Origin of the sequence: Mesorhizobium sp. (genome assembly GCF_004962245.1) — a bacterium.
GTDB lineage: Bacteria > Pseudomonadota > Alphaproteobacteria > Rhizobiales > Rhizobiaceae > Mesorhizobium.
The window spans coordinates 1-199,376 of sequence record NZ_SUHQ01000005.1 but is presented as its reverse complement, the minus strand read 5'-3'; the positions used below and the strand labels follow the sequence as shown (position 1 = coordinate 199,376).

Genomic DNA, 199,376 nt, shown 5'->3' with positions numbered 1-199,376 from the left:
GGCCTGATATTTGGTGCTGCATTCCTTCGCCGTCAGGCCTGGTGCCGCATCGTCGCCGGTAGCCGCCGCCGCTTTGGGCGTCTCGGCGGGTTCTGCCGCCGCGCTGGCGCCGGCAGCGCATTCGCTCTTGCGGAAGTCGTTCCACTTCATGCCATTCAACGTGCCGGCGGCCTTCGCAGCCTGATATTTGGTGCTGCATTCCTTCGCCGTCAGGCCTGGTGCCGCATCGTCGCCGGTGGCAGCGCTGGTGGTGTCTGCCTTGGCTGGCGCGGTGTCGGTTGCGGTGGCGTCGGTGCCGCATTGTGCCTTGCGGAACTGGTTCCAGTTCTGTCCGCCAAGTGTTCCAGCGTCCTTGGCCGCGTTATACTTGGTGCTGCACTCGGCCATGGTCAGCGCATTGGCTGGCGCTGCCAGGAACAAGGTCACGACGGCAAGACCCGTCAAAGTGGCAATTCGATGGATGAGCATGCGTTTTCTCCCGTACAGGGTTCATGATATGTCCCTCAACAAGCAATAGCGCTCAACGACTGGTTGCGCCAGATGCTAAGTAGCGTAAAGACCGTTTGGAAGCCGGATTCTTTCCATAAGGTGATGAAATCGTTGTGGGCTATGGGTCTCCCAGGTGAATCTTTCCGACTGCATTTGCACGGAGAGCGCGTATTGGGCGGCCCACGTCCAAGACATCGCCGGCCGGTGCGGCGGTCCCGAATGCGGCTCGGCGCGGAGCAGCACGGCGCGCGAATTTGGGTTGAGCCACCTTGACACATCATCCGGACTCCAGTGCGTTTGAGTTGAAGTTCCTGAACGCTGCTGCCGCATACAGGGCAGGAACTTGAAGACCACCACATCAGCGTGACACAAATCACACAAAACAACGATTTTCTAAGGAATGGTGACATATAATCGTGCATTGTGATGATAGGGCTCGGGCCAATTTGTGGCATGACGTGCCGGGGAAGAACCATCGGGAAGCTGACTAGCATGGCAGGAAGTTATTTCGGTACGGACGGCATTCGCGGGCGCGCCAACAGGTTTCCAATGACGGCGGAGGTCGCCATGAGGGTCGGCATGGCCGCCGGCCTCTCATTCCAGCGCGGCAACCACCGCCACCGCGTCGTGCTCGGCAAGGACACCAGACTTTCCGGCTACATGATCGAGAATGCGATGGTGTCGGGCCTGTGCGCCGCGGGCATGGACGTGTTCTTGCTCGGCCCGATTCCGACACCTGCCGTCGCCATGCTGGTGCGCTCGTTGCGCGCCGACATCGGCGTGATGATCTCGGCCTCGCACAATCCTTATTACGACAACGGCATCAAGCTGTTCGGCCCCGATGGCTACAAGCTCTCCGACGAGATCGAGGAGCGCATCGAGGGGATGCTCGACAAGGACATCGATCTGGCGCTCGCCGATTCGGATGGGCTTGGCCGCGCCAAGCGCGTCGACGGCGTCCATGACCGCTATATCGAATTCGCCAAGCGCACGCTGCCGCGGTCGATGTCGCTTTCGGGCCTCCGCATCGTCGTCGATTGCGCCAACGGCGCTGCCTACAAGGTGGCGCCCGAGGCGCTGTGGGAACTCGGCGCTGAGGTCGTCGCGATCAATGTCGAGCCCAACGGCTTCAACATCAACAAGGAGTGCGGCTCGACCCATCCGGCCGGCCTGCAGAAGAAGGTGCACGAAGTGCGCGCCGACATCGGCATCGCGCTCGATGGCGATGCCGACCGTGTCGTCATCGTCGACGAGAATGGCGCGATCGTCGATGGCGACCAGATCATGGCGCTGATCGCCGAGTCCTGGCATCAGAGCGGACGGCTGGCCGGCGGCGGCGTCGTCTCGACGGTGATGTCGAATCTCGGCCTCGAACGCTTCCTCGGCGACATGAACCTGCAGTTGCATCGCACCAAGGTCGGCGACCGCTATGTCGTCGAGCACATGCGCGCGCACGGCCTGAATGTCGGCGGCGAACAGTCGGGCCACATCGTGCTGTCCGATTTTTCTACGACCGGCGACGGCCTCGTCTCGGCGCTGCAGGTGCTCGCCTGCATCAAGCGGCAGAACCGGCCGGTCAGCGAACTGTCGAAGAAGTTCGCGCCGGTGCCGCAGCTTCTGAAGAACGTCCATATTTCCGGCGGCAAGCCGCTCGAGGAAGCCCCGGTCAAGGCGGCGATCGAGGATGCGCGCCACCGCCTGGGCAAGTCCGGGCGCCTGGTCATCCGGCCATCCGGCACGGAGCCGCTCATCCGCGTCATGGCGGAAGGCGACGACCAGCAACTGGTCGAGGCCGTCGTCAACGACATCGTCGAGGTCATTTCGGAAACGCGCAGCGCCGCCTGATCCTGCGCTTCTGGCAGTTTGAAAGCCCGCCCTCCCGGCGGGCTTTTTTCGTTGGATTGCACGTCAATTCATCCACGGGAAATGACGCGAATCCTGAAAGATCTAGAGGTTCATGGTTAAGCGATACGGTTAAACGCCTTTTAACTTTTCCAATTCATTATCCACGATTGAAGCCAATCATATTCGGACGCGTTCGCTGTGCCGAGGGTTCTCAGGGGTGACAAGCATGTTCAATACAGCAAGAATGGCCCTCTTTGCGGCGCTGTTCGCGGGCGTAGCCGGACCAGTGTTCGCCGCCGACTTCGTGGAGCCGCCCGTGATCGAGCCGGCCCCGCCGCCGGCCGCCTACGAGCAGCCAGTCGAGTATGGCGGCTGGTACATTCGCGGCGACATCGACTATCACTGGTCGAAGTTTCGCGGCGCCGACTACATCACCTATGGTGATCCGCCGGGAACGGGCAGGTTCGACAGCGGCAAGCTGGAGAGCGCCTTCTCGGCCGGTGTCGGCGTCGGTTACCAGATCAACCAGCATTTCCGCACCGATCTGACCGCGGACTGGATGAGCAAATCCAAATTCCGCGGCTCGACCAGCGGGTTTTGTGGCATTGATCAAACGCCCTGTACTTCGGTCGACACGTCGTCCTATACGGCGCTGCTGCTTCTTGCCAACGCCTATGTTGATATCGGCACATGGCACGGCGTCACGCCCTATGTCGGCGCCGGCATCGGCGGCGCCTGGGTCAAGTGGGATACGCTGCACAACAGCGACGACGACGGTGAGTTCGAGCATGGTGGCGGCAAGGGCTGGCGTTTTGCCTATGCTGCCATGGCGGGTGCGTCCTACTGCCTGACCGACCGGGTCAAGCTCGATGTTGGTTACCGTTTCAGCCACATCAATGGCGGGAAGATGTTCAACTACGCTTCAGACAGCAATGTCGGTCCGGGTTATGACAAGGGCATCAACACGCACGAAGTGCGCGGTGGCCTGCGCTACCAGTTCGGCAAATCGGACTGCGCCCAGCCGGAGCCGATCGCCTACGAACCCGAACCGATCTACACCAAGTAATCGCTTCGAGTGCAGGTTTGCGGACCGCCCGGCCAAGGCCGGGCGGTCTTCGTTTGCGTCGGGGTCAGTCTAAAGCGCATCGGAATCAATTCGCTAACGCTATGTTATCCTTAACCGCCACTTAACCACTATGGTTAACAATGCCTCTTGAAACGGCGCTCGCAATCGCGAATGGCGCCACCTTCGGGAGCCGGGGACATGACAGTCAAATCGCGCACAGCGTTGGTGCTTGCAGCAATCGTCCTGATGCCGCTGCAGGCTCTTGGCGCCGACTACGATCCGCCGATCTATGTCGACCAGGCACCGGACTATGTGCCGGTCGAGGTCGGCTCCGGATGGTATCTGCGCGGCGATGTTTCCTATCTGCCGGAGAAGAGCTTCGAAAATGAGGATTTCGCCTTCACGCCGGCGAGCTTCAGCAACAAAGAAGACCCCATCTTTGCCAGCATCGGCTTCGGCTACCATTTCAACGACTATCTGCGCGCCGATCTCAACCTCGGCTATCTGCCCGGAAACAAGATCAGCGTCGGCTATGACGATTCAGCGACCGCGGATCCAGCGACCGTGGCATCCGGAACTCTGAAAAACTACGCGTTCTCAGGCATGCTGAATGGCTATGTCGATCTTGGCACCTATGTTGGGATCACGCCCTATCTCGGCGCGGGTATCGGCGTCGTCCAGAGCAAGCGCAAGCTTTCGGCGAGCTATTTCACCGACAACGATGACCCTACCGACGATTTCGTTCTGCAGGACAACAAGACCCAGTATTCTTTTGCCTATACGCTGAATGCGGGCCTTGCCTATCAAGTATCCAAGAATGTTTCCGTCGATCTGGGCTATCAATATTTTTCCGCACCCGATGCTGAATATGCCACCGCAGAAGATTTGGATTCGTATCCGATCCGCAAAGGGATCAGCAATCACCAAGTCAAGGTCGGATTACGCTACGACCTCTGGTAGGCACGGCGAAAGCCTAGGAATGGCAGCGGCGGGCTTCGGTCCGTCGTTCTGTTTTCGGCTGATGGAGACTTAGTATCCTGCCAGCGACGAAAACTTTCCCCTTGACGCCCGAAGCCTGAGCGCATATCGCCGTCCGTGGGCCACCCCTCCCCAACGAGGGGCCACTATCTGGAAGGATAGACCACGATGACGACACATACGAAGCCCGGACTCCGTCCGGCAAATCCCAATTTTTCCTCAGGTCCCTGCGCAAAACGTCCCGGCTGGTCGGTCGAGGCGCTGAGCAATGCCGCGCTCGGACGTTCGCACCGCGCCAAGATCGGCAAGACCAAGCTCGAACAGGCGATCGAGCTGACGCGGGAGATCCTCCAGGTTCCGGCCGATTATCGCATCGGCATCGTGCCGGCGTCGGACACCGGCGCGGTCGAGATGGCGCTGTGGTCGCTGCTCGGCGAGCGCGGCGTCGACATGGTCGCCTGGGAGAGTTTCGGTTCCGGCTGGGTCACCGATGTCGTCAAGCAGATGAAGCTCGCCGACGTGCGCAGGATCGAAGCCGGCTACGGCGCGCTGCCAGATCTGACAAAGATCGACTTCGACCGCGACGTGGTCTTCACCTGGAACGGCACCACATCAGGCGTGCGCGTACCGAACGGCGATTTCATCCCGGCCGGCCGTAAGGGCCTGACCATCTGCGATGCCACGTCGGCAGCCTTTGCACAAAGACTCGATTTTCAGAAGCTCGATGTCGTCACCTTTTCCTGGCAGAAGGTTCTGGGCGGTGAAGGTGCGCACGGCATGCTAATCCTCAGCCCGCGCGCCGTCGAGCGGCTGGAAAGCTACAAGCCGGCCTGGCCGCTGCCGAAGATCTTCCGCCTGACGTCGGGCGGCAAGCTCATCGAAGGCATCTTCAAGGGCGAGACCATCAACACGCCGTCGATGCTGTGCGTCGAGGACTATCTCGACGCGCTGCGTTGGGCGAAGTCGATCGGCGGGCTCGACGCCTTGATTGCCCGCGCCGATGCCAATGCCGCCGTTCTCGACGGTTTCGTCCGCAGATCCTCGTGGCTCGGCCATCTGGCCACCGATCCGGCGACGCGGTCGAACACGTCGGTCTGTCTTTCCTTCACCGACCCGGATGTCGCGGCGTTCGATGCCGACGGACAAGCGGCTTTCGTCAAGGGCATCGTCTCGGCGCTCGACAAGGAAGGCGTCGCTTACGACATCGGCGCCTATCGCGATGCGCCCCCCGGCCTGCGCATCTGGTGCGGGGCCACGGTCGAGACATCCGACCTCGAAGCGCTGCTGCCCTGGCTCGACTGGGCCTTTGCCGCGCAAAAGGCGTCGCTCAAGGCGGCCGCCTGAGTTTCCCGTGGCGGCCCTCGGGCCGCCCTTTCCCAAACGGATCAATTCCCATTCAAAGGAGGCCGCTATGGCGCCCCGCGTTCTCGTCTCAGACAAACTCTCCCCTACCGCCGTGCAGATCTTCAGGGATCGCGGCGTCGAGGTCGATTACTTGCCCGATCTCGGCAAGGACAAGGAGAAGCTCCTTGAAGTGATCGGCCAGTATGACGGCCTCGCCATCCGTTCGGCGACGAAAGTCACCGAAAAGCTGATCAACGCCGCCACCAGATTGAAGGTGGTTGGCCGCGCCGGCATCGGCGTCGACAATGTCGACATCCCGGCGGCGAGCCGCAAGGGCATCATCGTGATGAACACGCCCTTCGGAAATTCGATCACCACCGCCGAGCACGCCGTCGCGATGATCTTCGCGCTCGCTCGCCAGATACCTGAAGCCAATGCCTCGACCCATGCCGGCAAATGGGAAAAGAACCGCTTCATGGGCATCGAGATCACCGGCAAGACGCTGGGCATCATCGGCTGCGGCAATATCGGCTCTATCGTGGCCACGCGCGGCGTCGGCCTGAAGATGCACGTCATCGCGTTCGACCCGTTCCTGTCGGACAGCCGCGCCGAGGAGCTCGGGGTCGAGAAGGTCGAACTCGACGAACTGTTCGCCCGCGCCGATTTCATCACCCTGCACACGCCGCTGACCGACAAGACGCGCAACATCATCGACGCCGCCGCGATCGCCAAAATGAAGACCGGCGTACGCATCATCAACTGCGCCCGTGGCGGGCTGATCGTCGAGGCCGACCTGATCGCGGCGCTGAAAAGCGGCAAGGTGGCAGGTGCCGGCATCGATGTGTTCGAGGTCGAACCGGCGGAGAAGAGCGAACTGTTCGGCATGGAGAATGTGGTGGCGACGCCGCATCTCGGCGCGTCGACCACCGAAGCGCAGGAGAATGTCGCCCTGCAGGTCGCCGAGCAAATGGCCGACTATCTGATCAAGGGCGCCGTTTCCAACGCCATCAACATGCCGTCGATCACCGCCGAGGAGGCGCCGCGCCTGAAACCTTTCGTCAAACTTGCCGAAGTGCTCGGCGCCTTTGTCGGCCAGGTCACAGAGGATCCGATCAAGGAGGTCGAGATCCTGTTCGACGGCTCGACCGCGACGATGAATACGCGCGCGCTTATCAGTGCCACTCTTGCCGGGCTGATCCGGCCGCAGGTCTCTGACGTCAACATGGTGTCGGCGCCGATCATGGTTAAGGAGCGCGGCATCATCGTCGCCGAGGTCAAGCGCGACAAATCCGGCGTGTTCGACGGCTATATCAAGCTGACGGTCAAGACCGAGCATAAGACGCGTTCGATCGCCGGCACCTGCTTCTCGGACGGCAAGCCGCGCTTCATCCAGATCAAGGGCATCAACCTCGACGCCGAAGTCGGCCAGCACATGCTCTACACGACCAACGCCGACGCGCCGGGAATCATCGGTCTGCTTGGCACGGTCTGCGGCGAGAACGGCGTCAACATCGCCAACTTCCAACTCGGCCGCAACCGGCCTGGCGGCGATGCTATCGCGCTGCTCTATCTCGATGCGCCGTTTCCGGACAACGTGCTGGAACAGGTGCGGGCGCACAAGTCGATCGACTCCGCCAAGAGGCTGCATTTCGATGTGGGCGGCGCCTGATCTGAATTTCCGAGAAGGCATATGAAAGGCGCGGCCTGGCCCGCGCCTTTTTCACCCTATATCGCCATCTTCCTTCCGCTGTATTCGGCGAGGCTGATGCCGCCAAGCACCAGCACGAGAGCCAGGCCTTGATAGGGCTGGAATGTCTCACCGACGATCAGCACCGAAAGCAGCGTTCCGAAGATCGGCACCAGGTTGATGAACAGGCCGGCCCGATTGGCGCCGATCAGCTCGTTGCCCCTGATGTAGAAGAGTTGCGAGACGACCGAGGCGCCGATCGCGGTGTAGAACGCGATCGCCCAGCCGCGTGCATCGGGGACGATGACCTTGCCGGCGGCCACCTCCCACAGGAAGAAAGGCACAGAGGTGGCAAGTGCCGCAACCGACAGCGCCAGCATCAGGCTCTGCCAGCGCATGGCCGGCTTCAGCCGCAGCCCGACCGAGTAGAGGCTGTAGCAAAGCACTGCGATCAGCATGATGGCGTCGCCGAAGTTGAGATCCAGCTTGAGAAGCTGGCGCAGATCGCCGTGGCTGGCGGTCAGGGCAACGCCGATGATCGTCAGCACGACGCCGGCGATCTGCACCCGGTTCACACGCAGGCGAAACAGCACGAAATTGGCGAGGATGATCACGATCGGTATCGCCGCCTGCTCGATCGAGACGTTGATCGCCGTCGTGTAATTGAGCGCCGTGTAGAAGATCGCGTTAAAGAAGGTGAAGCCGCAAGCGCCGAGCCCGCCAAGCAGCAACCAATGCCTGCGCATCACCGGCCAGTCCTCGCGCAGCGTTCGCCAGCCGATCGGCAGCATGATCAGAACGGCCAGAAGCCAGCGCAGGAAGACCAGCGTCATCGGCGAAATGTGATCGACCGCCAGCTTGCCCGCCACGGAGTTGCCGCCCCACAGCAAGGTGGTGAACAGCAGGAACAGATAGGCGGTCCGATGCATAGCGACTTCCAGCCGGGGAGGCAGGCGAAGGGTCTTTGCCGACCTATTGTGGTGATTCGCCCAAGTAAATGATGTCAAAGGCGAAAATTGTTGTGCCTGAGAGCGATTTCGGCGGCAAAGAATGGTCGCGCTCGCCGGGTCTTGACGTTATAGAGCGACGTACGTTCACCTGGACGCACAACTACGTGTTCCAAGGGCTTTGAATCTTCGCATCGTGCTTACCGAAAATAGATTCCGATTTTCGGGCCGATGCGATAGAAGCCTGTCGTTTCGATCCATTTCAATCCGCTCCGAGCGGCGCCTCAGGGGAAAAGAAACATGGCCAATGTGGTGGTCGTCGGCTCGCAATGGGGCGACGAGGGCAAAGGCAAGATCGTCGACTGGCTGTCGGAACGCGCCGACGTCGTCGTGCGCTTCCAGGGCGGCCACAATGCCGGTCATACGTTGGTCGTTGACGGCAAGGTCTACAAGCTGTCGCTGCTGCCCTCCGGCGTGGTGCGGCAAGGCAAGCTGTCCATCATCGGCAATGGCGTCGTCTTCGATCCGCACGCCTTCGTCGCGGAAGTGGCGAAGTTGAAGGCGCAGGGCGTCGAGGTGACGCCGGAGCGCCTGAAAATAGCCGAAAACACCGCGCTTATCCTGTCGCTGCACCGGGAGTTGGACGGATTCCGCGAGGATGCCGCCTCCAATTCCGGAACGAAGATTGGCACGACCCGTCGTGGCATCGGCCCCGCTTACGAGGACAAGGTGGGCCGGCGCGCGGTCAGGGTGATGGATTTGGCGGATTTGGAAACGCTGCCCCTGAAGGTCGACAGGCTGCTCACGCATCACAATGCGCTGCGCCGCGGGCTCGGCCACGCCGAAGTCACCCATGAGGCGATCATGAATGAGCTGATTTCGGTCGCCGACGAGATCCTGCCCTATATGGACCGCGTCTGGAAGATCCTCGACGACAAGCGCCGCGCCGGCGAACGCATCCTGTTCGAGGGCGCGCAAGGCACGCTGCTCGACATCGATCACGGCACCTATCCGTTCGTCACCTCGTCCAATACGGTCGCCGGCCAGGCCTCCGCCGGTTCCGGCGTCGGCCCGGGCGCCATCGGCTATGTGCTCGGCATCACCAAGGCCTATACGACGCGTGTCGGCGAAGGTCCGTTCCCGACCGAACAGAAGAACGAGATCGGCGAGTTCCTGGGCACGCGGGGTCACGAGTTTGGCGTCGTCACCGGCCGCAAGCGCCGCTGCGGCTGGTTCGATGCCGTGCTGGTTCGCCAGGCCGTCGCCGTCAACGGCATCAAGGGCATCGCGCTGACCAAGCTCGACGTGCTCGACGGGCTGGACGAGATCAAGGTCTGCACCGGCTATCGGCTCGATGGCGAGGCGATCGACTATTTGCCGGCCAGCCAGGGTGCTCAGGCGCGCGTCGAACCGGTTTACGAGACGCTGGAGGGCTGGAAAGGCACCACCGCCGGCGCCAGAAGCTGGAACGACCTGCCGGCCCAGGCCGTCAAATATGTCCGTCACATCGAGGAACTGATCGGCGCGCCGGTCGCACTCCTTTCCACCAGCCCGGAACGGGACGACACAATACTTGTGACCGATCCGTTTCAAGACTAGATTCTCAGCCGTTCCGGGCATCGCGGCCGATTTGCGGAGGCCGGCCCAGAAACGAAATGCAGGTCGACTGAAGCATGGCAGATTTTGTTGGTCCTCTGAAAAGGACGCTCGGCGGGCTCAGCAACCCGACGCCGGAGGTGCGCGCGAGAGTCTATGACAAAGCTCGCGTCACCATCGCAGACAAGCTGGCCAAGAACACACCGCCGCTGGCGCCGTCGGTAATTGCCCAGCATAAGCGTACCTTGGAAGACGCCATTGCCAGCGTCGAGCGGGAGTATGCCAAGCCTGCGCCGGCATCCGATCCACTGGCGGAACTGGAGGACATCTTCTCCTCCATTGATCGCAACAAGAATCAATCCAGCCATGTCCGGCAGCCGGTGAAGACCGAGCCGGCATGGCAGCCGGCGCCAGCCGCCAAGGCGGTGCCGAATTGGCAAAAACCGCCGTCCGTTGCTTCTTCTCCAGAGCGCGCCGATCCCGTGCCATCGGAAACGGATATTCCAGCGGCGGACGACAAGGGCGATGTTTTCAGGGACGATGTCTTTTCCGACGACGGGCCGGCGCCGTCCGGTACCTTTCCGCGTCCGCGTCCGGCCGAGCGCAAGCGCAGCTATGGCGGGCTGATTGCCGCTGTGGTCGCTTTGCTCGTTGTTGCCGGCGGTGGCTACGGCATCTGGCTGAACAAGGACGCGTTCAGCAGCATGTTGGGTCTCAACAGTTCCGAGGTCGCAACGACCAAACCACTGGTGAAGCCGGCGGCCCCCGCCGACCCGGTTGCCGATGCCGACCCGGCCGCCGATGCTGCGGCAAGGCCCCCGGCCGAACCGGCTGCAACGGACACCGAGGGCGCAAAGTTCACCCAGCGCCTTACGCCCGAGGGCGGTGAGGTCGATCCCGGCCCCGCTTCAGGACAAAGCGGCATCGGAGAGGGCGAATCCGTCGCAGCGCTGACCACGCCGCCGCCGGCCACTCCCGTGCCTCAAGCGCCAGCCGGCGATGCGCAAGCCACGAATGAGCCCACCACGCCGGGCGCGGCCCCGGCGGCAACACCGCCTGCCGACGGAGCCACGCCGGATACCGCAGCCCCGGCAGCGCCGACCCCGGGTGCCACACCGGCAGCGCCTGCGGAAACCGCGCTGGCGGTCGGCCAGAAGGCGATCTTCTACGAGGAGCGCACCAGCACCGCTCAGGGCTCGGCCGAGCCCGGCAGCATCGTCTGGTCGCTTGTGCAGGAATCGCCCGGCGGCAATCTGCCGCCCGAGCCGGCGATCCGCGCCGAGGCGAGCATCCCCGGCAAGGACGTGCAATTGCGCATGACCATCCGCCGCAACACCGACCAGACGCTGCCAGCCAGCCACATCATCGAGATGATCTTCCTGACGCCTGATGGCTTCGAGGGCGGCGGCGTCGACAACATCTTGCGCGTCGCCATGAAGGGCTCTGAACAGGATGCAGGCAGTCCGCTGATCGGCATCCCGGCCAAGATCGCCGACGGCTTCTTCCTGGTCGCACTTAACGACACCAAGGCGGACGAAAACGCCAATCTGACCCTGCTGCGGGGCCAGAACTGGATCGATGTGCCGGTCGTCTACAAGACCGGACGGCGGGCGCTGCTCACCATGGAAAAGGGCATTCCCGGCGAGAAGGTGTTCGACGAGGCGTTGAAGGCCTGGCAAGCGAAGACGGCTGGCTGAGGCTCGCCCACCAGCCCAACGCTCCCTTTGGCTCAGAAGCCCTGGAACAGCATATCGAGTGCGGCCACGATGTCGTCATGGTGCTTCGACAGATTGCCACCGGCCTGGCGTAGTTCGGTATCTGTCACGGCCGATATGAATTGGGTGACCATTACATAGTCTTTTCCATCGATGACGAAGATCGGGTTCAGGCGGCGACCCGGTACGGGCGCGCTATTGGGCGGCAGCAGCGGTACGACGACGCGTGTGTTGAGGTGTCCAAGAAGATCGCACTGAACGTCGAGTAGATAGGCATCGCCTTCGACATTGTGGTAGAGGTCGTAGCGAGCCATCAAAACAGCCGATATTTGGCCAATGGCAGCCCGTTGCGCCTCACATACTCATTTGAGCTTTCGATCGCTTCCCTGTTCTCCAGTAACCAGCGCCGCGATTTCTCATCCGAAATCGCCTTTGCAATTCCCTGTTCGGCGGCGCGCGACATATTTATGCCGAGTGCTTTTGCCTCCTCGATCAGCTTTGAATCGATCGAGGTGTTGACGGACTTTCGCTGCGATTTCGGGATGGAATGATGCATTGGATTCGCCCTGGGTTATGCGCATAGTATATGCGCATAAGGTTCAGGTCGCGACGCTTTTCAGTCCTTCGCCATGGCCGTCCTCCGCCGAAGGCTCCTCACCCCTCCATCTCCTCGCGCAGCATCTCCAGCTCCAGCCACTCCTCCTCGAGCGCTGCCAGCGTGGCGCGCTCCTGGTCGAGGGCGGCGATGGTCTTCTGGAACGAGGCCGGGTCGCGCTCGTAATAGGCCGGGTCGGCTATGTTGTTCTCCAGCCGCGAAATCGAGGCTGTCACCGCCTCGATCTTCTTCGGCAGCGATTCCAGTGCGAATTTCTGCTTGAACGACAGTTTCTTCGCTGGTCCCTTCGGCGCAGCCGCTTCGGCCCTGCCCACCGCTGTCGCCTCGCCGGTTTCGGCCTTCGGCCGCGCCTTGCGATCATCGAGCCTGGTGCCGCCGCGCTGCGCCAGCATGTCGGAATAGCCGCCGGCATATTCGATCCAGCGGCCGCCGTCGTCCGGTGCGATCAGGCTGGTCACGGTGCGATCGAGGAAATCGCGGTCATGGCTGACCAGGATGACCGTGCCTGCAAAACCTGCGACCAGTTCCTGCAGCAGTTCCAGCGTCTCCATGTCGAGGTCGTTGGTCGGCTCGTCGAGCACCAGCAGGTTTGCCGGCCGTGCCAGCACACGGGCCAGCAGCAGCCGCGCCCGCTCTCCGCCCGAAAGCTCGCGCACTGGCGTGCGCGCCTGTTCCGGCTTGAACAGGAAGTCCTTCATGTAGGAGACGACGTGGCGCTGCTCGCCGTTGATGACAAGGTTCTCGCCGCGCCCGTCGGTGAGATATTGCGCCAGCGTCTCTTGCGGATCGACCGCCTCGCGCTTCTGGTCTAGCGTGGCGATCTCCAGATTGGTGCCGAGCCGCACCGTGCCCGAGTCCGGCTTCAATTCGCCGGTCAGCATCTTCAGCAGCGTCGTCTTGCCGGCGCCGTTCGGCCCGACAAGGCCGACGCGGTCGCCGCGCTGGATGCGGGTCGAGAAGCCCTTGACCACGGTGAGGTCGCCAAAGCTTTTCTCGATGTTCTTGGCTTCGATGACCAGTTTGCCGGATTCGGCCGCGTCGCTGGCCACCATGGTCGCCGCGCCCTCGGCGCCGCGATGGCCGCGAAAACGTTGGCGCATGGTCTGCAGTTCGCCGAGCCGGCGCATGTTGCGCTTGCGTCGCGCCGTCACGCCATAGCGCAGCCAGTGCTCCTCGCGCACGATCTGGCGGCCAAGCTTGTGCTGCTCGCGCTCTTCCTCCTCCAGCACCTGGTCGCGCCATTCCTCGAAATGGCCGAAGCTCTTGTCGAGCCTGCGGGTCTGGCCGCGATCGAGCCAGACGGTGGCGCGCGACACGCGTTCGAGGAAGCGGCGGTCGTGTGAGATGACGATCAGCGCCGAAGAGGTGCGGACAAGTTCCTCCTCCAGCCATTCGATGACTGAAAGATCGAGATGGTTGGTCGGCTCATCGAGGAGGAGAATGTCGGGCTCCGGCGCCATGACGCGGGCAAGGGCAGCACGGCGCGCCTCGCCGCCGGACAGGTCGTTCGGCCGTTCCTCGCCGGACAGGCCGAGATGCTCCATCAGATAGGTGGCGCGGTAGGGATCGTCGGCGGGTCCGAGCCCCGCCTCGACATAGGCGCGGACGCTGGCGAAACCGTCCATGTCGGGCATTTGCGGCAGGTAGCGCACTGTCGCAGAAGGCTGGCGAAACACCTCGCCGTCCTGCGGCTCGATCAACCCTGCTGCGATCTTGAGTAACGTCGACTTGCCCGAGCCGTTGCGGCCGACCAAAGCAATCTTGTCACCGGCCGACGCTGTCAGTTCCGCCCCGTCGAGCAGCGGCGTGCCACCGAAGGTCAGTTTTATCCCGTCGAGATTGAGAAGTGGCGGCGCCATGTCAGCTTTCGGGTAAGGGAAAAGGATGGGCGAGCAACAGCGCGCGGCCGCTGTCCAGCGCGATTTCGAGCCGACCCTTGACCTCATTGGAAAGGGTCAGCGACGAGCCGAACGCCACCTCGACATGGTTCAGCGGCCATTTGGCGCCGGAGACGGTCAGGCCGGAAAGATCGGAGAAGTCGAGAATCGAAAACAGCGTGCCGTCGGCGTAGTCGAAGCCGGCCTTTCCGGGGAGCAAGGGGATGCCTTCCTGCGCCCCGCTGGTCAAAAGCACGTCCGTCCCGCTTTCCGCCAGTCGCAGGCTGAGCGCCAGATGCAGAAATGCGTGGTCGATGCGCCTGCCGCCGAACGCGCCTGCGAGCACGAGGCTGGTCGCGCCGCGTTCGAGCGCGGCAGCGATGGCCAGTTCGCCGTCGGTGTTGTCCTTTTCGGCCGGAAACACCTGACGGGGAACGGCGGTCAGATCGTCCGGCAAATCCGCCGGGACGGAATCGAAGTCACCGACCCAGAGTTCCGGCGTCACGCCCAAAGTCCGGGCATGGCCGATGCCGGCATCAGCGGCGATGACGCGTGTGCCGGCGACCTGGCGGTCGAGCAGCGGCGTGCGGATAAGATCGCCGCCAAGCAGGATGGTGAATGCGCTCATATCTCGTGGCCCTTACCAGCCCTGCCCAGGAAACGGAAGGCGAAACGGAAGGCCGCGCTCCGGATGCCCGGCAAACTTCCGCTTGCGCCGCACTTGGGCCGGGCCTATGTGTCGAAACGCTCTAACGGGGTGCTGGACGCGATCTTCGCGGACCAGCTGAGAGGCAACGATGCCAACCCGCTGAACCTGATCCGGCTTGTACCGGCGGAGGGATTAGACGTTTCGGAAAACCCGACGCCTCAATTCCTTTCAATGCGAACGAAGGAGGCGCCGATGCGCACGTTTTTATACCCCCTTGTTTCGGCAATACTGCTGGCGGCGTCCGTTCTCGCCGGCACCTGGCCGGCATCCGCGCAAGAGAAACTCACCGTCTATACCTATGAGAGTTTCACCGCCGATTGGGGTCCAGGCCCCGCGGTGAAGAAGGCCTTCGAGGCGGAATGCGGCTGTACTCTTGATTTCGTCGCGGTCGCCGATGGCGTCGCGCTGCTCAACCGCGTCAGGCTGGAAGGGGCCGCTACCAAGGCCGATATTGTGCTCGGCCTCGACACCAATCTGACGGCGGAAGCCAAGGCCACCGGCCTGTTTTCGCCGCACGGCGCGGTAATCGACGTCAATGTGCCGGGCGGTTGGAGCGATGATATTTTCGTGCCGTTCGACTATGGTTATTTCGCCGTCGTCTACGACACCGAAAAGCTGAAAAACCCGCCGAAGAGCCTGAAGGAATTGGTCGAGGGCAATGCCGATGAGAAGATCGTCATCCAGGATCCGCGTACCTCGACGCCCGGTCTCGGGCTGCTGTTGTGGGTGAGGTCGGTCTATGGCGACAAGGCTCCGGAAGCCTGGGCCAAGCTCAAGGCGAAGGTGCTCACAGTGACGCCGGGCTGGAGCGAGGCCTATGGCCTGTTCACCAAGGGCGAGGCGCCGATGGTGCTGTCCTACACCACATCGCCGGCCTATCACATGGTCGCCGAAAACACCGAACGCTATCAGGCGGCGTCCTTCGAGGAGGGCGAGTATCTGCAGATCGAGGTTGCCGGCATCACCACGTCAGGTGCGAAGAACCCGCTGGCGGAACAGTTCATGGCTTTCATGACAGGGCCGAAATTCCAGGATGTGATCCCCGAAACCAACTGGATGTTCCCGGCCGGCAAGACCGACAAGCCGCTCAATCCGGCCTTCGACAAGCTCGTCAAGCCGACCAAGACCTTGATGTTCAGCCCCGAAGAGGTCGCCGCCAACCGCAAGGCCTGGGTCGACGAATGGCTGTCGGTAATGAGCAAGTAGCTGGCTTTGGTAACTGTCAACCACCCCCCTCTGGCCGGCGGCCAGAGGGGGGTGGACGAGAACGCGACCTTCGCCAAGCATTTCCGTCATTCAACACCCATCGCAGTATTGGGTAACGGCGAAATGCAGATCCGCCATCCCGCTGACTCCCGCGTCATCGCCGGCATCGTCGCGCTTGCCGCCATTGCACTGCTGATTGGCGGAGCGTTCGTCGGGCTCATCCTTGAAGGCGCACGCGACCCTTCCGGCGCTGCGTCGGCCTTCGATTCCTATCTCTTCCGCGTCGCCCGCTTCACGCTGTGGCAGGCTTTGCTGTCGACGCTGCTCTCCGTCGTGCCGGCACTGTTGGTCGCTCGGGCGCTGTCGCGGCATCCGCGTTTCTTTGGCCGCGACCTGATCCTGCAGCTTTTCGCCGTGCCGCTGGCGCTGCCGGCCATCGTCGCGGCGCTCGGCATTCTGGCCCTTTATGGCCGTGCCGGCTATTTCGCCGGCGTGCTCACTGCGATTGGCGGTCAGGGCTGGCCGGGCATATACGGCCTGTCCGGCATCCTTGTCGCCCATGCCTTCTTCAATCTGCCGCTGGCCACGCGGCTGTTCCTCGAAGCGCTGGGGACAGTGCCGGCCGACCAGTGGCGGCTGGCGAGCCAGCTCGGCATGGGCGCCAGGCCTGCCTTCCGGCTGATCGAATGGCCGACGCTGCGCGCGGCACTGCCGGGGGTCGCCGGGCTTGTCTTCATGCTCTGCATCACGTCCTTCACCATCGTGCTGACGCTGGGCGGCGGTCCGCGCGCGACGACACTGGAGGTCGCCATCTACCAGGCGCTGCGTTTCGATTTCGATCCTGCCCGCGCGGTGACGCTGACGCTGCTGCAGATCGTGCTGACCTTCATCGTGGTGCTGGCGTTGATGCGGCTCGGCGCCAACACTGTCGGTGACGCCAATCTGCCGGTCGCGCCGCGCCGGTATCTTTCGCCAAGCATCGTCGAGACCGTGCTGAACGCCGCATTGATCGTTCTGGCATTGCTGTTCGTCGCCGGGCCGATGGCGGCCACGGTGACGTCAGGCCTTGGCGCCGATCTCGGCCGGCTGGCGGGCGAGAGCGCGGTGCGGCAAGCGACGCTGACCAGCGCCGTGCTCGCCTTGCTGGCGGCGCTGCTTTCGGTGGCGCTGTCGCTGTCGCTCGTCATGGCACGGCGGGCGCTGGCCTTAAACCATCGCATCGGTGCCAAGACGCTGCTCGAACACGCCACCGATACCGGCGCCGGCTTCGTGCTCGTCGTGCCGCCCATCGTCATCGGCGCCGGCTGGTTCCTGCTCCTGCGCACTGTCAGCGACGTCTTTGCCATCGCCCCTGTCATGGTCGTCACCGTCAATGCGGTGATGGCGATGCCGTTTGCCATCCGCGCCATCCGGCCCGGCTATGATGCGGCGAGCGAACGCCACGAACGGCTCTGTCTGCTGCTTGGCATTACGGGGTGGAACCGGTTCCGGCTGGTCGACTGGCCGTCGTTGCGGCGGCCGCTCGCCACAGGTTTTGCCTTTGCCATGGCGCTGTCGCTCGGCGATCTTGGCGTCATCGCCCTGTTCGGCAGCGATTCCCTGCAGACATTGCCTTATCTCCTGCTGGCGCGCATGGGCAGCTATCGCACGATGGACGCCGCAGGCCTGGCGTTGCTGCTCGGTCTGGTCTGTCTCGCGCTTGTCCTGGCCGCGAGCTGGCTGGGACGGAGAGAGAAATCATGACGCACAACAGCGCGGAAAACGATACGGCCGTGCGGCTGGAAAAGGTCTCGTTCAGCTATGGCGAAGCGCCGTTCTTATTCGATGTCGAGTTCGCCGCTTCGAAGATCACCGCCATCATGGGGCCGAGCGGCTCGGGGAAATCGACGCTGCTCAATCTGGTGGCCGGCTTCGAGATGCCGCGATCGGGCCGCGTGCTGATCGGCGGCGCCGATGTCGGCGCCAAACCACCTTCGGCGCGGCCGGTATCGATGGTGTTCCAGGAGAACAATCTCTTTGCCCATCTTTCGGTCGAACGAAATGTCGGGCTCGGCCGCTCGCCGTCGCTCAGGCTGACCGAGGCCGACCGTGCTGCAATCGCCGGGGCGCTCAAGCGCGTCGGCCTTGCCGGCAAGGAGCAGCGCCTGCCGCGCGAACTGTCCGGTGGCGAGCGGCAGCGTGTCGCGCTCGCCCGCGTCCTGGTGCGCGACCGGCCAGTGCTTTTGCTCGATGAGCCGTTCGCCTCGCTCGGACCGGCGTTGCGCGACGACATGCTCGATCTGGTGGCCGGCGTCCATGCGGAGCGGCGCATGACGGTGCTGTTCGTCACGCACCAACCGGAAGATGCTCGCCGTATCGGCCAGGACATGGTGTTCCTGGACAATGGCACGGTTGCCGCTACGGGTGCCGCGGCCGGTTTTTTCACCAAGGCTGGACCGGAGGCCTTCAGGCACTATATCGGTGCAGGTCCGTTTGGCGGCGGATCACGAGATATTGCCCGGAAGCGGACATAATTTACGGCCAAACCGGCTTCAGGCCATGTGGCGCTTGCTTGCCATGGTCAAAGTAGTGTGGCTAGGTCCTCCGATACTGGTCCGGCATAGGGTGTGATTTGCCACTACGGTGCGCCGCGGATGCTGGTGGCGCGAAGGACGCTGTGGCAGTTTGATTTTGCGCATGATCCTTTCTGAAAATCGATACCCGATTTTCGGGTCATGCGCTGAGACCCGAAAGGAAGCTATTCTGCCGACCGGCACCGACAGAGTGAGAAGGAATCCGCTGGCGCGCTTCCTCGCGCTGGCTGGCTTTGCCGTGGCGCTGGCAAGCTGCCAGATGTTCACGCCTCCGGACGTTCAGGAATCCGGCTTCCAGCCTTCCAGCAAGCCGATCACGGTCGACAATGTCGCCGCCAACAGCAGGCTCGCCGAAATGGCGAAGGCGCAGCATCCGCGCATCCTCGCCACCTATGGCGGCGAATATTCCGACCCCAAGCTCGAGCGGATGGTCGCCAAGGTCGTCGGCCGCCTGACCGTGGTGTCGGCCAATCCGACCCAGACCTACCGCATCACGATCCTCAATTCGCCCAACGTCAATGCTTTCGCATTGCCGGGGGGGTATCTCTATATCACGCGCGGCCTGTTGGCGCTGGCCAACGATTCGGCCGAGCTCGCCGCTGTCATCGCGCATGAGATGGGCCACGTCACGGCAAACCACGGCCTGCAGCGCCAGCAATTGGAGGCTGAGGAAGGACTGGCGACCAAGGTCGTCTCCGACGTGCTCGGCGACAACCCGACCGCCAAGGCGGCACTGATCCGCGGCAAGCTGCGGCTTGCCCAGTTCTCGCGCAATCAGGAACTGGAGGCCGATGGCATTGGCATCAAGTCGATCGGCGAGGCGGGCTTCGATCCTTTTGCCGCCGGCCGCTTCCTGCAGTCAATGTCGGCCTACACCGACTTCCGCTCGATCAGCGGTGCCACCGACGCCAGCCTCGACTTCCTGGCTACGCACCCCAACACGCCGCAGCGCATCGAACTGGCGCAGCGCCACGCCCGCCAGTTCGGCGCGCCTGGCGTCGGCACGCGCGACCGCGACCCCTTTCTTGCCGGCATAGACGGGCTGCTTTACGGCGACACGCCGGAAGAAGGCTATGTGCGCGGCGAAACCTTCCTGCACCCGGGCCTCGGTGTGTCGTTCTCGGTGCCCGACGGTTTCATCATCGACAACTCGGCCGCGGCGGTGACGGCGACAGGGCCGGGCGATATGGCGATCCGCTTCGACGGCGTTTCGATCGACAAGAGCCGCTCGCTGACCGACTATATCCGCAGCGGCTGGGTGGCCGGTCTCGATGAGAGCAGCGTGCGTCAGGAGACGATCAACGGCAGCGAGGCGGCGACGGCGCATGCCAGCGCCGAGGGTTGGCAGTTCGACATCGCGGTGATCCGCGCCGGCGGCCAGGTCTACCGGCTGTTGACGGCGGCCCCTTCCGCCAGCACCTCGCTGGACGCGGTGGCGCGCTCGGTCAGCGGCTCCTTCCGCATCTTGAGCGCGGCCGAGAAAGCTGCACTGAAGCCGCTGCATATCCGCGTCGTCACGGTGCAGCCCGGCCAGACCATGGGTTCGCTCGCCGCGCAGATGGTCGGCGTCGACCGCAAGCTCGACCTGTTCCGGGTGCTCAATGCGCTGTCGCCTGGTGCTGCCGTTTCGGCCGGCGACAAGGTCAAGATCATCACCGACAGATAGGGTATGTCGATACTCAGGTGATGCGGGCCTGCAAACGCCAATTTGCCGCGCTTCCGGTGCTTTCGTACTCAAAAGTACGCTCCGCTCCGGTTCTCGGAAACCACCTGGTTTGGTCGCTTCGCGCCCGTCTTTGAGTCCGGCTCGGCCTAACCCGAATCTCAACACTCCTAGGCGGCTGTCGCCAGAAACTCGGGGTTCTGCTTCACCAGAGCTATCTTGAGCTTTTCCATGGCGCGTGCCTCGATCTGGCGGACACGCTCCTTCGAGATGCCGAGCGCCTCGCCGAGCGCTTCGAGCGTCGCGCCCTCGTCGCTCAGCCGGCGCTCCTCGATGATCCTGAGCTCGCGGGCATTGAGCGCGCCGAGCGCCGCTTTCAGCCAGAGAGAACGGCGTTCGACATCGATCGTGTCACCCACGACTTCGTCCGGCAAAGGATCGTCTGAAATGAGGAAATCCATCCGCTCGGTGGCGCCGGCATCGTCGGCGAGCGGCTGGTTGAGAGAGCTGTCTGGAGCCGAAAGACGGGAATCCATCATCGCCACGTCGGCCTCGGAAACACCGAGCGCCACCGACACCTCGCGGTAGAGCGAGGCATTCGAGATCGGCTCGGCGCCGTTCGCCAAGCGGGCGCGCAGGCGCCGCAAATTGAAGAACAGCGCCTTTTGCGCCGAGCTGGTGCCGCCGCGGACGATAGACCAGTTGCGCAGGATGTAATCCTGCATCGAGGCGCGAATCCACCACGTCGCATAGGTCGAAAACCGCACCTCGCGCTCCGGTTCGAAACGGGCCGCCGCCTCAAGCAGGCCGACATGGCCTTCCTGGACCAGGTCGCCCAAGGGCAGGCCATAGTGGCGGAACTTCGAGGCCATGGAAATGACCAGCCGCATATGCGCCATGGCGATCTGGTGCAGCGCCTGCTGGTCGTTGTCTTTCTTCCAGCGCAGCGCGAGAAGATGCTCCTCGTCGCGCTCGAGATAGGGGGCTTTCATCGCCGCACGGATCATGGTTCGCCCTGCCGTATCTTCCATCATGCCGCGCTCCCTGTTCCGGGCGTTGTGGTGGTGCGATCGCTCGTCCCTGAGCTGGCATCGTGGTTGAATTGGCGACGCCGCGCCCTACAACAGCCAAGAACGTGCCACGCGGGCGAATGGTTCCGCCGCCGATGTCGCGTGGATTGCACCGTCCGAACGCTTGCCGCGGCGGTCGCTACGCGGTCGGGCGGCGTAAATTGATATGGCTTTGAGAATTGGATTTCAAAAAGGTCTCATATTTGAAATCTGGTTTCTTATTTTGCTAGCCTGCATCTGTCAGTTTCCGCCGCTTACAAATGCGCTGTACACCGGCCAAGGACGGGATCACAGAAAAATGAAATGGCTCAAATCGCTTATCGTCGCTGGAACACTGCAGGTTCTGGCCGTCACATCCGGCCATGCCGGCGCCAATCTCGATCAGATCAAGCAGGCCGGCGCCTTCAAGATCGGCACGGAAGGCACCTATGCCCCCTTCACCTATCATGACGCCTCGGGCGCCTTGGTCGGCTTCGATGTCGAGATCGCCCAGGCGATCGCCCAGCGCCTCGGCGTCAAGGCCGAATTCCTCGAAGGCAAATGGGATGGGCTGATCGCCGGCCTCGACGCCAAGCGCTATGACGCCGTTATCAACCAGGTCGGCATCACCGAGGCGCGCAAGGCCAAATATGATTTCTCCGATCCCTACATCGCTTCCAAGGCGGTGCTGATCGTGCGCGGCGACAATACCGACATCAAGAGCTTTGCCGACCTCGAGGGCAAGAAGGCAGCGCAGTCGCTGACCTCGAATTTTGGCAAGCTCGCCGAAACGAACGGCGCCGAACTCGTCGGCACCGATGGTTTCGACCAGTCGATCCAGCTGCTGCTTACCGGCCGCGCCGACGCCACCATCAACGACAGCCTGTCCTTCCTCGACTTCAAGAAGCACAAGCCCGACGCCAATGTGAAGATCGCCGCGCAGGAAGAAAACGCCGACTATTCCGGCGTCATCGTGCGCAAGGGCGATCCAGAACTGGTCGCCGCCATCAACCAGGCGCTGGCCGACATCAAGGCCGACGGCACCTACAAGAAGATCGCCGACACCTATTTCGGCCAGGACGTTTCGAAGTAGGCGCATTTCACGGGCCGGGCCGGTTGCCGGCCCGCATGGCAAGCATATCCGCATGGCAGAGACATAGCGGCGAGCCGCCTTTGACGGCCGCCGCTTTTCGCGTGATATGACGATCCTATGGTCGCGCCTCAATGCCGCCGGGCCGGTTGGGCGGTAATCTCGCAAGGAGGGGGTTTCGTGCCGCACTGGCTGCAATTGATGCTGGACTCGTTGCCCACGCTGTTATGGGCGGCGCTGATCTTCACCGTGCCGCTGACGCTGCTGTCGTTCGCATTCGGCCTCTTCGTGGGACTGGTCGCCGCGCTTGTCCGGCTGTTCGGCCCGAAGCCGCTGGTCGCCGTGGTCCGCTTCTACGTCTGGATCTTCCGTGGCACGCCGCTTCTGGTGCAGCTCTTCCTGATCTTCTACGGGCTGCCCTCGGTGGGCATCCTGCTCGACGCTTTTTCAGCCGCGTTGATCGGCTTCACGCTCAACATCGGCGCCTATACATCGGAAATCATCCGCGCCGTCATCGGCTCGGTGACGAAGGGGCAGTGGGAGGCGGCCTATTCGATCGGCATGACCTGGAGCCAGGCGATGCGGCGCACCATACTGCCGCAGGCCGGCCGCGTCGCGGTGCCGCCGCTGTCCAATACCTTCATCTCGCTGGTCAAGGACACGTCGCTGGCCGCCGCCATCACCGTGCCGGAAATGTTCCAGGCGGCGCAGCGCATTGTCGCCACCACCTATGAGCCGTTGATCCTCTATATCGAGGCCGCTGCTCTCTACCTGGCGCTGAGCTCCGTGCTGTCGGCGTTGCAGACGCGGCTCGAAACGCGGCTCAACCGCTATGGCGGCTTCCTGGAGGCACGCTCATGATCGGACTCACCGGCATCGAGAAGCGCTTCGGCGACAATCTTGTGCTGAAGGGCGTGACGGTCACCATCGAGGAGGGCAGCGTCACCGCCCTTGTCGGTCCTTCGGGCGGCGGGAAAAGCACGCTCCTGCGCTGCATCAACCTGCTCGAGATTCCAACTTCGGGTACAGTGCGCATCGGCGACGACGCGCTCGAATTCCACCCCGGCGGCAAGGTTTCCGCCAAGGCCATCCAGCGCCTGCGGCTGCAGACCGGCATGGTGTTCCAGAATTTTCAGCTGTTTCCGCATCGCACCGCGATCGAGAATGTCATGGAGGGGTTGGTGACGGTGCTGAAATGGCCAGCCGGGCGGGCGCGCGAGCGGGCGCTTGCTCTGCTCGAAAAGGTCGGCATGGCGCATAAGGCCGATGCCTGGCCGGCGACGCTGTCAGGCGGCCAGCAGCAACGCGTGGCGATCGCCCGGGCGCTGGCGCCGTCGCCGAAAGTGCTGTTGTGCGACGAGCCGACCTCGGCGCTCGACCCGGAACTGGCGCAGGAGGTGGTCGACGTGCTAGGCCAGCTCGCCAGCGAGGGCACCACCATGGTGATGGCGACGCATGACCTGCGCCTCGCCTCCAAGATCGCACAGGAAGTGGTGTTCCTCGACGCCGGCAGCATCGTCGAGAAAGGCCCGGCGGCGGTTCTGTTCAGCAATCCGGAGCGTCAGCGGACCAGGCGGTTCATCGCGACGCTGAAGCAAGAGGCGCAGAAGGAGGGCGGCGGCGAAGGGTAAGATATTCGCCTGTTCTGCCCCGTCATGCACTTCATCAGACGAATCGGCCCAAAAACAAAAAAACCCGGCGCGAGGCCGGGTTTTTCCAAATTGGGAGGCGAGAAGCGCTCAGGCAGCCTCTTCCTGCTCGGCTTCTTCATTGTCGGCCTTGGCGCCGCGCTTCGGACCCTTGTTGAGGTTCACCTCGATGAGGCGCACCGCTTCGGTTTCCGACATGCGGTTGACGGCCGCGATCTCGCGGGCCATGCGGTCGAGTGCCGCCTCGTAAAGCTGGCGCTCGGAATAGGACTGCTCCGGCTGGTTGTCGGCGCGGTAGAGGTCGCGCACAACTTCCGAGATCGAGATCAGGTCACCGGAATTGATCTTCGCATCATATTCCTGGGCGCGGCGCGACCACATGGTACGCTTGACGCGGGCGCGGCCCTGCACGACCTTCAGCGCGCGCTCCACATAATCCTCTTCCGACAGCTTGCGCATGCCGATGGAGGTCGCCTTGGCGACCGGGACCTTCAGGCGCATCTTGTCCTTCTGGAAGTCGATGACGAACAGTTCCAGCTTGTGGCCCGCAACCTCCTGCTCGTCGATCGAGACGATCTGACCAACGCCATGCGCCGGATAGACGATGTACTCGCCGGTCTTGAAACCGTGACGCGCTGCGCTGGACTTCTTCTGCGGGGTGATAGTTGCCATTACGCCCTGAACTCCTTGTTGTTGCGCCGGCATGGCGGCGCCGGCTGAACTCATGCGGTCGGGCTACCGACCGTTAGCCGCACAACAGACGAATCCATCCGGAAAAATCAGGACCGGCAAACCGCATAACAGCGACCGCCTGCCCCAGATCACTCTGGTCCGGATGAGAAATTCACCTTTCAGTGATTTGGGGCGTTTGCGCCATAAATCGACGTTGTGTCACCGGCATGTTTGGTTGATGTAGCACAAAAAGTCGGAAGAATCAAGGTTTTGCTGCATGCGCGAAGGTCATGCACCATCGCTGCCTGTCAAGGCAGTTAATGTGTCATGCTTGTTACGCAGCGTTAGGCCGGCTGAATCGGCATTGCAGTCAGTCGCCTTCGCCTGGTTCAGCCGAGAAGTATTTCTCGAACTTGCCGGCCTCGCCATCGAAGGATTTGGCGTCGGCAGGAGGCTCCTTCTTGGCGGTGATGTTGGGCCATTTGTCAGCGTATTCGGTGTTGATCTGCAGCCATTTGTCGAGGCCCGGCTCGGTGTCCGGCTTGATCGCGTCGGCTGGGCATTCCGGTTCGCAGACGCCGCAGTCGATGCATTCGTCGGGATGAATGACGAGCATGTTCTCGCCTTCGTAGAAACAGTCGACCGGACAGACCTCGATGCAGTCCATGTATTTGCATTTTATGCAATTGTCGGTCACGACATAGGTCATCAGTCGGCTCCGGGACGTCCCGTTTTTGTTGTGCTTTTTTGGTGAGGTAACGTCTTTGCCCGCTGCTTGCAAGGGCAGCCATTGCGCGCGATACCGGTGTTTCCGGAATGGAATTCCAGAGGAGGGCTGCAGCGAAAGCCGGTTATGCGTCAGTCCTCGCCAAACAGCCGGTCGGTCTGCCGGCGTTCCTTCTTGGTCGGGCGGCCGCTGCCGGCATCGCGCAGCGCGGGAATCGCGTCGGGAATGGCCTCGCCCTTTGGCACGGGCGGCGGCGATATATCCTCGTAGAGCATGCGCGCTTCCTCGGCGGGCCCCCTCCGGGTTCCCGTGCCGAGCACCTTCCAGACGAAGATGCGCCGCTCGAGAGTAATGGTCAGGACGTCGCCGACCCGGATCATATCGGAGGCCTGCGCTGCTTTGTCGCGATTGATGCGGACGCGTCCGGCCACCACCAGCTTCGCTGCCAGCGAGCGCGATTTCACCGCACGCGAAAAGAACAGCCATTTGTCGATGCGCTGGCGGCCTTCGGCGACCATCGGAGCGAGCGGACTTACTTCTTCAACTGGTCGCGCAACGCGGCGAGCTTGGCGAAGGGCGAATCCGGGTCGAAGCGCGCCGGGCGCTCCTCGCGCGGCTTCGGCTGGAAGGCGGGCTTCCCGCTCTGCGCACCGCCCTTGCCGTCCTGCCGGCCGCCCTTCCAGTCGGGCCGCTTGTCGCGCCGCTCCCCCGTTTCGCCCTGGGGCTTGGGCTTGAATTTGCTGCGGTCGAAGCGCGGCTTGCCCGCGCCGCGTCCTTCGCGGGCCGGCCGGCTGCCTGGAGCGGCGGCCGGTTGCCCGGCATCCGCCGGTGCTTCACCATCGCGCGGGGCTTGCCCGTGGCGCGGGCGATTGTCGCGATTATTGTCACGGGGCCGATTGTCATGGTGGCGGTGGCGCGGGCGCTGGTCGAAGCGGCCCTGCCGCCACAACAGGATGGGTTTTGGTTCCTCGGACTCTGGAGCGGCCTCACCGATGGCGGCGTCCGCCACCGCGGCAGGTTCGGCTGAGACCGCCTCTGTTGCAGGCGAGGCTTCTGAAGCCGGCTCTGCCGTTTCAACCTCCGCGACTTGGGGTTCTGCCGCTGGCTCCGCCGCTGATACCGCAGGCATTTCAGCTGCGGCTTCGGCTACAGGCGGCTCGTCTTCCGTGACCTGAGCGGGAGTCTCCGGCTGGGCTTCCGCGACAGGCTCCGCTGCACCTTCGGTGGCGGTTTCCGCGGGGGCTTCGGCTGTGGCTTCTGCCACGGCGGCCGCATCCGCCCCCGAACTCTCGGCCGGCGCCTCGGCGGCTGCGTCCGCAATCGCGGCTTCCGCTGCCTTGGCCTGCTCGGCTTGCTCTTCCGCTGCCTGCTTGGCCACGGCAGCTTCACGCGCGGCATTGTCCTGTGCCTCGAGCCGCGCCTTCACCTCGATCGCCGGCTTCGGCTCGGCCCGGTAGCCGAGGCCTTTCAAAATCTCTTCCATGTCGTCGGCTGTGGCGCCGAGGATCGACATCATCGGCGGCGTCACCATGAAGGACTGACCGTCATAGGCGCCATCGGGGCGCTGGCCGAGACCTGGCTTCCAGTTGGTCGCGGGCCGGATCAGATCGGCCAGTCGTTCAAGGATGTCGACGCGCACCGCGCGACGCCCAAGATTGCGGTAGCCGGCCAGTTTGTAGAAGGTCTTGTCGAAAGTGGGATCGACGACCACCGAGGTGCGGCCGGAGGCCAGCGCGTGAACCACGTCGCCGAATCCCGGCTTGTCCTTGCCGTCGTTCTTCAGCGCCCACAACAGCGTCACCAGTCCGGCCGGCGCCGGCTTGATCAACGCGGGCACGAAGATGTGGTAGGCGCCAAAGCGCACGCCGAGCCGGCGAAGGGCAGCGCGGCCTTCCTGGTCCAGCGACTTCATCTCATCGGCGATGTCACGGCGGTTGATGAGGCCGAAATGCTCGACGAGCTGGAAAGCGATGCCGCGGCCGATGCCGGTGATCTGCTCGGCGTTCTTGAGGTCGACCAGCGGCTTCAGCAAGGACTCGATCTGAAAATTGACAAAGCGCTCGGCGCGCGCCGCCACCTTGTCGCGGGCGGGACCAGTGAGCTGCTCGTCAGCCAACAGCACAAGGCGTGGCTTCAACGCCTCGTCGCCTGCGACCAGCGTGCCGATCGGCGCGCCGATCCAGCGCAGCGTGCCGTCGGAGCCGAGCGCAATGTCGCCGTTGGCCGAGGCGCCGAAGCGTTCGGCCCGCGCCTCGAATTCGGCTGCAAGCGCCTTCTGGGCTGCCGTGCGCACTGCCTTGGCGTCCTCGCCGCCGGCGCTCTGGTCGGCGGTGAAGCGGAACCCCTGCAACTCGCCGACATGGTGGCCTTCGACGAGGACGGTTCCGGTTGGGCTGATTTCGGCTTCAGGCATGGTATTTTCTCTAAGGCGCCGCATGAGGACGGAAGTCCTGCGGTCTACGAAGCGTTTCGTCAACCGCTCATGCAGCGCATCCGACAATCTGTCTTCGATTTCGCGCGTCTTTTCCTGCCAGTGTGCCTGATCGGCCAGCCAGCCGGGCCGGTTGGAAACGAAAGTCCAGGTGCGGATCTGAGCGATCCGGTGCGACAGCGTGTCGATGTCGCCGTCTGTCGTGTCGGCACGGCGCACCTGCTCGGCCATGTAATTCTCGTCGACATGGCCATGCCTGGCAAGGTCCATATAGATCGAGGCGATCAGGTCGGCATGCTGGGCCGGCGCGATCTTCCTGTAGTCGGGCAGGGCGCAGGCCTCCCACAACAGCGCCACGCGCCTGGCGTCGGTGGCAAGCGCCCGGATCTCCTCGTCGCGGGACAAATGCTCGAGCGCCTGCGCATCGACCGCCGGCAGCGCACGGGTCAGGCCTTCGACTGGCGCGTTGGTCTCGATGGAGCGCTTCAGCGCATCGAGGCTGGCGAAATCGAAATGCGCGGTGCGCCATTGCAGCACCTTGACCGGGTCGAACTCATGCCCTTCGATCTTCTTGACCAGATCTTCGTCCAGCGGATCGACCTGGCCGGTGACACCGAAGGTGCCGTCGCGCAAGTGCCGGCCGGCGCGGCCGGCGATCTGGCCGAGCTCGGCCGCCGTCAGGTTGCGATACTGGTAACCGTCGAATTTACGGTTCTGGGCGAAGGCGACATGGTCGAGGTCGAGGTTCAGGCCCATGCCGATCGCATCGGTGGCGACCAGGTAGTCGACATCACCCGATTGGAACAGCGCCACCTGTGCGTTGCGCGTGCGGGGCGATAGTGCGCCGAGCACCACGGCCGCACCGCCTTGCTGGCGGCGGATCAGTTCGGCGATGGCATAGACCTCGTCGGCGGAAAAGGCGACGATCGCCGTGCGTCGCGGCAGGCGGGTCAGCTTCTTTGAGCCGGCATAGGCCAGATGCGACAGCCGCGGCCGCGTCACCACCGACACGCCCTTCAGCAGACGCTGGAGAATGCCGTGCATGGTGGCGGCGCCGAGCAGCAGTGTCTCCTGGCGGCCGCGCAGATGCAGGATGCGGTCGGTGAAGATGTGGCCGCGCTCGAGATCGCCGGCCAGTTGGACCTCGTCGATGGCGACGAAGGCGGCGTTGGTCTCGCGCGGCATGGCTTCCACCGTGCAGACCGAATATCTGGCGCCATCGGGCTGGATCTTCTCCTCGCCGGTAACGAGCGCCACCTTGTGAGCGCCGACCTTCTCGCAGACGCGTGAATAAACCTCGCGGGCGAGCAGCCTGAGCGGCAGGCCGATAATGCCGCTCTCGTGCGCCACCATGCGCTCGATGGCGAGATGGGTCTTACCGGTGTTGGTCGGACCGAGCACGGCAGTCACGTCTCGGCCCGACAGGATCAGCGGCTCAGTGTGTTTCGGCTGGATGTTCATCGACCTGGAAATAAGGCTCTCTGCCCCGCATTGTCGGGAGCGCGCCCCGTGGAGGCGCGTGTGACAGGCGACACATAGGGATTTAGCGCTCGAAGCGAAAGCGGAATGTTTCGCCGGCAGGTCGAAGGCCCCCGCTCGGCGCTGTCAACAGGCTCTGATTAACAGTTGGAACGAGTCTGGAACGAATCGGCTACGAATCACTGACTCGCGCAGATTCAGGTTTTGTTCACGGCTACATCTGGTTTTTTTGCCGGCGAGTCTCACCACATGCTGAATCGCCGAACTGGCCTGATTCATGCAGGGCGAGCGCCGCCGTTAAGCTTTGCCGGTGAACGATCGGCGCAGCCCGGCGAGCGTAGTACAACATTATGAAATTATTGATCTTTCCTAACGCGCCTTAACGGTTTGACTGATCTTTTCAGCCATTATCGTTAACCTTCTGGTCAAAGCCGGAACGAAACGGCGACGAATCAGCGCTGGCGGATGTTTCCCGGTTTGTTCACCCCAATATGTTGTGTTGTGAACAGGTTTTCCACCGAGAATCCACAGGCGGGGAACAGGGTTTTGCACAGGCTGCGCGGCGGCCGTTAACCTTTGCGTGCCGGATTGGGGCAGGGTCTTGCATCGAGACCCGCGGCGAGGGAGCCGCCGATGGAAACGGACCGATTTTCCGGCCCGTTTCTTTCGTGGCTTTGTCTGTTTCGGTGTTCCTGTCCAGGCTTCAGGTAATATACTGGCCGCCATTGGCGGTGATGGTCGATCCGGTGATGAAACCGGCATCGTCGGAAGCGAGAAACAAGACACAGCGTGCGATCTCTTCCGGTTCGCCGAGACGGCCGACCGGAATTTGCGGAATGACGCGCTCGTTGAGCACCTTCTCGTCCATCGCCCTGACCATTTCGGTGGCGATGTAGCCGGGGCAGATGACGTTGACGGTGATGCCGGCCCGCGCTCCTTCCTGGGCGAGCGCCTTGGTGAAGCCGATGTCGCCGGCCTTCGAAGCCGAATAGTTGACCTGGCCGGCCTGCCCCTTCTGGCCGTTGATCGAGGAGATGATGATGACGCGGCCGAATTTGCGGTCGCGCATGCCGCCCCACAGCGGATGCGTCATGTTGAAGACGCCCGACAGGTTGGTGTCGATAACCTCTTTCCACTGCTCGCGCGTCATCTTGTGGAACATGGCGTCGCGGGTGATGCCGGCATTGTTGACCAGCACGGAGACCGGGCCGAGGTCGGTCTCGATCTGTCTGATGCCGGCGGCGCAGGCATCGTAGTCGGCGACCGACCATTTGTAGACCGGGATGCCGGTCTCTGCCTTGAATTTCTGCGCGGCTTCGTCATTGCCGGCGTAATTCGCGGCGACCTTGTAGCCAGCGTTTTTCAGGCCGATCGAAATCGCGGCGCCAATACCGCGCGATCCACCGGTGACCAGTGCTACCTTCGTCATATCATCCTCCCCTTTAGTTTTCATGGGCGGCGGGCGGGGGACGCTCTAATGGCGGTTGAGCCCCGTTCGCCACCGACTATTTCATGGCTTGCTCATCCTGTCTTCCCTATCTTCACAGCGCTTCCACGCACATGGCGACGCCCATGCCGCCGCCGATGCACAGCGTGGCGAGGCCTTTCCTGGCACTTCTGCGGCGCAGTTCGTAGACCAGCGTGTTGAAGATGCGCGCACCGGATGCGCCGATCGGATGGCCGATGGCGATGGCGCCGCCATTGACATTGACGATGGACGGGTCCCAGCCCATGTCCTTGTTGACGGCACAGGCCTGGGCGGCGAAGGCCTCGTTGGCCTCGATCAGGTCGAGATCGCCGACCGACCAGCCAGCCTTGGCCAGCGCCTTGCGCGAGGCGGGAATAGGCCCGGTGCCCATGATCTGCGGATCGACGCCCGCGGTCGCCCAGGACACGATGCGCGCCAGCGGCGTGATGCCGCGCCTTGAGGCCTCGGCTTCGGTCATCAGCACCGCTACCGCGGCGCCATCATTGATGCCGGAGGCGTTGGCGGCGGTCACCGTGCCGTCCTTGTCGAAGGCCGGTCTTAGCTTGGTCATGGCGTCGATCGTGGCGCCGTGGCGGATGTACTCGTCCTGGTCGACAATGGTGTCGCCCTTCTTGCCCTTGACGGTGAAGGCTACGATCTCGTCCTTGAACTTGCCGGCCTTCTGCGCGGCCTCGGCCTTGTTCTGGGAGGCCAATGCGAACCGGTCCTGGTCCTCGCGGGTGATCTGGAACTGGCGAGCGACGTTTTCGGCTGTGTTGCCCATGTGATAGCCATTGAAGGCATCCCACAGCCCGTCCTTGATCATGGTGTCGATCATCTTGTAGTCGCCCATCTTGACGCCGGCACGCAGGTGCTGGGCATGCGGGGCCAGCGACATCGATTCCTGTCCGCCGGCGACGATCACCTTGGCATCGCCGGTGGCGATCTGTTGCATGCCAAGCGCGATGGCGCGCAGACCTGAGCCGCAAACCTGATTGAGGCCCCAAGCGGTGGTTTCCTTTGGCAGGCCGGCATTGATGGATGCCTGGCGGGCGGGGTTCTGGCCCTGAGCCGCGGTCAGCACCTGGCCGAGGATCACCTCGTCCACCTCCTTGCCGTCAACGCCGGCGCGAGCGAGCGCTTCCTTGACGGCGACCGCACCCAATTCGTGGGCCGGTGTGTTGGCGAAGGCACCGTTGAAGGAACCGACAGGCGTGCGCGCCGCACTGGCGACGACAATGGCATTGGAAGCGGACATATTCTTCTCCAGACTTCTAAGGGGTCGAATTTGGGCTATGGCTAGCGACTTTTCTTGCCCTTTCCATGACCCAAGTCAAACCAGAAATAGGCATGCGGGCCAGGCGCGGCAAGCAGGTTCATCATCATCACGGAGACAGCCTGGTCGTTGCTGCGCAGCATATTCAGACCGCTCCGCAGCATTAATTGATCCCGCACTGCACAAACCACTTGGAATTGTGACGCTTTTGCGCATATCCTTGAAAAGGCGCAATCGTTACCGGCTGCTTACTCAAGTGCGCCGGTGTCCCGGGAGGATACTGATGGCCGCGAAAGACGAACCGATTATTATCAAGAAGTATGCCAATCGCCGCCTCTACAACACCGGCACCAGCACCTATGTGACGCTCGAGGATCTTGCCGAAATGGTCAAGAAAGGCGAGGACTTCACCGTCCAGGATGCCAAGACCGGTGACGACATCACGCATCCGGTGCTGACCCAGATCATTTTCGAACTTGAGAACAAGGATGGGCAGAACATGCTGCCGATCCCGTTCCTGCGCCAGTTGATTGCCTTTTACGGCGACCAGATGCAGATGATCGTGCCGAGCTTCCTCGAACAGTCGATGATCGCCTTCTCGAAAGAACAGGAACGCTTCCGCGAGCAGATGAAGGGCGCCTTGGGCAAGTCGCCGCTGGACATGATGAAGATCGCCACGCCGATCAAGGCGCTGGAAGAGCAGACGCGCCGCAACATGGAGATGTTCCAGAATGCCATGCGCCTGTTCACGCCCTTCCCACCCGCAGGCTCGAACGGCGCTTCCGCAGCGCCGGCAGAGCCGGCCAGGAAAGAGACACCGGAAAAACCCGACGACCTTCAGGAGTTGAAGGAACAGATCGCCGCCATGCAGCGCAAGCTCGACACCATGTCGTGATCACCTGCTGGACGAAGGCCGGCCGGAAACTCTCAGCGTCTGCGTTGCCGCATCACATACTGGCGCGCATCAGCTTGAATGTGATCGTTGATGGCTGCTGCGGGAAATAAATAAGCCTGTCGTGACTCGATCCCGGCTGCATACCCCTTGTCGGCGCAACAGTCTTATCGACCTATTTCGTCGTCACCGTCACCAGAGCGGTAACAGGTTTGCCGTCCACCAAGATGGGCTTGTGATGATCATCGGCAAGGAGGATGCCGATCACGTGCGTGCCGACGACAACCGGACAATGGCCGAAACGAGCCTTTATCAGGTCGCCGCCAAAGTCACTGTTCATGCTGTTGTACGGCTTGCCGGGGATGTTGCAGGTGTCTGCGTCGGGATCGATCTTCATATGCACGTGGCCGCATTGGCTGTTGTCGCCGCACTCACCCGCAGAGAGCAGCGTGAAGTTGCTCCTGACGACGACGCCTATCGCCTTCTCGGGATCGTTGCCGAGTTCGATGAGCGAACCGTCCGCCGGCCAGGCGATTTCCAGGGTGGGCCGATCTTCGGCCCGTGCAGACCCGAGCGACAATAGGGAGAAAGCGAGGGCAGTCGTTGCGATGATGCGAAGCATGGTAATCTCCGTTGATGTGTAATCACTGATTACATACGAATCGCTCGGACGCAAGAAAATAATCAGTGATTACATTTAGACCTCGTGCTATTGGGCAGGCATGATCGACACCACGGATTCCAGCGAAGCCGCCAGCCCCAAGCGCTATCATCACGGCAATCTGGTCGAGGCCTTGATCGCTGCAACCGTGGAGATCATCGAGGAACGCGGAGCAGAGCATGTGTCTGTGCGCGAGGCCGCAAAGCGCGCCGGCGTTTCGCCTGGCGCGCCATTCCGGCATTTTCGGTCGAAAACAGCACTGCTGACCGCAGTCGCCGAACAGGCCATGAATCGGCTGACTGAGGCCGTCGCCAATGCTCAGTCAAAAGTCGACAGCACAGATCCCATCGTGGCCTTCGAAGCAATCGGACAAGGCTATCTGGAATGGGCCATCGGCAATCCCACGCATTTCCAGATCATCAGTTCCCGAACGCTGATCGATTTCGATGCGTCGGATAGTCTTCGTGATCAGAATGAAGCGATTCGCCGGAAGATGATCGATCTGCTGACCCAAGCGCGGCAACAAGGTCGGCTTGCTCCGGACACCGACTTCGATCATCTGGTGCTTGCCGCGCGTGCGCTTGTCTATGGGTTGGCACGCATGGCGATTGATGGTCATTTCCCGGAGTGGCATCCGTCCGAGCCGCCATCCCTTGCTGCGCAGAGGGTTCTGCGTCTTTTCATGAGCCAGATGACCGTTTCTTCGTCGCCACGCTGATACAGCGCTTTCGCTCGCGGATCGCCCTCGGGGTAAAGCGCATGACCATTCGGGCAGCGGCCTGTCATGACCAAGCCAGCGCCCGACGGCCGCGTCTAGTCCTAACCTTTCCGGCTCCTGCGCGAGCAACATGACTGCTTCCCGGGGCGTTGCCGTGGCGCGGTGCCGAAAGCGTGGCGAGACCGGCAAACAGGCAAGCGGCCAAAAATTTCACGTCATCGCCGATCCGTGCCGCTGTTCTTGCGCCGCAGGAGACATATATGCTGCACTGCAATATATTCCCGTTAGCACCGCACTGAAGGATTTCGCCTTGCCCAGCAGAAAAACCGCCATCGTCACCGGATCCACCTCGGGCATCGGTCTGGCCATCGCCCATGCGCTTGCGGCAGAAGGCTGCAACATCGTCGTCAATTCATTTTCCGACACGGCCGACGACAGGGCCATTGCCGATGCGATCGCCAAACATCACAAGGTGAAGACCGCTTACATCAAGGCCGACATGTCGAAACCGGCCGAATGCCGGGCTTTGGTCGCGAAGGCAGCCGATGCATTCGGCTCGGTCGACATACTGGTCAACAATGCCGGCATCCAGCATGTCGCGCCGGTGGAAGAATTTCCGATCGAAAAGTGGGATGCGATCATCGCCATCAACCTGTCGTCGGCCTTCCACACCATTGCCGCCGCCGTCCCGCTGATGAGAGAAGCCGGCGGCGGCAGGATCGTCAACATCGCCTCGGCCCACGGGCTGGTCGCCTCGCCGTTCAAGTCCGCCTATGTTTCGGCCAAACACGGCATCATGGGGCTGACCAAGACGGTCGCCCTCGAACTCGCGCGCGACAAGATCACCTGCAACGCCATCTGCCCCGGCTATGTGCTGACGCCGCTGGTCGAGGCGCAAATCCCCGACCAGATGAAGGCCAACAAGATGGATCGCGAGACGGTCATCCGCGAAGTCATGCTCGACAAGCAGCCGACCAAGGAATTCGTCACGGTCGAGCAAATTGCCGCTGCTGCGGTGTTCCTGTGCTCGGACGCGGCAGCGCAGATCAACGGCACGCACATCTCGGTCGATGGCGGCTGGATCGCCCAGTGAATTTGGCGCGCGAAACAGATCTGGCCGACAAATCAAGGACAACGCCATGACGACAAACGGCAAGGCGGAGGAGCCAAAGAAGATCAATGTCGCGCTGCAGGGCGGCGGCTCGCATGGCGCCTTTTCCTGGGGCGTGCTCGACCGGCTGCTTGAGGACGGACGGCTCGACATCGCTGCGGTTTCGGGCACCAGTGCCGGCGCCATGAACGCGGTGGCGCTGGCCGACGGCTTCGTCCGCGGCGGGGTCGAGGGCGCGCGGCGGAAGCTCGACGATTTCTGGCGCGCGGTGGCGCTGAAGGGCCGGTTCAGTCCGGTGCAGCGCATGCCCTGGGACGTGGCCTGGGGCAATTGGTCGATCGAGAACACGCCCGGCTATCTCTTTTTCGACACCATGTCGCGGGTGTTCTCGCCCTATGTCGCCAACCCGCTCGGCCTCAACCCGCTACGCGATGTGATCGAAAAGGAGATCGATTTCGGCAATGTGCGCGCCTGCAAGTCGATGGAGCTGTTCATCTCCGCGACCAATGTCGAGACCGGGCAATTGCGTGTCTTTTCCGATGGCGAGATCGACCTCGACACGGTGATGGCGTCGGCTTGCCTGCCACAGCTGTTCCGCGCCGTCGAGATCAAGGGCGTGCCCTACTGGGACGGTGGCTATGGCGGCAATCCTGCGCTGTTCCCGTTCTTCAAGTCGACCGCCACCGAGGACGTACTTTTGGTGCAGATCAATCCGGTGGTCCGCGAGGGGACGCCGAAGAGCGCCAACGAAATCCAGAACCGCATCGATGAGATCACCTTCAATGCCGGGCTGCTGCGGGAATTCCGCTCGATCGCCTTCGTCAAGGAACTGATCGCCGCCGGCCGGCTGCCGCATGGCGAATACCGCGACATCCGCATGCACCGCATCGATGCCGACGAGGCGTTCAAGGATCTGTCGGCATCGTCCAAGGTCAATGCCGAATGGGCGTTCCTGACCTATCTGCGCGACCTTGGCCGTACCGCCGCCAGCGACTGGCTGGAGGAGAATTACGACGCCGTCGGCAAACGGCCGACGCTCGATCTCTCCGGCGAGCTCGACGATGGGTTCAAGCCGGTGCACGGTCCGGCGCCGGGCCGGCGGGTCAAGGAATTCCTTGCTGCGCGCAAGAAGCCCGAGGCCGCGCGCCGTCAGATCTAACTCACCCAGCCTTCAGCGCTAGGTTGATCACTTTGATCAGCGCGGCTGCCGCCTGCCGCTGCTCGTCCGGGTCGCTGATGCGCGTCTTCATGCCTTCCAGCCCGTCGAGCAGCATGTCGGCAAGCAGTCGCGCCGACAAGCCCTTGGCCGCCAGATCGACGCCATTGCGGCCGGCCTCGCTCTGAACAGCCTTGGCGATATGCTCGACAAGGCGGCCGCGCCAGCAGCCGACCAGGTCGGCGAGGCTCGATTTCATGTCGAGGAGTTCGGCGCCGTGCGGCGAGGCGTGGACGGCACGCATCATCGAGATCAGCGCCTCGTCGATGGCCCGCATCATGCGCTCGGCAAAAGGCCCTTCGCCGGCGAGCGCCGTTTTCGCCTGCTCGAGCGAGCGGGAAAGCAGCATCAGCGCGATGGCGCGGTAGATGTCGGTCTTGTTCTTGAACTGGAGATAGAGCGCCGGCCGCGACATGTCGGCGGCACGCGCAATATCGTCCATGGTGGTGCGGGCGTAGCCGTAGGCCAGAAACACCTTCATCGCGCCGTCCAGAATGCGGACGCGCTTGGGGTCGGTGGCGATGTCCTCGATCTCGATCATTGCGCAACTTTATCCTGCAAAAAGCTCTGTTGACAAAATAACGAAATTTGTCAAGATGTATGAAGGCGAAATGGCCAACCGGGCATTCGCCTCGGGCTGTGGACGACAACGAAGGGTATCCCCATGCGCCTCACCGTCGATGGGCAGTCATTCGACATCGATGCCGATCCCGAAATGCCACTGTTGTGGGCGCTGCGCGATCTCATGGGCAAGACCGGGCCGAAGTTCGGCTGCGGCATCGCCGCCTGTGGCGCCTGCACGGTGCATGTCGACGGCCAGCCCGTCCGTTCCTGCTCGCTGCCGGTCGGCCAGGTCACCGGCGTCGTCACCACGATCGAAAGCATCGGCAGCGACGGCAAATTGCATCCGGTGCAGCAGGCATGGCTGGAGGAGCAGGTCGCGCAATGCGGCTACTGCCAGGCCGGCCAGATCATGAGTGCGGTGGCGCTGCTCGACGAGGTTGCCGACCCGACCGATGCCGACATCGACAACGCCATGGGTGGCAATCTCTGCCGCTGTGGCACCTATCCAAAGATACGCGCGGCGATCAAACGAGCGGCCGTCCTCAAGACAGCGGGTATATGACCATGGCCAGCGTCGGAAAGATCGCCCGCCGCACGTTTCTCATCGGCGCGGCTGCCATCGCGGGCGGCGTCGCCGTTGGCTATTACTACTACCGCAAACCCTATCCGAATCCGCTGGAAGGCGATCTCGCCGCTGGTGAAGCGACCTTCAATCCCTATGTGAAGATCGGCGCCGACAACACCATCACCATCGTCGCGCCACGTGCCGAGATGGGACAAGGCATCTCGACGACGCTTGCTGCCATGGTTGCCGAAGAACTCGATGTCGGCCTCGACCGGATCAAGGTCGAGCACGGCCCGGCTTCCTACGCCTATTACAATGCGACGATCCTGGAAGAGGGCGGTCCATTCGCCTTCTTCGACGAGAGCATGACCGCCCAAGCGATGCGCGCCGGCATGGGCGTGGTCGGAAAGCTCCTCGCCTTCCAGGCCACCGGCGGCTCGACCTCGACGCGCGACGGTTTCGACGAGATGCGGCAAGCAGGCGCCGCCGCGCGACAAATGCTGGTTGCCGCGGCAGCGCAAAGGCTCGGTATAGCTGCCGCCGAGCTGGAAACGGCCGACGGCAGGGTCCTGCACAAGGCGTCGGGCAAGTCGGTGACCTATGGCGCGGTCGCCGCTGCCGCTGCGGCGATGGCGCCGCCCGCGGATATCAGGCTCAAGGACAAAGCCGACTGGAAACTGCTCGGCAAGCCGCAGAAGCGTATCGACATGCTGGCCAAAGTCACCGGAGCGCCGATCTTCGGCATCGACGTGACGCTGCCCGACATGCTGTACGGCACGGTCAAGATGAGCCCGCGCTTCTGGGCCAAGCCGGTCAAGGCGGACCTCTCCAAGGCCGAGAAAATGCCTGGCGTGATCAGGATCGTGCCGATCGAAACGAATTACGGCCACGGCTTCGGCATCGTCGCCGAAAACACCTGGGCGGCGTTCAAGGCGGCGGAGGCGATCGACGCCGAATGGGCCGATCCCGAATATCCGCTGGACAGCGCCGCCATTTCCGACGTGCTGAAGCAGGCGCTTGGCACCAAGGGGTCGGAAATGCGCGACGATGGCGACGTCGACACCGCCTTCGCCGACGCGCCGCGCGAAAGGATCGTCGAGGCCGACTATGCAGTGCCTTATTTGGCACATGCGACGATGGAGCCAATGAACGCCACGGCGCGGCTGAAGGACGGCATCCTTGACATCTGGTGCGGCAATCAGGCGCCGACCTTGGTGCGGCAGCTTTGCGCCAATGCCGTCGGCATCGAGCAGGACAAGGTCAGCGTCCACACCACCTTCATGGGTGGCGGCTTCGGCCGGCGTGTCGAGGTGGACTATGCGCTCTGTGCCGCGCTGATGGCGCAAGAGACGGCCGGCCGGCCGATCAAGGTGGTTTGGACGCGCGAGGAGGACATGCGCCATGACGCCTACCGGCCGGCTTCCGTCGGCAAATTCCAGGCGCGGCTTGGCGACGACGGCATGCCTGTCGCCATCGACATGGCAATCGCCTCGCCATCGATGATAGCCAGCACCTTGCGCCGGCTGTTTCCCTCGATATCGCCGCTCGGCCCCGACAAGTCCATCGTCGACGGAGCCCACAACCAGCCCTACACGATCCCGAACTACCGGGTGACCGGCGCCGCCGCACCCGTCTCCATCCCCGTCGGCTCCTGGCGGTCGGTCGGCAGTTCGATCAACGGTTTCTTCCATGAAGGATTTCTGGACGAGATCGCCGTCGCCGGGAAAACCGACCCGGTCGAATTGCGCAAGAAACTGATGGCCGCCTATCCCGCAGCGGTGAAGGTGGTCGAAAAGGTCGCCGAAATGGCGAAATGGGGCGAAGCGCTGCCCGCCGGCAAGGCCAAGGGCATGGCGTTCACGCTATCCTTCGGCAGTTGGGTCGGCGAGGTCGTCCAGGTCGCCGACACGCCAGCCGGACTCCTTATCGAGAAGGTGTGGATCGCCGCCGATGTCGGCACCGCGCTCGATCCCGGCATCATCGAGGCGCAGCTCATCTCCGCCGCCATTTACGGCCTGTCGGCGGCGATGGGCCAGGAGATTACTTTCGCCGACGGCATGGTCGAACAGTCGAATTTCCACGACTACGATGCCATGCGCATCTTCCAGTGTCCGGCGTTCGAAGTCGCGATACTGGAGAATTTTCACAAGATGGGCGGCGTCGGCGAGGTCGGCACGCCGCCGGCGGCACCCGCTCTTGCCAACGCCATCTTCGCACTCACCGGCAAGCGCATCCGCACGCTGCCCTTGTCGAAAGAGGTGGCCTTCGCATGAACTATTTCCCACCATGCTGACGCCTGCTGCCATGCTGTTTGCGGCCATGCGTTTCGCAACCGCACAAGAAGGGCAGACAACGCCGGCTGCCGTGGCCGATACGGCCACGGGTCTGGCCGAAACGGAGCAAGATACATGCGCTGTTCTCGCATCCGCGCTGCGCCGGCCGCCATGTCGCGAGTGATCATCGGCGCTGGTCCGGTGCGCATTGTGGCGCGTCGCACGTTCATGCCTTCAATGTCCAGCGTCGCCGACGGCTCTGGCTTCGGCAATCCGCACCTGCGCTGTGCGGCCTGTCATTTCTCCAGCAATTCCAATGCATTGCATGGATTACCCAGCACCGAGAACTTGCGTCTGGCACAGGCTGAGACGGCATGGTTCGGTAAATCGTCGGCCAGAATCTGCGCCCAGATCAAGGATCCGGTGCGCGACGGCGGCCGTAGCTTGCAGCGTGTCGGGCTGCATGTCCGCAACGACAGGTTGGTCGGTTGGGGCTGGGCGCCGAGGTCAGATCGTGCGCCAGCGCCGGCTTGGCCGAAGCGACCTATCAGGCGATTGAAAACTGGATGGCGGCGGGCGCATCTTGTCCAAGCATGTAATGATCCCGCAACTTTTCTGACTGTATTGCGGTGCAACTTTGATGTAGAAGCGCCTTTCGCCGATCACGGCAAATTGAACACGGCCTTGCGCGCACCCATATCGGCGACGCGCCCGAGTTAGAAGACGCGGCCTGGCCGAACCCCGCACTGGAAAACGACGATGCCGAAATTCAGGTTTCACAAGCTTGCAGCTATTGTTGTGCTTGCCGTATTCGCTGCCTGGATGGCGACGGGCGAGTTCTCGTCCGTCGGCAGTGCATCCGCCGACAACGAACCCAAGGCGGGAGACGTCGAGCAGCCAAAAGCGGCTGACGCCGGCAAGCCCCAGGCCACTGAACCCAAATCCACCGAGGCAGAACAGCCCAAGACGCCCGCGCGCACCGTCGCGGTGGTGACCCCGCCGCGGCGCACCTATGCGCGCGCCATCCGCATTTCCGGGCTAACCGAAGCCGACAAGCGCGCGGTCCTGGCGACACGCGTCGCCGGCGTCATCGACAAGCTGCCGGTCAAGCAGGGACAGCATGTCAAGACGGGCGACCTCGTGCTGATGCTTGCCGCGGAGGAGAAGATCTCAGCGGTCGACAATGCCAGACAGCTTGTCGTGCAGCGTCAGGCCGAGCTCGATGCAGCCTTGCGGCTGGCGAAAACCGGCAATCTGCCCAAGCTTCAGCTCGACACGGCCCGCTCCAACCTGACGCTGGCCCAGTCGCAACTGGATGCCGCACAAGCCGAGCTCGATCGCAACGAGGTGAAGGCGCCGTTCGACGGTGTCATCGACCGGGTACCGGTGGAGCTTGGCAGTTCCGTGATGCAAGGCGGCGAGGTGGCGACCATTATCAAGCTCGATCCCGTGATCGCCCGCGGCGAGGTCAGCGAACGTGATCTCGGCTATCTGAAGATAGGTGACAAGGCGAATGTACGGCTGGTCAGCGGCCAGACCGTCGAGGGCACCGTGCGCTACATCAGCCGCGACGCGTCGTCCGCCACCCGCACCTTCCGCGTTGAGATCGCCATCCCTAACCCCGAGGGCACCATTCCCGCCGGGATGACGGCGGAGATCGCGCTGAGCGCGCAGCCGACCGACGCCGTCATGCTGCCGCGCTCGGTGGTGACGCTCGGCGACAAGGGCGATCTCGGCATCCGCGCCGTGGACGAGGATAGCAAGGTCGTGTTCTTCCCGATCGACCTGGTCGACGACACGCCGACCGGCCTGGTGCTCGGCGGCATTCCGGCCGATGCGCGCATCATCGTCGCCGGCCAGGAACTGGTGACGGAAGGCGAAGTGGTCAAGCCGGTCGAGGCCGACCAGGCGACCATCCGGAAGCTCTTGGGCGAAGCGACGGCCGGGACGCAGTAATCATGGATATCGTCAAACTTGCAATCAACAATGCCCGGCTGACCATTTCGATCCTGATCTTCCTCATCCTTGCGGGTGCGGTCGCCTATCAGTCGACACCGAAGGAAGCGGAGCCCGATGTTCCGATTCCGATGATGTATGTCAGCCTGATCTATCAGGGCATCTCGCCGGAGGACTCGGAACGCCTTCTGCTGCGACCGATGGAGGCCAAGCTGAAAAGCCTCAAGGGCCTCAAGGAGATGCGTTCGGCCGCCTTCCAGGGCGGCGGTTACGTGCTGGTCGAATTCCATCCGCAGACGGATCTGGCGACGGCGTTGCAGGACACGCGCAGCAAGGTTCAGGATGGCAAGGCCGACCTGCCGCAGGCAGCCGAGGAGCCTGTGGTCACCGAAGTCAACATCTCCGAGTTCCCGGTTTTGGTCGTTACGCTGTCGGGTGAGGTGCCGGAGCGCCTGCTGACCGCGGCGGCGCGCGAGCTGCGCGATCGCATCGAGGAAGTGCCGGGCGTGCTGGAAGGTGCGCTGCAAGGGGCGCGCGATGATCTCGTCGAAGTCGTCATCGATCCGATGAAACTGTCTTCCTACGGGCTGCAGCTCGAGCAGTTGATCGGTGCCGTCGGCAATTCCAACAGTCTTGTCGCCGCCGGCAACATCGAAGGGTCCGAGGGCAAATACGCGGTCAAGGTGCCGTCGCTGATCGAGACGCCAGAGGACGTGGCGGCGCTGCCCATCGTCGCCGGCCCCAATGCCGTGGTGCAGGCCAAGGACATCGCCACCGTCCGCTCCACCTTCAAGGACGCCGAGACGGTGACCCGCCTCGACGGCAAACCGGCGATCGCCATCGAGGTGAAGAAGCGCATTGGCTCCAACCTGATCGACACGATCGCCCAGGTGATGAAAGTGTCCGATGCCTATCTCAAGTCGATGCCGGAAGGCATGCACGTCACCTACACGCAGGACAAATCGGTCTTCGTCAACCAGTTGCTCGGCGATCTGCAGAACCACGTCATGATCGCCGTGATCCTGGTGTTTATCGTCATTCTCTACGCGCTGTCGGGCCGTGCGTCGGTACTGATAGGCCTCGCCATTCCATCGTCCTTCCTGATCGGCATCCTGCTGTTGGCCATGATGGGCTACACGATCAACATGATTGTGCTGTTCAGCCTCATCCTGGCGGTCGGCATGCTGGTCGACGACGCCATCATCGTCACCGAATTCGCCGAGCGGCGCATGAGCGAAGGCATGCCGAAGGGGGACGCCTTTGCGCTCGCTGCCAAGCGCATGGCCGGCCCGGTCATCGCGGCGACGATGACGCGCATCGCCGCCTTCTCGCCCCTGCTGTTCTGGCCGGGCATCATCGGCGACTTCATGAAATACATGCCGATCACGCTGATCGTCACGCTTTCGGCCTCGATGCTCTATGCGCTGGTCTTTGCGCCGACGCTGGGCGCCTTGTTCGCCAAGGCACCGCCCCATCACGAGGACGACAACCGCGATGGCTGGTACATGGCCGCGGTCAAGCAGGCGGTGCGCTTTCCGGTCACCGTGCTTCTGCTGACCGTCGCCCTTTTGTTCGGTGTCGGCTTTGCCTATTCGAAATACGGCGCCGGCGTCGAGTTCTTCCCGAATGTCGAGCCCGACTACGGCCTGCTCTATGTGCACGCCCGTGGCAATCTTTCGCTCGCCGAAATGGATGCCGCCACCAAGACCGCGGAAAACCGGCTTCTCGGCTGGCCAGGCGTGAAGTCGGTCTACACCCGTGTCGGCAAGACGCAAGGTGGCGGCCAGGACATTCCTGAAGATGTGGTCGGCGTGATCCAGTATGAGTTCGTCGACTGGCGCGAGCGCAAATCGGCGAACTCGATCCTGGACGAGCTGCGCGGCGTCATGGCCGGCATTCCCGGCGTCGACGTCGAGGTTCGCGTGCCCGAGGCCGGCCCGCCTACCGGCAAGCCGATCCAGATCAGGCTTTCGGCCGTCGATCCGGAAGGCCTCGACGACAAGGCCCGCGCCGTCGCCGCGCGCATCGCCAAGGTGCCCGGCGTCATCGACATTTCCGACGGCCTGCCGCCGCCCGGCGTCGACTGGGCGCTCGAGGTCGATCGCGCCAAGGCGGCGCAATACGGCATCAGCCCAACCTCGGTCGGAACGGTGGTGCAACTGGTGACGAACGGGCTGAAGCTCAGCGAATACCGGCCCGCCGGATCGGATGACGCCGTCGATATCAGGCTGCGTCTACCGGAGGACCGGCGCACGCTGTCGATGCTCGACGAGCTCAGGGTGCAGACCTCGCAAGGGTCGGTGCCGATCTCGAACTTCGTCGTGCGCAAGCCCGAGCCGACCGTCGGTATCCTCAACCGCATCGACGGCGCGCGCACGGTTGTCATCCAGGCCAATGTGGCCGCCGGCGCCCAGGTCGCTTCTGTCCAGCAGCAGGTCACTCAGGCTGTCGCCGATATGGATCTCGGCAGCGGCATACGCTGGAAGCTTGCCGGCTCGAACGAGGACAGCGCGGAGGCCAGCGCCTTCCTCAGCAAGGCCTTCGGTGCCGCGATCTTCCTGATCTTCCTCGTGCTCCTTGCGCAGTTCAACAAGTTCACCAGCGTCTGGCTGGTGCTGTCCTGCGTGGTCATGGCGACGGTCGGCGTGTTCCTGGGACTTCTGATAACAGGGGGGACATTTGGCATTGTCATGTCGGGCATCGGTGTCATCGCGCTGGCCGGTGTGGTGGTGAATAACAACATCGTGCTGATCGACACCTATGATCGGCTGCGTGAAGAGGGCTGGGACAAGGTCGAAGCGGTTCTTCAGACCTGCCGCGAACGTGCCCGTCCCGTCGTGCTGACGGCGGTGTCGGCGATCCTCGGCGTGCTGCCGATCGCTTTCGGTCTCGGTCTCGAAATCTTCCATCACGAGACGACGATCAACGCGCCGTCGACGCAATGGTGGATTTCACTGTCCTCGGCGATTGTCTTCGGCCTGACCTTCGCTACCGTGCTGACGCTGGTGGTGACGCCGTCGATGCTGATGGTGTTCACCCGGGCCAAAGTCAAGCCCGGCGCGCGGCGCGGTTGGTTCAGCCGCTTGTTCCGGCGCGGCAAGGGTGAGATTTCATTGCCGGAGGCCTCGAAGCCAGAGTTGGGTCCTGAACCCGAGATAGCCTTCCCGAAGGCCGCCGAATAGGCGGACTCCGTTTGGAGCGCAGCGCGTGTTTTGAGCGCGAAGAAAAGGCCGTTCGGAACCGGGCGGCCTTTTTGCCTTGTCTCGATGAATCCGATTTCGATCAGGCGGCCATCCGGCTGTCTGGTGCGCCAACGGTCGCAATGCCGATATCGGCCAGGGCATCCGCCACCGCCTCATCCAGCGGCGTATGCGGGATCGTCCCGATGATGCCTTCCAACCTTGCCGAGGCCAGCTGGTGGGGCTCGAAGCGAAGATAGGACATCGAGACGAGTTCGCGCCACATCGCCACGAACGGGCTGCCGGCACGCAGCACCCACCACGGCATCGACGTCAGTTTCAGCGTGCGCCCGAGCGCTTTTTCCGCGGCCGCCTTGATCTCCAGATCGGTGACGGCGTGGCCGGGAAAGTTCAACGCCTCGTAGGCACCGAGCTTGTCGAGATTCTGCGTCAATCCGACGAAAGCCTTGGCCAAGTCTGGCAGATAGGCCCATTCATGCACGAGATTGACTGGTCCGGGGGCGGTATAGACGCCCTTGTCCATTTTGGCGGCAACGACCAGATCAAACCACGAGCCGGTGCCTGAGCCGCCGAAGAAATCGCCGGCTCGCAGCAGAATGATGCGCACTCGACCCGCTTCAGCCTCACGGCGAAAGAGGTCTTCCATGGCGACGCGGATGCGGCCCTTTTCAGTCGTCGGCAGAAATGGCGTGTCTTCGGTGATCACCGCCGGCATCGGCGAGCCGTAATTGTAAACGTTGCCTGGAGCGAGGTGCAATGCGTCGTTCGCCCGGCAGGCCGCCATCACGTTCTCGGCCATCGGCAGGCATTTGCCCCAGTCGGTGTAGATAGGGTTGAGACCGTTGAAGATGATGTCGGCGCCCTCGGTGGCGCGGATAAGCGCTTCGCGATCGAGGCCGTCGCCGGCGACGGCCGTGGCGCCTGTGAGCTCTGCCGGTATCTTGCCGCTGCGGGTGATGGCGCGGACGTCGTAGCCGGCGTCGATGAAGGCCTTGGCCACCACGCGGCCGAGCCGGCCATTGGCACCCAGAATTGCGATCTTGGTCATTTTTCGTCTCCGTGTTTGCGTTACGCTCCGAATATGATGCGCTCGCAAACGAATGGAAATTGACTTAATCTTGCGATCTGTTATTCAATCTTGAATGGCTGATATCGATTGGAACCTGATCAAGAGCTTCGTCACCGTGGCGGAAACCGGCAGCCTGTCCGCCGCCGCGCGCAAGCTGGCTGCAAGCCAGCCGACGCTCGGCCGCCATATTGCCGAGCTGGAGCAGGCGCTTGGCGTCACGCTGTTCCGGCGCGGGCGGCGCGGCTATGCCCTGACTGAAGCCGGCAGCACGCTCTATGAGCGCGGCCGGGCGGTGAGCGAGCAGGCGAGCGCCTTTTCGCTGTTGGCGCTGGGGTCGGTCGAGGCGATCGAGGGCACGGTGCGCATTGCCGCCAGCGAGGTGGTTGCGGCCTATGTCCTGCCCGAGATGATGACGCGGCTGGGCGTCGAGGAACCCGGCATAGAGGTCGAGATCGTCGCGTCGAACCAGGTCGAGAATCTTTTGCGCCGCGATGCCGACATCGCCATCCGCATGGTCAAGCCGGCGCAGAACGAATTGGTGGCGCGCAAGGTGGCCGATATTCCGCTCCGCGCCTGCGCGGCAAGATCCTATCTCGACCGGCGCGGCCGTCCGCTCGAGCCCGGCGATCTTGCCGGCCACGACCTGATCGGCTTCGACCGCAGCGATGAGATCATTCGCGGCTTTGCCCAGTTCGGTGTCCCGCTGACCCGCAACGCCTTCCGCTTCAGGACCGACAACCAGATCGTGCTGTGGGAGGCGGTGCGGGCGGGAAACGGTATCGGCTTTGGCCAGCAGCCGCTGGCCGACCGCGATCCGCTGGTGGAGACAGTGCTGCCGGACCTCGCGCTGCCGACGCTGCCGGTGTGGCTGGCCATGCACCGCGACGTGCGCACCAGCGTACGCATCCGCCGCGTCGCGGATTTCCTCTATGAGGAATTGAAGCGCTATTCGGCTGGTGCGGCGTCGGGGGCGAATTCGGCGCGATGAGCGAGCCCGGCCATCAACAGAACGACGACCAGCAGCCCCGACAAAGCGACGAAGATCGGGCCGAAGCTCGAGTGCTCGGCGATAAAGCCGATTGCCGACGGCGCCACCAGGATGCCGGAATAGCCCATTGTGGTGACGACGCTCATGCCGGTGCCGGACGACATGCCTTCCTGGTTGCCGCCTGCGGAAAACAGGATCGGCACCATGTTGGCGATGCCGAAGCCGCAAACGGCGAAAGCCGCTATGGCAAGCCATGGTGAAGGTGCCAGCCCAGCCACCAGCATGCCGGCGGCGGCGACAAAGGCCGAGACGCGCAGCGTCGTCACCGCGCCGAAGCGGTTGCGGACTCCGTCGCCAAGGAAGCGCATGACGGCCATGACGCCGGAAAAGGCGGCGTAAGCAAGACCCGCTATGGCAAGGTCGGTGCCGAGTTCTTGCCGCAGATACAGTGCCGCCCAGTCTAGCACCGCGCCTTCGGAGATCATCGTCAGCAGCGCCATCAGCCCAACCAGATAGACCAGCGGATTCCCCGGCAGCGCGAATTTGCGACGTCCGTTGCCCCTTGGTGACCCTTGGAGCGGCTTGTCTTCGGCGATCAGGTAGCGGACTGCCACTGCGATCGCTGCGAAAGCGAGAGCCGTCACCACCATCGCATGGGCGAGATGACCGTAGTTCTGGATGGCAAAGCCGCCGAGAGCGCCGCCGGCGAAACCGCCAAGGCTCCAGAAGCCGTGCGAGGACGACATGATGGCCCGGGACAACCGCCGTTCCACCGTGACCGCATTGGCGTTCATGGCGACATCCATGCCGCCGATCGAACCTCCGAAGATGAACATGGCGATCGCCGCCAGCGGCACGTTGGGGGCCAGCGCCACGACCAGCAGGCCGAAGCTGCCGACGAGACCGAACCAGCGCAGCACGGTGCGCGACCCATGCCTGGAGATCAGGTGGCCGCACCAGGTCATCGCCGTGACCGCGCCGGCGCCGAACAGCAGGATCAGCAGGCCGAGCATGAACTTCGAGATGTCGAGCCGTGTCAGGAACACCGGGATCTGCGGCGCCCAGGCGCCGGTCAGGAAGCCATTGGCGAGGAAGATGGCCGCCACGGCCCATCGTCCACGAATGGCGGCCTGCATGACGTTTTGCGCGTGCATCGTGTAGAATCCGGTCTGAAATGGCCTCGCGCGGCAAATTAGATCGATTCAATCGTCAGTCAAGCGCACTCAGCCGAAAGTGCTTGGCCAAAGCCACGCCGTAAGGGGCCGTTATGGGCCTCCCGTCGCCTCGCGTCGGCGGGCCATCTCGGCGATCCAAACCGGTGCGTAAGGTGGCGTGCAGCCAGGCGATGCAGGGTAGTCGATGAGGACGGCGAGCCGCTCGCCAATTCCGATTGCTCGCGTTCGAAGTTTCGGATGATGTATGCCGATCTCGGCGAGGCAATGGTTCATGGCCCACTGCTTCTGCGCTGGCGCCTCTTTCATCTCCTTCTCGATCTGGTCGAGCAGGGCATCGAGATTGAGGCCCCCGGCGTTCTTGACCACCCTATCGGTGGTCAGGCTCCAGCCCGCACGACCGACAAGATCGTCGCCGTCCTTCCAGCCGAGACGGAGTTCCTCGGCGTGGCGGCCGGGCTTCACAACGTTCACGATGAACCAGTCGAGGAGCTTGGGAGAGCGAATGTCGCTGATCATCGCGTCGAGCTCGGCCGCAGAGAAGGCCTTCGGCCTGCACACCAGGGTCGCGAGAAGGCGCGCGGCGGTGGCGCCTGTGGCCCAGAGCTGAAGTGCGAGTTCATGCTGCGTCTTGAGCTGCTTGGCGAGAGAGCGAAGATGGGTGAGGTTCACACCGTGATCGTCACCACGGCGTTCATTGGCCTCGCGCATCTTCGGATCTTCGAGTGCGGCGAGATCGCGCATGACGTCCTCGACTATCCTGCTCGTCGACATGATGCTCTCCTCGCCACGTTCCTTTCACTCACTTCATCCGAAGGGCCTGCACGTACCGTCAGCTTCCCGTCCCATTGGCGATGGTGGCAAAGACCAGCTCGGGTCGAACCCGGTCGTTCAGCGATCCTAGTGATCCCTGGGGCGTCTTGCCTCGAACTCCGCTTTCTTGGCGTCGGAGGCCTCGGTCTGGTTGAGCGCCTGCCATTCGGCATAGGGCATGCCGTAGATGATCTCGCGCGACTGGTCCTTGCTGAGATCGACGCCCTTGGCCTCCGCGGCATCGCGATACCAGTTGGACAGGCAGTTGCGGCAGAAGCCGGCAAGGTTCATCAGGTCGATGTTCTGCACGTCCGTGCGTTCGCGCAGATGCGCGACCAGCCGGCGGAAGGCGGCGGCTTCGAAATCGCGTTTTTGCTCGTCGCTGAGATCGGTCATTGCTTCCTGGCCTCCTTGGGCCTCCGTCATAGCGGCCCGGTGCGCGAGCCGAACATCTTCACCGCATGTATATCGGGGCGGCGATTGATCGCGTCAACGATCGGCGCCAGCCGTTCGGCCCATGCGATCGCATTCTTCCGATCGGCGATCAGGTCCTGGCGGATTTCGATCAGCGCATGGGCAAAGCCGTTGACGATGGCATGCCTGAACATGGTGTCGCCGCGCAATGCGCCATCATAAGGCTCGTTGTCACCGACGACGAGGTCTTTGTCGGCGGCCAGCATGTCGATCAACGGCCGCGCCACCCGGTCGTCGCGATCCCACAAGATACCGACATGCCACGGGCGCACGAGCCCCTGCATCACCGGCGTGAAGGAGTGTACCGAGAAGATGAAGGGCGCGCTTGCGGAAGCCTGTGCCACCGAGGCTATCATGGCGCCGACCGCGTCATGATAGGGCCGGTAGAAGCGGTCGAGCCGCCTTTCGCGCTCTTCCGCTGATATAGGGTAGTTTCCCGGCACGACGGTGCCGTCATAGAGTTGGCGGATCAGCGTCGGATCGTCCTCTCCGCGATTGGGGTCAATCAGAAGTCGTGAAAAATTGGCGAACACCGCCGGCACGCCGAGCAAAGCGGCCAGTTCGCGTGTCGCCGTCTCGACTCCGATATCGTAGGCGATATGGCGGTCGAATTCCGCTGCCGGCAGGCCGAGGCTGCCATAGTCCTCCGGCAGGTCGCGGCGGGCGTGATCGGCCAGGAGCACGATGCCTCGCTTGCGGTCGCCTTCGACGATGTCGAAAGGCGCGAAAACTGTGGATCGGGTCATTGGTGGGAAATGGTCTGTTCGCTGGCTTCCGGGGAGGGTGGTATCGTCATTCCACGAAGAGGACGCTTGCGCAATGCCGTTGTTTGGCCACGGTTTCTGCGGAAATCTGGCACAAGGCGACAGACCGTGCGCCAGGGCCTTTCTAAATCGATTGGAATTGGGCAAATGGGCGCGTTGACATGCGCCCGGACTTTTCCGAAAAGGGGCGTTGAGAGATGCAAATGTGGTTCTTGAGGGGTTTCAGGATGGGTTCCGCCGGCAGGCCGCGCGTGCGCTATGCCTTCGCCATGCCACTCCTGACCCTTGCTGTGGGCCTCGCCGCGATGGTCGCAGCCTCGCCCGCGCGCGCCGATTTCCGTGTCTGCAACGCCACGCAGAACCTGGTCGGCGTCGGCATCGGCTATCGCGCCAAGGCCGGTTGGATCACCGAAGGCTGGTGGCACATCGAAGGATCGAGCTGCAAGACGTTGATCGAAGGGCCGCTGTCATCAAGGTTTTACTATCTCTATGCAGAAGACGCGGAGCGCGGCGGGCGCTGGGATGGCCCGATCAACATGTGCGTGGCCGAAAAAGAGTTCAAGATCGCCGGCGTTGCCGATTGCGTCGCCCGGGGCTTCCAGCGCGCCGGATTCCAGGAATATGACACGGGCGAGCAGGCAAGCTGGATGGTCCAGCTGACCGACGACCCCGCAACGGGAGGTGCTCCAGCCGCCCCGGGAACAAACAGTCAATGAGACGTAGCCGCAAGGTCAAGATACTCGCCACCATCGGTCCGGCCTCCTCTTCCGAGGACATGTTGAAGAAGCTTTTCGAAGCCGGCGCCGACGTGTTTCGCATCAATATGAGCCACACCGATCATGAATTGATGCGCACACTTGTCGGTCGCATCCGCGCGGTCGAGGAAGCGGTCGGCCGGCCGATCGGCATTCTCGCCGATCTGCAGGGGCCTAAGCTGCGGGTCGGCAAATTCGCCAACGGCAAGGAGACGCTGACACTCGGCCAGACGTTCACGCTCGATGACAATCCCGAGCCCGGCAATTCGACCAGGGTCTATCTGCCCCACCCCGAAATCCTGAGGTCGGTCGAGGCCGGTCACCGCCTTTTGATCGACGACGGCAAGCTCGAGCTGAAGGCGGTGAAGAGCGACGGCAAGGCGATCGTCTGCACCGTCGTCGCCGGCACCACCATCTCCGATAAGAAGGGCGTCAGCCTACCCGACACCGACCTGCCGGTCGGCGCGCTGACCGAAAAGGACCGCAGGGACCTCGATGCGGTGCTGGCCACCGGCGTCGACTGGGTGGCGCTGTCGTTCGTGCAGCGGCCGGAAGATCTGGCGGAAGCGCGCAAGATCGCGCGCGGCCGGGCGCTCATCATGGCCAAGATCGAAAAGCCGCAAGCCGTCGCCCGGCTGGCCGAGATCATCGAACTTTCGGATGCCTTGATGGTCGCCCGCGGCGATCTCGGCGTCGAAATGCCGCTCGAAGCCGTGCCCGGCATCCAGAAACAGATCACCCGCGCCGCGCGGCGCGCCGGCAAGCCGGTGGTGATCGCCACGCAGATGCTGGAATCGATGATCGCCGCGCCCGTGCCGACCCGCGCCGAGGTGTCGGACGTCTCGATCGCCGTGTTCGAAGGCGCCGACGCCATCATGCTCTCGGCGGAGTCCGCGGCCGGCGCCTACCCGGTCGAGGCGGTGGCGATGATGGACCGTATCGCCACCAAGGTCGAAACCGACCCGACCTATGCCGGCATCATCAATGCGCAGCGCTCGCAGCCGGAAGCGACCGGCGCCGACGCGATTTCTCTGGCCGCCCGCGAAATCGCCGAGACGCTGAAACTATCGGCGATCATAAGCTATACGGCGTCGGGAACGACCGGCCTGCGCGCTGCGCGCGAGCGGCCGCAGGTGCCGATCGTCGCGCTGTCGCCGATCGTCAACACGGCGCGGCGGCTGTCGCTTTTGTGGGGCACGCATTGCGTCGTCTCGCCCGACGCCATCGACCTCGATGACATGGTCGACCGCGCCTGCCGCATCGCTTTGGACGAAGGGTTCGGCAAGCCGGGCGACCGGGTCATCATCACGGCCGGCGTGCCGTTGAGGACGCCGGGATCCACCAACATGCTGCGCATCGCCTATGTCGGATCGGAGATGCAGGCCAGCCGCTAGAGCGAGCCGCTCAAAAATGCGCAGCGATTTTTGGGCCGCCCACAGGCGAATTCACCAAGCTGAAGCCTCGCCTCGATGCGGAGCAACCTGTTGCCTGCAACCGGATCAAGAAGGTGAGGCGACGGCGAGTACGATCGCGATTACCAGCAAGAGCGGCCCCATCCATTTGAAATGACGGGGAAGGCGTGCCAACCAGGCCTGTTGTCCAGCTTGGGGTTGGTTTGGCATCTGGAGGAACCCGTAGCCGACGCCCGACATCCATAGACCGGCGCAAAACATTATGAACTCGTCGATGTAAGCTGCGATCATGATTGCCTAACGACTCCAACCCTAGACAAGGAAACCACACCTCGCGCTCACCGACAAGCAGTGCCGAGATAGGTAAAAGCGACGAAATTGCTCATTTCACTGACTGGAAGGTGGTTATGGCCGCCGCAAGACCGACAGCAATGTTGAAATTGCCGTGGGAACGTCGCAGCCTGGGGCACCAACCCTCCGGTATCAAATCCCTTCGCCTGCGAGTTCTTCCGAAAGCGTGCCGACTTGATCTTGGGCGCTGCGCAACATCGGATAGATGGCGAGCACGCGCTGCCACGCTTCCAGCGCCGACTCCTTGTGGCCGGTTACGGCCATGATCTGCGCCAGCCCGGAAAGCGCGCCGAAATGGCGCGGCTCGAGTTGCAGCGTGCGGTCGATGTCCGACATCGATTTTCCAAAGTTCTTCATCAAGAAATGCGCGGTGGCGCGCCGGTTCCATCCTTCCGCAAAGGCCGGTTGCAAGGTCACCACCTGATCGAGGAAATCGAGCGCCACGTCGAACTTCTGGTCCTCGATCGCCTTTTGCGACCATTGCATCATCAGGTCGATCGAGGCGCTGCCGGATTGCGCCCACTCGTTCGAGATGCGCGCGGCGATGCGCTCGGCGGCTTTTTCGTTGCGCTCGCGCTTCAGGTCGGCGAACAACTGGTCGAGCCTTGCCTCTCTGGTCGCAGCGACCGGGGGTGCGACCGGGTCGTCCGCTTGAGCCGGAAGCGAGGCGGAACCGAAAAGAAAAAGCGCCGCGAGGAATGCAAAAAGAATCCGCATAGTCGGAATCTAGCCCCGGACAGCGGATCGTCAAACTGAATTTAGCGTGAGAAGGCCGATAGGCCGGTATTCGAGCCACGCGTCCTTTCGACGTGCAAAGGACGCTCCAACATTTTGAGTCCTACGCATCGTATATTCCGGAAATCGATTCCGGTTTTCGGGTCGATGCGGTAACATCATGCAAGCGTGGGGCAAGCCCCACGCGCAAGGCTCAACCCTGGCGCGCCTTGTAGCGCGGAGCGGTCTTGTTGATGATGTAGATGCGGCCCTTGCGGCGAACCAGTTGGTTGTCGCGGTGACGCGCCTTCAGCGCCTTGAGCGAATTCTTGATCTTCATGGTCTTGCCCGTCGGTCTGGGCCCGGTCCCGGGCCGAATTATTAAGGCGCGCTCGGAAAGCGCGCCTTTCAACTTGTGCGTGGCTCATAAACGAGGAGCCTTGCCTGTGTCAACCGCAAGCATGCTTCCTAGATGAGCCGGTGTGGCGGATTTGCGTTTTCTGCTCCATCGGCGGCATTAGCGGCGCGCGGTCCAACAGCCTCAACGGTGACGGCTCATTCGCGTAAAATGGCCCATCTTGCGGCCGGGCCGCGCCTCGGCTTTGCCGTAGAGATGCAGCATCAGATCGGGCTCGGCGAGCAGGGCTGGGACGCGCAGGATGTCGTCGCCGATCAGGTTTTCCATGACGCAGTCAAAATGGCGGCCGGGATTTCCCAGCGGCAGGCCGGCGACAGCACGAATGTGCTGTTCGAATTGTGAGACGATGCAGGCGGCTTCCGTCCAGTGGCCGGAATTGTGAACGCGCGGGGCGATCTCATTGGCCAGCAGCGAGCCGTCGGCTAGGACAAAGAACTCGATGCCGATGACGCCGACATAGTCGAGCGCCGCAAGTATTCCTGTTGCTGCCGCCTGCGCCGAAACCGCTGTTTCGGACGTTATTCCAGCCGGCAGAGTCGAACTGTGCAGGATGCCGTTGCGGTGGACGTTTTCTGCCGGATCGTAGGCGGCGAGCGAACCGTCTATGCCGCGCGCCGCGATCACCGAAATCTCGCGTTCGAAGTCGACGAAGGATTCGAGGATCAGCGGCACGTTGCCCATCGCCTCGCAGGTACCAGCAGAGCCGCCCGTTTCCATGTTGCGGAAGACACGCTGGCCCTTGCCGTCATAGCCCATGCGCCGCGTCTTCAATATGCCGCTGCCACCGAACTTTTTCAGCGCCGCCGTCAGTTCGTCGTCATTGTCGACGGGACAGAAATCGGCGGTGGGGATGCCGATGCCGTTGAGGAATTTCTTCTCCGCCACCCGGTCCTGCGCCACTTCCAGCGCGCGCGCCGGCGGATAGACCGGGACCGTGACGGCAAGCGCGCTGGCGGCCGCGACCGGCACGTTCTCGAACTCGTAGGTGACGACGGCGCTGACCGCCGCCAGTTCGGCGAGCGCGGTCGTATCGTCATAGGCAGCGGCGATCTGCCGGTTGGCGACCTGTGCTGCCGGGCAATCCAACTGCGGTTCCAGCACGACCGTGCGATAGCCGAGGCGGGCCGCGGCCATGGCCAGCATGCGGCCGAGCTGGCCGCCGCCGATGATGCCGATGGTCGAGCCGGCGGGCAGGCTCATGGCGTGTCCGTGGGCTCGGTGGCGACCTTGGCGGTCTGGGCGGCGCGCCAGGCATCGAGCCGGGCAGCCAGCTTTTCGTCGGTCAGCGCCAGCACGGCCGCGGCCAGAAGGGCGGCATTTGTGGCGCCCGCCTTGCCAATTGCCAGCGTGCCGACCGGAATGCCGGCCGGCATCTGCACGATGGAGAGCAGCGAGTCCTGCCCGGAAAGTGCCTTCGATTCCACCGGCACGCCAAAAACGGGGAGCGGGGTCATCGCCGCCGTCATGCCGGGCAGGTGCGCCGCACCGCCGGCGCCGGCGATGATCACCCGAAAACCGGCCGCCTTGGCGCCTTTGGCAAATTCATAGAGCCGGTCGGGGGTGCGATGAGCCGAGACGATCAGCCGCTTGTGCGGGATGCCCAGTGCCTCCAGCGTTTCGGCGGCGTGGCGCATCGTTGCCCAGTCGGACTGGCTGCCCATGATGATGGCGACGTCGGCGCGTTGATCGTCCAAGCTTCTGCTCCCGGCGGCAAAGGCGCGCATTAGCGGAATTCGGGATCGACGGCAAGGATGCGGTGCCTCTGCACAGCATTCGGGCGCACCGTGTCATCGTTACCTAATCCGGCCAGCGCAAGGCGCCGGCGGATTCCTTGCGCGCCGATTTCATGGCGTCCGCGGGACGCTCGGTTGCGCTCAACACTGCCCGCAGGCGTTCGGCGACGATTTCTGCCTCGCCTGGATGGAGATTACAGGGGTCGAGGAAGAAATGGCCGCGTTCCACCTCGTGGTTGCGCACGATGACGGGAGGCTGGCCCGCCGCCAGCGCCGATGCGAGGCCGGCGGCGCTGAAGCGGCTTTCCGGCCGGACGAAGACCTGCAGGCGATCGAGCGGGTTGGCGGTCGGATCGGGGATGATCTCGGCGCCAATGCCGGCAATGCCTTGCAAGGCATCCTTCCACAGATGGAGCGCCGCTTCCTCCCGCTGCCGGATGCCGGCATGATCACGCCGCTCCCAGGCCTCCAGGGCGGCCATGGTGCCAGCGATGCTTTCCTTGCCGACCTTCATCGCCCGCGCAACGCCACGGTTCTGCAGATAGGCGGCCCGCACCAGATCCTTGCGTCCCGTCACGATGCCGCTTGTCGGCCCACTGAGGAATTTGTGCCCGCTATAGACGACGATGTCGGCGCCGCGCGCGAGGAAGCCGCGCAGATCATATTCGGAGGCGGCGTCGACGATCACCGGAACGCCCCTGGCGTGGCAGATTTCGCAGAACTCCTCGAGCGAGAGCATGCCGTATTGCACCGTGTGATGCGCAACGACATAGAGGCCTGCTGCGGTGCGGTCGCGGATCGCCTCGCGCACATGATAGTCCTGCGTCACGCTGACCGTGCCGGCCGGTACGGTCCTGGCCCCGGCAAGCCGGATCGACTGGTCGATCGGCGCGCCGTAGTTGACGATATGGCCGAGCTGGACGATGACCTCCGACTTCAGCCCTTCCGTGTCGTCCGGCAGCCGCTCGATCGCGAGCAGATTGGTGCCGGTCATAGCGCCGGCAATCGCCATGGTGATGCCGCTGGCGCAGCAAGCCGTGACGAAACCGGCCTCGCCGCCAGTGAGGCGCGCGACGATCGTGCTCGCGGCGCGTTGCAGATCGTCCATCTCCACCCATTGCGAAGCGATCTCCGACATCGCGGCGATCGCTTCCGGGACGATGATCGAGGCGCCGAGCGCGGTCATCGTGCCGGAAACATTGATGATCGGGCGAAGGCCGAGCCGTTCGCGGATTGTCGTGTTGGAGCCGTTTGCGGAATAGATCGTCATCTCTAGGGATCCCATTGGTAAGACGTCAGGCGGCGATCTCGACGACCGCCTCGATTTCGACTGTGATGTTCCCCGGCAGGGAACCGACACCGATCGCCGAACGGGCGTGGCCGCCGATCCTATCGAAGACAGCGGCGAAAAGATCGGAGCAGCCGTTGACCACTTTCGGGTGGTCGCTGAACGTCGGGATCGCGTTGACGAAGCCAAGCAGCTTGACGACGCGCACGATGCGGCCGAGGTCGCCTGCCGCGGCATGCATGACGGCGAGCAGGTTCAAACCGGTGAGACGGGCATGCCCATAGGCTTCCTCCACCGTAATGTCCTCGCCCACCTTGCCGGTGCAAAGCGTGCCATCGGCGCGCAACGGCCCCTGGCCGGAGAGGAAGATCAGCCGTCCGCTCTCGGCGTGGGTGACGAAATTGGCGATGGGCGTCGGCGGCTCGGGCAGCGTCAGGCCCAATTCGGCGAGCCGGATGTAAGGCGTCATGAAAAAGCTCCTTGCGACAGCTTTCGCCGTCTGATGTCAGAAATGCGAGGCGCGAAACCGCGCCAGGAAGCTGCGAAGACGCTCGTTGTCGATCTCCGTGCCCAGAATCTCGGCAGGCGGCCCCGCGGCGCTGATGCCGCCATCCGCCATGAAGACGATGCGGCTCGAGGCGTCGCGTGCAAAGGCCATCTCATGCGTGACCATCAGCATTGTCATGCCGTCCTCGGCCAGGCTGCGCACGACCTCAAGCACCTCGCCGACCAGTTCGGGATCGAGCGCGGAGGTTATCTCGTCGAGGAGCAGGATCTTCGGCTCCATCGCCACGGCGCGGGCGATGCCGACACGCTGCTGCTGGCCGCCGGAAAGCTCGGCCGGCAGGCTGTCCGCCTTGTGGGCGAGGCCGACCCGGCCGAGCCAATGCTCGGCAATCTGGCGGGCCTCGGCGCTGCTCTTGCCGCGCACCTTGCGCAGGCCAAGCATGATGTTGCCGGCCGCTGTCAGATGTGGAAACAGGTTGAAACTCTGGAACACCATTCCGGTCTCGGCCCGCATCGCCGCCAGGTCGCGCTCGCTGCGGCGCTGGCGTGTTCCCGTCTCGCGGAAGCCGACCTCCTTGCCGTCGATGCGGATGGAGCCACTGTCGTAGCTCTCCAGGAAGTTGACGCAGCGCAGCAGCGTGGTCTTGCCGCTGCCGGAGGGTCCGATGACCGTCACCACCTCGCCGCGTGTCACCTGCAGGCTGACGGAACGCAGAACCTCGACGGATCCAAAGGATTTGGAAACCTCGGAGACATCGAGAAGTGCCGGATTGGCGTGCGTGGACATCTTGCTATTCCCGGATGAAGGAGAAGCGCTGCTCCAGCCGTCGGCTGGCCAGGGAGAGGGCGTAATTGACGGCGAAGTAGATGACCGCGCCGAGGATGTAGAGCGGCATCGCCTCGTAAGTGCGGCCGATGACCTGGTTTATGGCATGCATCAGGTCGGTGATGCCGAGCAGCGAGACCAGCGCGCTGCCCTTTACCGCATCGGTGACGCCATTGATCCATGGCGGCAGGAAGCGCCTGAACGCTTGTGGGAAGACGACGTAGGCCAGTCGCTGACGAAAGGTCAGCCCAATCGCCATCGCCGCTTCGGACTGCCCCTTCGGTATGGAACCGACCGCGCCACGCAAATATTCGATGACCTGCGCTGTCTTGAACAGGGTGAGCGCCAGCACGGCTGCCCAGAAGGATTCCAGATGGATGCCGACGGCCGGCAGCCCGTAATAGACGAAGAAGATGAGCACCAGGATCGGGATGCCGCGTATGGTGTCGCTGAAAATGCGGACTGCCCAGCGCAGCGGAGCCGGGCCGTAGACAAGGCCGACGCCCATCATCACACCGGCGACGAGCGACAACACCACGACCAGCAGCGACACCCACAGGGTCACGGCAAAACCCTGGGCCAGGAAGGGCAAGGCATAGGCGATCTGGCCAAGCATCCTAGTGCGCCGCCCTAAATCGACGCTCGACAAGCCGAAGTGCATAGAGAAGGGCGTAGCCGGTGAAGAGGTACATCGCCGTCACCACAAGGTAGACCTCCACGATCCGGAACGTGTTGAAGTTGATCCATTGGGCGCCGTAGGTGAGTTCGGGCACCGAGATGACCGAGGCGATCGACGTGTCCTTGAACAGCGATATGAATGTGTTGGAAAGCGCCGGCAGCGTGATCCGCAGCATTGTCGGCAGCCGCACATGGACGAGCCTTTGCCAGGGCGTCAGGCCGATCGCCTTGCCGGCGTCGATCTGGCCGCGCGGAACCGCTTCAAGCCCCGAGCGAAACACCTCGACCAGATAGGCGCCGCTGTAGAGCGACAGCGTGGCGATGAATGAGATCTGCGCGGAGTAGGCAATGTCGACCACGGTCGGCAGGCCGTAGAAGACCAGATAGACAAGCAGGATCAGGGGCACGTTGCGGATGAACTCGACATAGGCCGCGATACCTGCGCGTACCACGCGCCCGGCCGAAACGTACCAGACCGCCAGAAGCAGACCGATGGCGATGCCGATTGCTATGGAGATCACGGCGAGTTCGAGGCTGAGCAGCAGTCCGCCCCAGAGCTTGTCGAAATTTCGCCAGATCAGGTTGAAGTTGAGAGTATAGCCCATGCGTCTGCCTCAATGCCGAAGGCCGTCGAGGATAAGGTGGCAGAAGGGCGCCGGATGCGCATCCTTCCGCCAGCTGCATCAGATGACCGGAAAACCGGGATGCCGGGCCGGCGGCTCCAGTCCGAAATAGTCCTTGAACGCCGCGTCGTAGAGCGCCGTTTCATGACCGAACATTGCAGTCGCGAAGGTCGTGTTGACGAAGGTCAGCCAGTCGAGATCGCCTTGCCGCAGCGCCGCACCGTAAAGCATCGAGAACCAGCTCTTGCCGGCATCGAAATATTTGTCCGGATTGCGCGACGCGAGCCACCGCACCGTTGACAGATCGACCGCTGCAGCGTCGACGCGCTTCGATTCCAGCGCCTGCAGCACGTTGGCCTGGGTGTCGATCTGCATCACCTGCGACTCCGGCAGGACGATATGCACATTTTGCTCGGCATCGACGTTCTGCAGGATGGAAATACGCGTTGCCGAACCGCCGGCAAGCAGCTTGTCGAATGTCTTGTTCTCTGCGGACGGAAGGGTCAGCAGAGCGATACCTTCGACATAGTAGGGCCTGGAGAAGTTGATCAGCTGCGAGCGCTGGGCGGTCATAGTCATGAACTGGATCGAGATGTCGACCTTGTTGGTGGTCACGTTCGGAATGCGCTGCGCCGGATCCTGCATAACGAAATCGACCATGGTCGGATCGTCGAAAAGGCCCTTGGCAAGAATGCGCCCCATGGTGATGTCCATGCCGACAAGTTCGCCGGCATCGTTCTCGAAGTGCCAGGGTGCGTTGGTGCTGCCGGTGCCGACAATCAGCTTGCCGCGATCAAGAACGGTGCGCAGCAGGCTGTCCGGTGCGGCCTGCGCAGCCGCCTTCTGAACATCGACCGTTGCTGCTGCGCTCATCACGCCGGCCGTTGCGAGCCCGGCCATTCCCAGTTTCAGAAATTCACGCCTCTTGGATGTGTCGTTCACTGCGACCTCCTTCGTGTTGTGTTCCCCTTTGCCGACACACGTGTCAATGACGATTTGTCTCTTACAAAAGACACATGTATCCTGTACAAGACAGATACTAGCATCGGGAATCGACAATGCAAGATGGCAATGCCTTGGCGGCTCGGCTGGACACTGGTCCGGACGAGGACAGGACTTCGGGCTCTCGCGAGAAGGGTCTCAACCGGGTACTCCAGATCCTGGAGTTTCTTCACGCGACCCAGCGGGCGATCGGGATTGGCGATCTCGCCAAAGGGGTGAATGCACCGCGCTCGACGACCTACACGCTTGTGCGCTCGCTCGTGGATGCGGGCCTGCTGGAAATGGCCGGCGACGGCAACCGCGTCTATTTCGGGAAGAAGCTTTATCTCTACGGAATGGACTATGTGCGCGGCAACGACCTGCTCAGGAGAGGGCGTCAGGAAGTCGACAATCTGTCGCGCGAGACAGGCGAAACCTCTGAATTGTGCATGCTGCAAAGCGGCCGTTACACAATTGTCCATTCCAGTCCGGGCACCAGGCCGTTCCGGATCAGCTCGGCCACAGGTCTGCAGATCCCGCTCCCCTGGACCGCTTCCGGGCGGTTGCTTCTCGCCGGATTCGAAAAGGCCGTGATCGAGGACATGGTGTCTGAGGACGATCTCGTCCTGCCAGACGGCCGCAGATTGCTGCTCGACGACTTCATAGGAGATATCGCCGTGGCCGGAGCCGCCGGCTATTGTGTGACCTCAGGTCTTGTCGACGCCTATACGAAATGCCTTGCAGCGCCGGTCTTTTCAGTGCCGGGCAAGGTCGAGGCGACGATGTGCCTGGTGGTTCCCATCGACACCTCCGAGGAGAAGACCGGCGATCTCATCGCCCTGCTGCGCGAACGCGCCGCAAGGCTTTCGATCATGGGATGAGCTGTTTTCGCCGGGACGGCAAGCGGGATTTGCTCACGCGATGATGTCGGGAATGATCCGGTCTTCCAGTGCCATCAGCCGGTCTTTCAGGAAAAGCTTCTTCTTCTTCATGCGCTGGATCTGCAGAGGGTCGCAGTTCATGGCGATCATCGCATTGATGGCCGCGTCGAAATCGGCGTGCTCCTGCTTCAGCCGAGAATATTCGAGGCGGATATCAGCCTGTTCCTGTTCGGACATTATCTACCGTCTGCACGTCTGCGGCGCCCAAAAATGGGCCTGATTGGGCGAGGCCGGAGGTATCTTGCACCGGCGCGCAGCCAATATCACATTTCGTATTGTCGTGGAATGCTACCACGCAGCATTCGACATCGATGCCCGATGGTGGCACACTGTCATTATGCCGTCACAGAAGCGAACCTGCGGTGGACGCGCCTTGACGGCTGCAATCGAGGAAACCATGAAAGGGAGAACCAATCATGTCTCTTGCATCCCATCTTGATGAGCTGCAGCGGAAACACGGCGACATCGAACGCGAAATCGATGATGCGATGAATCATCCATCGGTCGACGACCTCGAAATCGTGAATCTCAAGCGGCGCAAGCTGGCACTCAAGGACGAGATTGAAAAACTGAAGGCGAAACCGACCACGCACTGACGTTCTTCTACAGCGCCGCGTCCTTTGGACGCGCAAAGCACGCTGTCGTACTTCTGATTTGGCTCATGATCCCCGGCGAAAATCGATTCCGATTTTCGGGGTCATGCGCTGGATAGGTGCGCTGCTTTTGGCGCACGATCATCTTCCGGTGGCAACCATGCCGCCGGAAAGTTCAATATTTTGCTCCGGCGACATGGACAGGATAGGTGGTTTGCCGCTGTCTTCCTGTTATTGATTTGATAGGCCTGCCTGCCTGTCGCCATTGACAAGCCATCTTTGCTCCTCCACCTCATGCCCGGACCTTCTACGGCGCCCTTTCGGACGCGCAAAAGACGCTGTAGCATTTTGATTTTGCGCATGATCCCTTGCGAAGACCGATTCCGGCCTTCGGGGTTCTGCTCTAGCAAAAGGCAGCCGGTATGACCGGATATTTTTCCTCTCCTTTCCCGCGCCGCACGTCGGTCGGCGTCGATGTCGGCGGCGTGGCGGTCGGCGGGGGCGCCCCGGTCGTCGTCCAGTCGATGACGAACACCGACACCGCCGATGTCGACCAGACGGTCGCTCAGGTTGCGGCTCTGCATCGCGCCGGCTCCGAGATCGTGCGCATCACTGTCGACCGCGATGAGAGCGCTGCCGCCGTGCCCGCCATCCGCGAGCGGCTCGAACGGCTCGGCATCAACGTGCCCCTGGTCGGCGATTTCCACTATATCGGCCACAAGCTGCTCGCCGACCATCCGGCCTGCGCCGAGGCGCTGGCCAAATACCGCATCAATCCCGGCAATGTCGGCTTCAAGGACAAGAAGGACCGGCAGTTCGCGGCGATCGTCGAGATGGCGATCCGGTACGACAAGCCGGTGCGCATCGGCGTCAACTGGGGGTCGCTCGACCAGGAGCTTCTGACCCGGCTGATGGACGACAACCAGCGCCAGGGTTTTCCGCTGACCGCGCAGGAGGTGACGCGCGAGGCGATCGTGCAGTCGGCGATCCTTTCGGCCGAAATGGCCGAGGAGATCGGCCTTGGCCGCGAGAAGATCATCCTGTCGGCCAAGGTCAGCGGCGTGCAGGACCTGATCGCGGTCTATACCGAGCTTGCCACCCGCTCCAACCACGCGCTGCATCTTGGCCTCACCGAAGCGGGCATGGGTTCGAAGGGCATCGTCGCCTCGTCCGCGGCGATGGGCATCCTGCTTCAGCAAGGCATTGGCGACACGATTCGCATCTCACTGACACCGGAACCGAATGGCGACCGAACCCGTGAGGTGCAAGTGTCGCAAGAACTCCTGCAGACCATGGGGTTCCGGCAATTCGTGCCGATCGTCGCCGCTTGCCCCGGCTGCGGCCGAACGACCTCGACGGTGTTCCAGGAACTCGCCCAGAACATCCAGGCGGATCTGCGCAAGAACATGCCGGTGTGGCGTGAAAAATATCCCGGCGTCGAGAACCTCAAGGTCGCGGTGATGGGCTGCATCGTCAATGGCCCGGGCGAATCCAAGCACGCCGATATCGGCATTTCGCTGCCCGGCACCGGCGAGATGCCGACGGCGCCGGTGTTCGTCGACGGCAAGAAGGCGGCGACGCTGCGCGGCCCTTCGATTGCCGCCGACTTCGAGAAGATGGTCGCCGACTATATCGAGCAGCGGTTTGGACAACACGGCAGGGCCGCGGCGGAGTAGATCAATGCGGCGCTTCCCCTGGGCGACGCTGGTTCTGTTTTGTGGGCTGGGCTGGGCGACGACCGTCCAGGCCGATCCGCCGCGCCCCGCCAAACAGAGGTTGCTCGACCGGGTTTGCAACCTGATCGAGGCCCATGCAGACCAAAACGGCCTGCCCAAGGATTTCTTTGCCCGGCTGATCTGGAAGGAAAGCCGCTTCGATCCCAATGCGGTCAGTCCGGTCGGCGCCGAAGGCATAGCCCAGTTCATGCCAGGCACAGCCAAGATACGCGGTCTCGACAATTCCTTCGATATCGAGCAGGCCATCCCGGCCTCGGCAAAATATCTCGCCGAAATGAAAACCGGCTTCGGCAATCTTGGCCTGGCCGCCGCCGCCTACAATGCCGGCGAGACCCGGGTGTCGCGCTGGCTGAGTTCCGGCGGCTTCCTGCCGATGGAGACCGAAAACTACGTTCTGGACATCATGGGCGAGCCGGCCGACAGGTTCACCGACACCGCCTATGCCGGCATCATCCAGCCGCTCGACAAGAAAGCGAGCTTCGCGATCGCCTGCCGCAAGCTGCCGACGATCATGTCCAGAACCGTGGCCATGGCGTCGATCAACGTCAAGCCGTGGGGCGTGCAGGTGGCCGGCAATTTCCGCCGCGCTGCCGCGCTCAATCAATGGAGCGGTGTAAAGCGCCGGTTTCCGGCCTTGCTTAACGGCCATGATCCGGTGGTCAGCCGGGTGCGCACGCCAATCGGCCGGCGTGGCATCTATGCGGTCCGGATCGGCGCCGACTCCAAAGCCAAGGCCGACAATATCTGCCAGAAACTGCAAAGCGTCGGCGGCGCATGCGTAGTGGTGCGGAATCGCTAGACTTCGATGTCGGCGGCTTGACCTCCAGGATCATCCTTCTCAACGGCGTCGGCAGCGCCGGCAGCGGGCCGACCGCTTGCCAGGGCTGGCGCGCTGGCAATATGACCGCGTGCATAAGGATATCGGCTACGATCTCGAAATCGACACAAGCACGCTCACGCCGTTGGAGTGCGCCAGGTGCGTAAAAGCAAAGTTCCAGCTATAGGCCAACCATGACCGACCGTCTCTACAGCGATCCCGACCTCGTCCAGTTCTACGATATCGAGAACGAAGCCGGTGTGGACGTCGACTATTGCGTCGGCTTCGCCAGGGATGCCGGCTCGGTTCTCGATCTCGGCTGCGGCACTGGGCAACTGGCCGCCGCGCTCGCCGACCGGCGCAGCGTGACTGGCGTCGATCCGGCGCCGGCGATGCTCGACATCGCGCGCCGCAGGGCCGGCGGGCACAGGGTCGACTGGGTCGAGGCCGATGCGCGAAACGTCCGGCTTGGACGACGTTTCGATCTGGTGCTTTTGACCGGGCACGCCTTCCAGGTGTTTCTGACGCCAGAGGATCGAGAGGCGGTGCTTGCCACGATCGCTGCTCATCTGGCTCCGGATGGGCGCTTCATCTTCGACACGCGAAATCCAGCCACGGAGGAATGGCTCGAGTGGACGCCGGAACGGTCGCAACGGGAGCTGAGTCATCCCGCATTGGGCACTGTGAGCGCATGGAACGATTTCCGGCGCGATCCCGCCACCGGTGTCGTCACCTACTCGACCCATTATGAAATCCCCGGCAGCGGGCGGGTGCTCAGCGCCGAATCGAAAATAGCCTTCCCGGCAAAGGAAAGCCTTGCGCAGATGCTGGACGAGACCGGGCTGGTCGTCGAAGAATGGCTCGGCAGTTGGCAGGGCGAGCCATATCTCGAGACTTCGCCGGAAATCATCCCGATTGGTCGGTTGCGCTAGCCCGGACGTTGCTTCGCCTCGAGCGGTTTCCCATCCTTTGACGGGACCGATTGAGCGCGCGGACAAGCAGAAGGCACCACCGCCCAATTGCGGCGCTGCGCTGGCGACGTGCCCATCGATGCAACTCGTGAGCGTCTTGCAGGTTTGGCTGTTCGGAACGCATCGCACTCCTCCTTGCCAGCATTTCGCATGCTGAGGAGGAAACATATTATGTATCGATCCTGCCGATAATCGGTGATAATTTCCGTTCATCTGTGACGAATTGGAATAGATATGGATCGGCAAGAGGCTATGGGCGTGTTCCTGTCGGTCGTCGAGGAAGGCGACTTTTCGGCGGCAGCACGCCGGCTCCGGATGACCCCATCGGCCGTCAGCAAGATCATCGGCCGTCTTGAGTCCCGCCTTGGCGTGCGCTTGCTGCAACGCTCGACACGGCGCATCGGCTTGACGGCAGAAGGCAGCACCTATGCCGATAGCGCTCGCCGTATCCTGAACGACATCAAAGAGGCTGAAATCGCGATCCAGCCCGGCGCAGATCCGCGCGGCCGGCTGCGCGTCAGTCTTCCGAGCGCCTTCGGCCATCGTTTGATCGTGCCGATGTTACCGGCTTTCATCGATCGCTACCCGGCCATTGAGCTCGAGCTGACGTTTACGGATGCGATTATTGACCTATTGGCCGAGGAAACGGACGTCGCCGTGCGCGTTGCCGCCCAGAACGATTCCAGGCTGGTGATGCGGCGGCTGGCGCCCAATCACCGTGTGATTTGCGCGTCCGCTCAGTATCTCAAGAAAAACGGGACACCGATGACGCCGGGCGACCTTCAACATCACACATGTCTTGGCATCACATCACGCGGCGGCCTCAACATCTGGGAGTTCGATGGCCCGAACGGTCCGCAGAGCATGCGTATCCGCAGCCCGATAGAGGCCAACAGCACGGAAGCCCTGCGCCGGCTGGCTCTTGCGGGTGTCGGCATCATCCGCATGTCGGAGATATTGGTCGGACCGGACATCAGGATAGGCAGACTGACCGCGCTGCTCACCGGATACAATCATCACGACGGACCGCCAATATGCGCTGTCTATCCGCCTGGCCGAATTCTGTCGCCGCGTGTACGTGTGTTCGTGGACTTCCTCGCCGAACAGTTCACCAACCCTCCCTGGCTGCGCAGCGCGCCTTAGAGAGCAGCGTCAGCTGTTGCGGGCCGCCACGAATTTCGCCGCTTGCTTCAGAAGTGCCGCAGCTTCGCCATAGGGATCGAGCAGCGCGTGGGCCTGGCTGACGAGGCCTTGAAGCTGGTCCCGCGCCCAGTTCGCGCCATGCAGCGCCACCAGCGTCGCCTTGCCGGCGGCTGCATCCTTGCCCGTCGCCTTGCCCATCTGATGCACGTCCGCCGTCAGGTCGAGCAGGTCGTCGGCAAGTTGAAAGGCAAGCCCGATCGCCGAGCCGAACTCGGCCAGTCTTTCGCGATCGGCTGCTGGCGCGCCGGCAAGGATCGCGCCCGCCTCGCAGGCGAAGCGGATCAGCGCGCCGGTCTTCATCGCCTGAAGCCGGATGATGCCGGCTTCGTCCGGCCTGATACGTTCGGCTTCGAGGTCGAGCGTCTGGCCGCCGACCATGCCGCCGGCTCCGGCGGCGCGGGCCAGCGCCAGCACCAGCGCCGCCCGTCGCTCGCCCGGCAGCACCGTCGCTTCGTCGGCAATGATATCGAAGGCAAGCGCCAGCAAGGCGTCGCCGGCCAGGATGGCGGTCGCCTCGTCGAAGGCCTTGTGCACGGTCGGCTGGCCACGGCGCAAATCATCGTCGTCCATGGCTGGCAGATCGTCATGGATCAGCGAATAGCAATGCACGCATTCGAGCGCCGCCGCCACGCGCAGCGCCGCCTCGCCGTCGGCGGAAAACAGCGCGGCACTTTCCATGACCAGAAACGGGCGCAGGCGCTTGCCGCCGTTCAGCACGCCATGGCGCATCGCCGCCATCAGACGTTGCGGCCGCGCGATCTCGCCTGAAAGCGGGCGGTCGTCTAGGAGCCGCCTGAGCAGCGCCTCGAGCGGACCTGCGCGCTGGACAAGCGCTGCCTCGAACGGCATTTGATCGTCTTTCATCATGCCCGGGCACGGGTAGCCGACACTCAGACGTTGCGCAAGAAGCCAAGCGCCATTATGCCGGGGCAGGGAGCAGCATGGATTGGGCGGCTTGGCGGAACCGATCGTCGATCACGAAACCGAAGGGCTGGATATGGTGAGGCCGAAACGCGGCAACCGCATCGGTCTCAGACGCCGGCCCCGGCGCTGGGTCCGGCGCGGTATCTCCGTCGCCATCGTGCTGGCGCTGATCCCGGCGGTGCTGACCTTCCTGTATCTGCCGCCATTCGTGCACCCGATATCGACACTGATGCTGAAGGATCTGGCGACGTTTTCCGGCTACGACCGGCGCTGGGTTTCGATCGACGATGTGGCGCCGGCGTTGGCGCATTCGGTCATCATGTCGGAGGATGGGCAGTTCTGTTTCCACCGCGGCATCGATCTTGGCGAGTTGAGGGGCGTCGTCGACGACGCACTGGCCGGCGAGATGACGCGCGGCGCCTCGACCATCACCATGCAGACAGTGAAGAACCTTTATCTCTGGTCGCGACCGCTGGGCTCGGTCCGCAAAGTCGTCGAGCTGCCGTTGGCTGTCTATTTCGACGCGGTGATGTCGAAACGGCGCATCATGGAGATCTATCTCAACATCGCCGAATGGGGACCGGGCATCTATGGCATCGAGGCCGCCGCCCAGCACCATTTCGGGGTTTCGGCAAAACGGCTGTCGCGACGCCAGGCGGCGCTGCTTGCCGTCACCTTGCCGAACCCGATCGCGCGCAACCCGGCGAAGCCCGGGCCGGGGCTGCGACGTCTGGCCGCGCTGATCGAGCGGCGCGCAGGCCGGTCCGGCGCCTATGTCGGCTGTCTGCGGTAGCTTAAAAAAAAATCGCGACGGCGCTGGCCAAAACGGCGCAGGGCGTGTATAGGCACCCGACTTTCTCAGATTCCGGCCTCTGACGCGGCCCTTTCACGAGGGCAGCCGGGGCATTTTGACCATGTAGTGGAGCATATCCATGGCCGTACCGAAACGAAAAACCTCCCCGTCGAAGCGCGGCATGCGCCGTTCGGCCGACGCGCTGAAGGCCCCGACCTATGTCGAGGACAAGAATTCCGGCGAGATGCGCCGCCCGCACCATATCGACCTGAAGACCGGCATGTATCGCGGTCGCCAGGTTCTGGAGCCGAAGGAAAGCTGAGAAACGCTTTCGACGGTTTGTGACTCCCGAAGGACCGGCCACTGCGCCGGTCCTTTTGTATTGTGCGCAGGCGATCCACCAATCAATTTCAGGCATCCCAGCCGCCGGTATCAGATGTCAGCCGGGGGCCGGCTGACATGGTTATTTCGCACGGTCTTTGTCCGTGTTCGCGGTCACGTACGAAAATTCTTGACGGCGAACGCCGGGCGCCTACTACAAAAGGCAGTCCAATCGGAGACGTCAGATGTTCGGTGCCATCCCGCTGCTGATCGTGCCCTTCGTCCTCTATAATCTCGGGCTTCTAGGAATATTCGGCGGCGGTGACGATCCCTGGGCAAACCAGATGTTATCGATCCGCATGATGTCGGGCGGGGTGTTCTCGATGACGCTCGGCGATCTGATCGTGCTGATCGGGCTGCTCCTCTTCTTCGTCGAAATCGTGAAATCGACCCGCACGACGAACGCCTCGATCATGGACCACCTGTTGTCGACCTTCGTCTTCGTGGCGTTCCTGGTCGAGTTCCTGCTGGTGAAGGGCGCGGCGCACTCGGTCTTCTTCACGCTGATGGTCATCGCGCTGGTCGACGTCCTGGCCGGCTTTTCGGTTTCGATGCGAGCGGCCAGTCGGGACATCAACATGAACTAGAGCGGGATGCGTTCAAATTGAACTGGGCACCCCGCTCTATCTATTTGTTTTAGCCGCATTTCCGCGACGCAAAGTGATTCCACTTGGCTGCAAATGCTCCAGAGGCCCGGCCTCAGCCCGGATCGGCGGTGAAACCAGCCGCCTCGATGCCGGCGATAGCGGCTGCCTCATCATTGTCCGATGTATCGCCGGAAATGCCCACGGCGCCGATGATGGCGCCGGCCTTGTCGCGGATCAGCACGCCGCCAACGACGGGCAGGATGCGTCCGCCCGACACGTCGGAAACGCCGGCGATCAGATGCGGCCGTTCCTTGGCGAAGGCTTCCACGCGGCGCGAGCCCATGCCGATGGCAAGCGCGCCATAGGCTTTGCCGGCCGACATTTGCGGACGCAGGAACGAGGCGCCATCCTGGCGCTGGAAAGCGACCAGATGGGCGCCGGCATCGAGGACCGAGACGCCAAGCGGCCTGAGCTTGAGCTCGGTGCCTTTGGCGAAAGCGGCGCCGATGATTTCAATGGCTTTGTCGAGTGTCAGCGCGGTCATGGCAGTCTCCTGTTGAATGCGTGATTCATTGATCCGGGACGACAGATACAAAATCCCGGTTTCGGTTGAAATTGCTTCGCGTGAAATGGCGAAATGGAAGCACCGCTGGCCGGCACTGTCCCGATATGGCGCTGCCGCCCGGTCGCTTCCAGACCGTTATCGAAGATCAGAGCGCCGCGCGTCTCATTGGACGCGCAAAGGACGCTCTACAGTTTGAAGCAGCATGGTCTCTTCCGGACGCCGATTCCGGCTTCCAGCGTGATGCGCAACGAACCGGCCCTATTTTTTCTTGCCTATTTTTTCTTGGCGCGCGCCGGCATCTTCACCGGAGCAGCCGGCGCATTGGCAAGGTCTTCCGCTTCCTTGGCGAGGCGCAGCGCCCTCAGTTTGTTGGTCTTTATCTGGCGGGCGTCGCTCTCCGCGACATATTCCGCCATCGCCTTCTGACGAACCGTGGCTGCTTCTTCCTGCTTCTTGAAACGCAAATCGGCCCGCGCGCGGGCAGTATCCTTAGAGTTCTCGACCAAGGGTTTTTCCCATCCCGTAGATTATAATTTTCAGTCCCTTGATAGCAGAGCCGGCCCGCAATGGGGAAAATAAGTTGGTCAGGCGACCGCATCGCACCCAGCGCCCGGCGCCTTTCGAGCGACAACCGCCTCGTATCCAGCCTGCAAGGTCGCGCGGACGGTGGCATCCGGCGGCGTGTCGGAAGGCGTGCCCAGATGTTCGTGGCGAAGCTCGTCCATGAACCTGTCCCACATCGGCGGGCCGCCCTTTTCCAGAAGCTCGGCGCGGATCGAGAGTTCCTCGCTGACCGGCAGCCAGACGCGACCCCAGGCGCCGAGATGTGCCAGGATCGGCACCAGCGCAATCGCCATTTCGGTCAGGCTGTAGATCGCCTTCTGCTTGTGAGTGGGATCGTCGGCCCTGGTCAGCATGCCGAGCTCCATCAACCGCTTCAGCCGATCGGCGAGTATGTTGGAGGCGATGCCTTCCAGCGACCCGTTGAGCAGGTCGCGAAAATGGCGTTTGCCGCCGAAAATCATGTCGCGAAGAATGATCAGGCTCCACCGGTCGCCAAACACTTCAAGCGACAGGTTGATTGGGCACCCAGACCGGCGATCGATGCGCATGCGATTCTCCGAGAAAAACTGGTTGCATTATCATATCAGTTTTATCATAGTGCAACTGATTGCAAAATGCAATTGGTTTGCCGAGAGGAGACTGCGACCATGATGAAGCCCGCGAGACCCGAAATCGCGTCCCAGACGTTTGGCGATCCCGCGCATCCGCCGATTCTGCTGATCATGGGCGCCATGGCTTCGATGCTTTGGTGGCCGGAGGCATTCTGCCGGAAACTGGCCGGCAAGGGTCTGTTCGTGATCCGCTATGACAATCGCGATACCGGCCGTTCGACCAAATATGCGCCCGGCGAACCGCCTTACACATTCGACGACATGGCGGACGACGCCATCCGCGTGCTCGACGACCACGGCATCGCGAAAGCGCATGTGGTCGGCATGTCGATGGGCGGCATGATCGCGCAGCTCGTGGCGCTGAAACACCCGTCGCGGGTCACCTCGCTTACGGCGATCAGTACTTCTCCAGTGGGAACCGACACATCGCATCTGCCTGGCATGACCGAAGCCTATATGAAACACTCGGCCGAAGGCGCGAAGGTCGACTGGTCTGACCGAGCCCAGGTGGTCGATTTCATCGTCAGTGACGCGCACGCGATCGCCGGTGCCGCGCATCCCTTCGACGAGAGGCGGACGAGGGCGTTCGTCGAACAGGATTACGACCGATCCGGCGGCTTCTTGAGCGCGACAAATCATTTCATGCTTAAGGGCGGTGAGGACTGGAAGGGCCGCCTGCACGAATTGAAGGTTCCGCTCCTCGTCATCCACGGCACCGAGGATCCGATCTTTCCGGTCGAGCATGGCGCTGCTCTCGCAGAAGCGGTTGCCGGCGCGAGGCTTGTCCGCATCGAAAGCGGCGGCCATGAACTGCATCCCGACGATTGGCCCGCGATCGTTGATGCTATCGCCACCCATAGCCAAGCCAGTAAGTAGCGGACTGAATGTCCGCAAGCCGAGGCACCAAAGGAACAACAAACAATGTCCCTGACGATGCATCTTCATCCGCTGGCCTCCTTCTTCTGGAAGCCGCTGATCGCGCTCTATGAGAACGGCACGCCATTCACATCGGTCGTCGTCGATCTCGGCAATGAACAGTCGCGCGCGGCGTTCCTGAAATTATGGCCGGTCGGCAAGATGCCGGTGCTGCGCGATGAGGCGCTGGACCAGACCGTGCCGGAATCGACGATCATTATCGAATATCTCAACGCGCATTATCCCGGACCGGTCCAGCTGATCCCTGTCGATGTCGATCTCGCCCGCCAGATCCGCCTCGCCGACCGCTTCTATGACTTTTACCTGCAGCACCCGATGCAGAAGATCGTCGGCGACAGGTTGCGGCCTGAAGGCAAGACCGATCCGTTCGGCGTCGAGGAGGCGCGCGCCCAGCTGCGCAGCGCCTACGCCATGATCGAGCAGGACACGCAGTCGAGGACGTGGGCGATGGGCAAGGCCTTCACCATGACCGACTGCGCCGCGGCGCCTGCGCTGTTCTACGCCAACAAGGTCGAGCCGTTCGGCGAGAACTATCCGGCGCTGAGGCGCTACCATGACCGGTTGCTGCGGCGGCCGTCTGTCGCCCGCGTGATCGAGGAAGCGCAGCCCTATTTCAAGCTCTTCCCCTACAATAACGGTTAGGCCGATGCCGCATGATCCGGCCCAACTCGGGCTTCTTGTTCCAGGTGCTCACCGATCCGGACGGCAAGAGGGCGCGGCTGGACGCGCTTGGTGCGTCACTGCCGAGGCTTGGCGGGCGCGTTCTCAGCTCCCGCGGTCAACCAAGCTGCTCTGCATCCCAGAACTGATCGAGCCAGATGCTGAGCTTCAGGAAGCCGGCATTGCTGACCGTATAGACACGCCTTGTCCCTTCCGGCTTGGCATTGACCAGCCCGGCTTCGAGCAGCACCTTCAGATGCTGCGACACAGCCGGGCGCGAGACCGGCAACCCGGCGGCCAGTTCGTTGACGGTCTTGGGGCCGCGCCGGAGCTCTTCCAAAAGGTAGCGCCGGTTGGGATCGGCAATCGCCATGAAGGCGTCGGAAAACATCATACCTTATTTGTGAGGCAAAGTTTTCCAAATCTCAACCGTTGGTTTCAGGCTTTCTGCGCGGATCGAGCCGCAATGCTTCCGGCGTGATCGAACGCTCGGCCGGTTGCGTCGTGAAGGCGTCGCGGTCTTCGATCGGCACCGGCGCGCGACGGTTGATGCGCAGCAGCGTGTAACCCGCCAGGCAAAGATGCGCCAAGGCAGTGGCAAGGAACAGGCCTTCCGGCCGCGTCCAGCCCATCAGGGCGGCGGCCAGCAACGGCCCGATCATCGTGCCGAAACCATAGAGCAGCAGCAGGCCGCCCGACACTTTGACGAAGTCCTCCGCCCGGGCGTGGTCGTTGGCATGGGCCACGGCGATCGAATACAGCGTGTAGGCAAAAGCGCCGTAAGCGGCGGTGCAGACAATGACGAAGACGCCGGAGCGCGGCTCGAACAGGAAGACAGCGACGGCAAACAGCGCTGCGCCGAAGGCTAGGCCCGCCAGCACAAAGCGGCGGTCGGTCTTGTCGGAGAGACGTCCGGCCGGAAGCTGCATGGCGGCGCCGGCGACGACCACCAGGCTCATCATCAGCGCGATCTCGGCCGTGGAAATGCCGATGCGGGCGCCATAGACAGCGCCGAGCGTACCCCAGGCGCCGTTGGCGATGCCGATCAAAACGCAGGCGATCGCCGACACCGGCGAATTGACATAGAGCCCCTTGACGTCGAGCGAGACGTCCTGGAGCGGCTTGGGGTGCGAAGCCGTCGAGACCGCGGTCGGAATGAGCGACAGGCAGAACAGGATACCGGTGATCATGAACAGCGAGGCCGACTTCACGTCGCCGCCGGCTACGATCATCTGGCCGCCCATGATCGAGGCATAAGTGACCATCATGTAAAGGCCGAAGACGGCGCCGCGGTTCTCGTTAGTGGACTTCTCGTTAAGCCAGCTTTCGATGACCATGAAGGCACCAGCCATGGTGAAGCCGGTGAAGGCGCGCAGCAGGATCCAGAAATATTCGTCGATGATCAGGCCGGTGAGCAGTGCGACGATGGCTCCCGACGCCGCAAAGGCGCCAAAAGCGCGTACGTGGCCGGCACGGCGCACGATGCGCGGCGCAAAGAAGCAGCCGGTGACGAAGCCGCCGGCCCAGGCCGTGCCCATCAGGCCGAGCGATGCGGTCGAGAAACCTTCCACCTGGCCGCGCAGCGGCAACAGCAGCCCGTGCAGTCCGGTCGCCGCCAGCAGGAAAGCGGTGCCGCGAAGCAGCGAGAGGATCGGTCGGTAGCTTGCAAACATTTAGCTGATCCGGCTGGAATTTAGGGAGGGTCTGAAGCCAGTCGCATTCGGGCTTTTCGGCGGCGGGCGCTCCGGCCCAGGAACTATCCGCGGCGGAACAGCGCCTCGGCCGCCGATTTGGTGCTGCTCTTGGTCTTGAGCTCGGCTTCCAGCCGGGCGATCTCGTCGCGCAAGATGCCGATCCGCTCGGACAGTTCATCGACGGAAAGCAGCGACAGATCCTGCCCGATCTCATGGGGGCGCGCTTTCTTTTTGGGTTCGTCGTCGAAGATCGCCATCGTCGCTCCTCGCTCATGCACAAAAATTAAACTGCTGCAGCGTCCTTGGGCGTCCAATCGGATGCCTGGCACTGTCGTGGCCATTTGCCTGATTTGGCAATCAGCATACATAGGGCAGGGGCATGGATGCAAATAGTCGGCAAGAAACTGGCAGCTGGCAAGAAACTGGCGAAGCGAGACGGGAAAATTCATGGCGAATGGACAAAATAGAATTCCGGCGAAGATGACGGCCATTGCGATCTCGGAACCCGGCGGACCACGGGTGCTGAAACCTGAAATGCGCGACGTGCCCATGCCCGGTCCCGGCGAAATCCTGATCCGGGTGCGCGCCGCCGGTGTCAACCGGCCCGATGTGCAGCAGCGCAAGGGCGCCTATCCGCCGCCGCCCGGCGCGTCGGACCTGCCCGGCCTCGAAGCGGCCGGCGAGGTCGCCGCCCTTGGCGACGAGATATCGCGCTGGCGCGTCGGCGACCGGGTCTGCGCGCTGACGCCCGGCGGCGCCTATGCCGAATATGTCAAGGTTCATGCCGGCAGCGTGCTGCCGCTGCCCGCCGGCTTTACCCACACCGAAGCGGCGGCGGTGCCGGAAAACTACTTCACCGTCTGGCACAACGTCTTCGAGCGCGGCGCTTTAAAGAGCGGCGAGACGCTGCTCGTGCATGGCGGCTCGTCCGGGATCGGCACCACGGCGATCCAGCTCGCCTCCGCCTTCGGCGCTTACGTCATCACCACTGCCGGCAGCCAGGAGAAATGCGACGCCTGTCTGAAGCTTGGCGCCGACCGGGCGATCAACTACCGTGAGGAGGATTTCGTTGCGGCGGTCAAGGAGGCGACCGACGGCAAGGGGGCCAACGTCATCCTCGACATGGTCGGCGGCGACTATGTGGCGCGAAACTACGAGGCCGCGGCTTTGGAAGGCCGCATCGTCCAGATCGCCACGCAGGGCGGAGCTGTGGCGAGCGCCGATTTCTCGAAGATCATGGTCAAGCGGCTCATCCACACCGGCTCGACGCTGCGGCCGCGCACCGTCGAATTCAAGGCGGCGATCGCGGCAGCACTGGAGGCGCAGGTGTGGCCGCTGCTCGGCACCCGCAAGGTGGCACCCGTGATGGACATGATCTTCCCGCTCAAGGAAGCGTGGCGGGCGCATGAGCGGATGGAGGACGGCGACCACATCGGCAAAATCGTGCTCGATGTCGGCTGATGCATCGGCCCGAAAATCGGAATCGATTTTTGCTGTGCCGACCTTCGGTTCGGAAAGCACGCTGCGCGGTTCAATGTGTTGGAGCGTGCTTGCGTGCCCGATGGAATGAACGGCGCTCCAACAAGCTGAACAAATGCTTAATTGTGCAATGCAACAATCGCATTGCCGCTATGCAAAAGCGTCTGTTCAATTTTTCATCGACGATGCCTATTTGAGCGGCATCGAAACGATGGAGGACTAACCATGAACCCGATCCGTGCTTTCCGCAACTGGCGCATGTACAATGAAACCGTGCGCGAACTGAACCGCCTGAACGCTCGTCAGCTCAACGATCTCGGCATCAACCGTGGCGACATCGAGAGGATAGCCCGCAAGGCGCTTTGATCTCGGGCGTGATCCCGCCCGAAAGCATCAGGCCGCGTTTTCGCGGCGCCTAGGTCCGAGATCATGCTTAGAAGCCAGAGCCGCAGCTGACGGATTTCCGTCGCCGGTTCCGAGCCCGCTGGACCCTGTCCGGCGGGTTTTGTCTTTTGGAGCCCGTGCCGCAGCGGCGGCTGCGATGATTGATCGGTTGCCGAAAGGGCGCCGATAAGACTGCGAAAAGGCTCCACGTCCCGGGCCGTACCACCCTTAACCAGGGTTGGCCGGTCGATATGGGTGGAGCGCCGGTGTATCTATTCTCAGTACCCAAATGCGGCAAAGCCGAGCGCCACCAGGGTTCCTCCCAGCACGATGTCCGCATGCTTCCGGAAGCGATTGTAAAATCGCTGCGTGGCCGGTTGGGAAATGGAAAGGCCGAGAAGGCCAAACCAGGCGATCGCAATGGCAAATACCAATCCGACCACGGACACGTGAGTTGTCCCGCGAGCATTTAAATTCAGCGTGGAGGATGCAAAAAACAGCGCGGTGGCAGGATTTGCCACCGCCGTGACAAAGCCCAGCCGGAAGTAGCGAATGATTGGAACCGGCTTCGGCTCGGTGACGCCAGTCTTGATCGACAGCGCCCGCCGCATCGAATTCCAGCCGATGAAGACCAGCATTGCGCCGTAAAGGCTGGCACCCATCTGATGTGCGATGCCCCCCGACAGCAGCGCGCCGGCCCCCGTCGCGACGACGGCCGCCAACGAAGTGGCGCCAAGGGCTATACCGGCGGCAGCCGAAAGCGCCGTGGCACGCGAAGCGGTTAGCCCGGCCTGCGCGACGACAGCGAAGTTGGCGCCCGGCAGCATTGCCACCAACGCATAGGAAATGGCGAACGGAAACAACCCCGCCGCGACAGCGTGCCCGGTTTCCAGCATCGATCAGCCCACATCGGCGGCGGCCTGCTCTCTCAAGGGGCAGGTTGCCGCTACCGGAGGCGGAATGTGAACGAAACGCTTGCCCTCCAACAAGTCGGCAAATGCCGACAGGAAGGCGTTTTGTTACCGGTTATGAGCCGCGTCCGCTGAGTGGCTCGCCGAAGGCGCGGCTTCGACACGTTCGACATCTCCCGCCGTCCTTGCCTCCGTACCTTCCAAAAACATTGCGAAATGGCGAGAGAGCGGTTATACAGACCGCGAATTTCCCATTTTGGTGGCTCTAAAACCACCGCCCGCGCGGGAACGCGGGCGAACGAGAAGGATATCTTGCGATGGCCAATACCCTGCTGATGCCCAAGGCGACCGCCGTCTGGCTGGTCGACAACACAGCGCTCTCCTTCGAGCAGATCGCGCAGTTTTGCTCGCTGCACCCGCTCGAGGTCAAGGCGATCGCCGACGGCGAGTCGGCGCAAGGCATCAAGGGCATGGACCCGATCATGACCGGCCAGCTGACCCGCGACGAGATCGCGCGCGCCGAGAAGGACCCGAACCATCGGCTGAAGCTGTCCGACCCCAAGGTGCGGGTGCCGGAATCCAAGCGCAAGGGTCCGCGCTACACGCCGCTGTCGAAGCGCCAGGACCGGCCCAACGCCATTCTCTGGCTGGTGCGCAACCATCCCGAGCTGAAGGACGCGCAGATCGCGCGCCTCGTCGGCACCACCAAGTCGACGATCGACCAGATCCGCGACAGAAAGCACTGGAACTCGGCCAATCTGCAGCCGATGGACCCGGTGACGCTGGGTCTCGCCTCGCAGATCGACCTCGATATGGAAGTCAACCGCGCCTCGCGCGGCCGCGAGCAGGCGCAGCCGGCCGGTGACACGCTGCTGCCGGCGGCATTGACCGAGCGGCTGGTGCCGGCGCCGGAGAAGCCAAAGGACGAGGATGCGGAACTCGACGCCAACGCCGTCTTCGCCAAGCTTTCGGCGCTGAAGTCGAAGGACGAGGATACGGACGACGAGGGGTAGGATACCCGGCGAGGCATCAAGCCGGCCATCTCGTTCAGCTTGACGCGGCGGTTCCGTAACCATTGGGCGTGGATGCAGTGGCGCGGCGCCCTTGTCGGGCTCTGCCGTGCCAGTCTTGTTCAAGTCGCGGGGCCGCTATGCGCCTGTCAAGCGCCCACGTCTTCGGCAATGATTGCGTTATTCATCGAGGCCTTCGCCTTGGCGTTCATTGACCGCACCCTTGCGCCGTTCCCGCCATTTTTCGAACTCCATGCCCACCAGCAAGGTGGCGGCGAGGAGAAGCAACATTCCCCATTCGCGCAGCGAAACCGGCGTGATCTGCAGCGTGTCGCTCAGTCCTGGAATATACATCGCGCCGATGTGCAGCGCCTGCGCGCCGAGCACGCCGAGAACGAGGAGGGGATTGGCGAACAGTCTTTGATGGAAGACCGAGAGATGTTCGGAGCGGCTGTTAAAAACCTGGAAATTCTCGAAGAGGACGAAGAGAAGGAGCAGAAGGTTGCGCGCCTGCTCCTCGGGATAACCCTGCTGGAGCAGCCAGTAGAAGACGGCGAAGCCTCCGACGCCCATGACCAGAACGGAATGCCAGATGCGGCGGATCATCACGCGATCCAGGATCGGCTCGTTCGGACGGCGGGGCGGATAGCGAAGTTCGTCGCCCTCAGCCGCCTCGGCGGCCAGTGCCACGTCCTGTATGCCATTGGTGACCAAGTTGAGCCAAAGGAGCTGGACGGCCAGCAGAGGCATGGGCAGCCCCATCGGCATTGCCAGCAGGAACAGCACCACTTCCGCCGCGCCGGTCGATACCAGCATGAAGACCACCTTGCGGATGTTGGCGTAGGCTACGCGCCCCTCCAGGATACCGTTGACGATAGAGGCGAAATTGTCGTCGGTGACGACGATATCGGCGCTTTCCTTGGCCACATCCGTGCCGGCTCGTCCCATCGCCACGCCGACATGGGCATGCTTCAGCGCCGGCGCGTCGTTCACGCCGTCGCCGGTGACGGCGACAAAATGTCCGTTGCGTGAGAGGGACAAAACGATCGAGAGCTTCTGTGCCGGATCGACGCGGGCGAAAATACGGGCATTACGCGTCAACTTGTCGAGTGCCGCTTCCCCATCCTGTTCGGCGCGGCGCACCGCCTCGCCCGTCACCACCTGGTCGGGTTTGAACACGAAGCCGGCCTGCTCGGCGATCACGCTTGCCGTTCGCGGATCATCGCCCGTCACCATCGCCACTTCGATGCCGGCACGATAGCAGTCGCGGATGGCGTTCGGCACTTCGGGGCGCACCGGATCCTGCATTCCCGCCATGCCGAGAAAGGTGAGATCCACTAAGTGGTCATGCGCGTAGCCGTCATCTGGTGCCGTGTCGATCTCCGCCTGGGCGAATGCCAGGACGCGCAGCCCCATTCCGGCAAGCTCCTCCTTCTGGCGCAGCAGAAACTCACCGTCGATCGGCACCGGTCGGCCATCGGCATCCATCTGGCTGGCCATCGCTATCAGCGTTTCAGGTGCGCCCTTGACGAAGATTCGGACACGGCCCTTGCGGCGGTGAAAGGAGGCGGCGTATTTGAGGTCCGGCTCATAGGGGATGCGCGTGATGAGTGGGTAGTGCGCGGCGATTTCCTCCTGCGCGATGCCCCCCTTGCGGGCTGCCGCCAGCAGGGCAACATCGACGGGGTCGCCGTGCCGCCTCCAGCTTTCCCGCTCCTTGAACAGACGCCCCTCATTGGGCAAGGAAGCCGCTTTGAGAAGGGCGGATGCGCGCAACGAGGCCTGCACATTGTCGCCAAGTGGCGACACGATTGAACCCGCGTCCAGATCCTGGCCCGCCTCGCATTTCAGTCGTGTTCCGTCCGGCAGCAGGATATCGGTGACGGTGAGTTCGTTCATCGTCAGCGTGCCCGTCTTGTCTGTCGCAATCATGGTGCAGGAGCCGAGCGATTCCACTGCCGGCATCTTGCGCACGATGACGTTTACCCTGGCCATCCGCCGCATGCCGATGGCCAATGCGACGGAGATCGCAACGGGCAGCCCTTCGGGAATTGCGCTGACCGCAAGACCGACCGCAAGCATGAACAGGTCGCGATAAGGGATGTCGCGCAGAAGCCCGACCGCGACCAGCAGAAGAATTGCCAGGCAGACAGCGATCGCGATCATCCGCGAAAAGCGCTCCAGGCGTATGAGGAGTGGCGGCTTGGATATCGAGCGCTTGCCGATCTCCTCCGCGATCTTGCCGATCTCCGTTGCGCCGCCGGTCGAAACGACGAGACCTCGTCCGCGTCCCCGCGTGATCATAGAACCGGCATAGGCAACGTCCGGCCCCGTTTCCGCACCCGACAATGAGGCCCACTTCTTCACCGGTCTGGATTCGCCGGTCAGCAGCGACTCGTCGCATTGAAGGTCTTCGCTGAGCAGGAGCTGAATGTCGGCCGGAACCCTTGCACCGGCTTCCAGGAGCACCAGGTCGCCGGGAACGAGTTCGCGTGCGTCGATCCTCCACTGCGCTCCATCGCGGACTACCGACGCATGCGGTTCTTCCAGATTTCGGAGCGCCGCCGCCGCCCGCCCGGCCGAATATTCCTGTGCGGCTCCTATGATGCCGTTGATCACCAGGACAACGCCGATGAACAGCGCATCCTTTGCGTCCCCCAATGCCAGCGAGATCACGGCTGCGAAGACAAGGATGTAGATCAGCGGGCTGAGGAACTGCCGCAGGAATACGGCGGCGAGAGATGGCGTATACGGTTGGGGAAGAGCATTCGGGCCGTATTGTTCGAGCCTGGAGCGCGCCTCGGCATTGGTCAGCCCCGAAACAGGAGCACCATCCGGGATTGGTACACCGTTCGTCTGCGAGAGGACCAGATCGTTCATCTCTTTCCGTCGGCACGGTCCCAGAAACAATGAGTGGCTTCGCCTGGTCCGTTGCCCCTTCGGGTTTTCGTCGCTGCCGCCAATTTGTGTGGCACATGGCCAACTTAAATGGTTTGTCTTGAATCAAGACGGCGCGCGTTCCGCATCCCACTGCGGGATGCTGCGGCGATCTAAGGCTTGGGTGGCGTCAGGGCCTGGCGAGGACGCCATCACGGGGAGGCGGGAAGGGGAGCAACCTTGTTGGCCCTCGCAGGGTGCTGCCGGCCGTGATGCCATCGACGCTGCCAGGCAGCACCATGCCGGGGGCCACCGACGTTTTCACGCAGCCCGCGTCAAGCAGGCTTTGCGCTCTTGCGGCGTCAGGGTCGCGCGGCCCGGTCCGGTCTCATGCCGTAGTCCTCGCTGCGCTCCACCGCGCGATAGAAATCAGCGAGTTGCTTGCCGCGCTCCGGCTTGAAGACGCGGCCGGCGATAACCACCGAAGCGATGCGATCGATACGGAAAGCGCGGAAATCGTCGCGCATCTCGCACCAGGCGACCAGCGTCCACACCTTGCCCCAGAACCACAGGCCCAATGGCCTGATGTCGCGCGCGGTGCCGCGACCCGCTTCGTCGGAGTAGTCGATGGTCAGCACCTGGCGTTTTTCCACCGCGCGCTCGATCAGGTCGATTGCCTCACGGGCGGCATCGCTCACCACCCACATCGGCGTATGGATTTCGGTGCGGGCGATGCGATCCTTTTCGGCATCGGGCAGCACGGCGCCGATCTTGACCAGCGCCTCGTCGGCGGCCCGCGCCATGGCAGCACCGCCAAAGGCGCGCACCATACGGGCGCCGGCGACCAGCGCGACGATCTCGTCACGCGTGAACATCAACGGAGGAAGGTCGAAACCCTCCCTCATCATGTAGCCGACGCCGGCCTCGCCGTCGATCGGCACACCGGTCGACTGCAGGTCGGCGATGTCGCGGTAGATGGTTCGCTCGGAAACCTCGAGCCACGTGCCAAGCTTCTGAGCGGTGACCAGACGGCCACCGCGCAGATGCTGCACGATCTGGAAGAGCCTGTCGGCGCGGCGCATCGTATGGTCCCTCGGTGTTGTTTCTATGCATGTCGTTGCCCCAAAACCGGTTCCCACTTTTGGGCGACATGCATTATGGTTCGAGCCCTTCGCGCTTGCGCTGTGCGGTAACGAATGCCGCGCCGAAGGACAATTTCCCTGTTGTCGACGTCTTTGCGTCCAGCACCCGCCAGAACGGCGCAATGTCGCTCAGCGTCATGCCGCGCTCCAAATCCTCGTTGGCGGCCTCGGCGACGGTGCGCAGATGATAGCCGATGGTGACCGGGCATGTCACTTCGGCACCGTGCTCGATGGCGAGCGCGGTGCGCAATGCGCGGACGTCCATGTCCACGCCCTTTGGGATAGAGCGGATGAAATCATCGACCTGCCGAGCCGTCGGCACCAGCATCGGTTGGCCTTCGACGACATCGCCAACAGTGCGCGGCGACGGCTTGATGCCATTGGTGCCCAATGTGTTCAGTCTGTCGTTCCAGCTTTTTACCATGCGGCACCTAGACGAAGAGCCCAAAGCTGTTGCCGTCCGGGTCGAGGCAATAGGCGAATGTGCCGGCCGGAATGGAGATCGCCGGCGAGACAACCTGGCCGCCGCTCTGCCTCACCCGTTCCATGGCGTCCTCGATCGGTGCGGCAACCGACAGATGGATTGTCGGGCCGGTTCCCGGTGCCGCGGGTTTTCCGGGGTAGACGTGCCCGGAGGCCGTTCGGTCCTGCGCGGCGAACATCGCCAGCGGGTTCGGGCCGCTCTCCTCCAGCACGAGATCGTTCTGAAGCACCGACGCGTAAAAGGCGCGCGCCCGATCCATGTCGGTGACAGGAATCTCGAACCATGCCGAAGCTTTTGCAGGGATGAAGGCCATGTCAGTCTCCCGATACTGTCACACTATCGCACGCCGCTCCTGACACCATACTGTCAGGAGGCTTCAGCATGCTCCCCTTCAGCATACTCCTTGGCGAACAGGGTGCGCATCTGTGCAAGGTCGCTGCTTCTCTGGGGATAGAGTGTCTTCAAATAGGCAAGAGCGAAGGTGCCGGGAGCCGAACCCGGGGCGGACACGATGCGACCGTCAGCGACGGCATGGGGCACGTCCTGATAGTTCTGGGCGCCAGCGTAACCCGGTTCCTTCTCATTGATCCAGTCACGACCATTGCTGGTATGCCTGGCCTTTTCGAAGAGGCCGGCGCGCGCCAGCGCCAGCGTGCCGGCGCAGATGCCGCCGACCACACCGCCGCGCGCCGCAATTGCTGTCAGCAGTCCGGAGACGTCCGGCGGGGCGTCGACCCACTGGTCGGAACCGATGACGGCGATGGCGTCGAGATCGCTGTTTTCATCGACCTCGGCGGAGCGGTCGGGCGTCAGCAGAAATCCGCTGGCCGACGTCACAGGCTTTCCGTTCGGCGTCAGCGACACCGCGCGTGCGCCGAACCATTCGACCGCCGAAGCGGCCAGCAGGCCATACTCCCAGTCGGCGAAGCGATCGATGAAAAGAACGCCGATGGTCTTCTGTCCGGACATTTCCTGCTCCGTCTTTCGGCCCGACCTATTTATCTGGGCATTGTGGCGTCTGCATCCAGACGTTGCCGTGAAAAATCACCCGCGGTTGTGACGGCCTTCATAATTATCTGGCCAACCGATGTCCTTGCGGATGCTGTGCGGCAACGCATTCATGAAACGCCGGGTACGGATTTCGTTGCGCATCGTCCGGATCTTGCCGACATAGTGCTGCATACTGCGCAGAATGGTAAAACCGTTCATGGCTGGTCTCCTCTCTTTCGATGGAGACACTCTCGCACACCCCTCCTGACAGCAGTCTGTCAGGAGGCTGAGCAGTCTTTGGCGAGCGTGCCAGGTTTGCCGGTACCGCGGTCCAGCATGGCGCCTGTCGGCTTTGATCCCGTCGTGAATGGTGACCAGAAAAGAGCGCAAGGAGCGCTTTGACAGTTGGCCGCGATGCTGGTCAAAGGCAGCATGTCGAAATTCCTCGCACTCGTCATCGTCGCTATGATGGTTATCCAGATTATCAAGCCGCTCGGCTGGCCGGGGTTGAAACGGCGCAGCGATTTCTGGAAGCTGGCGGTGCTGGCAATGGCGGCGATTTCGATAACAGCGGCGCTCGGGCATTGGACGTAAATCGGAAGCCGGTTGTCCGCTAAGGCTCCCGCGCCCGCAACTCGAAAAGCTAATCCGTTGGCGTTTCGCCCGCTACGCCGGACGTTTCTCACCCAGCACCAGGCCGACGAGATGTTCCGCCCAGGCCCGGTAACCGGCCTCCGAGGCGTGAAATCCGTCGGACGCAAAGCCGGCTTCGGCATCGGTGATCGGCAGGCGCGGCGCCGGCACCGCGCCGCGTTCAAGGCAAAGGCGCTCACCCATCCGGTTCATCTCGGCGGCGCGGATTTCCAGGATCTTTCCAAGCAGCGGCGGCATTGCCGGCGCCCGGGTGAATTCCAGTACCGGCGACCACACCACGCGCGCCTCCGGCCATTTGGCGCGCAGCGCGTAGAGCAGGCCGCCAAACTCTTTCTTGAAGCGCGACACCGAATGGAAGTTCTTGGTGTCGTTGGTGCCGATGGCGAGCACGATGTGCGTCCACGGATCGGCCGACAGATTGGGCAGCACATGGTCGCGGATCTGACCTGAGGTCGCCGAGTTGAAGCCGGCTGCCCGCCAGCGCACCGCACGGCCAGTGCGTTTCGAGATCAGATCGGCCAGTTGCGCCGCCAACCCGTACTCGGAATTGCCGATGCCGACCGAGGCGGCGGAGGAATCGCCAAGCATCAGAAGCGAGACCGCTGGCGCCTGGCCCGATACCTCGTGCATGACCGGACCTTGCGCCGGCAGCATGCGGGTGGTGCGGCGGCGCACCCCGAGCCCTTGCCAGACATAGACCGGGAAGGCGAGCCAGGTGAGGAGGGCCAGAAAGCGCTGCATCGCAAACCGTTAATGGGCAAGTCCGTTAAAGGGGATAGCGAACAGCACTTAGCGCATGTCGGGCCGAAGGCGAAAGACCTTGCGTCGACTGCCCCGCCGTCAATGGCAACAGGCGTCCTGCATCTCGGGCCTGTCCGCATATTCATCGTGCAGCCGTACCCAGTCCATCAGGCTGTGGTAGGGGCCGGTCTCGTTGCGGCCTTTCGGAGTCAGGTCGAGATAGTGATAAGCGCCGATCAGCGGATCACCGCCCCTGGAACGCGACATGAAGGTCAGGAAGATGTCGCCTTTCTCATCCCTGTAGAACACGGTGGTGCCGGGAAGGTCTTTCGATTTCCGCGCGCGCTGCTCGAAATTGTAGGTCGTGTCGCCGTCCGCGATCTGCTTGTCGGTGAAGGAAACCTGCATGTCGAAGTTGAAGTCCGAGGCGTAGGACGACACCCAGTCGAATTTCCAACCCATGCGCCTCTTGTAGGGCAGAAATTCAGCCAACGGCGCCCGTGAGATCACGACCAGCGACACATCGTGGTGCTTGAGGTGCTGGTTGGCGCCGTCGATGTGGTCGGCCAGGAAGGAACACCCCTCGCAACGGTAGTCGGCGCCCGGCCCGAACATGAAGTGGTAGACAATTAGCTGGCTTCTGCTTCCGAACAGGTCGGCCAGATTCTTCGGGCCCTGTTCGGTCTCGAAGACATAGTCCTTCCTGATCTTCAGCCAGGGCAATTCGCGTCGTTCGGCGGCGATGCGGTCGCGAAATCGCGTCAATTCCTTTTCGCGGGCCAGATGCGCCTTGTGCGCCTGGAACCAGTCTTCCCGTGAAACGATCTTGTTGTTTGGCATGAGCCTGCTCCTCGTTGAGCCCCAAGGACGTTTGGGCCCAACGCAAGCCGACACGGCCATCGCATTTTTTGGAATACTCCGGAGCAGATGGAACCCGGGCCATGGCCCGGGTCCGAACGAGGTAGAAAAAGATCCGGTCAGGCGGCCTGTTCCAGTTCCGGCTGCCATTTTCCAAGCGCGGCCAGATGGTTCATGTGGGCGCGGTGGGCGAAGGCGGCCTGCGCGGCGGCGACGTTGGCCGCCTTGCCGCTCCAGGCCTTCTGTGGCGCCGCCTGCAAGGCGCGGCCGTAGGAGAAGGTCAACTTCCACGGATGCGGGCCGATGGCGTTGATGGCGTTGAGGTTGGCGGTCGCTTCCTCGTCCGATTGTCCGCCGGAGAGAAAGGCGATACCCCCCACCGCTGCCGGCACCGTCTCGCGGAACAGTTTTATGGTCTTTTCGGCAACCTCCTCGGGGGTGCTGGTCTTGCCCGACTTCTTGCCGGCGAGAACCATGTTCGGCTTCAAGATGGTGCCTTCGAGGACGACGCGGGCCGCGTAGAGCTCGGTGTAGAGTTTCGTCAGCGTCGCCTTGCTGATCTCGTAGCAGGTGCCGATGTCGTGGGCGCCGTCCATCAGCACTTCCGGCTCGACGATCGGCACGATGCCGGCCTCCTGGCAGAGCGCCGCATAGCGGGCGAGCGCATGAGCGTTCGAGCCGATCGACGTGGCGGAAGGCACGCCCTTGGCGACGTCGATGTCGATCACCGCACGCCATTTGGCGAAACGGGCGCCGAGCTTGTAGTAGTCGGCGAGGCGCTCGCGCAAGCCGTCGAGGCCTTCGGTGATCGTGTCGCCGGGGTACCCGGCCAGAGGCTTGGCGCCGGCATCGACCTTGATGCCGGGGATGGCGCCGGTCGCCTTGATGATGTCGACCAGCGGTGTGCCGTCGGCCGCCTTCTGGTGGATGGTCTCGTCGTAGAGGATGACGCCGGAAATATATCGGGTCATCGCCTCCTTGGCGCGGAACATCATCTCGCGATAGTCGCGGCGGCTGTCGGCGGTTGATTCGACGCCGATGACGTCGAAGCGCTTCTTGATGGTGCCGGAGCTTTCGTCGGCGGCCAAAAGGCCCTTGCCGTCGGCCACCATCGCGGCGGCAATGTCCTCGAGACGTTCGCTCATTGTGCTTCTCCTGAAACGGTTTGTCCGTCCTAGCAGAACACTAGAGCAAGGCAGGTTCAAGTCGAACCATTCCGAGCGGAAAGCTCGAATCGATTGAAACGCGCAGATGTCCTTGTTCGCTCTGTCGGATCAGCCCTTCAACACGTCGACACCGGGCAGCGGCTTGCCTTCCATCCATTCCAGGAAGGCGCCGCCGGCGGTCGAGACATAGGTGAAGTCGTCGGCGACGCCGGCATGGTTGAGGGCCGCCACCGTGTCCCCGCCGCCGGCCACCGAGATCAATTTGCCGGCCTTGGTGCGGGCCGCGGCGTGCCTGGCCGCCGCCACCGTCGCGTGGTCGAACGGCTCGATCTCGAAGGCGCCGAGCGGACCGTTCCAGACCAGCGTCGCGGCGCGGTCGATCCAGTCGGCAACGGCCTTCACGGTCTTTTCGCCGACATCGAGGATCATGCCGTCGGCCGGCACCTCTGATATGGCGACGGTTTCGCTGGCGGCGCCCGCCTTGAATTCCCTGGCGACGACACCGTCGACCGGCAGGATGATGGCGCAGCCGGCTTCGGCGGCCTCGATCATGATCTGCTTGGCGGTCTTGGCGAGATCATGTTCGCACAGCGATTTTCCGACGTCGGTGCCGCGCGCGGCGAGGAAGGTGTTGGCCATGCCGCCGCCGATGACCAGCGCGTCGACCTTCTTCACCAGGTTCATCAGCAGGTCGATCTTGGTGGAGACCTTGGCGCCGCCGACGATGGCGACGACAGGGCGGGTGGGGTTGCCGAGGCCCTTTTCCAGCGCGTCGAGTTCGGCCTGCATGGTGCGGCCGGCGAAGGCCGGCAGCAGGTGCGCAAGCCCCTCCGTCGACGAATGCGCGCGGTGGGCGGCGGAAAAGGCGTCGTTGACGAAGATGTCGCCATTGGCGGCGAGCTTTTTGGTGAAGTCCGGGTCGTTCTTCTCCTCGGCCTTGTAGAAGCGGGTGTTTTCGAGCAGCAGCACGTCGCCGTTGTTCATGGCGGCGACGGCGCTCGCGGCCTTGTCGCCGATGCAGTCCGGCGCAAAGCCGACAGGGCGGCCGAGCACGTCCGCGGTCGCCTTGGCGATTGGCTCGAGCGAGAATTCGGGCGACGGCCCGTCCTTTGGCCGGCCGAAATGAGCAAGCAGGATGACCTTGGCGCCCTTGCCGGAAAGCTCGGCGATGGTCGGCGCGATGCGCTCGATGCGGGTGGCGTCGGTGACCTTGCCGTCGGCGACGGGAACGTTCAGGTCGACGCGAACCAGCACACGCTTGCCGCCGATGTTGCCGATGTCGTCCAGTGTCTTGAATCCGGCCATGCTGTTCCCTTTCGCAAAAAACGCCGGGACCTTAACCCGCACCAACGACGATGCAAGACCTGCATTGGTGCTACGTGGAAAATATGGCTACGGCCCGTGTCGGGGACCGTCAGCCCTCGCCGGTCGACTTTTCCACCACCGGCTGTGGAGCCGGTTCCGCATCCGCCGGTGCCTTGGCACTCTGCTTTTTGGTGCGCTTGCGCCAATTGCGGATAAAAGTGGCGATGCGGTCGCCGATCTCGCCGGCGCTCAGGAACACCGGCACCCGTGCCACCGGCGCGGTCGGCTCGAGGGAAAGACCGAGGCCAGTGATCTTGCCCTTGTCGTCGACGTCGCGGACGATCAGCTCGATCGGACCAAGCAGTACCCTGTCGGCATATTCGGCATGGCCGCCGAGCCGCTCCGTCACCAGGTCGCCGACGGTCAGCTTGCGCTCCTCCTCGGTCAGGCCCGGCGCGTAAGCCGCTTCCAGTTCCGCGGCGGAGCGTGCCGGGTCGACGGCGAAGGCGCCGAAGAAGTCCGCATCCTCGGGGTCGACCACGGCGCGGCTGGCGAAAAGCTTGTCGAGCAGGCCTGGGTAGCGATCCGGCACGAAGATGTAGACATGGTCGCCAGCGGCGAGTCTGCCCATGTCCTGGAAACGCATCGAGCGCCCGTCGCGCAGCACCAGCGACGGTCTGGCCCAGCGCGGAATGCGCTCACCGCGCGCCACCGGGCTGCCAGGTGCTACGCGGTAGGCGAGAAGCTCGTGATGGGCGGAGCCCGGCAATTCGAGTTCGACCTTGTCCAGTGGACCCAGGCGGGCCGGCACGATCAGGCCGAGGCGGCGCGCCAGCGGTCCGACGGTCCATCCCTGAACGATCAGCGATACCAGCACGACGATGAAGGCGGTGTTGAAGATAAGGCGGCCGTTCTCAAGTCCGCCAAGCAGCGGCGTGATGGCGAGCAGGATCGACACGGCGCCGCGCAGGCCCACCCAAGAGACGAAGGCGACTTCCGGGCGCGGCAGACGGAATGGCATCAGGCAGAGCCAGACGGCGATTGGCCGCGCCACGAATATCAGGAACAAGCCCAGCAGCACCGCCGGCAGCATGATCGCCGGAAATTGCGAGGGCGTCGCGAACAGGCCGAGGATCAGGAACATGATGATCTGTGCCAGCCACGACATGCCGTCCTGGAAGCGCTTGAGGATGGTGACGGCGCGGATGTCGGAATTGCCTGATATCAGGCCGGCGAGATAGACCGCCAGAAAGCCGGAGCCGCCAATGGCGCCGGCGGCGGCGAACACCATCAGCGACAGCGTCAGCACGAAGATCGGCAGCAGCCCGTGGTCGAGATTGAGCCGGTCGACGAGGCGCACGATGGCAAGGCCGCCGAAAATGCCGACGATGGCGCCAAGCCCCATGTTGAGAAGAAAGCCGAGGGCGAGGTCGGTGACCAGCACCCTGGCCTCGGGATTGGCGTTAGCGGCGATGATCTCGACCAGGGTGATGGTCAGGAAGATGGCGATCGGATCATTGGTGCCGGATTCCACTTCGAGCGTGGAACGCACGCGCTCGCGCAGATTGATCTCGCCGGCGCGCAACAGGAAGAACACCGCTGCTGCGTCGGTCGAAGCGACGGCGGCACCGAGCAGGAGAGATTCCAGCCAGCTGAGATCGAGCAGATAGTAAGCGACGCTGCCGAACAGGCCGGTGGTCAAAAGCACGCCGACAGTCGCCAGCGACAGCGCCGGTCCGGCCGCCTGGCGCAAGGCGTTGAGCGGTGTGCCGAAACCGGAATCGAACAGGATGACCGCCAGCGCCAGCGAGCCGACAAAATAAGCCAGCCGCGCGTTGTCGAACGGGATGCCGAGACCGTCGGTTCCGGTGGCGAGGCCGATGCAAAGAAACAGCAGCAAGAGTGGGGCGCCGAAGCGGAAGGCGATCAGGCTCGAAAACGCGGCGGCAACGATCAGTGTGGCGCCGACCAGCGTCACGAGATAGATCGTATGCTCCATCCGCCAATTGCCCCCTCGAATTCGTGTTCCTCTCGCTTTGCGGGAGAGTGAGGCGAAGACATGACCAGTGCAAGGCGGGAGGGTGTTTTTTTGCTCTATGCCGCTGATTTCTGGGTGTTTTGGCGCACGTGCCACAGTCCCGCCGGTTCAAGACGGCGGAGCGTATCTTGATATCCATATGGACCCAAGGCCGCACAACGAAACGCCCGGACGTAGCCGGGCGTTTCGTGTCAGAAGACGACGATTGTCTTCAATCAGGCGATGGTCTTGCCGAAGGCGACGGCGGTGTCGCCCATGCGATTGGAAAAACCCCATTCGTTGTCGTACCAGGACAGAACCGAAACGAAGTTGCCGTCCATGACCTTGGTCTGGTCGAGCGCCATGATCGAGGAGTGCGGATCGTGGTTGAAGTCGATCGACACGTTCGGATGATGGGTGACGGAAAGGACACCCTTCAGCTTGCCGTTGGAGGCGGCGATCACCGCCTCGTTGATCTCCTGCACTGTGGTCGCGCGCTTGGCGATGAACTTGAAATCGACGACCGAGACGTTCGGGGTCGGCACGCGGATGGAGATGCCGTCGAGCTTGCCCTTGAGATCGGGCAGCACCAGGCCGATCGCCTTGGCCGCACCGGTCGAGGTCGGGATCTGCGACAGCGCCGCGGCGCGGGCGCGGTAAAGATCCTTGTGCATGGTGTCCAGCGTCGGCTGGTCGCCGGTGTAGGAGTGGATCGTCGTCATCATGCCCTTCTCGATACCGACGGCCTCATGCAGCACGGCTGCCAGCGGCGCCAGGCAGTTGGTGGTGCAGGAGGCGTTCGAGATGACGATGTGGTCCTTGGTCAGCTTGTCATGGTTGATGCCATAGACGACGGTGAGGTCGGCGCCCTCCGCAGGCGCCGAAACCAGCACCCGCTTGGCGCCGGCGGTCAAATGCGCGGCGGCCTTGTCGCGGGCAGTGAAGATGCCGGTGCATTCGAGCGCGATGTCGATGCCGAGTTCCTTCCACGGCAGCTGCGTCGGGTCCTTGATCGCGGTGACCTTGAATTTTTCCTTGCCGACGGTGATCTGGTCGCCGTCAACCGTCACCTCATGCGGGAAGCGGCCATGCACGCTGTCGTAGCGCAGCAGGTGCGCATTGGTCTCGACCGGGCCGAGGTCGTTGACGGCGACGACATCGATATCCTTGCGGCCGGATTCATGGATGGCGCGCAGGATGTTGCGGCCGATGCGGCCAAATCCGTTGATGGCAACTCTGACGGTCATTTATCTCTCCCTGGGAGTTGGTGCCCGCAGTTTCATAACGGCGGATACGGAAAGAATCCAGCCATCGGCGGCTGGATTTAAATCGATTAAGCCTAGTCCGGCCCCGCGACATCGTGTCCGCGGTTCGCAGGCCGAGCTAAGGGTTCACTCGCCGTGCAGGCGAGCTTCCGCCGCCTTCACCGTCGCTTCGGCGGTGATGCCGAAATGCGGATAGAGCTGTTCGATGGTACCAGAGGCGCCGAAGCCGGTCATGCCGATGAAGATGCCGTCGGTGCCGATGAAATGGTCCCAGCCGTGGCGAATGCCAGCTTCGATGGCGATCTTGACCGGCGCGTTGCCGATCGTCTTCCTGCGATAGTCGGCGCTCTGCTTGTCGAACAATTCGAAGCACGGCACAGAGACGACGCGGGTCGGATGACCGTGCTTCTCCAGTGCTTCGCGCGCCGCCAGCGCGATCTCGACCTCGGAGCCCGAAGCGAAGATCGTCACCGCCGCGTCGCCATTGGCGGCGGCCAGCTCATAGGCGCCCTGGCGGCTGAGGTTTTCCGCAACGAAGTCGTTGCGCACCATCGGCAGGTTCTGCCGGGTCAGCGCCAGCGTCGAAGGCGTCTTTTCCTGCTCGATGGCCAGTTGCCAGCATTCGGCGGTCTCGACCGCGTCGGCCGGGCGGAAGACGTTGTGGTTGGGAATGGCGCGCAATGCGGCCAGATGCTCAACCGGTTGATGGGTAGGGCCGTCTTCGCCAAGACCGATGGAATCATGGGTCATGACGAAGATCGAGCGGATGCCCATCAACGAGGCAAGCCGCATCGACGGACGGGCGTAGTCGGAAAAGCACATGAACGTGCCGCCATAGGGGATGATGCCGCCATGCAGCGTCAGTCCGTTGATCGCGGCCGCCATGCCGTGCTCGCGGATGCCATAGTGGACGTAGCGCTGGCCGTAGTCGTCTGATGTGATGTTCTTGGTCTGGCTGGTCTTGGTGTTGTTGGAGCCGGTCAGGTCGGCCGAGCCGCCGATGGTTTCCGGCACGGCGCCGTTGATGACTTCGAGCGCCATTTCCGACGATTTGCGGGTAGCGACCTTCGGCTTATCGGCAGCGAGCTTCTTCTTGTAGTCGGTGATGACGGCGTCGAAATTCGCCGGCAGAGCACCGCTGATGCGACGTTCGAACTCGCTGCGCAATTTGGCATCGGCCTCGGCGAGGCGGCCCTCCCACTCGGTGCGTGCCTTGACACCCGTCTTGCGGGCATCGCGCCAGGCATCGAGGATATCGGCAGGAACATCGAACGGCGCCGAATCCCAGCCGAAGAATTTTCTCGCCCCGGCGATTTCCTCGGCGCCGAGCGGCGAGCCGTGCGCCTTGTTCGTGCCTGCCTTGGTCGGTGCGCCGAAGCCGATGGTGGTCTTGCAGGCGATCATCGTCGGCTTGTCCGAATGGCGTGCCGCCTCGATGGCATAGGCGATCGCTTCCGGATCCTGGCCGTCGATGTGGCTGGCATTCCAGCCGGAGGCCTGGAAGCGGGCGACCTGGTCGGTGTTGTCGGCCAGCGATACCGGCCCGTCGATCGAGATGTTGTTGTTGTCCCAGAAGACGATCAGCTTGTTGAGCTTGAGATGCCCCGCCAGCGCGATGGCTTCCTGGGAAACACCCTCCATCAGGCAACCGTCACCGGCCAGTACATAGGTGTAATGGTCGACGAGGTCGTTGCCGAAGGCGGCGTTCATGATGCGCTCGCCGAGCGCGAAGCCGACCGAATTGGCCAGCCCCTGGCCGAGCGGGCCGGTCGTCGTCTCGATGCCGGCGGCATGGCCATATTCGGGATGGCCCGCCGTCCTCGATCCCAACTGGCGGAAATGCTTGATCTGGTCGAGGGTGATGTCCTCGTAGCCGGTCAGATAGAGCAGCGAATAGAGCAGCATCGAACCGTGGCCGGCCGACAGGATGAAACGGTCGCGATCGGGCCAGTGCGGGTTCTTCGGATCGTATTTCAGGAAACGCGTGAACAGCACCGTGGCGATGTCGGCGCAGCCCATGGGCAGGCCGGGGTGCCCGGACTGGGCCTTCTCGACGGCGTCCATGGAAAGAAAACGGATCGCATTGGCCATCCGGTCATGTTGTTCACGCGAGGTCATGCTTCCTCCAGTGTGGGGGTTTGGGGCCTTGGGAGAGCCCTTGAAAAGGGTGCGCGACACATAGCAGGCGCGGCTTTTTAGTCAATAAACCGGCGCGCTTTTGCCGGTCTTGTGATGGCGCCAGAGCAGGCCTCGAAGGCTCTACATTAGCGTTAGCAGGGGACAGTCGCGAGAGCTTTGTTGACGTTGGCTTCACACGGCGCGTAATGTTTCAGGGGTAACGCGTTCTGAACGTGGATGATTCGGTGATGGGCAGGGCGCAGGACGAAAGCCATGACCGGGGAAACGACACTCAAGGAAGTCATCGCCAGGCTGGGTAAGGCCATCGAAGGGCTGGAAAATGCCGTCGCGGCCAAGCTCGAGCACGAGCGGGACTATACGGAAGCCGAGGCGGAGGTGCAGCGCATGAACGCTGACCGCTCGCGGCTGGCGCAGGAACTCGACAATTCCGAAGCGCGCGCCGAACGGCTGGAAGACGCCAACAAGGAAGTCTCGCGCCGGCTGGTGACCGCCATGGAAACCATCCGTGCCGTGTTGGACAGATAGGGGCTGGCCCAATGGCACAAGTCACGGTTTCCATCGACGGCAAGCAGTATCGCATGGCTTGCGACGAGGGCCAGGAAGAGCATCTGATCGACCTTGCCGAGCGCTTCGACCGCTATGTCTCGCATCTGAAGGATTCCTTCGGCGAGATCGGCGACCAGCGGCTGACCGTGATGGCCGGCATCATGGTCATGGATGAGCTTTCGGAGCTGCAAAAACGCGTCAAGGGCATGGAAAGCGAAGTGCAGACGCTGCGCAAGACGCGCGACGACGCGCTGACCAAGGCCGACAAGAACGATTCCGTGCTGACCGATGCGCTTGGCGCGCTCGCCCAGCGCATGGAGAATCTGGCGACGACGCTGGCGGTGAACAAGGCCTGAGCCTCCTCGCCTTCATTCGCGGCGTAATTCCTGCTCCATTTGCCAAGAAGAAACGAAAATTTTTCGCCGTCGCCGCCAATGTCGGTGGCAATAGGCGTTTGAAGGACGACGCCGGAGTGGTAGAAAGGCAAAAAGCAGCGCCGGTGGTGTTGGTCAATGCCGGCTGCAATCACAGGGTAGGGACACGCCATGAGCCTTCGTATCAACGATATCGCGCCGGATTTCACGGCCGAAACCACGCAAGGGACGATCAGCTTCCACGAATGGATCGGTGACGGCTGGGCAATACTTTTCAGCCATCCGAAGAATTTCACGCCGGTCTGCACGACTGAACTCGGCACGATGGCCGGGCTGGAAGGCGAGTTCAGCAAGCGCAACGTCAAGATCATCGGCATTTCCGTCGATCCGGTCGAAAGCCATGGCAAATGGCAGGACGATATCAAGACGGCGACCGGCCATTCGGTGAATTATCCGCTGATCGGCGACAAGGATCTCAAGGTCGCCAAACTTTACGACATGCTGCCGGCCGGTGCCGGCGAAACCTCGGAAGGCCGCACGCCCGCAGACAATGCCACGGTGCGTTCAGTCTACGTCATCGGCCCCGACAAGAAGATCAAGCTGGTTCTCACCTATCCGATGACGACCGGCCGCAACTTCGATGAGATCCTGCGTGCGGTCGATTCGATGCAGCTGACCGCCAAGCACCAGGTGGCGACGCCGGCGAACTGGAAGCAGGGTGAGGACGTCATCATCACTGCCGCTGTTTCCAATGAGGACGCGATCAAGCGTTTCGGCGCCTACGAGACGATCCTGCCGTATCTCAGGAAGACCAAGCAACCCTCCGCCTGAGCGGCAGGGTTAGCATAGAGGAATTTTCGGTTTTCGCGTCTGCGCGAGCATGCGGTGCTTGACGGTGCCGCATTCGCGGACGATCATGCTCTTCTTTCATCGCGGCAGAGAAAAGCATTCCTGCCTCAATGCGAGTTGAGGAAACCGGGATTGGACGCATCATCGGTCAAGCCGCAGGTCACAGGCTTCTACGACGCGCCGAGCGGGTCCATCCAATATGTCGTTGCCGATCCGCAGACGCGGCGATGCGTGATCATCGACCCGATCCTCGATTTCGACGAGAAGTCCGGCGCAACGGCAACGAAAAATGCCGATGCGGTGCTGGCCTTCATCAGGGAGAGTGGACTGGAGATCGAGTGGATCCTCGACACGCATCCGCACGCCGACCATTTCTCGGCGGCGCACCATCTCAGCGAAAGGACAGGGGCGCCCACGGCGATCGGCGAGAAGGTCGTCGACGTCCAGAAACTGTGGAAAGTGATCTACAACTGGCCGGATTTTCCCGCTGACGGTTCGCAATGGGACAGACTGTTCGCCGATGGCGAGACCTTTTCGGTCGGCAACATTCCGGCGGAGGTGCTGTTTTCGCCTGGCCATACGCTGGCTTCGATCACCTATGTGATCGGCGATGCTGCCTTCGTCCATGATACGCTGTTCATGCCGGACAGCGGCACGGCGAGAGCGGACTTTCCCGGCGGCAGTGCCGCGCGGCTCTGGCGCTCGATCCAGGCTATCCTCGCGCTACCGGATGAGACCCGCCTTTTCGTCGGCCATGACTACCAGGCGGAAGGGCGCGAACCCTTGTGGGAGAGCACGGTCGCGGAACAGAAATCCAAAAACATCCATGTTGCCGCCTGCAGGACAGAGGCCGATTTCGTGGCGTTGCGCGAGGCGCGCGACAGGACGCTGCCGATGCCCCGGCTGATCCTGCACGCGCTGCAGGTCAACATGAATGGCGGGCGCCTGCCGGAACCGGAATCCAACGGGCGCCGGTATCTGAAGTTTCCGCTGGATTGTCTTTGAGGGGGCAGACGGCACTACGCCTTCCGGGAAGTCAGCGCTGCCCCTCATTGTCCTGCCGGACGTTTCTCCCCGTATAGTGACGGGGAGAAAGACGCTTTCGCGGATGATTTCGCCAATTCCCAACGTCGTAGAGATGGAGCCAAGGTTGCGGCCAGCGCCTTCTCCCCGTTTACGGGGAGAAGATGCCGGCAGGCAGATGAGGGGCAGCGCCGACGCTGGTGTATAAAAACAAACGGCGGCGTCAGGAGAATGACGCCGCCGTTGTATAATTTCCTACCAGGAACGTGTTACGCCGCCGGTTGCGCGTCAATGGTGCGCAGGGCCTGCATCTGGCGCTTGGCTGCGGCCTTGACCGCGTCCTGCACCTTCTCGAAGGCGCGCACCTCGATCTGGCGCACGCGCTCGCGGCTGATGTCGAACTCGGCCGACAGCTCTTCCAGCGTCAGCGGCTCCTCGGCCAGGCGGCGCGCCTCGAAGATGCGCCGCTCGCGATCGTTGAGCACGGCAAGAGCGCCGGACAGCATGCCGCGCCGGTTCTCCAGCTCGTCCTGCTCGATCAGCATCTCTTCCTGGCTTTCGTGGTCGTCGACCAGCCAGTCCTGCCACTCGCCGGACTCACCTTCGCTCGCGCGGATCGGCGCGTTGAGCGAGGCGTCGCCCGACAGGCGGCGGTTCATCGACACCACTTCCGCTTCGGACACGTTGAGGCGGGTGGCGATCTCGGTGATCTGGTCAGGCTTCAAGTCGCCGTCGTCGAGCGCCTGGATCTTGCCCTTCACCTTGCGCAGGTTGAAGAACAGACGTTTCTGGTTGGCGGTCGTGCCCATCTTGACCAGGCTCCACGAGCGCAGGATGTATTCCTGGATCGAGGCCTTGATCCACCACATGGCATAGGTGGCGAGCCGGAAGCCGCGCTCCGGTTCGAATTTCTTGACGGCCTGCATCAGGCCGACATTGCCTTCCGAGATCACCTCGCCGATCGGCAGGCCGTAGCCGCGATAGCCCATGGCGATCTTGGCGACGAGCCGAAGGTGGCTGGTGACGAGCTTGTGCGCAGCCGTGGTGTCCTCATGCTCGGCGTAGCGCTTGGCGAGCATGTACTCTTCCTGCGGCTGAAGCATCGGAAAGCGACGGATTTCTTCCAGGTAGCGGCTGAGGCCGCCTTCGCCGGAAACGATACTGGGTAGTGACTGGGCCATGATAGCGCCCCCTCTCTTTGGAGTGGTGCCCCCGAAACGTGGCGGGCATATGTTGCGAACGCCAAAGGCTCGTTCGCGACAACCGGTTTATATAGGAACAAAACCAGAAAGGACAGCATTTGTTCAACACGAAACAGTGTGTCACGCCAAAGTGAACAACGCCGGTCAGGTTTTTGCCGATCTGGTTTTGAGTGGATGGAAAGCGGTTCAAAGCTTACGAAAACCGTCGACGAGTTCCTCCATATCCCTCGGTACGGGTGCCTCGAACCTCATCGTTAAATGGGTAGCCGGATGCCTAAATTCAAGGAGGCGGGCATGCAAAGCCTGTCGCGGAAATGCCTTCACCCGGCCTTTCAGCGGCTCGGGCAGCCGGTTCGCCTTGGTGCGAAAGGCCTGGCCGTAATCGGGGTCGCCGACGACCGGATGACCGATATGGGCCATGTGGACGCGGATCTGATGGGTGCGGCCGGTCTCGAGCCGGCATTCGACCAGGCTGGCCGTGGCGAATTCCTTCTGCTGCTCGCCAAAGCGTTCGACCACGGTGAAATGGGTGATGGCGTGGCGGGCATCGTCGCGGCCCTCCGGCACCACAGCACGGCGCACGCGGTCGGCGGCGCGGCCAAGCGGCTCGTCGATCGTGCCGGTCGGTCTCGTCGGTATGCCCCAGACCAGCGCCAGATAGGCGCGTTTGAGATCGCCGGTCAGGCCATGGTCGGCAAAGGCCTCCGACAAGGATTTGTGGGCGCGGTCGGTCTTGGCGACGACCATGACGCCGCTGGTCTCCTTGTCCAGGCGGTGGACGATACCCGGCCGCCGCACGCCGCCGATGCCGGAAAGACTGTCGCCGCAATGGTGGATCAGCGCGTTGACCAGCGTGCCGGTCCAGTTGCCGGCGCCGGGATGGACGACAAGCCCCGGCGGCTTGTTGATGACGATCAGCTCATTGTCCTCATAGAGGATGTCGAGCGCGATGTTCTCGCCTTGCGGTTCCGCCGGCTCCGGCTCCGGCATTTCGACCGACACGCGGTCACCGGCCGCCATCTTGCGCTTGGTCTCGTCGACCGGATGGCCGCCGACCTTGACGGCGCCCTGCCTGATCAGCATCTGCACCCGGCTGCGCGACATGTCCGGACCGAGCTTGCCCGCCAGCCATTGGTCGAGGCGCTGGCCGGCCGCATCGGGACCCGCTTCCAGCACGATCGGTCCACCGTCTGGCGATCCACCCTCCATCAATCCATCCTCTATCAATATGGGGGCCTCTTCGTTATGAGCGCTCATCGAAAAAAGTTCCGGACTGTTTTGCCATGGCTGTTGCCGACGAAGACGAGGAAAAGCCGCTCGACCCCGAAGTCGAAAAAGTGCGCAAGAAGCTTGTCCGCTTCGTCGCCATCAATCTTGGCCTGCTGTTCCTCGCCCTTATGGTGGTGATCGCAGCCCTTGTCTACAAAACGCGCACCGCGCCGCCACCCGCCAACCCATCACTTGCCGGCGACATCCAGGTGCCATCGGGCGAGCCGCTGACCGGCGACATCGTGCTGCCGGTCGGCGCCAGGGTCATGAGCCAGTCGCTGTCCGGCAACCGCGTCTCCATCGATGCGGAGCTCGCCGACGGCAGCCGCGCCATCTTTGTCTACGACATCACCGAGCGCCGCATCGTCGGGCGGTTTTCGATCCGCAACAAATGACTGGATTTTCCCAACATCGCCGCGTTGCCACCGTGGCGGTCGTCGTCACGGATTATGACGAGGCGATCTCCTGGTATGTCGGCAAGCTGGGCTTTGTCCTGACCGAGGACGTCGATTTGGGCGGCGGCAAGCGCTGGGTCACGGTGGCGCCGGCGAACGGGCAAGGCGCGCGGCTGCTGCTGGCCGAGGCGGCGGACGCGGTGCAGGAAAGCCGCATCGGCAACCAGACCGGTGGCCGCGTCTTTTTGTTCCTCGAAACCGACGATTTTGGCCGTGACCACGCGCTGATGCTCGAAAAGGGCGTCGAGTTCCGCGAAGCACCACGCGTCGAGCCCTATGGCACTGTGGCGGTTTTCGCCGATCTCCATGGAAATCTCTGGGACCTGATCGAGCCAAAACGATAGGCTTGCGACGGATATTTTCCCGGTATCATCGACTGCCCGAAGCCCAGTTGCTTTTTCCCAGCCGTCAGCCTATATCGCCGGTTCTTGAACGCGCCCATCGTCTAGCGGTCAGGACACCGCCCTCTCACGGCGGGAACAGGGGTTCGATTCCCCTTGGGCGTACCAAGCAATCAAACAAATTGGATCTTTACTGCCGCGCTACAGTTGCCGGCGGCGGATCGTTTTCGGTGAGTTCCGCGAAGGCGTCGACAATCCCCGCGCCGCTCTTGGCGCTGACGAACTTGACGCTCGACCGCGAGCCGGCCGATCTGTTCGGCGCTTCCAGGCGCTTCCAGGCGCTTCGGCGAAGGGTGGATGCCAGGAATAGTCGGCCCTTAGCACCGGCCAGCGAAGCTGCGCACGACGCGCGTGGCTGGGCTCTAAACGCGCCATGCTCCAGAAACGCGTTGTAGTATCGTAGCTTCTTTGCCGTTCGAATTTCTCCCAGTCATGGCTTCGCACGATACCAAGATTTGCGGTGAACGACACATCCACGGCGCGCTCAACCATTCGATCTATTCCGGCAAGCCGAAAAGTGTTTGCGCGCCTGCTATTCCTCTGAGCGGATGACTGCCCATGGCGATCATCGGCTCGGTAGTTTCTGCCTCGAACACTGTCGACGCGAGCACCGTCCGTCCTAACGGCTTGCACAGCCCTTCCATGCGGCTGACAAGATTTACAGCCTTGCCGATCGCGGTGAAGTCCAACCTGCCGGCAGTGCCGATATTCCCCCAAAGTATCTCGCCGACATGCAGGCCAATGCCATATCTGAACTCAAGGCCCCCATTGCGGCGCCGAGTTTGGTTGAGATGATCTATCCCGGCGCGCGTGGCCTTCACGGCGCGTACCGCCGCGTCACATGCGGCCTTTGCATCGCGCTCGCCAATCGGGAAAATCGCGAGGACGCCATCACCTATAAACTTGAGAACCTCGCCACCAAATGCGTGCACCGCGCCGGCGACGCAATCGAACCAGGCATCAAGTACCAATACGATCTCGTCTGCATCATGAACCTCGGATAGATCGGTGAAACCTCGAAGGTCCGCGCACAGAAGCGCAGCCCGTATCGTCTCTCCCTTTACTCGACGAGAATGACCGTTGAGCACATGTGCTGCACTGCGCTTTCCCAAATATGCTTCGAGCAATGCGCGTTTCGCAGACCGTTCTGCGAGTGCGGTCATCGGAGCCGCAGCAAACCGGGAGATTTGCCGCAGTAGCTCTGACTGCGCCTCATCCGGAGTATGATCGAACGCCCACGCCAAAGTCGGTGCGACACCGCCAGCTCCCTCGTCGAACACGATCGCCCGCGTCGTGCCAAGCCATTCCCGCAGCACGAGCCGGGGATCGGCATTCTGGCGGTCGGCGCCTATCCCCAAAGCCTCGACCACTTCACCGCTAGGCGCTCGCCAGAGCCAGATGCGGCGTGAAATGATCGGGTCGGGAGCATCCTGTGCTAGCGCTCCGGCAATGATCGGCAAGCCGTCTTCCATCAAATGCGTTGAGAGCTGCAATAGAAGTCGCCCACCGTCGCCAATATGCGCGGCGTCGTCCAGAAGGAATGAAAGCGAGTTTGCGAGAAGCATCGATAGAAGGTCACTCGGCACCGGCTTATGTTTACGCCTCGAACATCTTCTTGCAACTCCCCACATTCGCTCCAATCATGCACGGCATTCGATGCGGATGTGACCTGGAGTGAGCAATGGCGGAATCGGTTTACACAGAGATTGAGGTCGCGGCGCCACAAGCGAGACCAGATCGTGCGATGGATCGGGACCGAAGCGAATTTGGATGCAACGCCGGGCGGTCTGTTCCTCGTCAATGTCGGTGGTCGCCATATGGCGCGCGGCGAGTTCACTGAGGTGATCCCGGTCCACCGTCTTGCCTACAGTTTTGGCTGGGAAGACAACGAGACCGTGCCGCCCGGCTCCGGCCATGTCGAGATCGACCTGATCGCGAGGGATGCGGGGACACTGATCCGCTTCACGCACAGCGGACTGCCGAACGCAAAGGAGCGTGACAGCCATCGAAGGGGATGGGAGCACTACCTCTCAAGGCTGAAGATCACTGCCGATGGGGGACATGTCGATCCCGACGTGCCGATGAAGAATATGTGATTTTCATCTAAGGGTCGTGGATGCGCATTCTTCGGCGCCGGCAAGTACGGATCGCCGATCGGGCCGCCTAGGCCCTGAAGCGTCGACGCTTCTGGCGCAACGCCTCGGATTGAATTAGCATCCGTTCATCAAAGCTTCGGCCGCAATCCCGCAGGATGCGGAAATGCGGAGCGCAGGGGAGCGAAGCCGGGCGGCGGTCACATGCCGGGGCTGATCCAAGCGCGACTGGGCACTTGAAATCCGTCCGCCGGCAAGGCGCGGCGTGGCCGGGAGGAGCCAGATGCAGAAGTTGCAATCGCAGGGCGTCCATCACATCACGCTGGTTGGCGCCGGGCGCCAGACCTCGATCGACTTTTGGGAAGGCGTGCTTGGCATGCCTTTCATCTTCGAGCAGCCCAACCTCGACAAGGCCAGCGAAAGCCATCTCTATTTCGATCCGGGCGACGGCCGGCTGATCACCGTCTTCACCGATGAGAGCCGCACGCCGGAGAAACGGCGCACACCGACCGATATCGGCTGCGTGCACCACATCGCGTTTGCGGTGTCGCGTGTCACCTTCCTGCAGGCGGTCGCCCGGCTCGACGAGCGCGCCATCAAGCACAGTGGCGTCAAGGATCGCGGCTTCATGGATTCGATCTATTTCGAGGATCCGCTCGGCCTGCTGATCGAACTCGCCTCTTACCGTTTCGAGCCACCGGCGGGATTTACCCACGCCGACGTGCTGATGGAAGCGCACAAGGTCCGCGTCGCGCGCGGCGACTACGCAATAGCCGAGGTGCATCTCGCCGACGCGATCCAGGCGCTCGTCGAGCGCTCCCGGGCGACATTGTCAGACGACCGGGCACCGAAAAATCCATACTGACGACAGCCAAACAACGGGAGGAACACGATGGCAAAGACAGCGACGAAGAGTTCGAAGAAACCCGCGGCCAAGGCAGCCAAGCCGGGAGCGAAGCCGGCGGCCAAGGCTGCCGCCAAGCCAGCAGCGAAGGCCAAGGCGAAACCAGCGAAAAAGCCCGCGCTGACGCTCAGCATGCTGAAGCCGAGCGTCAACAATATGAGCGTTCGGGTCTTTGCACGCGCGGCCGGGCTCGACCACTCAGAGACCGACGTATGGGGCCACACGCGCTCGCCCGAATACATGGCGCGAAACCCGGCGCATCTGACGCCGATGATCGAGGACAAGGGCTTGCCGAGAGGCGTGTTGTGGGAAAGCTGCGCCATCATGCAGTATCTCGCCAACAAGCACGGGCTGGAGAAGTTATATCCCAAGGCGCCGGCCAAGCGGGCAATGATCGACAGCGCCATGTTCTACCTGATCGGCACGCTCTACCCCTATGTAGCGCGTGCCACCTATCCTGCGCTGAATTTTCCGCAATATGCCGGCGAGGTCGGCCATAGCGACGCTCACCCCGACAAGAAATCGGAAGCCCAGAAGGCCGCGGCGGCCGCGATTGCCGAGCCGCTGGAGGTCTTTCACAGCTTCTTCCGGAACGGCAAGCCGTTCATCGGCGGCAAGAACCCATCGATCGCCGACATCCGCCTGGCGGCGACGCTCGAATTCCTGGCCGTCATCGACTACGCGCTGCCCAAATGGGCAAAAGACTACATGGCGGCGATCGAGAAGAAGCTTGGCAAGGCCTATACCGAGCCGGCCGGCGACGTGCGCGGCTATATCGCCTATGTGAAATCGCAGGCCAATGCGTGAGCCGTTTCGCTCCAACGGTTGCTTTCCCTAGGCCGGCCTAATCCGAGGCCGACTGGCAATTCACCTCCAATTCGTCACCACGGATGTACTGGCGCGGGATGTCGAGGTGGAAGGGAAGGTCGGTCATGTGCCGGCCTTTTTGCTTTCTGGGCGAGATTACGGGCCGGGAACGCTACCGGGCGTTGGGGGTCTTTCAATACGTCTGTCCGTGCAGCTCCTGCATAGCGGTCGTGCGATGACAGGCGGGCCGGTTGGAAGCCGTATTGGTGCGGCCCTCCTGGGAGGAATGCATTTACTTGTCGTCCTGCGGGAAACTGGCGATACTCCGCGGCATTTCGGGGAGATTGCAGATGAATGTATCCAGATTCGTTCGTATCGCTTTGCTGGGAGCCGCTTGGTCAGTGCCGTCGATCGCTTTGGCGCAGGAATCGTCCCTTTGGTCGGTTTATGAGAATACGCTCAAATCGGCCAAGTACATCGATCTGACCCATGCCTTCGAGCCGGTACAGCCGGTATGGCCGGGCTTTGCCAATGCCAAGTTCAAACCGACTGTCGCCGGTCAGGACATCGAGGGCTACGTCAAGGCCGGCGAAGAGTTCACCTACGACAAGCATGGGTTCGTCGCGACCGCCTATGAGCTGACGACGGACCAATATGGCACGCAGCTCGATCCGCCCTCCCACTGGAACCCGCTCGGCGCAACGATCAGCGACCTGCCGGCCACTTATGCCGTGCGGCCGCTCGTCGTGATCGACATCAGCGGCAAGGTGCAGACCGACGAAGGCTATCACCTCCAGGTCGCCGACATCGAAGAGTGGGAAAAGGAGCACGGCCGCATACCGGAGGGTTCGGTCGTCTTCGTGCGTTCGGATTGGTACAAGAAATGGTCCGACACCGCGCGCTTCAACCAAAAGCCGTTTCCAGGCGTCGGTCTGGACGCGCTGAAGTTCCTGCATCTGGAGCGGAAGATTCTGTTCCACGGTCATGAGCCGCTCGACACCGACACCACGCCCAATCTCGAAGGCGAACATTGGCTGCTTCACAACGATTTCACGCAGGCAGAAGGCGTTGCAAATCTCGACAAGGTGCCAGAGGCCGGGGCGTTGGTCACAATCGGCTTTGCCAAGCCGCTCGGCGGGTCAGGCGGATATGCGCGTTACATCGCTATTGCACCCGCCGACTGGACGGAGGGCGTTTCGGTGACCGAGGCGCCTGGTGTGCCGCTTTCCCGGCAAAAAGCGCCGCTCAAGCGCGACGAGAACGGCGTCTTCCGTCCGACGCCCTGATCGCTGGCGATATCAATCGCAGGGCCGGGCCATAGCGCGTATCTGTTGCGCAAGTCGGGACAAAAGGTCCAGACGATCAGCCGCTCCGGCGCTCGCGAAAACGTGACCGTCCCGGCGATAGCCATCATGATTGCTAGCGCTATCGTGGCATGAGCGCGCCAGGCCTGCCACGGGAGACAGCCATGCTCCGCCTATCCGCCGCCGTTCTGCTGACCCTGGCTTTCTGGCCGCCCGCCGCCTCGGCCCAGGGCGAGGCGGCGCCGTCGAGATGCGTTGCGATCGCCGAAGCGCTGCCGTCAGCCACCTATGCCAGCTTCACCACGCCAAAGGCGCAGACGCACCTGCTGGCCGAAGCCCTCGTCGACGGCGACATTACGATCACCTATGCCGGCCATTCGACCTACATCATCGAGACGCCCGCCGGCGTCAGGATCGCCACCGACTTTTCCGGCGTCTACGGCACCGACCCGCTGCCGCGCGTGGTGACCATGAACAAGGCCCACCGCACCCATTATTCGGACCTTCCGGATCCCGGCATCGAATATGTGCTGCGCGGTTGGAACCCGGACGGCGGTCCGGCGCGCCACGCCCTTGTCGTGGACGATGTCTACATCCGCAACGTGCCGACGGATATCCGCAATGGCGGCGATCTCGGCAAGGACGGCAATTCCATCTTCATCTTCGAAGTGGCGGGCCTCTGCATCGGCCATCTCGGCCATCTGCACCACCGGCTGGAGGACGCGCATTATGGCGCCATCGGCCGGCTCGATATCCTTATGGTGCCTATCGACGGCGGCATGACGCTGTCGCTCGACCGGATGACCGAAATCACCACGCGGCTCTATTCCTCGATGATATTGCCGATGCATCGCCATTCGACTGCGATCAGCGAATTCACAGGTAGGATGGGCGACGATTTCGCGGTGGAATTCCTGTCCAGCCGGTCGTTGACGGTTTCGCTGAAGACCTTGCCCGACCGGCCGACGATCATCATCCTCGAAGGGGTTTGATCGCGGCGTGATTGATGTTGCGCCTCGTTCAGGGACCGAATAGCACAAGCTCGGTGAAGGTCAGATCTCCAAGCGAGGGTGGCCTGGGACCCTTGAAGTATTTCAGCCCCCTGTTGGGGCGGTACCACCCGTATAGACCCGCAATCGGCTCCTTGGCGTCGACGACGCAAAGCAGGATCCCGCGTCGCAAGAGAAAGCGCCCCAGAGCGCCGGCGCACCGGGCCAAATCTGGGAGAGAGCGGCAATAGACGATCTGAAAGCTTGGGATAAGTCCGCGCAATGTTCGGCGCGGCATCAACACCAAGGGAAACGCCTCTCCGTCGCAAATGCAGATCAACGACAGGCAGCCCAGCCCGGCGTGTTCCGAGAGGATGTATCTCTCACTGTCGGACAGCATCGCCATTTCCGCGAGATCGGGACGAACCTCGAGCACGCGGCATGACCGCGGCGCCGAATTCAAAGCCGGCAAGAAGGCGAATTGTCCGGTGGAAAAGGGGCGAAAGCCAAGCGCCCAGTTTGCCTTTAATGTCGCGGGCGCCGGCGAAATGTTCGTGTAGGTCACATCCCTTCGCCTGAGAACCTTCGCAACCAGCATGGCGGCATAGGGACGGAATTCTGCGTCGACGGACCAGCTTGAAAGGTTGCAGCGTATCTCGTCGCCGTCCTGCCCCCGATAACGGGTATAAAGGGTCAGCACAACGCCGACGATCCGATCAGCCTTCTCCAAAGCAAAGCCGTATCGTTGGAATTCGGCGACGGCAGGCCGCTGCGACAAACGGGTCAGCGCCTGTATCCAGTAACTCCGATTACGCTCCGGAAAGCCCCTGCACAGGCAGTCGACCACTCCTTCCCAATCAGCTTCGCAAATTGGTCTACAGCGAAGATCGGAAGGGAGAGTGCCAAGTACGGCCATAATCAACTCTAGGGTACGAAAAAATTTACTTAGATATGCTTCATGCACCAACATATTGGTCGGCAACGATTAATAATCTGTACCGCTTTTTAAGACGACTTTCTGCAGTCATCAGATAGCATGATGCATCGATGGTCTGCTTCCCGTCAGGTAAGGATTCGTTAACCAAAACCCTATCTACTGATCGGCAATTCACCTCCAATTCGCGACCACGGATGTACTGGCGCGGGTGCCGAGGTGGAACGAAAGGTCGGCCGTGTGCCGGCCTTTTTGCTTTCGAGGGCTATTATGCCCTGGGAAATCGCGGCCTGACTTCGCGTTGTCGTTGGGCGTCGAGGCCTTTGCAAGACATCAAGACATATTGTCATCGCCACCATTGTCCGTACCATATCGCTGTGCGGGCAAGGCGGAAGGACGAGGACTTGCAATGAAACGCGCCGCAAGGCTGTCGGCGATTGCGGGCGCGATGTTGGCTGGCGCCACCTGTCAATCGAATGCCGAGACGCTCAACACCATGGACGATGTCGGGGCTGCGATCCAGGCGTGCTGGACTCCGCCAGCGGATGCCGGGAATTCCACCGTCACCTTGGCCTTCAGCTTCAAGCGCAACGGCACGCTGATCGGCCCGCCCAGGGCGACTGCCATCAATGTGGCCGGCGACGCGAAGGCACGGCAATCCTTTGTCGATGCCGCGATCGCCGCCCTGGAAGACTGCTTGCCGCTGAGCTTTTCGCCGGCGCTCGCCCAAGGGATTGCAGGCAACGTCTTCACCCTGCAATTCGACTCGCCCAAACAATAGCGGGCGCTATCCCCGCTCGTTTCCGGGTGGGCCGACGGCAAAGCGGCGTCATCTCAAGCGATCGGACCGAATCCCGGCGCACAAGATGTTAAAGCGCGTCGCGTCTGAAACGATTCGCGCGACGCGCTTTAAGTTCTTGTTTTTATGCATGTCGTTATCCCAAAACCGCTGCGCACTTTTGGGCGACATGCATTAGCGGTGCCTGCGCCTCGCATCGACATGGCGTGCCAGTTCCGGCGTCTCGAAGACGTAGTCGCTCCAGGCCGATTCCGGAATCTGGCCGGCCAGATAGCACTCCAGCAGAAGACTTTGCTCAGGACTGAGAGGTCTCGGCGCGCGCTCATGGTCCAGCCCAAGCGAGTGAAACAGATTTCTGGTCAGGTCCGAGACATTGAAGTGGATCGACATTTGCGGTGTCCTTTGACCATCCAGCGCACGATCCCAAAAATCGATTTCTCGGAAAGCGCAAAATCGAAGCCTCCTTTGCGCATCCCAACGGACGCATGGCGCTGTAATGGCCATTAACGCCGAAGGCAGGATAAAGGTTTCAGCGTGGATCTGGCGGTAACGACGGATTGATCGATGGCGGCCGGATCGATCGAGGGAACCCGAAATCCATCAGTCAGGTCAAATTTCGGCGATCGCATCGGAGTTGTTTTCAGGTTCGTCTCAATATTGAAACAAAAATGTAATATCGAATTTACGAGAGTATACATAGTACATTAGTATTCAACGTTTTCTGTAAGCTGCGAGCTTACAGAATTAGGCAAACCTCATTTAGACAAGTCTTATTCACGATCAATAAAGAATGCGGTTTCAGCTTCGTGGCGGAAACAGGGAACAATGGTCGCTCCAATGACACGCTTCTGGTCTGAGATTATTCTTGTGCTGATATCGGTGACGACATTGACGCTCGGCACTTCCTCTTCTTATGCGGATAGCTGCAGCGCGATCAGGAGCCAAATGCGTTCGGCCGATCGCGGCGGGTCGAGCCCGCAGCTTGCCCAGTTGCGCCGGCAGCTTGTCGCGATCCAAAGGTTGGAGAAACAGCGCCAATGCTCCGCGAAAAGTTCGATGGTCGGGTTCTTCTTCAACCCCTGCGCCGATCTCGTCAGGGGTAAGGCGGAGGTGCAACGCCGGATCGCGAGCGCGTCGAATTCGAGCAGGGATACGTCCGGCCTGCAGGCCAGGTTTGTCGCCCTGGGCTGCACACCTGCGGCCAAGAAGCGGGAACGGCCAGCGCAACAGCGTTCGGCGGCCCAGTTCGCCGGCGTAACGCCTGGTGGTTCGATGCTGTTTTGTGTGCGCCTTTCGGACGGATATTTCTTCCCCGCGCCAAAATCGCAGTTCGCCAAAAGGGATGATCTGAAGGACACTGTCGATCAGTGCCGCTACATTTGCGACGATGCCGGCGTCGACCTCTACACGCTTGAAGATGCCAGCCGCGAGACCGAAGAAATGGTCGCTCCCGAGACGCGAAAACCCTATACGGAGCTTCCGGCCGCCTTCAGGTACCGCGACAACGCGAATTTCAAGGCGTGTAATGTCAAGCGGTATTCCCGGCGGGTCGCTGAACTCAGGGCACGGACGGTAACGCCGGCCAACATGGCCAATGCTATCATTCCATTGCCGACGGCAAGGCCGGATCTTGGAGCGGTTGCGGAAATTCCCGGACCCGATGCCAAAGCCCTGGACATCAAAGCATCCGGGGGCGAGGCCAAGGGCGCCGCCCAGCATCAGTCGATCGAAAAAATGATCGACGCGCGGCCGGTAAGGGTGGTTGGCCCGGCTTTTTTCCCTGAAGACCGATCACTGAAGCCGGGCCGCAGAATTGATAGCGTGTGGCCGACCGCTACATCGGATGCGCGGCAAGGTTTGAGGGCGGATCTTTCGCCGGCTGGCTTACTCACAGACCATCCGGACCCGTTTTCCGGGTTGGCTGACGTTCTTGCAGGTGAGTGGTTTCGCCGGTTCGGACGACACAGGCGAATTGTTGGACGACCTCGTGATTCGTCTTCTCGGCGCGACAAGCGTTGTCGTTCTGCGGGTCGCCGCTTCCTTCGGGACTTCGGGCGCCACCGGAAAGACATCGGTCCCCAACTGCGGCTGTTCGGCTTGCGCCTGCGTTGGTCTGTCCCAGAACTGCCGGACATCGAGCGGCCTCGGAATGATGACGGTGCCGTCGTAGCTGCGCGAGCAACCGCTCCCGAACAGCAGTATCGGGCACAGGAAAAAAGGCAGTATCCGTCCCAACATCAGCAACACCTTGCAGGATCTATAACGCGGCTTCGGTTCTGCCGACAACCGGCGGAACGCCGCGGACAAGGCTAGCGCATGACCCCGAAAATCGGAATCGATTTTCGCTGGGGATCATGTGCAAATTTCAAGCGCTGCAGCGTCCTTTGCGCGTCCGAAAGGAGGCGCGGCGCTGTGGTGGGGCGAATCCGAAATTCGTTCAGGTTTGGAGCAGCGCAACGGGCGAATTCCGAATCCACCGCACCGGTTACGATCCGTTAAGGTTAGCGGAACGTTAATGCTTGTGAGGCACATCCCGCCGGCGAACCGCGGAGGGAGGGGTTCGGCCTTGATTCTCGGGTTGGGACGGCATGGCGGAAGCGGACGGACGCCGAGCTGATCAAGCCGGCGCGCTCTTCGGTGCTGCTGGAAACGCTGGTCGCCACCATCCAGCGGCACCGTCACAACACGATGGGCACCGGCGCGCAGCCGACGGCGGACGGTTCCAAGAGCGACATGTCGCAGCCATCGTCGTTGCCCGCATATGGGGCCGCGTCCGGACGGGCGCTGCTGCAGCCGCCACTGGTTCGTCCCCGCACCAGCGCGTTGGCGGGCGCCGGGCATCGGCTGGACGTCCTCGTTGCCGAGGACAACGAGGTGAACCAGATGGTTTTCACCCAGATTCTCGGCGAGACCGGCTACGGCTTCGAGATCGTCGGCAATGGCCGCAAGGCGCTCGATGCCTTCGGCAGGCTCAATCCGCGCATGATCCTGATGGATGTTTCGATGCCTGAGATGAACGGCCACGAAGCAACCGCAGCAATTCGCCGGCTGGAAGAAGAAACCGGCACGCATGTCCCGATCGTGGCGTCACCGCGCACGCGCTGAAGGGCGATCGCGAACGGTGTCTGGAAGCGGGCATGGACGATTACCTGTCCAAGCCCATCAGCCCCAGGGCGTTGCTCGAAAAGGTCGAGCGCTGGCTTGGCGCCGGCGGCGAAATCCAGCGCAACGCGGGATAGGGTCTCCCGTCGGGCTGTGGCGTTTAGCCGAGATTCGGCAACGCGCTGCGGACAAGACTATGGTGCGATCGCACCATACCAAAGCGTACGACCGGTTGGAACAATAAGCGCATTCGAGTTCCGCTCCTCCAGTTACGGGCGGGAGCAGCGACCGCCGGCAAGAAACAGGGTCAGATCTACCCCAACGGACCTGTTTCGGCGATGGCGCGGCCTGGACATGATCTGGCCGCATGCAACGCGCTCCCGCCCGGATTTTCTTTTCGACGCCGACTGTCGAGGGGAAATGCCGGTCGGAAACCGTGCAAGCCACTGATTCCGGCGACAAACCACGGCTATGCTGGCGGGACCAGCGGCCATCCCTTTTCGCCATGGCTGTGCGGCGTTACCGGGGTGACATGAAACTGTCATGTGACTGTAATAATCGGGGGCTATGGCCTCACCGGGCGCCAACAGACAATGGCGCCGAGAGACCATCTTCCGAACAGGAGCAGGCCACATGAACAAATTCATCCTTACGGCGTCGGCCGCGGCGCTCGCGCTCGCTGCGTCGGCTGGTTATGCCGCCGCGCGCGACCAGATTCAAATCGTTGGTTCGTCCACAGTGTTCCCCTTTACGACGGCTGTCGCTGAAAAGCTCGGCCAGAGCGGAAAGATCAAGACCCCGGTCGTCGAATCGACTGGCACCGGTGGTGGCATGAAGCTGTTTTGCCAGGGCGTCGGCGAAAATACCGCTGACTTCACCAATGCCTCGCGCGCCATCAAGGACAGCGAACTTGAAACCTGCAAGGCAAACGGCGTAACGCCGGTCGAGATCAAGGTCGGCTTCGACGGCATCGTGCTCGCCAACTCGAAGGCGGGGACTGTAGTCGATCTGACCAAGGAGCAGATTTTCAAGGCGCTCGCCAAGAATGTCGCCGTTGACGGAAAGGTCGTTCCCAATCCCTACGTGAACTGGTCGGATGTCGATGCGTCGCTTCCCGCGACAAAAATCGAGGTGCTTGGCCCGCCGCCCACGTCTGGCACGCGCGACGCGTTCGTTGAACTCGTCATGGATGCGGCCTGCCAGGAAGAAGTGAAGGCGGCTAATGAAAAGGGCTGCGGCGAAATCCGCGAAGACGGCGCTTTTGTCGAAGCCGGCGAAAACGACAATCTGATCGTCCAGAAGCTGGAAGCCAACGCCAATGCCTTCGGCGTCTTTGGCTTCTCGTTCCTTGACCAGAACGCCGATAAGCTGCAGGGCCACAAGATCGACGGCGTCGAGCCGACCTTCGAGAACATCGCGTCCGGCGACTACGGCGTTTCCCGCTCGCTCTATATCTATGCCAAGAAAGAGCATGTCGGCGTCATCCCCGGCATGCAAGAGTTCATCGCCGAGTACACCTCGGAGGGTGCATGGGGTCCTGATGGCTATCTCGCCGATAAGGGCCTGATCCCGCTGCCGGACGCCGAGCGCGCCAAGTGGGCCGAAAACGCCAAGGCCCTGAAGGGCATGGGGTCCTGATGTTTCGGGGTCCGGGCGAATATCCGCTCTGACCCTCATGATCAAAAGCACAAAGCGCGGGACCAACGTCCCGTGCTTTGAGCCGGTGAATGACCGGCGGTCGAGGGGACGTCCTGAATCATGGTCGGTTATCTCGTTGTTCTTCTCCTGGTTCTGGCCGCCGCGGCCTATTGGATCGGCCGGACACGTGCTGTTGCCAGTGTCAATGGCGACGTCGCGCGGCTGCATTCGCTGCCTGGCCAGCATGGCATGTTTCTGGCGCTTTTTGCTGCCGGTCCCGCGCTGCTTGCGATCGTGTTGTGGTCGATGGTGACGCCGGGAATTGAAGCGTCGATCATTACCGACCGCTTCTCCGCCGAGTTGTCGGGAATGGGCGTTCCGCAGGTCGAAGCTTTTATCCGCGACGCTCGCGCGATGGCCTTTGGCGGGCTTGTCGGCTTCGCCGATCCCACGAAAGAGGCGGCCGCTGCCGTCTACAAATCAATCCACGCGACCAGCACCTGGATCATCTGGGCCGTCGCGCTCCTGCTTTCCGCGTCCGGATTTTACTGGGCCTATTCGCGCATCGCACAGGCCTACCGGGCGCGCCATGTGGTGGAGCGCGTTCTTCGCGCATTCTTGATCGCCTGTTCGGTAGTCGCGATCCTGACGACGATCGGCATCGTCCTGTCGCTGATCTTCGAATCGCTGCGGTTCTTCCAACAAGTGCCGTTCTACAAGTTCCTGTTCGGCACGCACTGGTCGCCGCAGAGCGCCTTCACCGGCGCGGGAACGGAAGCCGGCGCCGTCAACCAGGACATTTTTGGCGCGGTGCCGCTCTTTGCCGGCACCTTGCTCATCACCTTCATCGCCATGCTGGTGGCCGCGCCTATCGGGCTGATGGCCGCGATCTATCTTTCGGATTACGCTTCCAAAAGCGTCCGCGCGGTTGCAAAGCCGGTGCTGGAAATCCTCGCCGGCATTCCGACCGTCGTCTACGGCTTCTTCGCCGCGCTGACGGTCGCGCCCTACTTCCGTGGTATCGGCGAAAGTCTGGGCCTAAGCGTTGCGTCCGAATCCGCGCTCGCCGCAGGCGTGGTCATGGGTATCATGATCATTCCCTTCGTTTCCTCGCTTTCCGACGATGTGATCAACGCTGTTCCGCAATCCCTCAGAGACGGTTCCGCCGGCCTCGGCGCGACCAAGTCGGAAACCATTCGCAAGGTGATTCTTCCCGCCGCCCTTCCGGGCATCGTTTCGGCGATGCTGCTCGCCGTCAGCCGCGCGATCGGCGAAACAATGATCGTGGTCATGGCGGCGGGGCTGGCGGCAAATCTCACGGCCAACCCGCTCGAAGCGGTCACCACCGTGACGGTGCAGATCGTGACGCTGCTTGTGGGCGACCAGGAATTCGACAGCGCCAAGACGCTTGCAGCCTTCGCGCTCGGCCTGGTGCTGTTCTGCATCACGCTTACCCTCAACATCGTCGCTTTGCGCGTCGTCCAGAAATACCGAGAGCAATATGACTGATGCGATCGCGTCATTTGGCGCCGGCGGACGGCCGGTCAGCATTCATACCGACGATGCCGCGAAGGCGCGGCTGAAGGGCCGTTACCGCGCGGAAGCGTGGTTCAAGTGGCTCGGCGCCGGAGCCGTCGCGTTGGCCGGCTTCTTCCTTGTGCTGCTCCTATCGACGGTCGTCACGCAGGCGATCCCGGCGCTGCGGCTGAACTATCTGACGCTGCCGATCGATCTTTCGGCGGCCAAGGTCGACCCGGCGAAACTCGATGAAGTGAACTATGACTCCATCGCCCAGGAAGCGCTTGCGGCAAAATTTCCGGATGTGACGCGCCGTCAGGACAAGCGGCTGCTGCGCGGGCTGATTTCCACCGGCACGGGCGTCTTCCTGCGCAAAGATATTGCGGCTGATCCGGGGATGCTCGGAGGAACGGTGGATTATGCGGTTCCACTTGACGATTTTGCCGACCTCTATCTCAAGGGTTTGCTTGCCGACGTCGGTTCGGACGAAGCGATTTCGACAAGCGTCACGCCTTCGGGAACCAGCGGCGACATCGACCTGACTTTCGGCGACAATGGCATGCTGGCGTTGGCGCGCGGTCATGGTGCGACCGAGGCCGAAAACGGCATGCTCACGCTGACGAGCGGCGCATCGTCGCTGCTGGTCGTGTTCAACGGCGGTACGGTCAAGCTGACCGCGCTGTCGCCTGGGGCCAACGGGACGGCGATCGCAAAGGGCACGGTGATCGAGGCGCTGGACAGCACGGCGCCCGCCGCGAGCGGCCAGGCATCTCTGCGCGTCATCGATACGCCGGAAGCATCGCGAAAGATTTCGGACAAGGAAATCGTGTGGCTTGACACGTTGAAGAGCGCCGGCCTGATCGAAAGCCGGTTCAACTCGATCTTCTTCTTCACCGGCGCCAGTCGCGAGCCGGAACTGGCCGGTGTCTGGGGCGCGGTCGTCGGATCGTTCCTGACCATGATCGTAACGCTTGCCATCGCCTTCCCGATCGGCGTCTCGGCGGCGATTTATCTTGAGGAATTTGCGCCCAAGAACCGGCTGACGACGATCATCGAAGTGAATATCAACAATCTGGCGGCGGTGCCTTCGATCGTCTTCGGACTGCTTGGACTTGCTGTATTCCTGAATTTCTTCGGCCTGCCGCGCTCGGCCCCGGTGGTCGGCGGCATGGTGCTGGCGCTGATGACCCTGCCGATCATCATTATCGCCTCACGCGCTTCGCTACGCGCGGTGCCACCGTCGATCCGCGAGGCGGCGCTTGGCATCGGAGCGTCCAAGGTCCAGACCGTATTCCATCACGTCCTGCCGCTGGCGATGCCGGGTATCATGACCGGCACCATCCTCGGAATGGCGCATGCGCTGGGCGAGACCGCGCCGTTGCTGATGATCGGCATGGTCGCCTTCATCGTCGACATTCCCGGCGGCTTCACCGATCCCGCGACGATCCTGCCGGTGCAGATATTCATGTGGGCCGATTTCCCGGAAGCCGGATTCCAGCAGAAGACGTCGGCGGCGATTTTGATCTTGCTGCTGTTTTTGGTCATCATGAATGCCATTGCAGTGATACTGCGCAGGCGCTTCGAGCGGCGCTGGTAAGGAGTAGAGGATATGAACATCATGACGGAAGCCAGCGTCGAACAGAAACTGAGTAGCGGGGCCAACGAACCCTCGATCAAGATGAAGGGCGAAAAGGTCTCCGTTCATTACGGCGAGAAGCGGGCCCTGTTCGACGTGGATCTCGATGTCCGCGAGAACCAGGTGACGGCGTTGATCGGCCCATCGGGCTGCGGCAAGTCGACCTTCCTGCGTTGCCTGAACCGAATGAACGACACGATCGACATCGCGCGGGTGAGCGGCAAGATCACGCTCGACAGCGAAGATATCTACGATCCGAAAATCGATGTCGTCGAGCTCAGAGCTCGCGTCGGCATGGTGTTCCAGAAGCCGAACCCGTTTCCGAAGTCGATCTACGAAAACGTCGCCTACGGTCCACGCATTCACGGCCTGGCCAGGGGTAAGGCGGAGTTGGACGGCATCGTTGAATCGAGCCTGAAGAAGGCCGGCCTGTTCAACGAGGTCAAGGATCGCCTGCTCGAGTCGGGTACTGGCCTCTCCGGCGGACAGCAGCAGCGCCTGTGCATCGCGCGCGCCATCGCGGTGTCGCCGGAAGTGATCCTGATGGACGAACCCTGTTCAGCGCTCGATCCGATCGCCACCGCCCGCGTCGAGGAACTGATTGACGAACTGCGCCAGAACTACACGATCGTCATCGTCACTCATTCGATGCAGCAGGCAGCGCGCGTGTCGCAGCGCACGGCGATGTTCCACCTCGGCTATCTGGTCGAGGAGGGCGCGACCGACAAGATGTTCACCAACCCCGACGACAAACGCACCCAGGACTACATCACCGGCCGGTTCGGTTGAGCGGCCCGGCGGCGAATTTCGAACACGAGGACAGTATCATGGGTGAACACACCGTCGCATCTTTCGACGAGGAATTGGAGCACATCGACCGGCTGCTCCGCGACATGGACGAGCTCGCGGCCGCGATGGTCGCGGCGGCGATCCGCGCGTTGCTTGCGTCAGACAATGCGATGGCGCAGCGCGTCGTCTCGGACGACACGATCATGGATGCGCGGCAGCGCGAACTCGACGATAGTGCGATCACGCTGATCGCAAAGCGGCAGCCGATGGCGCAGGATCTGCGCGCCGTGGTCGGCGCAATCCGCATGGCAGGCGATCTCGAGCGCATCGGCGACCTGGCCAAGAACATAGCCAAGCGGGTCAGCGCTGTTGGACAGAGCGCCACGCCACGCAATCTCTCGCACGGTATCGACGCCATGGCGGATCTCGTTCTCGATCAGCTTCGCGGCGTGGTCGAGCATTATGTGTCGCGCAACGCCGACGCGTTGAAAGAACTGCGCGCCGCCGACGAGAGAATCGACGTGAAATACACGGCGGTTTTTCGCGAACTCCTGACCTATATGATGGAGGATCCGCGCAACATAACCGCCTGCACACACCTTCTGTTCTGCGCCAAGAATCTCGAGCGTATCGGCGATCATGTCACTAACATTGCCGAAAACGCCTACTATGTCGTGACCGGGAAGCAATTGCCGGCGGACCGCCCGAAGCTCGACGAAACGACAATGTCGGCGCCGGCGACATGACAGGGGTAACCGGCCGATGATCGCGCCGCGCATCATGGTGGTGGAGGATGAAGAGCCTCTGGGCGTCCTCCTCCGCTACAACCTTGAATCCGAAGGCTACCAAGTCGAGGTGGTGACACGCGGCGACGAGGCCGAGATCCGGCTGCAGGAGAACGTGCCTGATCTTCTGGTGCTGGACTGGATGGTGCCGGCGATTTCCGGCATCGAGCTTTGCCGGCGTCTTCGGGTGCGTCCGGAAACCGAGCGGCTGCCGATCATCATGCTGACCGCCCGCGGCGAGGAGAGCGACCGGGTGCGCGGCCTTTCCACCGGAGCGGACGACTATCTGGTCAAGCCGTTCTCGACTCCGGAATTCATGGCCAGGGTCAAGGCGCTGCTGCGCCGCGCCAAGCCGGAAGTGCTGTCCAGCGTTCTCAAGGTCGGCGACATCGTGCTCGATCGCGAATCGCACCGGGTCTACCGCAAGAAGAGCGAGATCCGGCTTGGGCCGACCGAATTCCGGCTGCTCGAGTTCATGATGCGGCACCCGGGGCGGGTGTTCTCGCGCAGCCAGTTGCTCGACAATGTCTGGGGCGAGACGATCTACATCGACGAACGCACGGTCGACGTCCATGTCGGCCGGCTGCGCAAGGCGGTCAACAATGGTCGCATGCCTGATGTCATCCGCACCATCCGCGGTGCTGGCTATGCGATCAGGGAAGATTAGGGATGTGCTGATATTCGGGTGATGCCGGCCTGCGAACGACGGCTTCCTGCGCTTTCGGTACTCACGGACCCAAATGTCCGCTCCGTTCCGGTTCTCGGAACCCACCATTCTCGGCTCGGCCTGACCTGAATCTCAGCACATCCCAACTCCCGCGCTCTCTCGGTCAATTCAAGCTACGTTCTTCCCCGCCGAGCCCCCTCTCGCCTGGACACCCGGCGCGAAAATCTCCTGGTCGACGAAGCTCAGCGCCCGCATGGCGCAGCCTTCGCGGATCAGCGGCAGCTCGTTCGGCTCGGTGTCGAAGGAAATCGAGCCCGAATGCTGGCCGCCGGCAGTCTGGGCGATGGCTTCGCGCAGGGCAGGTTCGATCAGGTCGAAGGCGGCGGCGCTGGCGCCGACCATGGCGACCGGCGCCGGATCGATCAGCGCGAACAGGCTGCCAAGCCCGAAGCCGAGCGCTTCGCCGGCCTTGCGGTAGGCTTCGCGCTCCGGCCCATCCGTCTCGCGAGCCCGAGCCGCCAGTGCCCGCATGTCGGCGTCGCTGACATCGGCGACCGGCTCGGCGTTCTCGCTCAACTGCCTTGCGTTGCGCCAGATGGCGTAGTTGCCGGCATAGGCCTCGACGCAGCCGCGCCGCCCGCAGCGGCAGAGCGCACCGCCCGGGCGATGGATCATGTGGCCGAATTCGCCGCCTGAGGAATGGGTACCGGTGAACAGTTCGCCTTTCAGCACCAGCCCCATACCGATGCCGTGCGAGAGCAGGATGGCGATGAAATCGTCGCGGTAGCGATCCGGGTCGCGCCAGCGCAGCGCCACTGCCATCATGTTGCAGTCGTTCTCCATGGTGGCCGGGATGCCGAACTCGTCTTCCAGAATGTCGGCGAAAGCGATGTTCGTCTGCGGCGTGATCGGCGACCACAGCATGGCGCGCGCATGGGAATCGGTGATGCCCTGGATCGCCAGCGCGATGCGGGCGACGCTTTGGACATCAAGGTCGGGATCTTCCAGCCGGCGCCGGACGATGGCGACACATTCGCCGATCAGCTCGTCGCGCGACATGGTCAGGGTGTCCAGCCGGCGCTGTTCCTCGGCGACCACTTGCCCGGCATAATCGATGACGGCGACCGAAAGGAAATTCAGCGACAATACCAAGGCCAACACCGCAGCCGCTTCCGGATTGAGGCTGAGGCCGACCTGCGGCCGGCCGCGCTTCAGCGAAACGGTTTCGCTTCCCCTGCTCTCGGCCAGGATGCCCTCCTGGATCAGGTCCGAAGAGATCGCCGAGATGGTCGAATGGCTGAGGCCGGTGGTCGCGGCGATCTCGGTCCGCGACGGATGGCCGGCCCGGCGCACGGCCGAAATCACCATCGCCCGGTTGCGCCGGCGCAAATCGTCGTGGCGGATTCCGACCGACATGTCTTGCTTTCCTCCCGGTCGTCCTCGCGGCCTCTCGTGATGTCGAAGGCCGTCGGCGACACCAAGCAAATATTGGCAGAAGCCGACAGCCCTGTCATTATTTATTCCGAGACTCGAAAAAACGCCGACAGGACCTCAAAATCCATCAGAATTGATGTTGACAGCGCTTCGGCGTTGGATCAGTATTTTTTCGAGGCTCGAAAAAATAAAGCCTTTTGTGCCGGCCTTCGGGCTAGTTTCATCGCGCCGTACGTGGTGCAGGGAGGAATATCATGAAGAGGTTCACAGCCGCCATCCTGGCGGGGGTCGCCATGTCGCTGACGCTCGCGTCGGTCGCACAGGCGAAGGACAAGGTCATTGGCGTTTCGTGGTCGAACTTCCAGGAAGAGCGTTGGAAGACCGACGAAGCTGCCATGAAGACAGCGATCGAGGCCGCCGGCGACAAGTATATTTCCGCCGATGCGCAATCCAATCCCGGCAAGCAGTTGACCGATGTCGAGAGCCTGATCTCGCAGGGCGCCAACGCGCTGATCATCCTGGCGCAGGATGCCTCGGCCATTGGGCCTGCGGTGCAGAAGGCGCTGGATGAAGGCATTCCGGTCGTCGGCTATGACCGGCTGATCGAGAACAAGGACGTCTTCTATCTGACCTTCGACAATCAGGAAGTCGGCCGCATGCAGGCCCGCGAAGTGTTCAAGGTGGCGCCGGAAGGCAATTACGTCTTCATCAAGGGCTCGGGCGCCGATCCGAATGCCGATTTTCTGTTTGCCGGCTCCATGGAAGTGCTCAAGGATGCCATCGACAGCGGCAAGATCAAGAATGTCGGCGAGGCCTATACGGACGGCTGGCTTCCCGCCAACGCCCAGAAGAACATGGAACAGTTCCTGACCGCCAACGACAACAAGGTCGATGCGGTGGTTGCCGCCAACGACGGCACCGCCGGCGGCGTCGTCGCGGCGCTGACGGCGCAGGGCCTGGCCGGATCCGTTCCGGTGTCGGGCCAGGACGGCGACCATGCCGCGCTGAACCGCATCGCGCTCGGCACACAGACCGTATCGGTGTGGAAGGACGCGCGCGAACTCGGCAAGAACGCTGCCGAGATCGCCTCGCAGCTTGCCGACGGCAAGCAGATGACCGACATTGCGGGCGTGACGGACTTCACCACGCCGGGCGGCAATGCCGTCAAGTCGCTGTTCCTGACGCCGATTGCCATCACCAAGGACAATCTCAACGTCGTCATCGACGCCGGCTGGATCACGAAGGACGCGGTCTGCGCGGGCGTCGCCGCCGGCAGCGTGGCGGCCTGCAACTGATCGCGATCACTTCGCAAGGAAACGAACGCCGCGGCTGTCAGGCCGCGGCGTTCTTCAAAAGGCTTTCCGCTTCAAATGACTTCCGCTTCAAATGATTGGGGAAAGCAAATAGCATCGTGTTCCGGCATCCGCGCCAGACGGCAACCCGGTGGGAGGACATCATGACCGACACGGCATCCAACCCACCGGCCGCCAAAACGGCCGAAGACCGGGCGCGTGAATCCGAACTCAGCGCCGTCGGACGGTTCCTCAAGGCAACCGAGCTCGATATACGCATGCTCGGCATGGTCGGCGCGCTGCTGGTCATCTGGTTTGGAATTCACATCCTGTCGGGCGGGCTTTTCCTCACGCCGCGCAATCTCTGGAACCTGTCGGTGCAGACCTCCTCGGTCGCGATCATGGCGACCGGCATGGTGCTGGTCATCGTGATGCGCAACATCGATCTTTCAGTCGGCTCCGTCGAAGGCGTGATCGGCATGGTGATGGGCGTGGCGCAGGCCGAATTCCTCATCCGCGTCATGGGATTCCAACTTGGAAGTCCCTGGATATGGATCATCGCACTGGCTGCCGGTGTGGCGCTCGGCCTCATGATCGGCGCGCTCCAGGGCTTCATCATCGCCTATCTCGAGGTTCCGGCCTTCATCGTGACGTTGGGCGGGCTGTTGATCTGGCGTGGCATGGCGTGGCTGATGACGAGCGGGCGCACCGTCGCGCCGCTGGACGCCACCTTCCAGCTCATGGGTGGCGGGCCGCGTGGCTCGATCGGGGCAACCGCGAGTTGGATCGTCGGCGCTCTCGCCTGTGTGGCCGTCGCCTTCATGCTGCTCAACGGCCGGTCGCAGCGCAAACGGTTCAAATTTCCACTGCGCCCCGTCTGGGCGGAAATCTTTCTCGGCGTGGTTGCTTGCGCCGCCATCCTTGGCGCCGTCCGGATCGCCAATTCCTATCCCTGGCCGGTCGGCATCGTGCGCCGGTACGCCCAGCAGAACGGCATCACCCTCCCCGAAGGCGGCCTGTTCATCGCCCATGGCATCGCCATACCGGTGCTGATGGCGGTCACTGTGGGCATCGTCATGACCTTCATCACCAGGCGCACCCGTTTCGGCCGCTATGTCTTTGCCATCGGCGGCAACCCGGAAGCGGCGGAACTCGCCGGCATCAACACGCGCTGGGTGACCATGAAAGTGTTCATGATCATGGGCGTGCTGGCAGCAATCAGCGCGGCGATTGCATCGGCCCGTCTCAATGCGTCGACCAATGCACTGGGTACGCTGGACGAACTCTTGGTCATCGCGGCGGCGGTCATTGGAGGCACGTCGCTTGCCGGCGGCTCCGGCACGGTGCTCGGCGCCATGCTGGGCGCACTCCTGATGCAGTCATTGCAATCCGGCATGGTGTTGCTCGGCATCGATTCACCGCTTCAAAGCGTCGTCGTCGGCGCCGTACTGGTGATCGCCGTCTGGCTCGACACCGTCTACCGCAAGCGGGTGTGAGCATGATTCCGAAACGAAGGTCCGCGTCAGCGGAAAGTGGATACCGGTATTCGGACGAGATCGTGCTCAAGCAAAAAACCATAGGGAGGAACGATCATGGCTGACGCAACTGCTCCCACGCCACTGATCGATATGCGCAACATTTCGATTGCCTTCGGTGGGATTCGCGCCGTCGACGATGCGTCGATCGACCTTTTCCCGGGCGAGGTCGTGGCACTGCTCGGCCACAACGGCGCCGGCAAGTCGACGCTGATCAAGATCCTGTCCGGCGCCTACAAGCGCGACGCAGGTCAGATCTTCGTCAACGGCGAAGAGGCTTCGATCTTCAATCCGCGCGACGCCAAGAAATACGGCATCGAGACGATCTACCAGACCCTGGCGCTCGCCGACAATGTCGACGCCGCCGCCAACCTCTTCCTCGGCCGCGAGCTGATGACCGGCTGGGGCACGCTCGACGATGGCGCCATGGAGGCCGAGGCGCGCAAGGTGATGGGCAGGCTCAATCCCCGCTTCCAGCGCTTCAAGGATCCGGTGATCAAGCTCTCGGGCGGCCAGCGGCAGTCGGTGGCGATCGCGCGCGCCATCCTGTTCAACGCCCGCATCCTGATCATGGATGAGCCGACGGCGGCACTGGGACCGCAGGAAACGGCGCAGGTCGGCGAACTGGTCATGCAGCTCAAGGCCGACGGCATCGGCATCTTCCTGATCAGCCACGATATCCATGATGTGTTCGAGCTTGCCGACCGCGTCTGCGTGATGAAGAACGGTCAGGTCGTCGGTACGGCGCGCACGAGCGACGTGACCCAGGACGAGGTGCTCGGCATGATCATCCTGGGCAAGTGTCCGCCCGGCGCCATTCCGGGACCAGGTGCACTGAAGATCGCCGCCTGAAGCTTAAAGTAAGCCGGCTAAATACCGACCATGTGACCAGCCTTGTGATATGCCAGCCATCATGATGGTTTGGCCGCGCCATTGTGTTGGCGCGAGGACTTGCCCATAAAGGTCGAAAACCATTCATGGGCCGTAGCAGCAAATTGAAGAAGTTCTTTCCGATCGTCGCTTTCATCGCCGTCGCGCTGATCAGCCTGACGATGGCGGGATTCGCCTACTTCGCCACGCAGGAAGCGGCGCGCATCAAATTCGAGGCGACGGCGGACGATGCGCTCAACCGGATCGATAGCCGCATCGACCTGCATCTGTCGCTGCTGCGATCGACGCAGGCGCTGTTCAACGCCCGCAATGGCGGCATTTCGCGGGGCGAGTTCAAGGCATTCTTCAGCGCGCTCGATATTGACGGCAATTTCGCCGGCCTGCGCGGCATCGGCTTCCTCCGTTTGGTGAAAACCGGCGACGAGGCAGCGGTCGAGCGTACCCTCCTGCACGACTATGGCGCCAGCCATGTGATCTATCCGGCTACGACGACGCTGCCGTGGCGCACGCCCATCGTGCAGTTTGAGCCGTTCGACACGTCCAGCCAATCCAGCATCGGCTACGACATGTTCACCGAACCGGTGCGGCGCGAGGCGATCGAAAAGGCGATGGCCGACGACCAACAGCATGCAAGCGGACGCGTGCAGCTTGGCGAGGGAACAGGTGCTGCGCAGACCTTCACCGGCTTCCTGGTCTTCGTGCGGCTCAACGTCGAAACCGCGCCGGACGGCATCAATGCATCCACATCCTCGACATCAGGCTTTCTCTATGCGGCCTTCCGCGCCCGCGACCTGTTCCAGACCGCGCTCAGCCGGACGCCGCTGCTGCCGGTCAACATCGAAATCTATGACGGCAAGGTGGACGCCAACAATCTCTTGTTCCAGTCGGAGACGCCGCCGGTGTCGACCTTCGGCGAAAAGCTGTTGGTTTCCCGCGAGATCACCGTCGCCGGCCGGCCGTGGACCGTCCTGTTCAGGCCGACAAGCGCCTTCTCGCAACCCTCGTCGCGCGCCATTCCAGTGATGCTCGGCCTGTTCGGGTTGCTGCTCGCGGGTGCCATCGCGCTGGTGGCACGCTATCAGGAGCGGGCTTATGACGCGGTCTCTCTGCTTCACGAGACGACGGAAAAGAGCCTACTCGAAAAAGACCTGATGCTGCAGGAGATGAAGCACCGTATCAAGAACTCGATCACGCGAGTGCTGGCGATCGCGCGCCAGACGGCGTCGCACGCCACCGACGTCCACGAGTTCTCGTCCTCTTTTTCGGCCCGGCTGCAAGCGATGGCGGCTTCCCAGGACATGCTGACGCGCTCGCGCTGGCAGAAGGCCGATCTCGGCGATCTGTTGCGCATCGAGCTTGGCCAGGTGTTCGGCAAGGAGCTTCCTGAGGGGATATTGTCGGGGCCAGAGGTTTTGCTCGACGAGACGACGACGCAAGCGCTCGGCCTGACCTTCCACGAACTGGCCACGAACGCGCTGAAATATGGCGAAGCCGGCAATTCGGCCAACAACCGAAAGGGCGACTGGGCGCTCAAGGTCGACTGGTCGGTCGAAGGCCGGAGGCGCGACAGGACGCTGGTTCTCAACTGGCGCGAAGCGGGCCAGAAGAAGCTCGAAGCACCTGTCAAAACTGGGTTTGGCACCAAGCTGATCGATCTGAACGTCACGCGCGAATTGCGCGGTACGATCAACCGCAATTTTCACGATGGCGGGTTGAACGTGGAAATCAGGATTCCACTATCGGATTGAAATGCTGCCGCGAACCGGCAGTTTTCGAAGGCACCAAGCGGAGACCGGGCGAGCCGGCCCCCGCTTATATTGCTCCATGCGTTTTGACCGGAATCAGCAGCGAGCCGTATAGAGGCGGCCACGGTTGTCGCGGTACTGGCAATAGCCATTGCGCAGGTTGCGCACCAGCAGGCCGGAACCGGCACCGACGGCTGCGCCGACGAGCGCACCCCTGCCGCCGCCAATCAGGCCGCCGGCCAGAGCGCCGACTCCGGCGCCGACGCCGACATCCTGCTCGGTGGTGCTGCAACCGCTGACCGCGACCACGGCAACCATCGCAATAATCAACTTCCGCATAGAGTTACTCCTCGCTTGTGTCCTCACTTGTAGTCCGATCCGTCATTTATCATGCGAAAAAGGGTTTTGCCTGCTCGATTTCACTGTTGGCTAAGAGAATCTTTTTCAGGGCGCGCACCGTTCGAGGCAACCACAAGGTTGGAAATCTCCACGGAAGCGTCGAGCGTGCCGTCCGGACGCACATTCCAGACGATCTGGTCGTAATCATCCTCCAGCGCCGGATCGACGGGAAGGCATTTGGCAATTACACGCGGAGCCTGACCCTGCACATCGCTCAAGGCGAACGGGCGCTCGGCGGTGCATTCCTGAGCGGTTTCGAAAACGCTCACTGATACGGGCAGTTCACGGCACTCGGTCATCGTGTTCGAACAGCCGATGACCAGCAGCACGGCAGCGATGTGTTCCATGGCGAAGGTCCTTTCGCCATAGGAACGGGCCACATCCGCCAAAGTTCCTGCGACGCAGGCTGGCGCGCGATCAATTGGAGAAACATTTCGACATGAGGCAAACACAAGCAGCCGGCCATTTTGAGTGCTCTAGATCAACTGGAGCGTGACGACCAGGGCTGTCAGCACGACCAGCGCAAAGGCGGCAAAACGGAGGAACGGCTGAGAAGCAATATGCGACGGCATGGCGGATGCTTCGAGGTCCTGAAACCCGCCCATCGAAACGCGTGCGGCCTGTTCCAGCCTGTTGATGTCGGCGACCGTCAAAGCCATTCCTCCTGTGCTGCGCAGCGAACTGCGGCCGAAAACGTCATGTGGAGTGGTCTGGGAAAACAGCATCGGACTTTATGGTGAACAGGTGGTTAAAGCCAGCGCGGCCGGTATCGATCCCGGCCCCCTTTGGCTCGGCTGTTGTCCGTTCAATCCGTCTCGAAATTGCCGCGAGGAACGACAAGGCGATACTCGAGGCGGCCTCCGGCGATTTCAAGTGTCGCCGTACCGTTCAACGATGCAGGCACGACGCGCTCGAGCGCGACACTGCCAAAACGCTTCTCGCTGGGCTGATTGTCGTTGGTTCCGATGGCTTCGGCCCATACCAGCGACAGGGCGGTCTCGCCAGCGGACGCGGCCGTGAGATCGGCCGTCACCTCGACGAATCCGTCGGTTCGCGACAGAGCGCCGTAGCTGACCGAATTGACGGCAAGCTCGTGCATGGCCAAGCCTATATGCAGGGCGGCATTGGGGTTGAGGTACGGATTTGCACCCCGGAAACGCAGGCTGCGCAACGGATCGGCTCCATAGCGGCCGACCTGGCCGGACACCAGTTCGCGCAGTGCCGCTCCTCGCCAGTTGGACGAAGTCACCAGATCCTGGGACGAGGCAAGCGACTGCAGCCGGCCACGAAAGCGTGTCAGGAAATCAGTGAGCGTGTCCGAATAACGGCTGGTCTGGGTGGCGATGCTCTGGATGATGGCCAAAAGGTTCTTCGAACGGTGGCTGACCTCGCGCAGCAGCGTCTTAAGGGTCTGCTCGCGACGTTTCTGTTCGGTCGTTTCGACCATGGTGGTGACGACGCCCTGCACGGCGCCGCCGTCGTCGTGATCCGCATCTACCCATACCTGGAACCAGCGAACGCCGTCGTCGGCAGGAATGCTGAGCTCAAGATGCTCCGGATTGCCGGATGCGACGACGTTGCGTTTGGCCGCACCGATGCGCTCCGCTTGCGCCGGCGGCAAGATGCCGCTGTCGGCCGTATCGGAAGCCCATGGCGGACGCATGTTGCGAGCCCAGACGGTTTTCATCTCGCGATCCTGATAGAGAACCGAAATGCCTGCATTGCGCAGCGCATGGAGAAGGGCCTGACCAACCTGCATTCCGGCCTCAGCAGGACGTAAAGCGATAATCTCATCACTCCGTCCGCGATCTTTCATGTCTCCGGTTCTGGATTGCATCAGCACTTCACCCGCCCAATTCAGGCTGAACGGCTGACGGAAAAATGGGTTCCCAAAAGAGGTCCGCCGAGCGACGTCCCGTTGAAGGACACCGCCCGGCGGTAGCTGGAAACCGCTTGAGGGGTGCGGCTCCCAGTGTTCGATCGCACCTGGCGTTCACGACGCCCGTTTGAACAGGCCAGCGATAAGAGAAATGACCAGGAAAGCGAGAAAAACGAAAAACAATATCTGCGCTATGCCAGCCGAGGTGCCGGCAATGCCGCCGAAACCGAGAGCGCCAGCAATGATCGCTACGACGAGAAATACGAGCGCCCAGTAAAGCATGATCCATCTCCTTCGAATGGTACGGCAAAAACGCCGTTCGCTGCCGTTTGTTCCACTATTTGCCGAAAAAGACGATCCCTGGAAAGCTTTCCGGCCCGAACTGAATCGGGACGCTCGAGGCGCAAGGAACGTGCGCCGGCCGCAAGGGACCAGCGTCATTCGGTCTGTGGAAAACGGACGATCTGGAGAAGACGGGCGATCTGTAGAAGACGGGGCGGCGCCGTGAGGCTGCGCCTACCCCGGTTTGCTATGCAGCGGCTTTCGCATGCCGGTCAAAGAACAGCGCCTGGCTGATCAGCGCCTTGACCATGTCCGGATTGAACGGCTTGGTGACGAGGAAAGCCGGCTCCGGCCGCTCGCCAGTCAGAAGGCGCTCGGGAAAGGCAGTGATGAAGATCACCGGCACCGACGTGGACGACAGGATCTCGTTCACTGCTTCGATGCCCGAGCTGCCGTCGGCAAGCTGGATGTCGGCCAGCACCATCCTTGGTCGCGTCTTTGCGAACATCGCCACCGCCTCGGCGTGGGTACGCGCAGTTCCGACGACGCGATGGCCCAGGCTTTCGACCATTTGTTCGATGTCCATGGCGATCAGCGGCTCGTCCTCGATGATCAGCACGTCGGTTGCCACCTGACGGGAAATCTCGTTGCTGGCCTCGGCGAGAAGTTCGGAGAACTCCTGATCGTCGACGTCGAGAATTTCCGCCGCCTCGTCTTCGCTGAAACCTTCGACGGCGACCAGCAGGAAGGCTTGGCGGGGGCGGGGTGAGATCGCGTTCAGGTTGGCGGCGGCGCGCTGTTCCCACGCCGACTGCGGTTGCTCTTGCGGAACGCGGATGGCGACCGAGGTGAAGAGCCTGGCGAAGACCTTGTAGATCGCGATGCGGTCGTTCGACGCGTCTGGAAAGATGTCGACGTCGGCGATGATAGCTTCGAGCATTGCGGCGACCAGCGCGTCGCCACTCTCCTGCGATCCGGAAACAGCCCGCGAGAAGCGACGCAGGAACGGCAGGTGCGGAGCGATGGTTGCGGATAGGCTCATGGTAGACGTCTCCCTCTGACGTGATTGCATCTATTGATGACCAACGTGATTGCTAGCCCCGAGAATAAACCCTGAAAACAAAAACGCCGGCTTTCCGAAAAAGTTCCGATGCTGGGGAACTTATATAAAGGGACGGCGTTTGAGGTCGGGATGGGCAGCCAGACGAGGGGTGTCGCTTGCTTTGCGTATTGAAGGGCGGCAGGGTGCTGGGAACAAGAGGGCGAAATGAAGACATGACGAAAGATACCACGGCTGGCGCCGTAAACCGGCGCCGGGCTGCTTCCGGTGACCCACTCGGGCCAAACTCGGAAATCGGCCGCAAACTCAAACAATACTACGACGAGCTGGTCTCCGACAGTGTGCCGGATCGCTTCGCCCAATTGCTCAGTCAGTTGGAACAGGCCCAACCTGCACGGAAAAAGGACTGAGGCATGGCGGCCGTCTCCCAGAGCTTCAAGACCGATCTGCTCGGCTCGATTCCGAGCCTGCGGGCCTTTGCCGTGTCGTTGACGCAAAACGCCGACAAAGCCGACGATCTTGTGCAGGAAACGTTGGTCAAAGCCTGGGACAAGCATGAAAGTTTTGAACCGGGCACCAATCTGAAGGCGTGGCTGTTCACCATCCTGCGCAATGAATTCTATTCGCAGATGCGCAAGCGCGGCCGCGAGGTCCAGGACAGCGACGGTATCATGACGGCCAGGCTAGCCGTCCATCCGGCCCAACACGGCCAGCTTGACCTCAAGGATTTTCGTGGCGCGCTCGAGCAACTGCCCGAGGATCAGCGCGAGGCCATCATCCTCATCGGTGCTTCGGGCTTTTCCTATGAGGAAGCCGCCGAGATCTGCGGCTGCGCGGTCGGAACGATCAAGAGCCGCGTCAGCCGTGCCCGCACCCGGCTGCAGGAAATCCTGAAGATTTCCGGCGAAGACGAGTTTGGCCCGGATGCGATCTCGGCTCAGGTGACAGGGTCGAACGCCGCCTGAGTACGGATCGGTTTCCGGACATCAAAGTTTCCGACCTCAAACAAGCGGCCCGCGCCCGCACGCCGCCGCCACCGCCTCCACGAGATCGTCTCCCGAATAGGGCTTGGTGACCAATCTGATATCCGGAAAGGACACCTTGATTTCATCCATGTCCGAGTAGCCCGAGGCGAAGACGAAAGGCACGCCCGATTCACGCAGCCGCGAAGCGAAACCGAGCGTCGAAGTGCCGCCGAGCATGAGGTCGACGATGGCTGCATCGAATTGCGAGGCAACGCTCTTGCGATCGATCTCAGCCAGATCGCGGGCGATGACTACGTCGCCGGCGCCATAGTCGCGGCAAAGCTGCTCGACATCCATGGCGATCAGGAATTCATCCTCCAGAACAAGAATCCGCAATCCGTCAAGCAGTCGGGGCACGTGGCAATGTCTCCTTGAAGCGCAGGGAACAGGGGAAGCGCGGGGTATAGAGGAGTCATGATCTCTATTTGGTGTCTTGTCATTTAAAGTTATTTGGCATCCTGTCATTTAAAAATGACATGCCATCGCAGATAACGGAACCTCGATGCCTGCAGGGCGTTTGCTATCGCCCTTTCAAAGAGGGCAACGCTTTCGAGGAGGGGATCGAAATGCCTGGCCGGAACGGCCGTTCTTTTTCCACCCGCCAGTATCCATGCGAAGATTGCCCGCTTCGGCCGTTGCCGGCGTTCCGGGCATTCGAGAAGCAGGAGCTTGCCTTCGTCAGCACGTTCAAGAAGGGCGAACTGGCCGTCGAAAAGGGTGCCACTGTTCTGGTCGAGGGAAGCCACAGCGCTCATCTCTACACAGTGCTTTCAGGCTGGGCATTCCGCTACAAGCTGCTGTCGGATGGCCGCCGTCAGATCATGAATTATTCCATGCCTGGCGACCTCATCGGCTTGCAGGGCAGCCTGATGGGCGAGATGCAACACTCCGTCGAGGCGTTATCGCCAATGTTGCTCTGCGTCTTCGAGCGTGAAACCCTTCACGAACTCTATCGTAATCATCCGGGCCTCGCCTACGACATCACCTGGCTCGCCTCGCGGGAGGAGCGCATGCTGGACGAAAATCTGCTCAGCATCGGCCGGCGCACCGCGCTCGAACGCGCCGCCTATCTCATCGCGTTCATATCCAGCCGCGCAGCGGTGGTCGGGCTCAACGGCAAGACACCGGTTCGGATCCCAATCACGCAACAGCACATCGCCGATACGCTCGGCCTGTCGCTGGTCCACACCAATAAGACGATCCGTAAGCTGATGGACCGCAAGCTGATCCTCTGGCGCGACGGCGGCTGCGAGGTGATCGACAATGAGAAGCTGAAGGAGCTCGCGCGCTGGGAGGGGGTGAGCGAGGGGTGCCGGCCACTGATCTGACGGCCAGTTCCAAGCCTAAATCGGGTTGGGCTGGACTCATGTGTGGAAAAGTCTTTTCATGGATCGTTTCGATTTAGGAACCTTGGCGTGTATCGGGCGTTTGAAATCAAGCAAACGCAAGGAGTTAAGCAATGGCGACTGCCGCAGGAAAGACCGCAAACGAAAGCCGGGCGAATTCGGACCTCGAGGCCGACATCAGGCAATTGAAAGCCGATATCGAAAAACTCACCAAGCAATTGGCCAAGACCGGCGAACATGGCTATGGGACGGCCCGCCGGGCTGCCGTTGAAGGTGTCGAGCAATTGCGCGCCCAGGGCGAAGCAGCCTTCGACACCGTGCGCAGCAACGCCAAGGACATCGAGGCGCAAGTGGCGGCGAGCGTGCGCGAAAAGCCGGTGACATCGCTGGCGATCGCGGCAGGCATCGGCTTTCTGTTCGCGCTTCTCGCGCGCCGCTAGCCTCAACCCAGATGGCAATGCTGGCATCGCTGATCTCGGGCCTGGCCTCGGGTGAAATTGTTGCAGCCGTGCGCCGCGCGCGCACGGCTGCAATCGTTTATGCGCTTGCAGCACTTGCAGCACTGTGCGGCCTCGGTTTCCTCGTCGGAGCGGCCTATGTCTGGGTGGCGGGCCGCTATGGGCCGATCGGAGCCTGCATCGGTTTCGGGATCGGCTTCCTTGTGATTGCAGGGCTCCTCCTGCTCATCCATCAACTGTCGGCCGGTGCCCGCACCCGGCGCCGGGCGCGAAGGCGCAACGCCGACATGAAGGCAATCGGCATCGCGGCCGCGCTCGCCGTGCTGCCGACACTGCTCAAGGGGAAAGGCGGCCTGGGCACCCTTCTCGGCCCGGTGATTGCACTCGTCGCCTACGCCATCTACCGCGAAAACGTGAAGCCCGACGCTGACGATCCGGATGCCGGCGAAGCGAAATAACTCGAAACTGTTCTTGTTCCTGTTTGACCATGTTCTCGCCCGAAATCCGGGCGCCGCTTTTCGCTGAAGCGGACCTTCGGTTCGGCATGATTCTAAAGCGCGTCGCGTCTGAAGGCGTCATGCGACGCGCTTTAGGTTCCTGTCTTAATGCATGCCCAAGACCGCTGCGCCGTCACTTCGACAGGGCCTCCAGCGGCATCGATATCTCGGCGAACACGCCTTCCGGCCGGAATTCATGGGTCACTTCACTGGAGATGACCTTGGCCAGGCTGCGGCGGATCAGGATCGAGCCGAAGCCATAGCGTTCGGGCGAGGCAACTTCAGGCCCGCCGCTTTCGCGCCAGGTCAGCACCAGCCGCCGTGCGCCTTTCCGGCCCTGTGCCTTCCAGTCGAGATCGACCTTGCCCGTGGCCGCCGACAGCGATCCGTATTGCAGGGCGTTGCTGGCCAGTTCATGCAGGATCAGGCCAAGCCCAACGGCCTGGTCGGGCGAAAGCAGGAGATCGGCGCCTGAGATCGTCATGCGCGGCTGTTCGGCGGTGTCGAACGGTTTGACCTCGACCTGCACGAGTTCGCGAATGCCGATGCCGCGCCACTCGCGGTCGGACAGCAGGCTGTGAGCGGCGCCCAGTGCCTGAAGCCTGGCGCTGAAGGCTTCGAGGAACTCGCTCGGCCGGTGGGCATGGCGAACGGTTTGCGTCGCCAGCGCCTGCACGGTCGCCAGCGTATTCTTGACGCGATGGTTCAGCTCGCGCAGCAAGAGCCGTTGCCGCTCGTCGCCCAGCTTGCGTTCGGTGACGTCGTAATTGACGCCGAAGATCAACGTCGGCTTGCCGTCGCTGTCGCGCTCGATGACCCGGCCGCGCGTGGCGACCCAGCGCGGCGGGCTGAAGCCCTTGACGCGGTATTCGCCAAAATAGTCGTCGCCACTGGCCAGCGCGTCGCGAAAATGCGTCTCGGTCTGGTGGACATCGCGCGGGTCGATGGCGGCAAGAATATCGCGCGCCCTCAGCCGGTTCGAGCGCGGCAGGTCGAACAGCTCGGACAATCGGACGTCGCATTCGATCATATCGGTGTGGATATCCCATGCCCAGCTGGCGAGCGAGGCGGCATCGAGCGCTATGCCGCGCCGCTTTTCCTCGCGCGCCAGCGCCGCTGCGGCGCTGGCGCCGTTGCGGGTGGCGTCCTTCAATGCGAACAGGCTGGCAGCGAGACTGGCGAGCGCCGTCAACTGTCCGAGCTCGGCGGCTGACGGGGACGCGCGCGGCTTCCTGTCGAGTACGCAGAGCGTGCCGATCCGGGCGCCGGCCACCACGATCGCCGCCCCCGCATAGAAACGGACATGGTGCTTGCCGGTGACCAGCGGGCTGGCGCTGAAACGTGCATCCGCGGCCGCATCGGTCACCACCATCGGCTCGTCGCCGGCGGCAATGGCATGGGCGCTGAAAGATGTGTCGGTCGCGGCCTCGGTCTCATCCAGGCCGACACAGGATTTGAACCATTGCCGTTCGGCGTCGAGCAGTGTCACCAGCGCGATGGGCGCCTGCATGACCGCGGCGGCGAGCCCACTGATATGGTCGAAGTCAGGATCGGCCGCGGTGTCGAGTGCATCGAGACCGTGGAGTACAGCAAGCCGATCCTGCGCCCTTAGCACGCTAAGGACATCGACCGGCAGATTCGGCCTTTTCTCTACCCGGCTATCCACAAGGCCCCCAAATTCATCGGCGTGCAGCCATTCGCGCTAGGCCGGCTGCCTGGCTCCGAAACCGGAACCTTCGCCTTGAGGAACCGTTACCCAACCACGTTTTGCCAGCCGCGCCCGCCGGCGCCAAACGACATGGAGGCCGATCATGCCCAAGATCGTTCCTGAAGACAAAGCCCGCCAGGGACGCTGGGGGTGGCACACTTTCCGTATCTTGATCGCAACGCTGCTTCTGGCGTTTATCGCCTGGGGCATCGCGGAGATTTACGGCAACATGATAGACAAGACGCCGCCAACCGAACAGGGCGAGCTTCCCAGGAACGAACAGGGCGAGATTCCCCAAGGCTGAAGCCTGCCGATTGACCGTGCCGGGCCGCATCACGCGGCCTTCGCTTGGGCAGCGCGCGCCGGGACGAGAACGTTCAGCGCGCCAGGATGGATTTCGAGCGTCGTTTCGCGGTCAAGCCTGATCAGCTCGCCATCCAAGACGGCGCGGAATCTCTTGGCTGCCGAGTGGATTTTCAAAACGACCCGGTCGGCCTGGTGGATTTCGACATGCCCGCTGTCGCGCCATTTGCCGCGCGCCATATCGAAGAGGAACCGGACCAGTTCGCCACGCTGCCGCGCCACCGTGATATAAATGCCGAGCACGCCGCCGGCGGGATTGTCGGCATAGGGCAGGTGACCCTCACCGAACAGATTGTTGGTGACGCCGATGCCGGTGGTGCGCGTTACAATTTCGGTTTCACCGATTGTCAGCGTCACCTTCATTGCCGATGGGTTCTTGATCGTCGCCCAGGCAGCCCGCACGGAGGCCCGCATCTTTCCCAGCCGCGAGCCAAACTCCATGTTCTGGCGAAGCTGCACCATCCTGGCATGCATGCCGATCGAGAACTGATGCACGAAGGGACGACCGTTGGCGGTTGCCATATCGACTGCAATGACCTCGCCGTCGGCAAAGGACTTCACCGCCGCGTCAAGGGTCTGCGGAATGCCGAGCCCGCGCGCGAACAGGTTCATCGTGCCGGCCGGCAATATGGCAAGCGCCCTTTTCCTGCCCATCAACCGGGCCGCCGCGGCCGAAATGGTGCCGTCGCCACCGCCAGCCAGCACGATGTCGATGCCGGGCTTCGAAGCGACGCTGTCCAGCGTTGCGACGATATCCTTGCCGGCAACGACGTCGATGTCGATGGAATGACCTGCTGCCTCCAACGTCCGGCGCATCTGGTCCGAGAAGGCGAAAAGATCAATCGTTCGCATGGTGCCGCCCTCTTGGTTCAGCACCGCCGCAAATCGCATTCCCCCTCTCCGTTTTTTCCTGGCAACCATGGGCAACCATTGGCCGGGACCGCCCAGCCACAGGCTGAAACGGGGCGGTTAAGAAAAGGTTCCGTAAGCTCTCACGAAAATACAGGAGCGCGATTTACCGGTGGAACGCATGCATAAGCGCGATTTAGACGGATTTTTACGGCGTTCGCCATGGTGTTTCGGAACAACAGCGTGGTCACAACGTTGTGACATGTGAAGACGCTGCGTCCGATCTTTCCATAGCTCAATTAGGCGCGGCGTACACGAAATCACGAGGAGAGATGATCATGGTACGCACCCTTTTAGCCACGACCGCACTTACGATGCTGGTCGCAACAGGCGCTTATGCGCAGTCGCAGACAACACCGGCCCCGGCGCCGCCTGCCACCGAGGAAGCTGCACCGGTCGTGCAGCGCACCGAGGGCAGCCTTGTCACCAACATCATCGGTGAATCGGTCTATAACGGCACAGGCGACGACGCCGAGAACATTGGCATGGTGAGCGATGTCGTCTTCGATGAAAACGGCCAGGCCGAATCCGCTGTCATCGGCGTCGGCGGCTTTCTCGGCATCGGTGCCAAGAATGTCGCTTTCGACTACAACAAGCTGGAATGGGCCGAACGGAACGGCGACCGCTGGCTGATCGCCGAGACGTCAAAGGATGAGTTGACGGCGAAGCCGGACTTCGACCGCAGGCCTTACGATCCGGCTCCTGCGGCCAATGACACCACGGCCACGGCTCCTGCCGCGCCTTCCGCCTCGACCGATACCACCGCACAGAACGCTCCGGCGGCTCCTGCCGAGCCCGTGAAGCGCGCCGACGGTAATCTTGCCACCAACATCATCGGCGAAACCGTCTACAACGGCACTGCCGACGACGCTCAGAACATCGGCGACGTGAACGACATCGTCCTGGCCAAGGATGGCAAGGCAGAGTCGCTGGTGATCGGCGTCGGTGGCTTCCTTGGCATCGGCGAAAAGAACGTAACCTATCAGTTCGACAAGGCCCAGTGGGCCGAGAAGAATGGCGATCGCTGGCTGGTCGCCCAGACCACGAAGGAGGAACTGGAGGCGTTGCCGGATTTCGACCGCAAGCCGTACGATCCGGCCCCGGCGACCACCGCATCCAATGACGCGGCGGCACCTCAGCCGGTGACGACCACGCCTGCTGTCACTCCGGCTCCAGCACCGGCGGAAAAGACGGCGGAAGCCCCGGCGGCAACGCCCGACACCGCTGCTCCGACCCCAATGGACAAGACGGCCGAGGCTCCGGCTGCTGTAACGCCTGATCCCGCTGCTCCGGCCCCAATGGACAAGACAGCCGAGGCTCCGGCTGCCGGTACGCCTGAAGCCCCCGACCAGACGCAGACCGCGGCGATCGACAAGTCGGCGCTGACCGAAATGCCGATCGAGGAGATCCGCGGCGAAGATCTGATCGGCACGACCGTCTACGGCGCCAATGACGCCAAGGTCGGCGAGATCGGCGATGTCGTGTTGGCGCCGGACAAAAAGACTGACGCGGTCATTGTCGACGTCGGCGGCTTCCTCGGCGTTGGCGAGAAGGAAGTGGCGGTCGGCATGGACAACCTCAAATTCATGACCGACAAGGATGGCAAGAAGTACTTGTACACGACCTTCACCAAGGAGCAGCTCGAGGCGCAGGTCGCCTACGACAAGGGCAGCTATGCCGAGAAGCGCGACGAGCAGCGCATGATCATGCGGTAGTTCGCTCCGACGATGAAAAAAGGCCCGCGCCGCCAACGGCGCGGGCCTTTTTCATGGCTGGAAAGGTAGCAGGCCTGCGACGTGGCCGGCGACGCCATCCTCGGTCAGTTCGGCAAGCGCCAGCGACTGGTCGAGATGTTCGGCCCGCCAGGCAAGCAGCCTTTCGGCAAGCTCCAGCCGGACGCGCAGATAGGCCGGGTCGGCAGCGACATTGGTCAGCTCAGCTTGATCCTTCTCCAGGTCGAACAGCAGCGGCGGCAGGCCGCCGCCGAAATGGACATATTTGAATTCCTTCGTGCGGATGACGGCCAGATTGCACTGGCGCGGACCGATGCCGAAATGGCGCTCGGCATGACTGTCGGCAACCGAGCGGAAATCGAACTCCCAATGCGCGGCCTCGCGCCAGTCGTCCGGCTCCCTGGCATCCAGGAACGGCTTCAGCGAGTGTCCGTCGAGATGCGGCGGCGTTTCCTCGCCAAGCAGATCGAGCAATGTCGGCGCTATGTCCACCGCCTCAGAGAAGCGGTCGACGCTGGCGCCGGCCGCTCTGCGGCGGCGCGGGTCGCGGATGATCAGCGGGATATGAAAACTGCCGTCGAAGAAGCCACCTTTGCCCAGCATGAAATGGTCGCCCATCATCTCAGCATGGTCGGAGGTCACAACGATGATGGTGTCGTCCCAGGCATCCGCTGCCTTGACCGCTTGCCAGATGCGGCCAAGCTGCGCATCGACCTCCGAGATCATGCCGTAATAGAGCGCGCGGATGCGGCGAAAATCGTCGTCGCTCCAGTCGCGCACCTTGCCCTCGGCCCCCGGGCGGAACTTTGCCCGCTCCTGCTGGTCAAGATCATAGGCAAGATAGGGGTGGCTTTCCGCCTCGGCCTGCCAGCTCGCGGCGCGGTGGAAGGCTGTGCCGCCGGCGGGATCATACATCGTGTTGTAGGGCTCCGGCACGACGAAGGGCGGGTGCGGGCTGATGAAGGAAAGATGCGCAAACCATGGCGTGTCGTACGCCTGCTCGCCAAGCCAGCGAACGAATTCGCCGGTCAGGAAAGCGGCAGGAGTCTCGTCCTTCGAGTAGACGGGCGGTGCGGTGGTCACCGCGCTGTCGGTCCCGCCGCCATGGATCTCGCCCGCTGGGCGATGGATGTCCGGAAAGCCGGCGCCGGTATCGACGCCGCGCGCCTTGAGCCAGGACAGCCATGGTTTCTGGTGCTCCGGCAGGAGTTGGCGCACGGTGAAGCCGGGCAGCACGCCTTCGTAGCTTTTCAGCCGCGGGTCGCTTGGCGCCAGAGCGCGCGGATCGGGCGACACGTCGGTGTAGCCGAACAGCGTCGGATCATAGCCGAGGCCGCGCAACGAAAGCGCTATGTTGCCGTGGCGAGCGTCGAGCGGCGTGCCATTGCGGCAAACACGGTTGTTCATCTGGTAAAGGCCGGTGTAGAGGCAGGCGCGCGCCGGCGAGCAGGGCGCCGCCCCGCCATAGTGTTTTCTGAACAGTACGCCCTCGGCAGCGAGTGCGTCGACGTTCGGAGTGCGCACCACCGGATGACCGACAGCCGACAGGCAGTCGCCGCGCCACTGGTCGCAGGTGATCAGGAGAATGTTCGGGCGCCTGCCTTTTCCGGCCAATCGTTGTATCCTTCATTTGAAGCGTGCCGCTCATGGAGCCAAATTTTTGCGGCGACGCAAGCCAGAAGCGTCGACAAAAATAGTGAACAAAGGCCATTCTATTGTTCACTAATAGAACACAGTCCATTCTGTGTTTGCGGCCTTTGCCGCCGGCTGGCGGGTCCTCATATTGGCGTGGACAGCGGCATGGGCCGCACAGGACAAGGAAGGAGCAGGAAAATGCTCAACCAGATCAAAGGCCTGCATCACGTTACCTCGATGGCGAAGGATGCGCGCCAGAACAATGAATTCTTCACCAGGAAGCTCGGCCTGCGCCGGGTCAAGAAAACCGTCAATTTCGACGCACCGGATGTCTACCATCTCTACTATGCCGACGAGATCGGCACGCCCGGTTCGGTGATGACCTATTTTCCGTTCCCCAACATCGGCAAGGGCCGCCACGGCGTCGGCGAAGTCGGCACCACGGTCTATTCGGTGCCCGAGGGCACGCTCGCCTATTGGGAAAAGCGTTTTGCCGATGAGGGGGTGACCGGCCTCTCGCGCGAAGAGGCCTTCGGGGAGAAGCGTCTCGCCTTCGCCGGCCCCGACGGCGATGGTTTTGCGCTGGTCGAGGACAAGGCGGACACCAGGGCGCCGTGGGCGAAGGGCGGAGTACCCTCCGACGAGGCGATCCGCGGCTTTCATTCGGTTTCGCTCAGATTGAGGGATGGCGGCGCCACGGAAGAGCTGCTGAAATTCATGGGCTATGAGGAAGTCGACACATCCGGCGCCGTCAGGCGGCTGGCGGTGAAGAACGGCAATGGCGCCAATGTCGTCGATATCGAATCGCTGCCGGGCGCTGCTTTCGCCGATCTCGGCGCCGGCTCCGTCCACCACGTCGCCTTCGCTGTCGAAAACCGCGCCAAGCAACTCGAAGTGCGCAAGGCGCTGATGGACACCGGTTATCAGGTGACGCCGGTGATCGACCGCGACTACTTCTGGGCGATCTATTTCCGCACGCCGGGCGGCGTGCTGTTCGAAGTCGCCACCAACGAACCGGGCTTCGACCGAGACGAGGACACCGCCCATCTCGGCGAGGCGCTGAAGCTGCCGTCGCAGCACCAGCATCTCAGGCCCTATCTCGAACAGCATTTGCAGAAGCTGGAAGACTGAGGATCAGATCATGAGCACGGACGCTTACATCCACAAGGTGCTGCCCGGTTCGCCGGGCGGACCACTGCTCTTCGTCTTCCACGGCACCGGGGCCGACGAGAGTCAGCTTCTGTCGCTCGGGCGCGATCTCGCGCCGCAAGCGACCATCGTCTCGCCGCGCGGCGATGTCTCGGAACAAGGTGCTGCGCGCTTCTTCCGCCGCACCGGCGAGGGCGTCTACGATATGGGCGACCTGGCGCGCGCGACAAACAAGATGGTTGGCTTCGTCACGTCGCAGGTCGAGGCGATAAAGCCTTCGTCGGTGCTTGGCCTCGGCTACTCCAACGGCGCCAACATACTGGCCTCGGTGGTGTTCGCGGCGCCCTCGCTGTTCGACGCGCCGGTGCTGATGCATCCGCTGATTCCGTTCGAGCCGGAGATCGAGGGAAGTCTCGCCGGCCACCGCATCCTGGTCACAGCAGGCAGACGCGATCCGATCTGCCCGCCCAACCTGACGTCGCGGCTGGAGGCCTATTTGCGTGCCGATGGCGCCGATGTCACAGTGGAGTGGCACGACGGCGGCCATGAGGTGCAGTCGAACGAGATCGAGGCAGCGCGGCGATTCCTGTCCGCCACGCCGGTAGAAGGAGCGTAAGCAATGCCTGACCAATTGCCGGAGATCGAACTCGAGGACCGCGGTTCCAAAGGCCGTTATCTCTTGCGCGGGCCGGACGGCGCCGAGGCGGAGATGACCTTCACCAAGATCGGCGAGCACCAGATTATCATCGATCATACCGACGTACCGGATGCGTTTCGCGGCCAGGGTGCGGGGCTTCGCCTCGTCACCCGCGCCGTCGAGGACGCGCGCGCGGCGGGCAAGAAGATCATCCCGCTCTGTCCGTTCGCCAACGCCCAGTTCCGTCGTCACAAGGAATGGGCCGACGTGCTGAAGCAATAGGGCTGGATCCTACCCACACGCCTTGGCGCGCGATGACGGTCAGGCGGTCAGCCACAGAACATGCATCGCTGTGGCATTTGCGCAGATCGCCTGTCTTGCCTAGGGGGTATTGTCTTGCCTAAGTAGGTATGTTGCCCGCTGCTGGCTCGCAGCCGCCTGCCCGACCAATCGAACCGAAATGACCCCCTGATGACCGAAACCGATCGCGTTCCCGTCTTCGACGGCCACAACGACACGCTGCTCAGGCTCTATCAGTCGAAAGACGCGGATGTCGAAAAGCTGTTCTTCGAGGGAACGCAGGGTGGCCATATCGACCTGCCGCGGGCGAAGAAGGGCGGCTTTGCCGGCGGCATGTTCGCTATTTTCCCACCGCCGGTCGAGAAATCCAGGCGCAGCGCGGTGCCACCGGCGCCAAGCGACAACGAGCCCTTGCCGTCCGAACTTGCGCGCGCCGACGCGCTTCCCTCCACAATCGCCATGGCCTCGATCCTGTTCAGGCTGGAGCGAGCGTCGGCGCTCACCGTCTGCCGGAGCGCCGACGACGTGCGAAACGCCATGGCACAAGGGTCGATTGCGGCGGTGTTCCACATCGAAGGCATCGAGGCAATCGATCCAGAGCTGATCATGCTCGACGTGCTGCACGCTGCGGGCCTGCGCTCGCTGGGTATCGTCTGGAGCCGTCCGAACGCCTTCGGCCACGGCGTGCCGTTCCGCTTTCCGTCGACGCCCGACACCGGGCCGGGGCTGACCGATGCCGGCAAGGCGCTGGTCAAGGCCTGCAACCAGCTCAAGATAATGGTCGATCTTTCGCACCTCAACGAAAAGGGATTTCGCGACGTCGCCGAGATCAGCGACGCGCCACTGGTCGCGACCCATTCCAATGTGCATGCGATCTGCGGACATTCCCGCAATCTCACCGATTGGCAGCTTGGCGCGATCCGCGAGTCGGGCGGCATGGTCGGCCTGAATTTCGCCACCGGGTTCCTGCGCGAAGACGGCAGGATGAATGCCGATACCAGTCTCGACATCATGGTGCGGCATGTCGATTCCCTGCTGCAGGCACTCGGCGAAGACGGCGTCGGCCTCGGGTCCGATTTCGACGGCGCCATGATCCCGGCTGTGATCGGCGATGTCACCGGCCTGCCGAAGCTGCTCGACGCGTTCGCCGCGCGCGGCTTTGGTCGCGCACTGATCGAGAAGATCGCCTATCGCAACTGGCTCGGCATGCTGGAAAGAACGATCGGGTAGGGCCTGTTGATGTTCAGGTGATGCCGGCCTGCGAACGGCGGTTTCCTGCGCTTCCGGTACTCACGGACCCAAATGTCCGCTCCGTTCGGGTTCTCGGACCCCACCCAGTCTGGTCGCTTCGCGCCCGTCTTCGACTCCGGCTCGGCCTGACCCGAATCTCAACATACCCTAGGGCGAGCTATTTGAAGCCCATGCGCCTCAGCCAGTCTTGGCCGACGCCGCGGTCACGGATGATCGGCAGCGGATTTTCCGAATCCAGCCGAGCGCAGATACGGTAGACCTCCAGTGCCTCGGCACCCATCTCGCCGCGCTTGTAGAAGAACATGGCAGCGGCGTAGCGCGTGCGACCCGACCATTTTTCGCCGAGCGGCGTGTTGATCAGTTCCCACTGTTCGGTGGCCTCCCCATCGACGTCGGACTTGTCTGTCTCGTCGGTCATGATCAGAAATCCGCCGGTGGATTGGCAGTGCGGCGGTCGAGCCTGATGAAGGGTCGCGGCACCACCTTGGCCCGCTTCATCAGCTTCTGGTACTGCAACTCGCGCATGGCGTAGATCTCGACCCAGAGGTCGTCGACGATCGTATCGCCGAACGACCGCGCCAGCGAGGCGATGGCGATGTTGCGCTTGGCCATCGGCGACCACGTGGCGGCGCTGATCAGCCCGACCTCCTGGCTTTTCCTGTAGTAGACGATGGCATGCTCGGCCGGAATGTTACCTTCGATTTCCAGCCCGACCAGCACATGCCGCAGCTTCCGCCTGGCGCGAGCTTCGAGAATGGCGCGGCGGCCGTTGAAATGGCCTTTTTCGAGGTCGACCATGAAACCGAGACCGATCTCGTCCGGCATGCGCAAGCGGTCGGCGCGGATGGCATGCTCGGAGGTGACGAAGTCGGAATTGGCGACGATCAAGCCGGCTTCGAGCCGGGCGCGGTTGAGTGCCGTGTAGCCGATGGCACGGATGCCGCGCAATTCGCCAGCCGCCATCAGCCGGTCCCAAAGGCTCAGTGCCTGCTCAGACGGCACGAACAACTCGTAACCGAGATCGCCGGTGAAACCGGTGCGCGAGATGGTGACTTGGCTGTTTCCCTGGGGGGAGCTGTCGTGTGGGAAGTCGGCGAGGTCGAATACCTTCAGATTTTCGACGCCGGCGAAACCGGCCTCGCGCAGCACGGCGAAGGCGGTCGGTCCTTGCAATGCCAGACCGGCGACAGCTTCGGTTTCTTCTTCGACCGTCACATCGAAACCTTTGGCGCTGTCGAGCAACCAGGGCAGATGCCGTTCTTGCGAGCACAGCCGGAACCGCGTCGGCGACAGGCGGAACAACGTGCCGTCGTCGAGGACGAAACCCTCGTCGTCGCACCAGGCGGTGTAGTGGACGCGGCGGGCCTTGAGTTTGGTCACGTCGCGCAGCGTGACGCGATTGAGGAAGGCCTCGGCATCCGGGCCCTCGATACGGTATTTCGTCATCGGCGAGATGTCGAACAAGGCCGCCTGGTTGCGGATGGCGAAATATTCGAGCTCCTCGTCCCACAGCGAATGTGGCGCCCGGTAGCCGGCCCAATTGTACCAGTCATTGGTCTTGGCCAGCGCATCGATGCGCGGCTGAAACGGCGTGCCCAGCCGCAAGGTGCGGAAATGGGATTGGGCAAGAGTACGGGCCGAAGGGTTGATGTTGAGCTGGCGGGTCATGACGGCGTTCCTTCGCGCCCCCCTCTGTCCTGCCGGACATCTCCCCCACGAGGGGGGAGATCGGCTGGCTGCTTGGCTGGCATTTCCCCTGCAGCGTTGGCGATTGGCGAAGACGGTGATGAGAGCCAATCTCCCCCCAAGTGGGGGAGATGTCCGGCAGGACAGAGGGGGGCGCCGTAGAGCACGACCTTGGCTGTTTGGATCATCGCAGTCACCCCCTCATCGCGATGATGCGCCGTGCGGCGTTCAAGCCAGGCGCACCCGAAACACCGCCGCCCGGATGCGAGCCGGCGCCGGCGAGGAACAGCCCTTCGACCGGCGTGTCATAGCCTGACCAGCCGGAGACGGGGCGCGACATCAGCATCTGGTCGGCCTGCAGTTCACCGTGGTGCCAGTGACCGCCCGGCATCCGGTAGCGCGCCTCGATGTCGGCCGGTGTCAGCAATTCGGCATGGCGCACTGTCTTGCCGATCCCCGGCGCATAGGTCTCGAGCTGAGTCATGATCGCCTCGAGGAATTTCGGCTTGCCCTCGCTCCAGCGTTCCCTCAGCGCATAGGGCGCGTATTGCACCACGGCCGACAGCACACAGGCACCGTCGGGCGCCAGCGACGGATCGGCAAGGCTGGGCAGCGTGATCTCCATTACCGGTTCGGGCGAGAACGCGCCGTACTTCGATGGATTGAAGGCGTGCTCGACATGATCGGGTGAGGGCGCGATGACCAGACGACCCTTGTGATCCGCTGCATCGACACCTGCGAATTGCGGTGGCCGGTCGAGCGCGAGATGCAACTTTGCTGCATCGCCCTTCATGCGGATATTCCCGACTTTACGCACGAAGCCGGTGTCGATCTCGCGCGGCCCGACGAGGTCGAAAAAGGTGGTCGCCGTATTGATGGCGGAGACGATGGTTTTCGCCCGGATTTCTTCGCCGCTGTCGAGTGCGACGCCGACGGCGCGGCCTTTCGCAACGATGATCCTTGCCACTGGTGTCGACGTGCGGATGGCCACGCCGGCCCTTTCCGCCGCTGCGCGGATGGCTGAAATGACCGCGCCCATGCCGCCCTTCGGCAGCGTCTGGGCGCCAGCGGCACCACCCGTTTCCCCGGCCAGCCGATAGTAGAGACCAAGCAGCGAGGTCGGCGAGCGCGGACCGAGATGGCTGCCGAGCGTGGCATCGAAGGCGAGCAGGCCCTTCAGCCGATCGTCTGTAAGCTGCTCGTCGAGCAGGTCGGCGACGTTCATCAACAGAACGCGCAGGAAGTCGCGCATGTCCTCCTTGCCGAGCCTCTTCAACGCCAGAGCTGTCTGGCCGAGCGACGCCGTCTCAAGCAGCGACATACCGCCAAGATCGGGCGGGCGGCGCGCGAGGAGCGGCTTCAGGATGCCGGCGTAGCGCAGCAGCTGTGCGCGCAACCCCTTCCAGGCGGTCTGCTCGGAGGAGCTCGCACCGGTCAGCACCTCGCCATACGCGCCATGCAGGATAAGCGGCGGGCCGTCCTTCGACAGCGCCACGGACGGCACAAAGTCGCCGCGCGCAATGTCCAGCCCGTGCCTTTCCAGCTCCAGCGCCTTCACCACATCGGGATGCAGGCGGTTCAGCACATGGGCAATCGATGAGACGCGAAAGCCCGGTGCGAATGCCTCGGTGCGCGCCGCGCCGCCGATATCGTCGGCGGCTTCCAGCACCAGCACCTTGCGGCCGTTCTTAGCCAGAACGGCGGCCGAGACGAGGCCATTGTGGCCTCCGCCAATGACGATTGCGTCAAATGACATCATGGGCCGGGCTCATATGCTGTTTTGGCTTGGCGAGGTCGCGCAGGATTTCGGTTGCCGCATTGCGACCAGGCGCCCCCATCACGCCACCGCCGGGATGGGTCGAGGAGCCGCACATATACAGCCCGCCGACCGGCGACCGGTATTGCGCGTAGCCCGGCACCGGGCGGTTGAACAGAAGCTGGTCGAAGGTCAGTTCGCCCTGGAAGATGTTGCCTTCGGTGAGGCCGACCTCGGCCTCGATCTCGCGCGGCGTGCGCACCTCCATATGGATGATGCGGTCGCGAAAGCCTGGCGAATACTCGGCAATCTGCGAGATCACGCTCTCGGCGAAACCATCGCGGTCGGCATCGGTCCAGTCGCGGCCGTTCACCTTGGGTGGCGCGTATTGAACAAAACAGCTCATGAAATGCTTGCCGGGCGACGCCATGGTCGGGTCGAGCGTCGTCGGGATCATCATGTCCAGGAACGGGTCGGCCGACCACTGCCCGGCCTTCCAGTCGTCATAGGCGCGCTCCATGCGTTCCACCGAGTCGGTGAAATGCATATCGCCGCGATAGACTGGCGAATCCTTCGGCAGCGTCGGGAATTCGGGCAGCGAATCCAGCGCGATGTTGACCTTGCCCGACGAGCCGCGGATCTTGAAGTTCCTGACCCGGCGCAGGAAGATGTCAGGCAGTTCCTTTTCCTCGACCAGTTTGAGGAAGGTGCGTTTTACGTCGGCATTGGAAACGACGAGTTTCCCGGAAATCTCCTCACCGCCGGCCAGCACCACACCCCTGGCCTTGCCGTGCCGGACCATCACATGGTCGACCTCGGCGCCGGTGCGGATGGTTCCGCCGGAGGCCTGGAAGCTCGCGGCGAGCGCCTTGGTGACCGCGCCCATGCCGCCGCGCGCATAGCCCCAGGCGCCGACCGAACCGTCGACCTCGCCCATATAGTGGTGCAGCAGCACATAGGCAGTGCCCGGCGACATCGGGCCCAGCGCGGTGCCGATGATGCCGGACAGCGCGAAATTGGCCTTGATGACATCGGTCTCGAAATACTCGTCGAGGAAGTCCGAGATCGACATGGTCCAGAAGCGTAGCGTCAGCGCCATTTCCTCAGGCGAAAGCCCGGCGAACTTTCTGCCGAGATAGAGAAGTTCGCCGATGTCGCGGGGCCGGAAACTGGTCGGGTCGGGTGCTGTGCGCATCAGCAGCGGCTGGATGAAGCGGCATTGTCGCGTCACGTCGCGAGCGTAGCGGTCATAGGCTTCGGCGTCGCGCCTGGAAAAGCGGGCAAATTCGCGCCGGTGGGCATCGTGGTCGCGGTAGTTGGCGAGATAGTCGCCGTCGCGGGTGAACACCGCGCCGCCCTCATAGGAGATCACCTGCAGCCCGAAACGCGGCAGTTCGAGGTCGCGCATGATCTCGGGACGGAACAAGGAGCAGACGTACGAGCAGTTGGAATAGAGGAAACCGGGCGTCAGTTCGCGGCTGGTGGCGGCGCCGCCGACCCAGGCGTTCTTTTCGACGACCAGCACGTCAAGCCCGGCGCGCTGCAGGTAGCAGGCATTGACCAGCCCGTTATGTCCGCCGCCGATGACGATCGCATCCCAGGCTTTCATTTTGGCCAAAACCTCATTTCTGCCCGCCCCTCATTTTCGGGCGATCCGCCGCGAAGTGCGTGAAATTCGCATGGCAGCGGCCACTATGTCCAGCCATACTGAATGAATGTTCAACAAACGATGTTGCGTTTTCGCGTTTATGCGGTAGGCTTTGCCGACATCCGGTATGGGCTTGGGACTGAGGTCTGATGGTCGAAACAGCGGACGCCGAGCCGGAATATGACGATACCGCCATCCGCTTCCTTGAGGCGCTATGGGGTGACGGCTATCTGTCGCCTGGGGGGCCGGATGAGGTCGACCGGGTGGTCGAAGGGCTCGTGCTTAACGGCAAGTCGATCCTCGACATAGGCTGCGGCTCCGGCGGCATAACGCTGCATCTGGTCGAGCGTCACGGTGCTGCCCACGCCACCGGCTTCGATGTCGAGCGACCGGTGATCGAGACGGCCAGGCGAAGGGCGGCTGCACGCGGGCTGTCCGATCGCGCCAATTTTGTTCAGACGTCGCCGGGACCGTTGCCCTTCGCCGACAGCTCCTTCGATGTCGTGTTCTCCAAGGATGCGCTGCTGCATGTGTCCGATAAGGATGCCTTGTTTGCCGAGATCTTCCGTGTGCTGAAGCCGGGCGGTGTCTTCGCGGCATCGAACTGGATGATCTCGCATGATGGTGAACCGTCACCTGACATGAAGACCTATATCGCGGCCGAGGGCCTTTCCTTCGCCATGGCGTCGCCGGCGCGCTATACGCAGGCGATGCACCAGGCAGGTTTTGCCGACATCACCGTGCGTGACCGCAATCCCTGGTATCGCGACGTCGCGCGAGAGGAATTGAGGCGCCTTAAAGGACCGCTCTACCCGACGGTCGCGGCTGCGGTCGGAGCGGCCTATGTCGACAAGAACATACGAACCTGGGAAGCCATGCAGAAGGTTCTTGACAGCGGCGAGCACCGTCCCACTCATCTTCGCGGTCGAAAGCCGGTTGGATAGCCGGCGATGCTGGAGACCATCACGCCCATGAAAGCAGAAGCCAGGGACGCCCTCCTTGAATCAACGCGGAAAAACGAGCCCGAAAAACGCGGCCGCAAAGCGTCGAAGGAGGTCAGGCAGCTTCAGCTGATCGAGGCGACAATCGATTCGCTGGCTAAGCGCGGCTATTCGGAGACGACGATGGCCGATGTCGCGGATGGCGCCGGCCTGTCGCGCGGGATCGTCAATTTCCACTTCGAGAGCAAGGAGAAACTGCTCGTCGCCACGTTGCAATACATGGCCGATGAATATGCCGCCCACTGGCGCGCCGCACTGACCAAAGCTGGCGATGATCCCGCCCGCCAGCTGCAGGCTCTGGTCGCCGCCGATTTCGACCGTTCGATCTGCAACAAGCGCAAGCTGGCCGCCTGGTGCGCCTTCTGGGGCGAGGCCAAGTCGCGCCCGACCTATCAGGCACTGTGCGGCGCGCGCGACGCGGCCTATCAGAACGTCTTCATCGACCTTTGCGCGACGCTCAAGCAAAGCGGCGGCTATGCCTTCGAGCCGCAAGTCATGGCGCTGGCGCTCTGTGCCTTGCTGGAGGGTCTGTGGCTGCGCCTGATGATGGGCACCGAGGACACCACCCGCGAGACAGCGTTGCAGTCGGCCAACGAATTCCTGTCGGCTGCATTTCCAAGGCATTATCCGTGGGCCAGCGGCCCCAAGACGGCATGAAACAATAAAAAAGGAGGATGGAACAGCAATGAAGATCATGACCCGACGCCTGACATTGACATTGGCGCTGGCAGGAACGCTGGCGGCCTCAGTCGCAGCGCTTGCGGTTGCCGCGGACAAGGACCTGATCGTGTTCGACTGGTCCGGTTACGAGGCCCCCGGTTTCCATCAGAAATACGTCGAGAAGAACGGCGACTCGCCGACCTTCACCTTCTTTGGCGACGAGGATGAGGCATTCGAAAAAGCCCGCTCAGGCTTCAAGGCCGATCTCGGCCATCCCTGCTCGCAGAGCGTGGTGAAATGGCGCGAGGCGGGTCTGCTGCAGCCGCTCGACACCTCGAAAATCACCGGTTGGAACGACCTCAATCCCGGCATCATGGCAATGAAGGATCTCGCCACCACTGCTGACGGCAAGGCCTGGTTCATGCCCTGGGACTGGGGCAACACGCAGCTCACCTACAATTCCGACAAGGTCGACGAGAAGGACGTCCGTTCGCTGAAGGCGTTCGCCGATCCCAAGTTCGAGGGTAGGGTCTCCATCGGCGACAATGTCGACGACGCCTATGCGTTGGCCTCGCTGGCGATCGGGCTCAAGGACTGGACCAAGATGACGGACGACCAGTTCAAGCAGGCGTCCGACTTCCTGCGCCAGGTGCACAAGAATGTCCGCGCCTACTGGACCGACAGCACCGACATCGTCCAGCAGTTGGGCGGCGGCGAGGTCGACCTTGCCTGGGCGTGGAACGACGCGACGGTGCAGTCGGTCGCCGCTGGCGTGCCGATCAAGGCCAAGAAGGACACGGACGAAGGCATTTCCACCTGGGTCTGCGGCTACGTGCTGTTCAAGGACGCGCCGGGCAACACCGACAAGGCCTATGACTATCTGAATGCAATCAACGATCCCGAAGTCGCCAAGGTCCGGGTCACGGACTGGGGCTACGGCCAGGCCAACGCCAAGGGCATGGCCGGTGTCGATCAGGCCGTGCTGAAGGAAAAGGGCTACGACGACGTGCAGAAATTCGTCGACAAGACGCTGTTCCAGTCGCCGGTTCCCTCGGATCTCAAGCAGCGGATGATTGAGGAGTTCGAGAAGATCAAGGCCGGCTATTGAGCTTGTTTCACCGATCCCGTCTGTCCCCAAACTGGCGAGCGGACGGGCTCGCCAAGGTCACTGAAATTCCGTAACGTCGCTGCGCCGCTTCCCACGAGGAGGAGTCTCGTGCCATGGGTTCCACGCTTCGCCGCCTTGCTATTGCCGCCGCATGCACCATCGGCGCAGGCGCTGCCCTCGCTCTTGCGGAGGGCGGCGGTGACCTCGTCGTGTTTGACTGGTCGGGCTATGAGGATCCGCTGCTCCATCCCACCTACGCCGTCAAGTACGGCGCCGAACCGACCTTCGCTTTCTTTGGCGACGAGGACGAAGCCTTCCAGAAGATGCGGGCGGGCTTCAAGGCCGATATTGCGCACCCCTGTTCGCAAAGCGTGGTGAAGTGGCGCGAGGCCGGCATGCTGCAGCCGCTCGACACCAGCCGCATCGCCGGCTGGAAAGATCTCAACCCCGGTATCATGGCGATGAAGGACCTTGCCACCACCGCTGACGGCAAGGCCTGGTTCATGCCTTTCGATTGGGGCAACACGTCGCTGCTATACCGCACAGACAATGTAACGCCGGAACAAGCACAGTCGCTGAGGGTTTTCGCCGATCCGAAATTCAAGGGGCGTGTTACCATCGGCGACAATGTCGACGACGCCTATGCACTGGCAAGCCTGGTCATCGACCTCAAGGACTGGACCAGGATGACCGACGCGCAGTTCACGGAGGCTTCCGATTTCCTGCGCCAGGTGCACAAGAACATCCGGCTCTACTGGACCGACTCGACCGACATTGACCAGGCCTTTTCCGGAAACGAGGTCGACCTCGCCTGGGGCTGGAACGAGACCTTCGTTACGCTCAAGGGCCAGGGCGTGCCGATCGCCATGAATCGCAATACCAAGGAGGGCCTGTCGACCTGGGTGTGCGGCTATGTGCTGATGAAGGACGCGCCGGGCAATCTCGACCAGGCCTATGATTTCCTGAACGCGGTCAACGCGCCTGATGTGTCGGGTTATATGGTCACGACATTCGGCTATGGCCATGGCAACGGCGCCGGCATGGCGGCGATCGATCCCAAGCTGCTGGTCGAACGGGGTTTCGACGATCTCGACAAGTTTCTCGACAAGACACTGTTCCAGCAGCCGGTGGCGCCGGAGCTCAAGCAGCGGATGATCGAGGAGTTCGAGAAGATCAAGGCCGGCTATTGAAGAGCGGGATCGATAGAACCGACGTTGGCATCGTCGGATCCGGCTTTACCGGCCTGTCGGCTGCGCATGAACTGAGGAAGGCCGGTATCGATTTCGTGCTGCTCGAAGCGCGCGATCGTGTCGGCGGGCGCGTGGAGTCCGGGCGAAACGGGCTCGGCGAACGGATCGACAGCGGCGGCCAGTTCCTGTGCGAGGACATGCCGGAACTGATGGGGCTGCTGCAGGCGCGCGGCAAGACACTGGTCGAGACATATGTCGAGGGCGAATTCGTCACCCAGCCGCGGATGAGCGCGCGGCAAGCCGAGCGAACCTACGACGCCTCCATGGCGATCCGCGGTCGCATGAACGCGATTGCGCCGGACGATCCGGCCATTGCTGGATTGACCGTCGCCGCCTGGCTCGATCGCCAGATCGATCCTGACGAGGCCAAGGCTGCTTTCCGTTCGATGATCGAAGGCCTGTGGTGCCAAGGGCTCGAAAAACTGCCGCTGTGGCACCTCATCGACAATGATCGCCGCATCACCAACGAGGGGTCGGAGCTGCAATATTTCGTGCGCGAAACCATGCAGTTGCTGGCGGACGATCTGGCCAGCGATCTCGGCGATCGTGTGCGGCTGAGCACGCCGGTTGAGACCATCGAGCACCGGCCGGAAGGGGTTCGCCTGGTTATGGCGGCGAGCTCGATCGAAGCACGGATGACACTGGTCGCCGTGCCGCCGATGACGGCCTCGAAACTGGATTTTGTACCGCCGCTGCCGGCTGGCCTGGGAAGGGCGCTCGGCGTCTGGCAAAGCGGCGCGGTGATCAAGGTGCTGGTGCGTTATCCCAGTGCCTTCTGGCGCGACAAGGGCTTGAGCGGCATGGTGATGTGGCGCGATCTGCCGGGGCTGTTTGCCTGCGACGTCAGCAAGGACAGCGACCATGCTGCGCTGGTCGTCTTCGTCGGCGGGCCGCTGGCCCTGCGCTGGCGTGAGCTCAGCGATACGGCACTGCGCGCCGAGGTGACGTCCAGGCTGGAGGACGCGCTCGGCGCCGAGGCCGCCGACATGCTCGATTTCAGCTGTCGCGACTGGACGCATGATCGCTGGAGCGGCGGCGGCTACAGTGATCTTATCATCGATACGACGGCGACCGACGCCGAACGCATCATCCTGGCCGGCGCGCCGCCACTGCATTTCGCCGCGTCCGAACTGTCGCCGTCATTCCCTGGCTATGTCGAAGGCGCCATCGTGGCGGGGCGCATCGCTGCACGAAAGATCATCTCGGGACTTCAATCCGCCATCGCCACCAGCGCATCGGGGTCGTAGGCGAGGCGGATCGAGGTGCCGACCGGGATGTCATCGGCACCGAAATCGTTGGTTTCGGTCACCGAAAGCGGTTTTTCCAGTCCCGGTATCTCGACGATCAGATGGGTGATCTCGCCGAAGTAGTGGCGCTCGACCACCTTGCCGGCCACCTCGAATTTTGCCGTGGCATTATCCCACAGAACGCGCAGGCGCTCCGGACGAATGCCCAGCGTAGCCGCGCCGCCATTGCGAATGAAAGCCTTCGGCTTGTCGGTCTTGATGCGGCCGAAGCCCAGCGTGTCGACGACCAGCGAAGCGCCGTTCTCCTCGACGATCTCGGCCTTGACGAAATTCATGCCGCCGAGGAAGTCGGCGACCTGGCGGTTGACCGGCCGCTGGTAGATCTCCTTGGGCGAAGCGACTTGCGCAATCCTGCCGCCGAACATCACGGCGATGCGATCCGACATCGCCAGTGCTTCATACTGGTCGTGAGTGACTAGGACGAAGGTGATGCCGACCGCCTGCTGCAGGCGGCGCAACTCGACCTGCATCTGCTCGCGCAGCTTCTTGTCGAGCGCCGACAGCGGCTCATCGAGCAGAAGCACCTTGGGACGCATCACCAGCGCACGGGCCAGTGCCACGCGCTGCCGCTGGCCGCCGGAAAGCTCGGTGGCGAGGCGTTTGCCAAGGCCGGTCAGCGAGACCTGGCCTAGCGCCTCCTCGACCCGGCGCTTTTCTTCCGTTCCCGCCAGTTTCAGCCGCTTCAGCCCATAGGCCACGTTCTGCTCGACATTGAGATGCGGGAAGATCGCATAGCTCTGGAATACCATGTTGGTCGGCCGGCGATTGGCCGGGATGCCCTGCATCGACTGGCCATCGACCGAGATCAAACCGCTGGTCGGATTGTCGAAGCCGGCGATCATGCGCAACAGCGTGGTCTTGCCGCAGCCGGACGGGCCGAGCAGTGAAAAGAATTCGCCCTCCTTGATGGTGAGAGAGGCGTCGTCCAGCGCCTTGAACGAACCATAGCTGCGGGTGACGTTGCGGATCTCGATCATCGACCGTTCGAGTTGGGGCCGTTCGGATTGGGGCCGCTCAGGCATGGAGGCCTCCCTCGTTCTGGGTGCGTCTGGCCGCGCGGCGGCGCAGGATTTCGGCGATGGTCAACAGCAGGAAAGAGGCAACCAGCAAGAGCGTGCCCAGCGCCAGCACGCCGGGCAGCTTCGACGCAAAGCGCAATTGGCCCCAGATGTAGATCGGCAGCGTCGCGTCGGTGCCGGTCAGGAAGAAGGCGATGATGAACTCATCGAGCGAAATGGTGAAGCATACGAGCAGGCTGGAAATGATCGCCGGCGCCACCATCGGCAGCGTGACCCGCCGAAAAGTGCCGAAGGCGCTCTCGCCGAGATCGGCGGAGGCCTCCTCCAGGCTGCGGTCGAAGCCCTCGAAGCCGGCGGTCAGCACTGTGATCGAATAGGGAATGCAGATCAGGACATGGCCGAGCACTATGGTGAGCAGCGACAGGCTCAAACCCAGTTGCAGTATCACCAAAAGCAGGGAGATGGCGACGATGATTTCGGGCAGGACCAGCGGCGCCATGATCAGGCCGTTGATGGCGCGGCGACCGGGGTAACGGTAGCGGGTGATCGAGCGGGCGGCGAGGATGCCAAGCACGGTGGACAGGATGGACGCCGCCACGCCGACGACCAGACTGTTCCAGGTGGCGTCAAGCAGTGCCGGCGTGCGCGGCAGGTCCTCGTACCATTTGAGCGTAAAGCCGGAGAGCGGGAATTTCGGCGTCGCGGCGGTGTTGACCGAAAAGATCGGCAGGAAGATGACCGGCAAATAGAGGAACACGATATAGAGGAACGCATAGGCCGACAGCCAGCCGCTGGCCAGGAAGCGCCGCATCGTCGTCATCGCGTCAGCCTCATCGCGCCAGCCTCTGGGCAGCGCGGATGATCACCACGGTCGCGCCCGCCATCAGCGTCACGATCAGCATGGTGGTGACGGAAAGCGCTGCGCCCAGCGGCCAGTTCGAGGCCTTGCCGAACTGTGCCTGGATGGCGTTGGCGATCATGACGCCGTCCTTGCCGCCGACAAGTTTCGGCGTGACATAGTCGCCGACCGTCGGGATCATGACGATCAGCGCCGCCGAGATTATGCCGGGCGCCGACAGCGGCAGCGTCACGCGCAGGAAGGAACGGATGGGACCGTCGCCGAGGTCCGTGGCCGCCTCGACCAGCGTGCGGTCGACCTTTTCCAGCGACACGAAGATTGGCAGGACGGCGAAGGCCGCCCAGGCATGAGTCAGCGTGATGATGACGGCGCTCGAATTGTAAAGCAGCGCCGTCGACGGCTCGTCGATGACGCCAAGGCCCATCAGGCCGGAATTGAGCACGCCATTGTAGCCGAGGATGACCTTCCACGACATGACGCGCAGCAGGTAGCTGGTCCAGAACGGGATGGTGATCAGGAACAGCCACAGGCTCTTGTGGCGGCCGCCATGGAACGAAATGAAGTAGGCGATCGGGTAGGCGAGGACCACGGTGAAGAAGCTCACCATCAGCGAGATGTAGAGCGAGCGCCAGAGCAGGTCGCGGTAGATCGGCTCGGTCAGCGCGGCGCGGTAGTTTTCCAACGTGAAGGTGCGATCGATGGTGAGGTAATTCTGCGTCCAGAAGGAATGCGCGACGACCACCAGGATCGGCAGGACCAGAAGTATGAGCGCGTAGAGAAAGGTCGGGCTGATCAGGGCAAAGCCCTGGACGGGTTCGGACTGCAGAAGGGCGTTTCGCCTGGCCCGCGTCATGCCGAACGCGGGCGACCCTTCCGCAGCCGCCGTCATTGCAGGGCCCCGGGCGTGATCTCGGTTGCTGGCGCGGATTGTCCTGCCATGCGGCGTCCCATTGGCTAGCGCATCGGCCCGAAAAGCACGATGCGTAGATTCAAAGTGCCAGAGCGCACTTTGTGCGTCCAATTGGACGCACGTCGCTCCAGTGCCGGCGCTTGTTCCCAATTTCATGCCTGGAGCACGATCGAGCGCAAAGCCGATGATGCTTTGCCGATCGCTCTCCGAGCTTGCCAGCTTTCTTTCATCATGCGCGCATCCGCGGATTGAAATCAAGCGCTATTTCTGCAATACTGATTGAACGGACATTCAAAATAATGCGAAGAAAGCCGATTTTTCCGGTGTTTGGCGCCGAGCTTTGTGTCCGATGAAATTTGCGACGAAACGATGCGAGGCGACGATGGCGGCTGCAAGAGATTTGAGGGCGACTGAAACGGCTGGGGCTGACAACGCCGATGCGGTCGAGCTTGCCAAGCGCCACCTCGTCCAGCCCTGGCCGTTCGCCGGCTCGGTCGGCAACGAGGCGCGCACCCTGATCGGCGAAGGCGATGGCATCTACATCACGGACGGCGCCGGCAAAAGGCTGATCGACGGGCCGGCCGGTATGTGGTGCATCAATATCGGCCACCGCCGCGAGGAGCTGGCGCGGGTGATGTATGACCAGTCGATGGCGCTGTCCTACAACACGCCGTGGTATACGATGAACGCGCCATCCGCGGAACTCGCCATGCGCATCGCCGGCCATGCGCCTGGTGATCTCAGCCATGTCTTCTTCACCACGGGTGGCTCCTCGGCCGTGGAGACGGCGCTGCGCTTCATGCAGTTCCACAACAATGTGCGCGGCCGTCCGGAGAAGAAGCTGATTGTGAGCAGGGGCGGCGCCTATCATGGCTCGACCTATCTGTCGGCCTCGCTCAACGGGCGTCCGCGGGATCGCGACTGGATGGACGGCGCCGACGATCTGGTGGTCAAGCTGTCGTCGCCCGATCCGTTCCGCCGCCCGAAAGGCACGAGTATTGCCGCCTTCACCGATGCCCTGGTCGGTGAATTCCGCGACACGGTCGCCCGCGTCGGCGCCGATAGGATCGGCGCTTTCGTCGGCGAGCCGGTGCAGGCATCGGGAGGCGTCCTCGTGCCCCCGGACGGCTATCTCAAGCGGATACGCGAGATCTGCCGCGACAACGACATCCTCTATATTTCCGACGAGGTGGTGATCGCCTTCGGCCGGCTCGGCCATGTCTTTGCTTCCGGCGATATGTTCGGCATCGACCCTGATATGATCACCTTCGCCAAGGGCGTCACGTCAGGCTATTTCCCGCTTGGCGGCGTCATCATCTCGGAGCGGTTGCTCGAGGACCTGCGCCGTTCGAACCACCCGGACGCCATGTTCGGCCATGGGCTGACCTACACCAGCCATCCGGTCGGCTGCGCGGTGGCACTGAAGAACCTCGATATCCTGGAAGAAAGCGTGCTCGCCCACACGCGCGACGTCGCGCCCTATTTCCAGGCGCAACTGAAGACGCTCGAAGAACTGGCGCTGGTCGGCGAGGTGCGCGGGCTGGGGCTGATGGGCTGCGTCGAATGCGTCGCCGATCGCGAGAGCAAGGATCCGCTGCAGCTAGACAAGGATGTCGGCAAGCGCATCGATGCGCATTGCCATGAGCTTGGCCTGCTGGTCCGGCCGCTGATCAACATGTGCGTGATGTCTCCGCCGCTGATCATCACGCGCGACCAGATCGACGACATGGTGTCGATTCTGCGCGAGGGCATTTCGCGCACGATGGATGATTTGCGAAAAGAGGGTGTGTGGCGGGGGTGACGGTCAATCTCCCCCCTTGAGGGGGAGATGTCGCCAAAGGCGACAGAGGGGGTTGGTTCGACCGGGCGCGGGGGAGATCGGCCGCTTTGGTGCCTCGCCTTACACTTGCGACCTTAGCGCGTCATTCAACGCCCACATGTCCCTTTCCTCCGGTGCCGTCTCTAACCCGAGCACGGGGATTTGCTTGCGCAAATGGTCGTGATGGGTGCGTACGCCATATTCGAGGTCCGAGAGATAAAAACCCTCAAAGGCTTCGGACAGCATGGATTCGTTCGACCACACGGAAAGCTGCACGTCCTCGTTCATGGTGTCGCGATCGATACGGTAGGAGAGATAGCGTGCCGCCGCTTGCTCCCTGGTTTCGTCGCGATAGCGGTAGATGGCGCCGCGCAACAGCGTCTCGCCGGTCGACAGCGGGAATTCCTGATAGAACTGCACGGATTCCGGCATGACCGACAGGACGCTGTTCGGGAAGATGCCGTAGTAGATCCACGCCTTGCGAAGGTACTCCGGCAGATGCGCCGCTTCGGGCGCGATCTTGACGTACTGCCTGACGCTCCAGCGCCGACCGGCATGTGGGTTGTAGGTGGCGAAGGAGCGTGAGACGCCGTTGATGAACGGCTCGTCGAAATAGGTCGCGCCGTAGAGATCCTGCAATGCGGGATGCGCCATGGCGACGTGGTAGCCTTCATTGTCGACGTCGCGTACCGACTTCCAGTTGACCGGGCTCTTCCGGGTCCAGACACCCCAGGATGGCACCATCTCGGCGACACCATAGTGGGCGATCTCGGCCTCGATCGGCTTCAAGAGCTCGGCCACCGACGGCTGCGGGCCGCCCTTGCGGAAGCGGATGAAGATGAAGCCCATCCAGATCTCGAGATCGAGCGGCGTCAGGCCGAATTCGGTCTTATCCAGATCGGGGAAGGAGCGTGGACGGGCGGCGCCGCGAAGCGTGCCGTCGAGATTGTAAACCCAGCCATGGAAAGGACAGACCAAAGCGTTCTTGCAGGTGCCCTGGCTGTCGGCGACGACGCGGCTGCCGCGATGGCGGCACATGTTGTTGAAGGCACGCACGACGCCATCCTTGCCGCGCACGATCAGCGCCCGCTCGCCGACCACATCCATGGTCAGATAGTCGCCGGCATTCGGCAGGTCGGAGACATGGCCGGCGATCTGCCAGTGGTTGCGGAAGACGTATTCCTTCTCGAGTTCGAGCAGGGCGTCGGAATGATAACTCCAGCCCGGCAGACCCCGCCGGTCCCATTCGTTGGGGATCGCCACGTCACGCAAGTGCGGGTTCATGAGCGGCCCTTATTTTGTTGAATACTCATTCAATAAAATCATATTTTACATTTAAATGCAATGGCTTGTTGGAATAGGAATTATTCTTTCCGCAAAATCGCCCGGCACTTTTGGTCGGAGTCCAGATGCTCAGGGCCTGAGAAACTCCGAAAATTCCGTGTGTTAGCCAAGGTTTCGCATCGGCGTCCCATCTCGGCGTGAGCCATGGACGGCTGCGTGGGAACAGCACTCTCCAGGTGGACAAATAGGCGCCCTGCACCGCCCGGTTTCGAAGACCTACCGATGCGCGCCGATGCGCGAGTCGGCTCGCTTTTCCTCGCCGCAGTCGGCAAGGGACAAAGCGCGGCTTGCGGGTTTTGTGACCGGTTTTGCCCGGAAATGCCCGAAACAACCTGTTTCATGCCTGTTACAGGTCCGCGCATGCGTCATCAACGGTTTGTTACAGAGCGCGACTAAGTTCGTTTCAACAGAAAAAGAAAATCGACGGAGGGAAGAGCGATGTGTACGAAAATCCAGACTGCCTACAACGACCGCCACCTGCAGGCACCTGAGCGCAACGACCGGCGGCCGAGGCTGGCACTGCGCCGGCGTGCAAACGACCATCCTATGGCGCTGTTCGTGGCGCTGGGCGCTGCCGCATTTGTCGGCATGGCGTTCGCGCCGACGGTTGGTCCAGCTTTCGTTTCATTGAACCCGCCGGCAAACATCGTCGACGGCGCGCCGACCACGACCAAGACCGCGCGCCTGCCAATGCCGGAGATCGATTTTGTCTGCAAGGGGCAAGCCTGGGGCGCCGAGAGCGCGGAGTGCCTGCGCGTCATCGCCGAGCAATCCGGCATTCACAAGGCTCGCGCGGTCCGCACCATCGCCAATGCCGCACCGCTGACCGATATGCCGAACGTTTTTTGAGACTTTGCCGAGTATCCTCCAGCGCTCGGTCAGGCTCCCGCCGCATGTCGGACGGGAGCCTTTTTCCTCTGACCTCCAGCGCTTTGCTTTAGCGTCGGATTGCCTAAAATCGGTTTCCACCGATTCGACGCTCTAGACATTCAACGCGGCCTGATCGGCTATGGCCGAGAGCACGCCTCGCACGTCCAGCGTGCTGAACGGCTTTTCCAGGATCTGCGGCCGCTGTGGCGCGGGCAATGCCTCGATCTCGGCTTTCGCGCCGATCAGATCACCGGTGACCAGCACGAAGCGCCGCGCCAGATCAGGCTTTTCGGCGAGCAGTTCGCTATAGATGGCGATGCCGCTGGTGCCGGGCATGCGCAGATCGGAAAAGACGATGTCCGGCGGCATGTGGCCGGTCAAGGTCGTGGCAGCCGATGTCCAGGCTGGTACGATCCGCGACTTGATGCCCATCAATTCCAGAATATCGGAGAGCGAAGCGGCAACATCCGGCTCGTCGTCGATGATCAGCGCGTGACGCAATCCGCTCGAGCGCGCCGGGCTGTCGCCGGCGGCGGCCGCGCCGGCGGCGATCGCCGGCAACTGGACGACAAAACGCGCACCCCTCGGCAGAACCTCCTCGAACCAGACATTGCCCTTGTGCCGTTCGATGATCGATTTCGAGATCGACAGTCCGATGCCGGTGCCGACGCCGACCGGCTTGGTGGTGAAGTAGGACTCGAAGATGCGGGAGCGTATCGCTTCCGGCACGCCCGGCCCGTTGTCCTCGACCGAGAATCCGGGATTGCCGCGGTCGCCGCGAAACGTACGGACCTTGATCAGCCGGTCGCCGGCAACGCCGGCCAAAGCGTGCTGGCTGTTGATGAGGAAATTCGCGGCCACCTGTGTCACATGGTCGGCATCGGCCATGGCCAGAAGGGGACCGCTGGCGAAATCGGTGTCGATGATGATGCCGCTTGACCTGGCGCCGTAGGCGGTCACTTCGAGTGCCGCGCGGACCACGTGGTTGAGATCGGTCTCGGCCTGCGTCGCGGGATGCAGGCGGACCATCGAGAGGAAGCTCTTGACGATGCGGCCGCAACGCTCGGCGGCGGCGCGCACCTTTTCGGCGCGCACCTTGGTCTGCGGGTCGGAAGCGAATTCATGCAACAGCGTCGATTGGGCGACGACCACCGCAAGCGGGTTGTTCAGTTCATGTGACACGCCGGCGAGCAGCGAGCCCATAGCGGCCATCTTCTCGTTCTGATGCAGCTTTTCGCGCTGGCGGCCGATCTCCTCTTCGGCGCGGAGCTTGTCGCGCAGGTCGCGGATCGAGCCGAAGATCAGGCGGCGGTCGGCGACCCGCATCTCGGTCGCCGTCAGTTCGATCGGAAAGACCTCGCCGGCTGCGTTCTGGGTGACAGTCTCCAGCCGCTGGCCAACCATCGGCGCGCCGCGGCCCGACATGTATTCAGCACCGGACACATAGCCCTTGCGATAATACTCCGGAACGACGGTGTCGAGCAGGTCCTTGCCGAGGATGTCGCTGCGCTGGTAGCCGAACATCTTTTCGGCGGCGGGATTGAATTCGATGATCGAGCCGGTCTCGTCGATGACGATGATCGCGTCGAGCGAGGCTTGCAGCATGGTGCGGCGGATGACCTCGCTGGCATGGGTGTCGGAAAGCGATCGTTCGATGGCGTCGCCGATGGCCAGTGCCACGATGTGCAGGGTCGCCTCTTCCTCATCGGTCCATTCACGCTCGTTCACGCAGTCGTTGACCGCCAACGTGCCCCACAGATGGCCGTGCGCAAAGACCGACACCGACAGGAACGACTTGATGTTCTGCTTTTCGAAGTCGGTTCTCAGAAAGCCTTCGAGGTCGCGCGTGTGTCCGGCGAAGATCTTGCCTTGCCGCTCGTCCTCCGCCAACCGTTCCAGCAGCGGGTCCGAATTGACGACCGACTGCATGATGACCGTCGGCGATGCCAACTCGCCGCCAAATCTGGGGTCGATCCAGTAGGCCGCGACAGACTGGGCAAAGCCCTGGCCGGGCAGCTCGCGCAGCCGAAACAGGATGCCGCGCTGGCAATCCATGGCCCCGCAGAGCGTTTCAAGGATGCTGTCCATCTCGCGCTGCCAGTCGCCAGCTTCACGGAGCTGGCGGACGATACGGACGGCCGCCATCGCCGCGCCCTGCCTGACGCTCTGCATATCGGTGCGTGCTGCTTCAGCCGTCATGGTCAGCCGTCATTTCAGAGTCGTACCAAGCCAGAGTGACACCCGGGCTGGACCGATACCAGGCGGTCGCCCGACTCAGCTACTTTCGCCGGTGGGCAGCGAAAAGATATAGCCTTCGCCGCGCACCGTGCGCAGGAATTTCGGATTGGCCGGGTCCGCCTCGATCTTCTTTCTCAGCCGCATGATGCGGATGTCGACGGCGCGCGACGATTCAGAGTCTTCCACGAAGCCGATCGCCTCGGAGATCGCCGTACGCGTCAACAGCCGGTTGGCGCGCGTCAGGAAAACCTCCAGCACGTCGAATTCGCTCTTGGCCATGTCGACGACCGTCCCGTCGGCGCCGGTCACGAACCTGCCGTCGAGATCGGCATGGAAGGAGCCGAAGCTCATGAAACGGCGCTTGGCAGTCGTTTCGGCCTTGGCGCCCTGCGGCTCGGTCGGCTGCGGAACGCGGCGCAACACGCTGCGGACCCTCGCCAGCACCTCGCGCAATTCGTAAGGCTTGACGATGTAGTCGTCGGCGCCAAGCTCCAGCCCGACGATACGGTCGAGCGCGGTGCCGGCGGCGGTGGCATAGATGATGCCGATCGGCGTTTTCGAGCGCAGCCAGCGGCCGAGCGACAAGCCGTCCTCGCCGGGCATGGCGATGTCGAGGATGGCCAAATGGAACGACTGCGTTTCCAGCAAGGTTCGTGCGGCGGCGGCACTTTCGGCCGTAGCGACATCGTAACCGCTGGCGCTGAGATACTCGGCGACCGCGTCCCTCAGATCGGGCTCGTCCTCGACGACGACAATTCGTGCCTGCACTATGCTCTCGCTCCCGCTTTCAGCGGAAAGTAGATTGGGTATAAACATCATGTCCAGCACTCATCTTGGGTTGCCGGTTGCAGGGGATGGGAAAGATGGCTGCACGATCCATCATCGCGCTTGTTTCGGTCGCCGAAGTGGTCGCAGCCGATCTCGCCGATCATCTCGAACGGCGCGGTCATGACGTGCGCGCGGTGCGGCAGCCGTGGGAGGCCGAATCCCTGCTTTCTGAGAAGGGCATCGATGTCGTCGTCGTTGGCGACAGCCTCAGTCAGGCGGAAGGGCGTGACCTGCTCAGGCGCCATGGCGGCGAGGGCGGGCCGGATTTCATCCTGATCTGCCGGCCGGCCGATCTCGTTGACAAGGTGCTGGCGCTCGAACTCGGCGCCGCCGACGTCGTCGAGAGCCCGCTCAACGTCAGGGAGCTCGCTGCCCGTATCGGCGGCCTGCTGACACGGCGCGGCAGGAATGCCGGGGAATTGGTGGTGCTGGAGAATGCGACGGTCGACCTGCGATCGGCCATGGTCATGCATCGTTCCGGCACGGAAGAACAGTTGTCGCCGGGTCAGGTGGCGCTGCTCCGGTTGTTCCTGGCCAGTCCGCGAAAGGTCTTGACGCGCGACGACATCATTGCCGCCGCGCCCGCCGAAAATGCCGATGCCTTCGATCGCTCGATCGATTCGCGCATTGTGCGGCTGCGCCGCAAGCTCGACACCGAAACCATCACCACCATACGTGGCGCGGGCTACCGGTTCGATCCGCCGACGCAGTTCGCCGACTGACGGCAGGGCCGTCACCGTACTGTCCACAGGCCCAGGCGCTCAGCGCACCACGAGAAGCGATGGACCTGACGGCATTTCGCTGGTCCCCATTTCGCTGGCCGTGACGAGTTCGCTTGCATGGGCACGATCCCTAAGAAGCACGGTGGCAAGGCCGGCAAAGCCGAGCAGGCCCTGTGCGTAGAGCAATGCGGTAAGCACCGAAGCTGCAAATTTCGTGTTCATCCTATCCGCTCCCCAAATTCAGATCTGCTGCGTGAGGCCCGTTTCGGGCATGATCTTGTTCCGAAAACCAGTACCCACTTGTCGCTACGCGGTGTTCCAGTTCGGGATCATGTCTTCAGGACACCCCCGAAGTGCCCGCGCCGCCAGCGGAGCCCCCCGTCGCGGCGCGGGCCTTCGGTCCTCTCGGCTGCAAGTTGCCGGAGGCGCCGCGCATCCTCTTCAGCCCAAAACCGACCCGCCAGAGGGTCTTGAACCGGTTGATGCGCAGGCTGGACACGATCCAGACCGTGGCGAAAAACAGTGCGGCATGCAGCGTCGAAACCTCGCTTGAAGTCATTCCCACGAGCCTCGTCGCCGGAGTGCCAGCGACGGTGCCGACACCGCCAATGATCGTTGCGGCTATGCTTGCCCTGAAAAGCCAGGACATCGCGTTCGATTGCATGTTCATCTTCGTTTGGTGCCGGCTGCTTTCGTTAGGTCAACTCTGCGGCTGGCCTGTATCCAGAGCATGCCGCTAGGGCCCGCGCTTTGTTGCAGATTGGTTTCGGAGCAAGTCAAAATTCTTTCATATGCGAGAGGATCGCACTTTCGTTTGGAGATGGCTTTGCGTCTTCCGCTGGCCCTGTTCTGTGCGTCGACGGCGTCATGCCTTGGTTTTGTCCCTGAGATTCTGCTTGTGGCGCCCTCTATCGGCTTCCCCGGTTGTTAACCGGAGGAAACGCTTTCGAAACGGAAACGCACTTCCAGCGAAATAAATTCGAAACATGACGCAACGATAAGCCGGGTCATCGCATTGGAGCCGGCCATGTCCGGCAGACAGGGGGATATCGATGTACACTGCCATTTCCACCAAGCTCATCAACATCGCTGCCGCCGCCCTCACGGGTGCGGTTGTTCTGTTCGGCCTCGGCAATGGTGCCGCCCACGCCGGCAATCAGATCGTGGCGCGGGTTTCGCTCTCGCAGCAGACCATGGAAGTTCTGGTCGACGGGCGACCGACCTTCGCGTGGAAGGTCTCGACCGGTGACAGGGCGCATGTCACGCCGACCGGCTCGTTCAAGCCGATCCGCATGCACCAAATGTGGTATTCGAGGAAATACGACAACGCGCCGATGCCGCATTCGGTCTTCTTCAAGGGCGGTTACGCCGTGCATGCGACCAATTTCGTCAAACGTCTCGGCCAACCGGCTTCGCATGGCTGCGTGCGGCTGCATCCGGACAATGCCGCCGATTTCTACCAGCTTGTCGAGGTTTTCGGTCCGGCCAACACCCGGATCGTCATCGTCAAGTAAGCGGTGTTTGAAGTGGTCGTGACCGACATCGGCGGAATGCCGTGCTCCAACGTTATGAAAAAGGCCGGAATTTCCGGCCTTTTTTGCTATCAGTCCTGCACCACCGGCATCAGCTTCGGGTCCGGCTTTTCGGCATGATGCGGCAGGTCCTTGCTGGCGATGAAGGTGTAGAACATCGGCACCACGAACAGGGTGAACATGGTTCCCACCAGAATGCCGGTGAAGATCACCAGGCCCATCGAATAGCGCGCTGCGGCACCCGCGCCGCTGGAGATGATCAGCGGCACCACGCCGAGCGCCATCGCCGCCGTCGTCATCAGGATCGGCCGCAGCCGCACCTTGGCCGAGGCGATGATCGCATCGCGTCGGCGCATCCCGTGGAGCTCGCGCTGCTGGTTGGCGAACTCGACCAGAAGAATGCCGTGCTTGGTGATCAGGCCGATCAGCGTGATCAGGCCGACCTGCGTGTAGATGTTGAGCGTTCCCAGCCCTAGGTTGAGCGGCACGATCGCGCCGAAGATCGACAGCGGCACCGACATCATGATGATAAACGGATCGCGGAAGCTTTCGAACTGCGCCGCCAGCACGAGATAGATGACGAGGACGGCCGCAGCGAAGGCGATGAGGATCGTGTTGCCCTGTTCCTTCTCCTGCCGCGACTGGCCGGTATAGTCGATGAAGAACGTCTCGGGCAGGCTTTCCCTGGCGAGATCCTCGATGGTCTTCAGCCCGTCGCCGGTGGTGACGGTGGGCAATGGCAGAGCGGAAATCGTGGCTGAGTTCAACTGGTTGAACTGCTCGATCGCGGCCGGCGAGGCGTTGGTCGAAATCTTCACCACTGCCGAGAGCGGCACCATCTCGCCCGACGCGCTGCGCACGAAATATTCGGCCAGCTTTTCGGGATTGTCGCGGAATTTCTGCGGCACCTGCGGAATGATGTCGTAGCTGTTGGATTCGCGGTCGAATTGCGCCACTTCGGCGCCACCGACCAAGAGGGTCAGCGTCCGGCCGATGTCGGCGATCGGCAGGTTGAGCGCCGCGGCGCGGTCGCGGTCGATCGTCACCGTCACTTGCGGCGCATCAAAGGTCATCGAATTCTGCACCACGAGGAAGCGGCCGGTGGCCTGCGCCTTGTTCTTGATCTCCTCGGCCGCCTCGTACACTTGCGAGGCCTCGCCGGTAGAGCGCACGACCATCGTGATCGGCAGGCCGCCGCCGGAACCGGGCAGCGTCGGCGGTGCGAAGACGAAAGCTTCGACGCCCGCCACCTTGCTGAGCCGACCCGTGATGTCCTCCTGGATTTCCTTCGAGCTGCGCGTACGCTCAGCCCAGTCCTTGAACGCAAAGCCGACGAAAGCGCTGTTCGTCTGGCCGCCGCCGAAGGCGACCGCCGAGAACTGCGCCCGCGTCTCAGGCAGGTCCTTGACCAGGCCGAGTATCTGATTGACGTAGCTTTCGGTATAGTCCGACGTCGCGTAGCGCGGCGCGGTTACCAGCGAAAGCAGGAAGCCCTGGTCTTCTTCCGGCGCCAGTTCGCTCGAGGTCTTGGTGAACATGAAGCCGGTCGTGGCGACCAGTGCGATGACGATCATCAGCGTCACCGGGCGATATTTCAGCGAGCCGCTGACCAGCCGTTCATACACGTTTTCGACGCGCCCGAACGTGTTGTCGACAATGCGCTGGAAGCGGCTGTGCGAGCCGGCCTTCAGAATGCGCGCCGACATCATCGGCGTGATGGTGAGGGCGACGACGCCCGAAAGCACCACCGAGCCGGCAAGCGTCATCGCGAATTCGCGAAACAGTGCGCCGGTCAAGCCGCCGGTGAAGGCCAGCGGCGCGAACACGGCGGCCAGCGTTATCGTCATGGCGACAACGGCGGACGAGATCTCCCGCATGCCGTTGAAGGCCGCCTGCATTGGCGACATGTTGTCTTCTTCCATGTGGCGGTGAATGTTCTCCACCACCACGATGGCGTCGTCGACGACGAGGCCGATCGCCAGCACCATGGCCAGCAACGACAAAAGATTGATCGAATAGCCCACGGAAAACAGCAGGAAGCAGACGCCGATCAGCGACAGCGGGATGGTCACGATCGGCATCAGCACCGAGCGGAACGAGCCGAGGAAGAGCAGGATCACGACGATGACGATGGCGACAGCCTCGGCGATGGTCTTGAACACCTCCTCGATCGACGCGCTGATCTGCTCCGTCGAATCGTAGACGATCTCGATCGTCATGCCGAGCGGCAGCGTCTCCTGGATCGTCGGCACGATTTTGTGGATCGCCTCCGCTGTCGACAGCGGATTGGCGGCCGGCGTCGGGAAGATGGCGAGAAAGATGCCGGGCTTGCCGTTGAAGCTGACCCTGGTGTCGGTGTTCGCCGCGGCGAGCTCGACGCGCGCCACGTCGCGCAGTCTCACCACATTGCCGTCTTGCGAACGGAGCGGAAGGGCGGCGAAAGCCTCCGGCGTCTGCAGCGTCGAGCGGACAGTGATCGAGGAAACCACATATTCGTTTTCGGTATTGCCCGGCGCGGAGAGGAAATTCGAATTGTTGATGGCGGTCAGCACCTCCGCCGCCGTCACGCCGCGCGCCGCCAGTTTGATCGGGTCGATCCAGACGCGCATCGAATATTCGGCGGCGCCGAAGATCTGCACGTCGGCGACACCCTCGACCGTCGACATGCGCGGCCGCACGACGCGCTCGATATATTCGGTGAGCTGTTCCGGCGTCATGTTCGGATTCTGCATCGAGATGTACATCATCGCGAACTGCTCGCCGGTGCCCTTGACGATCACAGGGTCCTTGGCTTCATCCGGCAGATCGCCGCGCACGCCCTGTACCTTCGACAAGACCTCGTTCAGGGCAACGTCGGGGTCGGAGCCGAGTTTCATCTGCACCGTGACGGTGCTGGAGGAGGGCCGGCTCGCCGAGGTGACATAATCGATGTTTTCGGTCGAAGCGACGGCACGGGCGATCGGCGCGGAAATGAACCCCTGGATCAGGTCGGCGCTGGCGCCGGGATAGGCCGTGGTGATCGTGATGGCCGTTTCCTCAACCTCTGGATACTGCCGGATCGAAAGGTTGAAGATGCCTTGGAAACCCAGAAGCAGGATCATCAAGGCGAGCACGGTCGAAAGGACCGGACGGCGGATGAAGATGTCGGAAAAGCTCATTGCTGGGCCGCCTGCTGGTTCGCCGACTTGGTCGGGTCGATCGTGTTGTCGACAGCGACGGACATACCGTTGGAGAGCCGGTTCTGGCCGGCGGTAACGACTTCGTCGCCAGGCGCGATGCCTTCCAGGATCTCAACCAGGCCGGCGTTGCGCCGGCCGGGCTTGACGAACACCTGGGTGAGCACGAGCTGCGGCTTCTGTTCTTCCGCTGTCGGTTCGGCCGGGGCGGCAGCTGGCTTTTCCTCGGGTTTTGCCGCGGATGCTTCGGCTGCGGGCTTCGCGGTATCCATGGCGGGCTTTTCTTCCGGCTTCGCAGCAGCAGGGGTCGCGCCATTGGCCGCGGCAGGCTTCGCCGGACGCACCACAAAGACGAAATCACCGTACAGGCTGGAGGTCAGCGCGGTCTGCGGCACCGTCAGCACGTTGTTTTCCTCGGGCAATTCGACGCGCACCTGCACGAACTGGCCAGGGGTCAACTTGCCTTCGGGGTTGGCGACCTCGGCCCTGACCGTCACCAGCCGGCTGGCCGGGTCGATCTTGGGGTCGATACCGCGGATGGTGCCGGCGAACGGCATCTCGCCGTCGCCGATGCCCAGCCGCACCGTCTGGTCGATCTTCAGCAGTGGAAGCTGCTGCTCGGGGATTGAGAAATCGACCCGCATCGTCTCCAGATCCTGCAGGGTTACCACGGAAGTGCCGGGTGTGAGATACTGGCCGAGATCGATCCTGGGAATGCCCACTGTGCCGCCAAAGGGCGCCGTCAACTGCTTCTGATCGAGCACCGCTTGCAATTTTGTCACCTGCGAGGCGGAGGCCGTGGCCGTCGCCCGCGCCGTGTCAAGCGTCACATCCGAGCCGACGCCGCGTCGCTGCAGTTCGATGGCGCGCGCCTGCGACGTCTGGTCGAGCGCGGCTTGCGCCCTCGCCGCCTCGAGATCGGCGCGTTCGACGGCATCGTCGAGCTGAAGGAGAACCGCGTCGGCTTCAACCTTCTGATTGGCGTGAAACAGGATGTCCTTGACGATGCCGGCGGTTTCGACTGTCAGATCGACGCCGCGGACCGCGCTGACCGTGCCGATCGCCTCGACGCCCGGCGTCCAGTCCGTCGGCTTGACGATTGTCGTCGACACGGTCGCGGCAGGCGGCTTCATCGTAGCGAAGAATTGCTGGATCGCATTGTCGCGGAACAGATTGAAACCGACGATGCCGCCGCACACCAGTGCGAGCAGAATGAAGGCGATGATGAAGCGCTTGATCACAAACAATCCCCTCGGCCGGCGACCGGTGTAACGGTCGGGTATCGGAACACATATCCGTGCCAGGTTCCGATTTCAAATGACGGCGGTCTTACTGTACCGTCTGGACGGTCTTGTCAATTGGGCCTAGGCTAATGTATTGAGAGGGATTGATGAAAGCTCGCAGGGCAAATTCGCGCGACAGGATACTCGCGGCCGCCGCCGATGTGGCACGCGAGACAGGGCCCGGCAGCCTGTCGCTGGACGCCGTCGCTAGCCGTGCTGGCGTGTCCAAAGGCGGCTTGTTGTACAATTTCCCGACCAAGGCGAAACTGATGCAGGCGCTGGTGGAGGATTACCTGCGCGCCTTCGAGCAAGCGCTGGAGTCCGCCCGCATGGCCGGCGCCAGCAGCGAAAGCCCGCTTGCGACCTATATCAAGCTCTCGGCCGAACATGCCGAGGAATCGAAACCGTCGGCCTCCTGGATATTCTCGGCGATCGCCGAGGATCCCGATTTCCTGACGCCGATAAAATCGTTCAGGCGGCAGGTTTTCGAGCGGCTGAAGGAAGAGACGCCGGACCTCAAGGCGCTGCTGGTCTGCTATCTCGCCATCGAAGGGCTTCGCAGTATGAACCTCTTCGACTCGGACGTCCTTTCCCAGGACGAACGTCGGTTGTTGGTATCGTCCTTGCTGGAGATTGCGGGATAAATCGCTGCGAGCTATTGGGCCAGGCGAAATACTGGCGGCAAGGTAGATCATCCGAACGCGCAGCCACGGGCGGCACTGCCACATCCCGGTTCCCGTTCTGGTGCGCATCAGGCTGCGATCGGGCTTGATCAGAGGCCGGCACCGCTCTCTTCTCTCGACATTGATGTCTGCCGTTCATCGCTGCCGCGCTGCGGAAAACCGCATCTCGCGGGTCGCCTGCATCATTGTTATGGCCAGGTTTCCAACGTATTGCCGGCCGGGTGCCGCAACGGTTATGCGAACAACCGCCACAGCGCGATGATATGTCGATGGGTGAAGCATGAGCGAAATCAGGGTGGAGCGCCTCACCAAGCGGTTCAACGAAACCGCTGCGCTGGACGCCGTTTCGCTCGACTTTGCGGCGGGCTCCTTCACCGCGCTGCTCGGCCCGTCCGGCTGCGGCAAGACCACGATGCTGCGGCTTATCGCCGGCTTCGAGGCGCCAAGCGAAGGCCGCGTGCTCTTTGACGACGCGTTGATGGCCGATCCGCGGCGGCAGGTGCCGCCGGAAGCGCGCGGCGTTGGTGTCGTCTTCCAGTCCTACGCGCTCTGGCCGCATATGGACGTCGCCGAAAACGTCGCGTATCCGCTGAAAGCCCGGCATATCAAACGGGGCGAGATCGCCGGCCGCGTCGGCGCGGTTCTCGATATCGTCGGGCTCGCAGGATTTGAAAGCCGCCGCATCGAGGAACTGTCCGGCGGCCAGCGCCAGCGCGTGGCGCTGGCGCGCTGCCTCGTTGCCGACGCCAAAGTTATCCTGTTCGACGAACCGCTCGCCAATCTCGACATGCATTTGCGCTCGTCGATGGTCGACGCGTTTCGCGACATCCATCGCCGCACCGGCGCCACCATCGTCTACGTCACCCACGACCAGGCCGAGGCCCTGGCGCTGGCCGACCGCGTCGCCATCATGAGCCAAGGCAAGGTGCTGCAGGCGGCGGCGCCGCAGGAAGTCTATCGCGCGCCGGCCAATGCCACGGTCGCCGGCTTCGTCGGGCGCGGTTCCATCGTTTCGGGCTTCACGGTCGATCAGGCCGCAGGGACCGCGACGGTCGATATAGCAGGGCATCGCCTCGCGGCGCGAAGTGCCGGAGCATCGGCGGGGCCGGTCAATATCCTGCTACGGCCGGAAGCGCTGCGGATTTCACCTGAGGGCATGCCGGCGACGGTGCTCGACAGCATCTATCGCGGCCCAGTCCATGAGGTGCGGCTGGCCTTGCCGACGCTGGAGCAGGGGCGAGAGCAGGAGCTGCTGATCGACAGCACCGAGGCGCTTGCGGTCGGCCAGAGCGTGCATGTCTCCGTCTCGGACGCCTGGATCATTCCCGGAGGCTGACCCAAGCGCGTCGCGGGATCATGCGACGCGCTTTAAGTCGCTGTTTTGGTGCATGTCGTTGTCCCAAAACCGCTGCGCATTTTTGGGCGACATGCATTACCGCCAGGGCAATACGCCCGCCGGAAGCCGCCGCCCGAGCCGGTCGAGCACAAGCAGCAGGACGACGACAACGGCGATCGTGGAAACGGCGATCGCGGCGGCCTGCGTTCCCAAGCCGGCCTCCTCGAGACTGAACAGCACGACGCCCAGTGTCTCGTTGCCGCTCGACCAGAGCAAGGCCGAGACCGTCAGTTCATTGAAGGCGCTCATGAAGACAAGCATTCCGCCGGCCACCGCCGCGGGTGCTGCGAGCGGCGCGGTTATCGTTGCGAGCCGGCGCAGCGAACCGGCTCCCGACACCGCCGCCGCCTCGTCGAGGTCGCGTGAAATCTGCCCGACCGCGGTCGCCACCGGCTTCAAGGCGAGCGTGAAAAACCGCATCGCATAGGCGACCATGATGATCGAAGCCGTCGCATAGAGGCTGCCGACCAGCGGCAGCGGGCGCAGGAACAAGAGGATGCAGGCAATGGCAAGCACGACCCCGGGAACCGCGTAGGGGAGGTCGACAATGCCGCCAAGGAGGCGCTGCCAACGCCGGCCGAGCCGTTCGAGAATGGCGGTCACCGGTATGACGCCGATGGCGAGGATCAGAGCCGCGCCGCCGGCGAAAAGAAGGGAATTGCGGAAGGCACGAACGGTCGAAGCCTGGCGGACCAGAACCTCGGAATAATTGGACCCAGTCATCGTTTGCCAGCCAAGCGGCACACCGAAGGACGGGACGAGCGATGTCGCCAGCAGCGCGCAAGCCGGAAGTAGGAGAATGAAGCCGATCACCAGCCAGCCGAGACCGGCCAGCAACAGGCGGCAGCGCCCGAGCTCGAAACGCGCCGGTGTGCCTGCGGTGAAGCGGTGAGCGGCGCCACGCAGGGCCAGCGACTGGCAGGCGACGCCGGCGAGCGCCAGCACGCCGACCAGTACCGACAGTGCCGTGATCTGCGGCAGCACGCCGGGACCGAAGCTCGACAGATCCTGATAGATCAGCGTCAGATAGTTGACCGGCATTCCAAGTAAAGCGGGGATGCCGAAATTACCGACGCCTGAAACAAAGGCGAGTGCCGCAGCGGCCACGATATACGGACGCACGATCGGCAGGACGATGGTCCACAGCACGGATAGCGGCCTGGCGCCGGAGGCCCTGGCCGCCTCGACGAGATCGCGCGGGATCCGCACTAGCCCGGCTCGCAACGTGATGAACACGATCGGCGCGTGCTGGACGGCGTAAAGCAGGATGATGCCGTTGCGGCCAAGCATCGGATTGGGTGTTCCCGGTTGCGGCGCCATGCCGACCATGCCGAGAAGCGTGCTGGACGGGCCAAACAGATGCAGCCACGACAAAGCGGTGACTTGTGGCGCGATCATCAGCGGCAGCAAAAGCAGGAAACCGAGGGGCTTTCGCCCGGGCAGGTCGGTCATGGTGACGGCGACGGCAAAGGGGCTGCCAAGGCAGACCGCCAGCATGGCGCCGAAAAAAGCAGTGTCCAGCGTGTGCCACATCGCCCGCAAGGCGGAAGGCTTGGCCAGGCGCTCAGCAAATGCGCCGAAGTCGAGCTCACCGCCCGGCGCGACGGCGGCGACGACAAGCCTGACCATCGGCAACAGACTGAGCAGCGCGATGACCAGAAGGACGGCGAGCGCCGATGCGCTAAAGCCGGGCGTGGCCTGGACCCCGAGCCCGCGCCGTGCCGGCAGGGACACACGCCGCTGGGGGAGGATATCCTGCGCAGACGTCACCGTTGGCTACTTTGCCGGTTACTGGGGCTTGGCTACTGGCTCATCACGGCGCCGAACCTTTCCTTGTTGGCGGCGTCGTTGGCAAGTGCTGCGGCCGCATCGTAACCCAGCACCTTGATCGACGAGCGTTCGGGATAGCCGGCCGGCAAGGCAACATCGGCGCGCGCCGGAATGTAGCCCATCTTCGCGGCAACTTCCTGTCCATCCTTGGACAGCAGGAAGTCGACGAAGGCCTTGGCAGCCTCGGTGTTCTTGGCCGTGGACAGGATCGCGACCGGCTCGGTGACGGCCGAAACACCCTCCTTGGGGAATACGAACTCGACGGGCGCGCCCTTGGCCTTCTCGCGAATGGGCATGTAGTCGACGATCATGCCGAACAGCTTGTCGCCGCCGCTGACGGCCTTCAGCACGTCGCCATTGCCGCCGCTTGCCTGAGCACCGTTCTTGGCGAGCGCATCGTAATAGTCCCAGCCCTTCGGCAAGTTGCCAGTCAGCGTCACGGTGTGGATCATCGCCGCACCGGAGGTCAGCGGGCTCGGCATCGCCACAAGACCCTTCGCCTCCGGCTTGGTGAGGTCTTCCCAACTCGCTGGCACGAAAGGTGCCTTGGTGTTGTAGACAATGCCGGTGGTGATCAGCTTGGTCGAGAAATAGGTCTTGTCCCTGTCGTAGAGAGCAGCCTCAATGCCGGAGACATCGGCTTGGGGGTAGGCGAGCAGCCGGCCTTCCTTTTTCAGTCCTTCCATGGTCACGACATCGGCGATCAAAAGCAGGTCTGCCTGCGGCTGGCCGGCTTCGATCTCGGCTCGCAGCTTGGCCAGGATCTTCGGCGTTCCATCGCGCACCCATTCGACCTTGATGCCGGGGTTCTTGGCCATGAAGGCATCGACGGTTTGCTGGGCGTCGGTGTTGGGCTGGCTGGTGTAGAGGACAAGCTTGCCGTCGGCAGCCGAAGCGCTTCCGATGGCGGATGCCAGCAACATGGCGGCGAGAACGATCTTGCGCATGGAAAACCCCACTTGGTGTGAAGAGACGGTTTTAGTGTGAAGAGACCGGTCCGGCTGAGCACCGGATGCGGGAACGCTCTCCCTATCGCCGCAGGATAAACCTATTGTGACAAGCGGAGTCGACAAGGATTGATGGATTCCGACGGGCCCAATGTGCCGCCCGGGGAACTTTTGTTCTGGTAACGATTTTTGATATGATGGAAAACCGAACGGCCAGAAGGGCATCCCGATGATGACAAAACGCTTTGCGATCAGCGCGCTCGCTTTCGGGGTGGCCTGCAGTATCTCCGCCTCGGCCTTCGCAGGCGACAAGCACCGCGACCACCGGGTTCACTCCGAACGCTACGTTCCCACCGAGGGCGATATCATCGACATCCTGTTCGGCGGTCCGCGCTACTATGACCAGCAGTTGGTCACCACGGCCGCAGGAGCCTGCTCCTACCATAGGGTAGGGCCCGACGCGAACGCGCTGAACAAGATCAACGATCACCATTGCGGAAAGTAGGCGGTTAGCCTCAGCCGCCGCCGGTCTTCTTCATGCGCTCGATGATCTCGGCCATCAGGGCGAGGTCGCGACGAGAGTCCGCGAGGTCCGTCAGCGGCTTCGTGCCCTCGGTGATGTGGCGGTGGAAGGTTTCGAGCTCATTGGAGAAGGCATCGCCATAGAGCGGCCCGAAGGCTTTGGTCACCGGGCCGAGCGGTCCGGCTTCTGTCACTTCGAGCCGTGTCGGCAAGCTGCGGATATAGGGTGTGTCGTAGGTGATGCGGACCCGTTTGGTGTTCGAGCGCACCTCGATCATGGCGTCGAACAGGCCGAGATCGTCGACCACCGCGTCGTACAGGCAAGCAAAATGTCCGTAGTCGAAGGTCACTGAGGTGTTGGCGCCGCCATTGGTGCGGTGCGCCGCGAGCACGCTGACCGGTTCGCCGATCAGCCCCCTCATCGCCGAAATATGGTGCGAGGAGAGCGCGGTCAGGCCGCGATAGGCGCGCACGAGATCGGCCGGCGCATCGGCGCCCACGACTTCACGGATCAGCGTGTCGCGCTCCCTGGCGCCGCGCTCCAGCAGCGCCGGGTCGATATCCCCGGGATAGAGGATGTTCTGACTTTTCTTCAGGAAATGCCGGCCTTCGGAGATCAGGTCGAAGATGCGGACATGGGTGATGTCTGCATGGGCGGGCAGTTCGTCCATGGCCGCCAGATAGGCCGGCGCGTAGCGGCGCATGTAGCCGACGAAGACCGTCTTGGCGTAATTCGCGGTCAGCGCCAGCAATTCGTCGATCTCGCGCACCGTCAGGCAGGCGGGCTTTTCCAAGAGGATGTGCTTGTTGGCTGCTACGGCGGCGCGGACGAAACGGCTGTGGGTGTCATCGGATGACAGCACAAAAACCGCGTCGATGTCGGGCGAATTGATCAGCGCCTCGGCCGTTTCGAAAGCCCTGGCGGTTGGATACTCGGATGTGCACAACGCCACCAGACTCGGTGAGACGTCATAGACGCCTGCTATCACCCAGCGGTCTCGCTGGTCGCTCAGCACCGGCAGATGGATCGACTGCGCAACCTCTCCAAGCCCTACAAGCCCGACACGGATCACCGTCACGGCACACTCCCTTGCAAACCAATTGTTTCAGCCAACAGCTCGTTTCAACGACAGGTGCGGCTCGACCCGGCCGTTCGTCATGCTGCACCAGTGACGAGCGCGACGAGTTCGTTGCCGGTGGTCTGCGACGAACGCACCGTCGCCACCATCCGTCCCGCCCGCATCACCCAGATCTGGTCGGACAGCCGGCGCACCTGATCGAAATTGTGACTGACCAGGATGACGCTCACCTCCTGCTCGCGCAGGCGCCGGATCAACGCCTCGACATTGGCTGTTTCCTGCACGCCGAGTGCCGCGGTCGGCTCGTCCATCACCACCAGCTTGGCGCCGGAGCCAGCGGCGCGGCAGATCGAGATCGCCTGCCGCTGCCCGCCAGAAAGGCGCCGCACGCGCTGGCTGACCGAAGGCATGTTGATCGACAGGCGTGACAGCATGGCGCGAGCCTGCTGCTTCATGGCGGTCCGGTCGAGCAGGGCGAAGGGGCCGATCCGGCGCACGATCTCGCGGTTGAGGAACAGGTTCTGGGCGACCGTCAACTCGTCGATCAGTGCCAGGTTCTGGTGCACCGTTTCGATGCCGGCCTTGCGCGCCTCGTCGGGATTGGCGAAGGGGTGCGGCCGGCCGTCGAAGAAGATCTCTCCCGCATCCGGCACATGCACGCCGACCAGGCAGCGTATTAGCGTCGACTTGCCGGCGCCATTGTCGCCGATCACCGCGGTGACCTCGCCGCGGCGGGCCTGGAAGGCGACATCGGTGAAGGCCCGGATGCCGCCGAAATGCTTGCTCAGTCCTTCGCAGGCAAGGATCGCCTCGGATGACGGGGAATGATTGACGGCGCTCATTTCTGATACCGCATGATCAGCGCCGCCAGCACTACGATGGCGCCCACGGCGAGCGGTTGGTAGAAGGCCGAAACGCTGAGCAGCGTCAGCCCGTTGACGAGAGCGGTGAGCATCAGCGCCCCGATCGCCGGGCCGAGAATGCTGGCGCGTCCGCCGAACAGGCTGACGCCGCCGAGCACCACCGCCGCCACCGAATTCAGCAGCAGGCTGGTGTTGATCTGCGGTTCGGCCGAGCCGATGCGCGCCACCAGAAGCAGTGCGGCGATGCCGGCGCAGAAGCCTGATATCGTGTAAGCGGCGATCTTGACGCGGTTTGTCCGGATGCCGAGCGAGCGGGCGCTTTCGGTCTGGCCGCCGGTCGCCAGCAGATGCACCCCGAAACGGGTGTGGTAGAGCGCGATATGCGCCACCACAACGGCCGCGATCGCCACCCAGACGGGATAGCCGAACGGTCCAAAGGAGCCGGAGGCCAGCCGCAGCAGGAACGTAGAGCCGACCATGGTCGGCTCGCCGCCCGACAGGATCAAGCCAAGTCCGGTGATGCCCGAAAGCGTGCCGAGCGTCACCACGAAGTCTGGAATTTTTCCGGCGGTGATGAGGACGCCGTTGAGGAAACCCACCGCGCTGGTGGCAAGTACAGCCAGCACGCAGGCGAGGAAAATGCCGTAGCCGGCGGCGTTGACGAGACCGAGGATGATGGCGCCAAGCATGACCGCGGCAGCCAAGGAGAGGTCGATGCCGGCCGTCGCCACGACGAAGGTCTGTCCGATCGACAGCACGACCAGGATTGCCGCCGCCAGGAGCAGGGCCTGCAAATTGGCGACGCTGAGAAAGACCGGCTGGCTGATGCCGAACACGATGACGAGGCCGACCAGGCCGACGACCGAAGCCCAGTCGGCCCAGAAGGAAGGATCCAGGAGGAGAGCCGACAGGGAGGGGCGGCCCTCCTCCGCCGCGCCCGCGGTATGCACGGGCGCGTTTTGTTCAGAAGTGTTCACTTCAACATCTCGCGGAAGGGATCGGGATAGTCGCCGCCCGGGCGCGGGAAGTTGTTCAGCGAGGCTTCGGCATTGTCCTTGTTGATCAGCAGCACCGGCGCCGGCACGTTGGCGGGCAGTTCCTTGCCCATGGCCGCTGCCTTGCAGGCCTCCACGCCCATGGCGCCGACGACATAGGGATATTGGGCGACGGTGGCGGAGAGTTCGCCGGCCGCGACTGATTTCAGCGCATCGACGATGCCGTCGAGGCCGATCACCTTGACGTCCTTGCCAGACGTCTGCACGGCACGCTCGACGCCGAGCGCCATGATGTCATTGGCGGCAAAGAAGCCGGCGAGATCGGGATGGGCGGCCAAGATGTCGGTGGCCGCCGTCAGAGCCTTTTCACGGTCCCAATCGGCGCTGACCATCACCACGACTTCGAGCTTGCCCTCGACGGCCTGCTTGAAGCCCTTGATGCGGGCGTTGGAGCCGACGTCGCCGACGATGCCGGCGACCAGGGCGACCTTTGAGCCGTTCGGCACCAGCTTCAGCATCTCCTCGCCAGCAAGCGCGCCAGCGGCGACGTTGTCGGTGCCGATATAGGTCGAGATGGCGAAGCCCGCCGCCTTGGCCTGCTCGGCGTCGATGGTGCTGTCGATGTTGACGATCGGCTTCTTCTTCTGGGCGACGGGAACAAGCGCCTGGACAAGGTTGGAGACGCTGATCGGATTGACCAGGTAGCAATCGAAGTCCTGCATGGCCATGGCGGTCAGGCGATCGGCCTGTCCGGTGGCGTCGCCCATATTGGCTGCTGCCTGGACAGTGACGCCGACGCCGTCGGCCTTGGCCTGCTCTTCGATGCCCTTCTGCATGTACTGGAAGAACGGATTGTCGAGGCCCTTGACGATGGCCGCGACCTTCGCCGCGTCTTCGGCATGGGCCGGCATTGAAATCACGGTTGCAAACAGACCTGCGCCAAGCGTCAGGCCATTGAACATGCGCATGCTTCGTCCTCCTCCTAATTGTTGGTTGCGTTGTATCTGGCTCGTTTGTCGACGACCGGAATGCCTGTGCGGGGCGCGGCAACGGTTAGCCCGGCGCTTGCGACGGCAGGTTGCCGACAGATCGTCGGCCGCCATGCGGCTCGCAGATTGAAGGCCCGGTTCGGGCCACTTTTCGTATCAGGCATTTCTCCTCCCAGAGCGCTGACCGATACGGATCAGCATTTCCGCATGTTTTAGAAAAATTTGACACGCGTCAAGAATTAAAATGGTGTGCAGCGGTTTTTGATGTGTTGCGGCGCGGCGGAAATCGAGAATGGAGGAACGTCGAAGCAAGCTCGCAGCCTGCGTCGTCAGTTGTCCGGGTCAAACTGCGAGTGCACGCGGTCAGGCCGGTTGCAGCGGCGCCAGTGCCGGGCCATCGGTGCGAAACAGGTGGCAAGCCGAGGGAGAGATGTCGAGCGCGATCGGGCTGTGCAACGGCGTCCTGTCGCCGCCTTCGGCCTGTACGACCAGCGTGATGTCGGGCGCGATCTCGACATGCAGGATGGTCAGGCTGCCCAGCCGCTCCGCAAGCACGGCTTGCCCCTTGAACTGTCCGCTGGCCGAGATGTGGAGATGTTCCGGTCGCATGCCGAGCAGCAGCTCGTCGCCCGGTTGGGTTGCGCCCGCTGCGACCGGCACGGTAAGCGCCTGACCGTCCGGCAAGGTCACGGTGACGCCCTTGGCGCCGGTCGAGGCCACCTTCAGCCTCAGCAGATTCATCTTCGGTGAACCTATGAAGCCGGCGACGAAAATGTTCGCCGGCCTGTTGTAGAGTTCGAGCGGCGAGCCGACCTGCTCGATCGAGCCGCCGTTCAGCACCACGATCTTGTCGGCCATGGTCATGGCCTCGGTCTGGTCGTGGGTGACATAGATCATCGTCGCGGCCAGATGCTCGTGCAGCCGCATCAGTTCCAACCGCATGCTCACACGCAAGGCAGCGTCGAGATTGGACAGCGGCTCGTCGAACAGGAACACTTTGGGATTACGCACGATGGCGCGGCCGATGGCGACACGCTGGCGCTGGCCGCCCGAAAGCGCCTTCGGCCGCCGGTCGAGAAGATGCGAAAGCTGCAGCACCTCGGCGGCCTCTCTTACCTTGCGTTCCTTTTCGGCAACGGAGACGCCGGCGATTTTCAGCGCAAAGCCCATGTTCTCGGCCACCGTCATATGCGGATAGAGCGCATAGGACTGGAACACCATGGCGAGCCCACGTTCGGATGGATCGATGTCGTTGGCGCGCACGCCATCGATGAGAAGGTCGCCGGCGGTGATCTTTTCCAGCCCGGCGATCATGCGCAAAAGCGTGGACTTGCCGCAGCCGGACGGGCCGACGAAGACGACGAATTCACGGTCCTCGACGTCGAGGTCAATCCCCTTGATGATCTCGATGGATCCGTAGGACTTGCGCGCACCGCGCAGCTTGAGCTCAGCCATGGCCTGCCTCCCTGGCATCGGCGTGTTCCGTCGCGCCGTGTCTGCTGTCCTCGTCCTGCGCCATGGCCAGCGGCGCGCCCGGTTCGCCTTCCCAGAGAATGAGGCTGGCCGCACCGATCAGTCCGGCGCGGTCGCCGAGCTGTGCCGGCACGATCGGTACGTCCCGGTAGGCCGGCATCGCCCGCTGCTCGACGGTTGCCCTGATGGCTGGAGCCAGCAGGTCGAAACCGTTGGCAAGGCCGCCGCCCATGACGATCAGGTCCGGCGAATAGAGATGAAGCAGGTTGGTGAAGCCGATGCCGAGCCACCTGGCTTCCGCCTCGATCAATTCGAGCGCGCTGATATCGCCGGCACGCGCGGCCTCGACGACGTGCCTGGCTGAAACGTCGCCGTTGGCCGAAAGGCGCCGGAGCAAGGAGCCGTCACCCGGCGCTGTCAGCGCCGTGGCGCGCCGCCCGAGCGCGGTTCCGGAGGCAACCGCCTCGAAGCAGCCGACGGCGCCGCAGAAGCAGCGGTCGCCTTCGCCGGTGATGGTCATGTGGCCGATCTCGGCGGCAAGCCCCCGCCGCCCGTGATAGATGTGGCCGTCGGCGACGACCCCGCCGCCGATGCCGGTCGACACGGTGACAAACACCAGGGATCCGGTGCCTTGGCCGGCGCCGAAGCGCCATTCACCCAGCGCGGCCGCGTTGGCGTCGTTCTCCAGCCGCACCGGCAGACCGAAATGCTTGCCGAGAATGTCAATCAACGGCACGTCGTGCCAGCCGGCCAGCGTCGGCGGCGCGATCACGATGCCGGCCTTGGGATCGAGCGGTCCCGGCGCGCCGATGCCAATGCCGACGACATCCGCCTGCGGGCGCTGTGTCAGAAGAGCTCCGGCCAGTGTGATGATCTGGCCGATCACCGCATCTGATCCCGCGATCGCCATCGTCGGCGCCGAAACCTGCGCGACAACGCGGCCGCCGCTCTCGACCAGCGCGCCGCGCAACTCCGTTCCGCCGAGATCGAAGGCGAGGGCCAGTCTTGTCATCAGGCGGCGACCTTCAGCCCATGCAGCCAGGCCATGCGCTGCGCAAGGTCGGGGTCGCCGAAAGCCAGCGATCCGAGCACCACCGTCTCGGCCCCGGCGGCGCGCAAGCGCGGCACCGTCTCGTGACGGATGCCTCCGTCGGCAGCCAGCATGATGTCGGCCTCGCGTCCCGCCTTTCTCATCAGCGCGCGTGCCTCGATCAGGCGAGGGCAGGCCTGGTCCGACAGGCTCTGGCCCTTGACGCCGATGGATGTGCCGAGAAGCGTCACGAACGCCACTTGCGACAGGAAAGGTGTGACCGCCGCGACCGGCGTTTCCAGCCTGAGCACCACGCCGGCCTCGGCGCCGAGCGCATGTGCCAGCCGCACGGCGCGCAGTCCGGCTTCGCCGTTTTCGGCATGGACGCTGATGAGGTCCGCGCCGGCCTCGATGAACTGCCGCGTCTGCTCCTCGACGATCTCCGCTTCGACCATCAGGTGCACATGGATCGGCTTAGCCGTCAGCCCGGCGATCCGCGCCACCAGATCCGGGAAGAACAGGAAGCCGGGGGTGAAGCGGGCGTCCGCGACGTCGATGTGATGCAGGTCGACAAAGGGATCTATGCGCTGCAGATCGCGCTCCATATTGGCGAGATCAGCCGACCACAGGGAAAACTCGCCGAGCAGCCGGTTGCGCGGCAAGGCGGCGATGGCAGCAGGGCCGGACAGGGATTTGGTCGTCATGACGGAACAAGGCTCCGGGTGTTGAAGTGAGCGTGAAGGAAGGTCGTGATCTCAGCCTGCAGCTCGGCGAAATGTCTGACGCTGTCGAGCGCCTTGGGGGTGATTTCGGTAAAGGCCGCGCCGGGGATGATCGCGGCAAGCGTGTGGGCGGCCGCTAGCGGATGCACCGCATCCATGGCGTTGCCGATGACCAGCGTGGGGATGCCAAGGGCAGCGGCATCGCTCTCAAAAACGCCCGGTCCGTCGGTGGCAATGTCGGCGAGGACTTGCGCGAATGGCGCGGCGCCCGGCCGGTCGAAATAGCCGAACAGCGAGGCAAGGTTGTCGGGTGCTTCACGCCTCAGTCGCGCGGCCGTCTGCGATTGCGCGAAGATCGCCCTGGCCTTATCGGGGCCGTGATCGAGGATGAGATCGGCGACCTCGGTGATCGGCCGCAGGTTCATTGGTGCGCTGTCGAACATCCAGGCCGGCCGCACCAGCAGCAGGCCAGCGACGCGATCCGGCTGACGGCAGGCGAGGTGCAATGCGATCGCGGCGCCCATGGAAATGCCGCCTGCGACGAACCGATCGAGGCCGGCCCGGTCGGCGGCTGCTAGAACATCGTCGGCGAACATGCTCAGGGAAAATGGACGGCTGCTGCCGAGCCCGGAGGCGCCGTGCCCACGGCATTCCAGCGTGATGCGCCGAAAGCCTGCGTCAGCAGGGAAAGCCTGGGCGACCTGCGCCTCGCCGCCGCCCAGCCCATGCTGGAAGACAACCGGAAGCCCGTCGCCGTCGTCGGAAATTTGAAGCGCGGCGTCATCGCGAAGCAGAGTGACCAGCCGCGCCATCAGACCAGCCCCTTCAGGAAGCGGGCAACCCCGGGCGCTTCCTCGGCCGAAAGCCCGTGCGTGACCAGCGGCCCGTCAAAGCCTGACGCCTTGAGCCGGGCGACGAAATCCGCAAAATCGACGACGCCGCGGCCGGCGGTGGCAAAACGGCCGTCGGCGAAGCGGTCCTTGGCGTGCGCCATGGCGACATGGCCGGCCGTGCGTTCGACCGCACCAGCTACGATAGCGCGTGCTTCCTCGGGGTTTGCCTGCTCGAACAGGTTGGCCGGGTCGAGCACGATGCGCAGCCGTTTCGAACCCATTTCGGCGATGAGGCGCATCGCGTCTCCCGCCGAGGTGACGATGTTGGCCTGCTCGGGCTCGATGCCGAGATCGACACCGTGGCGCTCGGCAAGTTCAAGCGCCTTTTCCATCTCGCTCGCCATGTCGGCCCACGCGAGAGGATTTGCATTGTCGGGGTGATATGCCCACTGGTCATCGGGGTTGCGCGTTCCCGTGCACAGGGTGACGAGCGGAACGGACAGGGTCGCCGCTGCCTCGATGACCGCGCCAAGCCGGCGCAGGCCATTGTCGCGCACGGCCCTGTCGGGATGGGCCATGTTGTAGGTGCCCGAGAGCGCCACCAGGGCGACGCCAGAGGCATCGGACGCCACTGCGATTGCGCGGATGGCGTCGCTTGGCACTGCATCCGGCATCGACGGCAGGCCGGCACAGGCGAGGTTGAACTGGGTGACCGCAAATCCCGCATCGCGCACCGCCGCCAGTACGCTGGCCGGCTCGCTGCCTGGGAAGGTCTTGGCGAACACCCCGATTTGCATCAGACCGCTCCCGTGGCGGTGGCGATCTCGACGCGCTCGCCGGTTTCGACCGAGCGGGCGATCGCCACCATGGCGCGGATCGAAGCGAGGCCGTCCTCGACATCGGCGCCACGCAGCGGCGCACCGTTAAGCACCGTGTCGGCGAGGCCTTCGAGCTGGCGCCTGAAGAAATGCCCGTCCGCGCCGAGCGGCTTTCGCGACGTCGCATCCTTCTCGTGAAAGATATCGACCTCGCTCGCCCGGAAATACCAGGGGTTGAAGGTCTTGGCGATCACCGAGCCGTTTTCGCCATAGAGCTGGAAGCCCTCATGCCAGTCCATGCGGACAGCCACGGTCAAGTCGAGATGACCAAGCGCCCCGTTGGCGAACTCGGTTTCGACGAACCAGCAATAGGCGCCGAAACGTTCGTTGAGGCGGGCGCGCACGGCGACGATCTCGCCGCAGAGGAAGCGCGCGGTGTCGACCAGGTGCGAGCCGTGCGCGAGCATGAAATACTGCCTGAGATCAGCCTTCGGATTGCCGCCAGGTTTCCTTGCCAGCTTGCTGGTGACGGGCAGCGGCTGCACCGCATCGGTGTTGGTGTAGCGATGGGTGGAATCGCAATACCAGGCCTTCAGTGCCAGGATCTCGCCGATCTCGTCGCGGACGAAATCGCGCGCCGCTTCCAGCGCGGGGTCGAAGCGCTTCATATGGCCGACCTGCAGCACCTTGCCGGTGCGCCTGACCGCATCGGCGAGCATCTCGCCCTCTTCGACCGAGACGCCGATCGGCTTTTCGCACAGCACATGCTTGCCGGCCTCGAGTGCCTTGATCGACATCGGAACGTGATAGGCGTCCGAGGTCGCGACGATCACCGCCTCCAGCTCAGGGTCGGCCAGCATGGCGTCGTAGTCGGCGTACATCTTCTCAGGCTCATAGATCGCGCCCATGCGCGCCAGCAGGTCGGGGGCGGCATCGCAGATCGCATAGAGGTCGGCATTCCTGGCCTTCACGCAGGATTCGAGATGGGCGAATTGCGCGATCGGTCCACAGCCGAGCACGCCGACACGAAGGCGACGGTCTTGCTTCCGGATCATGGTCTCTTCCTCACGCGCCGTAGCCGCGCATGGTCTGGCGGTTGGTCCTGACCGCAGCGGCCGGATCGGCGGCGGCGGTCTCGGATTCCTCTTCCAACACCAGCCAACCGTTGAAATGTGGCGCCGCACTGGCGATGTCGATCGCAGCTTGGGTGTCGCAGACGCCCTTGCCGAGCATCGCCCAGGTGCCGCTGGCATCGACGTCCTTCAGGTGGATGTAGCGGATGCGGTCCCGGTAGGTGGTGAGCGTGTCGATCATGTCTTCATGGCCGCGCAATATGTGGCCGGTGTCCGGCACCCAGCCGACGAGCGATGGATCGACCAGCGCGAAAATCCGGTCATAGTCGGCACGATCGAACAGCAGCGTGTTGTGATGGGAGCTGGGATGGACGGCGATGTCGACGCCGGCCTTGCGCCCGAGTTTGCCAACTCGGTTGTAGAACTCGGCCGCAATGGTGAACTTGTCGTCGCGCGGGCCGTCGGACACGACGGTGGCCGAGCCGATGGAGACGAGCGCGCCGGGAAATGCGGACGCGAAATCGATCCAGCGCTGCGCGGTCTCGAGGTCGGCGTCGATCTTCTCCTGCAGCGTGAATCCGCTCTTCGAGCCGAAGGCGAATGACACGAGGGCAAGGCCGGAAGACTTCAGCGCGGCGGCGAATTCCGCTGGCCTGTCGGCATAGCGGCCGATCATCGTGTCGGTGATCTCGATGCCGGCATAGCCGCCGTCGGCGATCGCCTTCAAGAGGTCGTCGGGACCGCCGGCAAAACGGCCTCCCAGCATTTCCCAGGTAAAGGTCTGGCAACCGACTTTCAGGTCTTTCACGATCGTCCTTTCATTCCTTGATGCCGCTCATTCTTTGATGCCACCTTGGGTCAGCCCTTCGATGATGTGCCGCTGGAAGAACAGCACCAGCACGATCAAGGGGACGGTGACGACGGCCGAAGCAGCGGCGATGTCGCCCCAGGGCACGTAGTATTGGTTGGTGAAGTTGGCGATGCCGACGGGGATCGTCTGGCGATCGATGTTGGAGGTGAAGGCGAGCGCGAACAGGAATTCGTTCCAGGCAGTGATGAAGGCAAGCAGGCCGGTCGTCACCAGGCTCGGCAGCGACATTGGCAGGATGATGTGCCAGAGCAGGCCGGGAACGCTGACGCCGTCCATGCGCGCCGCCTCGTCGATCTCGCGCGGCAGTGTTTCGAAATAACCAAACAGCACCCAGGTGACGAGCGGCAGCCCGAGCGCCAGGTAGGTGATGATTAACGCGGTGTAGGTATCGAGCAGGCCGAGATTGGTCGCCACCAGATAGAGCGGTCCGACCAGCGCGATCTGCGGGAACATCGACACCGAAAGGATGACCATCAGGATGCCGAAGCGGCCCTTGACGTTGAGCCGCGACAGCGCGAAGGCGGCCAGCGATCCGACAAACAGGCACAGGAATGTCGTCGCCAGCGAGACCACCAGCGAGTTCCAGACATAGCGGTGCAGTTCTTTCTCGATGAAGGCGTTGTAGTAGTGCTCGAGCGTGAAAGGGTCGGGAATCAACGACGGCGATCCCGACGTCAGCGCCTTATCGAGCTGGAACGAGATCGAGAATTGCCAGATGAACGGACCGCCGGACCAGATAAGGATCAGCAGGGCGCCGAGATAGATGGCGATGGTCTGCAGCGGCGAGCGCGTGTCCTTCATTGCGCCCTCCTGATCTGCCTGATGAGATAGAGGCAGAAGGCCAGTGCGATGATGCCTTCGGTGACGAACATGGCCGTCGAAACGGCGGAGCCATAGCCGAATTGCAGCGTCGAGAAGAGCACCTTGTAGGACAGCGTCGACAGCGTCTCGGTCGAATCGGCCGGGCCGCCGCCGGTCAGCACATAGACGAGGTCGAAGACGCGGAAGGCGTCGAGCGCACGGAACAGGCCGGCGATCAGCAAGGTCGGCATGAGCAGCGGCAGGCGGATGTACCAGAAAGTGATCCAGCCCTTCGCGCCATCCATGCGCGCCGCCTCGATCAGCGAATTGGGCACCGTCTGCAGCCCGGTCAAAAGCAGCAGCGCCATGAAGGGCGTGGTCTTCCAGACATCGGCGATGATGATGGTCGTCATCGCCGTGTCGGGCGAGCCGTACCAGTTGACGTTCTGGTCGATCAGCCCGGCATGCAGCAGGATGTAGTTGATGATGCCGTTCTGGCCGTCGAACAGCCAGCCGAACATCTTGGAGGTGACGACGGTTGGCATCGCCCAGGGAACCAGCATGGCCGCGCGGACGAGCCCACGACCCTTGAACGCCTCGCACAGGATGAGCGCCATGCCGAGCCCGATCACCGTCTCCAGCACCGTGGAGGCGAAGGTGAACCACATCGTGTGCCACCAGGCATTCCAGAACTGCGCGTCGCCCCATAGCTGCACATAGTTGGAGAAGCCCGAGAATTCGTTCTCCTGGGTGATCAGCGAGGTGTTGGTGAGCGAGAGATAAAGCCCGTTGACGATCGGATAGAACGAAACCGACGCCAGCGACACGAAGGCCGGCGTCAGCAGGAGCAAGGCCCAGACGGTGCCCGGAAGCGCCTTGCCAAGCCGCGGCCGGCCAATGCCAGGAACAGTGGCCGCCGCGGTCATGGGGTCAGCCGACGATCTGGTCGATTTGTGCGGCCAGCGCGTCCATCTCGGCCTGGACGTTGCCCGACACCAGCGCCTTGGAGATGCCCGACTGCAAGGCCAGCGTCACCTTCGCATATTCGGGCGTGATCGGCCGGGCTGTGGCGCCGGTGAACACTTTCTCGAGGCTCGCCATGAACGGCTGTTCGGTCTTGATCTTCTCGTCCTGGAACAGTGCCGGACGGGTTGGCGCCAGGCCGAAGTTCAGGGCGATGCGATGCTGGGTTTCGGTCGACGACAGCCAGGTCAGCAGCTCGATCGCGGCTTCGCGCTGCTTCGAATTGGCGTTGACGCCGAGCTGGTAGCCGCCGAGACAGGCCGAGCTCTTGCCGCCGGGGAAGGCCGGAAGCGGCGCGACGCCGACCTTGTCCACCACCTGGGAGGCCTTGGCGTCCTGGGCGATCGGATAGACATAGGACCAGTTGCGCATGAACATCGCCTTGCCCGAGGTGAAGGGCTGGCGCGACGGCTCCTCGTCCCAGGACAGGACGTCCTGCGGGCTGATCTTGGTCCCGTTGATGGTGTCGTGCAGGAACTGGATCGCGTCGACCGCCGCCTTCTGGTTGATCAGCGCCGACTTGCCGTCGGGCGCAAGGATCGCGCCATTGTTGGAGGTGATGATCTCGACCGCGTCGCAGACCAGAACCTCGGCTTGCTTGCCTTGCCAGAGATAGCCGAAATCGACATCGCCGGCCTTCTGCGCGGCGGCGGCGATGGTCGCCATGTCGGCCCAGTTTTCCGGCACCTTGCCGCCATGCTTTTCCAGCACGTCCTTGCGGTAGTAGAACATGCCCGAATCCATGAACCAGGGAAGGGCGGTCAGCTTACCGTCATAGGTACAGGCGTTGAGGGTTCCGGAGAAGTAGGCGCTGCGCTTGTCCGCCGGAAAATACTCGTCGAGCGGCAGCGCCCAGCCGGCGGAGGCAAAGCCGGCGATCCAGATCACGTCCTGACTGAAAACGTCGGGCGTGCCGGTGCGCCGGGCGAGCTGCTGGACAAGACCCTGATAGACCTCCGTCGAGGAACTCGGCGGCGGCAGCTCGATGTTCTTGACCAGGACGCGGTCCTGCGATTCGTTGAAGGCCTTGATCAGGTCGCCGAAGGTCTCCTTGCCGAAGAAGGCGGCGCTGGCGAAGCTGATTTCGGCCCGCGACTGCGCGCGCGCCCGGCGAACGCCCAATCCCGTGCCAAGGCCCAGTGTCGCCGCGCCCAGCAGCCCGGCGCTGCCGACGAGAAATTGCCTGCGGTCAGCGACCGTCACATGCGCAACAGGCTTCGAGCCGGAGACCGGCCCTTTTTTGGTGTCAGTCATTTTCTCCTCCTTGGGCCGGCGGCCTCCCGATGTTGCGCCAGCATTTCCGCATGTTCCATAAAAATTTTACGCGCGTCAAGATTTAAAATCCTGTATAGCGGCTTTCGAATATGATCCGTTGTCGGTGCAAGGGTTCAGCCAGACCATTGCGGCGTTGGGAGGTGGAATAGAAAATGCACGGAAAAACAGCGGCTAAGCTCGGCATCGGCGTTGTCGGGTGCGGCAACATCTCGATGACCTATTTGCGCAACGCGGCGCTGTTCGGGGAGGTGGAGCTGCACGCCTGCGCCGACATTTCGGCCGATATGGCGGCCCTGCGCGCCAGCGAATATGGCATCCGGGCTCTCAGCGTCGATGCGCTTCTGGCCGATCCCGAGATCGACCTTGTCCTCAATCTGACCATCCCGGCGGCGCATTTCGACATTTCGCTTTCAGCGCTTTCGGCGGGAAAGCACGTCTTCACCGAAAAGCCGCTGGCGACCTCGGCCAGGGACGGCCGCCGCCTCGTTGCCGAGGCGACGGAGCGGGGGCTGCTGCTCGGCTCGGCCCCGGATACGTTCCTCGGCGCCGCCGGACGGCGGGCACGCCGCCTGATGGACGAGGGCGGGATCGGCCGCGCGGTGACCGGCACCGCCTTCATGATGGGACGCGGCATGGAGCATTGGCATCCCAATCCGCAATTCTACTATCAGCCCGGCGGTGGCCCGGTCTTCGACATGGGTCCCTACTACCTGACGATGCTCGTCAATTTGCTCGGGCCGGTGGGCCGCGTGATGGCGATGGCAACGCGAGGCCAGGAGGAGCGGCTGATCACCGCCGAAGGCCCCTACAGGAACACCAGTTTCAAGGTCGGCACGCCGACCAACATCCTTTCGCTGCTGGAGTTTCGCTCGGGCGCCACCGTCACCTTCGGCGCCTCGTGGGACGTCTTCAGGCACTCCAACCATCCGATCGAGCTGCATGGGACAGAAGGCTCGCTCAGGCTGCCCGATCCGGACACGTTCGGCGGCACCGTCTCGCTTTCGGAGCGAGGCGCCGAATGGGCCGACTTTCCCAGCGAGAGCGAACTCTACGGCACGCGCAACTGGCCCTATGCCGCGCCCGACCGCGCGAATTACCGGATGCTTGGCGTCGCCGATCTTTCGCGCGCGCTGACAACCGGGAGAAAGCCGCGTGCCTCCGGCGCGCTTGCGCTGCATGTGCTGGAAATCATGGAGGCGATCCTGGCTTCGGGAGAAAGCCGCGAGTCGGTTGCCGTCAACGGGACGGTCGACCAGCCGCAGCTTCTTGGGGAAGACGAGGCGGCAAGCCTGCTTGCCTGACGCAGACATGGGGGATCCTTCAATGATGACATCGCTTTCGCCTTTGCTCGACCCGGAAGCCCGGCATGTGCTCGACCTCGGCCGGAAAGCGGCAGCCCCGCCGTTCGAAGCCGGCACGCCCGAAGAAGCGCGCCGCGCCTATGAAGAGGGTTTTCCGGCACTCCAGGGCGAGCGTGAGCCTGTCGCTTCACTGACCGAACGCACCATCGCCGGCCCCGGTGGCCCGCTGACACTCAGGATCTATAGCGGACAGGGCGCGGGCGGGGCCGCTGCGCCGGCGCTGCTCTATCTGCATGGCGGCGGCTGGGTGATCGGCAATCTCGAGTCGCATGATGAGATTTGCCGGTGGCTCGCCAATATGGCGGCTTGCGTCGTCGTCTCTCCCGACTATCGGCTGGCGCCGGAGCACAAGTTTCCAGCGGCGATCGAAGATTGCCGCGCCGCACTTTCCTTTATGCAGGACGGCGCGAGCGATCTCGGCATCGACGCGAGGCGGGTCGCCGTTGCCGGCGACAGTGCCGGCGGCAATCTTGCTGCCGTGCTGTGCCTGCTTGCGCGCGGCGACAAGAACCCGCCGACCGCGCAGCTTCTGTTCTATCCAAACACGGACGCTTCGCAGGCGGCGGACAGCTACCGCCGCTTTGCCGATGGTTATGGTCTGACATCGGCGACCATGGCCTGGTTCCGCGACCACTATATCTGCGATGCCAGGGACATCGGCGACTGGCGCGTGTCGCCGCTCAAGGCCGAGAGTCTTGCCGGTGTGGCGCCGGCCTTTGTCGCTATTGCCGGTCATGACATCCTCGCCGACGAAGGCGAGGCTTATGCCAAGCGTCTGGTGGATGACGGCGTGCCGGTCGTCCTGCGGCGCTGGCCCGGCCAGATCCACGGCTTCGTTTCGATGGGACGCCATGGTCCGGCAGCGCGGCAGGCGGTCGGCGCGGCGGTTGCCGCATGGCGCGGCTTCGATCCCGCCTTTGGAGATGCTCAGGCCGACTGACGCATGACCAGCGTTGCGTCGAGATTGACCTTGGGGGCAACCGGCTCGTCATCCTCGTCAAGGAGGGCCAGCAGCGTCTCCACGCTGCGTCCCGCCATCGAAGCGAAGTCCTGCGCCATGGTGGTGAGGGCAGGGCAGGTGTAGCGGCTCAACGGATGGTCGTCATGAGCCGCGACACGCAGGTCGCAATCGTTCTTGCGGCCGACCTTACGGCCTTGCGAATAGGCGGCAGCCATCACGCCGAAGGCGAGACGGTCATTGGCACACAGGATGGTCTTGCCCGGCAGGCCGCCACGCGCGAGCATCGCTTTCATCTGCTCATAGCCGATCCGCTCGAAATCCCAAGTGTAGTCGTCGGTATTGCCGATGACCACCGGCTCATGCCCGAGCCGCTGCATGGCGCCGACATAGCTGTTCAGGCGTTCGCGCGAATTGTGGTTGACGTGCGGGATGTCGAAATAGACCGGAGCATCGCCGGAACGGCAGAGATAATCGACGATTGTCGAGACGCTCTGGCTGTTGTTGTTGCCGACGAACGGTGTGTTGCCCTCGAGATAGGTGTCGAAATAGACGATCGGTATGGCCTGCGTCAGCTTCTCCAGCGTGCGATGGTCCGAGCGCAGGCCGAGCGGCGCGACCAGCGCGCCGGAGACTTTCAGGGAAAGAATGGTCCGCGTCGCCTCGACTTCGAGTTCGCGCGAGCCGTGCGAAGAGATCACGATCGGCCAGTAGCCCTCGTCGCGCAGCCTGAGTTCGATGCGGCTGACCATCTCGGAATAGAAGGGATCGGCTACCGTCGGCACCACGATGCCGATGCTGCGGGTCCGCTTGCGGTTCAGATTGCGTGCAAAGAGATTGGGCTGGTAGTCGGACGAGCGCAGCGCCACCTCGATCCGTTGTCGTGTCGCCGGCTTGACGCTGGTCGGATCGTCGAAATATTTCGACAGTGTCGGCCTGGAGACGCCGCAAGAGCGGGCGAAATCCTCCATCGTCTTGTGCGTCATCGGCATTGAATCCCTCGCGCTGTTCCTTAGCGCTGCCCGGTCCCTACATACGGCGCGCCAGCCTGCAGCTGCAAGGCGAAATTTTACAGACAATTTTGACAGTTTCCATGCGTAAATTTATTAATTGACGCGAAAAGCACAAGCCGTATTCACCTCAGTGGGCGAATTCGAAATTCGTATCACCCGGAAAATGCTCACGCGGTTCATCCGAAGCGAGGCCGGGGGCGAACGTAGAGAGGGATTTCCGCGAGATGAAGAAGCTGGTCAGTGCCGGCCGTCGAGATCATGGCCGAACGGAACGGCCAGAGCTTTCTTGAGCCTGGTCCGCTGCTTAGGCCCCACCCGTCGGGAGCGCCCGCCATCTTCATCGGCCAGGCGGCGCTTGGCCAGCCAGCCGGCCTCATCGGCGTCGTCGCCGATGAGGCGACGGGGCAGTAGGGTCGCGCTGCCGGGAAGACGGCACTCGACCGCTTCGCATACGTCCGATGTCGACATCGTTCCGAAAAAGGCGGCCGTCGCAATTTACAGCTAACATGTTAGCATGATAGTACTGCGTGCAGATTGATATTTGGAGAGCATGGCATTGGTTTCGCGCTTTGGTCTTTCGGTTGCCCTCACCACGCCTTTTGATGCGTCCGGGCAAATCGTCATCTCTCCCATGGTCGCGCAAGCCCAGGCTTGCCTTGGCGCCGGCTGCAGCAGCGCAACGCTCTTCGGCACCACCGGGGAGGGCGCCTCCGTGGGCACGGGAGAGCGGCGGATTGTCATCGAAGCCATGCTGGCCGCCGGCATTCCAGCACATCAGCTCGTCGCCGGCGTGTTGGTCGATGCCGCCGAAGACGCCGCCGAACAGGCGCGACACGCCTTGCAGTGCGGCGTCCGCAACATCCTTCTGGCTCCGCCGAGCTACTTCAAGAATGTCGGCGAGGACGGGCTGTTCGGATGGTTTTCCGCCGTCTTTGCCGCGCTCGGCCCGCTGGCCCGCGGCGTCCTTCTCTACAACATCCCTTCTGTCACCATGGTGCCGCTCTCGCTTGCCGTGATCGGTCGGCTGCGTGCGGCCTTCCCCGGCGTGGTCGCCGGTGTCAAGGATTCGGGTGGCGACTGGAGCTACAGCGAGGCGCTGCTAAAAGCCCATGGCGACCTGGTGATCCTGATCGGCGACGAACGGCACCTGGCCAGAAGTGTGCGCCAGGGCGGGCAGGGCGCCATTTCCGGCATGGCCAATTTCGTCACCGGCGAAATCCGCGCCATGGCCGAGGACGGGCGCGACGATGCCCGCGTCGAGAGCTTCGTGCTCGAATTACTCAAATATCCGGTCACCCCGGCGGTGAAGGTCATGGTGGCGCGCAAGACCGGCGACGAACGCTGGCTGGCGGTTCGCCCGCCGCTTGAGCCGATCGCTGTGCAGGGGCGGCAACAGCTTGCCGCCGCCTATGACAGGCTGTTTGTGACAGAGCCGGCCTGACCGGCAAGGGAAGCGCGCTGAAATGGACGACAGCAGCGAACCGGCAACCCTCAGGGAAAAAGCTTATGCCAGCTTCACCAGACATTTGCTGGCCCGCGATCTGCGGCCGGGGCAGTTCGTGTCGCAGCGTGAACTGGTTGCCTTTACCGGGCTGCCGCTTGGCGCCATCCGCGAGATCGTGCCGCGTCTCGAGGCCGAGGGACTTTTGACGACGATCCCGCAGCGCGGCATGCAGATCGCCCATATCGACATCAACCTTATCCGCGAGGCCTTCCAGTTCCGCCTGTTCATGGAGCGCGAAGCGGTGGCGCTGTTCGCCGTCAACGCCTCCGACACCGAACTCGCCCGCTTGCGGCGCGAACATGAGGACATGCTGGCTCAAGCGTTGTCGCAGGCGCCGACGCCGGAAATGGAAGCCAAGGCCCAGAACATCGATTGGTCGATGCACGACACCTTCATCGATGCGCTGGGCAACGAGATCATCGCCAAGGCGTATCTGGTCAATTCGGTGAAGATACGCCTGATCCACCAGGAGCGTTTCCGTATCGACGGGCGCGTCGTGCCGGTGATGCACGAGCACCTGGCAGTGATCGAAGCGCTCGAGAGCCGGGACCCGCAAAAGGCGGTCGAGGCGATCAGCCGGCATATCGACAATGCGCGCCGGTTGGCGCTCCAGATCTGAGGACGTATGGTTCGCGGCCGCCGCGACGCCACCCACAACGACAGCAACCCAAGGGAGGAAGAAATGTCGTCCAATCCGTTCAAGCCAACAAGAAGGCAAGTCCTTGCAGGAACCACGGCGCTCGCCGCCGCGGGCCTGGCGGGCCTTCGCCCGAGCTTTTCCGCCAGCGTCGACTGGAAGCGTTTTACCGGCACGACGCTCGACGTCAATCTGGTGAAAAGCCCGCGCAGCGACACCATCCTGAAATATCTCGCCGAGTTCGAGGAGCTGACCGGCATCAAGGTCAATGCCGAGGCGACGCCGGAACAACAGCAGCGGCAGAAGACGGTGATCGAGCTCAGCTCCGGCAAGCCGAGCTTCGATGTCGTTCATCTGAGCTACCACGTGCAGAAGCGCCAGTTCGAAAAGGGCGGCTGGCTGGCCGACATCGGCGGCTATCTCGCCGAACCGACGCTCACCGATCCTGGGCTGGTCGAAGGCGATTTCGCCGAAGCCGGCATGCTTTTCGCCAAGGACAGCCAGGGCGTGCTGCGTTCGCTGCCTTTCTCGGTGGACTACTGGATCGTCTACTGGAACAAGGAGCTGTTCGAGGCCAAGGGCCTCAAATACCCTGAAACGTTCGAACAACTGGTGGCCGCCGCCGAAGCGCTGACCGACCCATCGACCAACACTTTCGGTTTCGTCGCCCGCGGCCTCAAGAATGCCAACACCCCGGTGTGGACATCGCTGATGCTCGGCTACGGCATGACGCCGCTCGACGACCAGGGAAAGCTGCGCACCGAAACGCCCGAGGCGATCGAGGCTGCTGCCCTCTATCAGAGGCTGATGACCAAGTCCGCCCCTCCAGGCGTCACCGGCTTCAACTGGGCCGAAGCGCAGTCCGCCTTCCTGCAAGGCAAGATCGGCATGTGGTTCGATGGCGTGGGTTTTGCTCCGCCGATGGAAAATCCCGAAAAGTCGCGCGTGGTCGGCAAGGTTGGCTATGGTGTCATGCCCAAGGGTCCCAAGGCGCATGCCTCCGGGACGTTTGGCGACGGCCTCGGCGTGACGGCGTCCAGCGAAAAGAAGGAAGCTGCCTATCTCTTCTGTCAATGGGCGGTTTCCCCGGCCATGGGCGCGCGCCTGCTCCAGGCCGGCGCCGGCGTGCCTTTCCGCAAGTCGGTGCTGGAAGACCCCAAGGTGCGTGAAGGCGTCACCATGCCGGCAAGCTGGCTCGATGCCGTGGTTCAGTCCGGCAATATCAGCAGGCTGGCGCTGCCGGTGATCATCCCGGTCACCGAGTTCCGCGACGTCTATGGCGTGGCGCTGACCAACATGATTGCCGGTGCCGATCCTGCCGAAGAGCTGAAGAAGGCCACCGCGCAGTTCCAGCCGGTTCTCGACAGGAGCGAGCAAGGCTGATGTCCGCCATCGCCCCAGAACGCACCGGGGCGACGACAGATCGCACCGGGGTGACGACGCAAGCCATCGAGGAGAGCCAGTCGGTCCGGCTGGCTCCCAACTACTGGCCCTTCGTCGTTCCGGCGCTCGTCGTCGTTGGCGCCGTGATCGTCTTTCCCTGGGCTTTCACGCTCTGGATGAGTGTCAACCGCTGGACGCTCGGCCAGTCGCGGAGCTTTGCCGGGATGGAAAACTATCTCCGGTTGGCCAGCGACCCGCGATTCTGGGAGTCCCTTGTTAATACGTTGACCTACACCTCTCTGTCGGTGGCAGCGCCGATGTTCTTGGGCACTGTCGCCGCCCTGATCTTCGATGCCAGGTTTCCACTGCGCGGCCTGCTGCGCGGCGTCTTCGTGATGCCGATGATGGCAACGCCCGTTGCCGTGGCGCTGGTCTGGACCATGATGTTCCATCCCCAGCTCGGCGTGCTCAACTACCTTCTATCGCTGGTTGGCATCCCGGCGCAGGAATGGATATTCAACGCCAAGACGGTCATCCCTTCGCTGGTTGCGGTCGAGACCTGGCAGTGGACGCCGCTGGTGATGCTGATCGTGCTGGGCGGGCTGGCATCGGTACCGCGCGAGCCGTTCGAGAGCGCCGAGATCGACGGTGCCAATGCCTGGCAGCAATTCCGCTACCTCACCCTGCCGATGATCGCGCCGTTCCTGATGATCGCGCTGATCATCCGCACCATCGATGCGCTGAAGAGCTTCGACATCATCTATGCGATGACCCAGGGCGGGCCGGGCACGGCGTCGGAAACCATCAACATCTACCTCTACAACACCGCCTTCTCCTACTACGACATCGGCTACGGCTCGGCGATGGCCGTGGTGTTCTTCATCGTCATCGTGGCGCTGTCCTTCATCCTCCTGATGCTGCGCCAGCGCTCGCAGTGGATCGACGCGGAGGGCAAATAGATGAATTCACGGTTGCTCAGTCAGATCGGCCTGTTTTTCGCGGCTCTGGTCATCATCTCGCCGGCGATCCTGTTCTTCCTCTGGATGATCTCGCTTTCGCTGAAATTCGAGATCGACAACGGCGCCTATCCGCCGATCCTGATCCCCGAGAATTTCGCCTGGTCGAACTATGCAAAGGTGTTCGAGGAGAACAACTTCCTGCTCTATCTTTGGAATTCGGTTCTGGTGACCGGCACGGCGACACTGCTGGCGCTGCTGATCGGCGTACCGGCCGGCTATGGCATAGCGCGGCTCAAGGCTGAAAGATCGGCGGTCGTCATCATGATCGCCCGCATGACGCCAGGCCTATCCTATCTCATTCCGCTGTTTCTGCTGTTCCAATGGATCGGGATCCTCGGCACGCTCTGGCCGCAGATCATCATCCACCTGGTGGTGACGGTGCCGATCGTGGTCTGGGTGATGATCGGCTATTTCGAGACCACACCGATGGAGCTGGAAGAGGCGGCCAACATCGACGGCGCCAGCTCCTGGCAAGTGTTCCGGCTGGTCGCCCTGCCCATCGCCAAGCCGGGCATCGTTGTGGCCTTCATCCTGTCCGTCATCTTTTCGTGGAACAACTTCGTCTTCGGCGTGGTGCTCGCCAGCCGTGAGACGCGCACGCTGCCGGTCGCCGTCTACAACATGCTTTCCTACGAGCAGGTGAGCTGGGGGCCGCTCGCCGCGGCAGCACTTGTGGTGACGCTGCCGGTGCTGGTTCTGACCATGTTCGCGCAAAAGCAGATCGTCGCGGGGCTGACCGCTGGCGCGGTCAAGGGCGGCTGAAGTCGCCTAGCTGGACATCACTCTTTTCCCGGAGAAATCCAATGGCATCGGTAACAATCAACAACGTGCAGAAGGCTTTCGGAGCCACCAAGATCATTCACGACGTCAGCGTCGATATCGCCGACGGCGAGTTCGTCATCCTGGTCGGGCCGTCGGGATGCGGAAAATCGACGCTGCTGCGCATGATCGCTGGACTTGAAACGATCTCGGGCGGGAAGATCGCCATCGGCGAGCGTATGGTCAACAATCTGCGGGCGCGAGACCGAAACATCGCCATGGTGTTCCAGAACTATGCGCTCTATCCGCATATGACGGTGGCCGACAATATGGGCTTTGCCCTGAAGATCAAGAAAGCCGATCCCGCCGATACCGCCGGCCGCGTGAAGAATGCCGCCAGCATCCTCGGCCTGGAAAAGCTGCTTGAGCGCTATCCGCGTCAGCTCTCCGGCGGCCAGCGCCAGCGCGTCGCCATGGGCCGCGCCATCGTGCGCGACCCGCAAGTCTTCCTGTTCGACGAGCCGCTTTCCAATCTCGACGCCAAGCTGCGCGTCCAGATGCGCGGCGAGATCAAGGCGCTGCACCAGCGGCTGGGCACCACCACCATCTACGTCACGCATGACCAGATCGAGGCCATGACCATGGCCGACAAGATCGTCGTGCTGCATGACGGCCTGGTCGAGCAGATCGGCGCGCCGCTCGACCTCTACGATCATCCGGCCAATCTCTTCGTTGCCGGCTTCATCGGCTCGCCCGCCATGAACTTCATTGCCGGCCGCATCGAGGAAGGCGTGTTCCGCAGTGCTGGTGGGCTGATCCTGCCACTGCCGGAAGGCGCCCGCCCGATCGACGCTGCAGGACGCGAACTTGTCTACGGCATCCGCCCCGAACATATCCGCGCAACTGCCCAGGGCATGCCAGGCACGGTCACGCTTCTGGAAGCCACCGGTTCGGAAATCTTCGCCAAGGTCGACTGCGCCGGTGAGGAAATTTCCTGTCTTTTCCGCGAGCGGCTGCCGCTCAGGCAAGGCGCGCAGGTACGGATCGAGGTCGATCGCGCCAGCGCCCACCTCTTCGACGCGAAAACCGGCCGGCGTATCTGATCGGCGCGGCCTGTGCTGCGGGTCGACGATGCGAAGGCCGATATTCACGCAAAAGCGCCGTACCAATTGCCGGCCGATTTTTAAAAAGTACGGCGAAAACCCTTAAGTCATTGAAAAAATGGTGAACCACACAGCCGGTGGCGAACCAGTCTCCGTTTGAGAAATCCCTGATAGCAGGCAAAAAACAGGGAATTCGCGCGAAGCGAATGCTTCCGCGGGGCAGACAGTCAGTATTGTCTAGTGATTTCAGTTATTTAGAGCACCGTTTCCTGTTGCAGCCTATCAGGGAAATCCGCCCAGATATCAGTAAAATTTCGTAGTCGACGTTGATTTAACAGGGAGTCTGGCTGTCGTAGCGCGGGATGCGATTGCGGTTTCGTGGGATCGAATTGTCGTTAGCCGGGGATCCGTTGCAGCATCGCGGGGATAGACTGGCCGATTGCGGCTGCGGATTGAAAAATGGCGGAAGCTGTTTGCGCCATCCTGAAACCGGAATGCGGCAAGCCGGGATGTATTTGCCGTATTGCGAAACCGAAAGAATAAAAAGGAGAGGATTGCAAAATTACAGGGGGGTGATTTAATTTCTTTTGGGGGGGGCGCATGTTGAAGCTGATTTTACCGGTATTCTCCAAACTGACGGTGTTTCGATCCAGGAAGTTTTGGTGGCATTCAATAATCATGGCCGCGCTGGTCAGCTGTGCGAGCCCAAGCATCGATCTGAAAGACTCTGGCAAGATATCCGGAAATTTGATGATCTTCTGGGTCGGTGAAGACAGATTCGTCTACTATCCCTACAATGGTGATCCTCTGACGTACCATCTTCCGGAGAAGCTGCGTCAGGATCTCAGCGTCTCTACAATCCGACCTGGCTTGCATTACACCGACGGAGGTTCGATCCCGCCTCTGGTGCGGGGCCTCGCGGGGCTTTCACCTTGGGGTTACGGTCCGGCCTACATCGTTCACGACTGGCTGTTCGCGGCCCACCATTGCCTGTTCACTGGTCAGCCTGGGGCTTTGGACCCGAGAGATGAAGACGAGGCAAAGACCGTCTCGAGAGTAACATTCAAGCAGTCTGCTGATCTGCTCGCTGGGGTCATCTCTGCCCTCATCAAACAGAATGTGGTGCCGAAGCGCGAGGCAGCGCCCTCGGCCATCTATACCGCCGTGGACTCTGTTGTCGCTAAGAACCTCTGGGACAAAACCGACCCAAAATCGTGCGACCCTGTCACGAAGGAAGATCTGGATCGGATCAGGCGTTCGACCGAAAAAGGAATAGCTTCCGTCCAGGTGTTGCGCCCAGGTGCGGTTCCTCCCCTGCTGGTTTTTCAGCAGCGCTTTTGAAAACAACCCCTCCGAGAATCAGCCAGTGATTCGGCCTGGGTCGCCTTTTTTTGAAATGAGTGCAATTATTGCACTCATTTCATGTGGCGAAATGGTGTTCTTAAAACGGTATTAAACGGGCAATACAGTAAAAATCTTTAAACTGGCGCCGATTTTAGCAGTATATCTTGATTTC

General features: G+C 62.7%; 197 protein-coding genes, 1 tRNA gene, 3 pseudogenes and 1 riboswitch. Of the genes and pseudogenes, 101 read left to right on the top strand and 100 right to left on the bottom strand.

What is annotated here, in order from left to right; genetic code table 11:
* Window positions 1–105: 105 nt before the first annotated feature.
* Window positions 106–468 (bottom strand): annotated as a pseudogene (locus E5X88_RS07725) (hypothetical protein); the annotation flags it as partial.
* A gap of 513 nt (window positions 469–981) precedes the next feature.
* Here E5X88_RS07725 and glmM point away from each other — a divergent pair.
* From glmM to serA, 5 genes are all read left to right on the top strand, one after another.
* A complete protein-coding gene (gene glmM, locus E5X88_RS07720; protein WP_126035458.1) occupies window positions 982–2,334 on the top strand; it encodes a phosphoglucosamine mutase in 1,353 nt (450 codons plus the stop codon).
* A gap of 226 nt (window positions 2,335–2,560) precedes the next feature.
* The gene (locus E5X88_RS07715; protein ID WP_292159914.1) at window positions 2,561–3,400 is read left to right on the top strand and encodes an outer membrane protein; all 840 of its coding nucleotides are present in this window, start codon (window positions 2,561–2,563) and stop codon (window positions 3,398–3,400) included.
* 198 nt (window positions 3,401–3,598) lie between these two features.
* Entirely contained in the window at window positions 3,599–4,360 is a 762-nt protein-coding gene (locus E5X88_RS07710) for an outer membrane protein (RefSeq protein WP_292159911.1), read from the top strand.
* Between the two features lie 186 nt (window positions 4,361–4,546).
* The gene (locus tag E5X88_RS07705) at window positions 4,547–5,722 is read left to right on the top strand and encodes a phosphoserine transaminase (protein WP_292159908.1); all 1,176 of its coding nucleotides are present in this window, start codon (window positions 4,547–4,549) and stop codon (window positions 5,720–5,722) included.
* A 67-nt stretch (window positions 5,723–5,789) separates the two neighbouring features.
* Window positions 5,790–7,391, top strand: a complete 1,602-nt coding sequence (serA, locus tag E5X88_RS07700; RefSeq protein ID WP_292159905.1) for a phosphoglycerate dehydrogenase — start codon at window positions 5,790–5,792, stop codon at window positions 7,389–7,391.
* A 56-nt stretch (window positions 7,392–7,447) separates the two neighbouring features.
* Here the strand turns inward: serA and E5X88_RS07695 are convergent, their stop codons facing one another.
* Entirely contained in the window at window positions 7,448–8,338 is an 891-nt protein-coding gene (locus E5X88_RS07695; protein WP_292159903.1) for a DMT family transporter, read from the bottom strand.
* A gap of 318 nt (window positions 8,339–8,656) precedes the next feature.
* Here E5X88_RS07695 and E5X88_RS07690 point away from each other — a divergent pair, with 318 nt between their 5' ends.
* Together E5X88_RS07690 and E5X88_RS07685 are read left to right on the top strand one after the other, a co-directional pair.
* Complete coding sequence (locus tag E5X88_RS07690) at window positions 8,657–9,955, top strand: adenylosuccinate synthase (RefSeq protein WP_292159900.1); 1,299 nt, start codon at window positions 8,657–8,659, stop codon at window positions 9,953–9,955.
* Window positions 9,956–10,029: 74 nt separating this feature from the next.
* Complete coding sequence (locus E5X88_RS07685) at window positions 10,030–11,649, top strand: hypothetical protein (RefSeq protein ID WP_292159897.1); 1,620 nt, start codon at window positions 10,030–10,032, stop codon at window positions 11,647–11,649.
* A gap of 32 nt (window positions 11,650–11,681) precedes the next feature.
* On the opposite strand, the gene E5X88_RS07680 is transcribed toward E5X88_RS07685, so the two are convergent.
* The 4 genes from E5X88_RS07680 to E5X88_RS07665 form a co-directional block, all read right to left on the bottom strand.
* Window positions 11,682–11,981 (bottom strand): CcdB family protein, encoded by a 300-nt coding sequence (locus E5X88_RS07680; protein WP_292159894.1) that lies wholly within the window; start codon window positions 11,979–11,981, stop codon window positions 11,682–11,684.
* Entirely contained in the window at window positions 11,981–12,211 is a 231-nt protein-coding gene (locus E5X88_RS07675; protein WP_210211064.1) for a type II toxin-antitoxin system CcdA family antitoxin, read from the bottom strand. Before E5X88_RS07675 ends, E5X88_RS07680 begins: the two co-directional genes overlap by 1 nt.
* Before the next feature lie 110 nt (window positions 12,212–12,321).
* Entirely contained in the window at window positions 12,322–14,142 is a 1,821-nt protein-coding gene (locus E5X88_RS07670; RefSeq protein WP_292159891.1) for an ABC-F family ATP-binding cassette domain-containing protein, read from the bottom strand.
* A 1-nt stretch (window position 14,143) separates the two neighbouring features.
* Window positions 14,144–14,788 (bottom strand): thiamine diphosphokinase, encoded by a 645-nt coding sequence (locus tag E5X88_RS07665; RefSeq protein ID WP_292159888.1) that lies wholly within the window; start codon window positions 14,786–14,788, stop codon window positions 14,144–14,146.
* Window positions 14,789–14,903: 115 nt separating this feature from the next.
* Window positions 14,904–15,018: riboswitch (TPP riboswitch) on the top strand.
* A gap of 43 nt (window positions 15,019–15,061) precedes the next feature.
* On the opposite strand from E5X88_RS07665, the gene thiB reads away from it, so the two are divergent.
* From thiB to E5X88_RS07645, 4 genes are all read left to right on the top strand, one after another.
* The gene (gene thiB / locus E5X88_RS07660) at window positions 15,062–16,075 is read left to right on the top strand and encodes a thiamine ABC transporter substrate binding subunit (RefSeq protein WP_292159885.1); all 1,014 of its coding nucleotides are present in this window, start codon (window positions 15,062–15,064) and stop codon (window positions 16,073–16,075) included.
* 123 nt (window positions 16,076–16,198) lie between these two features.
* Window positions 16,199–17,818 carry a thiamine/thiamine pyrophosphate ABC transporter permease gene (gene thiP / locus E5X88_RS07655; protein ID WP_292159882.1) on the top strand — a complete coding sequence of 540 codons (1,620 nt, stop codon included), beginning with the start codon at window positions 16,199–16,201 and terminating at the stop codon, window positions 17,816–17,818.
* Window positions 17,815–18,588, top strand: coding sequence for a thiamine ABC transporter ATP-binding protein (thiQ, locus tag E5X88_RS07650; RefSeq protein ID WP_292159879.1), 774 nt, complete (start codon window positions 17,815–17,817; stop codon window positions 18,586–18,588). The genes thiP and thiQ overlap by 4 nt, the downstream gene beginning before the upstream one ends.
* A 319-nt stretch (window positions 18,589–18,907) precedes the next feature.
* Window positions 18,908–20,314, top strand: a complete 1,407-nt coding sequence (locus E5X88_RS07645) for a M48 family metalloprotease (RefSeq protein WP_292160088.1) — start codon at window positions 18,908–18,910, stop codon at window positions 20,312–20,314.
* A gap of 167 nt (window positions 20,315–20,481) precedes the next feature.
* Here the strand turns inward: E5X88_RS07645 and E5X88_RS07640 are convergent, their stop codons facing one another.
* A complete protein-coding gene (locus tag E5X88_RS07640; protein ID WP_292159876.1) occupies window positions 20,482–21,345 on the bottom strand; it encodes an RNA polymerase factor sigma-32 in 864 nt (287 codons plus the stop codon).
* 334 nt (window positions 21,346–21,679) lie between these two features.
* Here E5X88_RS07640 and E5X88_RS07635 point away from each other — a divergent pair, with 334 nt between their 5' ends.
* The 3 genes from E5X88_RS07635 (at window position 21,680) to E5X88_RS07625 (ending at window position 24,081) form a co-directional block, all read left to right on the top strand.
* A complete protein-coding gene (locus tag E5X88_RS07635; RefSeq protein WP_292159874.1) occupies window positions 21,680–22,453 on the top strand; it encodes an amino acid ABC transporter substrate-binding protein in 774 nt (257 codons plus the stop codon).
* A gap of 177 nt (window positions 22,454–22,630) precedes the next feature.
* Window positions 22,631–23,311: an ABC transporter permease subunit gene (locus tag E5X88_RS07630; RefSeq protein ID WP_292159871.1), complete on the top strand. Its 681-nt coding sequence runs from the start codon at window positions 22,631–22,633 to the stop codon at window positions 23,309–23,311.
* Window positions 23,308–24,081: an amino acid ABC transporter ATP-binding protein gene (locus tag E5X88_RS07625; protein WP_292159868.1), complete on the top strand. Its 774-nt coding sequence runs from the start codon at window positions 23,308–23,310 to the stop codon at window positions 24,079–24,081. Before E5X88_RS07630 ends, E5X88_RS07625 begins: the two co-directional genes overlap by 4 nt.
* A gap of 108 nt (window positions 24,082–24,189) precedes the next feature.
* On the opposite strand, the gene E5X88_RS07620 is transcribed toward E5X88_RS07625, so the two are convergent.
* The 6 genes from E5X88_RS07620 to E5X88_RS07595 all read right to left on the bottom strand — a co-directional run bounded on the left by E5X88_RS07620 (window position 24,190) and on the right by E5X88_RS07595 (window position 32,134).
* Complete coding sequence (locus tag E5X88_RS07620; protein WP_111544498.1) at window positions 24,190–24,771, bottom strand: CarD family transcriptional regulator; 582 nt, start codon at window positions 24,769–24,771, stop codon at window positions 24,190–24,192.
* 370 nt (window positions 24,772–25,141) lie between these two features.
* Window positions 25,142–25,480, bottom strand: coding sequence for a ferredoxin FdxA (gene fdxA, locus E5X88_RS07615; protein ID WP_095487362.1), 339 nt, complete (start codon window positions 25,478–25,480; stop codon window positions 25,142–25,144).
* Between the two features lie 149 nt (window positions 25,481–25,629).
* Window positions 25,630–26,016, bottom strand: a complete 387-nt coding sequence (locus E5X88_RS07610) for an RNA-binding S4 domain-containing protein (protein WP_292159859.1) — start codon at window positions 26,014–26,016, stop codon at window positions 25,630–25,632.
* A gap of 14 nt (window positions 26,017–26,030) precedes the next feature.
* Window positions 26,031–29,390, bottom strand: a complete 3,360-nt coding sequence (locus E5X88_RS07605; RefSeq protein ID WP_292159856.1) for a helicase-related protein — start codon at window positions 29,388–29,390, stop codon at window positions 26,031–26,033.
* A gap of 721 nt (window positions 29,391–30,111) precedes the next feature.
* Entirely contained in the window at window positions 30,112–30,837 is a 726-nt protein-coding gene (phbB, locus tag E5X88_RS07600; protein WP_292159854.1) for an acetoacetyl-CoA reductase, read from the bottom strand.
* Window positions 30,838–30,949: 112 nt separating this feature from the next.
* Complete coding sequence (locus E5X88_RS07595) at window positions 30,950–32,134, bottom strand: acetyl-CoA C-acetyltransferase (RefSeq protein WP_292159852.1); 1,185 nt, start codon at window positions 32,132–32,134, stop codon at window positions 30,950–30,952.
* A 301-nt stretch (window positions 32,135–32,435) separates the two neighbouring features.
* Between E5X88_RS07595 and phaR the strand changes: the two genes are divergently transcribed.
* Window positions 32,436–33,047 carry a polyhydroxyalkanoate synthesis repressor PhaR gene (gene phaR, locus E5X88_RS07590; protein ID WP_292159850.1) on the top strand — a complete coding sequence of 204 codons (612 nt, stop codon included), beginning with the start codon at window positions 32,436–32,438 and terminating at the stop codon, window positions 33,045–33,047.
* 172 nt (window positions 33,048–33,219) lie between these two features.
* Here phaR and E5X88_RS07585 read toward each other — a convergent pair whose 3' ends face one another.
* On the bottom strand, window positions 33,220–33,666 hold the full coding sequence (locus E5X88_RS07585; protein WP_292159848.1) for a hypothetical protein: 447 nt from the start codon (window positions 33,664–33,666) through the stop codon (window positions 33,220–33,222).
* Window positions 33,667–33,766: 100 nt separating this feature from the next.
* Here E5X88_RS07585 and E5X88_RS07580 point away from each other — a divergent pair, with 100 nt between their 5' ends.
* The 3 genes from E5X88_RS07580 to E5X88_RS07565 all read left to right on the top strand — a co-directional run bounded on the left by E5X88_RS07580 (window position 33,767) and on the right by E5X88_RS07565 (window position 36,693).
* Window positions 33,767–34,423: a TetR/AcrR family transcriptional regulator gene (locus tag E5X88_RS07580; protein ID WP_292159846.1), complete on the top strand. Its 657-nt coding sequence runs from the start codon at window positions 33,767–33,769 to the stop codon at window positions 34,421–34,423.
* Between the two features lie 310 nt (window positions 34,424–34,733).
* On the top strand, window positions 34,734–35,516 hold the full coding sequence (locus E5X88_RS07570; RefSeq protein WP_292159844.1) for a 3-hydroxybutyrate dehydrogenase: 783 nt from the start codon (window positions 34,734–34,736) through the stop codon (window positions 35,514–35,516).
* A 46-nt stretch (window positions 35,517–35,562) separates the two neighbouring features.
* The gene (locus tag E5X88_RS07565; protein WP_292159842.1) at window positions 35,563–36,693 is read left to right on the top strand and encodes a patatin-like phospholipase family protein; all 1,131 of its coding nucleotides are present in this window, start codon (window positions 35,563–35,565) and stop codon (window positions 36,691–36,693) included.
* Window position 36,694: 1 nt separating this feature from the next.
* Here the strand turns inward: E5X88_RS07565 and E5X88_RS07560 are convergent, their stop codons facing one another.
* On the bottom strand, window positions 36,695–37,291 hold the full coding sequence (locus E5X88_RS07560; RefSeq protein WP_292159840.1) for a TetR/AcrR family transcriptional regulator: 597 nt from the start codon (window positions 37,289–37,291) through the stop codon (window positions 36,695–36,697).
* Between the two features lie 123 nt (window positions 37,292–37,414).
* Between E5X88_RS07560 and E5X88_RS07555 the strand changes: the two genes are divergently transcribed.
* The 5 genes from E5X88_RS07555 to E5X88_RS07535 all read left to right on the top strand — a co-directional run bounded on the left by E5X88_RS07555 (window position 37,415) and on the right by E5X88_RS07535 (window position 45,290).
* Window positions 37,415–37,876: a (2Fe-2S)-binding protein gene (locus E5X88_RS07555; protein WP_292159838.1), complete on the top strand. Its 462-nt coding sequence runs from the start codon at window positions 37,415–37,417 to the stop codon at window positions 37,874–37,876.
* Window positions 37,877–37,878: 2 nt separating this feature from the next.
* Window positions 37,879–40,152, top strand: coding sequence for a molybdopterin cofactor-binding domain-containing protein (locus tag E5X88_RS07550; protein WP_292159836.1), 2,274 nt, complete (start codon window positions 37,879–37,881; stop codon window positions 40,150–40,152).
* Window positions 40,153–40,287: 135 nt separating this feature from the next.
* Window positions 40,288–40,872: a hypothetical protein gene (locus E5X88_RS07545; protein ID WP_292159834.1), complete on the top strand. Its 585-nt coding sequence runs from the start codon at window positions 40,288–40,290 to the stop codon at window positions 40,870–40,872.
* A 39-nt stretch (window positions 40,873–40,911) separates the two neighbouring features.
* Window positions 40,912–42,108 (top strand): efflux RND transporter periplasmic adaptor subunit, encoded by a 1,197-nt coding sequence (locus tag E5X88_RS07540; RefSeq protein ID WP_292159832.1) that lies wholly within the window; start codon window positions 40,912–40,914, stop codon window positions 42,106–42,108.
* Window positions 42,109–42,110: 2 nt separating this feature from the next.
* On the top strand, window positions 42,111–45,290 hold the full coding sequence (locus E5X88_RS07535; protein ID WP_292159830.1) for an efflux RND transporter permease subunit: 3,180 nt from the start codon (window positions 42,111–42,113) through the stop codon (window positions 45,288–45,290).
* Between the two features lie 100 nt (window positions 45,291–45,390).
* Here the strand turns inward: E5X88_RS07535 and E5X88_RS07530 are convergent, their stop codons facing one another.
* Complete coding sequence (locus E5X88_RS07530; protein WP_292159828.1) at window positions 45,391–46,356, bottom strand: SDR family oxidoreductase; 966 nt, start codon at window positions 46,354–46,356, stop codon at window positions 45,391–45,393.
* A 94-nt stretch (window positions 46,357–46,450) separates the two neighbouring features.
* Between E5X88_RS07530 and E5X88_RS07525 the strand changes: the two genes are divergently transcribed.
* A complete protein-coding gene (locus tag E5X88_RS07525; RefSeq protein WP_292159826.1) occupies window positions 46,451–47,365 on the top strand; it encodes a LysR family transcriptional regulator in 915 nt (304 codons plus the stop codon).
* On the opposite strand, the gene E5X88_RS07520 is transcribed toward E5X88_RS07525, so the two are convergent.
* From E5X88_RS07520 to E5X88_RS07505, 4 genes are all read right to left on the bottom strand, one after another.
* A complete protein-coding gene (locus E5X88_RS07520) occupies window positions 47,323–48,519 on the bottom strand; it encodes an MFS transporter (protein WP_292159824.1) in 1,197 nt (398 codons plus the stop codon). The genes E5X88_RS07525 and E5X88_RS07520 overlap by 43 nt on opposite strands.
* 111 nt (window positions 48,520–48,630) lie before the next feature.
* Window positions 48,631–49,311 carry a DNA alkylation repair protein gene (locus tag E5X88_RS07515; RefSeq protein ID WP_292159822.1) on the bottom strand — a complete coding sequence of 227 codons (681 nt, stop codon included), beginning with the start codon at window positions 49,309–49,311 and terminating at the stop codon, window positions 48,631–48,633.
* Between the two features lie 126 nt (window positions 49,312–49,437).
* Window positions 49,438–49,746: a DUF1244 domain-containing protein gene (locus E5X88_RS07510; RefSeq protein WP_292159821.1), complete on the bottom strand. Its 309-nt coding sequence runs from the start codon at window positions 49,744–49,746 to the stop codon at window positions 49,438–49,440.
* 26 nt (window positions 49,747–49,772) lie between these two features.
* Complete coding sequence (locus E5X88_RS07505) at window positions 49,773–50,570, bottom strand: N-formylglutamate amidohydrolase (RefSeq protein WP_292159819.1); 798 nt, start codon at window positions 50,568–50,570, stop codon at window positions 49,773–49,775.
* Window positions 50,571–50,857: 287 nt separating this feature from the next.
* On the opposite strand from E5X88_RS07505, the gene E5X88_RS07500 reads away from it, so the two are divergent.
* The gene (locus tag E5X88_RS07500; protein ID WP_245329986.1) at window positions 50,858–51,304 is read left to right on the top strand and encodes a DUF1036 domain-containing protein; all 447 of its coding nucleotides are present in this window, start codon (window positions 50,858–50,860) and stop codon (window positions 51,302–51,304) included.
* Window positions 51,301–52,737, top strand: coding sequence for a pyruvate kinase (pyk, locus tag E5X88_RS07495; RefSeq protein WP_292159817.1), 1,437 nt, complete (start codon window positions 51,301–51,303; stop codon window positions 52,735–52,737). The genes E5X88_RS07500 and pyk overlap by 4 nt, the downstream gene beginning before the upstream one ends.
* 105 nt (window positions 52,738–52,842) lie before the next feature.
* On the opposite strand, the gene E5X88_RS07490 is transcribed toward pyk, so the two are convergent.
* The 11 genes from E5X88_RS07490 to E5X88_RS07440 form a co-directional block, all read right to left on the bottom strand.
* Entirely contained in the window at window positions 52,843–53,046 is a 204-nt protein-coding gene (locus E5X88_RS07490; RefSeq protein WP_292159814.1) for a hypothetical protein, read from the bottom strand.
* A 192-nt stretch (window positions 53,047–53,238) separates the two neighbouring features.
* Entirely contained in the window at window positions 53,239–53,823 is a 585-nt protein-coding gene (locus E5X88_RS07485; protein WP_292159811.1) for a hypothetical protein, read from the bottom strand.
* A gap of 211 nt (window positions 53,824–54,034) precedes the next feature.
* Window positions 54,035–54,160: a type B 50S ribosomal protein L36 gene (gene ykgO, locus E5X88_RS07480; RefSeq protein ID WP_006203764.1), complete on the bottom strand. Its 126-nt coding sequence runs from the start codon at window positions 54,158–54,160 to the stop codon at window positions 54,035–54,037.
* A gap of 201 nt (window positions 54,161–54,361) precedes the next feature.
* Entirely contained in the window at window positions 54,362–55,438 is a 1,077-nt protein-coding gene (locus tag E5X88_RS07475) for a 5-(carboxyamino)imidazole ribonucleotide synthase (protein ID WP_292159809.1), read from the bottom strand.
* Window positions 55,435–55,932, bottom strand: a complete 498-nt coding sequence (purE, locus tag E5X88_RS07470) for a 5-(carboxyamino)imidazole ribonucleotide mutase (RefSeq protein WP_292159806.1) — start codon at window positions 55,930–55,932, stop codon at window positions 55,435–55,437. The genes E5X88_RS07475 and purE overlap by 4 nt, the downstream gene beginning before the upstream one ends.
* Window positions 55,933–56,035: 103 nt before the next feature.
* Window positions 56,036–57,241: an aminotransferase class V-fold PLP-dependent enzyme gene (locus tag E5X88_RS07465; RefSeq protein ID WP_292159804.1), complete on the bottom strand. Its 1,206-nt coding sequence runs from the start codon at window positions 57,239–57,241 to the stop codon at window positions 56,036–56,038.
* Window positions 57,242–57,266: 25 nt separating this feature from the next.
* On the bottom strand, window positions 57,267–57,728 hold the full coding sequence (locus E5X88_RS07460) for a RidA family protein (protein ID WP_292159802.1): 462 nt from the start codon (window positions 57,726–57,728) through the stop codon (window positions 57,267–57,269).
* Window positions 57,729–57,764: 36 nt separating this feature from the next.
* Window positions 57,765–58,553: an amino acid ABC transporter ATP-binding protein gene (locus E5X88_RS07455; RefSeq protein WP_292159800.1), complete on the bottom strand. Its 789-nt coding sequence runs from the start codon at window positions 58,551–58,553 to the stop codon at window positions 57,765–57,767.
* A gap of 4 nt (window positions 58,554–58,557) precedes the next feature.
* Window positions 58,558–59,208, bottom strand: coding sequence for an amino acid ABC transporter permease (locus E5X88_RS07450; protein WP_292159797.1), 651 nt, complete (start codon window positions 59,206–59,208; stop codon window positions 58,558–58,560).
* A 1-nt stretch (window position 59,209) separates the two neighbouring features.
* Window positions 59,210–59,875, bottom strand: coding sequence for an amino acid ABC transporter permease (locus tag E5X88_RS07445; protein WP_292159795.1), 666 nt, complete (start codon window positions 59,873–59,875; stop codon window positions 59,210–59,212).
* 78 nt (window positions 59,876–59,953) lie between these two features.
* Window positions 59,954–60,835, bottom strand: a complete 882-nt coding sequence (locus tag E5X88_RS07440) for a transporter substrate-binding domain-containing protein (protein ID WP_292159794.1) — start codon at window positions 60,833–60,835, stop codon at window positions 59,954–59,956.
* 116 nt (window positions 60,836–60,951) lie between these two features.
* Between E5X88_RS07440 and E5X88_RS07435 the strand changes: the two genes are divergently transcribed.
* Complete coding sequence (locus tag E5X88_RS07435) at window positions 60,952–61,755, top strand: IclR family transcriptional regulator (protein ID WP_292159791.1); 804 nt, start codon at window positions 60,952–60,954, stop codon at window positions 61,753–61,755.
* Window positions 61,756–61,788: 33 nt separating this feature from the next.
* Here E5X88_RS07435 and E5X88_RS07430 read toward each other — a convergent pair whose 3' ends face one another.
* Window positions 61,789–61,992: a YdcH family protein gene (locus E5X88_RS07430; protein ID WP_077380473.1), complete on the bottom strand. Its 204-nt coding sequence runs from the start codon at window positions 61,990–61,992 to the stop codon at window positions 61,789–61,791.
* Between the two features lie 239 nt (window positions 61,993–62,231).
* On the opposite strand from E5X88_RS07430, the gene E5X88_RS07425 reads away from it, so the two are divergent.
* The 6 genes from E5X88_RS07425 (at window position 62,232) to E5X88_RS07400 (ending at window position 67,075) form a co-directional block, all read left to right on the top strand.
* Window positions 62,232–62,411 (top strand): YdcH family protein, encoded by a 180-nt coding sequence (locus E5X88_RS07425; protein WP_095487303.1) that lies wholly within the window; start codon window positions 62,232–62,234, stop codon window positions 62,409–62,411.
* Between the two features lie 419 nt (window positions 62,412–62,830).
* Window positions 62,831–64,084 (top strand): flavodoxin-dependent (E)-4-hydroxy-3-methylbut-2-enyl-diphosphate synthase, encoded by a 1,254-nt coding sequence (gene ispG, locus E5X88_RS07420; RefSeq protein WP_292159783.1) that lies wholly within the window; start codon window positions 62,831–62,833, stop codon window positions 64,082–64,084.
* Window positions 64,085–64,088: 4 nt separating this feature from the next.
* Entirely contained in the window at window positions 64,089–64,943 is an 855-nt protein-coding gene (locus tag E5X88_RS07415) for a lytic transglycosylase domain-containing protein (protein WP_292159782.1), read from the top strand.
* Complete coding sequence (locus E5X88_RS07410) at window positions 64,936–65,148, top strand: hypothetical protein (protein ID WP_292160085.1); 213 nt, start codon at window positions 64,936–64,938, stop codon at window positions 65,146–65,148. The genes E5X88_RS07415 and E5X88_RS07410 overlap by 8 nt, the downstream gene beginning before the upstream one ends.
* 7 nt (window positions 65,149–65,155) lie before the next feature.
* Window positions 65,156–65,893, top strand: coding sequence for a trans-aconitate 2-methyltransferase (locus E5X88_RS07405; RefSeq protein WP_292159780.1), 738 nt, complete (start codon window positions 65,156–65,158; stop codon window positions 65,891–65,893).
* A 291-nt stretch (window positions 65,894–66,184) separates the two neighbouring features.
* Complete coding sequence (locus tag E5X88_RS07400) at window positions 66,185–67,075, top strand: LysR family transcriptional regulator (protein WP_292159778.1); 891 nt, start codon at window positions 66,185–66,187, stop codon at window positions 67,073–67,075.
* A gap of 9 nt (window positions 67,076–67,084) precedes the next feature.
* Here E5X88_RS07400 and E5X88_RS07395 read toward each other — a convergent pair whose 3' ends face one another.
* Window positions 67,085–68,002 (bottom strand): polyprenyl synthetase family protein, encoded by a 918-nt coding sequence (locus E5X88_RS07395; protein ID WP_292159756.1) that lies wholly within the window; start codon window positions 68,000–68,002, stop codon window positions 67,085–67,087.
* A gap of 79 nt (window positions 68,003–68,081) precedes the next feature.
* Between E5X88_RS07395 and E5X88_RS07390 the strand changes: the two genes are divergently transcribed.
* From E5X88_RS07390 to E5X88_RS07380, 3 genes are all read left to right on the top strand, one after another.
* Complete coding sequence (locus E5X88_RS07390; RefSeq protein WP_292159754.1) at window positions 68,082–68,852, top strand: transglycosylase domain-containing protein; 771 nt, start codon at window positions 68,082–68,084, stop codon at window positions 68,850–68,852.
* A 139-nt stretch (window positions 68,853–68,991) separates the two neighbouring features.
* Window positions 68,992–69,174 (top strand): 50S ribosomal protein L32, encoded by a 183-nt coding sequence (gene rpmF / locus E5X88_RS07385; RefSeq protein ID WP_006203806.1) that lies wholly within the window; start codon window positions 68,992–68,994, stop codon window positions 69,172–69,174.
* Between the two features lie 244 nt (window positions 69,175–69,418).
* Window positions 69,419–69,820: a hypothetical protein gene (locus E5X88_RS07380; RefSeq protein WP_292159752.1), complete on the top strand. Its 402-nt coding sequence runs from the start codon at window positions 69,419–69,421 to the stop codon at window positions 69,818–69,820.
* A gap of 112 nt (window positions 69,821–69,932) precedes the next feature.
* On the opposite strand, the gene E5X88_RS07375 is transcribed toward E5X88_RS07380, so the two are convergent.
* The 3 genes from E5X88_RS07375 to E5X88_RS07365 form a co-directional block, all read right to left on the bottom strand.
* Window positions 69,933–70,364, bottom strand: coding sequence for a heme-binding protein (locus E5X88_RS07375; RefSeq protein WP_292159750.1), 432 nt, complete (start codon window positions 70,362–70,364; stop codon window positions 69,933–69,935).
* A 293-nt stretch (window positions 70,365–70,657) separates the two neighbouring features.
* Window positions 70,658–70,891, bottom strand: coding sequence for a hypothetical protein (locus tag E5X88_RS07370; protein WP_292159748.1), 234 nt, complete (start codon window positions 70,889–70,891; stop codon window positions 70,658–70,660).
* Between the two features lie 78 nt (window positions 70,892–70,969).
* Window positions 70,970–71,497 (bottom strand): helix-turn-helix domain-containing protein, encoded by a 528-nt coding sequence (locus tag E5X88_RS07365; RefSeq protein ID WP_292159746.1) that lies wholly within the window; start codon window positions 71,495–71,497, stop codon window positions 70,970–70,972.
* A gap of 99 nt (window positions 71,498–71,596) precedes the next feature.
* Between E5X88_RS07365 and E5X88_RS07360 the strand changes: the two genes are divergently transcribed.
* Window positions 71,597–72,436, top strand: coding sequence for an alpha/beta hydrolase (locus E5X88_RS07360; RefSeq protein WP_292159743.1), 840 nt, complete (start codon window positions 71,597–71,599; stop codon window positions 72,434–72,436).
* Between the two features lie 45 nt (window positions 72,437–72,481).
* Window positions 72,482–73,138, top strand: coding sequence for a glutathione S-transferase family protein (locus E5X88_RS07355; RefSeq protein ID WP_292159741.1), 657 nt, complete (start codon window positions 72,482–72,484; stop codon window positions 73,136–73,138).
* A 136-nt stretch (window positions 73,139–73,274) separates the two neighbouring features.
* Here the strand turns inward: E5X88_RS07355 and E5X88_RS07350 are convergent, their stop codons facing one another.
* From E5X88_RS07350 to E5X88_RS07340, 3 genes are all read right to left on the bottom strand, one after another.
* A complete protein-coding gene (locus tag E5X88_RS07350; protein ID WP_292159739.1) occupies window positions 73,275–73,550 on the bottom strand; it encodes a metalloregulator ArsR/SmtB family transcription factor in 276 nt (91 codons plus the stop codon).
* Between the two features lie 31 nt (window positions 73,551–73,581).
* A complete protein-coding gene (locus E5X88_RS07345; protein ID WP_292159737.1) occupies window positions 73,582–74,829 on the bottom strand; it encodes an MFS transporter in 1,248 nt (415 codons plus the stop codon).
* Between the two features lie 83 nt (window positions 74,830–74,912).
* Complete coding sequence (locus tag E5X88_RS07340) at window positions 74,913–75,107, bottom strand: DUF1192 domain-containing protein (RefSeq protein ID WP_292159735.1); 195 nt, start codon at window positions 75,105–75,107, stop codon at window positions 74,913–74,915.
* A 190-nt stretch (window positions 75,108–75,297) separates the two neighbouring features.
* Here E5X88_RS07340 and E5X88_RS07335 point away from each other — a divergent pair, with 190 nt between their 5' ends.
* Both E5X88_RS07335 and E5X88_RS07330 read left to right on the top strand, forming a co-directional pair.
* On the top strand, window positions 75,298–76,311 hold the full coding sequence (locus E5X88_RS07335; RefSeq protein ID WP_292159733.1) for an NAD(P)H-quinone oxidoreductase: 1,014 nt from the start codon (window positions 75,298–75,300) through the stop codon (window positions 76,309–76,311).
* Window positions 76,312–76,554: 243 nt separating this feature from the next.
* Window positions 76,555–76,695: a DUF1127 domain-containing protein gene (locus tag E5X88_RS07330; protein ID WP_065011316.1), complete on the top strand. Its 141-nt coding sequence runs from the start codon at window positions 76,555–76,557 to the stop codon at window positions 76,693–76,695.
* Window positions 76,696–76,991: 296 nt separating this feature from the next.
* Here E5X88_RS07330 and E5X88_RS07325 read toward each other — a convergent pair whose 3' ends face one another.
* Entirely contained in the window at window positions 76,992–77,609 is a 618-nt protein-coding gene (locus E5X88_RS07325; RefSeq protein WP_292159731.1) for a LysE family transporter, read from the bottom strand.
* A gap of 332 nt (window positions 77,610–77,941) precedes the next feature.
* Here E5X88_RS07325 and E5X88_RS07320 point away from each other — a divergent pair, with 332 nt between their 5' ends.
* Window positions 77,942–78,637, top strand: coding sequence for a DUF1013 domain-containing protein (locus E5X88_RS07320; RefSeq protein ID WP_292159729.1), 696 nt, complete (start codon window positions 77,942–77,944; stop codon window positions 78,635–78,637).
* A gap of 177 nt (window positions 78,638–78,814) precedes the next feature.
* Here the strand turns inward: E5X88_RS07320 and E5X88_RS07315 are convergent, their stop codons facing one another.
* The 6 genes from E5X88_RS07315 to E5X88_RS07290 form a co-directional block, all read right to left on the bottom strand.
* Complete coding sequence (locus tag E5X88_RS07315; RefSeq protein WP_292159727.1) at window positions 78,815–81,514, bottom strand: HAD-IC family P-type ATPase; 2,700 nt, start codon at window positions 81,512–81,514, stop codon at window positions 78,815–78,817.
* A 359-nt stretch (window positions 81,515–81,873) separates the two neighbouring features.
* Complete coding sequence (locus tag E5X88_RS07310) at window positions 81,874–82,593, bottom strand: YafY family protein (protein ID WP_126035317.1); 720 nt, start codon at window positions 82,591–82,593, stop codon at window positions 81,874–81,876.
* A gap of 73 nt (window positions 82,594–82,666) precedes the next feature.
* Window positions 82,667–83,077 carry a hypothetical protein gene (locus tag E5X88_RS07305; protein WP_292159725.1) on the bottom strand — a complete coding sequence of 137 codons (411 nt, stop codon included), beginning with the start codon at window positions 83,075–83,077 and terminating at the stop codon, window positions 82,667–82,669.
* 7 nt (window positions 83,078–83,084) lie between these two features.
* Window positions 83,085–83,450, bottom strand: coding sequence for a VOC family protein (locus tag E5X88_RS07300; RefSeq protein WP_292159723.1), 366 nt, complete (start codon window positions 83,448–83,450; stop codon window positions 83,085–83,087).
* A 53-nt stretch (window positions 83,451–83,503) separates the two neighbouring features.
* On the bottom strand, window positions 83,504–84,106 hold the full coding sequence (locus E5X88_RS07295) for a DJ-1/PfpI family protein (protein WP_292159721.1): 603 nt from the start codon (window positions 84,104–84,106) through the stop codon (window positions 83,504–83,506).
* 75 nt (window positions 84,107–84,181) lie between these two features.
* A complete protein-coding gene (locus E5X88_RS07290) occupies window positions 84,182–84,346 on the bottom strand; it encodes a hypothetical protein (RefSeq protein WP_292159719.1) in 165 nt (54 codons plus the stop codon).
* A gap of 186 nt (window positions 84,347–84,532) precedes the next feature.
* On the opposite strand from E5X88_RS07290, the gene E5X88_RS07285 reads away from it, so the two are divergent.
* Entirely contained in the window at window positions 84,533–84,721 is a 189-nt protein-coding gene (locus E5X88_RS07285) for a hypothetical protein (protein ID WP_292160093.1), read from the top strand.
* Window positions 84,722–84,793: 72 nt separating this feature from the next.
* On the opposite strand, the gene E5X88_RS07280 is transcribed toward E5X88_RS07285, so the two are convergent.
* From E5X88_RS07280 to tkt, 7 genes are all read right to left on the bottom strand, one after another.
* Window positions 84,794–85,522 carry an SGNH/GDSL hydrolase family protein gene (locus E5X88_RS07280; protein ID WP_292159717.1) on the bottom strand — a complete coding sequence of 243 codons (729 nt, stop codon included), beginning with the start codon at window positions 85,520–85,522 and terminating at the stop codon, window positions 84,794–84,796.
* A gap of 99 nt (window positions 85,523–85,621) precedes the next feature.
* Window positions 85,622–86,362, bottom strand: a complete 741-nt coding sequence (locus E5X88_RS07275; protein WP_292159715.1) for a thioredoxin family protein — start codon at window positions 86,360–86,362, stop codon at window positions 85,622–85,624.
* Window positions 86,363–86,499: 137 nt separating this feature from the next.
* Window positions 86,500–87,525: a class I fructose-bisphosphate aldolase gene (locus E5X88_RS07270; RefSeq protein ID WP_292159713.1), complete on the bottom strand. Its 1,026-nt coding sequence runs from the start codon at window positions 87,523–87,525 to the stop codon at window positions 86,500–86,502.
* Window positions 87,526–87,654: 129 nt separating this feature from the next.
* Entirely contained in the window at window positions 87,655–88,851 is a 1,197-nt protein-coding gene (locus E5X88_RS07265; RefSeq protein WP_292159711.1) for a phosphoglycerate kinase, read from the bottom strand.
* A gap of 109 nt (window positions 88,852–88,960) precedes the next feature.
* Window positions 88,961–90,850: a potassium/proton antiporter gene (locus E5X88_RS07260; RefSeq protein ID WP_292159708.1), complete on the bottom strand. Its 1,890-nt coding sequence runs from the start codon at window positions 90,848–90,850 to the stop codon at window positions 88,961–88,963.
* Between the two features lie 254 nt (window positions 90,851–91,104).
* Window positions 91,105–92,115 (bottom strand): type I glyceraldehyde-3-phosphate dehydrogenase, encoded by a 1,011-nt coding sequence (gap, locus tag E5X88_RS07255; RefSeq protein ID WP_292159706.1) that lies wholly within the window; start codon window positions 92,113–92,115, stop codon window positions 91,105–91,107.
* 144 nt (window positions 92,116–92,259) lie between these two features.
* Window positions 92,260–94,251 carry a transketolase gene (gene tkt, locus E5X88_RS07250; RefSeq protein WP_292159704.1) on the bottom strand — a complete coding sequence of 664 codons (1,992 nt, stop codon included), beginning with the start codon at window positions 94,249–94,251 and terminating at the stop codon, window positions 92,260–92,262.
* Window positions 94,252–94,524: 273 nt separating this feature from the next.
* Between tkt and E5X88_RS07245 the strand changes: the two genes are divergently transcribed.
* The 4 genes from E5X88_RS07245 to E5X88_RS07230 all read left to right on the top strand — a co-directional run bounded on the left by E5X88_RS07245 (window position 94,525) and on the right by E5X88_RS07230 (window position 97,046).
* On the top strand, window positions 94,525–94,797 hold the full coding sequence (locus E5X88_RS07245; protein ID WP_023797069.1) for a DUF4164 domain-containing protein: 273 nt from the start codon (window positions 94,525–94,527) through the stop codon (window positions 94,795–94,797).
* Window positions 94,798–94,808: 11 nt separating this feature from the next.
* Window positions 94,809–95,174: a cell division protein ZapA gene (locus tag E5X88_RS07240; protein WP_292159702.1), complete on the top strand. Its 366-nt coding sequence runs from the start codon at window positions 94,809–94,811 to the stop codon at window positions 95,172–95,174.
* A gap of 189 nt (window positions 95,175–95,363) precedes the next feature.
* On the top strand, window positions 95,364–96,023 hold the full coding sequence (locus E5X88_RS07235) for a peroxiredoxin (RefSeq protein WP_292159700.1): 660 nt from the start codon (window positions 95,364–95,366) through the stop codon (window positions 96,021–96,023).
* A 150-nt stretch (window positions 96,024–96,173) separates the two neighbouring features.
* Window positions 96,174–97,046 (top strand): MBL fold metallo-hydrolase, encoded by an 873-nt coding sequence (locus E5X88_RS07230; RefSeq protein ID WP_292159698.1) that lies wholly within the window; start codon window positions 96,174–96,176, stop codon window positions 97,044–97,046.
* A 287-nt stretch (window positions 97,047–97,333) separates the two neighbouring features.
* Here E5X88_RS07230 and rpoH read toward each other — a convergent pair whose 3' ends face one another.
* Both rpoH and E5X88_RS07220 read right to left on the bottom strand, forming a co-directional pair.
* Window positions 97,334–98,245 (bottom strand): RNA polymerase sigma factor RpoH, encoded by a 912-nt coding sequence (gene rpoH / locus E5X88_RS07225; RefSeq protein WP_292159696.1) that lies wholly within the window; start codon window positions 98,243–98,245, stop codon window positions 97,334–97,336.
* 207 nt (window positions 98,246–98,452) lie between these two features.
* On the bottom strand, window positions 98,453–99,523 hold the full coding sequence (locus E5X88_RS07220; protein WP_292159694.1) for an RluA family pseudouridine synthase: 1,071 nt from the start codon (window positions 99,521–99,523) through the stop codon (window positions 98,453–98,455).
* 26 nt (window positions 99,524–99,549) lie between these two features.
* On the opposite strand from E5X88_RS07220, the gene E5X88_RS07215 reads away from it, so the two are divergent.
* The 3 genes from E5X88_RS07215 (at window position 99,550) to E5X88_RS07205 (ending at window position 100,499) form a co-directional block, all read left to right on the top strand.
* Window positions 99,550–99,930: a fimbrial protein gene (locus E5X88_RS07215; RefSeq protein ID WP_292159692.1), complete on the top strand. Its 381-nt coding sequence runs from the start codon at window positions 99,550–99,552 to the stop codon at window positions 99,928–99,930.
* Window positions 99,927–100,334 (top strand): VOC family protein, encoded by a 408-nt coding sequence (locus tag E5X88_RS07210; protein WP_292159690.1) that lies wholly within the window; start codon window positions 99,927–99,929, stop codon window positions 100,332–100,334. Before E5X88_RS07215 ends, E5X88_RS07210 begins: the two co-directional genes overlap by 4 nt.
* Window positions 100,335–100,424: 90 nt before the next feature.
* A tRNA-Glu gene (locus E5X88_RS07205) sits at window positions 100,425–100,499 on the top strand.
* Window positions 100,500–100,888: 389 nt separating this feature from the next.
* Here the strand turns inward: E5X88_RS07205 and E5X88_RS07200 are convergent.
* Entirely contained in the window at window positions 100,889–101,956 is a 1,068-nt protein-coding gene (locus tag E5X88_RS07200; RefSeq protein WP_292159688.1) for an adenylate/guanylate cyclase domain-containing protein, read from the bottom strand.
* 116 nt (window positions 101,957–102,072) lie between these two features.
* Here E5X88_RS07200 and E5X88_RS07195 point away from each other — a divergent pair.
* The 5 genes and pseudogenes from E5X88_RS07195 to E5X88_RS07175 all read left to right on the top strand — a co-directional run bounded on the left by E5X88_RS07195 (window position 102,073) and on the right by E5X88_RS07175 (window position 106,491).
* A pseudogene (locus E5X88_RS07195) lies at window positions 102,073–102,487 on the top strand (SRPBCC family protein).
* 280 nt (window positions 102,488–102,767) lie between these two features.
* Window positions 102,768–103,349 (top strand): VOC family protein, encoded by a 582-nt coding sequence (locus tag E5X88_RS07190; RefSeq protein ID WP_292159686.1) that lies wholly within the window; start codon window positions 102,768–102,770, stop codon window positions 103,347–103,349.
* A gap of 27 nt (window positions 103,350–103,376) precedes the next feature.
* A complete protein-coding gene (locus E5X88_RS07185; protein WP_292159684.1) occupies window positions 103,377–104,195 on the top strand; it encodes a glutathione S-transferase family protein in 819 nt (272 codons plus the stop codon).
* A 350-nt stretch (window positions 104,196–104,545) separates the two neighbouring features.
* Window positions 104,546–105,481 (top strand): cyclase family protein, encoded by a 936-nt coding sequence (locus E5X88_RS07180; RefSeq protein ID WP_292159681.1) that lies wholly within the window; start codon window positions 104,546–104,548, stop codon window positions 105,479–105,481.
* A gap of 182 nt (window positions 105,482–105,663) precedes the next feature.
* Window positions 105,664–106,491, top strand: a complete 828-nt coding sequence (locus E5X88_RS07175) for an MBL fold metallo-hydrolase (RefSeq protein WP_292159678.1) — start codon at window positions 105,664–105,666, stop codon at window positions 106,489–106,491.
* Window positions 106,492–106,519: 28 nt separating this feature from the next.
* Here E5X88_RS07175 and E5X88_RS07170 read toward each other — a convergent pair whose 3' ends face one another.
* Window positions 106,520–107,404 (bottom strand): hypothetical protein, encoded by an 885-nt coding sequence (locus E5X88_RS07170; protein WP_292159675.1) that lies wholly within the window; start codon window positions 107,402–107,404, stop codon window positions 106,520–106,522.
* Between the two features lie 427 nt (window positions 107,405–107,831).
* Here E5X88_RS07170 and E5X88_RS07165 point away from each other — a divergent pair, with 427 nt between their 5' ends.
* Entirely contained in the window at window positions 107,832–108,203 is a 372-nt protein-coding gene (locus E5X88_RS07165) for a hypothetical protein (RefSeq protein WP_292159673.1), read from the top strand.
* 192 nt (window positions 108,204–108,395) lie between these two features.
* Here E5X88_RS07165 and E5X88_RS07160 read toward each other — a convergent pair whose 3' ends face one another.
* Window positions 108,396–108,611 (bottom strand): hypothetical protein, encoded by a 216-nt coding sequence (locus tag E5X88_RS07160; protein WP_292159671.1) that lies wholly within the window; start codon window positions 108,609–108,611, stop codon window positions 108,396–108,398.
* A gap of 447 nt (window positions 108,612–109,058) precedes the next feature.
* Here E5X88_RS07160 and E5X88_RS07155 point away from each other — a divergent pair, with 447 nt between their 5' ends.
* From E5X88_RS07155 to phoB, 8 genes and pseudogenes are all read left to right on the top strand, one after another.
* Window positions 109,059–110,534, top strand: coding sequence for a DUF2865 domain-containing protein (locus tag E5X88_RS07155; RefSeq protein WP_292159669.1), 1,476 nt, complete (start codon window positions 109,059–109,061; stop codon window positions 110,532–110,534).
* Between the two features lie 270 nt (window positions 110,535–110,804).
* Window positions 110,805–111,460, top strand: a pseudogene (locus tag E5X88_RS07150) (response regulator); the annotation flags it as partial.
* A gap of 496 nt (window positions 111,461–111,956) precedes the next feature.
* Entirely contained in the window at window positions 111,957–112,961 is a 1,005-nt protein-coding gene (locus E5X88_RS07145; protein WP_292159667.1) for a PstS family phosphate ABC transporter substrate-binding protein, read from the top strand.
* 120 nt (window positions 112,962–113,081) lie between these two features.
* Complete coding sequence (gene pstC / locus E5X88_RS07140) at window positions 113,082–114,470, top strand: phosphate ABC transporter permease subunit PstC (RefSeq protein ID WP_292159665.1); 1,389 nt, start codon at window positions 113,082–113,084, stop codon at window positions 114,468–114,470.
* Complete coding sequence (gene pstA, locus E5X88_RS07135) at window positions 114,463–116,076, top strand: phosphate ABC transporter permease PstA (RefSeq protein ID WP_292159663.1); 1,614 nt, start codon at window positions 114,463–114,465, stop codon at window positions 116,074–116,076. The genes pstC and pstA overlap by 8 nt, the downstream gene beginning before the upstream one ends.
* Window positions 116,077–116,088: 12 nt before the next feature.
* The gene (gene pstB / locus E5X88_RS07130) at window positions 116,089–116,904 is read left to right on the top strand and encodes a phosphate ABC transporter ATP-binding protein PstB (RefSeq protein WP_292159661.1); all 816 of its coding nucleotides are present in this window, start codon (window positions 116,089–116,091) and stop codon (window positions 116,902–116,904) included.
* Window positions 116,905–116,942: 38 nt separating this feature from the next.
* On the top strand, window positions 116,943–117,650 hold the full coding sequence (gene phoU / locus E5X88_RS07125) for a phosphate signaling complex protein PhoU (RefSeq protein WP_292159659.1): 708 nt from the start codon (window positions 116,943–116,945) through the stop codon (window positions 117,648–117,650).
* A gap of 16 nt (window positions 117,651–117,666) precedes the next feature.
* Complete coding sequence (gene phoB, locus E5X88_RS07120; protein WP_126035251.1) at window positions 117,667–118,356, top strand: phosphate regulon transcriptional regulator PhoB; 690 nt, start codon at window positions 117,667–117,669, stop codon at window positions 118,354–118,356.
* Window positions 118,357–118,524: 168 nt separating this feature from the next.
* Here the strand turns inward: phoB and E5X88_RS07115 are convergent, their stop codons facing one another.
* Window positions 118,525–119,772 (bottom strand): ROK family protein, encoded by a 1,248-nt coding sequence (locus E5X88_RS07115; RefSeq protein WP_292159656.1) that lies wholly within the window; start codon window positions 119,770–119,772, stop codon window positions 118,525–118,527.
* Between the two features lie 39 nt (window positions 119,773–119,811).
* On the opposite strand from E5X88_RS07115, the gene E5X88_RS07110 reads away from it, so the two are divergent.
* The 5 genes from E5X88_RS07110 to E5X88_RS07090 all read left to right on the top strand — a co-directional run bounded on the left by E5X88_RS07110 (window position 119,812) and on the right by E5X88_RS07090 (window position 125,256).
* Window positions 119,812–120,048 carry a hypothetical protein gene (locus tag E5X88_RS07110; protein ID WP_292159652.1) on the top strand — a complete coding sequence of 79 codons (237 nt, stop codon included), beginning with the start codon at window positions 119,812–119,814 and terminating at the stop codon, window positions 120,046–120,048.
* Entirely contained in the window at window positions 120,045–121,085 is a 1,041-nt protein-coding gene (gene xylF / locus E5X88_RS07105) for a D-xylose ABC transporter substrate-binding protein (RefSeq protein WP_292159649.1), read from the top strand. The genes E5X88_RS07110 and xylF overlap by 4 nt, the downstream gene beginning before the upstream one ends.
* Window positions 121,086–121,246: 161 nt before the next feature.
* Window positions 121,247–122,578 carry a sugar ABC transporter permease gene (locus E5X88_RS07100; RefSeq protein ID WP_292159648.1) on the top strand — a complete coding sequence of 444 codons (1,332 nt, stop codon included), beginning with the start codon at window positions 121,247–121,249 and terminating at the stop codon, window positions 122,576–122,578.
* Window positions 122,579–122,674: 96 nt separating this feature from the next.
* The gene (locus E5X88_RS07095; protein ID WP_292159645.1) at window positions 122,675–123,469 is read left to right on the top strand and encodes an ATP-binding cassette domain-containing protein; all 795 of its coding nucleotides are present in this window, start codon (window positions 122,675–122,677) and stop codon (window positions 123,467–123,469) included.
* A 143-nt stretch (window positions 123,470–123,612) separates the two neighbouring features.
* Complete coding sequence (locus E5X88_RS07090) at window positions 123,613–125,256, top strand: CHASE domain-containing protein (protein ID WP_292160083.1); 1,644 nt, start codon at window positions 123,613–123,615, stop codon at window positions 125,254–125,256.
* 93 nt (window positions 125,257–125,349) lie between these two features.
* Here E5X88_RS07090 and E5X88_RS07085 read toward each other — a convergent pair whose 3' ends face one another.
* The 6 genes from E5X88_RS07085 to E5X88_RS07060 all read right to left on the bottom strand — a co-directional run bounded on the left by E5X88_RS07085 (window position 125,350) and on the right by E5X88_RS07060 (window position 128,855).
* A complete protein-coding gene (locus E5X88_RS07085) occupies window positions 125,350–125,592 on the bottom strand; it encodes a YMGG-like glycine zipper-containing protein (RefSeq protein WP_292159642.1) in 243 nt (80 codons plus the stop codon).
* Window positions 125,593–125,672: 80 nt separating this feature from the next.
* Complete coding sequence (locus E5X88_RS07080; protein WP_292159640.1) at window positions 125,673–125,999, bottom strand: hypothetical protein; 327 nt, start codon at window positions 125,997–125,999, stop codon at window positions 125,673–125,675.
* A 129-nt stretch (window positions 126,000–126,128) separates the two neighbouring features.
* Window positions 126,129–126,311 (bottom strand): hypothetical protein, encoded by a 183-nt coding sequence (locus tag E5X88_RS07075; RefSeq protein ID WP_292159639.1) that lies wholly within the window; start codon window positions 126,309–126,311, stop codon window positions 126,129–126,131.
* Between the two features lie 146 nt (window positions 126,312–126,457).
* Complete coding sequence (locus tag E5X88_RS07070) at window positions 126,458–127,489, bottom strand: sensor histidine kinase (protein WP_292159637.1); 1,032 nt, start codon at window positions 127,487–127,489, stop codon at window positions 126,458–126,460.
* Between the two features lie 156 nt (window positions 127,490–127,645).
* The gene (locus E5X88_RS07065) at window positions 127,646–127,813 is read right to left on the bottom strand and encodes a DUF1328 domain-containing protein (protein ID WP_126035236.1); all 168 of its coding nucleotides are present in this window, start codon (window positions 127,811–127,813) and stop codon (window positions 127,646–127,648) included.
* Between the two features lie 247 nt (window positions 127,814–128,060).
* Window positions 128,061–128,855 carry a response regulator gene (locus tag E5X88_RS07060; protein ID WP_292159632.1) on the bottom strand — a complete coding sequence of 265 codons (795 nt, stop codon included), beginning with the start codon at window positions 128,853–128,855 and terminating at the stop codon, window positions 128,061–128,063.
* 233 nt (window positions 128,856–129,088) lie between these two features.
* Between E5X88_RS07060 and E5X88_RS07055 the strand changes: the two genes are divergently transcribed.
* Window positions 129,089–129,283: a NepR family anti-sigma factor gene (locus E5X88_RS07055; RefSeq protein ID WP_292159630.1), complete on the top strand. Its 195-nt coding sequence runs from the start codon at window positions 129,089–129,091 to the stop codon at window positions 129,281–129,283.
* 3 nt (window positions 129,284–129,286) lie between these two features.
* Window positions 129,287–129,838, top strand: coding sequence for an RNA polymerase sigma factor (locus E5X88_RS07050; protein ID WP_145711386.1), 552 nt, complete (start codon window positions 129,287–129,289; stop codon window positions 129,836–129,838).
* A 36-nt stretch (window positions 129,839–129,874) separates the two neighbouring features.
* On the opposite strand, the gene E5X88_RS07045 is transcribed toward E5X88_RS07050, so the two are convergent.
* On the bottom strand, window positions 129,875–130,255 hold the full coding sequence (locus E5X88_RS07045; RefSeq protein WP_292159624.1) for a response regulator: 381 nt from the start codon (window positions 130,253–130,255) through the stop codon (window positions 129,875–129,877).
* A 209-nt stretch (window positions 130,256–130,464) separates the two neighbouring features.
* On the opposite strand from E5X88_RS07045, the gene E5X88_RS07040 reads away from it, so the two are divergent.
* The 3 genes from E5X88_RS07040 to E5X88_RS07030 all read left to right on the top strand — a co-directional run bounded on the left by E5X88_RS07040 (window position 130,465) and on the right by E5X88_RS07030 (window position 132,160).
* Complete coding sequence (locus tag E5X88_RS07040; RefSeq protein ID WP_292160081.1) at window positions 130,465–131,226, top strand: Crp/Fnr family transcriptional regulator; 762 nt, start codon at window positions 130,465–130,467, stop codon at window positions 131,224–131,226.
* A gap of 131 nt (window positions 131,227–131,357) precedes the next feature.
* Window positions 131,358–131,684 (top strand): hypothetical protein, encoded by a 327-nt coding sequence (locus E5X88_RS07035; RefSeq protein WP_292159622.1) that lies wholly within the window; start codon window positions 131,358–131,360, stop codon window positions 131,682–131,684.
* An 11-nt stretch (window positions 131,685–131,695) separates the two neighbouring features.
* Window positions 131,696–132,160 (top strand): hypothetical protein, encoded by a 465-nt coding sequence (locus E5X88_RS07030; protein WP_292159620.1) that lies wholly within the window; start codon window positions 131,696–131,698, stop codon window positions 132,158–132,160.
* A 172-nt stretch (window positions 132,161–132,332) separates the two neighbouring features.
* Here E5X88_RS07030 and E5X88_RS07025 read toward each other — a convergent pair whose 3' ends face one another.
* Window positions 132,333–133,865: an HWE histidine kinase domain-containing protein gene (locus E5X88_RS07025; RefSeq protein WP_292159618.1), complete on the bottom strand. Its 1,533-nt coding sequence runs from the start codon at window positions 133,863–133,865 to the stop codon at window positions 132,333–132,335.
* A 145-nt stretch (window positions 133,866–134,010) separates the two neighbouring features.
* Here E5X88_RS07025 and E5X88_RS07020 point away from each other — a divergent pair, with 145 nt between their 5' ends.
* Window positions 134,011–134,211: a hypothetical protein gene (locus E5X88_RS07020; protein ID WP_292159616.1), complete on the top strand. Its 201-nt coding sequence runs from the start codon at window positions 134,011–134,013 to the stop codon at window positions 134,209–134,211.
* A 29-nt stretch (window positions 134,212–134,240) separates the two neighbouring features.
* Here E5X88_RS07020 and E5X88_RS07015 read toward each other — a convergent pair whose 3' ends face one another.
* The gene (locus E5X88_RS07015; protein WP_292159614.1) at window positions 134,241–135,161 is read right to left on the bottom strand and encodes a diacylglycerol kinase family protein; all 921 of its coding nucleotides are present in this window, start codon (window positions 135,159–135,161) and stop codon (window positions 134,241–134,243) included.
* A 296-nt stretch (window positions 135,162–135,457) separates the two neighbouring features.
* Here E5X88_RS07015 and E5X88_RS07010 point away from each other — a divergent pair, with 296 nt between their 5' ends.
* The gene (locus E5X88_RS07010) at window positions 135,458–136,894 is read left to right on the top strand and encodes a PRC-barrel domain-containing protein (RefSeq protein WP_292159611.1); all 1,437 of its coding nucleotides are present in this window, start codon (window positions 135,458–135,460) and stop codon (window positions 136,892–136,894) included.
* Window positions 136,895–136,945: 51 nt separating this feature from the next.
* On the opposite strand, the gene E5X88_RS07005 is transcribed toward E5X88_RS07010, so the two are convergent.
* Complete coding sequence (locus E5X88_RS07005; RefSeq protein ID WP_292159609.1) at window positions 136,946–138,526, bottom strand: alkaline phosphatase family protein; 1,581 nt, start codon at window positions 138,524–138,526, stop codon at window positions 136,946–136,948.
* A 219-nt stretch (window positions 138,527–138,745) separates the two neighbouring features.
* On the opposite strand from E5X88_RS07005, the gene E5X88_RS07000 reads away from it, so the two are divergent.
* The 4 genes from E5X88_RS07000 (at window position 138,746) to E5X88_RS06985 (ending at window position 141,863) form a co-directional block, all read left to right on the top strand.
* Window positions 138,746–139,678 carry a VOC family protein gene (locus E5X88_RS07000; RefSeq protein ID WP_292159607.1) on the top strand — a complete coding sequence of 311 codons (933 nt, stop codon included), beginning with the start codon at window positions 138,746–138,748 and terminating at the stop codon, window positions 139,676–139,678.
* A 10-nt stretch (window positions 139,679–139,688) separates the two neighbouring features.
* Window positions 139,689–140,312 carry an alpha/beta hydrolase gene (locus E5X88_RS06995; protein WP_292159605.1) on the top strand — a complete coding sequence of 208 codons (624 nt, stop codon included), beginning with the start codon at window positions 139,689–139,691 and terminating at the stop codon, window positions 140,310–140,312.
* A gap of 3 nt (window positions 140,313–140,315) precedes the next feature.
* Window positions 140,316–140,615, top strand: coding sequence for a GNAT family N-acetyltransferase (locus E5X88_RS06990; protein WP_292159603.1), 300 nt, complete (start codon window positions 140,316–140,318; stop codon window positions 140,613–140,615).
* Window positions 140,616–140,804: 189 nt separating this feature from the next.
* Window positions 140,805–141,863 (top strand): dipeptidase, encoded by a 1,059-nt coding sequence (locus E5X88_RS06985; protein ID WP_292159601.1) that lies wholly within the window; start codon window positions 140,805–140,807, stop codon window positions 141,861–141,863.
* Between the two features lie 178 nt (window positions 141,864–142,041).
* Here E5X88_RS06985 and E5X88_RS06980 read toward each other — a convergent pair whose 3' ends face one another.
* The 4 genes from E5X88_RS06980 to E5X88_RS06965 form a co-directional block, all read right to left on the bottom strand.
* A complete protein-coding gene (locus E5X88_RS06980; protein WP_292159599.1) occupies window positions 142,042–142,302 on the bottom strand; it encodes a hypothetical protein in 261 nt (86 codons plus the stop codon).
* 2 nt (window positions 142,303–142,304) lie between these two features.
* Complete coding sequence (locus E5X88_RS06975) at window positions 142,305–143,552, bottom strand: aminomethyltransferase family protein (protein WP_292159597.1); 1,248 nt, start codon at window positions 143,550–143,552, stop codon at window positions 142,305–142,307.
* A gap of 211 nt (window positions 143,553–143,763) precedes the next feature.
* A complete protein-coding gene (locus tag E5X88_RS06970) occupies window positions 143,764–145,329 on the bottom strand; it encodes an NAD(P)/FAD-dependent oxidoreductase (RefSeq protein ID WP_292159595.1) in 1,566 nt (521 codons plus the stop codon).
* Complete coding sequence (locus E5X88_RS06965; RefSeq protein ID WP_292159593.1) at window positions 145,316–146,935, bottom strand: NAD(P)/FAD-dependent oxidoreductase; 1,620 nt, start codon at window positions 146,933–146,935, stop codon at window positions 145,316–145,318. Before E5X88_RS06965 ends, E5X88_RS06970 begins: the two co-directional genes overlap by 14 nt.
* 188 nt (window positions 146,936–147,123) lie before the next feature.
* Between E5X88_RS06965 and E5X88_RS06960 the strand changes: the two genes are divergently transcribed.
* The 5 genes from E5X88_RS06960 (at window position 147,124) to E5X88_RS06940 (ending at window position 152,240) form a co-directional block, all read left to right on the top strand.
* Entirely contained in the window at window positions 147,124–147,918 is a 795-nt protein-coding gene (locus E5X88_RS06960; protein ID WP_292159591.1) for a class I SAM-dependent methyltransferase, read from the top strand.
* Between the two features lie 6 nt (window positions 147,919–147,924).
* Complete coding sequence (gene betI / locus E5X88_RS06955) at window positions 147,925–148,632, top strand: transcriptional regulator BetI (protein WP_292159589.1); 708 nt, start codon at window positions 147,925–147,927, stop codon at window positions 148,630–148,632.
* A 28-nt stretch (window positions 148,633–148,660) separates the two neighbouring features.
* The gene (locus tag E5X88_RS06950) at window positions 148,661–149,743 is read left to right on the top strand and encodes an ABC transporter substrate-binding protein (RefSeq protein ID WP_292159587.1); all 1,083 of its coding nucleotides are present in this window, start codon (window positions 148,661–148,663) and stop codon (window positions 149,741–149,743) included.
* Window positions 149,744–149,856: 113 nt separating this feature from the next.
* Entirely contained in the window at window positions 149,857–150,933 is a 1,077-nt protein-coding gene (locus tag E5X88_RS06945) for an extracellular solute-binding protein (RefSeq protein ID WP_292159585.1), read from the top strand.
* Window positions 150,930–152,240 (top strand): flavin monoamine oxidase family protein, encoded by a 1,311-nt coding sequence (locus E5X88_RS06940; RefSeq protein WP_292159582.1) that lies wholly within the window; start codon window positions 150,930–150,932, stop codon window positions 152,238–152,240. The genes E5X88_RS06945 and E5X88_RS06940 overlap by 4 nt, the downstream gene beginning before the upstream one ends.
* On the opposite strand, the gene E5X88_RS06935 is transcribed toward E5X88_RS06940, so the two are convergent.
* The 3 genes from E5X88_RS06935 to E5X88_RS06925 are packed head-to-tail and all read right to left on the bottom strand — an operon-like array spanning window position 152,204 to window position 155,067.
* Window positions 152,204–153,277 (bottom strand): ABC transporter ATP-binding protein, encoded by a 1,074-nt coding sequence (locus tag E5X88_RS06935; RefSeq protein WP_292160079.1) that lies wholly within the window; start codon window positions 153,275–153,277, stop codon window positions 152,204–152,206. The genes E5X88_RS06940 and E5X88_RS06935 overlap by 37 nt on opposite strands.
* A 37-nt stretch (window positions 153,278–153,314) precedes the next feature.
* Entirely contained in the window at window positions 153,315–154,139 is an 825-nt protein-coding gene (locus E5X88_RS06930) for an ABC transporter permease (protein WP_292159580.1), read from the bottom strand.
* A gap of 10 nt (window positions 154,140–154,149) precedes the next feature.
* Window positions 154,150–155,067 carry an ABC transporter permease gene (locus tag E5X88_RS06925; protein ID WP_292159578.1) on the bottom strand — a complete coding sequence of 306 codons (918 nt, stop codon included), beginning with the start codon at window positions 155,065–155,067 and terminating at the stop codon, window positions 154,150–154,152.
* A 403-nt stretch (window positions 155,068–155,470) separates the two neighbouring features.
* Here E5X88_RS06925 and E5X88_RS06920 point away from each other — a divergent pair, with 403 nt between their 5' ends.
* Window positions 155,471–156,889 carry an aminotransferase gene (locus E5X88_RS06920; RefSeq protein ID WP_292159577.1) on the top strand — a complete coding sequence of 473 codons (1,419 nt, stop codon included), beginning with the start codon at window positions 155,471–155,473 and terminating at the stop codon, window positions 156,887–156,889.
* 99 nt (window positions 156,890–156,988) lie between these two features.
* On the opposite strand, the gene E5X88_RS06915 is transcribed toward E5X88_RS06920, so the two are convergent.
* The gene (locus E5X88_RS06915) at window positions 156,989–158,191 is read right to left on the bottom strand and encodes an aromatic ring-hydroxylating dioxygenase subunit alpha (RefSeq protein ID WP_292159575.1); all 1,203 of its coding nucleotides are present in this window, start codon (window positions 158,189–158,191) and stop codon (window positions 156,989–156,991) included.
* A 498-nt stretch (window positions 158,192–158,689) separates the two neighbouring features.
* Between E5X88_RS06915 and E5X88_RS06910 the strand changes: the two genes are divergently transcribed.
* Entirely contained in the window at window positions 158,690–159,100 is a 411-nt protein-coding gene (locus E5X88_RS06910; protein ID WP_292159573.1) for a hypothetical protein, read from the top strand.
* Between the two features lie 132 nt (window positions 159,101–159,232).
* Here the strand turns inward: E5X88_RS06910 and E5X88_RS06905 are convergent, their stop codons facing one another.
* Together E5X88_RS06905 and E5X88_RS06900 are read right to left on the bottom strand one after the other, a co-directional pair.
* Complete coding sequence (locus E5X88_RS06905) at window positions 159,233–161,320, bottom strand: PAS domain S-box protein (RefSeq protein ID WP_292159571.1); 2,088 nt, start codon at window positions 161,318–161,320, stop codon at window positions 159,233–159,235.
* 75 nt (window positions 161,321–161,395) lie between these two features.
* The gene (locus E5X88_RS06900) at window positions 161,396–162,127 is read right to left on the bottom strand and encodes a response regulator transcription factor (protein WP_292159570.1); all 732 of its coding nucleotides are present in this window, start codon (window positions 162,125–162,127) and stop codon (window positions 161,396–161,398) included.
* 95 nt (window positions 162,128–162,222) lie between these two features.
* Here E5X88_RS06900 and E5X88_RS06895 point away from each other — a divergent pair, with 95 nt between their 5' ends.
* Window positions 162,223–162,909 carry a response regulator transcription factor gene (locus E5X88_RS06895; protein ID WP_292159567.1) on the top strand — a complete coding sequence of 229 codons (687 nt, stop codon included), beginning with the start codon at window positions 162,223–162,225 and terminating at the stop codon, window positions 162,907–162,909.
* 39 nt (window positions 162,910–162,948) lie between these two features.
* Here E5X88_RS06895 and E5X88_RS06890 read toward each other — a convergent pair whose 3' ends face one another.
* Complete coding sequence (locus E5X88_RS06890; protein WP_292159566.1) at window positions 162,949–163,131, bottom strand: hypothetical protein; 183 nt, start codon at window positions 163,129–163,131, stop codon at window positions 162,949–162,951.
* A gap of 115 nt (window positions 163,132–163,246) precedes the next feature.
* Window positions 163,247–163,468: a hypothetical protein gene (locus tag E5X88_RS06885; RefSeq protein WP_292159565.1), complete on the bottom strand. Its 222-nt coding sequence runs from the start codon at window positions 163,466–163,468 to the stop codon at window positions 163,247–163,249.
* A 493-nt stretch (window positions 163,469–163,961) separates the two neighbouring features.
* On the opposite strand from E5X88_RS06885, the gene E5X88_RS06880 reads away from it, so the two are divergent.
* Window positions 163,962–164,423 carry a L,D-transpeptidase gene (locus tag E5X88_RS06880; protein WP_292159563.1) on the top strand — a complete coding sequence of 154 codons (462 nt, stop codon included), beginning with the start codon at window positions 163,962–163,964 and terminating at the stop codon, window positions 164,421–164,423.
* A gap of 89 nt (window positions 164,424–164,512) precedes the next feature.
* Here the strand turns inward: E5X88_RS06880 and E5X88_RS06875 are convergent, their stop codons facing one another.
* Both E5X88_RS06875 and E5X88_RS06870 read right to left on the bottom strand, forming a co-directional pair.
* On the bottom strand, window positions 164,513–167,599 hold the full coding sequence (locus E5X88_RS06875) for an efflux RND transporter permease subunit (RefSeq protein WP_292159561.1): 3,087 nt from the start codon (window positions 167,597–167,599) through the stop codon (window positions 164,513–164,515).
* Window positions 167,596–168,864: an efflux RND transporter periplasmic adaptor subunit gene (locus E5X88_RS06870; RefSeq protein WP_292159559.1), complete on the bottom strand. Its 1,269-nt coding sequence runs from the start codon at window positions 168,862–168,864 to the stop codon at window positions 167,596–167,598. Before E5X88_RS06870 ends, E5X88_RS06875 begins: the two co-directional genes overlap by 4 nt.
* A 143-nt stretch (window positions 168,865–169,007) precedes the next feature.
* Between E5X88_RS06870 and E5X88_RS06865 the strand changes: the two genes are divergently transcribed.
* The gene (locus tag E5X88_RS06865) at window positions 169,008–169,544 is read left to right on the top strand and encodes a TetR/AcrR family transcriptional regulator (RefSeq protein WP_292159556.1); all 537 of its coding nucleotides are present in this window, start codon (window positions 169,008–169,010) and stop codon (window positions 169,542–169,544) included.
* 319 nt (window positions 169,545–169,863) lie between these two features.
* The gene (locus E5X88_RS06860; protein WP_292159554.1) at window positions 169,864–170,919 is read left to right on the top strand and encodes an ABC transporter ATP-binding protein; all 1,056 of its coding nucleotides are present in this window, start codon (window positions 169,864–169,866) and stop codon (window positions 170,917–170,919) included.
* 96 nt (window positions 170,920–171,015) lie between these two features.
* Here E5X88_RS06860 and E5X88_RS06855 read toward each other — a convergent pair whose 3' ends face one another.
* Together E5X88_RS06855 and E5X88_RS06850 are read right to left on the bottom strand one after the other, a co-directional pair.
* Window positions 171,016–172,608, bottom strand: a complete 1,593-nt coding sequence (locus tag E5X88_RS06855) for an iron ABC transporter permease (protein ID WP_292160077.1) — start codon at window positions 172,606–172,608, stop codon at window positions 171,016–171,018.
* 173 nt (window positions 172,609–172,781) lie between these two features.
* Window positions 172,782–173,756: an ABC transporter substrate-binding protein gene (locus E5X88_RS06850; protein WP_292159552.1), complete on the bottom strand. Its 975-nt coding sequence runs from the start codon at window positions 173,754–173,756 to the stop codon at window positions 172,782–172,784.
* Between the two features lie 229 nt (window positions 173,757–173,985).
* Between E5X88_RS06850 and E5X88_RS06845 the strand changes: the two genes are divergently transcribed.
* On the top strand, window positions 173,986–174,261 hold the full coding sequence (locus E5X88_RS06845; protein WP_292159550.1) for a hypothetical protein: 276 nt from the start codon (window positions 173,986–173,988) through the stop codon (window positions 174,259–174,261).
* A gap of 10 nt (window positions 174,262–174,271) precedes the next feature.
* On the opposite strand, the gene E5X88_RS06840 is transcribed toward E5X88_RS06845, so the two are convergent.
* The 14 genes from E5X88_RS06840 to E5X88_RS06775 form a co-directional block, all read right to left on the bottom strand.
* Entirely contained in the window at window positions 174,272–175,357 is a 1,086-nt protein-coding gene (locus E5X88_RS06840) for a Gfo/Idh/MocA family oxidoreductase (RefSeq protein ID WP_292159548.1), read from the bottom strand.
* A 77-nt stretch (window positions 175,358–175,434) separates the two neighbouring features.
* Window positions 175,435–176,199, bottom strand: coding sequence for an ATP-binding cassette domain-containing protein (locus E5X88_RS06835; RefSeq protein ID WP_292159546.1), 765 nt, complete (start codon window positions 176,197–176,199; stop codon window positions 175,435–175,437).
* Window positions 176,196–177,197, bottom strand: coding sequence for an ABC transporter permease (locus E5X88_RS06830; RefSeq protein ID WP_292159543.1), 1,002 nt, complete (start codon window positions 177,195–177,197; stop codon window positions 176,196–176,198). The genes E5X88_RS06835 and E5X88_RS06830 overlap by 4 nt, the downstream gene beginning before the upstream one ends.
* A complete protein-coding gene (locus E5X88_RS06825) occupies window positions 177,194–178,183 on the bottom strand; it encodes a substrate-binding domain-containing protein (protein WP_292159541.1) in 990 nt (329 codons plus the stop codon). The genes E5X88_RS06830 and E5X88_RS06825 overlap by 4 nt, the downstream gene beginning before the upstream one ends.
* Window positions 178,184–178,567: 384 nt before the next feature.
* Entirely contained in the window at window positions 178,568–179,659 is a 1,092-nt protein-coding gene (ugpC, locus tag E5X88_RS06820) for a sn-glycerol-3-phosphate ABC transporter ATP-binding protein UgpC (protein WP_292159538.1), read from the bottom strand.
* Complete coding sequence (locus E5X88_RS06815) at window positions 179,652–180,689, bottom strand: ROK family protein (protein WP_292159536.1); 1,038 nt, start codon at window positions 180,687–180,689, stop codon at window positions 179,652–179,654. Before E5X88_RS06815 ends, ugpC (E5X88_RS06820) begins: the two co-directional genes overlap by 8 nt.
* On the bottom strand, window positions 180,689–181,411 hold the full coding sequence (locus E5X88_RS06810) for a ribulose-phosphate 3-epimerase (protein ID WP_292159533.1): 723 nt from the start codon (window positions 181,409–181,411) through the stop codon (window positions 180,689–180,691). Before E5X88_RS06810 ends, E5X88_RS06815 begins: the two co-directional genes overlap by 1 nt.
* Window positions 181,408–182,241 (bottom strand): alpha/beta fold hydrolase, encoded by an 834-nt coding sequence (locus E5X88_RS06805; RefSeq protein ID WP_292159531.1) that lies wholly within the window; start codon window positions 182,239–182,241, stop codon window positions 181,408–181,410. The genes E5X88_RS06810 and E5X88_RS06805 overlap by 4 nt, the downstream gene beginning before the upstream one ends.
* The gene (locus E5X88_RS06800; RefSeq protein WP_292159529.1) at window positions 182,241–183,059 is read right to left on the bottom strand and encodes a sugar phosphate isomerase/epimerase; all 819 of its coding nucleotides are present in this window, start codon (window positions 183,057–183,059) and stop codon (window positions 182,241–182,243) included. The genes E5X88_RS06805 and E5X88_RS06800 overlap by 1 nt, the downstream gene beginning before the upstream one ends.
* The gene (locus E5X88_RS06795; RefSeq protein WP_292159527.1) at window positions 183,059–184,135 is read right to left on the bottom strand and encodes a Gfo/Idh/MocA family oxidoreductase; all 1,077 of its coding nucleotides are present in this window, start codon (window positions 184,133–184,135) and stop codon (window positions 183,059–183,061) included. Before E5X88_RS06795 ends, E5X88_RS06800 begins: the two co-directional genes overlap by 1 nt.
* Before the next feature lie 10 nt (window positions 184,136–184,145).
* Window positions 184,146–184,919: a sugar phosphate isomerase/epimerase gene (locus E5X88_RS06790; protein ID WP_292160076.1), complete on the bottom strand. Its 774-nt coding sequence runs from the start codon at window positions 184,917–184,919 to the stop codon at window positions 184,146–184,148.
* A gap of 69 nt (window positions 184,920–184,988) precedes the next feature.
* Window positions 184,989–185,825 (bottom strand): carbohydrate ABC transporter permease, encoded by an 837-nt coding sequence (locus E5X88_RS06785; protein WP_292159525.1) that lies wholly within the window; start codon window positions 185,823–185,825, stop codon window positions 184,989–184,991.
* Window positions 185,822–186,751: a carbohydrate ABC transporter permease gene (locus E5X88_RS06780; RefSeq protein ID WP_292159523.1), complete on the bottom strand. Its 930-nt coding sequence runs from the start codon at window positions 186,749–186,751 to the stop codon at window positions 185,822–185,824. The genes E5X88_RS06785 and E5X88_RS06780 overlap by 4 nt, the downstream gene beginning before the upstream one ends.
* 4 nt (window positions 186,752–186,755) lie before the next feature.
* Window positions 186,756–188,102: an ABC transporter substrate-binding protein gene (locus E5X88_RS06775; RefSeq protein WP_292159521.1), complete on the bottom strand. Its 1,347-nt coding sequence runs from the start codon at window positions 188,100–188,102 to the stop codon at window positions 186,756–186,758.
* A gap of 173 nt (window positions 188,103–188,275) precedes the next feature.
* Here E5X88_RS06775 and E5X88_RS06770 point away from each other — a divergent pair, with 173 nt between their 5' ends.
* Both E5X88_RS06770 and E5X88_RS06765 read left to right on the top strand, forming a co-directional pair.
* Window positions 188,276–189,424, top strand: a complete 1,149-nt coding sequence (locus E5X88_RS06770; protein WP_292159519.1) for a Gfo/Idh/MocA family oxidoreductase — start codon at window positions 188,276–188,278, stop codon at window positions 189,422–189,424.
* A gap of 25 nt (window positions 189,425–189,449) precedes the next feature.
* The gene (locus E5X88_RS06765; RefSeq protein WP_292160075.1) at window positions 189,450–190,424 is read left to right on the top strand and encodes an alpha/beta hydrolase; all 975 of its coding nucleotides are present in this window, start codon (window positions 189,450–189,452) and stop codon (window positions 190,422–190,424) included.
* Here the strand turns inward: E5X88_RS06765 and E5X88_RS06760 are convergent.
* Window positions 190,412–191,434, bottom strand: a complete 1,023-nt coding sequence (locus E5X88_RS06760; RefSeq protein WP_292159517.1) for a LacI family DNA-binding transcriptional regulator — start codon at window positions 191,432–191,434, stop codon at window positions 190,412–190,414. The genes E5X88_RS06765 and E5X88_RS06760 overlap by 13 nt on opposite strands.
* 261 nt (window positions 191,435–191,695) lie before the next feature.
* On the opposite strand from E5X88_RS06760, the gene E5X88_RS06755 reads away from it, so the two are divergent.
* From E5X88_RS06755 to E5X88_RS06720, 8 genes are all read left to right on the top strand, one after another.
* A complete protein-coding gene (locus tag E5X88_RS06755) occupies window positions 191,696–191,866 on the top strand; it encodes a hypothetical protein (protein ID WP_292159515.1) in 171 nt (56 codons plus the stop codon).
* 145 nt (window positions 191,867–192,011) lie between these two features.
* Window positions 192,012–192,896 carry a dihydrodipicolinate synthase family protein gene (locus E5X88_RS06750; protein ID WP_292160073.1) on the top strand — a complete coding sequence of 295 codons (885 nt, stop codon included), beginning with the start codon at window positions 192,012–192,014 and terminating at the stop codon, window positions 192,894–192,896.
* A 22-nt stretch (window positions 192,897–192,918) separates the two neighbouring features.
* Entirely contained in the window at window positions 192,919–193,578 is a 660-nt protein-coding gene (locus E5X88_RS06745; protein ID WP_292159513.1) for a GntR family transcriptional regulator, read from the top strand.
* Between the two features lie 63 nt (window positions 193,579–193,641).
* A complete protein-coding gene (locus E5X88_RS06740; protein WP_292159511.1) occupies window positions 193,642–194,979 on the top strand; it encodes a sugar ABC transporter substrate-binding protein in 1,338 nt (445 codons plus the stop codon).
* Window positions 194,979–195,938 (top strand): carbohydrate ABC transporter permease, encoded by a 960-nt coding sequence (locus E5X88_RS06735; RefSeq protein WP_292159509.1) that lies wholly within the window; start codon window positions 194,979–194,981, stop codon window positions 195,936–195,938. Before E5X88_RS06740 ends, E5X88_RS06735 begins: the two co-directional genes overlap by 1 nt.
* Complete coding sequence (locus E5X88_RS06730; RefSeq protein ID WP_292159507.1) at window positions 195,939–196,760, top strand: carbohydrate ABC transporter permease; 822 nt, start codon at window positions 195,939–195,941, stop codon at window positions 196,758–196,760. It abuts the gene before it with no gap.
* A gap of 41 nt (window positions 196,761–196,801) precedes the next feature.
* On the top strand, window positions 196,802–197,860 hold the full coding sequence (gene ugpC / locus E5X88_RS06725) for a sn-glycerol-3-phosphate ABC transporter ATP-binding protein UgpC (protein ID WP_292159505.1): 1,059 nt from the start codon (window positions 196,802–196,804) through the stop codon (window positions 197,858–197,860).
* A 600-nt stretch (window positions 197,861–198,460) separates the two neighbouring features.
* On the top strand, window positions 198,461–199,201 hold the full coding sequence (locus E5X88_RS06720; RefSeq protein WP_292159503.1) for a hypothetical protein: 741 nt from the start codon (window positions 198,461–198,463) through the stop codon (window positions 199,199–199,201).
* Window positions 199,202–199,376 lie beyond the last annotated feature (175 nt).

Bases quoted from the DNA above. Each gene is read 5' to 3' on its own strand.
- E5X88_RS06865 (WP_292159556.1), top strand. From the start codon at position 169,008: ATGAAAGCTCGCAGGGCAAATTCGCGCGACAGGATACTCGCGGCCGCC.
- E5X88_RS07610 (WP_292159859.1), bottom strand. From the start codon at position 26,016: ATGGTCGCCGAAGGCCGCCAGCGCATCGACAAATGGCTGTTCTTTTCG.
- E5X88_RS07095 (WP_292159645.1), top strand. From the start codon at position 122,675: ATGGCTGACGCAACTGCTCCCACGCCACTGATCGATATGCGCAACATT.
- E5X88_RS06815 (WP_292159536.1), bottom strand. From the start codon at position 180,689: ATGACAAGACTGGCCCTCGCCTTCGATCTCGGCGGAACGGAGTTGCGC.
- E5X88_RS07160 (WP_292159671.1), bottom strand. From the start codon at position 108,611: ATGTCGATCCACTTCAATGTCTCGGACCTGACCAGAAATCTGTTTCAC.
- E5X88_RS07580 (WP_292159846.1), top strand. From the start codon at position 33,767: ATGATCGACACCACGGATTCCAGCGAAGCCGCCAGCCCCAAGCGCTAT.
- rpmF (WP_006203806.1), top strand. From the start codon at position 68,992: ATGGCCGTACCGAAACGAAAAACCTCCCCGTCGAAGCGCGGCATGCGC.
- E5X88_RS07330 (WP_065011316.1), top strand. From the start codon at position 76,555: ATGAACCCGATCCGTGCTTTCCGCAACTGGCGCATGTACAATGAAACC.
- E5X88_RS07085 (WP_292159642.1), bottom strand. From the start codon at position 125,592: ATGCGGAAGTTGATTATTGCGATGGTTGCCGTGGTCGCGGTCAGCGGT.
- E5X88_RS07260 (WP_292159708.1), bottom strand. From the start codon at position 90,850: ATGGAGCATACGATCTATCTCGTGACGCTGGTCGGCGCCACACTGATC.
- rpoH (WP_292159696.1), bottom strand. From the start codon at position 98,245: ATGGCCCAGTCACTACCCAGTATCGTTTCCGGCGAAGGCGGCCTCAGC.
- E5X88_RS07530 (WP_292159828.1), bottom strand. From the start codon at position 46,356: ATGACCAAGATCGCAATTCTGGGTGCCAATGGCCGGCTCGGCCGCGTG.
- E5X88_RS07685 (WP_292159897.1), top strand. From the start codon at position 10,030: ATGGCAGATTTTGTTGGTCCTCTGAAAAGGACGCTCGGCGGGCTCAGC.
- E5X88_RS07235 (WP_292159700.1), top strand. From the start codon at position 95,364: ATGAGCCTTCGTATCAACGATATCGCGCCGGATTTCACGGCCGAAACC.
- phoB (WP_126035251.1), top strand. From the start codon at position 117,667: ATGATCGCGCCGCGCATCATGGTGGTGGAGGATGAAGAGCCTCTGGGC.
- E5X88_RS07415 (WP_292159782.1), top strand. From the start codon at position 64,089: ATGCGGCGCTTCCCCTGGGCGACGCTGGTTCTGTTTTGTGGGCTGGGC.
- gap (WP_292159706.1), bottom strand. From the start codon at position 92,115: ATGACCGTCAGAGTTGCCATCAACGGATTTGGCCGCATCGGCCGCAAC.
- E5X88_RS07115 (WP_292159656.1), bottom strand. From the start codon at position 119,772: ATGTCGGTCGGAATCCGCCACGACGATTTGCGCCGGCGCAACCGGGCG.
- E5X88_RS06775 (WP_292159521.1), bottom strand. From the start codon at position 188,102: ATGACTGACACCAAAAAAGGGCCGGTCTCCGGCTCGAAGCCTGTTGCG.
- E5X88_RS06855 (WP_292160077.1), bottom strand. From the start codon at position 172,608: ATGGTCAGGCTTGTCGTCGCCGCCGTCGCGCCGGGCGGTGAGCTCGAC.
- pstC (WP_292159665.1), top strand. From the start codon at position 113,082: ATGGTCGGTTATCTCGTTGTTCTTCTCCTGGTTCTGGCCGCCGCGGCC.
- E5X88_RS06990 (WP_292159603.1), top strand. From the start codon at position 140,316: ATGCCTGACCAATTGCCGGAGATCGAACTCGAGGACCGCGGTTCCAAA.
- E5X88_RS07315 (WP_292159727.1), bottom strand. From the start codon at position 81,514: ATGAACGATCTGGTCCTCTCGCAGACGAACGGTGTACCAATCCCGGAT.
- serA (WP_292159905.1), top strand. From the start codon at position 5,790: ATGGCGCCCCGCGTTCTCGTCTCAGACAAACTCTCCCCTACCGCCGTG.
- E5X88_RS07625 (WP_292159868.1), top strand. From the start codon at position 23,308: ATGATCGGACTCACCGGCATCGAGAAGCGCTTCGGCGACAATCTTGTG.
- ispG (WP_292159783.1), top strand. From the start codon at position 62,831: ATGACCGGATATTTTTCCTCTCCTTTCCCGCGCCGCACGTCGGTCGGC.
- E5X88_RS07080 (WP_292159640.1), bottom strand. From the start codon at position 125,999: ATGGAACACATCGCTGCCGTGCTGCTGGTCATCGGCTGTTCGAACACG.
- E5X88_RS07620 (WP_111544498.1), bottom strand. From the start codon at position 24,771: ATGGCAACTATCACCCCGCAGAAGAAGTCCAGCGCAGCGCGTCACGGT.
- E5X88_RS06915 (WP_292159575.1), bottom strand. From the start codon at position 158,191: ATGAACCCGCACTTGCGTGACGTGGCGATCCCCAACGAATGGGACCGG.
- E5X88_RS07240 (WP_292159702.1), top strand. From the start codon at position 94,809: ATGGCACAAGTCACGGTTTCCATCGACGGCAAGCAGTATCGCATGGCT.
- fdxA (WP_095487362.1), bottom strand. From the start codon at position 25,480: ATGACCTATGTCGTGACCGACAATTGCATAAAATGCAAATACATGGAC.
- phbB (WP_292159854.1), bottom strand. From the start codon at position 30,837: ATGACGAAGGTAGCACTGGTCACCGGTGGATCGCGCGGTATTGGCGCC.
- E5X88_RS06935 (WP_292160079.1), bottom strand. From the start codon at position 153,277: ATGATCGAGATCCGCAACGTCACCCGCAGCTATGGTTCGTTCAAGGCG.
- E5X88_RS07185 (WP_292159684.1), top strand. From the start codon at position 103,377: ATGGCAAAGACAGCGACGAAGAGTTCGAAGAAACCCGCGGCCAAGGCA.
- E5X88_RS07280 (WP_292159717.1), bottom strand. From the start codon at position 85,522: ATGCAGCGCTTTCTGGCCCTCCTCACCTGGCTCGCCTTCCCGGTCTAT.
- thiQ (WP_292159879.1), top strand. From the start codon at position 17,815: ATGACGCACAACAGCGCGGAAAACGATACGGCCGTGCGGCTGGAAAAG.
- E5X88_RS06740 (WP_292159511.1), top strand. From the start codon at position 193,642: ATGTCGTCCAATCCGTTCAAGCCAACAAGAAGGCAAGTCCTTGCAGGA.
- E5X88_RS07540 (WP_292159832.1), top strand. From the start codon at position 40,912: ATGCCGAAATTCAGGTTTCACAAGCTTGCAGCTATTGTTGTGCTTGCC.
- E5X88_RS07380 (WP_292159752.1), top strand. From the start codon at position 69,419: ATGTTCGGTGCCATCCCGCTGCTGATCGTGCCCTTCGTCCTCTATAAT.
- E5X88_RS07715 (WP_292159914.1), top strand. From the start codon at position 2,561: ATGTTCAATACAGCAAGAATGGCCCTCTTTGCGGCGCTGTTCGCGGGC.
- E5X88_RS07290 (WP_292159719.1), bottom strand. From the start codon at position 84,346: ATGAACGGTTTTACCATTCTGCGCAGTATGCAGCACTATGTCGGCAAG.
- E5X88_RS06880 (WP_292159563.1), top strand. From the start codon at position 163,962: ATGTACACTGCCATTTCCACCAAGCTCATCAACATCGCTGCCGCCGCC.
- E5X88_RS06985 (WP_292159601.1), top strand. From the start codon at position 140,805: ATGACCGAAACCGATCGCGTTCCCGTCTTCGACGGCCACAACGACACG.
- E5X88_RS06965 (WP_292159593.1), bottom strand. From the start codon at position 146,935: ATGAAAGCCTGGGATGCGATCGTCATCGGCGGCGGACATAACGGGCTG.
- thiP (WP_292159882.1), top strand. From the start codon at position 16,199: ATGCAGATCCGCCATCCCGCTGACTCCCGCGTCATCGCCGGCATCGTC.
- E5X88_RS07365 (WP_292159746.1), bottom strand. From the start codon at position 71,497: ATGCGCATCGATCGCCGGTCTGGGTGCCCAATCAACCTGTCGCTTGAA.
- E5X88_RS06910 (WP_292159573.1), top strand. From the start codon at position 158,690: ATGTGTACGAAAATCCAGACTGCCTACAACGACCGCCACCTGCAGGCA.
- E5X88_RS07595 (WP_292159852.1), bottom strand. From the start codon at position 32,134: ATGTCCGCTTCCAATGCCATTGTCGTCGCCAGTGCGGCGCGCACGCCT.
- E5X88_RS06850 (WP_292159552.1), bottom strand. From the start codon at position 173,756: ATGCGCAAGATCGTTCTCGCCGCCATGTTGCTGGCATCCGCCATCGGA.
- E5X88_RS07325 (WP_292159731.1), bottom strand. From the start codon at position 77,609: ATGCTGGAAACCGGGCACGCTGTCGCGGCGGGGTTGTTTCCGTTCGCC.
- E5X88_RS07340 (WP_292159735.1), bottom strand. From the start codon at position 75,107: ATGGCGATCTTCGACGACGAACCCAAAAAGAAAGCGCGCCCCCATGAG.
- E5X88_RS06765 (WP_292160075.1), top strand. From the start codon at position 189,450: ATGACATCGCTTTCGCCTTTGCTCGACCCGGAAGCCCGGCATGTGCTC.
- E5X88_RS06945 (WP_292159585.1), top strand. From the start codon at position 149,857: ATGGGTTCCACGCTTCGCCGCCTTGCTATTGCCGCCGCATGCACCATC.
- E5X88_RS07110 (WP_292159652.1), top strand. From the start codon at position 119,812: ATGTCGAAGGCCGTCGGCGACACCAAGCAAATATTGGCAGAAGCCGAC.
- E5X88_RS07265 (WP_292159711.1), bottom strand. From the start codon at position 88,851: ATGGCCGGATTCAAGACACTGGACGACATCGGCAACATCGGCGGCAAG.
- E5X88_RS07635 (WP_292159874.1), top strand. From the start codon at position 21,680: ATGAAATGGCTCAAATCGCTTATCGTCGCTGGAACACTGCAGGTTCTG.
- E5X88_RS07405 (WP_292159780.1), top strand. From the start codon at position 65,156: ATGACCGACCGTCTCTACAGCGATCCCGACCTCGTCCAGTTCTACGAT.
- E5X88_RS07690 (WP_292159900.1), top strand. From the start codon at position 8,657: ATGGCCAATGTGGTGGTCGTCGGCTCGCAATGGGGCGACGAGGGCAAA.
- glmM (WP_126035458.1), top strand. From the start codon at position 982: ATGGCAGGAAGTTATTTCGGTACGGACGGCATTCGCGGGCGCGCCAAC.
- E5X88_RS07525 (WP_292159826.1), top strand. From the start codon at position 46,451: ATGGCTGATATCGATTGGAACCTGATCAAGAGCTTCGTCACCGTGGCG.
- E5X88_RS07335 (WP_292159733.1), top strand. From the start codon at position 75,298: ATGGCGAATGGACAAAATAGAATTCCGGCGAAGATGACGGCCATTGCG.
- E5X88_RS07000 (WP_292159607.1), top strand. From the start codon at position 138,746: ATGCTCAACCAGATCAAAGGCCTGCATCACGTTACCTCGATGGCGAAG.
- E5X88_RS06960 (WP_292159591.1), top strand. From the start codon at position 147,124: ATGGTCGAAACAGCGGACGCCGAGCCGGAATATGACGATACCGCCATC.
- E5X88_RS07645 (WP_292160088.1), top strand. From the start codon at position 18,908: ATGTTCACGCCTCCGGACGTTCAGGAATCCGGCTTCCAGCCTTCCAGC.
- E5X88_RS07695 (WP_292159903.1), bottom strand. From the start codon at position 8,338: ATGCATCGGACCGCCTATCTGTTCCTGCTGTTCACCACCTTGCTGTGG.
- E5X88_RS07020 (WP_292159616.1), top strand. From the start codon at position 134,011: ATGCCCAAGATCGTTCCTGAAGACAAAGCCCGCCAGGGACGCTGGGGG.
- E5X88_RS07550 (WP_292159836.1), top strand. From the start codon at position 37,879: ATGGCCAGCGTCGGAAAGATCGCCCGCCGCACGTTTCTCATCGGCGCG.
- E5X88_RS06875 (WP_292159561.1), bottom strand. From the start codon at position 167,599: ATGAGCTTTTCCGACATCTTCATCCGCCGTCCGGTCCTTTCGACCGTG.
- E5X88_RS07355 (WP_292159741.1), top strand. From the start codon at position 72,482: ATGTCCCTGACGATGCATCTTCATCCGCTGGCCTCCTTCTTCTGGAAG.
- E5X88_RS06885 (WP_292159565.1), bottom strand. From the start codon at position 163,468: ATGACTTCAAGCGAGGTTTCGACGCTGCATGCCGCACTGTTTTTCGCC.
- E5X88_RS07075 (WP_292159639.1), bottom strand. From the start codon at position 126,311: ATGGCTTTGACGGTCGCCGACATCAACAGGCTGGAACAGGCCGCACGC.
- E5X88_RS06950 (WP_292159587.1), top strand. From the start codon at position 148,661: ATGAAGATCATGACCCGACGCCTGACATTGACATTGGCGCTGGCAGGA.
- E5X88_RS07455 (WP_292159800.1), bottom strand. From the start codon at position 58,553: ATGTCCACGCACGCCAATCCGGCACTTCTCGATGTCTCCGAGGTTTCC.
- E5X88_RS07180 (WP_292159681.1), top strand. From the start codon at position 104,546: ATGAATGTATCCAGATTCGTTCGTATCGCTTTGCTGGGAGCCGCTTGG.
- E5X88_RS06780 (WP_292159523.1), bottom strand. From the start codon at position 186,751: ATGACCGCGGCGGCCACTGTTCCTGGCATTGGCCGGCCGCGGCTTGGC.
- E5X88_RS07520 (WP_292159824.1), bottom strand. From the start codon at position 48,519: ATGCACGCGCAAAACGTCATGCAGGCCGCCATTCGTGGACGATGGGCC.
- pyk (WP_292159817.1), top strand. From the start codon at position 51,301: ATGAGACGTAGCCGCAAGGTCAAGATACTCGCCACCATCGGTCCGGCC.
- E5X88_RS06805 (WP_292159531.1), bottom strand. From the start codon at position 182,241: ATGGCGCGGCTGGTCACTCTGCTTCGCGATGACGCCGCGCTTCAAATT.
- phoU (WP_292159659.1), top strand. From the start codon at position 116,943: ATGGGTGAACACACCGTCGCATCTTTCGACGAGGAATTGGAGCACATC.
- E5X88_RS06800 (WP_292159529.1), bottom strand. From the start codon at position 183,059: ATGCAAATCGGGGTGTTCGCCAAGACCTTCCCAGGCAGCGAGCCGGCC.
- E5X88_RS07310 (WP_126035317.1), bottom strand. From the start codon at position 82,593: ATGCGCCGCGCCGACAGGCTCTTCCAGATCGTGCAGCATCTGCGCGGT.
- E5X88_RS06905 (WP_292159571.1), bottom strand. From the start codon at position 161,320: ATGACGGCTGAAGCAGCACGCACCGATATGCAGAGCGTCAGGCAGGGC.
- E5X88_RS07705 (WP_292159908.1), top strand. From the start codon at position 4,547: ATGACGACACATACGAAGCCCGGACTCCGTCCGGCAAATCCCAATTTT.
- E5X88_RS07670 (WP_292159891.1), bottom strand. From the start codon at position 14,142: ATGGCGCCGCCACTTCTCAATCTCGACGGGATAAAACTGACCTTCGGT.
- E5X88_RS07030 (WP_292159620.1), top strand. From the start codon at position 131,696: ATGGCAATGCTGGCATCGCTGATCTCGGGCCTGGCCTCGGGTGAAATT.
- E5X88_RS06845 (WP_292159550.1), top strand. From the start codon at position 173,986: ATGATGACAAAACGCTTTGCGATCAGCGCGCTCGCTTTCGGGGTGGCC.
- E5X88_RS07500 (WP_245329986.1), top strand. From the start codon at position 50,858: ATGCCACTCCTGACCCTTGCTGTGGGCCTCGCCGCGATGGTCGCAGCC.
- E5X88_RS07345 (WP_292159737.1), bottom strand. From the start codon at position 74,829: ATGTTTGCAAGCTACCGACCGATCCTCTCGCTGCTTCGCGGCACCGCT.
- xylF (WP_292159649.1), top strand. From the start codon at position 120,045: ATGAAGAGGTTCACAGCCGCCATCCTGGCGGGGGTCGCCATGTCGCTG.
- E5X88_RS07565 (WP_292159842.1), top strand. From the start codon at position 35,563: ATGACGACAAACGGCAAGGCGGAGGAGCCAAAGAAGATCAATGTCGCG.
- E5X88_RS07375 (WP_292159750.1), bottom strand. From the start codon at position 70,364: ATGACCGCGCTGACACTCGACAAAGCCATTGAAATCATCGGCGCCGCT.
- E5X88_RS07165 (WP_292159673.1), top strand. From the start codon at position 107,832: ATGAAACGCGCCGCAAGGCTGTCGGCGATTGCGGGCGCGATGTTGGCT.
- E5X88_RS07490 (WP_292159814.1), bottom strand. From the start codon at position 53,046: ATGATCGCAGCTTACATCGACGAGTTCATAATGTTTTGCGCCGGTCTA.
- E5X88_RS07505 (WP_292159819.1), bottom strand. From the start codon at position 50,570: ATGACCCGATCCACAGTTTTCGCGCCTTTCGACATCGTCGAAGGCGAC.
- E5X88_RS07450 (WP_292159797.1), bottom strand. From the start codon at position 59,208: ATGCTTGGCCAGATCGCCTATGCCTTGCCCTTCCTGGCCCAGGGTTTT.
- E5X88_RS06995 (WP_292159605.1), top strand. From the start codon at position 139,689: ATGAGCACGGACGCTTACATCCACAAGGTGCTGCCCGGTTCGCCGGGC.
- E5X88_RS07070 (WP_292159637.1), bottom strand. From the start codon at position 127,489: ATGCAATCCAGAACCGGAGACATGAAAGATCGCGGACGGAGTGATGAG.
- E5X88_RS07515 (WP_292159822.1), bottom strand. From the start codon at position 49,311: ATGTCGACGAGCAGGATAGTCGAGGACGTCATGCGCGATCTCGCCGCA.
- E5X88_RS07665 (WP_292159888.1), bottom strand. From the start codon at position 14,788: ATGAGCGCATTCACCATCCTGCTTGGCGGCGATCTTATCCGCACGCCG.
- E5X88_RS06770 (WP_292159519.1), top strand. From the start codon at position 188,276: ATGCACGGAAAAACAGCGGCTAAGCTCGGCATCGGCGTTGTCGGGTGC.
- E5X88_RS06720 (WP_292159503.1), top strand. From the start codon at position 198,461: ATGTTGAAGCTGATTTTACCGGTATTCTCCAAACTGACGGTGTTTCGA.
- E5X88_RS07465 (WP_292159804.1), bottom strand. From the start codon at position 57,241: ATGACGATCTATTCCGCAAACGGCTCCAACACGACAATCCGCGAACGG.
- E5X88_RS06975 (WP_292159597.1), bottom strand. From the start codon at position 143,552: ATGACCCGCCAGCTCAACATCAACCCTTCGGCCCGTACTCTTGCCCAA.
- E5X88_RS07445 (WP_292159795.1), bottom strand. From the start codon at position 59,875: ATGGGCTATACTCTCAACTTCAACCTGATCTGGCGAAATTTCGACAAG.
- E5X88_RS07475 (WP_292159809.1), bottom strand. From the start codon at position 55,438: ATGAGCCTGCCCGCCGGCTCGACCATCGGCATCATCGGCGGCGGCCAG.
- ykgO (WP_006203764.1), bottom strand. From the start codon at position 54,160: ATGAAGATCAAGAATTCGCTCAAGGCGCTGAAGGCGCGTCACCGCGAC.
- E5X88_RS07210 (WP_292159690.1), top strand. From the start codon at position 99,927: ATGACTGGATTTTCCCAACATCGCCGCGTTGCCACCGTGGCGGTCGTC.
- E5X88_RS06730 (WP_292159507.1), top strand. From the start codon at position 195,939: ATGAATTCACGGTTGCTCAGTCAGATCGGCCTGTTTTTCGCGGCTCTG.
- E5X88_RS06980 (WP_292159599.1), bottom strand. From the start codon at position 142,302: ATGACCGACGAGACAGACAAGTCCGACGTCGATGGGGAGGCCACCGAA.
- betI (WP_292159589.1), top strand. From the start codon at position 147,925: ATGCTGGAGACCATCACGCCCATGAAAGCAGAAGCCAGGGACGCCCTC.
- E5X88_RS07200 (WP_292159688.1), bottom strand. From the start codon at position 101,956: ATGCTTCTCGCAAACTCGCTTTCATTCCTTCTGGACGACGCCGCGCAT.
- E5X88_RS07055 (WP_292159630.1), top strand. From the start codon at position 129,089: ATGACGAAAGATACCACGGCTGGCGCCGTAAACCGGCGCCGGGCTGCT.
- E5X88_RS07145 (WP_292159667.1), top strand. From the start codon at position 111,957: ATGAACAAATTCATCCTTACGGCGTCGGCCGCGGCGCTCGCGCTCGCT.
- E5X88_RS07015 (WP_292159614.1), bottom strand. From the start codon at position 135,161: ATGCGATTTGCGGCGGTGCTGAACCAAGAGGGCGGCACCATGCGAACG.
- E5X88_RS07510 (WP_292159821.1), bottom strand. From the start codon at position 49,746: ATGACCGATCTCAGCGACGAGCAAAAACGCGATTTCGAAGCCGCCGCC.
- E5X88_RS06760 (WP_292159517.1), bottom strand. From the start codon at position 191,434: ATGCCGATGACGCACAAGACGATGGAGGATTTCGCCCGCTCTTGCGGC.
- E5X88_RS07035 (WP_292159622.1), top strand. From the start codon at position 131,358: ATGGCGACTGCCGCAGGAAAGACCGCAAACGAAAGCCGGGCGAATTCG.
- E5X88_RS07710 (WP_292159911.1), top strand. From the start codon at position 3,599: ATGACAGTCAAATCGCGCACAGCGTTGGTGCTTGCAGCAATCGTCCTG.
- ugpC (WP_292159538.1), bottom strand. From the start codon at position 179,659: ATGGCTGAGCTCAAGCTGCGCGGTGCGCGCAAGTCCTACGGATCCATC.
- thiB (WP_292159885.1), top strand. From the start codon at position 15,062: ATGCGCACGTTTTTATACCCCCTTGTTTCGGCAATACTGCTGGCGGCG.
- E5X88_RS07545 (WP_292159834.1), top strand. From the start codon at position 40,288: ATGCGCTGTTCTCGCATCCGCGCTGCGCCGGCCGCCATGTCGCGAGTG.
- E5X88_RS07400 (WP_292159778.1), top strand. From the start codon at position 66,185: ATGGGCGTGTTCCTGTCGGTCGTCGAGGAAGGCGACTTTTCGGCGGCA.
- E5X88_RS07360 (WP_292159743.1), top strand. From the start codon at position 71,597: ATGATGAAGCCCGCGAGACCCGAAATCGCGTCCCAGACGTTTGGCGAT.
- E5X88_RS06970 (WP_292159595.1), bottom strand. From the start codon at position 145,329: ATGATGTCATTTGACGCAATCGTCATTGGCGGAGGCCACAATGGCCTC.
- E5X88_RS07155 (WP_292159669.1), top strand. From the start codon at position 109,059: ATGACACGCTTCTGGTCTGAGATTATTCTTGTGCTGATATCGGTGACG.
- E5X88_RS07485 (WP_292159811.1), bottom strand. From the start codon at position 53,823: ATGCGGATTCTTTTTGCATTCCTCGCGGCGCTTTTTCTTTTCGGTTCC.
- E5X88_RS07175 (WP_292159678.1), top strand. From the start codon at position 105,664: ATGCTCCGCCTATCCGCCGCCGTTCTGCTGACCCTGGCTTTCTGGCCG.
- E5X88_RS07050 (WP_145711386.1), top strand. From the start codon at position 129,287: ATGGCGGCCGTCTCCCAGAGCTTCAAGACCGATCTGCTCGGCTCGATT.
- E5X88_RS06735 (WP_292159509.1), top strand. From the start codon at position 194,979: ATGTCCGCCATCGCCCCAGAACGCACCGGGGCGACGACAGATCGCACC.
- E5X88_RS07215 (WP_292159692.1), top strand. From the start codon at position 99,550: ATGGCTGTTGCCGACGAAGACGAGGAAAAGCCGCTCGACCCCGAAGTC.
- E5X88_RS06790 (WP_292160076.1), bottom strand. From the start codon at position 184,919: ATGCTGGGAGGCCGTTTTGCCGGCGGTCCCGACGACCTCTTGAAGGCG.
- tkt (WP_292159704.1), bottom strand. From the start codon at position 94,251: ATGACCTCGCGTGAACAACATGACCGGATGGCCAATGCGATCCGTTTT.
- E5X88_RS06895 (WP_292159567.1), top strand. From the start codon at position 162,223: ATGGCTGCACGATCCATCATCGCGCTTGTTTCGGTCGCCGAAGTGGTC.
- E5X88_RS06795 (WP_292159527.1), bottom strand. From the start codon at position 184,135: ATGATCCGGAAGCAAGACCGTCGCCTTCGTGTCGGCGTGCTCGGCTGT.
- E5X88_RS07190 (WP_292159686.1), top strand. From the start codon at position 102,768: ATGCAGAAGTTGCAATCGCAGGGCGTCCATCACATCACGCTGGTTGGC.
- E5X88_RS07560 (WP_292159840.1), bottom strand. From the start codon at position 37,291: ATGATCGAGATCGAGGACATCGCCACCGACCCCAAGCGCGTCCGCATT.
- E5X88_RS07435 (WP_292159791.1), top strand. From the start codon at position 60,952: ATGCAAGATGGCAATGCCTTGGCGGCTCGGCTGGACACTGGTCCGGAC.
- phaR (WP_292159850.1), top strand. From the start codon at position 32,436: ATGGCCGCGAAAGACGAACCGATTATTATCAAGAAGTATGCCAATCGC.
- E5X88_RS06925 (WP_292159578.1), bottom strand. From the start codon at position 155,067: ATGACGGCGGCTGCGGAAGGGTCGCCCGCGTTCGGCATGACGCGGGCC.
- E5X88_RS06745 (WP_292159513.1), top strand. From the start codon at position 192,919: ATGGACGACAGCAGCGAACCGGCAACCCTCAGGGAAAAAGCTTATGCC.
- E5X88_RS06785 (WP_292159525.1), bottom strand. From the start codon at position 185,825: ATGAAGGACACGCGCTCGCCGCTGCAGACCATCGCCATCTATCTCGGC.
- E5X88_RS06825 (WP_292159541.1), bottom strand. From the start codon at position 178,183: ATGCGCATGTTCAATGGCCTGACGCTTGGCGCAGGTCTGTTTGCAACC.
- E5X88_RS07535 (WP_292159830.1), top strand. From the start codon at position 42,111: ATGGATATCGTCAAACTTGCAATCAACAATGCCCGGCTGACCATTTCG.
- E5X88_RS07680 (WP_292159894.1), bottom strand. From the start codon at position 11,981: ATGGCTCGCTACGACCTCTACCACAATGTCGAAGGCGATGCCTATCTA.
- E5X88_RS06810 (WP_292159533.1), bottom strand. From the start codon at position 181,411: ATGACGACCAAATCCCTGTCCGGCCCTGCTGCCATCGCCGCCTTGCCG.
- ugpC (WP_292159505.1), top strand. From the start codon at position 196,802: ATGGCATCGGTAACAATCAACAACGTGCAGAAGGCTTTCGGAGCCACC.
- E5X88_RS07430 (WP_077380473.1), bottom strand. From the start codon at position 61,992: ATGTCCGAACAGGAACAGGCTGATATCCGCCTCGAATATTCTCGGCTG.
- E5X88_RS06930 (WP_292159580.1), bottom strand. From the start codon at position 154,139: ATGACGACGATGCGGCGCTTCCTGGCCAGCGGCTGGCTGTCGGCCTAT.
- E5X88_RS07460 (WP_292159802.1), bottom strand. From the start codon at position 57,728: ATGACGCCTTACATCCGGCTCGCCGAATTGGGCCTGACGCTGCCCGAG.
- E5X88_RS07245 (WP_023797069.1), top strand. From the start codon at position 94,525: ATGACCGGGGAAACGACACTCAAGGAAGTCATCGCCAGGCTGGGTAAG.
- E5X88_RS06860 (WP_292159554.1), top strand. From the start codon at position 169,864: ATGAGCGAAATCAGGGTGGAGCGCCTCACCAAGCGGTTCAACGAAACC.
- E5X88_RS07305 (WP_292159725.1), bottom strand. From the start codon at position 83,077: ATGGTAAAAAGCTGGAACGACAGACTGAACACATTGGGCACCAATGGC.
- E5X88_RS07425 (WP_095487303.1), top strand. From the start codon at position 62,232: ATGTCTCTTGCATCCCATCTTGATGAGCTGCAGCGGAAACACGGCGAC.
- E5X88_RS07065 (WP_126035236.1), bottom strand. From the start codon at position 127,813: ATGCTTTACTGGGCGCTCGTATTTCTCGTCGTAGCGATCATTGCTGGC.
- E5X88_RS06920 (WP_292159577.1), top strand. From the start codon at position 155,471: ATGGCGGCTGCAAGAGATTTGAGGGCGACTGAAACGGCTGGGGCTGAC.
- E5X88_RS07300 (WP_292159723.1), bottom strand. From the start codon at position 83,450: ATGGCCTTCATCCCTGCAAAAGCTTCGGCATGGTTCGAGATTCCTGTC.
- E5X88_RS07270 (WP_292159713.1), bottom strand. From the start codon at position 87,525: ATGAGCGAACGTCTCGAGGACATTGCCGCCGCGATGGTGGCCGACGGC.
- E5X88_RS07010 (WP_292159611.1), top strand. From the start codon at position 135,458: ATGGTACGCACCCTTTTAGCCACGACCGCACTTACGATGCTGGTCGCA.
- E5X88_RS07170 (WP_292159675.1), bottom strand. From the start codon at position 107,404: ATGGCCGTACTTGGCACTCTCCCTTCCGATCTTCGCTGTAGACCAATT.
- E5X88_RS07295 (WP_292159721.1), bottom strand. From the start codon at position 84,106: ATGTCCGGACAGAAGACCATCGGCGTTCTTTTCATCGATCGCTTCGCC.
- E5X88_RS07640 (WP_292159876.1), bottom strand. From the start codon at position 21,345: ATGATGGAAGATACGGCAGGGCGAACCATGATCCGTGCGGCGATGAAA.
- E5X88_RS07395 (WP_292159756.1), bottom strand. From the start codon at position 68,002: ATGATGAAAGACGATCAAATGCCGTTCGAGGCAGCGCTTGTCCAGCGC.
- E5X88_RS06835 (WP_292159546.1), bottom strand. From the start codon at position 176,199: ATGAGCGCCGTCAATCATTCCCCGTCATCCGAGGCGATCCTTGCCTGC.
- E5X88_RS07605 (WP_292159856.1), bottom strand. From the start codon at position 29,390: ATGAACATCCAGCCGAAACACACTGAGCCGCTGATCCTGTCGGGCCGA.
- E5X88_RS07275 (WP_292159715.1), bottom strand. From the start codon at position 86,362: ATGCCAAACAACAAGATCGTTTCACGGGAAGACTGGTTCCAGGCGCAC.
- E5X88_RS07320 (WP_292159729.1), top strand. From the start codon at position 77,942: ATGGCCAATACCCTGCTGATGCCCAAGGCGACCGCCGTCTGGCTGGTC.
- E5X88_RS06890 (WP_292159566.1), bottom strand. From the start codon at position 163,131: ATGAACACGAAATTTGCAGCTTCGGTGCTTACCGCATTGCTCTACGCA.
- E5X88_RS07585 (WP_292159848.1), bottom strand. From the start codon at position 33,666: ATGCTTCGCATCATCGCAACGACTGCCCTCGCTTTCTCCCTATTGTCG.
- E5X88_RS07555 (WP_292159838.1), top strand. From the start codon at position 37,415: ATGCGCCTCACCGTCGATGGGCAGTCATTCGACATCGATGCCGATCCC.
- E5X88_RS07350 (WP_292159739.1), bottom strand. From the start codon at position 73,550: ATGATGTTTTCCGACGCCTTCATGGCGATTGCCGATCCCAACCGGCGC.
- E5X88_RS07060 (WP_292159632.1), bottom strand. From the start codon at position 128,855: ATGAGCCTATCCGCAACCATCGCTCCGCACCTGCCGTTCCTGCGTCGC.
- E5X88_RS07040 (WP_292160081.1), top strand. From the start codon at position 130,465: ATGCCTGGCCGGAACGGCCGTTCTTTTTCCACCCGCCAGTATCCATGC.
- pstA (WP_292159663.1), top strand. From the start codon at position 114,463: ATGACTGATGCGATCGCGTCATTTGGCGCCGGCGGACGGCCGGTCAGC.
- E5X88_RS07100 (WP_292159648.1), top strand. From the start codon at position 121,247: ATGACCGACACGGCATCCAACCCACCGGCCGCCAAAACGGCCGAAGAC.
- pstB (WP_292159661.1), top strand. From the start codon at position 116,089: ATGAACATCATGACGGAAGCCAGCGTCGAACAGAAACTGAGTAGCGGG.
- E5X88_RS07220 (WP_292159694.1), bottom strand. From the start codon at position 99,523: ATGAGCGCTCATAACGAAGAGGCCCCCATATTGATAGAGGATGGATTG.